We start from the raw sequence: 230,686 nt of genomic DNA, 5'->3' as shown, positions 1-230,686 counted from the left end.
ATGATCCATGTGGGATCGGAAGAGGTGTTGCTTGATGATTCGGTTCGTTTAGCAGAGAAGGTAAAGGCTGCCGGGGGGGAAGTTAATTTGAGCATTTGGGAAGGCATGCCTCACGTATTTCCTATTTTTCATCAGTTGCCTGAAGCGCAGCAGGCGATACAGCAGTGTGGCCAATTTGTCGTGGATAAGATCGAACGGTTGGCTGAGCCATTGCCGCAGGCAGAGGCGAATGTCGGATAATTTATCGTTGTAAAAGGGAAAGTTCATTTATTACCATTATTGAAAACACTACTTGGTTGGTGCTCGCCACTAACAGAGAAAACCCGTACCTGATCTCGACCATTTTCTTTAGCAAAGTAGAGCGCCTGATCGGCTCGTGAAGCCAAGCTATCATTGGTGTCTTCTTGCTCTCTTGAGCTTATTCCCGCGCCCGTCTTGAAGCAAATACTTATAGAGAAGAATCTAAGTAGTGGTATTTAGATGCGGCTGAACCAGCGCAACCAAACGGCTTACGCCTTGGCGCAGTATCATTGCGTGTTCCTGTTCGTTGCTAACCATGCTTAGCTGATTCACCCATCCAATAGCTATCATCAGGCTATTGTCAGCGAGAAACTTCTGGTCTTCTTTTTCAATGTTCAAGGCGTCTAAGCGATCAAGGTGATCAAACATTCGTTTATTCAGCGTCTTAAGTGAGTTGTATAGGTGGCTGAAGTTGCGTTTAAGGTCAGGCTCTCCCAGTACCAGGGTTTCGAGATCGCGAAGAACAAACCTGTACTGTGCCAATAGGGCCATGAGGCTAAGCAGAAATGGTGGATAGTCTTCGAGTGTGGTCACTTGATTTGAGAATTCAGTTCGCATTCGACAAATAGCTTGGTCAAACTCTTGAACCAATGCTTTAGCTATGTCCTCTTTATTGCGGAAATGGTAATACAGGTTACCCGGACTGATATCTAGTTCGGTAGTGATTTGTAAGGTCGACACATGGGCGATGCCCTGTTGATTAAACAGCGTTAAGCTAAGATTGAGGACTCGCTCACGATTACGCATTTTTCACCCTGTTTAGCTCCATTGTGACTGGTTAAAAAAACACCTTTATTGATCTCGCCACGGATCTTTTCTCCTGCTTTTGTATGACTATTAACCTAATGTCTCATCAAAGTAAGGGAGAAAAAAATGGCTGATTCAAACCTGTTTGATCTGTTTGAACAAGCTCAAAACGATGTCCGGCTCTTGCCTCATCGCCCCGTAGATGAAGACTTGCTCGAGCTTTATGCGTTGTTCAAGCAAGCCACTGAGGGCGATGTTAACGGACCCAGGCCCGCTTTTTTTGATTTCCGCGCCTGTGCCAAGCACGAAGCGCGGGAGCATATAAAAGGCCTGGATAAGGATGCTGCCATGGACCGTTATTGCCGTGTGGTTACGCGCCTGAAGAGCGAGCTGGCGGCTTAACACTGCTATCGCTTAATCCATAAATAAACGGGGCTTGCCCCGTTTTTTCTGTCATGCAATATCTATTCGGCCACTTCTGCTGTTTGTAGCTGCCCCTGAATATATTGATATTCCTGCTCCATGCTCTTTTTGCAGTCGCCTGCTACATACCGCGCGAGGCTGCTACCGATTAAGGGTAAAGAGGAACTGATTTCGATGGTGACATCATTTATTGCGCCAGTTTCGTTCTCATGAAGGTGCATGTGGCCTTCAATTCTAACCGGGACACCAACGAGATCTATGGTCATGTCGCAGCCGAGACTGCCATCATCTTTGCTATACCAATGCTCCTTTTGAATTAGCTTATTGTAGTCTCCCAGAATGCTTGCCAGCAGCGCGGGCACATCGGCAGGAAGTTCACGCTCTGTTTCACTGATAAAGCCATCATCGGTATCTTCGTTGCGGATGATGCTTATATTTATCGCTTTTAGTGCAGCATATTTTTCGCTGATTGTTTCTGCATCGCGAAAAAACAGATAAACCTGATCAAGGCTGTGGCTATATTGGTGACTGGCTGTGCATTTCATTGCTTATGCTCCTTATCCTTAGAGGTGTATGCCGCGCAACAGTGCAGCGAAGGCGATCATTTCCTGAGAGGGCTTTTCTTTCTCTTTAGGTTCAACTTCTTCGGTTGCCCTTGGCGAATCAGGAAACATACGGAAGCCTGTGTTCATAATGATTTCGCCCAATTTGGGAAAGACAGCATGGATTAAGGCACCAAAAATACCGAGTCGGGTTGCCACTCTTTTCGGTTTTTCTATGATTGCCTTAGCGATCATTTCTGCTGCTTGTTCCGGCGTTAGGGTGGGCATCTGTTGGTAGATTTCGGTCGGGGCGATCATTGGTGTCGCCACCAACGGCATATTGATGGTGGTGAACTGTACATTGCGGTCGGAAAACTCCGATGCTGCACAGCGGGTAAAAGATTCCATGGCCGATTTCGAAGCCACATAGGCTGAAAACCGTGGCGCGTTCGTTAGTACACCGATTGAGGAGAGATTAATCACATGTCCGCCGCCATTGGCTAACATACCGGGCAGTAACCCCATAGTCAGTTTTAGGCAGCCAAAATAGTTAAGTTGCATGGTGCGTTGATAATCATGAAACCGATCAAAAGAGTGCTCTACTGAACGGCGGATTGAACGCCCTGCATTATTGATTAACAGATCAATGTGCAGGTGCTGGTCATTGATCCGCTCCAACATTAGCTCGATGGCGTCTAGGTCCGACAGGTCACAACTATGGATATGGATTTCACCACCCTGTTGTTCTAATTCCTCTTGTACCCGTTTGAGTTCGGCTAGGGTTCGCGCAACCAATACGAGTTTGGCACCTGTACCTGCCAACATCTTCGCGGTGGCTTCGCCAATGCCTGAGGTAGCACCTGTGATCAGTACAGTTTTGCCCTTAAGTACCCCTGCTAAGGTTTTATCCAATGACAATTCAGGATCGAGGTTTCGCTCCCAGTAGTCCCAGATAGCGGGGGCGTAGTCTGCTAACTGTGGGCAAGTGATATCACTTCCCTTTAAGGCGTCTAGCGTGTTTTGGCAGTCGAATCGTGTTGGATAGTTGACGAAGTTGAGCGCGCTGCTGGGGATGCCGAGATCTTTTACGACGGCACCCATAAGTCGTTTAATGGGCGGCATTTTAAGGATGCCCGATTTGACCTGCCGAGGAATGAAATTAAACAACCGGGTGTCAATTCGCATTGCCATACGTGGCGCGTGGCCAGCATCGGCGAAGATGTTGAGCATTTCACCTGCGGTGTTGGGATTAGGATCGGTGAGGTGGAAGCAGGTCTGATCTTGCTCTGGTTGATGGGCAATATGGTCCATAGCCGCAACCACAAAATCGACCGGTACGATATTGAGATAACCTCCTTCAACACCTATGGTTGGTAGCCAGGGTGGCAGTGTGCGGCGCAGTTTTTGTAACGTTTTAAAAAAGTAGTAGGGGCCATCGGCTTTATCCGCTTGTCCGGTCTTTGAATGCCCAATAACCATACCGGGTCGGTAGATACGCCATGGTACCGCCTGATTGTCCCGTACCAATTTTTCTGCATCATGTTTGGATTGCAGGTAGGGGTGATCTAAGTGTTCAGCTTGTCCAAACATATCTTCACGGAACCAACCCGGATATAACCCAGCTACTGCGATAGAGCTTATATGGTGAAAGCAACCGACCTTGAGGGCTTCTGCGCATTGCAGGGTATGCAGTGTGCCATGGACATTTGCCAGTTGCTGCAGTTCGGCATCAGCGTCGAGGTTGTAGATCGCTGCCAAGTGAAACAGGTGATCAATCTTGCCGACTAAGTTTGTCTTGGCTTCGTCTGAGAGTCCCAGTCCTGGCAGAATGATGTCACCCCGCACGGGCTTAATCTGGTGTTGGTGATCGGCGAACAGGTCGAGTAATTTTTGTTCTGCTTTATCGCTACGAACCAATGCATAAACTGTCCCGCCGCGAGCGAGTAGTTTCTCAATTAGATAGCGTCCGATAAATCCTGTACCGCCGGTCACGAAGTAATTCATAGTTCAACCTCTTCCAATTTGTTGTCACTGGCATAATTATGATCTGGTCTGACCAGAAAGAAAGGTTTTGCGTGAGTAAACATCGTAGTGGTCAAATTTCCGACAAAATATCTGGGTATGGTTGCGATATTTGATCTAGGTCAGCAACGTCGAGGAATTTTACTTGTGCTTTAATTGACTGAGCAGATTTCATGAGCGACCTCTCATTTCGACTACGAATTTAAACCTAGTATCAGTACCCGCTACAGCAAGAAAAATAGCTTACTCTGGACTCTTTTATGTGACTTGACGCTCTCTCAGAGCGTCGCCCTTGCGGGCAATAAGGACGTCACGCTGGCCATGGATGGTCGCCATTTTCAGCTGAAAAATATTTTTATTTTTTTTCCTCCTGCCAACTTATTGCTGTGATTATCTATTTTCATTTTCATTCCGTCGTAAGTGTCATTGCGCAGTTGTTTGCCGATCTGTTCTGCGAAGAGTTAGCTATTCTTACCCTGAAACGGAATCGTTTTAGGAGTAGGTATGGATGTATATAACCAGACGGATCGGATTGTTTGCTCGACCGAACAGTTACAGTTAGTGGTAAGAAAAGTGCTGGAAAAGCACCGCCATGAGGCGAGGTCTACCAGCGAAGATTGGCGCGCAGCACTTGATGCCTTGAGTGAAGCGGCATTTGTAGTTGATGAACATCATTGGGATAGCTCGGTTGATAGAAGCCGAATCTCTTTAGTGGATTCTCTTATTGCGTTGAGGCAGCGTATTGATCTGCCTGATCAACGTTGTACCGCTAAGGGTGAAGTCGGCAGTTTAATCGCCGACCTGCAACAATTGGTGGTGTTTGGTTAATCAGCTTGTTGGCGGAAGATTGCGGTTCTATTTCTGCCTTTATTCTTAGCCTGGTAGAGGGCTTGATCGGCTCTGGCTATCATTGGCTCTGGCTTTCTGTCATGGGCTAACTCAGCGACACCAATACTGATGCTTTGAATGCCCGCTTCGGGCATCTCTTTTTCGTTGATTATCTCTCTTAGCTTCTCCGCTAAAATGGCAGCATTATCCAGATCGGTTTCTGGACAGATGATAAGAAACTCTTCACCACCCCAGCGCCCTAAGCTATCAGACTGGCGTATGTTTGATGCCAATCGTTGTGATACCTCTTTGAGTACCTCATCGCCCACCTGATGACCAAACTTATCGTTGATCTTTTTAAAGTGGTCGACATCAATCAGCAAAACCGAAAGTGAGTGGCTGTAACGCAGGTTGCGTTCAATTTCCTTGGCGATGATATCGTCTAGATAGGCGCGGTTACCGATACGGGTGAGGGGATCTGTCACAGCCATTTGTGCCAGCTCTTCATTGGCTTGCTGCAATGCATGGTGCGCTTTATGTAGCTTTTGGTTGAAGCGGCGCAGCTTGTAGTTAGAGAAAATAATGACGGCGATAATAACCAGAGCAATTGAAATCACTTTGATCGCTGCGGATTTGTTAATTGTTTTTATTACTTCGACCGTGGTCCATTTGCTAACAATGGCTTCTCTCTCTTGTGCTGGGATCTGATTGAAGATGCTGTTAATTATCTTGGACAGCGGGGTAAGCTCTTTCGTGACCGCGATGCCGAGGCTCATGTCGAGGGATAGACGGCCACCAATTCTATAGCCCGGGTAGTCACCAGAACTGAGGTGATATGAGCTCACAATATAGTTCTCGATATAGCCATCAATCTCATTACGCTGCAGGGCTTTATGAGCGTCGTTGAACGACTCGTACGGTTTTAGCTCTAAGTTAGGGTACCGTATCTTAACCAGCTCTTCGTAGGCATAGCCCTGTATATAACCAAACCTCTTGCTGCCTATGGTTGCAGCATCAGCGATATAGGGTTCTTTCTCTTTAGTGACAATGACTATCGGCGTGTTTAGGTAGCTGCGGCTAAAACTCATCTCTTTTAATCTAGTGAGCGTCGCCGACGCCATAATAAGCATTTGGCATTGTCCACGCTTCAACGCTTCTAGCGAGTCCTGCCAATGCTCAGTTTTGTGTAGCTTAAACTGGATAGGTAAGCGGCTTTGGATCTCTGATAGCAGATCTGCACTTAGCCCCACGTGTTTGCCGTTTTCTAGCCACTCTAGCGGTTTCCATTGTGGGTCGATGCAATAATCCACCTCCTTAAGTTGCGCTAAGAACTGGAGATCAATGTCAGATATGGGTGCTGCCAATGCGTCACTGCTATTGAGAAACCACTTATCTTCGAGGGCATCAATGACCTCTTTGGGAATTTGTCTGATCCCTTTGTTTAGTATGGATTGTAACAGCGGGTTGCGCTTATGAATGGCAATAGCAGAATGATAGCGGTGTTTCTCGTTAGTAAAGGGGACGAGGTGATAGCCCTTTATATTTCGAGTCTTAATTTGGTACTGCAGGACAGATTGGGCAGCGATAACAGCGTCGATGGCGCCTAACTGCAGTGCTGTTATCAGATCTTCGTGACGATTGTAACTGGAAAGGTTAGCACTGTTTGCCGCGAATCTAGCCACCTCAGCTTGGTAGGTTGTATCGCCGACAACACCGAGTCTAACGTTGGGTATAGAGAGTACATCGATACCAGCGGGCATCCCTTGTGGCACCATGATCACTAGCTCCTCCTCTAAAATAGGAACGGTGAACAAGGCATAGTGTTCTCTGAGGTTGGTTGTAACAACGGGTAGCAGGGCATCTGTTTGGCCAGAATCAAATAGGAATATTGCTTGTTCAGTGCTTTTGCTAAAGCTGTAATGGATCGGTAAACCGATGTTATTGGAGACGATGTTAATTAGTTCAACGACGAAGCCTTTGAATTGCCCGCCCTCTACGTAAATTACTGGCGAGTAGTCGCCACGGATGGTGTGCAGGTGCAGTGCTGTTTTACTGTCCAGCCACGCCTGTTCTTCCTCTGTAAACTCAATCTCGTCTATGAGTGGATCTGCTAAGACGCTTCCCATAGCCGTCAGTAAAAAAACGGAACCTAACAGTAAAATTGTGGTTAGCAATCTTCTGATCACAGCATATTCCTTATTAGTATTTCACTGAGTATAGATCCGTAAATTATTAACTGTGCTGGAAAATTCCCTGTATTGGCTTACGCTTAAGGTTAGAGTATTTACTCGACGCCTTTGTCGTGGGTACAGCCATGTGCGAACAAGGGAGGCAAAGTGAAGATATTATTGGTTACCTCTGAATATGAGGGCTTAGTTAAAGTCGGTGGCTTATCGGACTTTTGCACCGCATTCGCTGAACAGCTTAAGCGGCAAGGGCAAGATATTCGTGTATTGATGCCGTTTTACGGGCGAATACAGGATGAAGTTAGCATTAGCCACAGTTTTCCCATCGCTATTCCTTTGAGTTGCTGGCAAACCTTTCACGCGGTGATCCACTGTGTCACGTTGAAAGGGGTCACGCTGTATTTGCTCGAGTATCACGCTCTGTATGGTCGTGATGGCATCTATGATGATGGACACGCCGCGTATCAAGACAACCCTTTACGCTATGCTCTGCTGTCTCACGCCGCTTTTGATTTGTCGTTGGCATTAAAGTGGCAACCAGATGTGATCCATAGTAGTGACTGGCAGGGGGCATTGGTGCCGTTCTATCGACGTGAGCACTTTGCCGCATCAACATTCTTTTCTGCAACACGCACCGTGCTGACTATTCACAATGGCGCCTACCAGGGGCGTGCCGATTATGACTGGCATGAACAATTGGGAATACATCCTAAGTTCATGGTGCCGCAACTGTTTGAGGATATGGGGTGCCTTAATCCATTAAAAGCAGGTGTTGTGATGGCAGATCGCATTGTTACGGTATCACCGAGTTATCGAGATGAGCTGTTAGCCAATGCAACGAGTCATGGTATGGCTGGCGTATTTAATTACCGCCGAGCCGATTTTACTGGGGTGCTTAATGGTGTTGACCTGGTGGAATGGGATCCGGCCAGTGACAGTTGTCTGCCGTTCAATTATTCCGCTGATCAGCCAGCAGGAAAACAGAAGTGCAAACAGCAACGGTTGAAGCAGCTGGGATTGGACAGTCTTGAAGACAAGCCGCTGTTTTGCTTCATCGGCCGCATTGCACAGCAAAAAGGTTTTTCCTTGCTGCTGCCGTTATTGCGGCAGTTGTTACAAGCTGATGCGATGCGCTGCGTAGTGATGGGGCATGGTGAGGAGGGCTTTGTTAAAGAGCTAGAGAAGCTGGCTGCACACTATCCTCATAGTTTCCGATACCTTGCTGATTTCAGCCGCGAAGGTACCCACAATACATTGGCTGCTAGCGACTATATGTTGATGCCCTCTTTGTTTGAGCCGTGTGGCTTAAGCCAGCTCTACGCTATGCGTTACGGGACTGTACCAATTGTGCATGGGGTTGGTGGGTTAAAGGACAGTGTCACCGGGCTTGATGCGCTAACAGCCAATCGCAGCAAGGCCAATGGCTATCAGTTCTTCGAGCCTACGCTGAAGAGTTTTTTGGCCACGGTTAAACAGGCCATTAAACACTACCATGATGATCCGTTTCTCTTGCAACTGTTACGACGTAATGCAATGAGCACAAGGTTTGATTGGCAGCGGGTGGCAGAGGAGTATATTGCTATCTATTCAAAACTGGTGGCAGATTCGAACAATAGTGGAGAGCACAGCGCGCCGTTGAAAAGAGCATGACGTCCCGTATGGCGACAAGTGCTTAGCCAAACATGATCATGGCGATCCCTGCGACAGCAGATAAGGTACCTAGCCAAATTTTAAAGGTGGGCGGATTTCCTCTTAACCAGGCGATAGGCAGGGCGAATAATGGACTGGTCGCCATCAGCGTTTGGGCGACAGCGGCATTGGCATACTTCAGCGATACCTGTTGCAACCAAATGGCCAAAAACGTGCCAACGACGATGGCGACGGTCAGTATCGCGCCGTTTCGCATATCCATCGCTAACAGGGGTTTTATCAATTGCTTATGGATCTCTTGGCGTAAGCCTAGCAATAGAGCGATCACTAAGGTACCGGCAACTAGTCTTATCAGTGCCCCCCACAGTGGCGCGACATCAGCATCAACCAAGGCATAGTGTGAAAGTAACACCCCCACCGCCTGACAGACAGCCGCCAATGCGCCGTAAAAAAGGCCTTTTTTGCATATCGATGGTTCATTGTCATCGTGACTTTGCTGCCTCAGCACATAGATGACCCCCGTGAGTGTGACTAGCATACCCAAAGCAGCGGTCACGGTGATTGCTTCGTTGAGGACCAACAGCGCTAATACGCCGGTGAGGGGAGGCGCCAGCGATTCCATGAGCAATACTTTCCTGGGGCCCATGCGCCGTAGCGCTGCGAAGTAGGCTGTATCACCAATCGCAATACCTATCACGCCACTGATGATGAGCCAACCCCATGCGCTGCCACTTGGTATGCCGACAGAGGCATCACTGAGCAGGAGAGCAATGAGTAGCAGAAGCGACGCGATGACGCCCTTGATAACGTTGAGGGGCATGGCGCCAAAACGCTGACTGCAGTGGCTGTAGATCCAGGTTGCGATCGCCCAGAATAGGGCGGCGGTTAATGCAGCTATTTCACCTGTAAAAGCAACCATGGCGTAAGTGGAACTCCAGACAGTAAAACGCCGCAGACGCGAAAAGCGAGCTGCGGCGTTAAATCAGATCAACGGGCTAGCGGTTATGCGTCAGCGCGAGACTCTTGATTGCGTGGACGCGGACGTGGTGCGCCACCTGTGTCAGCGCTAATCCCCATCGGCTTATTGCGTACCCGTGCATTAGACAATTGACTGAACACTTCCGCTGGCATGCCACTTGGCAGCTGTACAGTGCTGTGTCCATCAAACAAACGGATAGCGCCAATGTTACCACTGTCGATAGAAGCTTCGTTGGCAATAGCGCCGACGATATCTTTCACCTGTACACCATGGTCACGACCAACGGCTAAGCGATAGGTTTTCCAATCGATGTCGTTACGACGACCTTGGCCTTGACGAGCGCGAGGTGGACGATCACCACCGCGGTCATTGCGATCAAAGCGCTGGCCACCGCGTTCGTTACGGCCACGGCCATTCCGCTGACCACCACGGTCGTTACGGTCAAAGCGATCATTACGACCACGAGTATCACGTTGCGGGCGCTCTGGATCAGGCTTAGGTTGCAGTGGACGCTTCTGCTGATACTTGTAGAGCAACGCTGCGGCAAGATCTAAAACAGAAGTTTCAGATTGCTCGGCCATGGCGTTGATCATTTCGCGCATCGCTTCCAGGTTTGGATTGTCGACTAGCTTGGTCAGCTCTTCGCGACACTTCTCTTGGCGATGTGCGCCTAGTTCTACTGGGCTTGGCAGCTCCATGCTTTCGATGTCACCACCGGTTGCACGCATATAGTGGCGCAGCAGGTAACGCTCGCGAGGGCGAACAAACAATAAGGCTTCGCCACTGCGACCAGCACGGCCAGTACGACCGATACGGTGAACATAAGATTCGTGATCGTCAGGCAGATCGAAGTTCAATACGTGTGAGATACGGGGAACATCAAGGCCGCGTGCAACAACGTCAGTTGCTACCAAGATATTGATCTTGCCTTCTTTCAGTTGGTTAACTGTACGCTCACGCATCTGCTGGTTCATATCACCATTAAGTGCAGATGCTTTGAAACCTTGTGATTCCAAACGCTCAGCCAACTCTACGGTATCGTTACGAGTACGAACGAACACCAACATGGCGTCGTATTCGACTGTTTCAACTAAACGCTCTAGTGCGGTCAGTTTGTTGATACCACGAACTTCCCAGGCGCGCTGGCGAATGTTCGCTTTCTTGGTTTCGCTCACGGCAATTTTGACGTGGGCTGGATTTTTCAGGAAGCGTTCAGTGATCTTGCGGATCGCTGGGGGCATGGTGGCAGAGAACAACGCCATCTGCGTAGTTTCTGGCACGTGGCTCATGATCCACTCTACGTCTTCCAGGAAGCCCATGTTGAGCATCTCATCAGCTTCGTCGAGAACCAGTGTTTTCAGATCATCAAATTTGATACGACCGCGACGGATGTGATCCATCAAACGACCAGGGGTAGCAACGATAACCTGTGGGCCACGTTCCAGTTCAGCTAACTGAGGACCGTATGATTGGCCACCATAAACAGTCGCAACACGAAGGCCACGCATATGTTTGGCGAAGCTTTCAATCGCTTCCGCTACCTGAATAGCCAGTTCGCGAGTTGGTGCTAAGACCATTAATTGGGTTTTACGTACGCTAGGGTCGATTAAAGCAAGTGCGGGTAAGCCGAACGCAGCGGTTTTACCGGTACCGGTTTGTGCTTCGCCCAGCAGATCGCGACCTTCGAGGAGGTGCGGGATAGCTTCTAGCTGGATCGGAGTAGGTGTTTTGAATCCAAGGCTGTCTAACGCACTAGACAAGTTTTCTGGGAGATTGAGTACAGCGAAGCCGCTGTCAAGAGTTTCAACTTCTGACATTTCACATTCTTCATATTGGGCAAGCGGCGCGGCGTTCATCTCGAAACATCATCGAGCACGGCGCATGCGAATCACTAATACGAGGTGACAGCCCTGAAGAATTGTAGTTTCGCCATGAACTCACGCGGCGAAAACAGGCGCTACGACCTCAAACACACCAAAGAACAGAATTAACCACTCTTGGTAAGGAGGCGGCATGATACATGGATCACAAAATTATGCAATAGCGATTAAAAAATAACCAATCCTTACATTTGGACTAAACAGTTTAAGAGAGCTAATGGTGAAACAGCCTAAATCCAGACTTTCCTTAGTGGTTCTGCTGTTCTGCAGGGGCAACAGTCTCTATAATGCGTGCCTCAAATAATGTAAGCGGACAAAGAGATGACTCAGTGGACCCCTAGCAGCTGGCGCGATAAGCCAGTGCAGCAGTTGCCTCAGTATCCAGATACTGAAGCGTTGGCACGTGTTGAGAAGGAATTGGCTGACCAACCACCGTTGGTGTTTGCCGGTGAAGCGCGCGCTTTAAAAGCAGACCTAGCCCGTGTTGGCCGTGGTGAGGCCTTTTTACTGCAGGGTGGCGATTGCGCTGAAAGTTTTGCTGAGTTTAGAACCAGTCATATTCGCGATACGTTTAAAGTGTTACTGCAAATGGCTGTGGTGCTGACATTCAGTGCGAAAAGCCCCGTAGTTAAGATCGGACGGATCGCTGGACAGTTTGCTAAGCCGCGTTCAGCGGACAGTGAAACCATTGATGGTGTGACATTACCGTCGTATCGTGGCGATATCATCAATGATATTGCGTTCACTAGCGCATCACGGGTGCCCGATCCTGAGCGTATGTTGAAGGCGTACCAGCAATCGACTTCAACTTTGAATCTGTTACGTGCTTTTGCCCAAGGGGGCTTGGCAGATCTGCATCAGGTACAGCGCTGGAATCTCGACTTTATCGAAAAGAGCCCGCTGGGAGACCGCTACAAGCATCTGGCAGATCGCATTGACGAATCCCTCGAGTTTATGGCTGCCTGTGGCATCAATGGCAATACCACGCCGCAGTTGCATGAGACCACTCTATATACCTCTCATGAGGCGCTGTTGTTGCCTTATGAGCAGGCATTGACCCGTAAAGATCATTTGACCGGTGAATGGTACGACTGTGCAGCACATATGCTCTGGGTTGGCGATCGTACCCGTCAGCCTGATGGGGCTCATTTGGAGTTTTGTCGCGGTATTAATAACCCGATCGGTCTAAAAGCTGGACCCAGCACTAAGATCGAAGATCTATTGCGCAACATCGATATTATTAACCCGAATAACGAAGAAGGGCGCTTGAACCTTATCGTACGCATGGGTGCGGACAACGTTGGTGCTCATTTGCCGGAGTTAATTCGTGCCGTGCAACGGGAAGGGAAGAACGTGGTGTGGAGCTGTGATCCTATGCATGGCAACACCATTAAATCGTCTACCGGATATAAGACGCGTCGGGTTGAGGATGTGTTGAAAGAGGTGCAAAGCTTCTTCGAGATCCATGGTGCTGAAGGCTCGGTGGCGGGCGGTGTGCATTTCGAAATGACCGGCCGTAACGTGACAGAGTGTACCGGCGGTGCATTCCAGATAACCGACCATGACTTGGCTGAGCGTTATCACACCTACTGCGATCCGCGTTTGAATGCTGATCAGGCGTTAGAGTTGGCGTTTATGATCGCCGATCATGTAAAAGCGGCACGTGCTGCGATTAAGTAGGATCCGCTGACCTAGTTAGTTCTGCATTTCGTTGCAGCAATAAAAAAGGAGCCATTGGCTCCTTTTTTTTGCCTGAAATATAGGTTGTTAACGAGTGCGATCTGCTCGCGGGGTTAGCGTTGTCTATCTTGTTTAGATGCATTAGTTACAGTCTTTGCGGCACTTTCGTGGCGATTGTCGATGTCTGAATCGACCTCGTCGTAGTTGAATTTTCCGAGTAAAAGATTGTAGAGACACATCAATATGCCATACAGCGAAACGAAGCCAGCACCTAGCGTGGCAATTCCCTGAAGCGCGATAATAAATGCGAGAAAGGCGACAACTGCGCCTATTAAAGCCATTTTGTATTTTTGCTTTTGATACGGGGAGAGTGTTTTTTTGTAACCAGACATAAACAGATCCTCCTTGAATTCGTCATTTCTACTTGGCGATCACCTGCTTGATAAACGGTAGCATGTGGGTGGCAATGATTGGTTGCGCGTCTGCTGCCGGATGAATACCATCGGCTTGCATCAGCGCGGGGTTTTCTGCGACAGCAGGTAAAAAGCTGGGAACAAGTGTAATTTGATGTGTTTCCGCCAAGCGATGGTAGATCGCTTGAAACGCCGCTGTGTAGCGCTTTCCATAGTTTGGTGGTAGTAGGATCTCAACTAACAGCGGGGTTGCCCCTGCGGCTTTCGATGCGGTAATCAATTGTGCTAGCTGTTGTTCTGTATGTTGCAGATCAAACCCACGTAAGCCATCGTTTCCGCCTAGCTCTATGATGACAACATCTGGCTGGTGCTTGGTAAGGAGATCTGGCAGCCGGCGTAATCCACCGTCGCTGGTATCGCCGGTGATGCTGGCGTTGACCACGCTAGTTTTGTTACCTTCGGCAATTAACCGGTCACTCAATAAGTGCACCCAACCCTGTTCAATCGACATGCCATAGGCCGCGCTGAGACTGTCACCCAGAACAATAATGGTCGATTTCTCTTGGGCATACGTATAGGCAGGCAACGCAAAAATAAGTATGAGGAAAAAAGCGCTAATGCGAGACGAAACAGCGTTAAACATGATTGAATTCCAACAAGTCAGTTATACAGTTGACGGCCCTGAAGGCAGCCTCTCCATCCTCGATGGTGTGTCGTTACAAGTCAAGCAGGGTGAAACGGTCGCCATTATCGGGCCGTCTGGCGCGGGTAAGAGTTCATTACTCTCTTTAGCCGCCGGGCTCGAGCGCGTTTCGGCAGGAGGAGTGTCGGTGGCGGGGCAGAGCATCACTAATATCTCCGAATCAGCATTAGCAGCAATGCGTGCTGAGCATATTGGTTTTGTTTTCCAATCATTTTTGCTTATCCCCGAGTTAACGGCGGTTGAGAACCTGACGGTGCCCTCGCAGCTGTGTGGAAAAATACTCGCCAAAGGTCAGGCTGAAGGGATGCTGGAAAAGGTTGGCCTTGCGCAAAGGGCGCGCCACTATCCACAACAGATGTCGGGCGGTGAGCAACAGCGTCTGGCGATCGCTCGCGCATTTGTCCATCAACCTAACATTCTGCTTGCAGATGAGCCGACAGGTAATCTGGATCGTGCCAACGGTGAGCACATTAGTGAGCTGCTGTTTGAGCTAAATGAAGCGCAAGGAACCACACTTTTGCTTGTGACCCACGATGAGGCGTTAGCAGCAAAGTGTCAGCGGGTACTTAGGCTCACCAATGGCCAATTGGAGGTCGTGAAGCAATGAGTTTGCTGGCAAACAGCTTAAACATGCTTAAAGGGGAGCGCAGAGGTGCGTCGCTCTATCTTTGGTGGATATCCCTGGCCGCGGCGGTGGCAATCCTGTTCTGGTTTTTGGCTCTCAGCCAGCGTATCGAGGTGTTTTTACAACGTTCCACTTCTGGTTTCTTAGCCGCCGATATTGTCCTCTCTGCACCGCAACCGGTTGACCAGTCATGGTTAGATGATGCCCAATTAAGGGGGCTGAACAGTACCCAGATGTTGCGTTTTTCTACCATGATGTTCGCTGGAGACCGCTTGCAGTTGTCATCAGTGAAAGCGGTAGCTCATGGTTACCCACTCCGGGGTGAACTCCGCATCAGCGATACCATTGGCAGCGAAGGCTACTGGGTGACGCATGGCCCCGAGCAAGGCACGGTTTGGTTGAGTGAAACGCTGGCGCTACAGCTGTCAGTTGCTGTGGGGGAGAATGTTGAAGTTGGCGATACTGAATTGACTTTCAGCCACTACTTGCTGGAGCAACCGGATGTTGCTTTTGGGGTGTTTAGCTCGTCGCCTCCTAGCTTAATCCACCTCGACGATGTTGCAAGAAGCGGTGTTATAAGGCCGGGTAGCCGCGTTAATTACCGTTATCTCTTTAGTGGCGATTCACAGCTCGTTGATGACTGGTACCAGTGGCTCAAGCAGAACAAAAAAGAGCGCCACACCCTGACCTCGTTAGTTGATAGCGAATCTAATTTGGGGGATGCCTATCAACGTGCACAACAGGTGCTATTTTTGGCCATGGTGTCAGCATTAGCGCTGACCCTGATCGCGATGTGGTCTTCGTTACAGTCCTATGCCGGCCCATTAACTCGGCGGATCGGTGTACTGCGGATATTGGGTGCTTCTCAACGTTTGTTATTGGCGCAGTTTGGCCTGCACTTAGGTATCACTGTATTTGCAGGCGTTGCGTTTGGGTTATTGGTTGGTAGTGGTCTTGATTATATGGCGGCTCAGCAGATGGCCTCTTTTGCGCCGCTGCTAGCCGAACAATCAATCGGCGTGCGGCCATACTTGTTGGCTGCGCTCAGTGGGGTTGTGGCTTGCGTTTGCTTGTTGGCACCTCTGCTGGCTTACCTGTTCCGTGTTGGACCACGTCAATTACTGGAATCTGCGGAGCGCGCCCCCAAGGCGCCAGCTGTGAAAGGCGGTGTGTTACTCGGGGTCGGTTTTGTGCTGTTAACCGGATTAGTGAGTGGTTGGTTAAATCTGCTACTTATGCTTGGGTTAATCATCGTTTTAACGCTGTTGAGCAGTGGTGTTCTGCTATTGGTCGAACGAATTCGTGTACCGGCGCAGATGAAAACATTGCACTTGGCAATGCTGCTATTGGTGCGGCAACGGGTTCGAGTGACGATCCAGATGGTCGGCTTAACTCTCGCCATTGCACTGACTTTGGCGATGGTATTTGTGCGTTCAGATCTTATTGATGAATGGCAACGCCTGGTACCCGAGCAAACGGCTAATTTCTTTTTGGTCAATGTAAACCCAGATGAGCGCACTGTGCTGGCGCAGCAGATCACCAACCAGAAAGGACGCTTAAGCGGTTTTTATCCCATTATTCGTGGCCGCTTAACTAGCATTAATGGTGAAAAGGTGGTCGATGATCGTGATGGCAAAGCCGCCATAAAAGAGCAGCAAGGACGACGTCGAGGGATCAATAGAGAGTTGAACCTGACCTGGACTGATGCGTTACCTGAAGATAATGTAATCGAAGCGGGTGACTGGCAGAAAACCGTCAACGGCGAAGGTTTATCTGTTGAAGAGGGTATGGCTAAGCGGCTCGAACTTGAATTGGGTGATCGGCTTACTTTTGTTGTTACCGGTGGCGAGATATCTCTACCGATCACTAGCATACGTTCATTAGACTGGAAATCGATGCGTCCGAACTTTTTTGTGATCTTCCCAAAAAGTAGTTTGGATGCTTATGCACATACTTATATTACCAGCTTCTACTTGCCGTATGAGAGTAGGGATTGGTTGTATACCAATATGCGGCAATATCCCGCTGTGAGCTTGATTGATATTGAGCAAATATTAGCGAAATTTGCCGGCTATCTAGTGCAGATCGTGCAAGTGGTGACCTTGCTAGTGGTGTTGGTGTTAATAACAGCGTTACTGGTGACGGCTTCGTTGGTGATGGGGAGTTTTGTCCGCCGCCACCGTGAACTGCATATTTATCGCATACTTGGTGCCAGTGATAGTGCCTTAAAACGTCTGTTGATGGCGGAGTTTGTTTTGGTTGGCATATTGGCTGGTGTGATTGCGTCGGTGATCGCAGAGGCGCTGTTAGGTGCGCAGGCCTTATGGATATTCGAACAATCTCCCCGCTGGCATGGGCAGTTGTGGTTGCTGGGACCTGTTGTCGGCATGTTGGCGACATTACCGCTGGCGTTTTGGCTAACCAGTAGGTTGCTACGGGCGTCAAAATCGCGCGTGGCAACGCACTGACAACACTACTTTGTTTTAGGGCGAGCCAGTAGGCTCGCCAATGCCTCATCTAATCGGCTATGACAGAAATGAAAGCCATGCTCGTGTAGTCGTGATGGTACGACCCGTTGGCCGTAAATCAATAAATCGGCCATTTCGCCAAACAATAGGCGCAGTAAAAAGCGTGGTAATCTGAATTCCGCTGGACGTTCCAGCTGTTTACCTAGCGCATCGGTAAACTCCTGGTTAGTGCAGGGAGAGGGGGCGGTTAGATTAAAAACGCCGTTTGCTGTTGGGTGATCAAGTAAGAATATTATGGCTTTAACCATGTCGTTAATGTGGATCCACGACATGTACTGTTCGCCGCTGGCAAGCGGCCCGCCGAGCCCAAATCGAAATGGCGGTAGCATACGTTTCAGGGCTCCGCCTTTGGTGCCAAGTACGATCCCCGTTCGCAATATACAGAGGCGGACATTGTCTGGCTTACCTTCCGCTAACTCTTCCCACCGTTGGCAGATCCGGTGGGAAAATTCGTCATGATGATCTGTAAACGATTCATCAATAGCCTCGTTGCCTTGTCGCCCATAGATCCCTATCGCGGAGCCGCTCAGGAAAATGGATGGTGGGTTGTTGCTAGTGTGCATGAGCTGCACGAGCGTACTGGTAATGTGCCAACGACTGCCAGTAATTCTAGACTTCTGACTTTTACTCCAGCGCTTGTTGGCTATTGGTTCGCCGGCAAGGTTGATCACTGCATCAAATGGGTCAAGATCATTAAGGTCGTTAAGGCAGGAGATGATCTTGACGTCGAAGCCAAGCTGTTTTTGTGCTGATGAGGGGTGGCGGCTTAACACTGTCACCTTATGCTGGTTTTTAAGGTGCTTGGTGAGTGCGCTGCCAATGAAGCCTGTGCCGCCAGTGATCAATATGTTCAATGAGGTCACCTATGCTGTGCAAAGTGATAACGGATTGTGTCACAAACGAAACCCGATAAACTATACACTATCCTCGGCAGGGCAGTAGGTCATCCTCCGAATTATCATTGGATGAAGAGGTGATCTCGTAAGAGCCACTTTCGCGACGATGATTGGCAAATTGCAGTATGACTAGCAAAGCACGGCTGACAGCCGCCATGGCAATACCGACAGCAGCCATACGAGCGCCTGCCTGTAAGCTTTTGCTAGCCATTGTTTCTGTGGTCATTGTGTCGCTAAACATCGCCAGTGCGGTGGCTAAAACACATAGGATCATCGACTTGATTAGCCGGTCTGCAAAGGTGCGGTCTACGCTTTTTAGCCTTTGATAGCCGTGAATAGTAGCAATAAAAATAGCGCTCAATACTAAGGTCAACATCTTGACCTCCTTAAAACCCATGAATGCGATGCAATGTCATCTAATTCTGTAAGTTTACAACATTTTGATGACGAATTGGTGACAAGAATAGCATGAACTGTACAAAAAATATCCTATCTTCACTTTTAAAACCTAAATCTGTGGAAAATGCTGAACGATTATTACATGGTCGAGGCCAGCTAACCGCTGGTGCAGAGTCGATTGCTATCGATTGGTATGCGAGCCATCTGTTGTTCACTTTTTATAGTGAAGTAAGTGACGATGATGTGAATACGCTTGTTGATGCGGTAGTGGATCAGTTTCGGCAATGGCAGATGCCTATCCAAGATGTCCTTTGCCAACGTCGCTATTTAAAAGGTGCGCCAGTAGAGTGCCTGCATGGTGAGGTTTCACAGCCTTTATGGGTCACCGAACACGAGCTGCAATACAAGGTCAATCTGCTCAACCATCAAAATCATGGCTTATTTTTAGATATGGCGGAAGGGCGGAAGTGGGTGTTGGAACATGCCAAAGCGCGTTCTGTTCTCAATCTATTCAGTTATACCTGTGGCTTTTCTGTTGCTGCACTAGCGGGTGGCGCAGACAGTGTGGTGAACTTGGATATGAGCAAAGGTGCACTGAGTGTCGGTAAGCAAAATCATGTAAAAAATGATCTGCATGGAGCAAGGTTCCTCGGACACGACCTTTTTAATAGTTGGGGAAAGCTAAAACGTTTCGGACCCTATGGTTTGATTATCGTTGATCCACCCTCTTTCCAAGGCAGTAGTTTCACCCTGGATAAACACTATCCGAAAGTGATTAGGCGGCTCAGTTCTTTGGCAGAAGAGGGAGCAGATATATTACTTTGTTTAAATGCGCCAGAAAAAGACAGTGAATATCTAACCGCGATGGTTGAAGAAGGGGCGCCTGAATTGAGTTTTGTGCAGCGTTTGCCAAACCCCGCAGCCTTTGCTGATCGTTTTCCTGAAAAGGCGCTCAAGGTTTTACATTACAGGTATGGTAGCTAATAGCAGATAGCTAACAGGCTCTCCTGTTAGCTATCAAAGATCGTTAATCTCTTTTTTTAAATCATAGCTTTCGTCGGTGACAATTTTTTCAACGACTTGTAGGCGCTGGTTTATTGCTTCAAGTGTTTCTTTATTCACATATTGCTTATAGATTGCCAGTTCGGTTTCAAGCATATCCACCCGCTGCTTTAATGCATTATGACGGCGGCCTCTGGCGCTGAACTGTGTTAAGGCCAAGTAAGCGAACACAATCGCCACTAAAACAACAATCATCATATTGCCACTCATTTATTAACTCCTTAATTAGGGGGCGTGGGTTTAATTTTGCCCATCTAGCCAATCCAACCGTCATTGATCTTTATAACAGCATACAAGCCTTGAATGCCAGCAAGCCAGTGAAAATTAAAGTGTTTATTAACAAAATAGTATCTATTTATTTCTAACATGTTGAAAGCGCCACGGATCTGAGAAGTGAGTCTGTTAAACTGAGTGATTGTAGTATTTTTTAGTCTTAACTGTTCAGGCGCTGTGCATCATAGGGAGAGATAACGTGGGTGGGATAAATCGCTGGTGGCTGTTGGTCGTGCTTCTTTTTCCGTTGGGATTATTGGCCACCCCGCTGGAGTCACAGGAGCAGCTAGAGCCGGAAAAAGCGTTAGGATTAAGTGCGAAAACAACAGCGCGCGGCAGTAGCATTGCGGTTGCCACGGCGAATAAGCACGCCAGTGAAGCTGCGATGGCTATGCTAAAAGCGGGCGGCAGTGCCGTGGATGCAGCTATTGCGGCGCAGATGGTATTGACCCTGGTTGAGCCGCAATCATCCGGCATTGGTGGTGGCGCATTCATGCTGCACTACGATGCTAAAGAAGGTGCGTTGACCAGCCTGGATGGTCGGGAAAGCGCCCCGCAAGCAGCGACGCCCGATATGTTTCTACTGCCAGATGGTAAGCCAATGGCGTGGAAAGATGCCTTGGTGGGCGGGCGCTCGGTTGGTGTCCCTGGTGTGGTCGCCATGTTGAAAATGGCTCATGACAAGCATGGCGTGTTGCCATGGAAAGTGTTGTTCGAGCCCGCAATCAAGCTCTCAAAAGAGGGCTTCATTGTCTCTCCCAGATTGGCTAAGTTGGTGGCTGCCAATATTAATCCAGGCATGGGATTGTTTGAATCGAACAAGGCCTATTTTTTCCCTGATGGTAAACCGATAGCTGAGGGTAGCTTATTGGTTAATCAGCCACTGGCAGATACGTTGACGGCGATTGCCGAGTTTGGGCCGAAAGCATTTTACCAAGGTGAGCTGGCTCGCCGCATCGCCTATGTGGTTAACAATGCCAAGGTTAACCCTGGGTTACTGAGCGAAAAGGATTTAAATCATTATACCGCGCTGGAACGAACACCTATCTGTGGTCTGTATCGAGGCTATAAAGTTTGCGGCATGGCACCGCCGAGCTCCGGTGGCGTGGCGGTTCTACAGTTACTTAAACTGTTAGAAGGAAGCGATTTACAGGCCCTAAAGCCGACTTCTGCTGATGCTGTTCATCTGTTTACCCAAGCATCTAAGTTAGCATTTGCAGATCGCAATATTTATATGGCTGATAGCGATTTCGTCGCTGTACCGGTTTCTGAGATGCTGGATGATAGGTATATCAAATTGCGCCAAGGCTTAATTACAGGCCGCGATGACGGGGTGGTTGAAGCCGGGCAGCCGGTCGACTACCTGAGAGCTTTGGATGCAAGTCCCGAATTTGAGAGCACTAGTCACCTTTCTATCGTTGATAAGAGTGGTAATGCAGTATCGATGACGACGAGTATTGAAATGGGGTTTGGCTCTTCACTGATGGTCGCAGGCTTTTTACTTAATAACCAGTTAACCGACTTTTCGCTGCAACCTACACGTGGCGCATTGCCGGTGGCTAATCGTATTGAACCAGGTAAAAGGCCAAGAAGCTCAATGGCACCGACGATGGTGTTTAGACCGGATGGCCGCCTCTGGTTGGTTATCGGCTCACCGGGCGGAAGTCGGATTATTGACTACGTTGCCTGGAGCCTATTGGCGCGTATCGATTGGAACATGGCTTTACAGCAAGCGATTGACTTCCCTCGCGTCACTAACAGAAATGATTACACTGCGCTGGAAAAGGGCACTGAAATTGCTCTACTAAAAAAAGCCTTAGAGGTGAGAGGACATAGGGTGAGATTGATTGACCTTAATAGTGGTATCCATGCTATTGAGGTAGGGGACACCTTTATTGACGCAGCAGCGGACCCGCGGCGGGAAGGGTTAGCGTTGGCAGAATAGTGCCTGAGTCAGCAATGGCTAGCGTTGATTACGTTAGCCATTGGTCATGAATATATCTGGCTTGATCGATTCTACGTACCATTCAAGACCTTTCTTAACAACAATAACCGTGCGCTCATCCTCGCGAACACCACCGTCTATTTTTCCTTTAAAGTGCACGGTTACTTGTGCTTGGGTAGCTACTTTACGGAAAAAATCGGCATCCGTGTCGCTAAGTGTTAGTTCAACGTCATTCATTGACAGCCCAACCACATGGCGTTTGACGGAATGTGCTGAGCGATAATGAACTAACAGCTCGGCCAACTCCGGCATGCAGTATTTGGTAGCCTCGTTTACGTCAGCGCGAATGTAGATAGCAGCAAAGAAATCAATAGCCGCCTGTTCAGGCGTACTGACTTTCTCTTCACAGCCAGTTAGCAGTAAAAAGGCACACAGCAAAGAGATAAGAGCGTTAATACGACGTGCTTTCATTTTCATCACATTTAATTTTTTTCACAGTCTATAGTGCATAAATCATTTTCATAGGTCAAAACATACCAATGATTACGCTATGCATCACATAACTGAATAATCGTATTTCGTTAAGCAGATAACTAACCCATTATTAATTCAACAAGTTTATCTGATTCTCTAGGTGGCTTTTGAAGGAACTGCTAAGTAATCTACTTTCTTCCTTGATGGGGCGGGTTCGCGATCTGCTTCCAATTGTCATCGTTGTCGCTTTTTTCCAATTGGTTGTGCTGCAACAACCGTTACCTAATTTCTCCGAAATTCTTATAGGTTTGCTGCTAGTTGTGGCTGGACTGGCGTTCTTTATTCGTGGCTTGGAAATTGGTCTTTTCCCCCTGGGGGAAAATCTCGCCCATGCCTTTGCGCAGAAGGGTAATGTCTGGTTGCTCTTAGCATTCGCGTTTTGTTTAGGTTTTGGTACCACCGTTGCTGAACCCGCCCTGATTGCCGTGGCCGATGAAGCGGCGGAGGTTGCGGCTGAAGGTGACATGATTGCTCGCACCGAGGAAGCTATGGAGTCTTATGCCGATGGCCTTAGGCTCACGGTTGCTTTGTCTGTAGGCGTCGCGATTGTGATAGGTGTATTGCGGATCCTTAGGGGGTGGCCGATCCATTTGATGATCACCGGTGGTTATATCTTGGTGCTGATCACGACGGTTTTTGCGCCGAGAGAGATTATTGGGATCGCCTATGACTCTGGCGGCGTCACCACATCAACGATTACTGTCCCTTTGGTGACCGCATTAGGTGTCGGGCTATCCAGTGTGATTAAAGGGCGTAATCCCATGCTGGATGGTTTTGGTTTGATTGCGTTCGCGTCGCTGACACCGATGATATTTGTCATGATATACGGGATGTTGATATGAGTGGCTTGTTACTAGAACTACTCTATAGCACGGCTAATACGATGCTTGATGTGTTGCCTATCATTACCATCATCTTGGTTTTTCAATTGGTGCTGTTACGACGGCCCATCCCACGAACTAAGCGTGTGATGCTCGGCTTTGTCTACGTGATTATTGGCTTAAGCTTGTTTTTGGTTGGGTTAGAAAAAGCGCTATTTCCGCTTGGCGAGTTAATGGCAAAGCAGTTAACGCGTCCAGAGTTTATCTACACTCACGCGCACGAGTTAGACCTTCACGTTGATTGGAAAGATTACTACTGGATCTATATCTTCGCTGCGGCAATTGGCTTTAGCACGACAATTGCCGAGCCTAGCTTAATCGCGGTGGCGATTAAAGCCCACGAGGTTTCTGGCGGCGCGATTGGTGTTTGGGGGTTAAGGGTTGCCGTTGCGTTAGGGGTGGCTATCGGCATTAGCTTGGGAAGTTACCGCATTGTGGTGGGCGACCCTCTGCACTTCTATATTTTGGCAGGGTACGTCGTGGTAGTGATCCAGACCTTCGTGGCGCCTAAGTTGATTATTCCATTGGCTTACGATTCCGGTGGCGTCACTACTTCAACCGTAACTGTACCGCTAGTGGCCGCGTTAGGGTTGGGATTGGCTGAAACAGTACCAGGACGTAATCCGTTGGTCGATGGCTTTGGTCTGATCGCTTTTGCCAGCCTATTTCCCATTATTACTGTAATGGCGTATGCGCAGCTTTCTGAATGGCAGGAACACCGCAAAGGTTCGCCAAAAAAACAGGAGCAAAATTAACATGCATTTCAAACTGATCATTGCTTTTGTCGAAGACGGGTTAACTGAATCTATCATGGAAGCTGCAAGGGTCGCGGGGGCGACGGGCGCGACGGTGATAAATAATGCGAGAGGCGAAGGGTTAAGCAAGCATAAGACATTTTTTGGGCTTGACCTTGAAACCCAGCGCGATGTTTTACTCTTTCTCGTTGAGGAGCATCTTTCCAGAAAAGTATTAGAAAAGATCTCTGAACTAGGACGATTTGACGCAACTAAAGGGGCAGGGATCGCAATCCAGTTAGACGTAGAAGATGCCGTTGGCGTTGCCCATCAGGTTGCTGCACTTAAGAAACAGGTGGAGGAAACACTATGACTATTCGGCGAGTACCGGTGAAACAAGTAATGGTCGACAAATTTGAATTAGTGGATGGCTTGATCACGGTCGAAGCAGCGCTGCAGTTAATTGGTGATAAGGGGCTTGAAGCACTAATTATTGATAAACGAGATGAACATGACGAATTTGGCATGGTACTGCTTTCCGATATTGCAAAGCAGGTTATTGCGAAAGACAAATCGCCTGCGAGGGTCAATCTGTATGAGATCATGGCTAAGCCTGTAGTGTCTGTTAGCTCAGGCATGGATGTCAGGTATTGTGCTCGCTTGTTCGATAGCTTTGGGATCCATCGTGCTCCGGTGATCGATGAAGGGCGGGTGTTAGGTGTCGTCAGTTACAACAACATTGTTATTAAAGGTTTTGCGCTTAATGGCTCTTAATAGTCTTACTTTTATGTAATCTCTATTAAGAAAACAGTTGCAACTAACCAAATTTCTTAGTTAGACGTTTTATGGTGCGTATTACTATCCACAGATTTTGTGGATAACTTTGTTGATGAATTAAGTGGTTGGCGTTATCTTGTTGTTTTTATGCAATAAAAATTATTGATCGAAGAGTGAACAATCAAATTCTCAATATCCCCGCGAATAAATGTCAAGTAAAAAAAAAGGAGCTAAGCTCCTTTTTTTTTACTTTTATGGTCTGAATTGGCGACTTTAGCTTACGTTATCCAACTGTCTGGATTGGATCGCTGTTAAAGCGATTGTATAGACAATATCTTCCACTAACGCACCGCGAGATAAATCATTAACAGGCTTGCGCATGCCTTGCAGCATGGGGCCAATACTGATTAAGTCTGCTGAACGTTGAACGGCTTTATAGGTTGTGTTGCCAGTGTTCAGATCTGGAAAGATGAAGACAGTCGCTTGACCAGCCACTGGGCTGTTAGGCGCTTTCTTCTTCGCTACATTTTCCATGACAGCAGCATCGTACTGCAGTGGGCCATCAATAATCAGTTCTGGACGCTTCTGTTTGGCAATTTCGGTTGCCAAGCGAACCTTGTCTACATCTGTACCTGTGCCGCTAGTACCTGTGCTGTAGCTGATCATGGCAACTTTGGGTTCAATGCCAAATGCTGTTGCTGAGTCTGCAGATTGGATAGCGATATCAGCCAATTGTTCTGCAGTAGGATCTGGGTTAATCGCGCAATCGCCGTAAACCAGAACTTGGTCAGGTAACAACATAAAGAAGATTGATGATACCAAACTGCAACCTGGCGCCGTTTTGATAAGTTGCAGTGGTGGCCTGATGGTGTGTGCTGTGGTGTGAACAGCACCAGAAACCAAGCCGTCGACTTCATTTTGCGCTAGCATCATCGTGCCTAGCACGACTTCATCTTCTAGTTGCTCGTCGGCAACGACTTCGGTCAGCCCTTTATGCTTACGCATTTCAACCATCGGTGCGATGTATTTTTCACGTACTGCGAGCGGGTCGATAATCTCTACGCCTTCACCAAGGGTTACCCCTTGTTGACTAGCGATACGAGCGACTTCATCGGGATTACCCAAGAGTACGCAACGTGCGATACCGCGTTCTGCGCACATAGCTGCTGCTTTAATGGTTCTTGGCTCTGTGCCTTCTGGCAGCACGATCCGTTTATTCGCCTGGCGCGCTAACTCTGTCAGCTTATAACGGAATGCCGGAGGTGAGAGTTTCCGCTTACGATCTGTACCTGCCACTATCTGGTGGATCCAGCCTTCGTCAATGTGGCTGGCTGTGTAATCCTGCACCTGTTCGATCCGTTGGGGGTCGTCAGTTGGCACTTCAAGATTAAATGCTTGCAGGTTGAGTGATGTTTGCCACGTGTTGGTATCCACCAAGATAACAGGCAGTCCACCAACCATCGCGGGTTTACACAGCTCCATTAAGCTTGCATCAGGCTGGAAGCCGCCAGTGAGCAATAATGCACCAATCTCGACGCCATTCATCGCAGCTAGGCAAGCTGAGACGATGACATCTGGGCGATCCGCTGATGTCACGAGCAAGCTACCAGGTTTAAAGTGGCTGATCATATTGGGCACGCTGCGGGCACAAAACGTCACGCTACGCAGGCGGCGACCGGCTAATTCCCCTTCGTTAATGACTTCGGCGTTCAGGTGGTCAGCGAGGTCTTTAACTCGTGGTGCAATTAGATCGTATGTCCATGGAATACAGCCTAATAGTGAAACTTTCGAATGCTTAAATGCTTTGATAATAGCATCGACGGACGCATTACTATGGGCTTCGCTACCTTCAAATATTTCACTAAGGTCAGGGCGGGTACGTCCTTGATCGTCCACTGGTGCGCCGACCTTGTTGACGATAACTCCCAATAGTTGGGTGTTCTTGTCTCCGCCCATATTGTTGTGGGCGATTTCTACGCGCTCTCGCAGCTGCCCTGCATCATCAACTCCTGGGGTCGCAACGAATACAACTTCTGCGTCCAGCGCTTTGGCGATATCGATATTTGCACGATTTGCCCAGGGTGAGCGGCGAGTGGGCACTAAACCTTCGACCACTACGGTATCGTCATTGCCGCAGAACTGTTGATAGCGGGCGACGACCTCTTCAAGTAAGACATCGCGTTGGTCACTACTGATCAATGATTCTGCGTAGTGCATGCGCAATGGCTCAGCTGGTGTCAGGCTGGTCGCATTATTAATAATCGCGGTTGAACGTTCAGGGCCTTTATCACCAAGCCTGAGCTGTGCAACTGGCTTGTAAAAACCGACACGGGCACCTTGGCGTTCTAATGCGCGAACCATACCTAAGCTGATGGTTGTGAGACCGACGCCGCCACCGATGGGAATAAGCATTATAGTGCGTGACACTATGAACTTCCTTTTGTACTTGAGTAAGATAAGCCCGAGTAAATGACTCGGGCCGCTTAGTACTACTTAGCCAAACGAACACTATCTCTGGCGATGACAAGCTCTTCGTTGGTTGGAATAACCAATGCTTTAATACGACTCTCAGCAGAGGTTATTTCACCTGCTTTGCCAAAGCGGCAATTCATGTTTGCGTCGTCATCAACTTCAAAGCCAAACACAGGTAGCAGCTCTAAGGTATCTTTTCTGATCGCTGCTGCGTTTTCGCCGATACCACCAGTAAATACGACAGCATCAATGCTAGGCAGCGCAGCTGCATAACTGGCGATGTATTTAGCTAATCGATAAATAAATACCTCATGAGCACGGATCGCTTCCGGCTTGCCGCTCTCGAGGCCATCTTCAACATAACGACAGTCGCTGGTGACTTCGGTTAATCCTAACAAGCCGCTTTGCTTGTGCAGCATGTTGTTTACTTCTGTGAGGGTGTAGCCAACGTTGTCAACCAAATGGAAAATGATAGCCGGATCAATATCGCCTGAACGGGTACCCATGACAAGCCCTTCAAGAGGTGTCAGACCCATGCTGGTGTCTACACTTTTGCCACCTTTTACCGCACAAACAGAACCACCATTACCTAGGTGAGCAACAATAACATTCGTTTCAGCTATCGGTTTGCCAAGCATCTTAGCGGCTTCTTGGCTGACGAAATAATGGCTGGTGCCATGCATGCCGTAACGTCGAATACTGTGTTGACGGTACATTTTATAGGGTAGGGCGTAAAGGTAAGCCTGCTCAGGCATGGTTTGATGGAATGCTGTATCGAATACGGCTACTTGCTTAAGCGCAGGAAACGCAGCTTGAGCTGCACGAATACCGATTAGGTGCGCCGGGTTGTGCAGAGGAGCAAGTGTGGCACAGGCTTCGATTCCCTCTATAACAGTGTCATCAATAACGATTGAACTGGTGAAACGTTCGCCGCCATGAACCACGCGATGACCGATTGCTACGAGCGATTCAGCTAGACCAGGTTGCTTATTAATTAATGCAACTATGAAATCAAGCGCTTCTCTGTGGGCTGAGCCAGCACCTAATTTTGCTTCATCCTTCTCACCTTTGAGTTTCCACTTAATGCGAGATTCGGGAAGGTGGAGGCATTCGGCTAAGCCGGAAAGAATTTCGTCGCCGTTATCTGCATCAATAATGGCGAACTTGAGAGACGAACTACCGCAATTAAGAACAAGAACTAAGTTGGCACTCATAATAGTCGTTTAGCCTGAGTCAAGTTGTTTGGGGGATGAAACACCCGTTCATCAGTTAAAGTCACATAAGAATAGAACAAAAAGCATTGTTCGGTGCGCTCTGCTGATGATGGAGTGTAGGCGCGAGCAAATATATATCTAATGTAATAAAATTACAAAAAATCCCTGTGCTCGCCTTAACTTAGGTCAATTTTTAGCACTATATGATCAATCGGCAACGCCGGACCTGGGTTATGGGATAGTTTTGGCGAAAATGTTGTCACATGAGGTACACTCATAGATGTGAATCAAGTTTTAAGCAGGGGTACGTGGTGTCGCAACTAACAGAGTTACTGCAGCAAGGGCAACGCTACATGAACATTTGGCCTATCCGACCTGAACTGTATCGTCATTTCCCTGAGATTCGGGTAATACAGTTTACTCGCTGGGCGACTCGTTGGCTGCCCGGCTTTGCGGTGATGTTACCTGCTTTGCAATATCTGTTGGTTGATGGTTTGTTTTTTGCTCAGATGATTGCTGTGAGCCTACTGCTTATGTCGATTCCGTTTCAAGGCTTACTCTGGCTTGGGCATCGCGCTACTCAACCTTTACCGCCCTCATTAAGTGGATGGTATCGAGATATCCACGCTCGGATGAATGCTGAAGGGTGTCAGATATCTCCAGTAAAATCACAACCGCAGTTTTTGGATATGGGCGCTTTGCTAAACCAAGCGTTCAAGCAGTTAGAATCTTCAAGGCTGCAGCGTATTTTCTAGCCAAGGCCATCACACGTTTCAGTTCAGAATCGTGTTCCATTCAACGAGTTTTATTTGGCTGTTTTACAGGTGGTAATAAAGCTTATTGCTCCTTCATTCATAGTGCCATCTGCCATGAACATGAATAAACTGCGTTGGCCTGATATCGACGTTATACCAACGAGCGCGCGCCATAATTGCTCTCTAAATAGAGTTGACTATTGTGATGATAAAAAGGAGATCGAGCCTGCTGTGAAAGGTGGCGGCAGTGACTAACTCCTACCGCCGAGATCTTTTAACTCGCTAGGCCAAGTAATATCGGCAATAACTAATACATCACGTGATGGCCATAGCTAGCGATCACATCTTTTATTGCTTCCATTGTTTCTTTACTTGGTGGCTTGACACCATCAAGGTCATATTTTTCACCCATGGCTTCCCACTTGTGTTTGCCCAACTCGTGATAGGGAAGTAGTTCTACTTTTTCAATATTTTTCATCTCCTTGATAAAATTGCCAAGGGCATGTGCTGACTCAATATCGTCTGTATAACCACCGACGACCACATAACGTAGCCAAACAGGTTGGTTCTTGTCTGCCAAGTATTGAGCAAATTGCAGTGTTCTTTTGTTGCTCACTTTTGTTAGGTCAATATGCTTGGCATCATCAATCTGCTTAATGTCCAACATCACCAAATCAGAGACGTCGATAAGCTCATGAATATCGTCGTTATAGACACGAACGAAGCCATTGGTGTCGAGACAGGTGTGGATCCCCTCGGCTTGGCAGGCTTTGAATAACTCTTTAACGAAGGCTGCCTGTAAAATTGCCTCGCCTCCCGATGCCGTTACGCCACCACCACTGGCATTCATAAAGTGACGATAACTTTGCATCTCTGACATCAACTCTTCAACGGTGACTTCTCGTCCACCGTCTAGATCCCATGTATCGCGGTTATGGCAATACTTACAGCGCATCAAACAGCCTTGCATAAATACGATGTAACGAATGCCAGGGCCGTCCACGGTGCCGCAGGATTCAGTGGAGTGAACTCTACCTTTTATTGCTGCCATGATATCTCCATAAAAAAAGGCCTTGAGTACCGAATACGCAAGGCCTTACTTTTATACCCTAATTTCTAGCAACTTACAGCGTTGCGGTGAATGTCCGGGTAATAACGTCTTGCTGCTGTTCTTTGGTCAGAGAGTTAAAACGTACTGCATAACCAGAGACACGGATAGTTAACTGAGGATACTTCTCAGGGTTTTCCATCGCATCAAGTAACATTTCGCGGTTCATGACATTAACGTTCAGATGCTGACCACCTTCGATAGCTGATTCATGGTGGAAGTAACCATCCATCAAACCTGCCAAGTTCTGCTTACGGGTGTCATCATCTTTACCCAACGCGTTAGGCACGATAGAGAAAGTGTAGCTGATGCCATCTTTTGCATAAGCAAATGGCAGTTTAGCAACTGATGTCAGTGATGCCACGGCACCTTTTTCATCGCGACCATGCATTGGGTTAGCACCCGGAGCAAAAGGAGCACCGGCAGCGCGGCCATCTGGCGTGTTACCCGTTTTCTTACCATAAACAACGTTAGAAGTAATGGTGAGAACTGACTGAGTAGGTACAGCATCGCGATAAGTGGACAACTTCTGAATTTTCTTCATGAAGCGCTCAACCAAATCACAAGCAATTTCGTCTACACGAGTGTCGTTGTTACCAAATTTAGGGAAATCACCAACAGTTTCGAAATCTGTGGCGATACCATCTTCGTCACGTACAGGCTTAACTTTTGCGTACTTGATTGCAGCAAGGGAATCAGCAGTGATCGAAAGGCCTGCGATACCACATGCCATTGTACGACGAACGTCACGATCATGCAGTGCCATCAGCGCGGCTTCATAGCTGTACTTGTCGTGCATATAGTGGATGCAGTTCAACGCACCAACATATTGCTTGGCCAACCAATCCATGAAGTGATCCAGGCGCTCCATCACAACGTCGTAGTCGAGGAACTCATCTGTAATTGGTGCTTCTTTAGGACCGATCTGGATCTTCAGCTTCTCGTCCATACCACCGTTGATTGCGTACAGTAAGGTCTTGGCCAAGTTGGCTCGGGCACCAAAGAACTGCATATCTTTACCGATACGCATTGGGCTTACACAGCATGCGATCGCATAGTCATCATAATCAAAGTCTGTACGCATCAAATCATCGTTTTCGTACTGAATAGATGAGGTGTCGATAGATACTTTTGCACAGTACTTTTTAAAGTTTTCTGGTAATTGCTCTGACCAAAGTACAGTGGTGTTTGGCTCTGGGCTTGGGCCCATGGTGTATAGCGTATTCAAGAAGCGGAAGCTGGTTTTAGCAACCAAGGGACGACCGTCAAGGCCCATACCACCAATTGATTCCGTTGCCCAGATAGGATCACCAGAGAACAGATCGTCGTACTCAGGGGTACGAAGGAAACGAACCATACGCAGTTTCATTACGAAATGGTCAATCATTTCCTGAGCTTGTTCTTCAGTAAGCTTACCAGCCGCGATGTCACGTTCAATGTAGATGTCGAGGAACGTAGATACTCGGCCTAAGCTCATTGCGGCGCCGTTTTGGCTCTTAACTGCAGCGAGGTAGCCGAAGTATGTCCATTGGATCGCTTCTTGTGCTGTTTGTGCAGGCTTGCTGATGTCACAACCGTACTTAGCGGCCATCTCTTTCATCTGGCCTAAGGCACGATGTTGTTCGCTAATCTCTTCGCGCAGACGAATCGATTTTTCAAGGTTTGCGCCGTCAGGGGCAGAGTACATATCTTCTTCAAGGCTGATATGTTGTTTAACCTTGTCTTTCATCAGCGCGTCGATGCCATAGAGGGCAACGCGACGGTAGTCACCAATGATACGGCCACGACCATAGGCGTCAGGTAAGCCGGTGATAACACCTGATTTACGACAGTTACGGATATCTGCTGTGTAAACATCGAATACACCCTGGTTGTGGGTTTTACGATATTCACTGAAAACTTTGTTGACCATAGGGTCGAGTTCGCGGCCGTAGACTTTGCAAGATGTCTCAACCATGCGAATACCACCGTTACAGATGATCGCACGCTTCAGCGGCTTATCAGTCTGCAAACCAACGATGGTTTCTAAGTCTTTATGGATATACCCGGCGTCGTGAGAAGTAATGGTTGCTGGGTTGTCGGTATCGAAATCGACAGGTGCGTGGGTTGTGTTTTCTTGCTTGATACCTTCCATGACGGTATTCCACAACTGAGTTGTGGCTTCGGTGGCACCGGCAAGGAAGCTCTCATCACCTTCATATGGCGTGTAGTTCTTTTGGATGAAGTCGCGAACGTTAACTTCTGTTTGCCAATCACCTGCTGTAAAACCGTCCCAGGCGTTAACTGATTTTGACTCTGGCATTACGTTTCCCCTTGTCACACGTGACATAAATTAAGACTACATTTGAAGCTGGTGCCAATGTCTGCTCGGGCTTGCGCACCTGCTAAAAGGATAGCTTGTTTGCCTCAGTTTATATGATTTTTTGCGCTCTAGGCGACACATTGTAACCATTGGTGCAATGTCGTTTCGTCACCGATGAAATGCTTATTTCATACGTTGTAAGGCAATTACATACCACTTACTTCAGTATCAAAGAAATGGGTGGATAAACCAAAATTCACGCTGTCATCTTACCAGTAGGTAGGCCGTAATAATTGATCTGGATCAGTTATTTTTATTTTTTGTAATTTTATTACAGAAATTGTCAGGGTGTTTGTTAACCAATTGAAAATATAACATTAAATTAATATGTTATCTGTTTGTACTTGTTTTGCTGATTACTGGTGAGGTAGGGAACCATCTAAAACCCCAGCAGTTATGGGGTTTAAACCTGTCAGGGTGCCGGCTTCTAGCCACATTGCAGCGCTAATTCAGAGGGTTGATTCTGCTTATTTATTTGTTACAGACAGTTATCTAATTATGATCAACATCAACTAAAAAAGTTGAAAAAAAACTACACTCCTTTCCATGATCTGTATGCTTGCTGGCGACACTGCTATTTCTGGCCATTCGGCTATCTTATTTAGATTCGTCCATCGAGCACTGACACTGTTTTGTTTTTAATCATTTAGAGGAAGCCAACGTCGCTATGGGTAACCATCAAGATATTGATCCGGTGAATCCGGCTAACGCTGACACCACAGAAGAGCGCAGCTATCGCGAACTGCATCGCCCTAGTCGGGAGTTTGATACTCGTGCCGACTATTTGGACCATGAACTTCAGATCATGAAGCCTCGACGCTATGGTTTGAATTTACCTGGACGTGATTTCCGATTTGAACTGGAAGATTTAGTACCTGCGATCGCTGGTACTATCGGCATTATTGCAATGTATTCAGCAGTGATGATGGCTTGGGCCGCGGGTCTCTCTGATAAATGGGAACATATTGACCTTGGGGTTGAGTTTGCCATTGAAGTGGCACGTGTAGAGATGATTATCCCTGCTTTCTTGTTTTGTATTCTGGCGTCGGGTTTCATCAATCCCAGAGCAAACTTAGCGGGTAATCATGGCCCCATGATCCCAATGATCTTTATGATTGCTATGGCCGGTGCACATCCATTAGCACTGGCTATCTTAATCGGCGTATTCGGCTTGATTTTGAGTGCGGTAAAGGGGGGCTCCCGATTAGTTAATTTAACCAGTGAAGGTGTCGCCGGTGGCTTGTTGGTGTTCCTCGGCTTTACTGGCTCCATCAGCCAAATAGATTCTCTGATTGCTTGGGCGAATGGCTTGAGTAATGAAGCTGAAGGCGTTGCTGCTGGTGATATGGGATATATTGCCTTAATTGTTTTGGCTATTACTGTCGTTGTTTATGCGGTTCTCGCTAAATTAGGTAAGCGCTGGCTCGCTATTCCGTTGTGTGCTGTCACTGGTTTTGTCGTAGCGATGCTATCAGGCGCCAGTTTTGACCTAAACTTCACTACGCAACCTGGTTTACCCAACCTCAATCCTGTGTATTGGTGGGGTTCTACTGAAGAGGGTTGGATGTTGGGCTTGCCCAATATGCAGCACTTTATTGCATCATTGCCGTTCGCTATCTTGGCCGTTGCTATGTGGTCACCAGACTTCCTTGGGCATCGTATTTTCCAAGAACTGAACTATCCGAAGAAGACCGAAAAAGTATTGATGGATGTAGATGACACCATGACCATGTGTTCAGTTCGTCAAATGGTCGGTACAGCGGTTGGTGGCGGTAATATCACGTCTAGTTGGGGTACTTATATGATCCCTGCTGCAATTGCTAAGCGCCCAATCCCTGGCGGTGCGATTCTTCTTGGTGCTCTGGTTATGGTTATTGCTATCGTGGGCTACCCGATGGATGCCGCAGTTTGGCCACCAGTGATGCGTATCGCTTTGTTAGTTGGTGTTGCCTTGCCTCTGTTGGAAGCTGGCATGCAGATGATTAAAGATGCGAAAGACTCTCAGTCCGCTGGGATCTGTATTTTTGCTGCGATGGTTACTAATCCAGTTTTAGCTTGGGCACTGACCATGCTGCTTGATAATAACGGCTTGATTGGTGATAAAGAGCGTCCGAAGAGACTGAGCAAGTTGGATCGTCTTGTCATTCCTACCGTGGTATTGATTGTTTGTGCCGCAGCGATGTTGGCTGTTGGTATGCTGGAAGGTAAGTTTGGTATACCAGCATTGCTATAGCTGTAACTAGTTAATATACAATAGTTTCGAAGCCGCTTATCTGTGATAAGCGGCTTTTTTTATATTTAGTGCCGCAAACTGTAACTATTCATGATCGTACGCAGATTCAGAAACTAACTGTTTGATTTTAAGCCGTAGCTAACCAGTGAAATGTTCGATCAAGTGTTACACTTATGACGTAAGTTTTTTTCCTGTCGCGTATGTAGGCTCTGCTATTTTATTAGGTTTAGGTGCGCTACACATCAACCCCTAAACGGAGGGTAATCTCATGAGTGTGCAGTTCATGGTTAGCATTGTTGGTCCTGAGCATCAGGGTATGTTGAAACTCATGGCGGAGAAGACGCATAGTTTGGGGGGGCGCTGGTTAGATAGCAAAACTAATCATCTAGGCGGACAGTTTGCGGGATTAATTAAAATAGATATCCCTGCAGAGAATGAAACGCAGATGAAAGGGGAGTTTGCTGCACTTGAAGGATTTAATGTGCTTTTCAGCCCGATTAAGGACGCTGAAGTTGGCGCTACGGTCAATGTGAGTTACGACTCCAGTGATCGCCCTGGATTGGTGAGTGAAATTACTCATTTACTGACCGAAGAGGGAGTGAAGGTTGAACATATGGAAAGCCACCGCGTAGGTGTGGTGGAGCTGGGCTCTAATATATTTACCGCACAAATGAAGCTCAGATTGCCGCAGGATGTCGAACCGAACACTATAGCGGCAAAGCTTGAGTCTTTAGATGGTGATGCCGTCGTTAATCTGAATTAGAACACGCCTTCAATAGCAAAAAGCCCGGCCATTTGGCCGGGCTTTTATTTAAGTCATTCTCTCGCTTAATCGTCAGATCCAAAGAAACGCAAGAAGAACATGAATATGTTGTAGATACCGACAAAGATTGTCAGTGAGGCTGATACATAGCTTGTTTCACCACCGCGGATGATAGCTTGGATTGTCATCATGATGGCTAGACCAGAGAATATGGCGATACCGCCGGAAATCATCAGGCTGATTAAGCTGCTACCCATAAAGATATTTAAGACGACACCGCCCAATAATACCCAAAATGCGATACTCATTGCGCCGCCGAGCAGGTTAAGGTCTTTCTTCGTCGTGGTGGCGTAGAGAGATAAACCAAACATAGATAGGCCGGTCATCGCTAACGCCATAAATACGGCGTCAGGCTTCACTGCTAAATACATACTGATGATTGGACCACTGGCGTATCCCAACAAGCCTGCAGCAGCGAGTGCGCAGAAGAAACCGGTCATGTTGTAACGGTTTTTCTCAACCATGAATGAAAGGCCATAAAACCCGGCCAGGAAGATGATCCAATGCACAGGTGGCAAAGCGAGTAGGGTGGCAGCTACACCTACGGCGGCTGCAGTAGCGAACTGTAATCCCACCATGAAAAAGGTATTTTTTAATACTTTGTTCTGTTCCTGAATAACGCCTTGTGACGCTGTTGAAACCACGCTCATAGCTTTTCCTTATTTCCCTGTTGGCTGAGGCCACCGCCGCAACCTTTGGTTGTAATCTTGTTTTACAGCTGATTAAGACCACTATCTTAACCTGAGGTTCCCTGTTCGGCCATAGTTAGACTGAAGCAAATGTAACTTCATCGCTTTACTTACAAGATGATGAAAAATGTTCCCGAGTAGTTATCCAGTCTTGTTACGGGCTGGATAACTTATAAGTGTTGCATCGATCGTCGCTAATCGTTCCGTTAAAATTTGAATGAACTCCAAATCGGCGCGTGATCGGACGGCTTTTCAATTCCCCTGAGTTGATAATCGATATCAGATTCGACTAGGCAATCAACCAACGGCGCTGTCGCTAGTATAACGTCGATACGTAGCCCTCTATTGTCGTCGAAACCGCGGGAGCGATAGTCAAACCAGCTATATTTCTCTGTAGTTTCAGGGCTTAGGTATCTAAAAGTATCGGTAAATCCCCAACCTTGCAGCTTTGCTAACCATTCTCGTTCTTCCGGTAGGAAACTGCATTTCCCCGTTTTTAGCCAGCGCTTCGCGTTGTTATCTCCGATGCCTATGTCTAAATCGGTGGGAGAGATGTTGATATCACCCATGACAATCAGCTTGTCATCGGGAGTGTGGGTGTCTTCTAAATAGGTTTGTAGATCTTGATAGAACTTCTTTTTATATGGGAACTTTACTGGGTGATCGCGACTTTCGCCTTGGGGGAAGTAGCCGTTCATAACATGCAGTAGCGAACCATCTTCGAGTTCAAATGTCGCTTTAATCATCCGTTTTTGCGCATCTTCACTGTCATTAGGAAATCCTTTTTCGACGGAAATAGGCTTTTGTTTACTTAACATGGCGACGCCGTAATGGGCTTTCTGGCCATAAAACTCTACGTGGTAACCGAGAGCTTCTACAGCTGCTAATGGAAATACTTCGTCATGCACTTTGGTCTCTTGTAGCCCAATGACATCCGGTTGATGTTTGTCTATTAGCGCTTCCAATTGATGAAGGCGTGCTCTAAGGCCATTGATATTAAAACTGACGATTTTCATGTTATCTCTTACTTTCTAAATGAATGACAACGGGCATTAAAATTCTAACTTACTAATTGGATATATTTACAATACTTGCGTCTAATGAGAAATCGTATGCGCACTGGTTGCGACCGTTGGCCTTGGCTTGGTACATAGATTGGTCTGCGCGGCGGAGTGCTTTATCCATATTGTCGCCACTACAAAAGAGTGTTGCTCCGATCGATAAGCTTATCTTTTGCGAGCCATTGATAGCGACAAAATGGTGTGACGTTATCTGCTTAAGTAGCTTTTCACAAACGGCTTTAGTGGATTCCATTGTTGCTTCCGGCAACAGAAGTACAAACTCTTCGCCCCCAAAACGAGCGAGAGTTGCCGCTTCTGACAGCTGATTTCTCATGACTTCAGCGATCTCTCGTAACAACTCGTCGCCCTTTTGATGGCCGTAGGTATCGTTAATCCGCTTAAAATGGTCGACATCCAACAAACAAACGGCGAATGCCTTGTTCTCCTGGTATTGTTCCGAAGCCAGCTTGGTAGCTTCCTTTCGTAAATACCTACGATTACCCAATCCGGTTAGTTCATCGGTGCTCGCTAGCTCTTCTACGCGTGATAGGGCTAAGGCTAACTCTTCGTTGGTTTCCTGTATCTGACTGTTTTGCTGTTTAATTTGTAGCGAAGAGCGACGAACCTTATCTCTGACATGAGTCATATACCCGGCGATGGCACAAAGCCATATCAATACGGCAGTCAATATTGTCCACTGCAACAAATTGGCATGAGGGTTAAAATTTGGTGTTTGCGTTACCCAATCGTATAGGATCACCCAACCGTATGAGGCGGAGATAAAAAACGACATGATGATGGTTTGTGCTCTGTTTAGGGTGAAAAAACTAAACATGGTAATAAACAGATACACCATCAGGAATGCGCCGCGTAACTCTTGGGTTTGGCTAATAAAAAAGCTACTCCAGCCGATTGCTGCAAGCATTTGTAAGCGGGTTAAGACGGAATCTTCGATCAAGGTGTTGAGACCTGAACGATAGACTACAAACAGCGTGATGATGTAAGCGGAGATGATGGCCGTAGACCATATAAGAATGGAGGAGTTAATTTCAGCCAAGCCAAAAGCGGAAGACATCCACGCGAGTGATACACAAAGTATGTAGGCTGATGCTGATAGCAAAAAGCGTTCGGTCAAAGCTCGCTGCTTAACGTCACTCGGAAGTAGCTTTATTGTTACCATTTAAGATCGAGTCTCCGGCCGCATCTTATTATCTGCGCTTTTCTTGCATGCTAAACCCTTGCCGGTAAATGGCAACACCGCACTCTAAAAAGCGAATAGGTCAAAACTAAGAACGCAAAATATTTGAACTGTGTCACGTTTTTGGTATGATGCGGCCTCCTCAGTCACGGAGATAACTGATTTATGTCCTTTTTTAGTTTGTTCTCGACCCGGAAACAACTCATAAAAGTTATCACTCTTGTTTCCCCATATCTTCGCGCTTGTTATGGTGACAGAAACAGCTATACGATTGATGAAGTAAATATTGGATTAGATCGTTGTGGTTTACTTGGCGAGCGTGCAGCAGAACAAGCTTATGCTATTTTCTTATCCGAAAGTGATTTTAATGCATGGGCGCGCAGTCAAAGGCTATCTCTCAGCTACCAACGGGTGCGCAGTAAGATCCGTGAAAAATTGAATTTAGAACCTGAACAAGTATTAACAACACAGTACCTTTATCAGTACGCGAACCAATCTGGTCCTCAAGGGATCCCTTGGGACAGTTGGCGTTTTCCTTGGCCTTCTCGTCGTCGATAATTGTTTAACAACAAGCGCCATAGAGGCGCTTGTTTGTTTCTGTAGCGTCATAGAATTTCTCTAAGCGCGCCAAGTAGTAATGTGATGTTTTCTCGCCGCGCACCATAACCCATTAATCCGATACGCCATGCTTTTCCGGCTAATTCTCCGAGCCCAGCACCAATCTCAAGGTTGTATTCCGCCAGTAGTCTATTTCTAACCTCTGCATCGTTCGCATTATTTGGGATGTGCACAGCATTGAGTTGTGGCAGTCGCTCTTCCTTGGGAACGATAAAATCGATGTCGAGTAGTGCTAACCCCTCGTGCAATTGTTGGTGCATATGCTGGTGTCTGGCCCACGCTTTTTCTAACCCTTCGTTATGCAGTAGTACAAGTGCCTCATGGAGGCCATAAAGCGCATTGACGGGCGCAGTATGATGGTACGACCGTTTCCCTTCACCAGCCCAGTAATCCATAACCAGAGACTGATCTAAAAACCAGCTTTGAACCTTGTGGGTGCGCTGCTTAATATGTTCAACTGCGGCAGGGCTGAAGCTGACAGGGGAGAGGCCTGGTACGCAAGAAAGACACTTCTGACTGCCTGAATAGATAGCGTCGATACCCCATTCGTCGACTTTTAATTCGATACCGCCGAGCGATGTAACAGCATCAACAATAGTTAAACAATTATGAGCTTTGGCGATAGCACAGAGCGTTTTCGCATCTGATTTAGCCCCAGTTGACGTTTCTGCATGAACGAATGCAACAAATTTGCTGTCAGGGTGCTTTAGCAATGCCTCTTCGAGCTTTTCAGGGGTGATTGCACGCCCCCATGGATCATCGACTGTCACTGCGATGCCGCCGCAGCGTTGGACGTTTTCAACCATCCTGCTGCCGAATACGCCGTTGCGGCAAACGATAACTTTGTCACCAGGTTGCAAAAGATTTACAAAACAGGCTTCCATACCTGCAGAGCCCGGTGCTGAAATGGCCAGGGTCATCTCGTTCTTTGTTTGGAACGCATATTGAAGTAGCGCTTTAACTTCATCCATCATGCCGATAAATAGAGGGTCCAAATGACCTATGGTTGGGCGTGACAGGGCGCTTAATACTCGGTCTGATATATCGGATGGGCCAGGGCCCATTAAGGTGCGTCTTGGTGGCTGAAAGCTGTTAGGGTTCATGGTGAGTTCTCTTTCTTATATGTCTTTTCTAACTACCTGAGTAAATTAGAGTAACGTGTTGTCTACAAGATTAATTCTTTCGACTGATCTAATCACTTCGACGACTGATGAGGGCAGGTTGTCTTTACGCTGTGCTTTGGTGTTATAAGCAACGACAAGCGCTGAACCTTCGGCGGCAGTGCGTTGATTTTTATGACTGACCACTCGGTACTCCATCATGAACCTGTCGTTATTGAGTTCGCTGATCCTTGCGCCTATTGAGATAGAGTCCGGGTAGGTTAGTGGCATTTTATATCGACATTGCGTTGATGCCAGTACAGGGGCTAACGCGAGTGTCTGCATTTGTTGCATCACTTTAATTTTGCCGAAGTAGGCGATCCGGGCGTTTTCGAAATACTTGAAGTAGACACTGTTATTGACGTGATTCAGTGCATCCATTTCACCCCAAGCAACTGCTTGTTCAATTACAACCGGGAAGTCATTGAGCAGATTATTCATAAGTACCACTAGTCTTCTTCTGGTATGACCAGTCTAGGGGCAAATAGCAGGGATTTCCAGCACGCTTCAACGAGTCATCTTTTTTACGAACACGACAACAAACAAAGCAATAGTAAAGCTGCCGGTAAATGCTTCAAACGCGGCAATGAAACGCGATAGTCCAACAGGGGCTATGTCACCATAACCTAATGTCGTGAATGTGACGACACTGAAGTAGAGACAGGCAAGCGCACTATTAACGTCCTCCATACCTAACGTTTCAGGCGTAAACATCAGTAGTTGTCCTTGATGTGTGATCCCCAGCAGGAAGTAAGCCACGGCGCAAACCAGAATAAAAAGCATGGCGAATAAGACAACATTAAATGGCCGCTCGCCGTAACCACAAAAGAGATCTATTCCTTTAGATATCGCCCGCTTAAGGGAGGGCTTCGGCATTTGGTAGCGGCGCATGGTCAGTTCTTTGTGTAGGCAATAGCCAGCCATCTCAAATAGGCCTTGGCTATCAGCTGCCTTGTGTAGATCTCGGTATACCTCCTCGGCTTGCTGAAAATTATCAAACGCTTCTTGCTTATGGCCAGCCTTCCATAGCTTATGTCCTCTTTTCTCCTGCAATAGCTGCTTGCCGATGTTAACGTTGTCTAATCGCGTACCTTTAAGTTTTGTGCCCAATAGATTGCATTGCTTCAGATTGGCACAATGAAGGTTGGCGCCGCTAAGATCAGCTTTCATCAGTGACGAGTTGGATAAATCAATGGAAAAAAGATGTGCACCACGCAGTGACGCGCGATATAGGTCGCTTCCTCGGAGGTCAAACCCTGAGCTGGCGCCCCGGTTAACCAAATCAAGTTGTTCAAGCCTAGCGCGTTTGAGTTGAAGTCCTTGGGATACTTCACCATTACGCACGTATTTTTCGAGTGGCGTTTTTATATCTATGCCAGATTTGTCGCTATTGGGATCGTGCCAAAAGCAGTAGCCGTGAGCTAACGCTTCTTGGCTACACTGGCGGGATCCCGCGCCAACAAATCCGCATTTATGTTTGGTTATACTAGGCATTAGGTCAAAGAATGATAACTCGTTGACCTAATTATAGATTGGTGAAGAGGAGTTGCTAGGAGGCTTAGTCGCTTTCTTTACCGACAGCTTCTTTATCCTCTAATGTGCAGATGTTGCCACCTTCGAAGTTGTCTCGATAATAGCGGAAATCGACACACTCTTGTTGATACTGGTCTTTTAGGGCGCCACGTACCTGTAGGCTTGATGTGCTGCTTATCTGTTTTTGTAAGTCTTTACACATTTTCTCTTGCGCAAGAACTTCTTCAATGTTTTCACAACCATTTTGAGTTGTGCAGGCGCTCAGAATGAATACTGTCGATAAAACGAAAGTGCTGGCCGAAAGAGTTTTGACTATTGGATGCATAGGAAAGTTCAATTATCTATTTTGATGAAGTGTAAACGGTCAAATAGATAATTGAAAAAGAAAATTACTATTTTTGTTGAAGCTTGTTGTAGCTTTGCTTTAGGTCTTGATAGCGTATTTTGTGGCGCGAGGGGAGGGAGACGCCGTCGAGCAAGCGGAAAAACTCTTTGCATTCGCGTAGCAGCTCGTGTGGCTTTTTCTCCGCTTTACAAAGTTGCAATAGTGATTGGATCATATTTAGTGCAGCACCGGTATTGGTTGGCGCGAGGCTAAGCGCCGTGCGAAATGCGCGCACGGCTGCGTCGTAATTGCCCTGCTCGTAATATCTGCTACCGTCTTGGTGGCATTGGCGGAATTGCGCAACCCGTTCATGTTGTGCGTCATCCGCTTGATAGCTTTGTAGTGCGTCGCGAGCATAGGTGCCTAAGTTAGTACTTTTTTGCATTCGCTCTGCGAGGTGTTGCATCTCTTCAAACTCGCCAATCTGGCATAGTGTTATCAGCCCTTCACCGGAAAACTCTATGGGTAGTTTGTCCTTCCCTTGCTCGACAAGCCCTTTCAAAGCGTTGTAATAGCTTTTCTTTGCTTTGATTAATTCACCTTTCGCAGCTTCAAGCTTGGCTTGGCAGAGCCCTTCAAACGTTGCAAAGTCAAAATTCCCATAGAGATTATCGTGTCTAGCACGGAATAGCGCATTCATGGCTTCATGTTGGTACTTGTGACGCCGGGTCGCTTCCTCTGCGCTCTCTGCTGCTTCAAACGTACTCCGTACATAATTGAGCAGGTGTTCGACGTTGTGATGTAATGAACGTTTACTTAGTTCATAGATTGTTTGATAGGTATTTTGTGTTAGCTCTGAGAGTTCAACTTCCCGGGATAACCGAGCTATGTGTTGCTGCCTTTCAATCGAATGGGGAGATATCTCTGCTGCATCTTGTAAAGACTGCAGGGCTTGTTCTGGTTGATCGAGCATATATTGGCATTGTGCTTTAAGATCATGAGCATCTAATAGTAATGGGTGCTGGGTTAGCAACTCTTCCAGTGTTTGGATGGCGACATCATAACGTTTCAGACCCATGTGCGCTTTGGCTAATGCTACTTTTGCCCACGTGATATCTCGCTCGGCTAACAGTGCTTTTAGAAATTGTTCTGATTTCTCATACTGCCCCACCTTGCAATAGAGTTCAGCCAATAAATTTTTGCAATGGTTGCTGTATTTGCTGCCCGCGGCGATCAACGTATGACAAGCTGCAATTGCTTCTGGGTAGTTTTTATCGTTTAACGGCTGCAATACACTTTGCATCGCTTGTCGTTTTTGATGCGCTCTCTCGATACGTGAACTGAGCTGACGTTGGGAAAATGGCTTCATTATGTAGTCGTCAGGTTGGTTTTCTAACGCCCCCAAAACCATGGCTCGACTATTTTCACCCGTCACAATGATAAAGATAGCCTCTGTTGTAATCAGCCCTTTCCCGCGCAGCTCTTCCAAAAGTTGGCGGCCATTTTTTTTGTTTACGCCCAGGTTATAGTCGACTAAGAGCAGTTGAAAAGGGCGGTCATCACAGTACTTACAGGCTTGCTCACCGGTTTCACACATTTCGATGTTGTTAAAGCCGATATTATTCAGCATGCCTTTAAGCATTACCTGAAATGAACGTTGGTCATCAACTACAAGCACGTGGGAGTGGGTCAGGCTCAAGTTCACTTCCTTTACAGCTGCGGATTAGTCCCTTCGCTGGAATATAGCATAGCGATGTCAATGCGTTGAGTGGCGTTGATCAACAACTGGAAGAGAAACAGTTAAAGAATCTAATAATGAAGCCGATATGAAGTTAGGTTTCATACTGGAAAAGAATTGTGCAGTCCGAACAGGTCAATTCGTCAATCATCGTTAATGAGCTTCAGCTCGGCCAATCGCTAAATAAAGCGGTTGGTAGCGGCGATTCTGCTAAGTTCGCTTATCTGCTAAGTATGTTGTCGGATGATGTGCTTGATCAGCCGCAGTTTCAGTTTGCTTGTTTTGACAGTATCAAACCCGCGCCAGATGAGACGCAATTAAGGAAAGAGTTTTCGTTACCAGAGAGTGCGCCGTTATTCAGCGATGCTGAAACGATGCTGCGTGCGACAAATCAGAGTCAACTATTTGCTGAAGGTGGTTCGATCACTGACGTAAGGCTACTCGCTGCGCTCGCGCCGACGGCGTTAGTGGCTAAGAAAGAGGACGATAACTCTTTACCTGCGGATATTCTCGATATTCTGCCTCATTGGAAACGGGCTGACGTCTGCCCAAAGTCTGAATACTCTTCGAGCGAGCCGATGATTGAACTACTGAATAAGCTGCATAGCAGCTCACAAACAGCGCTATAAATCACGAAACCTAGCCGTGACAGTTGTCTCCGTGAGTTTCATGCATAAAAAAGCCCGCTATTAAGCGGGCTTTTTCATACTAAGTTAGAAATTACTTCTTCTTAGCAGGTGACTTCTTAGCTTTAACGGCCTTGTTCAGGGCATCAGCGCTATCATCGCCTTCTTGGTATGGACGACCGTAGTAGGAGTCGATCAATACCTGCTTCAGTTCACTGATCAGTGGGTAGCGAGGGTTGGCACCAGTACACTGGTCATCAAACGCGTCAACAGCCAATTGGTCAACTTTCGCCATAAATGCTGCTTCGTCAACACCCGCGTCTTTAATTGACAGTGGGATATTTAACTCAACTTTCAGCTCTTCCAACCAAGTCAGCAGGTTGTTAATTTTCTCTTCAGTGTTTTTACCACCCAGACCCAGGTGATCAGCTACTTCGGCGTAGCGAGCACGGGCTTTTGGACGGTCATACTGTGAGAATGCAGTCTGCTTAGTTGGTGTGTTAGTGGCATTGAAACGGATAGTGTTAGCCAATAACAGTGCGTTCGCCAGACCGTGAGGTACATGGAACTCTGCGCCCAGTTTGTGAGCCATTGAGTGACAAACACCCAAGAAAGCATTCGCAAAAGCAACACCAGCGATTGTGGCTGCGTTGTGAACTTTTTCACGAGCAACTGGATCAGCCTTGCCATTTTGATATGAACTTGGCAGGAACTGCTTCAGAAGTTTAAGTGCTTGCAGCGCCTGGCCATCTGAGTACTCATTTGCGAGAACAGAAACATAAGCTTCCATAGCGTGAGTCACAGCATCGTAACCACCAAAGGCACATAAAGACTTCGGCATGTCCATAACTAAGTTGGCGTCTACAACAGCCATGTTAGGTGTCAATTCGTAGTCAGCCAGTGGGTATTTTTGGCCAGTCTTGTCGTCTGTAACAACTGCGAAAGGTGTTACTTCAGAGCCAGTACCTGAAGTGGTAGTGATACAAACCAGTTCAGCTTTAGAACCCATTTTAGGGAACTTGTAGATACGCTTACGGATGTCCATGAAGCGCATAGACAGGTCTGCGAAGTCTGTTTCTGGGTGCTCGTACATAACCCACATGATCTTCGCCGCATCCATTGGTGAACCACCACCAACAGCCAAGATAACGTCAGGTTGGTAGCTGTGGCATGCCTCAGCACCTTTCTGCACGATAGTCAGAGTAGGATCGGCTTCTACTTCGTGGAAGATTTCAACTTCCATGCCTTTATCTTTAAGAATAGCGCGAAGGTCATCAATGTAGCCGTTGTTAAATAAGAAACGGTCAGTAACGATAAGTGCGCGTTTCTTACCTTCCAGGTCGTCCATTGCAATAGGCAGAGAGCCACGACGGAAGTAGATTGATTTAGGTAGTTTGTGCCACAACATGTTCTCAGCTCGCTTAGCAACAATTTTCTTGTTAATTAGGTGCTTAGGACCTACGTTTTCAGAGATTGCGTTGCCACCCCAAGAACCACAACCCAAGGTCAGTGATGGTGCAAGTTCGAAGTTGTAAAGGTCACCGATACCGCCGTGTGAAGAAGGCGTATTGATAAGAATACGAGCAGTCTTCATCTTGTCGCCGAAGTAAGCGATACGATCAGCATTGGCGTCTTGGTCGGTATAGAGCACAGAAGTGTGGCCGACACCACCGATATCCAAAATGATACCAGCTTGACGAACAGCGTCTTCAAAGTCTTTCGCTTTGTAAACACCCAGCGTTGGAGAGAGTTTCTCGTGAGAAAACTCGTCATCGTATGACGCTTCAAGACCTTCACCGATAAGGATTTTGGTCGCTACAGGTACAGTCACGCCTGCTAATTCAGCGATCTTATATGCTGGTTGACCAACAATCTTGGCGTTCAACGCGCCATCGATCATCAATACCTTACGTACTTTGTCTGCATCAGACTTGTTCAATACAGCGGCGCCATATTTAGCGAAACGAGCGATCACTTCGTCGTACTTAGACTCAACGATGATGGCTGCTTGCTCAGACGCACAGATAACACCGTTATCGAATGTCTTAGACATAAGGATGGAAGAAACAGCACGCTTAACATCTGCAGTTTCGTCAATAACTACAGGTGTGTTACCTGCACCTACGCCGATCGCTGGCTTACCAGAAGAGTAAGCTGCTTTCACCATACCTGGACCACCCGTAGCGAGGATCAAGTTGATGTCGTTGTGAGTCATTAGGGCGTTAGACAGTTCAACTGACGGTTGATCAATCCAACCGATGATGTCTTTAGGTGCGCCTGCAGCTACTGCGGCATCCAGAACCAGTTTCGCTGCGTAGTTCGTAGCGTTCTTAGCACGTGGGTGCGGAGAAAAAATACAACCGTTGCGAGTCTTAAGCGAGATTAACGCTTTAAAGATGGCAGTAGAGGTTGGGTTAGTGGTCGGAACGATCGCACAAACGATACCTACTGGCTCAGCGATAGTAATAGTACCGCCTTCTTCGTTGCTTTCGATTACGCCACAGGTCTTGTCATCTTTATACTTGTTGTAGATGAATTCTGAAGCAAAGTGGTTCTTGATCACTTTGTCTTCCATGATACCCATGCCTGATTCTTCTGCAGCCATTTTGGCCAGCTCGATACGAGCAGTAGAAGCAGCTAGAGAAGCAGCGCGGAAGATCTGATCAACCTGCTCCTGACTGTATGTTGCAAATGTACGTTGTGCCGTTTTGACGCGTTCAACAAGAGCGTTTAACTCTTCCATATTGGTGACAGGCATCGACTGTGTCTCCTGGTGAGATGTGAAATTTATTAAACAGACCAACAGTTTACTTACAAAAGCCGTAGCTTAACGAGATGTAGAGTATAGTCCAGCTTTTGCTGCTGTTCGGTAAGCCTGTTTAATAAATTTTTTGCGTGGCTGAGAGTATAGATGCCTCTATCTAGGTATGCTTGATATGGATCAATTGTAATTTAATTACATAAATGAAAGTTTTAAGTCTCATTTTGGCGCGCCTTTGTGATGTGTGGCGCGCTGGTGGTGCCGACAGTTGGGGGGAAGTGTAATTTTATTAAAAATTCACACGCCGATCTAGCTTTGTTGCTGTGAGTTTTTTGTAACGCACTGATATCTATTAAAAATCATGCCGGCTGTTGAGTGTGCTGGAATTTGGTAGGAACAGTGTTTGATAAAGGCGGTTGGCAAATGCGTCGGTCATGCCCGATATGTAATCGGAAATAACGCGGTAACCAGAGGTGATACCTTCTTGTGCTCGTGCGTGCTGCCAGCGGTTATTAACATCGTCAGGCAGTAGACGAGTAGGATCGGTTTCGAATGCCTCAAAAAGCGCCATTACGACTTGTTGTCCTTTAAATTCAAGTAGCTGTAGTTCCGGTTTACGAATGACAAAATTGAATACAAACCGCTTAAATACAGCCAGAGCCTGGTGCATCAGTGGGCCGAGTTTTGCGTTAGATGCGAGCAAAGGGGACTCAAAGCGTTCGTCGTGCGATAGCTCTACCGATGAGATAAGGGTGTTAACTAAAGCGCCAATGGCGTCTTTTCGATCGTATTGGTATCGACTAAACAGTTGGTTGGTTATACGGTCAATATTTTCTGTAAACCAAGGTTCATGCAGTGCGAGAAGCGGTTTTATGACATGTTGTTGCCATTCATCGCGCGTAACGATACCCATGACAACGGCATCCTCCATGTCATGTATGCCGTAGGCGATGTCGTCTGCTAGCTCCATCAACGAGCAGTCTAATGATTTGAATGCTGTTTTTGCATGTCCTTCGCTCGACTCAAAGCGCATAAACAACTCTTTGTCACTGTTGGAAAAGGGAGCGAGTACCCAATCCAGTAGTGGTTGGTCACAGTCAAATATGCCTTTAGGTGGGTGCCATGTGCTAGCCACTACTTTTCTGTGATTGTCGGACTTAGCTGGATAGCGCTGATGGCAAAGGTTATTCAGTGTTTGCGGGTATTTAAGTACGCCGAGAAGTGTGCGTCTTGAAAGGTTCATGCCATGGCTTTTCGTATAGGGCTCTAACCTCGCCAAAATGCGAAATGTTTGTGCATTCCCTTCAAACCCGCCATGTTCAGCTGTCATGTAATTCAGGGCTATTTCACCGCCATGACCAAAGGGGGGATGACCAATGTCATGGGCGAGGCAGATCGCTTCGATTAACGCGTCGCTATCGAGTAGTTGATGATGCTGAGGATGTTTTAATGCTAATTGGGCACGAATGCCTGTGCCGATTTGTGCCGCTTCTAATGAATGGGTTAGCCGAGTGCGGTAGAAGTCATTCATCCCTGCGCCAAGCACTTGGGTTTTGGCCTGGAGTCGCCGGAATGCTGCCGAATGCAGGATCCTAGCGCGATCTCGTTGGTAAGCAGAGCGATGATCATTACGCCTTGTCTTCGTTTCTTCGAGCCGGCGCTGCTGCCAAACAAGACTTTCCATCGTTTTCGCTCCTGCTAACTGATCTCATCGAGGGTTAAGTTAAAGCTCGCTACAAAGTGACGAATAAAGTAGTCCACCTCGGGCAGTGCAAACTGCGCCAGTTGCTGTTCCAATCGCTGTTTCGCTTGATTGAATTCACTATTGCCTGCGTTTTGCTCTTCAAGACATTTCAAGTAAGCGCAAAGTGTATCAGCGGCTTTGATAATTAATTTGTGTTCTGGTAACTGCTTAGCCCCAATGAGCAACCCCTCAAAGTCGGCGCATAGTTCGTTGGGAAGCATCTCTAGTAAACGTTGTTCCGCGGCCGTTTCTATCTTTTTGTACTCTTTAGCGATCTCAGGGTTGTGATATTTGATGGGGGTAGGAAGGTCGCCGGTAATAACTTCGCTAGCGTCATGATAGAGCGCTTGCAGTGCAATTTCAGCAGCGTTCAGCGAACCGTCAAAAAATCTATTTCTAATGACTGCCAGGGCATGGGAGATCATTGCCACTTGCAGACTATGTTCTTGTACATTTTCTACTTGAGTATTGCGCATTAACGGCCAGCGTTGGATCAGTTTTAGTCTCGCCATATGCGCGAAGAAGTGGCTGTTATCACTCATGACGGTTTGTAGCTCTCCAGAAAGTGCGCGATACGGTTAATCGCGTCTTTTAGCTGATCTTCTCGTGGCAAGGTGACTAGGCGAAAATGATCTGTTGTCGGAAGATTAAATGCGCTGCCTTGGACAATCAGGAGTTTTTCCTGGCGGAGGAGGTCTAGGACAAATCTTTCATCATTGTGGATCGGGTAACGCTTGGGATCGAGCTTTGGAAAGACGTATAGCGCGCCTTTTGGCTTGGTGCAGCTGACCCCTGGAATTTGATTCAGCATCTCGTAAGCGATGTCTCTCTGAGCTAATAGTCTGCCACCGGGGAGGATCAGTTCATTAATACTCTGGTACCCCCCTAATGCTGCCTGTATTGCGTGCTGACAGGGTACGTTGGCACAAAGGCGCATGGATGCCAGCATGGTCAGCCCTTCGATATAGCCTTGGGCACGGATCTTTGGTCCAGTAACAGCCATCCATCCAGCACGAAACCCTGCAGCTCGATAGCTCTTGGACAATCCATTAAATGACACCATCAATACATCATCGGCCAATGAGGCGAGGGTAATATGCTCAGCACCATCGTAGAGGATCTTATCGTAGATTTCGTCGGCGTAAATAATTAGGTCGTGTTGACGGGCTAACTCCACTATTTCCAGTAAAATCTCTTTGCTGTAAACAGCCCCTGTTGGGTTATTAGGGTTAATAACGACAATGCCACGGGTATTTGGGGTGATTTTACTACGAATATCATCAATGTCAGGCTGCCAGTCGGCAGCTTCATCGCAGACGTAGTGAACTGGCTGGCCGCCGGCTAGGGTGACGGCGGCTGTCCATAAGGGATAATCTGGCGCAGGGATCAGCATCTCCTCGTGGTTATTAAGGAGAGCCTGCATCGCCATCAATATGAGTTCACTGACACCATTGCCAATGTAGATATCTTCAATATCGAGGCCAAATACCTGACGTTGTTGATATTGCTGCATGACAGCTTTTCGCGCAGAAAAAAGACCTTTGGAATCGCAATAGCCTTGTGAGGTAGGCAGGTTATGAATGACGTCGATCAGTAGCTCTTCTGGCGCTTCGAAGCCCCAAGGTCCAGGATTACCTATATTGAGCTTCAATACGCGATGACCATCTTCTTCAAGGCGTTTTGCCTCTTGCAATACTGGGCCTCGAATTTCGTAGCATACGTCATTGAGTTTGTGAGATTTTTCGACCTGCTTCATGGTGCCTTAAGATCTTCATTAGTTCGTGATTCGAAAGTAACACTATCCGGGGGGATTTGGGAAGATAAGCGGCTATTCCCTGCATAGGAATCGTTGCCGCAATTATCGTCTGGGTTGCATGACTTGCTAACGGCTGTTGATGATGGTGTTGCAAGGTTCCCGGTTGATGAATGCACCGCAAATTAATGATGCGTACCGTCATCCTTATGTGTTGACTGTGCCTTCTTCAGCATCTCTTTAACGTGATTTTTTTCCGCTTCTTTTGCTGTTTCTTCTGCCACGAAAAGCCCGAGAAGTCGTGCCAGTACGATGGCGATATAGAACTGACCGACGATAGCTTCAAGCACCACCCAGCCCTGAGTGAAAGTGGTTTGTGGGCTAATATCGCCGTAGCCTAGGGTCGAAATAGTAACGAAACTGAAGTAGGTCAATTCGTTAATCAAACCGGTTAAATCACCGCCGTCAATCCCTGCTTTTAAGTTGAATGAACCCGGGTAGTGGATCTCAAGAGAGACGTAAATCATTGCCCAAAGCAGGGCGATGATAAAGTAGAGTGAGATGGCAGCAATAATCATCTCTGTATTTGGGTGTAACTGCTTAATTAGGTATTTCAAAAGGTGGAAACTGACAAAACCGAAGAAAGCGATAAGGGTTAAGGCTCTTAAGTAATTAGCAAGATGAGCGCTTGAGTAGAAGTCACCCCAGCCGACTAAAACGGTAGGGATGGCCAACAATATTCCGATATAAAAAGTGCGCTTCTGTTGTGCAACGACGTACAAGGAGGCAAGCATAACCAGATTAAAGAGCACCATGGTTAATACCTTGCCAACGATATCTGTGAGGTGGGGCGGTATGATGATCAATAATATCAAGCTGGTCAGCAGAATATGAAAGCTGAACTTAGGAATGGGAATGCTCATTTTGCTAAATTTAAATGCTGAGGATGGCATGATGACTCTCCTTTGTCCGTTTTTACTCTAGCTTAAGATGCTGATTTGTAAAGGTAAGAGGAATTCTAGAGCACTTTGGTTAGAGGATCGTCCTGTAGCAAACGTTGCCACCCAATCATGTTTGCAGGGCCTTTGCTTCTGAGCATCATATTGCGTATTAACCTGCCAGGAAAAAAACGCCCTTTATTTGCTAGCTTTATGATCCTATTCGATTCGTTGACTACCCATTGTACTCGTTTTTCTCTGTGTTGCTGGTAACGCGGAAGGGCTTGTATATACGGATACCGACTTAATAGTCGTGCCAAAATAATGGTGTCTTCAAGTGTTAACGCGACGCCTTGTTGCAGACTCGGCGGACAACCGTGTAGGGCGTCCCCAACGAGTACAATGTTGCCGTGATAAAATTGCGTCCCGGTAGTGCTCTCTAATCGACCACTGATAAGGGCGTCACTATCAATTGCTTGGGTCAGAGCGTCAATGACACAGGGCTCGTAGCGTTTGAATCTTTTCAGCAAGTCGTTCTTCGGCGCAGTTAACAGTCGTTTTTTTCTGTCCTGGCTTTGAGCGTAGCAATAGAATCTGTTGTTCCCTAGCGGATAGAACATGAAGGCATCGTCTTTGCCTATCAGGTATCGAGGATGTTGTGGAACGTCTGTGAGTTCAGTAATAAAGCGCCAGCAACTCACCCCCAGATCTGCAATTGGCTCCTCGCCGAAGGCAAGCGTTCTAACCTTCGAGTGGATCCCGTCGGCACCAATGATAAGGTCGAAAAATTGGCTGTATCCATCACTGAATTCGACGAGTGTTCCTTCTTGGGTATGCTCTAATCGTTGTGGCGCGCAGTTGAATCTGATGGGCTCTATGCCGTCTGCAAGAATATCGACAAGCGCATCCCGTCGCAGGGCAACGAAAGGCTGTTCATCAAAAGGTGAGCTGGTCAGGCTGCCTTTCGTTAATGTACGCCCATTGGCTTTGGCATATTCAATCTCAGTGACTTGATGAGCGGCATCTAACACTTTGTGCTTTAAGCCAATAGATTGAAGTCCAGCCATGGCATTTGCAGGTAGACAGATCCCTGCGCCGCTCGCCGACAAGCTTGCCGATCTCTCAACTAATGTGGCATCTAGGCCGCGTTGGCGTAGCGCGCGGTAGAGCGATAGACCGGCAATGCCAGCACCGACGATGAGAATGCTTTGTTTAACCATGAGCGTGTTACTTAAATACCTTGCAGGTTTTCGAGCAGCCAGAGGCTTAGCTCATCAGGGTGGGACACACTAATATCTGCTTGCCAAGTTTCAGGTGTGTCATGTTCAGCAATATAGCCGTAAGCGGCGAGCATTGTTGTCATCCCTGCGCGCCTTCCAGCTTCAATATCTCGTTCTGCATCCCCAACATAGATACAGCTATTCGCGGCGACACCGAGCAACTCTGCAGCGTGAAATAAGGGCGCAGGGTCGGGCTTTCTGACTGGCAATGTATCACCACTGATAATACAACGAGCGGATGAGAATTCGCTAAAATCAGCTAAAAGCGGATCGGTTAACCAACCAGGCTTATTCGTTACCACCCCCCACGGAATATGCTTGGCGTCGAGCTCTGCCAAGATCTCTGCAACGCCATCAAACAGATTAGTGTGCTCGCAGATATTTGCGCTGTAGTAATCCAATAAGCTTTGCCTTAATTCGGCGAAAAAAGTGGCGTCTATGTTTTTTCCAAAACCGAGGTCAATGAGCCCTTTTGCGCCGTGAGAGGCGACAGGGCGGATAAGTTCGAGTGGCAGCGTGGATAGATTCTCTTTAACCAGTAAATAATTTAACGCTGCGCCAAGATCCGGTGCTGTATCTAGCAAGGTGCCGTCAAGATCAAATAATACGCCTTCGACATTCATCTGATTCATTCCTCGCGAGTACAATACAGCATGTAATTAACGTCCACGTTTGGCTTTAATTTAAACGTTTGCAGAAGTGGGTTGTAGTGGATCCCAGTCATCTGTTTTGGAGATAACCCTGCATGCTCGGCATAGCTGACGAGATCGGCTGGGCGAATGAATTTATCGAATTCGTGGGTACCTTTGGGTAGCAATTTCAGCACATACTCTGCGCCGACAATGGCTAACAACCAGGCTTTTGCTGTTTTGTTGAGTGTTGAAAAAAATATCTGACCGCCAGGTTTTACCATGCTAGCACAGGCGGCGATCGTTGCTGCTGGGTCAGGAACGTGTTCCAGCATCTCCATGCAGGTCACAACGTCATAGGTGTTTTGGTGTTGCTCTGCGTGCTGTTCGGCGGTTTGCTGCTGATAGTTCAGGGCTGTACCTGTTTCCAATGCATGCAGGCGGGCAACAGAAAGAGGAGCTTCACCCATGTCGATGCCGGTAACGTCGGCGCCACTGCGAGCCATACTCTCTGCGAGAATACCGCCGCCACAACCGACATCGAGAATACGTTTGCCGAATAAGCCACCGACACTGTCGGCGACAAATTTTAGCCGTACAGGATTCATTCGATGTAATGGTTTGAACTCGCCTTGCTCGTCCCACCACTTATGTGCAAGAGCTTCAAATTTCGCAATTTCTTTCGGATCGACATTCATTGTGGTTGTCATTTATTGTGCAAATCCTCGGCAATTTCGTGACTGCCGATTATACGCAGGTTAAAAGTGTGCGCCAGCGTCATTCGTGAGCGCTGACGAGGCCATTAAAACGTGCTAGCATGCCGCGGCAAAATACCATAACTAGAAACTTCAGTATCCGTGTAGGGAACTAGACCTTTTATGAGCGAACTCGCAAAAGAGATCACCCCGATTAACATCGAGGAGGAGCTGAAAAGCTCGTACCTTGATTATGCGATGAGCGTTATCGTGGGGCGCGCACTACCTGATGTCAGGGATGGCTTGAAACCGGTTCACCGTCGTGTTTTATTCGCGATGAATGAACTAAAGAACGATTTTAACAAGCCGTATAAAAAATCAGCCCGTGTCGTTGGTGACGTCATCGGTAAATATCACCCCCACGGCGATTCGGCGGTGTATGACACCATTGTTCGAATGGCACAGCCATTCTCTCTTCGTTACACATTGGTTGATGGCCAGGGTAACTTTGGCTCTATTGACGGCGACTCTGCCGCAGCCATGCGTTATACCGAAGTCCGTATGTCAAAGATCGCCCACTCTTTGTTGGCCGATCTTGAAAAGGAAACCGTTGACTACGTACCTAACTATGATGGTACAGAGCAGATCCCTGCGGTTATGCCGACACGGGTGCCAAACCTATTGGTTAATGGTAGCTCTGGTATCGCTGTTGGTATGGCTACCAATATTCCACCTCATAACCTGAATGAAGTGATCGACGGTTGCTTGGCAATGATCGATAAGCCGGAAATTACGGTTGATGAGCTGCTGGAGTATATTCCTGGTCCTGATTTCCCTACCGCAGCTCAGATTAACGGCCGGAGAGGCATCGAAGAAGCTTATCGCACGGGCCGCGGTAAGATCTATTTGCGAGCAAAACACGATATAGAGACAGACGAAAAGAATGGTAAAGAGTCCATTATCGTCACTGAAATCCCCTATATGGTGAACAAAGCAAGGCTGATCGAGAAGATCGCTGAGCTGGTGAAAGATAAAAAGATCGAAGGCATTACCGCGCTGCGTGATGAGTCGGATAAAGACGGCATGCGTATCGTGATTGAACTGCGTAAGGGTGAAGTGAGTGAGGTTGTGATTAACAACCTTTATGCGCAGACTCAATTGCAGAACGTGTTTGGTATCAACATGGTTGCCCTCGACCATGGCCAGCCACGTTTGATGACGCTGGTTGATATGTTGTCAGCGTTCATTAATCACCGCCGTGAAGTAGTGACTCGTCGTACCGTTTTTGAACTACGTAAAGCCCGTGAACGAGCACACATTCTCGAAGGTTTGGCCATCGCGCTGTCAAACGTCGATCCCGTTATTGAGTTGATCAAAAACTCTGCAAATCCAGCGGAAGCAAAAGCTGGCTTGATCGCACAGGGTTGGGCGTTAGGTGATGTTGCCCAGATGCTGGAACGCGCAGGTGTTGATGCTGCTCGTCCAGAGTGGTTAGAGCCTGAGTTTGGCATCCGTGAAGGTAAATATTTCCTTACAGAGCAACAAGCACAAGCGATCCTTGACTTGCGTTTGCATAAGCTAACCGGTCTTGAGCACGAAAAAATTCTTGATGAATATAAAGAGCTGCTCGAGTTAATCGCTGAACTTTTATATATCCTTGCTAATCCAGCACGTTTGATGGAAGTGATCCGAGAGGAATTGGAAGCGATCAAGGACGAATTCGGTGATGAGCGTCGGACTGAGATCACGGCCGCATCTGCTGAGATCAACCTTGAAGATTTGATCACCCAAGAGGATGTGGTGGTGACACTGTCACATCAGGGTTACGTGAAGTATCAAATTCTATCTGACTACGAAGCCCAGCGTCGTGGCGGTAAGGGTAAAGCAGCAACCAAAATGAAGGAAGAAGACTTCATTGAACGTTTATTGGTTGCCAATACCCACGATACCATTTTGTGTTTCTCCAGCGCCGGTAAAGTGTACTGGTTGAAGGTGTATCAGCTGCCATTGGCTAGCCGTACGGCGCGCGGTCGTCCGATCGTGAACCTACTTCCGCTGGACGAAGACGAGCGGATTACTGCAATCCTGCCGGTGAAAGAGTACGAAGAGGGGCTCAATATCTTCTTCGCAACAGCATCGGGCCGAGTGAAGAAAACGCCGCTTACGGCATTCTCTCGTCCATTGGCCAGCGGTATTCGAGCCATTAATCTGGATGAAGGCAACACCTTGGTGGGTGTCGACATTACAGATGGTAGCAATGAAGTCATGCTGTTTACTGATGGCGGTAAGGTGGTTCGATTTGACGAAGAGCATGTTCGTGCCATGGGCAGAACAGCCGCCGGGGTCAAAGGGATCACGTTGAAGCCTGGTCAAAAGGTTATCTCGCTGATTATCCCTCGTGGGGAAGGGCAGATCCTTACCGTGACAGAAAATGGCTTTGGTAAGCGTACCTCTGAGCTGGAGTACCCGACCAAAGGACGTGGTACGCAAGGGGTTGTTTCAATCAAAGTCAGTGATCGTAATGGCTCTGTCGTTGGCGCTGTACAGGTCGATGAAAACGAAGAGATCATGTTGATCACCGATGCTGGTACCCTTGTTCGTACCCGAGTATCAGAAGTGAGCAGTGTTGGCCGAAATACTCAAGGTGTTCGCCTGATCCGAACATCGGAAAATGAACATGTTGTTGGTTTGCAGCGGATTGATGAAGTTGAAACTGACGAACTCATTGATGGTGAATTGATTGAAGATGGTGACGGTGACGCAGTGTCAGTTGAATCTGATGCATCAGAAACCAACACCGACGAGTAATCAGGTAAAGAAATACCTATGACACAAGCAGTGTTTAATTTCTGCGCGGGGCCGGCAATGTTGCCGGCCTCTGTTATGAAGCAGGCCCAAGCAGAGATGCTTGATTGGCAGGGGCAAGGTGTCTCTGTCATGGAAATGAGTCACCGTTCAAAGCCTTATATGCAGATGGCGGCAGAGGCCGAGCAGGACCTCAGAGATTTGATGGCGATACCGTCAAATTACAAAGTGCTGTTCTTGCATGGTGGTGGGCGAGGTCAATTTGCTGGCATACCACTTAACCTAAGTCGTTCGGCTGATTCAGCGGACTACCTGCTTTCGGGGCAGTGGTCTCGAGGCGCGTTGGCGGAAGGGGAAAAGTACCTTCACTGTAAGGTCGCCGGTGAGCCGAACCTTATTGATGGCAAGGTTGCGCTGCCCCCACAGTCGGCATTGAATATCAACCCAGACGCCGCTTATTTCCATTATTGTCCCAATGAAACCATTGAAGGGGTGGAGTTTTCTTATATTCCTGATGCTGGCCATGTGCCGGTAGTGGCGGATATGTCGTCAACCATCCTCTCCCAACCGCTAGACGTTAGTCGTTTTGGGGTGATTTATGCCGGTGCACAGAAAAACATCGGGCCTAGTGGATTGTCCGTCGTAATTGTTCGTGAGGATCTTATTGGCAATGCACGGCAGGAAACACCATCGATCCTTGATTATGGCTTGGCCGTTAAACATGATTCTATGTATAACACACCACCTACCTACGCCTGGTATCTTGCAGGCTTAGTGTTTAAATGGCTTAAGTCCAATGGCGGTTTAACAGAAATGGCCAAGGTCAATCGGGCCAAGGCTGATACCCTGTACCGGTTTATCGATGGCAGTGATTTTTACCGAAATAATGTCGATGACAACTGCCGCAGCAAAATGAATGTTCCATTTCAGTTAGCCGATGATAATCTGGATAGTAAGTTTCTCGAACTCTCTGATGCGGCTGGGTTAAAAGCGCTTAAGGGTCATCGTATTGTCGGTGGTATGCGTGCCAGTATCTATAACGCGATGCCGTTAAGTGGCGTTCAGGCATTAGTCGACTTCATGGCGGATTTTGAGAAAAAATTCGGTTAATAGATAGGTTTCTATCTCTGATAAAAAGGAAGCGTGGCGTGAGCTGTGATTTGATTGCCTTAGCAAATGCTGGGATCCGTGGATTACATCCTTATCAGGCGGGTAAGCCAGTTAGCGAGTTGGAACGAGAGCTCGGTATCTCAAATGTAGTGAAGCTTGCGTCAAACGAGAACCCTTTGGGGATCAGTGACAAGGTGAAACAGGCGCTGGTTAGTGAGTTTACTGAGCTGAGCAGATACCCTGATGCCAATGGCTTTTATCTGAAAGAGAAGCTGGCGAGTCGTCTCGGCGTAGAATCGGCACAGATTACCCTGGGCAATGGTTCTAATGATGTGCTGGAGCTGATCGCACGTACCTTTGTATCCGCCGAACATGAAGTGATGTTTGCAGAACACGCTTTTGTTGTATATCCCCTAGTGACGCAAGCAATAGGGGCTAAACCCTGTGTTGTGCCGGCTAAGGCATATGGACACGATCTAGATGCAATGGCAGCGGCGATTAGCGACAAGACCAAAATGATCTTTATCGCTAACCCTAATAATCCGACAGGTACTTTCCTCTCGAAAGAGTGTCTGAAAGCATTCATTGCCGCTGTACCAAAAGATGTCATTGTGGTGTTGGACGAAGCCTACGATGAGTATGTTGATGCCAGTGATCGTGCTAACAGTGTTGAATGGTTAAATGATTACCCCAACCTTGTGGTTACGCGTACCTTCTCAAAGGCATATGGATTAGCTGGTCTGCGTGTTGGTTACAGTGTTAGTAGTGCAGATATGGCTGGCCTGTTAAATCGATTACGTCAGCCGTTTAATGTTAATTCACTGGCATTGAAAGCCGCTGAAGTAGCGCTAGATGATAACGAGTTTCTACACGAATCTGTTTCTGTTAACCGCCAAGGGATGACTCAACTGACTGATTTCTTTCGTCAGCAGCAGATAAATTTTATCCCATCATGGGGCAATTTTGTTACTTTTGATACCGGTAGAAATGGCACTGATGTCTATGATGCATTGCTGCATCAAGGGGTGATAGTGCGTCCGATTGGTGGGTATGGATTACCAAATCATCTCCGCGTAAGTATCGGCACTTCAGAAGAAAATAACCGTTTTATCGACGCACTGACATCAGTGCTTTCTTTGTAAGCTTTGATATAGATGAATTCAATGGAACAACTGACACTTCAACCTATTCAGCGGGTTAATGGCACCGTCAATTTACCCGGCTCAAAAAGCGTTTCAAATCGTGCGCTACTGCTAGCAGCGTTAGCTGAAGGCGAGACGATATTAACCAATTTGCTCGATAGCGATGATATTCGCCATATGCTTAATGCATTGAAAGCCTTGGGCGTCAGCTATCAGCTTTCCGATGATAAGACCGAATGCACAGTGCAAGGACTTGGCCGTGCGTTTAACGCGTCTGAGTCTTTAGAGCTGTTTTTAGGCAATGCGGGTACTGCGATGCGGCCACTATGCGCGGCTCTCTGTTTGGGTGCAGGCGAGTTCGTCCTGACCGGCGAACCGCGTATGGAAGAGCGCCCAATCGGTGCTTTAGTCGATGCCTTGGTGCAAGCAGGCGCTAATGTTGAATACTTAAAAAATGCCGATTATCCACCTCTGAAGATTTATGGAACCGGGTTGTCTGGTGGCACAGTATCTATTGATGGCAGCGTGTCCAGTCAGTTTTTGACCGCTTTCCTGATGGCCGCACCAATGGCTGGTGGCGACACTGAAATTGTGATTAGTGGTGAACTGGTATCCAAACCTTACATCGATATTACGCTACATATCATGGAGCAATTCGGAGTCAGTGTAGAAAATATCGATTATCAGAAGTTCATCATCAAGGGTAATCAAACCTACAAAGCACCAGGCCGCTTTATGGTTGAGGGCGATGCGTCGTCTGCGTCCTATTTCTTGGCTGCAGCTGCCATTAAGGGCGGCGAGATTAAAGTGACTGGCATTGGTCGTAACAGCATTCAAGGCGATATCCATTTTGCTGATGTGCTTGAGGCTATGGGCGCCCAAATAGAGTGGGGTGACGAATATATCATTTCTCGTGTGGGCGAACTAAAGGCGGTGGATATGGATATGAACCATATTCCAGATGCGGCAATGACTATTGCTACAGCGGCTTTGTTTGCTGAGGGCACAACGGCAATTCGTAACGTATATAACTGGCGCGTTAAGGAAACTGACCGTTTATCCGCGATGGCGACAGAGCTGCGTAAAGTGGGGGCTGAAGTGGAAGAGGGAGAAGATTACATTGTGATCCAACCACCAGCCAAGCTATCTCATGCGGCGATCGATACTTATAATGATCACCGTATGGCGATGTGTTTTTCGTTAGTCGCATTAAGTGATACACCCGTGACTATTAATGATCCTAAGTGCACATCGAAAACTTTTCCTGACTATTTTGAGCGTTTGGCATCGTTAAGCGAGCTATAATAGGACTGAAGATTAAGAAGGGACCCGTTGCGGTCCCTTTTTTATTCCTAGCAATGTGATGTGACGCTTTCGTCCGACGGTTTTTATCGTTGAACTGCATTTTACCTTTAATACTTTCTCACTATAATAGGCGCGCTTTATAGGGGGAGAGCTGTAAACACGTCATCTGCTCACCCTAATGTACTGATTTTTATTAGAATACCGGAGTTTTTATGCCTTCAGGCGCACCAGTGATCACTATTGATGGTCCCAGCGGTTCAGGGAAAGGGACACTCGCTCAGCGATTGGCGCAGCAACTGGGCTGGCATCTGCTTGATAGTGGCGCTATTTATCGTGTGTTGGCATTAGCTTCCTTGCACCATGGTGTGGATATCGAAAATGAAGATGCACTGGTGCCTTTGGCCGCGCATTTAGATGTGCAGTTTGTGTCAGACGAGAACACCAAGAAAATCCAAGTAATTCTGGAAGGCGAAGAGGTCAGTAAAAGCATTCGTACCGAAGAGTGCGGTGCTGTTGCATCAAAGATCGCTGCATTCCCTCGTGTGCGTGAGGCATTACTTCGACGACAAAGGGCGTTTAAGGCGCTACCCGGTCTAGTGGCTGATGGCCGTGATATGGGAACGGTGGTTTTTCAGGACGCCCCAGTGAAGCTATTCTTAACCGCAAGCGCCGAGGACCGGGCTAACCGCCGTTATCTGCAGTTGCAAAGCGCTGGCCATGATGCTAACCTCGCGCAAATTTTAGCCGATGTCCAAGCTCGTGATGAACGCGACACTAATCGGAGCGTAGCTCCGTTGGTTCCAGCGGAAGACGCATTGGTCATCGACAGTAGTAAAATGTCAATCGATGAGGTTGAAGCAACCGCATTTGATTACATATATGGAAAATTATCGCCGACAGCTTCCGCCTAACTAGGTGAAAGTTGCGGTTCTTCGTTGCTAAGGATGGTAACGAATAACGTTAACTACCCCGCACAGAAGGAAGCTGCGTGGATGAGTATGGTTTAAAATCAAACATGACTGAATCTTTTGCTCAATTATTCGAAGAAAGCTTACAGACAATCGAAACCCGCCCGGGTGCCATCGTTAAAGGTACTGTAATCTCTGTTACTAAAGAAGCTGTGTTGGTTGACGCAGGTCTTAAGTCAGAAGCAGTTATTCCTGCTGAACAGTTCAAGAACGCTGAAGGCGTTGTTGAAGTTCAAGTGGGTGACCAGGTTGATGTTGCACTAGACGCTGTTGAAGACGGCTTCGGTGAGACTATTCTGTCTCGCGAGAAAGCTAAGCGTCATGAAGCGTGGATCGTTCTGGAACGCGCCTTCGAAGAAGCAGAAACTGTAATCGGTATCATGACGGGTAAAGTGAAGGGTGGCTTCACTGTTGACCTTAATGGTATCCGTGCGTTCTTGCCAGGTTCTTTGGTTGACGTTCGTCCAGTACGCGACACTGCGCACTTGGAAGGTAAAGAACTCGAATTCAAAGTAATCAAGCTAGATCAAAAGCGTAACAACGTTGTTGTTTCTCGTCGTGCAGTTATTGAAACTGAGAACAGCGTTGAACGTGATCAGCTGCTTGAGTCTCTGCAGGAAGGCCTGGAAGTTAAAGGTATCGTTAAGAACCTGACTGACTACGGTGCATTCGTAGACTTAGGTGGCGTTGACGGCCTGTTGCATATCACTGACATGGCTTGGAAGCGCGTTAAGCACCCAAGTGAAATCGTAAATGTTGGTGATGAGATCCTAGTTAAGATCCTTAAGTTCGACCGTGAGCGCACTCGCGTATCACTTGGTCTGAAACAGCTGGGTGAAGATCCATGGGTAGCTATCGCTGGTCGTTACCCTGAAGGCACTCGCGTAAGCGGTGTTGTGACCAACCTGACTGACTACGGTTGTTTCGTAGAGATCGAAGAAGGTGTTGAAGGTCTGGTACACGTTTCTGAAATGGATTGGACTAACAAAAACATCCACCCAAGCAAGGTTGTTAACCTGGGTGATGCTGTTGACGTTATGGTTCTTGATATCGATGAAGATCGTCGTCGTATCTCTCTGGGTCTTAAGCAGTGTAAAGCTAACCCATGGGAAGAGTTCGCTAGCAACCATGCTAAAGGCGATGAAGTTAGCGGTAAGATCAAGTCAATCACTGACTTCGGTATCTTTATCGGCTTGGACGGCGGCATTGATGGTCTGGTTCACTTGTCAGACATCAGCTGGAATGGTCAAGGCGAAGATGCAGTACGTGAGTTCAAGAAGGGCGACGAAGTTAACGCCGTTGTTCTGCAGGTCGATCCTGAGCGTGAGCGCATCAGCTTGGGCGTGAAGCAGTTGAACGAAGATCCTTTCAATAATTATCTGAATGATAACAAGAAAGGTGCTATCGTTAATGGTAAGGTTACTGCAGTTGACGCCAAAGGCGCGACTGTTGAGCTGTCTTCTAGCGTAGAAGGTTATATCCGCGCTTCAGATATCTCTCGTGACCGTGTTGAAGACGCTTCTACCGTATTGAGCGTTGGCGATGATGTTGAAGCCAAGTTCATGGGTATCGATCGTAAGAACCGTGTAGTTAGCTTGTCTATCCGTGCGAAAGATGAAGCAGACGAAAAGACTGCGATTGAAGACTTGAATGCTCAGCCTACTGAAACTGCTGGTTTCAGCAGTGCCATGGCAGAAGCTTTCAAGAATGCGAAAGGCGATGCATAAGCCATCCTTTTGAAAAAAGGGCCGCTTATGCGGCCCTTTTTTTTTAACTGCCGAATAGCTTATCGGCCCTTAAGTCAAACGGTGATGATTGTTATGACAAAGTCAGATCTGATTGAGCGACTTGCCACCACGCAGACGCACTTGTCTGCCAAAGAGGTTGAGTCGGCGATTAAAGAGATACTCGAACAGATGGCTGCAACCCTTGAAGAAGGTGAGCGGATCGAAATTCGTGGTTTTGGCAGTTTCTCACTGCACTACCGTGCTCCGCGGGTGGGGCGTAACCCTAAAACCGGAGATTCGGTAACACTGTCAGGAAAGTCTGTCCCACATTTTAAGCCGGGTAAAGAACTTCGTGACCGAGTGAATGACGCATTTGTAAGCGGCTGATAGTCAATGATAAAAAAACGGTATGCTTAGGTATGCCGTTTTTTTATGTCATAATACCGGGCGTGCGTTAGGTTTTGGAATTGCGCTTGGAGGCCCATTCGTGAAACTTGTCATCTACCTACTATTATGGGCACTTATATTTGTCCTCTGTGTCTTAATCGGCGCCAGGAACGGTCAATTAGTTGAGTTCAATTACCTCATTGCGATGGGTGAGTATCAATTAGCGACGCTGTTAGGTGTCTTCTTAGTGCTTGGGTTTTGTATCGGCGCATTTACGCTGTTTCTTTTTAATCTCCGCACTCGGATCAAGTTGCGCTTCGTTAGTAGTGAAAGAGATAAATTGAAGAAGAAACTGGAGAATTCGATTCACTCCAAAGGCGAACCGATCTAATGAGCGAGTTGCTTTTTCTTCTGCTGCCTATCGCAGTCGCTTACGGTTGGTATATGGGCCGACGAAGCGGAGACCAGGAGTTAAAGGACACTAGCTTAAAGCTGTCTGAAAAATATGTTGCCGGTCTAAATTACCTATTCTCAGATCAATCAGATAAAGCCGTTGACCTCTTTATTGACATGATTAAGGTGGATAGCGAAACCATTGATACACACCTGGCGTTAGCAAGCCTGTTTCGAAAGCGTGGTGAGGTCGACCGCGCTATTCGTCTTCATCAAAACCTTATTGCACGCCCCAGCTTACCCATAGAGCAACGCGATTTTGCGATGTTTGAACTTGGCCATGATTATTTGGTTGCGGGTCTTTTCGATCGAGCTGAAACGATTTTTATTGAGCTACTCGAGCATGAAGGCTACCAACTCAAGTCTGCTGAACAACTTCTGCATATCTATGAATATACCAAGGATTGGGAAAAGGCCGTTGCAGTGGTTGAATCATATAAGCTGCAACAAAAAGCAAAAATTGCCACATCATTGGCACATTACTATTGCGAGTTGGCGGAGCCCTTATTAGCGCGTGGGGACAATGATGGACTCAAGCTTATTAATCAAGCGCTTAAAGCTGATAATGCCTGTATTCGAGCTTACCTACTTAAAGCATCAGTACTTATTGAAAAGGGCGACCGTAAAGGGGCTCTGAAATGCTACCAAGAGATCCCTAATCAGGACGTTGATTTCTGCAGTGAAATCGTTGCTGCGGTGGAAGATCTATATCAAGGGCATAGAGACCCAAAAGCGTTTGAACATTTCCTTCGTGACCTGTTACAGCTTGGCGCTGGCGTATCCATTCTGATTAAGCTTGCGCAGCGGGTTGCTATAACCGATGGTGATGATGCGGCAGAAGCATTAGTTAGGCAAGAGTTGGTGCGTCATCCGACCATGAAAGGCTTTTGTCATCTGATGCACTATCATATCAACTCAGCCGAATCATCAAAGGCACGTTCAAGTCTGAAGTCGTTGCAAGAGCTGGTATCTACGCAGATCCGTATAAAACCAAAATATCGCTGTTGTAATTGTGGATTTTCCAGCGGGAGCTTGCTTTGGCAGTGCCCATCATGTAAAAGCTGGGGCCGTATTAAGCCTATCCGCGGTTTGGATGGCGAGTAACTCAAGTAGATAGGAGCCCCCATGCAAGATCCAAAAGTCATCGTCGCCCTTGATTATCCAACTCAAGACGCCGCACTTGCTTTTGTTGACCGAATTGATCCATCTCTATGCCGCTTGAAAGTAGGCAAAGAGATGTTCACCTTGTATGGGCCTGAATACGTAAAGGCGTTACAAAGTCGTGGCTTTGATGTGTTTCTTGATCTTAAGTTTCATGACATACCAAATACTGTTGCTCGTGCTGTTGCCGCTTCAGCAGAGTTAGGCGTGTGGATGGTGAATGTTCATGCCAGTGGTGGGCGGCAGATGATGGTTAAGGCCGCTGAAGCGTTAACCAGTTTCGGCAGTGAACGTCCTAAATTGATCGCTGTAACTGTATTGACCAGCATGAGCGCTGATGATCTCCGCGGCATTGGTATTCCGATTAGCCCAGCAGAGCACGTTATGAATCTCGCTCATTTAACCAAGGACGCAGGCTTAGATGGTGTGGTTTGTTCCGCGCAAGAAGCGACCTCTTTGAAAGCTGCATTGGGTCAGGGGTTTCAATTGGTGACGCCGGGGATACGTCCTGCAGGCGCGGATGCTGGTGATCAGCAAAGGATTATGACGCCTGAACAGGCCATTGTTGCTGGTTCCGATTACTTAGTCATTGGTCGACCGATCACCCAATCTGCGGATCCGCTTCTGACATTGCAACAAATCAATGCTTCATTGCCTAGTTAAATAGTAGTTCCTGCTCTATTGTTCGGCCATTGGCTATCGAGGCGAGCTAAAGCCAGTAAATTTAATCGGCAGCCAATAATGCTCTGATTATTTTTTCAGCCGAACAAGTATTTGAGTTACGAATGCCACCACCACACCGCTCAGCGCCCCCATGAGGTGCCCCTCGATTAAAACTCTGGCACCAATCAGTTCACTGGTGCCAGTATCACCACCGGTTACCTGCTCAAACACTATCTTAATCGTTAATCCAATCAACAAAGCGATATTTGAATAGAGGTGCTTGGGTAACTGGGTTAGTGCAGCCCACGCTAGCAGGCCATGTAAGCTGCCTGATAAGCCAACAAACCATTTAACTTCCGGGACCAGAAGATAAATGGCTAACCCACTGAGCACGGTAATAGATAGCCAAGCCACGAACCCACGAACACTGCTAACCGTTTTGCCAAAAAGCAGGGTAATCGCGACCAGTCCCGCAACATTCATCAATAGGTGATACCCATTGGTGTGGATCATGGCGCCTGAAATGAGGCGATACCAACCACCTCGCTCAACTGCTTGATGGTTAAAGGCTAGCAATTCCTTAAGCTCAGGGAAGATCAGCCATGTGAATTGGCTGACAAAACATAACCCTATAATTAGCGATATAGGCAAATGCCTTTTGGGCCAATGGCACACAGATCTGATTGGCGCTGGTATCATTTCTTAGTAACCACTTATGTCTCCTAATGAATAGGGTGGCCTGTAGTTGGATTACGAAAGCCAAGCAAAAAGGCTATTCTGCTAACAATGATCGCTGATGTCGAGTGAGCGATGACTGCAATGCGTGATCTAACATGGGTGAGGTCGACCTTGCTCACCGGTGCATTGCGCGTTTAAGTTTAAGACGTAAGTACGCCAGATACACGCTGTGTCGACGCTTGCAGCATACGAAGCTAAGTTTGAAGGCTAGGCTGCTTAATAACTATACTTTTCGAGTCGTTATTTCTATGAGCGAATTATTTTGTTACTTCGTAGTCATATAGTTAATCCATGGCGCAATGATCAAGAGTTTCAGATAGATGTTAGTGCTGCTGGAAAGCTGAATTAAGCAAAACGAGCTATGGTAGAAGAGCCATTGGCGCGCTATCTTAACGTGCATAAGCCGGTGTCTTGGGTGGTGCGGATGTTACTTAGGATGCATGGCGAGATAGCTCAAACTGTATAGATAGTTGTAGCCGTGTTTGCGGTAGCAGGCGCATTTGCAGGTTTGGTAATAATTTTAATTATTCATATTGACCTTGGTTGGCTTCGTTTATGCCATCAGGTTTAATCCCATCAATAACAAGAGATGCCAGAGGTATAATTAGATGTTAAAGAGAACTGCATTTATGGGCGTGTTGCTTTTCTGTGCTGCGCCGACGTTTGCGGCGGAAGAGCTTGCGCAAGATATGTTGGCTGAAGGGATTAGTAAGTTAATGTATATGAATGACAGCTGTGGCGTCACAATAGAAAAAGAAAAAGTGCAGGAGATCTCCAAGCTTTATCTTTATGCCAACGGCTTTTCAGGTGATATTCAGGTTGACTGGGAGCAGGTTAAAGCGACAGCAGCTGCAGAGTTTGAGGTGTTGAAGAAAGAAAACCCCATTGGTGAATTGTGTGACAAGTACGCAGAGCAATTTGAGAGTGTTTTGCCGCTGCTTAAGAAACATGACGCCACTGAATTAGATATTGAATAAGTGAGCGTTCCTAGCTGGGGAAAAGCGCCGTTGGGCGCTTTTCCTTGTTACTAGGCTTCGTAAGAGAGCGGATCCTTCAACGCATTTTTTTCAAATGCTTCGAGTCGTTCGACACATGCACCGCATTTGCCACAGGCTCTTTCTCTGCCGTTATAACATGTCCACGTTTTACTATAATCCAGCCCCATTTTCAGGCCATCGGTGAGGATATCTATTTTACTATCGTTTAGATAAGGGCTGCATATTTCGACAATTTCATAGTTGGCAATTTTTGCCACCTCATTCATCTTCAGCACGAATTCTGGCCGACAGTCGGGGTATATAGCATGATCGCCGGAGTGGGCGCCATAAAAGACCTTGCCCGCTTTTAATGATACGGCATAACCAACAGCAAGTGACAGCAGGATCATATTGCGGTTGGGTACCACCGTTGACTTCATGCTTTCTTCTTCGTAATGGCCTTCGGCAACTGCAATGTCATCGGTCAGTGAAGATCCGCCAATCAGGCTATTGATGGCACTGATATCAACTACTTTATGGTGAATAGATAACTCTTTACAGACGCTGGCTGCGACCTCGAGCTCTTTGACATGGCGTTGGCCGTAGTCAAAGCTCAAGGCATAGACATCATAGCCTTGCTTAATCGCTTTATTCAGCACGGTATAAGAGTCCATGCCACCTGAGTATATTACGACGACTTTTTCGTTCATGATGGTTGTTTAATGCTCGCGCTTAACGTATAAATCGCCGGCATTTTACGCGATCTATCTCACATACAACAGGTATTCAATGAAGCAAATCGCCTATCCAGTCAATGAAGTGTTTGAAACCATTCAAGGCGAAGGGGGGTATACCGGCGTTCCGGCAATCTTTGTGCGCTTGCAGGGCTGTCCCGTCGGCTGCTCATGGTGTGACACTAAGCATACCTGGCCGTTAGATGATGACGCCAAAATTGATGTTGTTGATCTGTTAGCAGAGCAGGGTGAAACTGAGTGTTGGAGTGAAATGACCAGTAAGCAGTTGCTGAAGTTGTTTGCTGAACAGGGGTATACCGCTAAGCATGTTGTTATTACTGGCGGAGAGCCTTGTGTATACAACCTAAGTGACTTAACTTCCACACTTTTCTCGCATGGCTATGATTGCCAAATAGAGACCTCAGGGACTTTTGAAGTTTTGGCAGATGACAAAACCTGGGTAACGGTCTCGCCTAAAGTGGCGATGAAAGGTGGATATGATGTTTTAGCATCCGCACTACTCAGGGCGAACGAGATTAAACACCCTGTGGCGAAGCAATCACATATTGATGAACTTGATGCATTGTTGGCGCCCATATCAGCGTCGGGTCAACTGTCAGGAAAAACAATCTGCCTACAGCCGATAAGCCAAAAACCTCGCGCCACTGAACTTGCCGTGAAAACATGTATCGCTAGAAATTGGCGCTTGTCGATACAGACCCATAAGTATTTAGGTATTGAGTAGTTCCGCCTGATCAGACGGTCAGTTATATCGGCTTGATATTGCGCATACCAGAAACCTTGCTATTAGCTAAACTCAGCATAGGTATCTTTTGTTTGGCTAACTTATGGCAGACGTTATTCTCGAAATCCACTTTCATAGTCGCGGCCCATGGCATCAGCAGCTTGAAGATGCATGTCGCGGTTTGGCCGAGGAAATAGCGCAAGCGCCTGGTTTGAAGTGGAAGATTTGGACCGAAAATCGCGATACACGACTTGCCGGTGGGATCTACCTTTTCGCAAATGAGGCTGATGCAGAAGATTTCCTGCTAACTCACAGGAAGCGATTAGAGGCGTTGGGAGTGACAGAGTTCGAGTCTCATCTGTATGAAGTGAACGAGCAGCTTTCATTGATCACTCGGGCTCCTTTATAAGCCGTTTATTGTTGGTGACCTCACTCTCCTATCATCGAAACAAATGTTACTAACTATTTCAATTCCTATCGCTTTATTGAACGGCGCAGCTCCGTCCGTTAGTGTGTTTGGCTCATAATCAAAATAATTCCATATTCCAGGGAGACCATTATGCGCTGCTTTGCTGCATTGGTATCGTTTTGTCTGTTAGCACAAAGTCATTTGTTATTCGCTGCGCCTCTTGAAACGTTGCAATTGGAGGATGTGTTTGCCCTAGAATATGCCTCCGATCCGCAACTCAGTCGTAGTGGTGAACAAGTTATTTTTGTTCGCAACTTTATGGATATTGAAAAGGACAGGAAACGCAGTAATTTGTGGGTGGCGAATATCGCTAGTGGTGAACTCAGGCCGTTAACGACAGGGTTGTTCAATGATCGGTCCCCGAGACTATCACCAGACGGCAAACGTCTAGCATTTATCTCTAACCGTGGCGGCTCTACTCAGCTTTATATGCGCTGGCAAGACACCGGACAGATCGCTGTGCTAAGCCAGTTACCTGAAGGTCCGACTAATCTTACTTGGTCGCCGGACGGTGCTTCGTTACTATTCACTGCGTTTGTTCCGCGCCAAGAAAAACCGTTAGTGGCATTGCCTGGCAAGCCTAGGACTGCTGATTGGGCGCCACCAGCCAAAGTGGTCTCCTCGACGTTTTACCGATTTGATGGGGCAGGGTACCTACCGGCTGGTAACCAACAAATCTTCATGATGTCGGCCGACGGCGGCTCGGCGATCCAATTAACTCAGGCACAGTACGATCATGATGGTCCACTAACATTTTCCCCGGATGTTAAAACCATCTATTTCTCTGCCGTTCCAGATGCTGAAAAGGCACCATTAAACAGTGAATTGTTTGCACTGTCTTTGAACAATGGCAAGGTGAAGCCTTTAACCGACCGGGTAGGTCCAGATGCGCATCCAGCGTTGTCTCCTGACGGTAAGTACATTGCTTATATCGGCTTCGATGACAGGAAAGTGATCTATCAGAATCGCCAACTTTACCTGTTGAATTTAGCGACAGGGAATTCGCGCGTTTTAACTGCAGATCTGGATAGAAGTGTGGCGGCACCTGTGTGGTCTGACAATGGCAAGCATCTCTATTTTCAATATGATGACCAAGGCAACACCTACATAGGCCGTACAGATCTCAACGGTCGCTTTAAGCAGGTGGTCAGCGATGTCGGAGGGCTTTCTTTAGGCCGACCTTATGCTGGTGGCCAGTTCACTGTAAAAGGTCGGCAAATCGCGTTTACGACGACAGACGGGCTTTCCCCTGCCGAAATTGCTGTTGTGAACTACCGTGGTGGTAAAGCCAAAAGGATTACCCATTTAAACAAGACACTATTATCCCGCAAGCAGTTAGCGACGATTGAAGAGATCCGCTACCCGTCGTCCGCTGATGGCTTGGAGATACAAGGTTGGATCGCATACCCACCAAGCTTCGATGCCACAAAGAAATATCCTTTGATGCTAGAGATTCATGGTGGACCGGTGGCGAATTATGGCGCCCGCTTTGCTGCGGAGATCCAGCTGTTTGCCGCGGCTGGTTACGTGGTTTTGTATGTTAACCCGCGTGGTAGCGACAGTTACGGTGAAGTCTTTGCGAATTATATCCATCATAATTATCCATCTGAGGATTACGATGATCTGATCTCTGGTGTTGATGCCGTTATTGCCAAAGGTTTTGTTGACCCTGAGCAACTCTATGTGACCGGCGGTAGTGGTGGTGGAACGCTGACTGCGTGGATCGTTGGTCATACCGATCGCTTCAAAGCCGCTGTAGTAGCTAAGCCTGTGATCAACTGGTATAGCTTTAGTTTAACGGCAGACGCCTATCCATTTTTTACCCAATACTGGTTTGATTCGTTACCTTGGGACGATATGGAGGCTTATATGAAACGTTCGCCGATCAGTTATGTTGGAAACGTTAAAACACCCACCATGCTGTTGACCGGGGAATCTGATTACCGCACGCCAATTTCTGAAACAGAGCAATACTATCAAGCGTTAAAGCTTGCTGGGGTCGATACCGCAATGGTTAGGATCCCTGGTGCAGGTCATGGGATTGCAGCGCGGCCATCAAATCTCATGAGTAAAGTTGCTCATATCTTGTGGTGGTTTGAACAATATGGTGGGCCTAGCAGCAAACGACTGTCAGATCCGTCGGACGAGGGCTAAACGTTGGATGCCAGTGTGCTAAGAAAGCTAACAGAGATGTCGATGCCATTCGGTAAGTATGCGGGTAGGCCATTGATCGACATACCCGAGCCTTACATGGTTTGGTTGGCAAAGCAGGGCTTTCCGAAAGGAGAGCTAGGCGAATTACTTGCTTTAGTATATGAAGTAAAGCTGGAAGGTTTAGAGGGATTTGTAAAGCGCGCGGTTAAAGACGCGGCACAGTCATAGTGTTTGCAAGCATATAAGCGTGTTGGGGGGAGTTATTTCCCCCGCTGTGAGGATTCCTTTTTAGCTCAAAAATCGGTATTGTGGGCTGCTCTGTTCAGTAGGCTTGCCAGAGTGGCACTTTGACTTGCCATAAAGCCTGTTCAGTTTGGTTTGAACCCCCTTGTGCTAAACCGCGACTTATGGTTTGGCCTGTAATCAGAGGATAGCGAAAGCAGCATGATGAACGTAGGTTTAGTAGGCTGGCGCGGCATGGTTGGCTCTGTGTTGATGCAGCGTATGCAAGAAGAGAACGATTTTTCATTGGTCGATACCACTTTCTTCACCACATCTCAGGCGGGACAGCCCGGCCCGGATATTGGTAAACCGGTGACACCGTTGAAAGATGCTTACGACATTGATGCGCTTAAAGCGATGGATGTGATTATTACCTGTCAGGGTGGTGATTATACCAAGGCTGTGTTTGAACCATTACGTGAAGCTGGCTGGCAAGGTTATTGGATTGATGCGGCATCAAGCCTACGTATGGACGATGACGCCATTATTGTTCTTGATCCGGTCAATGCTGACGTTATTTCACAAGGCCTTGACGCTGGGGTGAAAACCTTCGTCGGTGGGAACTGTACCGTCTCCTTGCTATTGATGGCGATTGGCGGTTTGGTTGAAAAAGGCCTAGTAGACTGGGTTAGCCCAATGACATATCAAGCGGCGTCGGGTGCCGGTGCACGCAATATGCGTGAATTGATCAGTCAAATGGGCGATTTGCGTGATGAAGTGAAAGCAGAGCTGGATGACCCGGCATCGGCCATTTTGGATATTGACCGTAAAGTTGCAGATAGAATGCGTAACGGTGAATTCCCTACCGATCAATTTGGTGTGCCGCTAGCTGGATCTCTGATCCCTTGGATTGATACGCCAATGCCTAGCGGTCAGAGCCGCGAAGAGTGGAAGGCTGAAGTTGAAGCTAATAAGATCATAGGCCGTAGTGAGTCGCCCGTACCTATCGATGGCCTTTGTGTTCGTATTGGCGCGATGCGTTGTCATAGTCAGGCGCTGACTATTAAGCTAAATAAAGACCTACCTGTCAGTGAAATTGAATCAATACTCGCTTCTCACAATGACTGGGTCAAGGTGATCCCTAACGATCGTGAAATCACGGTTGAAGAGCTGACACCGACCAAGGTGACTGGCACGTTGAGTGTTCCGATTGGGCGTATTAGAAAGCTCTCTATGGGGCCTGAATACATATCAGCCTTTACAGTCGGTGATCAGCTGTTATGGGGCGCTGCAGAACCGTTACGTCGCATGTTACGTATTTTGCTCGACAAGTAAGCGTCTGTTCGTTAACAGATTGCCAATAGGCTGCCTAATTGGTGGCCTTTTTTATGATTATCGATAAAGGAAAAACTGCAAGAGCGGTGTTGCGTCAACTGATAGCTTGGGAAGCTAGATTGAGTTTCTATTAGGGACTTTGAAAAATAAAGTGAGTGCCTGCCACAAGGCAAGAGAAGCAGGCTATAAGCTGATGTCTATAACACCAAATGATCACTTTTCTTTGTGTGAACAAGCTCTTCTATCAACGCAAGTACGCCGGCAGATAATACTAGGGCGGCAGTAACGATAGAAAGTGTAGGTGAGCCAGTAAGCCAGCTGAAGAACAACCAAAGCAGGGTTGCACACGCCAGTGACTTAACAAAACTTTTAACGCCTTTCGTCATTTTCATACTCTGTGTTCTCGCTAACAAGTGACTATATTTTGGGTAATCTTTGCACTCTTGTAAAACGGAAAACCCTTTCGATTGTTTAGCTTGGGAGGATACGCACATTCTAATAAAGAGTTGTGATCTGGATTAAACGTGATGTTAAGTGTATAAAAAACAGACATATAAATTGTTTGTCATTTATTTAGCTGTGGTGGGATTTTAGCTGACTGCAAATGCAAAAAAGCCACACGAGAGTGTGGCTTCTCATGATTTGCTTTACGTCATAGTTTGAATCGGTCGACCAGTTGATCTTGCTCTTTTGCTAAGCGTTCAAGTTCAGCGCTACCTTTGGCGATCGCTTCAATTCCTTCGTAGTTCTCATCAGAGATATCAGAGATATGATTTATGTTGCGGGTGATCTCGTCGGCAGTGCATTGCTGCTCCTCTGCTGCTGCAGCAATTTGACTACTCATATCGCTTATCTGCGCGATAATTCCTTGTATCTCTTCCATTGAGCTATTGGCATCAGAGGCTTGCATGACACTGGCTTCCATCTCATTAAAGCACTCAGAAACAACCTCAACGGCTTGTTTGGCACTGGACTGCAGGCTCTCAATCATACTTTGAATCTCAGTGATCGATTCCCCCGTTTTTTGTGCAAGGTTTCTTACTTCGTCGGCGACGACCGCAAAGCCTCTGCCTTGCTCTCCAGCCCGTGCCGCTTCGATAGCAGCATTCAAGGCGAGTAAGTTGGTCTGGTCCGCTATTCCTCGAATAACCACCAAGATCCCACCGATATTATTGCTGTAGCCGTCAACCTGGCCAATTACTTCATTAGACTGCTTAAGCTTTTCGGAGAGTTGATGGGTCGTGGTGATGTTATGACTCATCACTTCGCGTCCGGTGTTGGCAGCTGACTCAACTTCAAGGACTTTTTCTAGCGTAATATTAGCGGAGTAGGTGACCTCTTTTACCGAAGCGGACATCTCTGTCATCGCTGTCGCCACACTCGCCGTTTCATGTCGCTGGCGGTCCAGCTCATCCCGCGAATGCGTGCTGGTTTGTTGATTTGAAACTGCGACCTGAGATAGGTGATGGGAAGCGGTGGTTAGCTGGCCCAGAATATCGCGCATTTGTTGATTGAGCTTGTTCACCCAACTGCCTAATTGGCCAAATTCGTTCTCGCCTTTCACTGTCACAGTGTGGGTCATGTCGCCATCGACAATGGCAGACAGTACATCGAGGATATTCTTTAGCGGGCGGCGGATACCAATTGCTGTGCTCCAACCAATTACCGCGGCGATAAGGATAGATAACAGACCGAGGATGGCAACAAGGCTTAGTCCCTTATTTAGCGCAGAGCTGGCATCATCGGAAGCGGTGTTTACAAAGGTGGTAGCAGCAGAGGTTACCTGATCGAACACCGACACCGCATCGGCAATCGATTGTGCTGCTGCGCTGGCTTTGTTAAATACATCGTCGGTAAGGAAAATGAGTTGTCGATGATTAGCCAAGGCCCCATCTGGCGCAGTCAGTGCTTTATCAAGACGGTCAAGCATAAAACCTACATCGTTTCGTAGATCTGGAATCTCATCTTCAAGATCAACTAATTTAGACTCGTAATTTCCCCGGCGTTTTTCATTCTGGGAGATCGTATTGTCGATATCGCTCAGTTGATCTGAACTTAGCGCTTTTACGGTTGGGCCTTCTAGGCCATTTAACGCGACATAGTATTCGTCAGCTAAGTTGCGAATATAGTCATCTTGCAATTTTTGCACTTTATCAGCGATAAACTTCTTCAACTGCGGCAACATAATATAAAAATCAGCCACTTGGCTGCTTACATCTTTTTTACTGGCCTGAATCGAACGATAGCTTGCCATCGCCGCCTTTGCTTCGCCAAAGAACGACTCATCAAGACTACCAAGTTGCTCTAGCAGGTTATTAATGTCGTTTTGATTTTTAGTTAACGAGGTTAACCCGGCTAGTTGTTCTTTGAACTGAGTTTCGCTGGTGGAAAAGGCGAGTTCGGCAGCGTCCATCGCCGCCGAATCTTTTGAAGTGATAAAGTCTTTAAAGTGGCGATTAGCTGTAAGCAGTGCGATGCTCGCCTTATTTGCTTCTTCAACCAGAGGTACTGCTTCATTGGTCACTTTGAGCAGTTGCGAGTTTAACCCGGTCATCCCTAACAGCGATACACCACTGATTATTAACATCAGCACTACTAAAATGGCGAAGCCAAGGCTTACCCTCAGTACGACAGAGATGTTTTGAAACATGGCCAGAAGATTGCCTTTGGGACGTTTATTATTGCTCATTGATTCAGCCTTAAACATATTCTCTCAATTAGTTAAATGCGCAACCGTCTAGCCAGTCAATTGCACGTTGATGATTTGTGATGCTCAACACAGCGGTATCCGGCATTGGCGCACGGAGCGGGAGGGCCATCACTAACATCCTATCGTCTCTAAATACATGCATCGTTATTTGGTCACCACGTTGACACTGTTTCGTGTGTCGCTGAAATCTCTCATTAAAATTTTCTGCACTAACGCGCACGCCATCAAAAGCGACTAGCAAGTCGCCTGGAGACATTCCAGCATCTTCTGCTGCACTTCCATTATGGACTGAAACTATTTTTACGCCTGCAATATCACTACTAATGGTTGCGCCAAATTGCCAAAAGAGGGAGTGCTCTGTGGTTTGCTTGCCTCCTTTATCTTGTATCGACGCAGTTACTCTTAGCTTGAGCCCTATGCCTACTTCTGTTAACAATTCTTCGAGAGGGATCTCATCAGTGTTGTATAGGTACTTATCGAAAAACGGCTCGTAGTCCAGCCCGGTAAGGCGCTCGATAATATCGATTACGGTATGGTTACGTGTTGGTTGCCCTGTCCGGCCAAACTCTTGCCATAAGGTCTGCATAACGAGGTCGAGGGAGCATTGGTGTTGCGTATTTCGCCTTAATGACAGATCTAATGCTAAGGCAATTAAGCTCCCTTTGGTGTAATAACTGACAATCGCATTGGCTGCGTTAGCGTCTTGCAGGTAAAAACGGGTCCAAGCATCGAAGCTTGATTCTGCGACGGTTTGGCGTTTTCTGCCTAACCCTCGTTGTACTCTGGTGATTGTTTCGGCAAGCATCTCCAAATAGTCATCATGACCGATTAATCCGCACCTAACCAGGCTTAGCTCGTCGTAGTAGGAGGTGACCCCCTCATACAGCCAAAGTTGCTCTGTATGTGTCTCTCGCGTGAGCTGATAAGGCATAAAGGTATCTGGCTTGATCCTTTTGACATTCCAGCTGTGAAAATACTCATGGCTGCAAAGAGCCAAAAATGTGCGATAAGCTTTATCTTTCTTGTCGCTACCTGTTTCGGGTAGGTCATAGCGGCTACAGAGCAGGGCTGTTGAGTTGCGATGCTCTAGGCCTCCATATCCTTTACCGACGGCATTGATCAAAAACAGGTAACGTTCCATTGGTGCTGGCTTACCAAAGAAATTTATATGGTGGTGACATATCTCTCTTAGGTCTCGGCAAAGCCTTTCTAAACAAGCATTATGCTGACCAGCTATAACAATGTCGTGTTGCACGCCGAACACGCTGAACGTGGCAAGTGAAAAGTCGCCAAGCTCGACAGGGTGGTCGATCAGTTCGTCATAATTTTCTGCGCTATAAAGGCCAAAACCGTAGCGTTCTGCGCCAGCTTCCTGCAAAGAGGTCGCTACACGCCAGTGCGCCCACTGTGGATCCGTGGGAGGCTCCAAGTTTAGCTGAACAGGCTCATCCTCCCGTCCTTCGATGGCAAGAAATACGCTCGTGCCATTAAAAAAACCACGTAATTGATCCAGGAAGGCGGCACGCACTGAGCTATCAAACGCAAATACTCGGTACCTGATCTCTATTGGTTCACCATTAAGAGGTGTAACTTGCCAGCTATGTTTGTCGAGCTTGCTAATTGGTAAAACACACCCTTTTTGGTCAGCCGTAATTTCGACAACGTGGCGGGCAAAATCCCTAATCATGTAACTGCCGGGGATCCAATTCGGCAGCCAAAGGCGATGAGGATCACCAGTGTTAGGGGTGAATTTTATGGCCACATCAAAAAGGTGGGCGTGAGGATCGGACGGGCAGAGCGTGTATTCGATCATTTGTATGAAAATTGAACCGGAAAAGTTAAGGTTAGTAAGCCACTGCAAATTGTCGCACGCTAGTACTCGATAAACCGTGAGGAATGCGCTAAAAAAAGAGCTTACTTATCTACATTGGAAGTTAGTCATGGCCGAAGAAACTATCTTTAGTAAAATAATACGCCAAGAGATCCCTACAGAGTTGCTTTATCAAGATGAATTGGTGACAGCTTTTAGAGATATATCCCCTAAGGCGCCTCAACATATTCTGATTATCCCAAATAAACTTATCCCGACAATCAACGATGTCACAGAACAAGATGAACTCGCTTTGGGACGCTTATTCACTGTGGCTGCAAAATTAGCGAAAGCGCAGGGGATCGCCGATGATGGCTATCGATTAATAGTCAACTGCAATCACCATGGTGGTCAGGAGGTTTATCACATTCATATGCACCTGCTAGGTGGCAAATCATTGGGGGCAATGCTACCAAGCTAATCGTCTCTATACCTTTCGGAATATAGACCTATTTTCTTTATAGTCGTGATGCTAGCGCTGTTAGGATTAAAGTGAATTTAAGTAAATTGGAACAAAGTTATATCGGCGTATGCAAGAAGGTATCATGGGTAGCATTGGTGATCCTTTTTAGCATCAATGTTGCCATCGCGGGTGGTTTCAACGACAAATTGAAAGCAGCTTTGGAAGACGTTAAAGGCAAGGTTGATGAGTACCTCGCGTTAGATGAGCCTTTACCTGCGCCAAGCTCGCTACCAGACTTTGCGTCCGCTTGGCATGCAGAATATGTGTTGGAGCCCGCTTTTAATAGCCATATTCTAAAAATTGAAGCGGGTCAGGCTAATGACCAAACTATCATTCTAGTGCATGGCTTAGGTTCATTGGCCAGTCAGGACTGGTTAGCTCAGATACCTGCGTTAGCTAAACACTATCACGTTATTGCGATTGACCTGCCGGGCTTTGGATTCTCTCGAATACAAAAAGGAAAAATGTCACCCAGCCTCTATGCGAAGACTCTGCATTGGGTGAACGAGACTTATGCTCATGGCGCGAGCGTCGTCATTGGTCATTCGATGGGAGGAGCTATTGCGTTGCGCTATGCCTCTGACTTTCCTGTTGATGTAAAACAACTCGTGATTATTAATGCGGCAGGAATCCTTGAGCGTACGGCCTTTATCAAGAGTTTGGCCACATTACCTCTCGACAACACCTTATTATCTGATGAGTTGCGAAGGGTGATCGGTGATGTCCAGAATGTGAGTGACGCCTGGCTAGAGTCTATTGCCGGAGGGCCAGATCCAACAGCCCCTCTTAATGCATCAGATACCGCTTGGTCTTTGCTGTTGTCGGATACGCCAAATATTAATGCTGCGTTGGCATTAGTGAACGATGATTTTAGTGACGTGGTTCGGAAAATAGCCGTACCGACAACCATAATATGGGGGCGTCAGGATGGTGTGGCTCCATTGCGAACGGGGGAAGTGCTAGAGTACTTAATACCTGCCAGCCGACTATACGTGTTGAATGACGCTCAGCATGTACCGATGAAATCTCATGCTCAAGTAATAAATGAACTGATTCTCAAAGAGCTGTCCTATCCACCTGAAACTGAACTAAGCGCTGAGCCAGTCGATTTAGCCAACAGTGATGTTGACTTATTGTGCAAGGGTAAGTCGGGTGTTAGTTATCGTGGTGTCTATCGACATATTACTTTTGATAATTGTTCCAATATCCGTTTAGAGAGCATTAAGGCGCAATCGTTAACTTTGAAGCAGTCTAAAGTTAAAGCAAAAAATTTGATCATTATGTCAAATGGAACCGGGGTTACGATTACTCAGTCAGTTCTTGAAATAACGAATGGCCAAATTACCGCCCCCATTGGGTTTCAAGTTAGCGATAGCCGGGTAGATGTGGCGGGTGTCTCTGTGGTTGGCACCAGCAACGCCATTTCAGTTGAAGAACCCTCTTTGTTGATTATGTCTTTAAGTCGAGTAACTTCGCCGACATACAAAGGTAACGCACACGGTCACTTTTCGATGGAAAAGAAAACGATTAGTGAGTTGCTGCTTATCCAGAAATAAGTTTCTTCACAGTTGTTAGCGTCCGGCTAAAACCGAATTGTAAAGTGCAGTTCGCGCTGCATAGTATGTGAATTCTGGTGCTACTAAGCCGGGTTGCTCTAGCACTTGAAGCAATATCTTTTGATTTTGCCTGTTCTCGTTTGCAAAGCTGCGTGCGTGCTTGCAGTTTGGTAACCTCCATAATCCTTTAGCTCCAACGGCTTCTTCATAAAGCTGTTCAGTGAACTCTATGGGTATGAGAGTGTCGGTTTCACAATGAGTAAAGAGAAGCGGCACATTGGGCAGCTGAGATAGACGCCCTTCGGGCGCATAATGATCATCAAAAATTAAGGCAGGGATCCAAGATACGAGTTCACCTAACGGGTAGCGACTGGCAATGTGGCTCGCTGTGTCTGAATAGCGATAGAAACTTGAATCGACGATCATCAGGTCAATATCCAAACGTGAGCCAGGCTCAGATAGACCGCTGATCAGTATTACACCTCCTAGGGACGTCCCCCAAACGATCTTCTTGTAGTCATCATGGGGCCGAGACAGTTCACTAAAGATCTTTAGCATCGATCTGGCATCCAAATAAGTTACTTTGGGATCAGCTGCTCCCTCACTACGCCCATAGCCGGAGTAATCGAAAACCAAAACGTCATATCCTTCGTCTAGTAGCCATTCAACCTTGTCGAAAGTCTCTGATATGTTGCCTCGGTTGCCATGAAAGTGCATGACTAAGCCGAGAGGGGATCTTACTGATGTTTTGTGAAGTTGTGCGTCAAGCTTGTTGCCTGACTGACTAGTGACTTGAATATTTTGATAAGGAAAATGGTATTGTGACTCAGCTCTCGTTGACTCAGCTTTTGGGGCGTAAAAAGCCCAGTTGCTACTGCATGCCGTTAAGAAGCATACTGAGAACATAACTAGTAATTTGCTGATCATCTTTTTTTCCAACCTTTAGCTTCATGACGCTTCTTACGCGGGCTGTATGGAAATAGATCAACTACTTAATTTAATCCAAGTATAGTAGTTGGTATCGCTGTAACCACTCTAAGTCATCAGCCGACATGGGTTGGGCTAAGCAGATCTGTCAAAAAAAGTATTACTACGTGTTGTTTATAAAGGTGTTTTAAGTTGTGAAGATCGCTATTTACCCACTTCTCTTAATCTCGATGTTTTTATTCTCAGTCAGCTTTTGCAAAGCAAAAACGCAGCTTCTATTGAATGCCGGTGGTGGGCCGCAGCCCGGTGGGAGTCAAACAAATTATACGGCCGGTGCAGACTTGATCTTTTGGCAATATGAACGTAGCAGCCGTCAGACTTTATTCTTAGGTACGGGCATCACTTATTTGGGTACGGATGAGGATGTTAATGAAGAGATATATGCCATCTCTGTTTTCCCGCAGTTAAATTTATACACTGATAAATGGGGTGAAAATCAGCCATACTTTTTTGTTCGCGCGCTCGGTCCGACCTATCTCTCTAGCAGAAAGCTTGGTGAGAGGGAGCAGGGGAAGCGTTTTGCATTTCAAGCGCAGGTAGGCGCGGGGGTGTACTTTGGTGCGAATGAATCTTGGCTAGTAAGCGTGTCGTACAAACACTTCTCTAACGCTAATTTATTTAGTCCAAATGATGGGCTCGACGTGCCTATTTTATTGTCTCTGGGGCGACGTTGGTAATTTCTATCTGGAGAGGACTTCGCGTTATCGCTGCGAGCCCTAGGTGAAAGTCTCGACCATGTTTACTATGGTAGAGCTGTATGTTTGGCCCTAACGTCAGCTTGCTTCCTTCAGGTTTTGTAGCTAAGTAGTCTAATGCCAAAGAGTCGCTTAACCCGCGCCCTGTGGCTTTCGCATGTGCCTCCTTAAGCACCCATAAATGATAAAACCGTTCCTCTTGTTGTGCGGTTGAGTACGGCTTTCTAATCCATATGCACTCGTTTTCGGAAAAATAGTGCTCAGAGATCCCTAAGAAGTTCCGTGTATGCTTGCGGTGTTCATAATCTACGCCAACAGGCACAGAGGCTTCAGCGACAACAACGTAGTCTTTTGTGTGGGAAATGCTAAATTCAGGAGCGTTGCGGCAAGAACTGTATGGCTTCCCGTTGTGATTGACCCAAATATCAATGTCAGCAGTTTGGCAATTGAGAGCTTGCGACAGAATGTGTTTTACTAGCAGTCGCCCTGTAGCATATTGTTGGCGCCTAAGTTCACTGGAAATAGACGCTAACATAGCTTGCTCTGCATAGCTCAATTGCTGGTAGTGATTGCCAGAGGCAGGTAGTAATCTGCTTATTGCACATTTGACCGTAACTGGCTGCGGGGCTTTGATAGCCACTTTATTAGTGTCTACTCTGGCCAGCGCTGAAAAATAAGAGACGTATTAATTCCGCCAAAAGCAAAATTATTCGTCATGATTAGGTCCGTGTCGATACATCTTCCATTGCCTGTCACATAGTCAAGTTCACCACAACGTTCGTCAACTCTGTCTAAGTTAATGGTGGGAGCGAACCAGCCTGTGCGCATCATCTCTATTGACATCCATGCTTCCAGTGCACCGCACGCGCCAAGCGTATGACCTATGTAGCTCTTTAACGAACTTATCGCTATCGGTCTCCCAAATGTGGATGCGGTAGCTTGTGATTCTGCGATGTCACCTCGTTCGGTTGCAGTGCCATGGGCACACACATAACCTACGTCGTCTCGACTAACGCCGGCATCACTAAGTGCAAGTTCCATTGCCACTTGCATTGTCTCGGCCGTTGGCTGGGTGACATGCATCGCGTCACAGTTAGTACCGAATCCAATCAGCTCAGCGTAAATCGTAGCGCCTCGTTGCTGGGCATGCTCCAACTCCTCCAAAATGAGGGTTCCAGCGCCTTCACCAATGACTAAGCCGTCTCTTTCTTGGTCAAAAGGGCGAGGGCTACGGGTTGGTGTGTCGTTCAGTAGACTGGTTGCGTAAAGAGTGTCGAATACTACCGCCTCAGTAGGACATAACTCTTCTGCACCACCTGCAACCATAACGGTTTGGTAGCCGTGCTTAATTGCTTCATAAGCGTACCCTATGCCTTGGCTACCTGATGTGCAGGCACTGCTCGTTGTATGAACTCTTCCTTTTAATTCAAAAAAGAGGCTCAGGTTGACAGCCGTGGTGTGCGCCATCATTTTGATATAGGACGTTGCGTTAATACCGGAGCAATCCCCATCGTTAAGCATTTTGCCAAACGCAGCAAATGGCTCGGTACTTCCCACCGACGAGCCATAAGATATTCCAGTGGCGCCATTCGTTAAAACCGGGTGATCAATTAGATCTGCATCTGCTAGTGCAGCTTGCGTTGCAACGGTTGCTAACCTAGAAACTCGCCCCATGCTTCGCACTTTTTTTCTAGGGAAAGAAGTCGGAACTTGAAAGCCTTTAACCGGCGCTCCTAAGCGGGTGTTGAGACCGGAAAATTTATCCCATTCGCGAATATATTCGACAAAGTTTTGTTTTTCTTTGAGGCTCGCTAAGGTGGAAACCCAGTCGGTACCCATTGGCGAGATGCCAGCCATGCCGGTGACAACCACGCGTTTTAATTGGCTCATTAAGCCAACCCCCCATTCACGGAAATTACTTGTCTGGTGATATAGGCCGCGCTATCAGACATTAAAAAGGCGACAGTCGCTGCTACTTCGTCAGGTTGCCCCATACGTTTTGCTGGTATCATTGCCATCGCTTGCTCTACAACCTCTTCGTCAACCATGCCCGTCTCAATAAGCCCCGGAGCGACACAGTTCACGGTTATCTTCCTGCTAGCTAATTCTAAGGCAAGTGATTTTGTTGCCCCTATTATTCCGGCTTTCGATGCGCTGTAATTAACCTGCCCACGATTACCCACAACGCCGGACACTGATGATAATGTGATAATGCGGCCGCCACTTTTTGCGCGCACCATAGGCATTATGCATGGGTGTAAGACATTATAAAATCCATCTAAATTGGTGTGAATAACACGGTCCCACATCTCGCCATCCATCGCTGGAAATGCAGCATCGTCTAGCACACCTGCATTACATACGACGCCATAATATGCGCCGTAATCATTGATTTGCTGTTCGAGTTTGTCGGAGATATTCTCTCTATCGGTAAGCATGAACTGAATAAGCTCGCCGCTACCACCAGCTTGATGGATATCATCCAGAGTCAGCTGCGCACCATTACGGTCACTGCCATAATGAACAACAATATGGAAGCCATCGTTGGCTAGTTTCTTCGCAATGGCTTGCCCGATACCTTTACTGGCACCTGTTACTAGAACTCTTCTACTCACTTGGTTCTCCAATTACGTCTGCTATCTTGCTATGGTCGGGCTGGTAGGTGTTAATTGTGGCGGTGACGATAACATCCTCATTGTCGATGATTTCACATGCGAATGAAGCCATGCCATCTTCTAAGTAGAGTTGCTCTACTTTCACTATGTACTGGTCACCAGAAAAAAAAGTGCTTCTCGTGCTGCGATAACGACGAGTACCTAATAAAAACCCTATTTCAACCGTTTTTTGTTGCTGGCGTGCAAAATATCCTGCATGCGCGGCAATTGTTTGTGCCATCCACTCAATTCCCGTCGCAGCAGAGCATTCACCATTGGGATCCAGGAGAATGCAGTCAGGTTTAATATCCACCCTGGCGATAGCTGATTTTTGGGTAATAGAGAGGAGTTCGTCGATTAAAATCATTGGGTATGAATGGGGAACAATCTCTTCAATAGGGTATTTTTTTACGTCCATATTACTTTACCTTTCCGACAATAATACTGACGTTACTTCCGCCAAAAGCAAAATTATTACTCATACAAATAGGGGCTCTCAAGCTGTCCTCAGGTGTCGCTAAGTGAATACCTTTTAAATCGGGATCCTTTATGCCATCCCAAATGTGTGGTGGAAGCAAGCCAGCCTGTTTACCGGTAAGTTTAAGAAGCAGGCAGCAAAAGGCGAGTTCGATAGCACCTGCAGCCCCTAGCGTATGACCAATCATCGCTTTGGTTGAGCTACAGGGGATCTTGTTGCCAAATATGCGGTGAACAACTTCGCTTTCCATTTCGTCGTTTTTCGGCGTTGCCGTACCATGGAGGTTCAAATAGCCGATATCATTTGGGGATAACTCTGCGTCATTAAGCGCTGCTCTAATTGCGCGCTCTGCGCCTTTCCCTGAGGGCTCCGGTGCTGAAATATGGTAGCCATCAGATGATTCTCCGACGCCTAAAATCGCTATGTCAGCTGGCTCACTTGAGACAACGAATAATGCAGAGCCTTCTCCGATGTTGATTCCCTGTCTGTTCAGACTAAATGGCTGGCATCTGTCAGGCGACAAAGACTCCAAAGCATCGAATCCGTTTAGAGTCAATCCGCACAAGCTATCTGCTCCGCCGACAATTACCGCATCACATACACCGGAGCTGATTAGCCGGGAGGCTGAAGCAAATACTTTACCCGATGAAGAGCAAGCGGTAGAAACCGTATATACAGGCCCATCAACATCAGCCAATTTAGATAGAAAATCAGAGACGCTGCCTAACTCTTGCTGTAGGTAGCGATACTCTTTTGGAAAAGGATGATCATTCGAAAGACTATCGATTAGGCGTTCACCTTCGGCGATACCTGCTGTACTTGAGCCTAAAACTACCCCTATACGCGCTTTACCAAAGAGGCTCTTCATTTCGTCTATCGTTTCTTGAACTTGAAGATAGCTGTGCATCAACAATTGGGTGTTACGACAATTGTAATCAGTTAACGATAGTGGCAATTTTGGAAGAGGATACTGCACTCTGGCAATGTAGGTACTGCGACCACTGTTGAGCGCTCCAGATGGTTGTAGTGCATTCGTGTCGCCTGAAATTAATTTTTGCGTGACACCGAATCTATGGTCACCTAAGGGACAAGAGATACCAAATCCATTGATATACAATTTACTGCCCATGTTCGTCACTCTCAGATAGCGGTTGAATATTAAGCTGATAGTTTAGTTGATGATGCACTAGTTCAACGGCAGATCGCCAGCGGCTATTGTGCTGGTACTGAATCGTCATAACTAACAATCCATCCTGCCATACTTGGCGAGTTAAACCGTCATCTGCAATCGTAAACCCTAATGGTTTTAAGGCGTTGGCCAACGAGTTGGTTGGCCAGTAGGTTAAAAAGAAATCACCAAGTATATATTCAGGTTTTAGTGCAATATCAACAATCGGAGCTTGCAAAAACGTAATATCGTGCCCGTCATATCGTAAAACGAACAAAGGTGAGCCCCAACTAGCGATGGCACTCATTAATATCTCGTCCGATGATAAGCTAATCACAAAGGGTAGCGCTTCTGTCCTCGTATCATAATGAAACGTAACGAGTTGAGAAAGGCTGTCAGGATAAGGTTCGGTGTCGCCGAGTAATGCCGGTCTAACATCATAAAGTGCGTTGGATATGGGCTTAGGAAGTGATTCGCCTTTTTGTGGGTGAGCACAGCTAGCTAATATGAAGATAGTGAGGCTGACGATAGTGCAAAAAACAAAACGCAAGTGGACTCCGGGCTGACTATTCCGTTCGACAAACGCGAATTTTACGGGTTTCAACTGCTCAGGACTATCAAGAATATCCCCCTTTTTGATCCGTATCGTGCTGGAAGGCAAGGGGACTCAAAAGGTAGGCAAATATAATTCCTAGACTAACGGTTATCCCAACCGCGCTGACCGCTGGCGTAGCACTCAGCCCTAGCAGCCCGAAGCTAAGCATTGTTGTAGTTGATGCCAGCGCAATTGAGAGAAGTGTGGTTTCTGGATTTTTCTGGGTTTCGGCGAAGAAGATTGAATAATCGATGCTTATTCCGGTGACGAGGATAAGCGCTAGTGCATGAAATAAGTTTAGTGGGACGCTAGCCAAGGACAGTGCTCCAAGTGTTAGTAAACACCCTCCGGCTGGTACTGAAATAACAGCAACAGCACGACGCCATGAATAACGGAAATTTAGCAGAGCAAAAATGACTACGTATGCTAGTAGGAGTAGCCAACTGATCTGTTGTCTGTAGCGTCCGAATAGCTCGGAGTACTGTTCAGCTGGGTCAATCACGCGAACGTCGTGAGGTAAGATTTGTTTAAGCTCGTGAGTGGATAGTGTGCTTTGCATTAAGGTGATCGCAGCGTTTTTCTTATTTGCGGCATCATCAATCCATAAAAAGCGCCACGGCGCAGATGCCGGGCTATCTAACCATTCCGTTAATGTTAACGCGTTAAACGAGGCGCCCTTTAGCCGATTGACTTGCTTGTGCGCAGTCTCTTCTGGAAAGCCGGCAGTGACCAATGCCGTGTAGGTTTTTGGTACGACTTGCCTTAGATACAGGTTGTAATCTAATTCCTGCTGTCGAGCACTCGGAACAAATCGAGACAGCCCAATAACCTTGCTGTCATTTGAAGATTGTTGAATAAGTTCGACGACCTCTTCATCCATCTGCAAAAGCGATTCCGCATCATCACTTGTTGATAATAGAAAACGTGGCGAGTTTGCCCCCCCTAACAGCTGCTTGAATTGCTGTTCCATGGATTGCAGGGTGGGATCTAAGCTTTGTAAATTACGAATATTGTCATCATTTTTTTGCAAAATAAGTGCTGGAATGCAAGTAAGCATGACAACTGCCGCGATGATACCCCGCTTGGACATGTTTAACTGCTGCCAAAACTCGATGAGGGCTTTGTTAGCCCAAGGCACTTTATTGGCAGGCTTACGTCTTGAAGACATGAACGTTGGAAACGCCAAAATGACCGTGAGGTAAGCCGAGCAAAGACCGGTAGCAGAAAAAAGCGCGACTTGGCGAAGACCTGGGAATGGCGCAAGCGATAAAGCTGCATAGGCCGTTGCGCTAGAAAATAACCCGAGGCTGATACCTGGGAAAATCTTGCTTACAGTATCTAGACCAGGGTTGTCTTTGTTGGCTTGGCTTTGGTGTGAGAAATAATGGAAGGCATAATCAATTGATACTCCAATAAGGCAGGCACCAAATACCAAAGTGAAAATATGTATAGAGCCAAAAACGATATGTGTTAAAAGTGCAGCCGCAACGATACCTACACTAATAGCCACTCCTGCTAGGATTAGTGGTGTTAATGATCTAAACACCCATACCATTAATAGTAATATACCAAGAATAGAACCGACGCCGATTGTGCTTATTTCACTGCGGGCGGAGTCAGCACCGTACGCGGCATAAAAGGCTGTGCCAGTATAATTGATAGTGAGCTCTGGGTGTCGCAGCTTTACGTCGTTAATTGTAGTTAGCAGTTTTTCTTGTACACGAAAATTATATGGATCCGCTTTGAGCATTAGTGGAAGAAACAACCAGTTGGCATCGTCGCTTTTATGCCATAAGCGTCCATTCTCGAGAATGAGTTTGTCACTTTGGGCGCGTGACATCATGAAATTCCGGAGCGTTAATGCTGGATCATTCAAGTATTCTTGGGGAGATATGCCGACAAAAGGATTATAGAAAGCCACCAAACCAGATGTGAGCAGCGTGTCGGCATCTACTTCTAATTGTCTTCTTGTCGTGTCAGAAAACAGCTGATGATGGTAGTTCCGATAGAGGTCGGCCAGTTGTGATTGTTCACTGAGTTGTTCTTTGATATCAAATAGCTGAGATTCCAGTAGCTCTGACTCAATGAGTGGGGCCAGTATTTTCAGTTTTTCAGGGGCTGCGTGCGAAATAAGTAAAGCAATTCGTCGACCCTGGGTTAAGGCTAATCGCTTTGATGCGTGGCTTTCTATCGGGGATTGTTCCGCTTCAGGAAACAGCGCCATTAGGTTTGTATTAACTTGAAAACCTTGCTTAAAAATGACAAACGATAGGACGGCCAGTGTAAAAATTTTCGTTAGCCAAATAGAAAAAAAGAGTCTTTTTGCCTTCATTAATGAATCAATCTTTGTTTCTGTTGAGGGGTTAATTGTAATGATGAGTTAAGGTTGTCAAATATTAGTTCTTGCCGATTGCCTTTTATATCCGTGATATCAATGCTTCGGATCTTTTTGTTGCCTGTGACTATTATCTGCTTTAATGCCTTCGATATAAGTGGATCGCGGGGTATTAAGCCAAGTTGCCAGTCTTTATCTGAATGCATCAAGTAGGCGGAAAAGCTGTCATTAAGCCCACTGTGATCGCCGCGGAAAATGGCAAAAAATATACGGCCAATCGAAAATGGCAGAGGGTTTTGAGTGGCATTTATCTCGATCGGTGATGCATCTGCAATTTGTTGAACCATTTTCTCTTGGTCCATCCACAAACGAGAAATGAAAGGCTTTTTTTGGGCCCAAAGCAGGCCTAGTTCTGGTGCAAGGATGAAGTCCCCATGACTACGAATAGCTGCATCCATGCTAGCAATATGTCTAACTTGAGTATATTCAGCACTGATGACAAGGTCTGCATTGCCGAAATTTGGCAGCGTTGATGTGTCTTCAACAGCATTCTCTGGAGAGAATAGTTCATTGGCATGAGTAACTGAGAGACTCAAATACACTAAACTGATTAAAAAGAGGACTTTTATCATGGTTGCAACTTCTCAATAAGTATTGAGGGTGAACAGAAACACATTTCTCCCGACTCGATATCGACGGCTACCTGTATTGTAAAGCCCTTGGTAATCGTAACAGCCGTCTCTTTATCTGTGATGCGATACTCAATTTTTAATCTGTTTTCATACTCGACTATAGTTGCTTGCACGTTAATCTTTTGAAAAAAAGTCGAGCTCTTAACGTACTTTACTCGCATGTCGACGATAGGCCATGAAAAGCCTGACTTGGCCATATCTCGATAGCCGTAGCCAATTTTTTCCAATAACGCACAACGAACAAGTTCAAAGTATTTTACGTAGTTTCCATGCCATGTGATCCCCATTGGATCAGTGTCAAAAAAGGGCACTTCCACTTCGATAGTATGTGACGTTAAAAGTGATTTTGATTTAGCCATAGAGTGGCCACTTCTGTTCTTGGATCAGGGCTACAGTAGTTCGAAGCGTTTCTTCGAGAGGCCGATCTTCATCGATCACAGGGCATAAGCGATCCAAATCTTCTTTCATTGCTCGAACGTTAGGTGTTAGTTGCTGGCTGCCCAATTCGCCATTTCGAATTCGAAGCTCTAGTGATTGCTTCGCTGCAAGAAGAACCGCCGCGGCGACTTGTTCGGTGAGTTGCAATACCCGTAGACAATCTCGAGCAGCGATCGTGCCCATACTGACTTTGTCTTGATTATGGCACTCAGTTGACCGACTAAAAACACTCGCTGGCATAGTGAGTTTTAGTGCTTCTGCTGTCCACGCGGATGTTCCAATTTGGACAGCTTTGAAACCATGGTTGATCATGCTTCTTTCGCTGGTGGCACCAGATAAGTTTGCGGGTAAGCCATGATTAAACCGTGTGTCCATCATCAAGGCCATTTGACGGTCCATCAGATCAGCCAAATTCGCTACTGCATTTTTCATTGAATCCATGGCGAATGCGATATGGCCTCCATAGAAGTGTCCCCCATGCATGACATGCTCCCCTTCTCCATCAATGATGGGGTTATCGTTTGCGCTGTTTAACTCATTTTCTATGAGTTGGCGCGTAAAGGGCAGGGCGTCCTGCAGCACGCCTATAACGTGAGGTGCACAGCGTAGAGAGTATCGATCCTGCAGTCGAGAAGAATTGCGAGGCATCTCTTCATGGGTGAGGTCTGAGCGCAGCCAAGATGCGATCTGTTGTTGACCTGGGTGTGGTTTGACCGAAAACAGAACTTCATCAAAATGAAACTCATTGCCTTGGAGGCCGACCACGGCCATAGATGTGATCCTGGTACATAACTTTGCCAAATATGTTGCTCGGTAGTGGGCAATACATGCAATACCTGTCATGACAGCTGTGCCATTCATTACGGCAAGTCCCTCTTTGGGACGCAATTTAATAGGGACGAGGTTTAGTCTTGCCATCACGTCTTTAACTGGCAATACATCGTCTCCAAAGTATGCATCTCTTTCACCAATGAGTGCTGCAGCTACATAAGATAACGGTGTTAAATCACCACTGGCACCGACGGATCCCTCTTGTGGTATCAAGGGCAATAAATCCCGATTTATGAACTCGCGTAACAATTCCAGAAGGTCACGACTAACGCCTGAGTAGCCTTGAGCAAGAGATGCTAGCCTGCTGGCCAAAATAGCTCTGGTCTCTTGTTTCGAGAAATGGTCACCTAAGCCGCAACCATGGAAGCGTGTTAAATGCAGCGGTAACTCAGGGACTAAGTGAGGCGGTACTGCGACCGTACATGAATCGCCATAGCCCGTTGTTACACCATAGATTGCTCCATCTTCCGTTAATAGACGCTCAAGAAACTCAACTCCGGCGTCCACGCGTCTCCAGAAGGAGGGGGCATCAGTGAAAGATACTTTGCGCCGTTGGCAACTAATGGCGACAACATCCTCAATGGATACTGATTCTGCGCCAAAACAGACTGTATTTTTTACTGCGTTCACTCTATTTGCTTCTCTTCTCAGAAGTTTCTGGTGCTTGCCAGAAATCAAAAAAATTAAACCATTGCTCAGGGTATCGTACTACCCAGCTTTCAAGGGCTTCACTATATTGTGTGACATATCGACCCAGTGCCTCATCGCGCGTTTTCCTTGGTAGCACTATTTGATCTGAAAACGGCTTAAATCCAACCTCAAAGCGCTTACCATTACGCGCACAAAACATGGTGAATGTAGGGCATTGCAATATACTGGCTAAAATAAACGGTCCTTGTGAAAAAGAGGCTTTTTGACCAAGAAATTCAGCTTGAGTGATACGATTTCGCGCTCCTACGGGGGTTCGATCTGCTGCAATAACGATAATCTCGCCGTTGTCGACCATATCTTTCAGCTGGATTGATGTATCAATACCTATTTCATCTAGGTGGATCAAATTGAAGTCAGCTTCAGCGTTAATGTGCTTCAATACTTTATTAAATTTTTGCGCATGGGTATTGAACACCAGAGCATTAATTTTTGTGATTTCCGGAACCTTTCTCCCGAGCGCTCGGCAAACCTCAATATTACCAAAATGGCTGACAAACAGTATCGCGCCTTTACCATGCTTTAAAGCGTTCCTTAGCGCGTTTTCACCAGTAATGTCTAAATCATCGATGGTGATATCACCAGCCCAAACGGCTAGCTTATCGAGCATCGCTTCGCCAAAGCTTAGTAAGTGTTTATAGGTTTGCCGCCAACCAGGCTTACTGGATGTGCCTGTTCTGCTAAACCTAAGAACGTGCGACCAGTACTTTTTGCATACAAATCTTACTTCGCTGCTCGTTGCCACGTAATACAGCATGACGAATTTAAGGAGTAGGGAGAATACTGGCCTGCCAAGTAAACGATAGCTGTGGTATAGCGCGAGCATGAGCCTGACACCACCACGCTCAGGAGTGTCTGACCAGTGTGCTTTACGTTTTCGGAATACTAGAAAGGGCAGCCTTTTCAACATGCCAAAGAATAAGCGTGTGTGCATCCAAGATATACGGAGGTTATCTTCTAGCCCGCGAAAGTGCGACACCCCATCTTTGGGATAAATGACTTTTGTTGGCATAGTGATTATTTGAACACCATGCCAATAAAGGCGAACCATGATCTCAGGATCAAAGTCCATGCGCTGCCCTAGGTTGGCAGAATCTAGTACCTCTACACATGGTTTTATAGGGTAAGCTCTAAAACCACACATAGAGTCTTTGATACTAAAAGATAGCGTCTCTATCCATACCCAAACGTGTGTTATATAGCGTGCGATGTAGCGGTGTGTCGGTACCGATTCATCATATTCAGGCTGTCCACTAACGAGTGCGTTAGGGTTTTCGTGGGCGAGTTTCACTAACTTGGTCAGATCATTAAGATCATGTTGTCCATCTGCGTCAACCTGTATGGCATGGCTATACCCTAATTTAGCGGCTTTCCTGATGCCAGCCATTACTGCGCCGCCTTTCCCTAGGTTACTTGGCAAATGGTCAACACTAACTAGCGTATTTTGAGTCGCCAACGTATCCAAAATTTCATGCGTTGATGCATCACTACCATCATCGACTATGAGTATTGGCAGGTTGTAGGTAAGCAGGGAAGAAACCGTCGCACCAATAGTGCTACCGTGGTTGTAGATTGGGATTATTATGCAAGGTGAGTAATTCACGATGTGAACAAAATCCTGCCGGAGGCATGCTTATGCTCAGGCGACGTATATTCAAATTGAACGGACTGCTTCTCTTGGTTATAGCTTAGCGACAAATTAAGTAATGAACAGGGTTTTACAACTTGCTGAAACTTTAGGTTGTCTACCCCTTTGAAGACAGCGTTCAGTATGAAATATTGTTTGGCGAAGTGCTCAGCCCAATTGAGTAGTGCAACGCCGGGCAGGATAGGGGCATTCGGGAAGTGTCCTTTAAAATAGGGGAGAGCATCGTCTATCGTCATTTGAAGTGTGACAGACGCTTCACTAGTTATTACGTCACTCACTGTAGGTAGTTCCATCTATGTATTCTCCTCGATGAATAGCGCTTGTAGCTGCCGCTCAACACGTTTTCCCTGTTTGTTTATTGGTAGATGCGTGCAATAGCGAAAGTACCTTGGCAATAATACACGATCGAAACGCTGTTGCAGATATAGCCTTATGGCTTCGTTACAGTGATGTTTTCCATTCTCCGCTAGTAAGTTATTGCCGTTTTGGGTTAAGGCAACCACAAGGGCAACGCGCTCTCTTCCCCTCTTAATGACAGTGAGTGCAGCGGCCTCTGCAACTAATGGTGATGATTGGGCGTGAGCTTCTAATTCCAGGAGATTTAAACGCTTTTCACCAATTTTAACAACGCGGTCTGCGCGACCTTTATGGAGGAAACTTCCGTCGTCCAGAATTTCAATTTGATCTTGAATATGTTGAGTTCCCCCCGCGTACGGTGAGCTAACGACTAACGTACTGTCTTCTGACATATCAATCTTAACTTGAGGCAGTGGTCGCCAGGCCGAGTCATCAGCGAGTTGTTGGCGCCATGCTATACCACCCGTTTCTGTACTTCCTAAAATCTCATAAATGGCACTTCCAAGTATGGCTGACGCACGTTGACTGTCCCCAAGTAAGAGTGGCCCACCTGAGGAAAATGTACATGATAACCGTGAGGTGGTGCCATCATTATGCTGCAGGCACTTCAGAAAAGCGGGACTTGAAATTAGGGCATAGCGTTCTTCAGGTAAAGCTGAAAGTTGCTCCTGAAATTCTATCTGATCGCAGCAAAACGGCTGCAGGCTTTGTATTGGCAGAAGTACCTGGAACAGGGTGCCATAAATGTGTTGGTGGGATACCGTTGCGATAAAATGGCAGCCTTCGAGCTGATCTTTAAACAAGGTTCTTAGCGTTAAGACTTCATCTAGCAGTTGATGGAAACTTTTAGTGATTTTTTTAGGCTCACTGGTAGAGCCAGAAGTAAACATGTGTATCTGACTTTTACTGAGTGATAAATCTAGCTCCACGTTGTGTTCTTGCTCGGTAAGTGAAGTCGAGTTGGTTGCTATTACAGGGTGCTTGCGAAACGTTAGAGGCTGATCTGAGATGACTGCATCGAATACGTTCGAATGGGCTTCTAAGGTTTCACTCAGCGAATTTGGTAACATGACAATATGTTGGTCAAGACCGATACTTGCATAGAGTGCGACAGCGAAAGAGTAGGCATTGTCGCAACATAACGCTAAGTGCTTTTGTTTATCGCCGAGCGTTTGTCGTAAACGTAACTGCAGTGCCCCGATCGCGCGACGAAATTCACCTCGTCTTATGAGCGTTCCGTCAAGCGAAAATGCGACCAGCACCTCATCTTCTTGGGTTAACTTCTCCATGATTTTGATGTGATTTTCTTGCGTCATAATTTAGCCGACTTTCAATACAAAACGTCGAAAAATTAATTCTCCAAGAAGCAGTATTCCCATCATAATGTATGCGATGAAGCCATTATAAAATGTCCACTCCTCCAATGAGCAATAGAGGGCAGTATAAAGTGCAATACTTCCGTTAACCACAAAGAACACCGTCCATATCCAAGTCACTTTCCGAGTATAAATGATGCCCTCTTCGGGTAACTCTGGATGCTTCAGTCTCGCTAGTTGTTCAATAATTGTTTGTCCGTAGAGCAAGCTTTGACCAAACAAGATAAACATGGTTGTGTTTACTACAACAGGATAAAAGGTCAGCGATAGTGTTGAATCTGAAGCGATAGCGATCAGCGCTAGCGCACAGCCGATGATAGAGAGCGGCAAAACCAATTTCTTGCTGGTTGATTTCGCTGTGAAGCAAAGCCGGGCAATAAATAACCCAATCAGGATAACCCCAAGCTCACTTACTTTTAGATGTTTGAGACCCAAATACACCAAAACGGGGTAGCTTATGACTAGTACCAATAGTGTGATGGTGACAAGAGCCTTTAACATACAAAATAGGTCTAGCGCACAAGGCCAGCTATTGCTTCGACGACATCACCAACTGTTCGGACGCTCTTAAACTGGTTCGGAGCCAGTTTCTCACCTGTAAAATTTTGCATTCTCACAACAAGGTCGACAGCATCAATTGAGTCTAAATCAAGATCTTTATACAAATTGGCTTCTACCGTGATTTCGGCTGGGTTGAGCTCAAATAGATCAACCATAGCGCTTCTAACCTCATCAAGTATTTGCTCTTTTGTGTACATCACGTCGCCCTTACTCGGTTTTACTACTGACGAATTCAGCTAAAGTTTGTACTGAATAGAAATGCTTGCGCGTTTCCTTGGAATCAGTTTCCAGCATTACATTGTAACGCTTCTTTATCGCGACGCCGAGTTCTAGTGCATCAATAGAGTCCAAGCCTAACCCGTCGACGAACAGCGGAGCCTCGTCTTCGATATCTTGTATCGAAATATCTTCAAGATTCAACGCATCTATTATCAACTGTTTAATCTCGACTTTTAATTCTGTCACTTTACTTTCTCTCTTCTTCTAAACACTGAGCTAAATATCTTGTTAGTTGTCGGGCTGCGACTGAATACTCTTTGCCGTCGCCGAGAAACTCATTTGATTGGATCAGTTTGCCTACTTTTAGCGAAAAGTGGGGTTTGATCGTCGGCACATTATACCAAGGTTCGTTTTTCGCAAGTGTTGTTGGAACGCAAGTTATGTGAATAAGCCTAATAGGGGCACCCGTGCGTAACGCAATTTGTGCTGCACCTCGCTGTAACTTAAGAGGTTGGGCAGGCACGGTCCGAGTTCCTTCAGGAAAAATGACAATATTTCGACCTTCTTGCAAATGCGATTGGCAGGTTTGGATCACTGACTCGCCAGCGTTGTTGGGTATGAAGCCAGCTGCGCGCATGACACCGCCAAGTAAAGGATGTTGCCACAATTTTTGTTTTACGATGCAGTCAAACCTTTCCATCATCGCCCCCAGCAGCACGATATCAATAAGGCTAGGGTGGTTTGCTACAATAATCGCGCCGCGTTGGAGCTTGAGAGCTTCAATACCTTGCGTGGATAATTCCATAACGCCCAGTTGTTGCATCACCCTTGTAAAAAATAGAAATGCCTTGCTAATCGTTGATTGTGTCAGGTTTCGACGGCGTGCAGGTTTAGGAGCGATAAGATAAATCGCGGGAAAAACAAAAATTGTCAACAAGAAACCACCCAGCCCAAAGCTTAAGAAGCAAAACCCTGTAGCTATGACTCGCCATGTCTTAGAAATTGTATTTATCATTGAAATTGCCAAATCCACCGCTTGTCAATTTCTTCGGCGTTTCCAATTAGCATTGACTGCATGAATTGCCAGGGACTTGATAAACTATTATTTTTTGTAGGTTGAACTTGGCTGGCCGAATTCTTTATTAGTGAAATAGTTTGGCTGGTTATGGACAAGGGGTTTGACTCTAACACCAGAGCAAATGCTATATCCTCTTGATGTGATACATATGGGCGGTATTGTGATGGCACTGTTTCGTCAAACACGATCATCAGTACCTTTTTGTCACGGTTTAGTCTCAGAAACGCGTAGGCTTCAATCCATGCTTGTTCAACCATATCCCTTGTCGCGGCAATCGAAGTTGAGGGGATATAGGTTTGATTGATGATCCCATGCAGGCCTGATGCGGTGTTATGAACCGACTGCGCAAAAGCCATTGGCGATAGCTCATTTTGCGTTACAACATCTTCCAGCAATTTAACGGTTCTGTGGAGTTCTCCATGTCGGCTGCAAAATAGGCTGAAGTCTACGGACAACTCTTCACAAGCCTCGTTAGCGACTTGTAACGCCATTTTGGTTAGTCGACTGCATCGACGTCTTTGCATTGGCGGAATGCATTTTGCCTGAGGTACTTTTGGCTCTTCCATTGTCGGCGGTACACCAGCCCAGTTTTCCCAGGCTACTTTGGTTTCAAGCGTGGGTGCCCATGCTGACCAATTGACGAGTTGTAGAGGGAATTCTTCCACTGCTTACTTACCGATTCCGACGTTGTTGGTGACTAGTTTAACAAAGGGGCGCGATTTTACCGATTCTGCATCCTCGTATGCAAATGTATATCTTAAAATTCTAACTTAAAGGTTGGATAGTTTGAGCCGCAGCAACAAATTTGTGACGATTAGCTAAAACCAGTCGAGGAGATTTAGCATTATATGTTAAGGTCGCGCCAACTTCTGGTGAACGCTGGCTAGCGGTAGTCAATTAACTTTAAGGATGATTAAAGGTGTCCAGGAAAATATACTTTTTGTTTGTGATAAGCATACTTTCGATGTTTATCGGTGGCTGTCGCTCAACGCCTGTTAATGATTTGAATAATCAATCAATACCTCCTGGTTTATCGATTGCACAAGTGTCGAAAGCAATACTTAAAGCGGGTAATACTAGGGGGTGGTTAATGAATAAAGTTGAGGAAGGGCATATTGTCGCCGAGATCCATGTTCGCTCACACTTTGCTGCTGTTGATATTCGATATAACGAAAAGAATTATCACCTCTCTTATAGAGATAGTGACAATCTAAAGTATGACGGCCAAAACATTCATAAAAAATATAATCAGTGGGTAAATAATCTAAATTTAGACATTCACAACTCACTGCTGATTAACACATTGTAATTAAAAGAAATTAACATGCCAGATTATTATTCGAATGATGAGCGTTCAGCACTTGAAGCTCGTTCCGAGGCCCAGCGAATTGCATTTGCTCCGTTTATTTTTCAAGCGACAATTGCCGCTAGGAATCTGGGTTTGCTTAAAGCGCTGTATGACGCGCGAGAGGTTGGGCTAAGTGCCGAAGAACTGTCAGAAGAGACATCTGTATCGGTTTATGGCGTTAAGGTCCTCTTAGATATGGGGCTTAGTGCTGGTATCGTTTGGAAGAAAGAAACTAATTATGTTTTGTCGAAAACAGGTTTCTTTATCCTCAATGATCCAATGACAAAGGTGAACCTCGACTTTACGAAAGATGTTTGTTACGAGGGACTGAATGCGCTAGAGGCTTCAATTAAGTCTGGTAAGCCTGAAGGATTAAAAGTATTTGGTGATTGGCCAACAATCTATCCCGCTCTTTCGTCTTTGCCTGAGCCTGCTCAGTCGAGTTGGTTTGGGTTTGATCATTATTATTCTGATCACTCTTTTCCAGAAGCGTTTCCAATCGTGTTAACTCATCGACCTAAGACCTTGATTGATATCGGCGGTAACACTGGTCAATGGGCCCGTTATTGTGTCGAAAATGATGATGAGCTAAAGGTTATCGTCGTCGACCTGCCAGAGCAGATTGATTTATTGCAGGAAAGTATGACCGGTCATGCAGCCACGGATCGCGTTAGCGGAAGGGCTGTTAATATGTTAGAAAGCGGCGCGACACTGCCCAGTGGCGCCGATGCTATTTGGATGAGTCAATTTCTAGATTGCTTTTCCGAAGCACAGATCTTGGACATATTGAAAAAGTGCTGTAATGCATTGCCAGAAAACGGTTATCTCTACATTATGGAGACATTTTGGGATAGACAGCCGTTTGAGATGGCAGCCTTGTCTGTTAACGCTACATCGCTTTATTTTACTGTGATGGCTAACGGTAATAGTCGCATGTATCACTCGAGCGATATGAAGGCGCTTATGGGTGAGGCTGGTCTTACAGTGACGCGGGAAGTTGATAACGTGGGTCTTGGACATACGTTGATTGAGTGTCGCCGGGTAAGTGCCTAATTCCACTGCACCGTCTAAATCGAGATACGAAATAGGGATAAATAATGAAGGTAGTTGTCACTTTGATATTGGCATTATCGATGTTCGGTATGCAATCAGCATTTGCTCGAGATGATCTTGTGCATGTGAATATCAAGCAAGTATTGAATTCTGCTGATGGCGTGAAAGTGCTTAATCCAGACGTAAAACTATTTTTTGGTGAGCAAACTCACGCTACGCCAGCGAAGACATTTGGTGAAGTTGTCACGAACAAGAAGACTAACGCATTTGCGAAAAGTGATGAAGAAGCATGTGCATGGGTGTTTTTATCTGCAATTAAAGCACTTCAGCAGCGTGCAGTGAAAGAGGGGCACAATGCAGTTGTTGGCATCACCTCATACTATAAGAAAAGAAGCTATAGTAGTGAAGAGAAGTTTGAGTGTGGTGCCGGTACGGTGATTGCTGGTGTGGCTCTAAAAGGAATGATTGTCTCTTTGTAACCACTATAGATTGTCTAAGTTAAGTCAGGTTTAGTCTGTGAATGCTCAACCTGACGTAACTTAATACCTATTGCATCTTCATTATTCATGCTGGTTCATTTTACCTAGCTTCCTTGGTAACACTGTTTTCCCACCATTCGAATAACTCTTGGGTTTTAAGTATGGTGGTATGTGTCGCGTTTATTCCTCTGATATGGGTGGCTGACTTTTGATAAGAAGTAGCTAACTGACTTTCGAGAGTTACTGAACCATCGCTATTTTCCCGGCTTAAGCCTTGATTTCTGTAAGCAAAAGCCAAATTGAAATCAAATGTGTTTACCATGTTTTGTTCCACAAGTTGGCTGAGAAATTTGCTTTCCGGTTGCATGTCAAACCAAGATGGAACCACTTGCGGTGCCATTCTTACGCCTGAACGTGCACTTTTATGTCCAAGCCAAGGAGTGGCGATTGTTGTTAGGCTACCGCCATATGTGCAAGACGGCCCACACCTATTAAGTGCGCCTCGACTAATCAGTCCTCCCATACTATGCGCGACAATATGAATCTCTTCAAAGTGCTGCGCTTGATGCAGGTGCTGTAGAACGAGGTTCAAATGATAGCTAACTACGCTCAGGCGCAGGCCTGAGGGGTAGGAGTATACCCAAGGTTGAAATTTAGTAAGATCCAGGTTGTCGATGAAGAGAGAAAATTGTTCTGGATAACCACCCATTCCATGAACAAAAAGAACGGGGATTTTATCAGCTACGTAGGGTTGTAGCTGAAATATACCCAAAGGTTTTGTTTTAACAAACTTATTAGGTTGCCATACGCCGATTTGAGCGCCGCTTACGCCAATATTCAAGTCGTTTAAGTCAGTGACAGCACCAACCATATTTAGTTGCTGACCTGGTAGGTATGCAATGTCAAAATTCAACACATCATCTATAAACGTTTTGTTAAGTGCTGCCGTCTGGTCGATAACTATTTCCAAAGTTCCGGTCGTCATGTTCATTGTTAGTGGCGATGGTTGTCCCCAGAAGCCGTAGCGCTCCCCTGGGTTATATCTCCCATCGCTATTTCGATCTTCGATAGCTATTAAGAAAGAGGGCTGCTTTGATAAAATCACTAAAAAAGAAAGACTTTCAGGTAACCTCTCAAATGTTCGCATTAGATAATTTTCACCCTGTTTCTGATAACGAACTAGGATGATAGGACCTTCAGCCGGTACTGCATCATTTACAACTACCTGCCCGGAAATGAGACGCCTCTCTTCGCGCATCTCCTCCAAATCATTACCCAAGCGCATGAAGTTACAACCAGATATGCCAACAGATAGAAACAATGCGATAAAGATTTGGAAGCTTTTGGGGAGGAACTTCATTTGGATTGATTCGCCTGCGGTTCGTAACTTGATGATATATAGCCAACATATTGCAAATGTATCTTGGAGGCAATTAAAAGCATCAAACCCATACCTAACTTGTATGGCTTGGATCGTTGTTATACGTAGACTTAGTTCTTGATTCTTGGCATTAGGTCTAAGGGGCGCCCTTTATCTCCCTTCGTATAGTCGCAGACACCATCAGGAAATATTTTGCCTAATGTGTGAAGGTGCTTAGTCATATCTATATCACCATATATGCCTGAAGCAATGGCTTGTTTGATAGGTATTCGATGACAAATAAATACACTACCTTGCCAAGGTCCTCCTGCTTGGATCCGAGATGTGCTAAACATGGGGTATGTTTGGTGGCACTTCCCTTGTTTTCTTGCATTCCATTTCCCATCCCATACGGTTGGGCCTTGTGCGATGGTGTCACCATTGGCATCAATGCAACGATCTTGGATGGCGGTAGGGCGGCTGTTTGCTGCCGTGCGCTCTGGACTAGATAATAAGTTCATCATCCAGTTGTCCATCGCCTTGAATGCTTCTTTTTGTGGATCGAAATCTGGGTGCGCCACCCAGATCACCTGATTGTCTCGGTTACCTTTCCAGTTGATTATGCGCTGTCTTGCTTCGAAGCTCGCTGAAACATGGTGCATGTTAAGCTCTGGTTCGAGATAGTGTCTTATATCCAAAACTGGGATGTTGATATTACCGATAAATATTTGGCCACTGCGATAGGCTGATTTTATTGCTTTTAAGCTGGCCTTAGTGCGAGGCGCTACTCCGGTGTTCGGATCTGGTGCTGTAATATTGTGCCGGCTCCATAAGCTCATCCATAATGGTTTTTTTTGTGGACCGAAAACGGTATATAGCTTTTCTGGCGCCATCTCGTTTTGTGGCTTCCATCCTCCTATTTGCCGGTTTAAATCAAGGAACTCGTCAGGCGATATTTCTCGATTTATAAGTGCGTTAAGACCGTATTGCACACCACGGTTGTCCCATGTCGTGTTGGCATGACCGCTCTTGTCACGACCAAAGAATCCGACCATATCTTCCCAGTAGCTCCAGTGAACTTGTTGTCTAACCGCTTTGGAAAAATAGGATCGTAGGTAGCTTTGTCTTGGATTGTGTATGAGTGAAGTTAAACCAAACCAGCCATTTTGACATTCACTGTTTCCTTGGGGATATTCGGGCCATACCCCAGCCGCTAGTTGGTTTATGGGTTGTAGCCAAGCGTATCTATGGATATGTCCTTGCTTGGTGTTAACACCCAAGATCGAGCGTCTTAAATTCCAGTCGCTCCACTTAGAACGATTGAGTGACGTGACAGAAAAATAATGCTCAATTAGTTCACAATCTAAGCCATATATTGTCTGCGACACCATGTCAGAGTAGCTATATAGGGGGAGGGCAGCATCAATCAACCCCGGTCGATTTTGAGCAATCAGGTATTGCGCCAACCCCCCGCCAGAACCACCAACACCTACAGTATAAATAGGATCGCCATACAAGCTGACAAACTGGGATTTCACTCTGGCAACGGTATCTTCGGCGAGCAGCATATTATAGGTATAGCTGGTGCGATTAGCTGTTGATGTAACTAACGCGTAGCCTTGCGCCAATTGTGCTGAGCGTTTCTCAATAAGCCCACGTATCCTAAGCTTTCCTTGCCTAAAACCAATCCCCGAACCGCCCTTGAATTGGTAGATAAGGCGCTTGTTCCAAAGCTGTGATGAATCTCTTTCGGGCGATTTTGGCCAGCTTACCGGCATCGCAATCATATAGAGATAGCGATTAATACTGCCCGTTTCTACGCGGATAATATAAGGCGTTAATTCACTGCCTAAGTCTATTTTTGCAACGTCTTCGTATTCTGGTGGGGCGTCGAAATTAAAGCGTGTAAATGAGCCATCTTTTTCTTGATAGTAGTAGTGCAACGTCGTCTCTATTAGGCAATCTTTACTATATCCAATTTTATGACTTTCGTTCCCTGCAAAGGCTTGTTGGTAGATCGGCACCCCTAAGCCTGCATTATTATCGACCAACGGCTGTCCCAATTGGGAGTCCACACTCATGCAAAAGAATGGGTATTGGTTGGTGCCGGCATAAAGCGGCTTGTCAGGGCCTACGCCCCCCAGTGGGATTGGAAATGGAAATGACTCAACAGGCCGCGGGGTATCACGTATGTGCCGTTTTACTGTCGACAATATCGGTATCGTCCGATTTACATTTGGGTAGTTAGCTACTTGCCTATGCTGGTACTTGTCTACAAAAGTTAACCATTGCCAGCCGTAGAAGCTGATTATCGAGACTAGCACTATCTGTAATAAAATCTTTAAGCGTGAAATAGACGGCCGATACCCCATGACTAAACTCCAGCTTGATAGACCGTCTAGTAATTATGGGTGAGGTATCGTTACTTGTGTGGTGCCAGACCCACCTATTATTCTGGTTATTGATATAATTTCCAAGGTTACAAAGGGTTAGTTTGCTCAGAAAATTAGCGAATAAAACATACCAAAAACGTACTGTCGGAAGGAGAGCTTTGATGAAGAGCTTTCTAGTTAGATGTTTGTAGTATTTGTATTTTATTGAAAAGTCTAACATTGGCTAATTGGGAAATAAAAAAAGCCCTTCAGAGAAGGGCTTTCTATATACAGCGAGTATCAGCGTAATACCTTACGGCAGGTAGCTTTTACCCATCAAGAACGTATCTACTTCGCGTGCTGCGCGGCGGCCTTCGTCGATAGCCCAAACAATTAAGCTTTGTCCGCGACGGGCATCACCCGCAGCGAATACGCCCGGCACGTTTGTGGCGAACTTGTCATAGTCAGCTTTGGCGTTTGAGCGCGCATCTTTTTCAACGCCCAATGAATCAAGCAAACCACCTTCTGGACCCATGAAGCCCATGGCTAACAGCACGATATCCGCTGGGTAGACCTTCTCACTACCTGGTACTTCAACTGGCGCCATACGGCCATCGTCAGTCTTTTGCCATTCAATGGCGACAGTATGAACAGCTTTGACGTTGCCTTTGCCATCATCTTCGATGTGCTTAGTCATCATCTGGTAATCACGCGGATCATCACCCTGTACCGCGACGGCTTCCTGCTGACCATAATCAACCAATTTCACCTTCGGCCACTGAGGCCAAGGGTTGTTATCAGCACGTTCTGCTGCCGGCTCAGGCATGATTTCAAGCTGAATAACGCTCTTACAGCCGTGGCGTAATGATGTGCCCACACAGTCGGTTCCGGTATCACCACCACCAATAACCACGACATTTTTGTCTTTGGCATTGATGTAGTTACCGTCTTTATGTTCACTGTCGAGCAGGCTCTTGGTGTTTTTACCCAAGAACTCCATCGCGAAGTGAATGCCATTCAGCTGGCGACCTTCTGCAGGCAGATCCCTTGGCACGGTTGCACCCGTTGCGATAACAACAGAATCAAAGTTGCTCTTCAGTTCGTCTGCAGAGATATCTTTACCGATTTCAGTGTTGGTGACGAAGACGATGCCTTCTTCAGCCAACAGATCCACACGGCGCTGAACGATCTCTTTCTGCAGCTTCATGTTAGGAATGCCATACATCAGTAAGCCACCGATACGGTCAGCACGCTCATAAACGGTCACCATATGGCCAGCACGATTAAGTTGCGCAGCGGCGGCGAGGCCCGCAGGGCCTGAACCGATAACAGCGACAGTTTTACCTGTGCGGCGTGAAGGAGGCTCAGCAACTACCCAGCCCTCCTCAAAACCGCGTTCAATGATCGCGTATTCGTGATGCTTAATAGTGACCGGATCGGCATTGATGCCGAGAACACAGCTGCCTTCACACGGGGCAGGGCAGACGCGACCGGTAAACTCGGGGAAGTTGTTGGTTTTGTGCAGTAACTGCAGCGCTTGCTTCCAGCGACCGTTATAAACCAAATCATTCCATTCCGGGATGACGTTGTTTACCGGGCAGCCAGCAACGGCTGGGGCGTACTGTGATTCGCCTGATTGGCAAAATGGCACGCCGCAATCCATACAACGACCGGCTTGCTCTTTGATGCCATCTTCCGGCATATGTTCATGCACTTCTAACCAATCGATCAGGCGCTCTTCTGGATGACGATCAGCTGGCAGCGCACGTTCTACTTTCAAAAATCCTGTTGGGTTACCCATGATTTCTTCTCCTTTCCGGCTCAGGCTTTCTGAGCTGCCAGATTTTTCAGGTGCATGTCGAAGGCTTCTACAGCCACGTCATAGTCGGATTCAAACTTGCCACTGGCACGTGCAACATTCATGTAGGCTTGCATCTGTTTGTAATCGACAGGCATTACTTTAACGAACTTGGCGATGGCTGCATCCCAATCCGCTAAGAGTTCTTCTGCCACATCTGAACCGGTATTTTCTTTGTGTTGTTCGATCAGGGCCTTGAGCTCTGCGCTTTCTGCCGCATCTTCGATCTTCTCAAGCTCAACCATCTCCATGTTGCACTTGTCAGCGAAGTCGCCATTGACGTCTAGTACGTAAGCCACACCGCCGGACATACCTGCAGCGAAGTTACGGCCTGTTGCACCCAAAATCACGGCTTTACCTCCGGTCATGTACTCACAACCGTGGTCACCTACACCTTCAACAACCGCAGTGACGCCAGAGTTACGTACGCAGAAGCGTTCGCCAGCGATACCGCGAATAAAGGAGATACCGTCAGTGCCACCAAAGAAGGCAACGTTACCGATAAGGATGTTGTCACGTGGTGCGAAAGGCGCCTCTTTGGCTGGGTAAACAACTAATTTACCGCCGGAAAGCCCTTTACCGAAGTAATCATTAGAGTCACCTTCGAGCTCGAAACGGATCCCCTTGGCCGCAAAGCAACCGAAGCTTTGGCCCGCAGAACCGTTGAACTTAACCTTAACCGTGTCTTCCGGCAGGCCTTCGCCTTTATACTTCTTCGAAATCTCGTTGGACAACATGGTGCCGACACTGCGGTCTGTGTTGATGATTTCGTAGGCCAGGTTGACCTCGGTCTGATTGTCGAGAGCAGGCTTGGCATCAGCAATTAACTTGCGGTCGACAATGTCATCAATCAGATGCTTTTGTGGGATGCTGTTATAAAGGGTTTCACCACCATGGTTGTCTGCTTTAAACAGTACTGGGGTGAGGTCAACGCTCTTGAATTTCCAGTGGTCGATATCGTCACGAATCTCGAGGCACTGAGTCTGACCAACCATTTCATTAATGGTGCGGAAGCCCAGTTCAGCCATCAGTTCACGCAGACCTTCGGCCATCATGGTGAAGAAGTTAACGACGTTATCTACTTTACCTTTGTAGCGTGCGCGCAGCTCAGGATCCTGAGTCGCAATACCGACAGGGCAGGTATTGAGGTGGCACTTACGCATCATGGTACAACCTTCAACAATCAAGGCTGCGGTTGCAATACCCCATTCTTCGGCACCCAGCAGTGTGGCAACGGCCAAGTCACGTGGCGTCTTCATCTGGCCATCGGCCTGTACCGTAATACGGCTACGCAACTTGTTGCGTACTAGGGTTTGATGCGTTTCAGATAGGCCAAGTTCCCATGGCAGCCCTGCATGCTTAATTGAACTCAGAGGCGATGCACCTGTACCACCGTCGTAGCCAGCGATAAGGACAACGTCTGCGTAACCTTTACATACACCGGAGGCAATGGTGCCAACACCGGCTTCTGATACTAGCTTAACGTTGACACGTGCTTCGCGGTTTGCGTTCTTCAGATCGTAGATTAGCTGCGCTAAATCTTCGATGGAATAGATGTCGTGGTGTGGCGGCGGTGAAATCAGACCTACGCCTGGGGTTGAGCCACGTGTCTTACCGATCCATGCATCGACCTTGTGACCAGGCAGCTGACCACCTTCACCTGGCTTAGCGCCCTGTGCCATCTTAATCTGCAATTCTTCTGCGTTTGCCAGATAGTAGCTAGTGACACCGAAACGACCGGAAGCAACCTGCTTAATCTTCGATAACTTCGAATCGCCATTGGCTTCAGGTGTGAAGCGGATTGGATCTTCGCCGCCCTCACCAGAGTTACTCTTGCCGCCAATACGGTTCATGGCCATAGCCAATGTTGTATGGGCTTCCCAAGAGATGGAGCCAAATGACATGGCGCCAGTCGCGAAGCGTTTGAAGATGTTTTCTACTGATTCGACTTCTTCTAACGGTACGGAAGCGCGATCAGATTTGAACTTCATCAAACCACGGAGGGTGAATGCCTCGGTGCTTTGGTTATCAACGTTTTTCGCGTATTCACGGAACGTGTCGTAGTTATTTTCTTCTGTTGCGTGCTGTAACAGACGAATGGTTGTTGGGTTGAAGAGGTGACGTTCACCGTCTTTACGCCATGCGTAATCACCGCCTGACTTCAACAAGTCATCGACATGAATACGATCCGCTGGTGGGAATCCTTCACGGTGGCTATCAAGGGTTTCTTTAGCTATCTCGTTAAGGCCGATACCTTCGATACGAGTTACTGTGCCGGTGAAGTATTTCTGAACCACGTCAGAGCTGATACCCAGGGCTTCGAAGATCTGAGCGCCTTGGTATGACTGCAACGTCGAAATACCCATCTTGGAGAAGATCTTCAGCAAGCCGCTATTGACGGCTTTAACGTACTTATCGAAAACCTGTTGGTCGCTGAATTCGCTTTTAATTACGCCGTCATTGCGCAGTTCCAGCAATGTTTCCAGCGCCAGATAAGGGTTTACTGCAGATGCACCATAACCGATCAGTGTTGCAAAGTGATGGGTTTCACGTACGTCACCCGCTTCAATGATCAGGTCCGCTTTAGTGCGTAGGCCTTCGCGGATCAGATAATGGTGAACGGCTGAAGTGATCAGCAGTGAAGGGATGGCGGCATGATCGCTATCGGTAGCGCGGTCACTCAAGATAATGATTGAGTAGCCATCTTCGACGGCATCTTTCGCATAACGGCAAACGCGATCAATCGCTTTCTCTAGTTCGCCATCTTTTCCTGTCGTTGCGAATACCGTATCCAGTGTTTTTGACTGGAAATGGTTATGATCAATGTGCTTCAACTTCATTAACTGCGCATTGCTGAGGACGGGTTGCTTAATCTCAACCTTATGGCAGTGAAGCGGTGTTTCAGTGAGTAGATTTTGGTTACCGCCAACATATGTGCGCAGCGACATCACCATCTCTTCACGGATAGGGTCGATAGGCGGGTTAGTTACCTGGGCGAACAACTGCTTAAAGTAGTTCGACAAGTTCTGCGACTTGTCAGACAGGATAGCCAGCGGGCTGTCTATGCCCATGGCGCCTAAAGGCTCTTTTGCTGTACCGACCATTTGAGCCAGAATCAGGTTCAAGTCTTCGTTGCTATAACCAAACGCTTTCTGGCGTTTACGCAGATCGGTAAGCACGGGTTGAGCAACTGATGCGGCAGGGGTAGGGAGGTCATCAATAACGATCTTGTTCTCGTCTAACCATTTTGCATAAGGCTGGCGTGAACAGATATCTGTTTTCACTTCATCATCGGCAATGATGCGACCTTGCTCCAGATCAGCGATGAAGATCTTACCGGGTTGGAGGCGGCCCTTTTGTACCACTTTTGATTGGTCAACAACCAATGCACCGGTTTCTGAACCCATGACAACGATGCCATCATCAGTGACAAGATAGCGAGAAGGGCGTAAGCCGTTCCGGTCTAGTGTTGCACCAATGACGTTACCGTCTGTGAACGAGATAGACGCAGGTCCGTCCCATGGTTCCATGATGCAGCTGTAGTACTCGTAGAACGCACGCTTAACAGGGTCCATGTCGGTCTGACTCTGCCAGGCTTCTGGTACCACCATCATCATCACTTGTGCCAGTGGGCGACCGCTGAGTACTAATAGCTCAACCGCCATATCCAAGTTAGCTGAGTCAGAATTTCCGCGGTTACAGATAGGAAGCAACATCTCCATCTCTGCATCGGTGAAGTTGACTGTTTCAAACAGCGCTTCACGGGCGGCCATCCAGTTGACGTTACCTTTTACCGTGTTGATCTCGCCGTTGTGAGACATATAACGGAATGGTTGGGCGCGACGCCATGCTGGGAATGTATTGGTAGAGAAGCGCGAATGGAACATGGCCAACGATGAAGTTACATCATCGTTTTGCAGATCCAGATAATACTTACGCACCTGAGCGGTCGTTAACTGCCCTTTATAGACAATTGTGCGTGTTGAAAGTGAAGCGATATAACAATCGTCTTTCTCTTTCACCACACTGTTATTCAGTGTGTGGCCAGTGTATTTGCGCAATACAAAAAGCTTACGCTCAAATTCTTGCTGAGTCAGCTCGGCCGGCTTTTCGATAAATACCTGTTCGGTAGTTGGTTCGGTATCGAGCGCGGCTTGACCGAGGCTAGAGTTGTCTCTTGGCACTGGGCGGTAGCCAAGCAAGGTCATACCTAATTTCTGAATGTTTTGATTCAGAATGTTACGACATTTGGCTGCTTCTTCGAGGCTTGGTGGGAAGAACACCATACCAACACCGTAACCACCGGCTGCAGGTAAGGCAAAGCCAAGCTTTTTTGACTCTGCATTGAAAAAATCGTGAGGGATCTGGATCAGAATACCGGCACCATCACCACTATCAACGTCACAGCCGGTACCACCCCTATGTTCCATGCAGGTCAGCATGGTCAGAGCGTTTTCAATAATGTCGTGAGACTTCTCGCCTTTTAAGCTGGCGACAAAGCCAATTCCACAACTATCATGCTCGAAATCAGAGCGATAAAGGCCAGTAGATTGTTTGCTACTAGTGGTCATCTAACACTTCCTATATCTGGGTGCGTGTCGGTTAACGGGATGCACCTATTTTCGTTGGATCAGGCATTTACGCTATTGCGTTTACTTCTATGAGTAGCTGGGCGCGTGTTACCGCCTCAGTGCCGATCGATCCCTGTAATGTCACTTTCTTTAATACGACGACCAAGGGGGAACACGCTTGGTCAGACGCGCATTTTTATGCGCAGAGCATTAGGCTCCGTACAATTAAGAAAGATCCGAACCGTGGTTTATACCATTATGCGTGGGTAATTTCTCGCTTTTTATTCGAAAAATATGCATGAATATTTAGGTTTTAGCTATGGATATGCATAATACTGCTTGAAATAGCAGCAAATCTATTCTTCCAGTGAGGGTTAATTTTGCAATATCTGTGCATCCAAAGCCATGATTCAAAGCAGATTAGGGTTTAGAATACGTTGACCGCTTCTAACCCTATGTTTTTGTGTATGAGGAATAATAGAGATGCCTACGTTTGATGTTGTTTCTGAAGTCGATGTCGTGGATGTGAAACACGCTGTGGAAAATGCGAGTCGGGAGCTGAACAACCGTTTTGATTTTAGAAATGTCGAAGCAAGCTTTGATTTAAAGGAACTGGTGGTAACCATTAAAGCGGAAGGAGGTGATTTCCAACTGCAGCAGATGGAAGACATGCTGCGTGCCGCAATGGTTAAACGAAATGTCGATCCCAAAGCGATTAAAATCGACGAAAAGGATATCCATAGAGGTAAGTCATTTAGTCGTATTGTGCGTTTTCAGCAGGGACTCGATACTTTGCTTTCAAAAAAAATAGTCAAGTTAATCAAAGAGAAAAAGCTAAAGGTTCAGGCGTCTATTCAAGGTGAAAAGGTGCGGGTTACCGGCAAAAAGCGTGACGACCTGCAGTCCGTTATCGCAATGCTAAGGGCGGAAGAGTTAGAGCAAGCGCTTCAGTTCGATAATTTTCGAGATTAAAAATGACTTGAAGCGCCATTCTTTTGTTTTTCTATCAAAAGGATGGCGGTGGTACACTGTCTGAAATTGCAGTCTTAACTGCGTTTTAAGATATATCTAAACAAAACAATCGCCCGTTGGCGCCAATAACGAGTCATCTGATGCCTGATAAACGCCCCGTCTACATTCCTTATGCTGGCCCTATTCTGTTAGAAACTGCCTTACTCAACAAGGGCAGTGGTTTCTCCGAGCTTGAACGGCGAGAGTTCAATCTTGAAGGGCTGGTTCCTAGTGCTATTGAGAGCATCGAGGAGCAAGGTGAGCGTGCGTATCTGCAGTATAAAGCGTTTGAATCTGACATAGATAAGCATATCTATCTACGTAACATTCAAGATACCAATGAGACACTGTTCTATAAGCTGGTTGCTGATCATATTTCCGAGATGATGCCGATTATCTATACGCCGACGGTTGGTCACGCCTGTGAACAGTTTTCTCGCAATTACCGTCGTTCTCGTGGCCTATTTGTTAGTTATCCCGACAGGGAACGTATCGAAGATATTCTTAATAACTCTATTCGTCATAACGTAAAAGTGATCGTTATTACCGATGGCGAACGTATTTTGGGGTTGGGCGATCAAGGTATTGGTGGCATGGGGATCCCGATAGGAAAACTGAGCCTTTATACCGCTTGTGGTGGCATTAGCCCCGCCTACACGCTGCCCCTAGTCTTAGATGTGGGCACCAACAACCCCCAGCTCATTGATGATCCCATGTATCTGGGGTGGCGTCATCCCCGTATATCCGGCGATGAGTACTACCGATTTGTTGATGATGTGATGGAAGCGATTAAAGTACGCTGGCCTGACGCGCTGGTGCAGTTTGAAGATTTCGCTCAGAAGAATGCGATGCCCGTACTAGAACGCTATCGAGATAAACTATGTTGTTTTAATGATGACATTCAGGGTACTGCAGCGGTTACGGTTGGTTCATTACTCGCGGCCTGTAAAGCGGCTGGCAGCGCTCTGCACCAACAACGTATAGCTTTTCTTGGTGCCGGTTCCGCTGGTTGTGGGATCGCTGAAGCAATTATTGCGCAGATGGTGGCCGAAGGGATCTCAGATAGCCAAGCGAGATCACAGGTTTATATGGTCGATCGTTGGGGCCTTCTCCAAGATGGGATGCCCAATTTGTTGCCGTTTCAACAAAAATTGACCCAAAGTATCGAGTCAACCGGCCACTGGAGTGACGAAGAGGGCAATGTGTCGCTGCTCGACGTCGTGAAGCAGGGGAAACCGAGTGTATTGATCGGCGTTTCTGGGGTGCCAGGGCTATTTACTGAACAGATAATTAGAGAGATGCATCAGCATTGCTCTCGGCCGATTGTGTTGCCACTGTCGAACCCGACCAGTCGCGTTGAAGCAACGCCCGCAGAGATATTGCAATGGACACAGGGAGAAGCGCTTGTTGCTACGGGTAGCCCATTTTCGCCCGTTGCATTAGGTGAGCAGGTGTTTGAGATAGCACAGTGCAATAACAGTTACATATTCCCAGGTATTGGACTGGGGGCGCTGGCCTGCGGTGCTAAGCGTATCACTGATAATATGTTGATGGCTGCCAGTCGCGCTTTAGCTGACACGTCTCCGCTGGCTATTGATGGTGTAGGTGCGTTGCTGCCACCGATGGAAGATGTGCAGTTAGTTAGTCGGAAAATTGCGTTTGATGTCGCTATTGCTGCAATGGCGGATGGCGTGGCTACTCAGATCAGTGACGACGCCCTAGAGCAAGCGATTGATGACAGCTTTTGGAAGCCGGAATACCGTCGTTACAAACGTACCTCATTTTGATCTCTCTTTAATTGAAATAGCGTGCTGATATCGATTCAGTACGCTATTTCTAATTTTACCTGGGCAGCTATTGTTCCCAAGCTACCTTTTTTTCTGAGAGGTTGGCGATTAACGGAAGATAACGCTCCTCGATATCCGCTCGTTTTATCTTAAGGGTTGGGGTTAATAGATCGTTTTCTATTGTCCACTCGTCTTTAGCTACGAATATCTGAGCGATCTTTTCATGGGCTTCCAAGCGTTGATTAATCTTTTCGAGTGTTGCCGATAAGCTAAGTTCGATCGCCGAGTTACTCATTTTAGTGGAGGTCTCGCTTAATACGACAACGGCGACCGGTTGTGGCATTAGCGTGCCCATGACACAGATCTGCTCTAGTAATTCGCTTTCACCAAGGCGAGACTCCAGTGGCACGGGGGCAACATATTTTCCCTTTTCTGTTTTGAATAGCTCTTTGACTCGCCCGGTGATCTGATAGGCGCCTATTTCGCTATTAAAAGTGCCCTTGTCGCCGGTACAAAAGAAGCCATCTTCAGTGAAACTGGCTTCGGTGAGTTCAGGATCCTGATAGTACTCTTGGAACAGTCCGGGGCTGCGTATCAGTATCTCTCCCTGCTTCGACAGTTTAATTTCAGTACCTTCTATAGGATTGCCGATGCTACCGATATGCAGTTCGTTGAAAGGTAGGTTACAGCAGGAAAGCCCACCGGTTTCTGTCATCCCCCAGCCTTCGGAAATGTTCATTCCCAGTTTTTTATACCAACGGAGTATTTCCGGCGATATCGGTGCCGAGCCGGAGCCGAAAACCCTGACTTTATCCAGCCCCAACGTGCGGCGTATTTTTTGCGCAACGAGGTTACCTACGATAGGGAGTGACAGAAGAAAGGACAGCTTCTTCGGCGACAGTCGCGCATGAATATTGGCAAGAAATTTGTTCCAAAGCCTGGGCACGGATAGGAAAAATGTAGGTTGTGCGCGGTTGAGATCGTCGATAAAGGTAGCTAACGATTCAACAAAATAGACGGTACAGCCCGCATACAAGCTAGGACCTTGGATCACGCCTCGCTCGGTGATATGAGCTAGAGGCAGATAAGATATCACGCGATCACTATCAAGTACGCCTAAACTCAATTGGGTTTGGGCACTGGCATAGCGGTAGGCCTCGTAACTCATCACAACGCCTTTTGGGGTACCGGTGCTGCCAGAGGTATAGATGATGGTCATCACTTCATCATCATCAGGTGTATGAAGGTCAGCAAGAGGCGGTGCCACGTTTAAGAAATTGGCCCAGCTAAAATCACATGGAACTGTTGGATAAGGCATGGCAACGGTTAGCAACGTGCTGAATGCGGTATTCTTTACCACCTCAGATAGGGCATGGCTATTGTCTAACTTACCGATAAACGCTAGCTTTACTTCACTGTGATTAAGTATGTGAGCCAGCGTTTTTCTACCGACCGTTGGATAGATAGGAACCGATATCATTCCTGCCATCATGATCGCCCAGTCAGCTATAAACCACTCTGCGCAATTCTTCCCGATAATAGCGACACGATCGCCTTTTTTTAACCCTTGATGTACTAACGCTCCGGCAAGCTGCGTTGCAGTGCTGTATACCTGTGCCCAGCTATAGTCTTGAACCTGGCCATTGTCCGGTTGGCGTAAATAGATCTTGTCGGGGTGTTGTTCGCTGCGGTGCTTTAACTCATCAATGGGCATTCTTATCAATGTGGGTTCCACCTTATTATTCTGGATGAAAATGTACTGGCTACAGTTAGCTAGATATAGTTGCTCGGTGATGATAATGCCAATACGGAGCAGACTTAGGCAGTCTGATTGCTAGACCGTGATTTGGTTCCCCGTTAACGAATGATTATTTGACCCAAGAAGATGAAAAAATATTCTATCTTAGCCATGCTTACTACTCAGGAGAAATAGGGCGACATGACAATGAGATACACTTTTTTCGTTAGATTTATTTGGTTGATCTTAGTCGCTTCATTGCCGATCAGTGCGGGGGTATCGGGCAAAGAGCGCCAACTCGTACTTTGGTACGAAAAATTTGAAGCAGAAAGTGCGTTTACCAAGCTTGGTCAGCAATTTCAAGCTGAGACCGGGATAACGCTTGTTGTGCAGCACATGCCGACTGGTGACCTGAAAGCCTCTTCGATTCGAGCTGTGGGAGAGGGCGTCGCCCCTGACATTATCTTTGCACCATCAGACTTTATTGGCAACCGTGCCATTTTGAAGCTTTCAGAGATCGCCGAACCGTTTAGCCAACCGATTATCAAGGGGGCAACAAGCAGTGTGACTGATGGTGGCAAACAGTATGGCGTTCCTTTGCTTTACGGCAACCACTTGATGCTTTACTTCAATAAGAGCCTGGTTGCTGAGTCTGCGAACAGTTGGGCAGGGCTAATCGCTCAACGAGAGATTGTAGAGGGGAAAGGAGTAAATCTAATTGCCTGGAAGCCGATGGAAATGTACTGGGTGATACCATTTTTGACGGCGTTTGGTGGAGTACCTGTTGATGACAATGGCATACAACTTGGCTCGCCGGAGATTGCGAAAGGCTTAGAGTACTATCGGCAACAAACTGAACTCGGCGCTATTAACATGCGCTGTTCCTATGAGTGTGTTTATGAAAAGTTCATTGCCGGTGAGTACGCCTATGCGATCAATGGCGACTGGGCATTTAACCAGCTAAAGCAAAAGCTTGGACAAGATTTTGGTGTTGCCATGTTACCAAAGGTCGACGGCGCTCGAATGCGGTCAATGAGCTCTTCAATTACCTTGATGTTTCCGGGGGACGCTTTAAACGGACACCGAAAATCAGATATCGACAGTTTTGTTCGGTTCATGCTGACGGCAGATGCCCAGAGAGTGATGTATCAAGAGACTGGGATGATGCCGACAACAACACAGGCGTATAGCGAGATTAAGCAATCATTCAAAGATGATCCAGATATGGCGGTGTTTTTTGCGCAGATGGAGCACACGATCCCCATGCCTCCGTCGCCAGAAATGTCCGCCGCATGGATCGGTATGGCTAAGGGAGTTGCGCTCTATATGCGAGGTAAAGCGACCGGAGAGCAGGCGGTTGAGTTTATGCAAACCCATGCTGAGCGAGAGCTGCGACGGCAGTCAGAAACGCAGAAACAATGAATATTACGGATAAAGATCAACCACAGTTAAGTCGTATTTTAGTCGCAGTCATTGTTGGCTTTGCTTTGCTGCCTGCTCTGTTAATCAGCGTTGGTTTTGTATCCACCTTACAGGAAGTTCTTGTCGATCAAAGTCAAAACCGCGCCAGGTTGCAAGCCGATGCTGTTGGTGGGCTAATTGCAGCAGATATCACCGGAACAATGGAGCGCGTCGTCGAAATTGGGAGCGACAATGATGTAGCGCAAGCGTCACGAAATGGTGCTTTCGCCGGCTATGCTACTGCAAAACTCGATCGCTGGCTGGTTAGAGAGCAATCCGGTGTCGGCGCAGTGATATTCGATAGTCTTGGTGTAGCCACAGAAGCAAGCCCTATTGAGTATCTGTTGTACGACTTATCAGCGATCGATTCTCAATTGCAGGACTTTTTGAAAACAAACCTTCTCGCCGATCACACCGATGAAATCAAAGTCGATATTATTTCGTTATCGTTTGACGAAGGAGGCTCTCGCTCAGTTGTCACTTTTATGACTCCACTGCATCTTGTTAGCTTGAAAGATGCGCCGACCACCACTTTAACTGGTGCGTTAGTTATGTTCATTGATGTTGATGAGATGGTAGATAAGGTGTCTGGCACATTGGATGGGGCGCGATTGTTTTCCATCGTGATTAACGATCACGATGCGTATAACAGCCAGTATGATCGCGGCGACTATATTACTTACGTCGTGGAGCAGGATGCTGGTGCTGACGTATCGTTAGTGATTGAAGTCGGCGTACCGAAATCCATGGTGTCGACGCAGGTTAATAAAACCATTATTCAACTTAGCTTAGTGCTGGCAGCGCTATTGACGGCTGTCCTTATCGTATCGTTTATCGTGGCAAAGCGACTCCTAGCACCGTTTAAACAGTTGTCTAACCTTGTCGCACGTATCTCCCTTGGTGACTATGGCCAGTCTTCTGTAGACGTCCGTTACCGAGAGCCAGCGCAGCTTTTAGCCCTGGTTAATAGGCTTACCAGCCGAGTGATAGAAGATCAGGCTCAGCTAGAGTGCAAGGTTTTGGAACGTACCGAGTTGTTACGCTCAACGAATGTTGAATTGTCAGATACCCTTGAACAGTTAAGAAAGCTACAAAGCCATTTGGTGGAAACAGAAAAAAATGCTCAACTTGGCCAGTTAGTTGCTGGCGTAGCCCATGAAATAAACACGCCATTAGGTATCTCATTAACTGCCACGACGACCATGGCCGATGATCTTAGATCTATCGTGAATAGTTTTGACGCTGGAAAATTAAAACGTAGCGAACTACAGCGTTTTTTTGGGCGATCAGACGAAGTGCTCTCACTTCTCGAATATAACCTCCATCGGGGAGCAGAACTGGTTAGAACCTTCAAGGAAGTTTCTGTCGACCAGTCCAGTGGCTATCGCAGAATTTTCGGGTTGGGTACGTATGTGCGTGAGGTCGTCGCTAGCCTGAAAGCGGAAACCAAGAAGTATCAGGTAGAAATAGAAGTGAAGGGCGATGAGAGCTTAGAACTTGACAGTTATCCAGGTGCATTTAGCCATATTATCTGCAACTTTGTTTTAAATAGTCTTAAGCATGGCTTTGAGAAAAGCCAGATCCATCGCATAGCCATTAGTTATGAAGTAACGGCGGATAATTTAACACTCAGCTATGAAGATGATGGCGCTGGTGTCTCCGATGAGGTGATGAGTCGCCTTTTTGAACCCTTTTTTACGACGGGTCGAAACCGGGGCTGCACCGGGCTGGGGATGCATATCGTCTACAATATGGTGACGCAAAAACTAGGCGGAAAGATAACAGCCTCTCATGGTCAAAGTGGTGGTTTGCGGTTTGTAATTACGGCGCCATTAACGCCAGCTTAGCCAACCCTATCTACGATCCGTTAATATGCATTAGACATGTCTGTTTGAGATCAAGCCTATTGCATTCAGTACTAAACTTATCGTTGTTCAACGGTAAAATGCGGTTCTGAGGGCTATATACCCAATATTTCCAACTTAAAAGCTATAAGGTTTCATCTTGTTTAAAATTTTCAGCCGGTTAGCAACGGCAACGCTGATTGTCATTTTGGGCAGCAGCATTATTTGGGCTGCCGCGCCATCAGAAATTGAGCGCGAGTTTGATGCGCTAGAAGCTGGGCAGTATGTCACTACGGCAGAATTCCAACGGCGTTTACAGTCGCTTTATAACACCATTGATGTGGCCGACAATGCGTTGTTAATGCGTTGGAAACGTCTGCATTGCTGGAGCTTGGAACCGAACGATGTTCAGACACCACCTAAGCTCATTGCGGTGGCTACTAACTATATTGCTGAGGCTGAAGCCGCTAACGACTTGGCTGCGATAGCGGACTTCCATCTCTGTCGCGGCTACTACGAGCAAGTATATGGTGATGTAGATCTGGCCTTGCAAGATTACAACCTCGCAATTGAGCTAGTTACCAACAGCGAACATGAGCAGTTGATCGCCGATGCATATTCGAGCCGTGGCGATCTCTATGCCTATCAAGGGGAGTTAGCGCTTGGTCTCGGCGATCTACTTGTTGCGCAGAAGTATTACGAATCAGCTGATATCACCTATTGGATCCGGCAAAACATGGCTTCGATAGCGAATACCTACCGCCGAATAGGCAACTTTGATCGTGCGCTGGAGTATTACCAACAGTTGGAGCGTATTTTTCTTGAAGAGGACAAGGTCAGTGCCTTGTTAGAGATACGTGAACAGATTGCCTTGGTGCTTGAGGACCAAGGCCAATATCAACAAGCTTATACGCTATATAGCGATGCATTAGATTACTATTTAGCTCAATCTGATGATTACGGTGTTGCATTTTCGCGTTTAAACATTGCCGGGGTAATGCTTGCTCTAGAGAAACCTACGCAAGCGCTTAAGCATTTGTCGTTGTCGGAAGCTATTTTCGACGAACATCCAGATTTTGGCACATCGGCATTAGTGCACTTATTTATCGGACGAGCACATTACCAGTTGGGTGACAACCAAAAGGCACTTGATTATTTTGACCTCGCTGAACCCAGCATTCGTAAAGAGAAGAATTTTCGATATTTAGCTTGGTTGCTGCAAGCAAAAGCTAAAGCCTTGTCAGCAGAGAAACGCTGGCAGGAAGCCTATGAAACCACTGAAGAGTATCAGCGCAATCATGAACAACTCGATCTTATGTTGCGTAAACAGCAAACGGTTCGAATGCAGGTTGAGTTCGATGTCGCAAGAAAAGAAGCTGAAAATGAGCGTTTGAAAGCCGACACTTTAATTAAGCAAAAGCAGGTCGAGTCGTTAGAGGAGCGACGGAGATGGCAACTGATAGTGCTGTTTCTCGGTGGCATACTTTTATTGGTTGCCTTGGTGTTTCTCATTCGACAAGTGAACAGTAAGCGGCAGCTACACCGGTTAGCATCAACTGATGAGCTTACTGGATTACCTAACCGGCGTGACATCCTTCAGCGTGGCAAAGAGATGATCGATCATGCGAGAGCTGAACACGCGCCATTCTCAGTACTTGTGTTTGATATTGATTTCTTTAAACGCATAAATGATACCTATGGCCACCACGGTGGAGATGAAGTGCTACGACTGATTGCACCAGCATCGTTGTCTGTCATGCGTTATCAGGATCGTGTTGGCAGAACAGGGGGAGAGGAGTTTTTAGCGCTATTACCTGGAGCCGGACTGGATCATGCGGCAAAGGTTGCAGAGCGGTTGCGTCAAAAGATCTCAGACATTGATACCTCGACTATTGCCGTTGATATGAAGGTTTCAGTCAGTATTGGGGTGGCGCAATTAACAGCAGATGACAGTAATTTGTCTGAACTGATCCAGAGGGCGGATAATGCACTATACCGCGCCAAGGAAAATGGACGTGATTGCGTTGAAATTGAACGCTAGAGCGCCCGATTGCAAAGCAATTTAAGTCATCGGCAACTTTCTATCGTTATTGTCTATCGACAAGGCGCCATGTGTAGTTAAGCAGGCCTTGTTTAATAGAGAGATGGCCGCTGTTCGCAGGTTGGCTTACTATATGCGCTGAAAGTCTCTAAGTGGCATCCGTTAATGATAGTTTCCCCATTGAATAAGCTTGTCTGTCCGCTATGTGCAAAACCATTGGTCGCCGAGCCCTCGCGTTTGGTTTGTGGTGCCGGGCATAGTTTTGATAAGTCACGTAATGGTCATGTGAATTTGCTACCGGTGCAAAACAAACGCAGCCTTTCCCCTGGAGATTCTAAGCAAATGGTGCAGTGGCGCCACGCGTTTTTGGCCGGCGGGTATTACGACGCGATAGCTGAAAAGATCAATGATCTTGTAAGCAAACAACTCACTACTCGTTCTTCGCTAGAGAGTTATACAGTGATTGATGGCGGGTGTGGTGAGGGTTACTATTTGACTGAATTAGCCACTCATCTGCGCCGCTTATCACTGGCGACAGAGGTGCTTCTCTGCGGATTAGATATATCAAAATGGGCAGTGCAAGCTGCGGCCAAACGCGACAAATCGATTCAATGGATTGTAGCGAGTAATAAGTCTATTCCCGTAAATAGGGCGAGTACTGACCTTATTCTTTGTGCATTCGGCTTCCATTGCTATGACTCTTTTGCTGGTACGCTTAAATCCGGTGGCGTGCTAATACTGGTTGATACGTATGAAGATCATTTGATCGAAATGCGCAAGTTGCTCTATCCGACAATCAAACCGTTTCAGCCGGCGTCCAATGATGGGGCGATAGAGGCAGGTTTTTCGCTGTCTCACAGTGAACGACTGACAGTGAAACGTGATCTGCCTAGTGCAGATATTGAACGGTTGTTGGGAATGACGCCACACATGCATCGCGCACCGAAAGAGGGGATAGAGAAGGTGACCTCACTTGAGCATTTAACGCTGACTATTGACGTTTCTTTTCGCGTGTTTGTCAAAGATTAGGAAAAACTCAAGGGGCAGCACCTCGCCCCTTTCGGTGCTACATGGCGTCAAGCACCATCTGTAATGTCACTACGCCGTTAAAGGCGGGCGGATCCTCATGGGCACTACTATCAGCACAAAACCAGATTGAACTGGGCCACTCAGGAATGGCGCAGAGTAACTGATAATCGGTTGAATCCCCTTTGCCAAGCACATAGCAACTGCCAGGTAACCATGCGTTAAAGCTTGATGGCGCATCGCCATCGACGCTGAGCTCAATATCTGTTGGCGATACCTGATCTAGGTTTAGATCGCCTGATGTTGGAATCTCAAATATTTTTGAGGCACCTTGCGTGCCTGCTAAGGGGAGTTCAGCACCTGATAGGCCGGCGATATGCAACTCGACAAACATATCAGAATCAGCATTTGCCTCTGTAGCAGTTGAAACAATCAACATGACTTTCGTTATGGGTACAGACATTGTATATCTCCTTCTATCCTATGGTAATGCTGCGGGCCGATGAAGCTGCCTAATCAGCCAAATCTAAGACTTGTTGTAAGTTTAGGCTTTGATGGGCGTTGCTCGTAAGGCCAAGCCACAGCGATGTTGCCCCCGCCAATCTATTGGGAAGTTATGATTGATGAATCGATCAGCATCGCTAGTTAATTCGACCAACATATTTGATTCAGCATCGGGTAGTGAGGATGTGGTAGCTAATACCAATATTTTGTGGGCGGGGTTAGACATTCGTTATCATCCCTAATTAATCGAATCACTCTAAATATAGACCCAGTTTGGGAAACCCTCCCTGCATTATTTTGGCCTGACCAGAATTTTCGTTATCGCTAAAGGAACCGTGGCGCCTCATCGTTGGATTAAGTAAACTAGCGAAATATACAAGGGAAAGCGGCCTGTTTAATGCCGCATACTATGTGAGTATCTATTTTTTGTTAGGAAAAAAGTTGAGTGAGCAGAAAATACTGAAGTTCAGACTGTCTTCAGTATGCTTTTGTGCCTTGATGTTAATCTTTTTTACTAGCATTCAAGCTCACGCAACCTCTTCTCATTACCATAGCCTATTGACTGAGGCTGAAGCACTCAGCCACTCTGAACCAGCCAAAGTGCAAGCGCTACTTACTGAATTAAATCGCAATTTTGACCAGCTGTCGCAAAAAGAGCGGGATAGGTTACTTTTGGTCGACGCACATCAGTTGATACTGAAAGGTGCTTATGAACACGCCAAACAGAAAATCAATTCCCTGTTTTATCATGACCTCGCTACCGAGCAGATGATCCGCGCCTATTCGTTGCTGTCACAGATGGCTTACGTGGAAAGTGACTACGAGCGAGCGTTTCGTTATCTGAATGAGATGTTGCCGTTGGTCGAGTTAACCACAGATATTGCCTCACAACAGATTGTGTACAGTGTTGCTGCCGAGCAGTTCATCGGTGCCGGAGACCATGAGAAAGCCAAAGAGTACGCATTAAGTGATGTGGCTATTGCCAAGCAAATCGGCACGGATAAAGCGCAATGTGACGCACTGATTGGTTTGATGTTTGTCTATCAAGAGATGAAAAATGATCTGGCGGTTGAAGAAACTTACAACCAAGCGTTAAAGTTTTGCGAGGCTGGCAATGAGGTGCTTTACCTGGGCATGGCTAAGCTGACTTATTCAGAAATGTTGTCTTCCCGTGGCGGTTATCAACAAGCTTATGAAAAAGCACTTGAAGGTCTGGCTCATTTAGAAGCTGTTGACTATCGCTGGGGGATCATTGAGTCGAAGTTGCAGATAGCAAAGCTATTGGTATTAATGGGCGATGATCAGGCTGCTGAGCAATTGTTAGACATCGTTGTGCCTGAGGCGGAACGATTTGAAATGCTAGTTGAGTATGCAGATGCATTGCTATTGTCCGCTGAACTAGAAGAGAAGAAGGGCAATCACAAGGCTGTGGCGGAGTATTATAAAAAGCAGCGGATTATTTCCAACCGCATTATGGATGATGCAAAGGCCCAGCGCATGGCCTTTTTACAAACCCAATTTGAAACCAATGAAAAGAATCGTCAACTCGCGCTGTTGGAGAAAGAACAACAGCTTTTCGAGTTACGTGAGTCAGCCAGTAGCCAGCGGTTATGGATATTGGGTTCGGTGTTGGCTGTGACGGTCGGCGTCTGTTTACTGCTTTTCTACCTGATGACCCGTTATAAAAGTAATAGTCATCAGTTCCGGCATTTGGCATCCGTGGATGGATTAACCGAGATCTATAATCGTCGACACGGATTGGAAATTGCTGAACGGGTATACGCTTCTCATCAAAAACGTAGTTTACCTTTTACCGTCATCATGGCTGATATCGATTGGTTTAAACAGGTGAATGACACCTATGGTCATGCTGCCGGTGACCGTATGTTAAAAGCAGTTGCAAGCCAATTACGTAGTAGCATTCGACAAAACGATATTTTAGCCCGTACCGGCGGTGAAGAATTTACCCTGTTTTTGCCCGGTGCCAACAAAGCACAAGCGCAGGCTGTGATAGACAGATGTCGTTTGTCTATGGTGCCAGTTCATGAGCAGGGACGTATGGTTACCGTTACGCTTAGTTATGGTGCTGCAGTAGTCGATGAGGCCGATAAAACGGCATCGTTAGATAAGTTGATCGACTGTGCGGATAAAGCACTCTATTCAGCCAAAAGAGCTGGGCGCGATCGGGTCGAATTCTATCAAGCGCCATTGAACCCCGCCTTAAGCACACTCTCCGATTAGTCACTTTATCAATAGCGCTGCAATGGTATATTTTAGTCTGTCTTTCTTATAATAATGAATTTAAACCAGTTTTTGCTTATTTAACCTTGCTCTACCGAGTAAATGTCGCTAGTTTTGATTAGGTAGATCGCAGTGCAGTCATTAATTATTCTTGCACTATTCGTAGATTCGAGAGATGAACCATTGACGGAATAAGGAAGGAACTATGTCCAAATTAATTGATTTCATGCATAAGTTAGGAGCTGATGCTTCATTTGCTACTGCATACCAATTAGAACCTGAAAAGTTAATGGCTGATGCTGAGCTGTCAGCGCAAGAACAGCAGCTGCTGTTAGCCCAGGATGTGGCTGCTTTGGAAGTTTTGACTGGGTTGCAGGCCAAGGCCAACCCCAAGAAGACAATTAATTCATACTCACGTTAATGTTCAATACATTTGTCAAGGTTATGGTGGTGCTGGTTTTACTGGCACCGTCACTAACGAGTGCCCAGCTTACTGATTCAGAAGCGCTGTTAGAGCAGGCCGAACGTCTTCGAGTTAGCGATACAGAGCAAGTGAGGGCCTTAATCAGTCGTTTGCAAACTGATCCTACCCTAACTACGACACAGTCCGTTCGGTTGGCTTTGTTGCAGGCTCACCAACATGCGCTGCGTGGGGAATATGAATCTGCTAAGCATCGACTTTCTGAGCTGTTTTATAGTGATTTGACACCTTCTCAGGAATTACGCGCTTACCATCTGTTGAGTCAGATAGCTGACCTGGAAAGCGACTATAGCCGAGCGTTCTCTTATCTAAATTATGCACTACAGCTTCTGCCGAAAGTGACATCGGATAATGCCAAACTCATTATATTAAGCTTGGCTGCGGAGCTGTTTTCCCGTGCTAGTGCTCATGACAAGGCGTTGCAATATGTCGAGCAGGCGGTAGCTATATCGACGATTGCGGATGGTGTGACAGATAGTGAACGTTGCATGGTGGCGAAGACCGCTTCGGTCATCTACCTCAACATGTCACGGTATGACGCCGCATTAAAGACAGCAGAGCAACAGTTAGGGTATTGCCAGTTATCTTCAGAAAAGCTTTATGCTGCCAATGCCCACAGCGTGATAGCGGATGTTTATGTGAATCGCTTAGCTTATGAGCAAGCCTTAGAGCACTACGAGCTGGCGGAAAATGATTTTGTTGAGCTCAACTACCTCTATGGCGTGATAAATACCCGTTTAGCCAAAGCCAGTTTGGCCGTAGAACTCGGTACGCCAGCAACATCATTAGCGATGTTAGCATCCTTGATCCCCAACGCGATAGAAAACAACCTTTGGGACGAGTTACAACAACCTTTTCTGCTCGCTGCTGAGTTAAGTGAACAGCAAGGGGATCTGAAATCCGCACTTATCTACTATCGCCAGTATATGGTCGCGGTGCAGAAAGTGATGGATGACAACAAGGCGATGCGTATCGCTTACCTGCAGACAGAATTTGAAACTGAGCAGCAAGCGCAACAGCTAGAGCTGCTTGAAAAAGATAAAGTACTGTTGACGTTGCGTGAGCACACTATAAATCAACAACGCTGGTTATTGGCCTCTATTTTAGCTGGCGCAGTATTGCTATTGATTGTGCTGTTGATGGCGCTGACTCGCTATCGGCAACGAAATTTATATTATCGCCAACTCTCCGAAGTTGATGGTTTAACGAAAGTGTTTAACCGCAGACATGCCTATGAGCATGGCGAGAAACTGCTTAAGTCCAGTTTGGCTTGTAGCGAACCCTTTGCAGTAATTATGGCGGATATCGATCACTTTAAAGCTGTCAATGACAGTTATGGTCACCGTATCGGTGATCGCGTATTGCAAACGGTAGCGAATCAGCTAAAAGAGGGATTACGCGGTCATGACATTATCGCCAGAGCCGGTGGCGAAGAGTTCGTATTGTTTTTACCGCGGGCCAGTTATCAGCAGGCGATGCATATTGCTGAGCGATGCAAAAGCGCCTTACGACCTATTCAGGCTGAAAACAGGACTGTCACGATTACATTAAGCTTCGGTATATCGGTTGCTGAAGGACAAGCTATTACATTAAGTGAACTGGTAGAACAAGCCGATCAAGCGTTATACGCGTCGAAAAATAGTGGTCGTAACCGCATCTCTTTGTACCGCGAGATTGAAGAGAACCCGGCGAAGAGCGACAAGGAGTTAGCCATTGTTAAAGGCGAATAATTTGCTTAGAGGTAAATTGGTGATCACTGGGTTTGGGATACAGTTAGGTCGTCATTTGACTCGACGCGTCGAGTCGGAACTTGATAAAGCAGATGTTGTGTTGGCGATGATGGATGATTTTTCGTTGACCTGGTTAAAAGGCAAGTATCCGGCGTTGATAGACCTTTCGCTGTTGTATGGCAAAGATGGAGAGAAAGATCGCAGGCAAACCTATCGGGAAATGGAACTCGCTATACTGGAGCCTTTACGAGCAGGAAAGAATGTATGCGCTATCTTTTATGGTCACCCGGGGGTTTTCGCTGATGTGCCTCACGCCGCTATTAAGCAGGCGAGGGAAGAGGGCTATGAAGCGATTATGGAACCCGCGATCTCTGCAGACGCCTGCTTGTATGCTGATCTAGGTTTAGATCCTGGCATGAGTGGTTTGCAGTCCTATGAGGCGACACAATTCTTAGTTTATCAGCGACCGTTAGATCCGTCGGCTTTGGTGGTGCTTTGGCAAATTGGTGTGGTCGGCGATCTGACGTGCACTCAGTTTCACACTTATAGCGATCGTGTACAGGCACTCGTGACCAAGTTGTTGCGTTGGTATGAACCAGAACATGAAGTGATCCTTTATGAAGCGGCAGTTCTACCCATTGAGGGGCATCGCGAAGAAAGGTTGCCTTTATCTGAATTACCCAATGCCAGTTTTAAAACTATTACTACCTTAGTGATCCCGCCTAAACTCGAGTGGCTAGCGGATCATGAAGCATTAGCATCGCTTGGCGTGACTGAAGATGCCCTGTTGTAAGTAGCTATGCCTGAAGCAAGTGATACATTGAATCAACGAATTTGGCAGGTCGTCTCAGCAATTCCCGTTGGTACGGTCGCTAGCTATGGCGATGTAGCAAAGCGCGCTGGCTTGCCTGGCTATGCGCGATATGTAGGTAGAGTACTGCGTAATTTGCCACCGTCTTCAACTTTGCCCTGGCATAGGGTGATTAAAGCCGATGGGCGGTTAGCCTTTATGTCGGGCTCAGACTCTGAACGTCGCCAGATAGCCTGCTTGACAAAGGAGGGGGTGCTGGTGAGGCGAGGGCGCGTCGATATGAAGCGATATGCTTGGCACCAATAGCCAGTTTTATGTCTGACTTGCTATTGGCACCAAGCATGGCATTAGCTCTTTGAAGCGGGGATTAATTCCAATTCAACTCTGCGGTTACATGCGCGACCATCTTGCGTGTCGTTGCTACACATTGGCATACGCTTACCGTAGCCTTGAGCGTGCATTTTCCGGCTCTCTACACCAACACCACGCATATATACCAGAACAGCCATAGCGCGTTCATTGGATAACCGATCGTTTATTGCATCTGAGCCTGTGCTATCAGTGTGGCCACTGATAACCAGTTCGGTGTCATCGAACTCACCGAGTACCTTAGCTACGCTATTGAGCGGGTTGTAAATGGCTGGGCTCAGGCTGGATTTACCTGTTTCAAATGCGATTTGATCACGCATAATTAAGCGTATGCGGTCATCTTCTCGCTGCACCTGAACACCACTATTAACCAACTCTTTGCGCAGTGCCGCCTCCTGTTCGTCTAGTTGATAACCGATGGCGCCACCTGTTGCTCCCCCGGCCACACAACCGATCGCCGCGGCTTTTTTATCTTTAATCATGGCACCAAGCAGTGCACCGCCAGCACAACCTAAAAGCGCGCCTTTCGTGGTTGAGTTAGTTTCTTCTTCCCCTGTTATGGCGTTTTGCCGTGTTGTCTGACAGCCAGAGAGCGCTAATACAGATATCAAAATTGTAGAGGTTATAACTGAACGCATATTTAAAGCCTTAAAATACAAATAGATGATTTAAAATTTATAACAAAATCGTTTTCTAATTAGAAAAATGGGCAGGCCATATCAGATTTGAACCATACCATGACAAAAGTGTTGGATAAAGTTGGGCGAAACGGCCTAGTTTACCTTTTTGTTCGAGTCTTTTAGTTGCATAAAAGTTCGCAGAAGTTGGCTTGCCTCTTGTTTTTCTTTCGCTGTTAATGGTTCGTAGCCTCTTGGGTATGGCCAGCCGTATCCCCAACGAAATTGCGTGGGTAAGAAAGGAGTGCCTCCAATACGTACACCGTTTAGCATGAGCTCGGCAACCATGGGTTCACCTATATCGGCGACACACTGTTTTAATGCTAAATCAGCTTCGACACGTTGCTTCGATGTTCCGCCCATCCAGTAGGCAATGTCGTGAGATTCACAACAGGCTAGCCAAAGCGTTCGTTGCATAAGTGTACCGTCGGGGAAGAGGCTGCATCCATCAGTTGTGAAGGGCTTCAATTCAATGGTGTTGGCAAAGCCATTTGGAAGCAACAAGACTAACAGAGCGATCACTTGTGAGGCGGATAACAGGTAACGTACTAGCCGCATCGGTACCTTCCTTTCACTTCGGCGGGCATCATCTTCATCTGCTGAGTAATCATTGCTTCGAATACCCGATAGAGCGGCTGCGTATTGAACTCTTCTAAGTGTTCAAGCGTGCAAGCTACGGCCTCGAGTGTTGACAGCTGTTCCGGTTTAGGGGCTTTTCTTATGGTGTATTGTGACTCGCTGGCGGTGCTTAGAACAATACTTCTAAATTGGGCTAGCCAAGGGTTGTGATGGTAAAGTTTCAGCGCTTTACGCCAAGTTCCATCGAGTACGATGATAGCTTGTGGCTGGCGCAGAGCAACAGTGGCGCCCCAATGTTCTACTGAGATTGAGCTGTCCGTGGGAAACAGAACCGCGACGCTTGTTCCTTGGGCCGCCTGTTTAACTATTTCATCTCGTAGTGAGGTGAAATCGCTTTCCGATTCGCCAACCACCACTTTGATATTACTCAGCGCCAGTTGCAGCAGTCGTACAGTGCCTTTTGCCTTATTAACCTCACTCGGGTGCTGCAAAACGTAGACCTGCGTTTTGTTTTGCGTTCGAGAGACCCAAGCACAAACGCAGGTTTTGCGCGGATAGTGGCACACCAAACAGCGCTGTCGTTTCTCTTCAGGTTGCTTGGGCATCGACTACTGACAACCTTCCACGTGTGCCGGTATGGCTTGTAGTTTGCTCTGATACTCTGTTGAGCGGAACAGGTCGCTGAATCCTTCTGCCAGAGTTTCAGGTTGTTGCGCTAGCTGGTATTGCCAAGACGCGAGTGACGCGCAGAGCGCACCGTTACTTTGGCAAGCTGCTTCTAGTGTATCGGTGTCAAAGCTTGCCGCCCAATCGGCGAATGGCAAAGCCGCTGGCAAAGCCTGTGGCGCATCTCTACCGACCTGTCGAACTAACTGCTGTTCGAACTGAAGCTTCCAACTGCGTTGCTCTTGGCGTGCAACCGCCAACTGCGCCAACTGTGGATAGCGCATCTGTAACCAATGTCTCGACCATTGCTCTAATGCCAACTGTTGTTCTGTATATCGGTCGAACTGAGATAACAGACATTGCTTGTTTAAGCCAGATTGATATTCGCCTACTGCTGCTGGCGCTGCGGCGACCAGATAGCTTAGATCGGTATCACCAGACGGTCTTAACTGCGCATGAAACTTCGCCTTACTGTCAGGGACTATCGGCATTGCAATCTCGGATTCCGCAACGATAGCTTGTTGGCTTCGCATCGACTTTTTCGCAAGCGTTACCTCGCCTGGGCCTCCGCCGGTATTTTGCGGTACCGGCTTAAGTTGTGCTACTTCGTCAAAACTCAGAGGCATGGTTTCGGATGGTGTCAGACTGTCCACTATCGCCCATTCGCTACCGCGATAGATCACCGATACCAGAACGAAGCTGGCGGCAATGGCTAACCAGCGCCACTGAGGAGAGCGTCGCCGCGCGCTTTTATGAGCCATGCTGAGTATGCTTTGCTCGAGATCAGCTGGCATCGATGGCTCAGCCGTTTGTTCCTTCTGGAACTGCTGAGATATTGGATGATCGCCATCCAGGTACTTTTCGAATTCATAATCAGGCCTCTGCATATTGGGCCTCCAGTGTTGAACGAAGTTTTCTAAATGCCAGTTTTAGTCTGCTTTTTGCTGTTTCATAACCCACGCCGGTAATATCCGCGACTTCCTGTACACTCATGCCTGATTCTTTGAGCAAAAATGCTTCTTTTTGAACGAAAGGCAGTGCGGCAACTTGCGTCATCAAGGCGCTGGCGGTTTGTTCACTGGCTAGCCGCACTTCGGGCCCAGTGGTGTAGAGCAAATTATCATCAAGCGATTCGCTGGGCTTCTGTGTCCGCCAGTGGTCGATCACTTTACGACGACCTATGGTGAACAAGTAGGTTTGAAACTTTGCTGTTGGTTGATAACTTGCAGAGTGCCGAATAACCGATTCCCATGTCTCTTGGCATAGTTCATCTGCTAACGCGCCCGGCAGCTGTTGCCTTAGAAAGCCGTATAGACGCTGTTTATAACGACTGAACAGTCGATTAAACGCGGTCGAATCACCTTTGGCGAAACGCTGCATCAACTGTTCATCGGTGACCATCTCGGTCATTGCACCTGCTCCTTATACACCTGATTCGCTATTAAGCTTCGCCAGCTCAACTAGTTCGATGAATTGGCTCTGAAGCGGTGTGGCGTTTGTCTCGCTGGCCGGATTAGCCAATGTCAGAATGGCATCATAATCGAAATCACCAATAAATTTCCCCCCTTGTAACTTTTGTCCAAACGCAGCGACCGCGGTTGCCAGTTTAAAGTTATTGCTAACAGCGGCTGGATTCTTAATCTGGTCGGCAGTGACAGGGCGTTCAATCAGCAATGACTGTTTGCTTTCTGGCTGCTTATATCGCAACTTAATAAACGCAATTTCTTCACTCTTGCTTGGTTGTGGTTGATGCTCATTTTGGTAACGTAACGGGTCTGTGGAAGGTTGTTTTGCATCGACCATGGTGAGCTCGTACAGGGCCGTCACTGTGTGACCTGCGCCAATATCACCGGCATCTACTTTGTCATTATTAAACTCATCATTTGATAGCATCCGATTCTCGTAACCAATCAGACGATATTCAAGAACGTGGGAGGGATTAAATTCTACTTGGATCTTTACATCCTTGGCGATCGTTAGCAAAGTACCGCCCATCTGATCTATCAGCACTTTCTTAGCTTCCAGCAGCGTATCAATATAGGCAGCGTTTCCGTTACCGACATCAGCAATCTGTTCCATCAATTCGTCGTTGTAGTTACCATGGCCAAAGCTCAGTGTGGTGAGACTGATGCCATCCTCGCGCTTTCGAGCCACCAGCTGTTTTAGCGCGTCAATATTGGTGGTACCAACATTAAGATCGCCGTCACTACACAATATGATGCGGTTAACACCGTCTGCCACTAGTGCATCTTCGGCCAACTGATACGCCAACATAATGCCAGCTTCGCCATTGGTTGAACCACCCGCTTCAAGCTGGTCAATCGCTTGAAAAATGGTTGCTTTTTGATCGCCTGTGGTGGGTGACAAAACGATGCCCGCTTGACCTGCATAGACAACGAGCGACAGCGTATCTATGTCTCGCATTTGCGATGCCAGCATTCGCAATGATCGTTTGACCAAAGGCAGCTTGGCTTCACTTTGCATAGAGCCACTGACATCAACCAGGAAAACTAAGTTGGCGGGTGGTAATGCCTTATTGCTACTGAGCTCATACCCTTTTAAACCGATCTGGAGAAGTAAACGATCATTGTCCCAAGGCGAAGGGGCTATTTCCGTACTGACGGTGAAGGGTTGCTCTACTGAGTTCGGGGCCGGGTAGTCATAACTAAAATAATTCACCATCTCTTCTACGCGAACAGCGTGATGATTAGGCAAGGCCCCCTGATTTAAGATACGACGCACATTGCTATAGCTGCTGGTGTCGACGTCAATGGAGAAAGTCGAAACAGGTTGCTCGAGAACCTTAGTAATAGGATTTGAGGTGTATGCCTGATAGTTTTCTCGATTTTTTTCTGCGGGTGCTTGGCGAGCAGGACGGGGCATGACCAAGGCTATACTCATATCACTGTGGGCAACGGACTTTTGTTGCCGTTTTTCCATCGCTACTTGTCGCGCCTGGATCTCCGCTTCCACGGCGTTACCGGCCGTTTCCTCGTTATCGGTTTCGTTGTAATAGCTACATGCCGTGGTGAATACACCCGTAATAATTGAAAGCAGGATAATGTGGCGCATTTGATCACCTTAGTTGTTCGCGCTGTTTCCCTGTTAAACGCGGCGAATGGGATCTGGGGCAATCTGTTTGCGAATGTAATTAGGGTGCTGAAGTCTGCAACGGTGCCAACGAACGCTTTTTATTGAGTTCACTGATGATTTGATCCCGCTGTTGTGAGGACATCGAGCGCCAGTTAGTGATCTGAATTAACGTGCGCTTACAGCCAATACACGCATTATCGATGAGCTTGCAGTTGCCAATGCAAGGGGAAACTATCTGCTTAGGCGTGGGGGTGTTGTTCATCTTCGGTTCTTATCTGTTAGATAGCGTGACGACTAATCTGTCTTAAGCTAAAGAATGCCAGATCTTTATTATTTGTCACTAATAGAGGTCAGTAAGTGTTTTGGCACGGTTAATGTGGACTACTATGCAGCTAGCCTAAAAGAAATAGACGCTGCGTTTTATGTCACATTCTGTTAGCATACGCGGCTGTTTTTGTGAGCTACTTCAAAAAGTGTCGGGTCTTAAATGTTATCCAAGTTATTTGCATCTTTAACGCAAAATCCACGGGCGGATTTGCTCTCAGGTTTGACAGTGGCTTTGGCCCTGATCCCTGAAGCAGTCGCGTTCGCCTTTGTTGCTGGTGTGCACCCGCTGGTGGGATTGTATGCAGCATTTATGGTCGGTTTGATCACGGCTTGTATCGGTGGTCGCCCAGGCATGATCTCTGGGGCAACCGGGGCTTTGGCTGTTGTGATGGTGGCGCTAGTGGCCGAAGCTACTCGGCGCTATGGTGCGGATGCAGGTGTGCAATACCTCTTCGCGTCAGTGGTTTTGATGGGCTTTATTCAGATCACAGCTGGGGCGTTAAAACTGGGCAAGTTCATTCGTATGGTGCCGACACCTGTAATGCTTGGTTTCGTTAACGGTCTGGCTATTGTCATCTTCCTTGCTCAACTGCCACAATTACAGTCATTTACACCGGAAGGGAAGTGGGGCTGGTTATCTGGTGACTGGCTAAGTGGGATGCAACTTGTCCTCATGTTGGGAGCCGTGGGTATTACAATGGCGATCACCCACTTTCTACCCCGATTCACTAAAGCGATTCCATCTGCTCTGGTAGCGATTGTGACTGTTAGTGTGGTTGTTTTGATGTTTGATTTAGACACCAAGCGCGTTGGTGACCTCGCTAGTATCGCTGGTGAACTACCAAGTTTTGCGTTGCCCCAGGTGCCGTTGAACTGGGAAACGCTGCAGTTAATCTTACCTTATTCAATTATCTTCGCTGCAATTGGTTTGATCGAGTCATTGCTAACCGTGACTGTGATTGACGATATGACAGATACCCGCGGTAAAGGTAATAAAGAGTGTGTCGCACAGGGTGTGGCTAACGTCGTGACGGGTAGTTTTGGTGGCATGGGTGGCTGTGCCATGATCGGGCAAAGTATGATCAATGTCAGCTCAGGTGGTCGGGGTCGTTTATCTGGTATCGCCGCAGCCTTATTCTTGCTTGGCTTCATTTTGTGGGGGGCACCGCTGATCGAACAGATCCCCATCGCCGCGCTGGTCGGTGTGATGTTTATGGTGGTAATCGCAACATTTGAATGGTCTAGTTTCCGTATTTTGAGCAAGGTGCCGAGGCATGACGCATTTGTGCTGATCCTGGTATCTGGTGTAACTGTGGTGACAGATCTGGCGATCGCCGTTGTTGTCGGTGTTATCGTCGCTGCGTTAGTTTTTGCCTGGGAGCACGCTAAACATATCGGTGTCAGGGATTCTATCGATAAAGATGGCTGGAAGATCTATAAACTGGATGGACCGCTATTTTTTGGTTCAGTCAGTGATTTTAAAGAGTTGTTCGATCCGAAAAACGATCCTGATGATGTCGTTATTGAGTTTAAACGGGCGAGGGTATGTGATCACTCTGGCTTGGAAGCGATTGATTCGATCGCCGAAAAATACTTAGCGGAAGGTAAACGTTTGCACCTGCGCCATTTAAGTGCTGAATGTCGAATGTTGTTAAGTAAAGCGGGTAACTTGGTTGAAGTGAATGTGATTGAAGATCCGTCATATCATGTTGCTGCTGACAAGTTAGACTAACGCTTCGGTTTTAACTGCGTCATTTCAAAAAAGTCAGCCTATGGGCTGACTTTTTTGTATCCGCTACTCGTAGAAACGCGCCATCATCCTATCGCAATATTGGTTTAAGTTTGGATAGTTATGGCTCAGTTGTGTGAGGGGGGTTGATGGCTTGGAGAGACATACGTTGGCGAGTACGCCGAATACGCTGGCATCAACACTGCAGGGTTGCTCGCCCATCATATATGGCTTATCTGCCAGGTAGAAAGACAATGCTTGTAAATCCTTATCAGCAATCTGCCATATCTCTTTTGCTGAGTGCCTAGACAACCCTTGACCCCAAAGGTCACGCTTTATCTTCCTGCGGAGTACAGTAGCTACTAATGGACGGATAATTCCAGGAAGTGGTTTAAAGAACTCCTGCCTTATGTGCGCCCATCCGGTGTCGTCCTGCCAGCGGCTATAGACCAGCACCCAGTAAAGGTGCTCATTACATAAACGGGAGAAGCTCTTAGAGATCGCCTTTTGCTCTTGAGTTAGCCACGCGTCAACTTGCTTTGCCTCGTTAGCTAGCAAATGTTCAATGATAAGCTCTGAATCGCCTAGTACCTTACCGTTCATAACAACGTAGGGCATTTTGCTTTTGGGCGCGTTGCGCAGATCTGCCCCGTAATGGTTGCGGTAATCTAGTCCTGCAATTTTTAAAAAGGTCTCAAGCTTAAGGCACAATGAACTCGCATTAGGCACGCCCAAAGAGGGAGGAAACTGGTACAGATCAATCATTTGACAGCCTTCACTCTAATTATGGGGATATCATAGCGAAGTGTTCTTAGATTTTGATTGTTTTATGTTCAAAGTATTACTTAACACACAGTTTGGCTAAGCGTGTTGTTTTACATCACCGGGTGCGAGTAATTTCAATCCTCGCCCAATCAGTATATGGGCGCATAAACCACCGAAGAACATGGCTATGACCATTGGCGCTGCACCGTCGCCATGGCCCTGGGCAACAGCGATACTAAATAGCGCGCCCATAGCGAATTGAGTCGCACCAAGCAGCGCCGATGTCGAACCAGCGTTCATGCTAAACCTCTCTAGTAACAGGCTACTGGCGTTGGGAAATACAAAACTATTTAACCCCATAAATATTGCACATAAAGGGACAAGGAGCCAAAGGGAGACGATGTCCATGGAGACACATATAGCTAATGTTGAAATAGCTGCCAACTGACAGTGTTGCGCCTTACGTAGCACGGTTCTTGGGCCAAATAGTCGTGCTAAACGGCTATTAAACGCGGCTCCTAACATCATCACCACCACGTTAGCCCCAAAGTAAAAACCAAAATTCTGTGGATCGATCTTTAATACTTCAATGTAGACATAAGGCGAAGCCGTTAGAAAGGCAAAGAAAGCGCCACTATTGAGCGCCATACCAAGCAACCAAGGCCACAATAATGGCCGTTTTACTACGCTAAGGTAGTTGTTCTTTATGTTGCCAAAGTTAAGCGCATGTCTATGTTTGTTTGATTCTTTGAGCGCAAAAAAGCTCCATAGCAGCACCATTAATGACCAAGCACCTAAGAACACAAAAATACTCCGCCAGCCGAAAAAGTGTAGCAGCATGCCGCCTAATGTCGGTGCTAACATTGGCGCTAACGTCATCACCATAATAATGGTTGAACGCACTACGATCGCTTCATGTCCACGATAGCGATCAGTAATGATCGCGTTGATGACCACGGAGCCGGATGCGCCGCCGAGTGCTTGTAACACTCTGACCCAAAGGAATTCGTTAGGCGTAGTAACGTTAGCGAGATAAAAACTGGACAACGAAAAGATCGTTAAACCGAGCAGGGCGATGGGGCGTCGGCCCAATGCATCGGTTAACGGACCGTGAATCAGCTGCCCGATGGCAAAGCCGATCAAAAATGTACTCATTGAACCCTGAATGGTGCTTAACGGCGTAGAAAAATCGCGCGCCATACTTGGCATCGCTGGCAAATACATATCGATAGCAAGGGGAGTCAGTGCAACGATAGAGGCAAGAAGTAGAACGCTCCGCCACATAATAGAAGCGCATCCTTAATTATCAGGTAAGAGTTTTGTATAGCCGAAACTACGTTAGGTTGTTTTACGGCGCATGTTGCTATACCGCTTGTAACTATAGTGCAGTAAAGGTGGTCGTAACTGGTTCATTCTAACCGCCTAGTGGAGTTAAAGATCTGAATTATTTAGTTTTACAGTAACGATTTGTAACAGAGCTGATAGACTCAACTGCATAACCGAGTTCGGCGAAAGCGTCGACGAGACCCAAACAAACGTTTTCAAAGGGGTTGATAATGGGGGAATTATGGAATTAACGTTTATCGACGGCGTACTAAGTTTAGATTCATACCTTACTGTAACAATCGGGATTGTGGTTCTGTTTATTGGTCGACGGCTGAACAGTGCGATCGGGTTTCTCAAAGAGTTTAGTATTCCAGAGCCTGTTACCGGTGGACTACTTATTTCTATCCTTATTGGTATTGTTTATGGGCTATTTGGTGTGGAAGTACAGTTTGATCTGCAGGCCAGAGATGTACTGCTGATCTATTTCTTTACCACCATAGGTATTAACGCCAGCCTGAAAGACCTGCTTAAAGGCGGTTTGCCCTTGGTTATTCTGCTGGGGCTGACCGTTAGCTATATGGTCATTCAGAACCTAACGGGGATAGGTGTCGCTGCAGCTTTTGGGCTTGAAGGCGCTGTGGGTATGCTCAGTGGTTCGGTCTCGCTGATTGGTGGGCATGGTACTGCTATCGCGTGGGCTCCTCGCATCAGTGAAGAGTTTGGTATTTCGAATGCCATGGAGATCGGTATTGCCAGTGCCACTTTTGGTTTGATATTGGCCAGTCTGATGGGCGGTCCAATTGCCAAGTACCTTATTAATCGACATGATCTTAAACCAGCGCAGCAAGCGCCGATAGATATTGGTGTTGTTGATGAAAAAGCGGGCGGACAAAACATCACCGCGTTTGGTTTCCTCGATGCCGTGCTTGCTATTCATATCAGCGCCATTTTAGGTATGTTCTTGAACGAAGGTGTTGCTTCACTTGGCTTGCAATTACCTCTGTTTGTGACCTGTCTGTTCGCCGGTATACTAATTACTAACTTGTTACCTGATTCTTTTCCTCGGATCAGCGGTACCAAGTGGCCCTCAAGAACACCTGAAGTCGCATTAATCGCTGATCTGGCATTGGGTACTTTTTTAGCGATGTCTTTGATGAGCATGCAGTTATGGAGCTTAATCGATCTTGCTGGCCCTATGTTTACCATCCTCGCTGCGCAATTTGTCATGGCAATATTGATTAACATCTTTGTTATCTTTCCTGCCATGGGTAAAAACTATGACGCAGCGGTTGTGTGCTCCGGTTTTGGTGGTATCTCCCTGGGCTCCACTCCCACAGCCATGGCGAATATGTCTGCAGTCTCACAGCGTTATGGTACATCCCATTTGGCGTTTATTATTGTGCCTTTGGTTTGTGCATTCTTTATTGATTTGGTGAATGCACTGATGATCCCATTCTTTTTGGCAAACTTTTAGCAAACCAGCAGGGAAGGTGGCTTGGGCTGCTTTTCCTGCTTTTTATTAGCTAATCTGTGACGCCGCAGGGAGTGGCAGGTGTTTATCGAGCCCAGAGTAGGGTTCCGGCGCGGCGTTCGACGGCGTCTTTCTGTTGCTATAACGAAAAATCGTTGTTGGAGAGCCGTTGCATATAGCGTTTGGCAAGAAGGTTCAGTGTTGATGCGCGTTGTTCGCATCGATAATGAACGACTTGCTCCGACAATACCCACAATAGACTGAGTAACGTGTATAGCGTTTGTGCGCTCTGCCACGCTAATTGTTCGTTCCGATTACTCGTACTAATGCCCCGTTGTGCTGCGTAATGTCGCCATAACAGGTCACTATTGTAGCTATCTAGCGCGTCGGTTGCGCTGGCAAGGTCAAATAGTGGATGACCTTGATCTGCATACTCAAAATCGATTAACTGCATTCTGTCGTTGCCGATCAAAATATTCTCAGGTGTTAAGTCGTGATGGCAAACACACGAGGGCAGTTTACTCTGTTCAATTGAACTGACGATGTTTGGTATTTGAGTGATATACGGCTTCAGCGCAGTGAGCCACTGAGCATGCGATTTTTCAGTCAGGTTATTCCAGTAGTATTCAACGCGGTGCTGATATGAATATGACGTGGTGGGCAGCGCAGGTAAAGCATGCAGACGAACCAATAAGCGGCTCAGAGCCTCTATATCCAATACGAAAGGCGTTTGTTGGCATACATAGTCTGTGACACAGAATTGATGCTCATGACTCCAGAACAGGAGTGCGGGTGCGATACCTATATCAGCGCATCGTTGCCAGACCAAAGCTTCATTGTGGCGATTAATCAGCGCCAAGTTTTGATTGAGAAGGCGTAGGACTTGTTTAGGCGGCTTATCCCCCTGGCTGATGGCAAAGACCGTATTGCCAAGGCCTTGATTGAGTGGGCTTATGGATAAGCTCTCCTGTGGCCCACAAAGAAGCGCTTGAGGAACGCGCGCTAAGCAGTCTCTGGCGATCAGCTCTGATGACACTGTGATAGTTCCTGCTGCCTATGCTTACGTTGCCAGCTGAAGTAGCCCAGTATTGCCAACACAATGTAGATAACGAAAAGCAACGCGGTTAGATAGAGGCCTTTTTCGAAATAAAGATAGATCGATACGCCATCGATAACTATCCAATACAACCAGTTTTGTAGCACACGGATGGCGACAAGGTAGGTGGTGTAAACTGCAAAACAGGTGGTCGCGGCATCTAAGTACGCAAACTCAGCATGGGTGTAGGTAGACATCAGGTAGCCTGCAATCAAAGAAAGCAGAGTGACTACGCTGACGATAGCAAAGTGCTTTTGCCCTGACCAAGATATAACCATTAGTTGTTGGTTCTCAGCCGTGTCCCTGTGCCAGATATAAAAGCCATAAATCGCCATTATCATGTAGTAGACATTTAGGGCTGATTCCATGAGTAGTGCAACTTGCCAAAAAAGCACGGTATATATGAGTGTGCTCGCGAATGCAGCAGGCCAGCACCATTGGTTGCGGTTCATCGCTAGTATTAGGTAGGCCAGAGCAAGTATGACAGCCACCAACTCCCATCCCCACATACCATGAAGTTGGTTTATCGCTTGCTGCCACCATGAAAAAGATTGTTCAGTCATCAGATATGACGCTATTCACTATGGTCAAGATTGACCCCGCCGGGAATAAACTTACACACAAACACACCGCGTCCCCATTTCTCATAGGCGTTCGCCATCTCATCACTTAAAATAGTCATAATGGCATTGTGGTCGCCTTGAATTTGAGTGCTCATGCCATTGGTTTTACGCTCCAATTCGGGGTAAGCATCTAAGCGACCAATAAACCACTTGATGATATCGATGTAGTTATCCTGTAGCGGGTAGAGACTAATTTCGACGGCCGTTTTCATGATAATTCCTATAGATAGTGATAGCGGAAAGTAACACCGAATTGTTGCGGATCGCCGTAGCGTTCATAAAGTTTGGGAGCCCAATCCTGATCGGGTTCGTTCCCAAAGTAGAAGCCACGGACACCATACTTTTCGTCTGTGATGTTTCTGCCCCACAGATACACGGACCAATCTTCTTTTTCATAGCCTAAACGTGCGTTAAGCAACTCGTAGCTGTCAGCTTTCTGATCGTGATTATCTGAGTAGTAATAGCCATCAGAGCCGTTCAAGTTGATATTGGCAAACCAGCCTTCATCGTTACGCCACGTGGCTCCAATACTGAACTGATAATTGGGAGAATGTGCTAATTCCCGACCAGATAGATCGAGCTCAGAGCCATCTGCTTGGGTGACGACATAGTCGTCAAATTCAGTATCTAATAAGCCTAGACTTGAGTACAGGGTAAGATTATCCGTCGCTTGCCAAGACGTTTCTAACTCTAAGCCATAGCTATCGGAATTGGTTGCATTCGCGGTATATAGGAAGAAGCGCTGAGGGTTGTTCGGATCTTGAGTAGAGGCTTCCACTTGTTGATCGTCTCGATGCATATAAAACAGGGCAGCCTGCACTGATACTTGCTGCTCTGGCCAGTATCCCTTTATGCCGAATTCAAGATTATCCAGTGTTTCACTGTCGAACTCTCGGTTGTCACTGAAATCATCGGGTAAACCGGTGTTGAATCCTCCAGCCTTATATCCGCGCGCCAGTTTGCCGTAACTTTGCCAGCGTTCATTGATTAAGTAGTTGAGTGTGATGTGGCCGCCCCACATCGTTTCGTCTGGATCAAAGGAGTCACCACCATTGTCATCGTATGAAGCGTCGCGCTGTTCTACTCTAAGTCCTAATGACAAACTGGCTGCGGCATTGAGCTGTGTATCTAACTGACCAAATAGCGCAATGCTAGTTGCTTCGTAGTCACTCTGCAGGAACAGATCGGGGAAGCCGTTATAGTAGCTTTCCAGGTCATTATCTTCCTCTAAGTGTTGTATATACAACCCAGTCAACCAGTCGGTAGTGCCGCTAAAAAGCCTTGATTGTTCAGTAGATAACAAGCGAACTTCTTGAGTGTAAGTGTCACGAGTGGCCTGTTTGTCCCAAGTGTAGTCGTACTGACAGGGGATCTGGTCAGTGAAATCGCCATTGCCGTTTTCATCATAATAATCAGTACAGCTCAACGCAGACCAATATTCTGGATTTGCCCAGTCGCCATCATAGGCATGACGGTGATTGGTATGTGCAGCACTGGATATTGATACCAGATCAACAAATTCATTAAGCTCCCAGTTTAGCTTAAGGGAGCCGCCTGTTGTTTCCTGCTTATCCTTACCAGGTTGGTCGGTTAGGGTGGTAAAACCATTATTGTCTAATGTCCAAGCGTCATAGCCATTGTCAAAATTGGCGTAGAGCAGGGCTAAATCAACTTGCAATTCATCACTCGCAAACCAGCGAAACTTACTACGTAATGTTAGTTCGTCACGTTCGTTGCTATCGTCTGAACCGAGATAATCGTTATCTCTGAAGCCATTTTCGCTATGTTGCTGTATCGAAACGCGGTAGAGCAGATCACCGCTGTTATCAACTGGGCCAGAGGCAAAACCTGCATAACTGAATAGGTCTTCTTGGCCACCACTGATCTCTGCACCAAACTCTCTCGTGTCAGTCGGATCATTACTGGTCGTATAGATCATACCTGCTAGGGCATTAGCGCCAAAACGGGTGCCTTGGGGGCCACGCAACACTTCCACCTGCTCTATGTCATAAAGACTGGAGGTCATTCCCAAGCCAGAAAGATCAATGTCATCGACAACAAAACCAACTGAACTGTTGGGAGCGCCTTGATACTCCTCTTGTTCACCTACGCCTCGGATTTGAAAGTACTTTGGCCGCGAACTTCCACCTGCCCAACTTAAATTGGCAACGTTGTGTAAGAGGTCTTCAAAATGTTCGCCGCCCTCGTCTTGGATCAGGTTACTGTCTAGAACAGTAATGCTCGAAGCTGAGTGTTGTAGTGACTCGGAGCGGAAGCTGGAGGTAACTTTGATACGCTCTATATCTTCATCTGCTACCGTAGGTGCTGCGCTGAATACAGGCAGAGGGATACCCAAAGAGGTAATGATGGCGGCGGCAAGCTTAGTTTTACGGGGTAGAGTGGAAAAGAGCATATATGCATTTACCAGTTTTTGGGGAAGATCGGGGCTGGTATTTGTGCTCGATGAAAAGCGCCATTCCTACGCCGGTACCAGCCGGTTCAGGTTCAAAGGGTTCATCATTGATGTCTCAGTTCTGAACAAGAACACCCCTTGGCCGAGAGCAATTATAAATGAGTTTTAACTAAATAGTGGCAATAGTTTTACAACTGCTCATGTTAAGGCGGGCCATAACTGATGCAAATGATGAAATAGGGGAGCAATACCAGAAACGCCAGGAGTTGACGTTTCTGTTGAGTTTTCTACTCTGATTTTTCCAGCGCAGCGTTTCTTTGTTCCATTAGTCGCTTTGCTTCTTCTGCATCAGCCTTAATATTACCGAGACGCTCGGTGTATTCACTGAGAGAGACACCATCAGCAGCCGCCGGTGCTTCGGTGGGTTTATCTTCTTCCTGTAATGGCCCGTCAAGCCCAACAATTTTTGCCGGTTTAAGTTTTACTTGCTCGGTTTGAGCGCCCGCTTTATTGCCCGCTTCAGCATCTCCGTAATGCCAATTGCCTTGTTCGTCCTGCCACCGGTACACGTTAGGTGCGTCAGCTTCGACACCTAATTTCTCCTGCGCCTGTCGGCTTAGCATTTTAAACGATAACAAAATACGGTTTTTCCAGTATCGCCAAACGGTACTTTGATCTTGAGGAAAGATCGTTGCGGTGGTTAGCAATGGTTTGCCATCGGGGCCTTTAATAAAGAATGGACCAGCGCAGGCACAAACGATAAGCAGCACTAGAAGAGTAAGATATTTTTTCATTGTTTTAGCCACCGCTTAATTTGGCTTGGTAGCCAGCTTTAGTTAGTTCGTTAAGCAGTTGGTCGCGTTTGTCGCCTTGAAATTCAAGTTCGCCGTTTCGAACCACACCACCACAACCAAGTTGTTTCTTTAGGGTTTTACAAAGCTTTTGCAGGTCTGAATGAGTAAGAGCTAGCCCAGTCACAACTGAAACAGTTTTCCCTCCGCGGCCCTTCGTTGAGCGAGATATCCGAACACGACCGTCTCCAATTATCGCCGTCGTATCGACATGCTTTTGTGTTACCACGCGACCACCGTCGGTGCTATAAACAAGATCTTGTTGTGATTCATTGGTCGACACCGTGGACGGTGCTGCCTGACCGGTTAGTGCAGCGAGATCGGCAAATGAGGATAATTTCTTAGACATCTGTAGCGGGCAATCAGCTTAATGATTGTTACATTGTCACCAACCCTATGGCGTGGGTAAAGCAAATTTCCTCAATATTGATGTTAACGATAGAGTTTTTTCTGCATACGGCGTTTATCAATGCGTCGTGCGCCGTGATGTAGCTTTGCTTGCAGCAAGCGCAGTAAAGATTTAGGACGTTCATACACCAGGCTCAAACAGGCTAGCCCTATGATCATAAATAGTATTCCAGGTACTGGTGTAATGATTAGCGCTGCGCCCAATAATATTAATGTGACGCCAGTGATTGTGAGTAGTACCTTTTTCATCATGCTTCGCCTCTTCTAAACGCGCTTAATAACTAATATCTACTCTGAACCGCTGAGATGCCAGTTGTATTTGGTAACACCCTGTGAACATTCAACACGGTGATTACTTGAATTATAGGATTTTCATGCATACTAGTAGTTAGATCTATAACTTCTTCAGGAACTTAGATATGCAAAGGAAGCGTTGCTTCACCTCCTTTTTTCTCTGCAAGGTGTTTTCCATCTTGCTGGCCGTCGCTACATTCCCCGCGCTTGCAGATGATATTGACTCAGAAGTTAGGCGTATCGTTGATAATCATGAAACAAGCAAATTGCTTATTGATGAGTATGCTACGGCCAAAGGAGAGCAAAGGTTGCTTTTGCATCTGCGCGTGCAGTCTCTGCTCGATTATCAAACAGAAGTTTTACCTGGATTGCTAGAGGAGCTCGCTAATCCTGATGCGACGGTTAGCGATGAGACGCGGACCTTGATCACTAATACCTTGGTGGCTCAAGGGCAAATACTCAACCGATCCTTTCAGCAAAGGAATAGCGATCTAGAAGATAAACGGGCGGCATTTGATGGCTTGGACAGTAAGCAAGCTCTAAAAAATGAGTTAGCCATGGCTAATGTAGAGAGGGGGATTAACCGCTTGTTATCGTTACGCTTGGCACTATTGGGTTGGGAGTCCAAGCTTGGCGTTGATGTGACTGAACAGAGTGCGTTGTTGGTTGCAGATGTTACGTTGCGCGCGAATGAGCTTAGCTTACTGCTGAATTTCGCCAACACTAGAATTGGTGAGTTGGCGGCAGAGCTCCCCAAAGCCACTTCCTATGAAAAAGAAGATATCGAATACGCGTTACGCCGCTTGCGAATTAAACGAGAAATTTGCACCGAGAGTATTGAGGCTGCAGTGACAGTGCTTGAATCTCTTGATGTGAATTCTGACTATTTTAAGCAGGTATTGATCACCAGTACAGGGGCTGTTAGTGAAGATATCTTTGAGGTGAAAGTACTATCAAGACTGCTCGAAAATTGGACAGAAGCTGCAACGAATTGGTTTGGAGAAAATTCGATCAGCTTCATTGTTAAGTTAATTGTATTTTGTGCAATTTTGTTCGGTTTTCACCTTTTAGCTGATGTTGCCCGTACCGTCGCGACCAAAGCGGTCAGTAATTCAAAGCTAAAATTGAGCAAGCTACTGCAAGAGTTCTTTATCTCTATGGCTGGTAAGGTCGTATTTTTTATTGGCTTGATGATTGGTTTAAGCCAATTGGGGGTGCAGCTCGCACCGCTGTTGGCTGGTTTTGGTGTGGCAGGGATAGTGATTGGTTTCGCTTTACAGGGCACCTTGTCTAATTTTGCATCTGGAATGATGATCCTGATTTACCGGCCGTTCGACGTTGGTGACATGGTGATAGCTGGTGGCGTGCAGGGCAATGTGAAGAAGCTAAGTCTCGTTAGTGCCACTATTCAAACAATCGATAATCAACGGATTGTCGTACCGAATAATATGATTTGGAACGATGTGATCACCAATATCACCGCGGAAAAAGTACGACGCGTCGATATGGTGTTTGGCATCAGTTACAAAGACGACATTGACCATGCCGAAAGGGTGCTCCATGACGTTGTTTCTTCACATCCGGCGGTACTAAAACGACCAGAAATCATGATAAAAGTAGCCAACTTAGGGGAGTCTTCGGTTGATTTTTGGGTGCGCCCCTGGGTTAAGACTGAGGACTACTGGGATGTATTTTGGGACCTAACAAAGTCAGTCAAACAGCGCTTTGATAAAGAGGGGATATGTATTCCATTCCCACAAAGGGATGTTCACCTGTTTCCATCTGCCGATCCCGTCACTGTTGATGTGAAACCAAGCAGTAACGGCAACCTGCCGGCAGATCAGTAATTAACTTCTCGCGGTTAAGAGCTACCAAGATTGGCGTCTTTGATAGCTCTTATCTTTGCCTTTTTGCTTGGCAACGGCGATAGATTGGTTTCGGCTGAGTAGAATACGCCATTGATACCAAGTTTCCCGCCGTAAGATACGTGGAAGGGGGCTTAGCCAGTGCTTTTGATACAAAGTCTTAATTGCCGAAATGGCATCAGGTGAACGCTGGCAAAGAGAGTCGATGAATGCTTTTGCTGCAGCCAATGGTTCGTCGTGGATTTCGGTGATGACACCAAAGCGCAGAGCCTCGTTTGCGTCAAAGGTATCCGCTGACATTGCCAGTTTCATCGCTATGTCACGACGCGATAGCTCCATTAGGGCGCGATTCCCTCCCATATCTGGTATTAATCCCCAACGCGTTTCCATCACAGAAAAATCAGCTGACGCTGTTGTGAAGCGAAAATCACAGCCTAAAGCTATTTGTAATCCGCCTCCCCAGCAGCGCCCTTGGATCACCGCAATGACAGGGATTGGCATTGTTCGCCAGCCAACACTCACTTGCTGAGCTAAATTAGGCTGCCACGGGTGCCATTTCCAGAGTAGTTTTAGTCCGGCAAGACGATCTGTTAATACCGATTTAATGTCTAATCCAGAACAAAAATCGTCACCGTTTGCGTCAATGATTACCGCCCTGCAGTGACGATCCCGTTTGATCACCTTTTGTGCCGCCGCTAGTTCGGTAAACATCAACATATCCAACGCGTTGTGTTTATCTGCGCGATTTAGTGTAACGCGGGCAACTTGGTTTTCGAACTGGAGTGTAATTCGTTTAAACATTATCTCATCCGACCACTTGCTAAAGGGTAAGATTAACAGTTCTTAGTGGTTTATTTTGAGAGCCCAATCAACAGATTGAACTCTCATTGAATGGCATTAAAGTGCAACTTGTGCCGCTTCAAGTTGGGCAAACAGCGTATTCGCTTTCTCCATCAATTTTTGCGCTGAACGCACTTTTCTTTGCTTGATAAACGAATTTGAAAAGTTGAGATAGCGGTTCGCGAGCGACCGTCTTATCTTAACTAACGGGGTAAAGTCGCCGGGAAGATCTCTAGCTAAGGCATTGACATCTTTGTTTATCTTGTCAATTTTTGCGACGGTATTCGCATGTTTTAACCGCTCATCGAAACTGTTAAACGTTGAATGATAGAAAATATCAGCAGCTTCATACGGGTAGTCTGGGGCATTTCCTAAGCCGAGTTGTCTCTGGTAATTCGCGACTTCGGCAACGGCACTCTTTAGTTCTTTACCTAGCAAGATGAGGTCATTTAAGGACGGACTCTCTGAGAATGCGACTTCCCCGGCGTCAATGAGAACGTTCAATTGGGTAACATCATGGCTGGCTAACGCAGTGTTAAACTCTTTCGCAAAAAGTTGCTCAGCTTTTTCCGTTGGGTTGGGCCGGTATCTGTTTTCTATGGTTTTAAGTTCCGCTAGTAGCTGGTAGATATCATCGCCATCTTCGCTATGAGCGTAATTACCTTTCTCTAACAGCTTGTTAAAGCGTTCATCTAAGATGTCGACCGTAGATTGCCAGCGTTGCAGTAGATCGACATCTAAGCGCGCTAAAAGATTAGAGTCTGGGTAAAGTGTTTTAGCTGCGTTCAGTTCGGATTCAATGGCATAGTAGTCGGGGTAGGTGCCGTCTCTATTATTTAAAATGTCATCAATACGCTGTTCATAAAAACTTAATAGCTGCGTCCGGTTCGAACGTAAAACGCCATTGATAAAAAGCTGCTTATGCTCTGGGATCTCTGGCAGTAGTTTAATAAGTTCAGCCGCCGAGAGGGCAGCAATCGCTTGCTCTTGATTCGCTTCACTTCTCATCGCTTGTAATTCGGCGCTAACAAGTAGTAGTTCATCTTGCTTCATGCGATAGATATGAGCGCTTCCGAACACCAAGCAACTGGTTAGCATGATGGTGGTGGCTAGCGGCCATAAGTTGCGATTAAATTTGTGTGTAAATTCAGCCATGCTGCCGATCCGGCTGTCCGCACTGAAGGCTAGGCCTGAGCGTAAGGTGAACCAACGCCACCACGGAATATGTTTAGGTTTCTTCGCTGAGATATTCTGTTTTTTTGCTATATCTGCAGGCTGGCGATCAAAGGGATGTTTGCTGGATGCTAGCTCATAGGCAATACAGCTGAATGCGTAGATATCGTCACTGGTTTTAGGCTCTTTACCTGCGATAAGTTCAGGAGACGCATATGTTGGGGTATAGCCATTTACCGGTGCGTTTGTGTTTGCAATGACAGCTGAGTATTTGTCATTAAATTTATGCTTGGCGTGCGCGACACCAAAATCGAAAACTTTGATGGTGCCATCCCGGGTTAGCATGATGTTGGCGGGTTTAAGATCAGCATGCACAACCCCTTGGCTGTGAGCATAGCTCAGGGCATCGGCTAGTTGGTTTAACAGTGCCTTGGCGTTTTTATAGGGCAGGCCGATGGGCCGAGAGCGCTTGATTACCGCTTCTAGTGTTTCGCCGTCTAGCCACTCCATCACCATGTAGTGTTGACCCGCTTCGAAGCCATAATCGTAAACTCGAATGATATTAGGATGACTTAGCTGCTGTGTTCTGCGCGCTTCCTGGACAAGTAGCTGGCGCGCTTCTGGTTGGTTGACAAATTGCTTTTGCAAGATCTTAATTGCGACAGCGGTATTTTCTAATCCCGCTTGCTGGAGAAGAAGGTCGTGTGCTTTGTATACATCGCTCATTCCCCCTCTACCAAGCAAGCTATCAATTTTGTACCGACCATTGATTACTTTGCCGATAAGTTGATTTGGTGCGTCTGTTGTCGGTTTTTTTGCGCGTTTACCCGCGCCATTTTCACTGCGTATAAGGGTTTTATCTGCAGATGATGGGGGAGTATTCTTTGCAATAGCGGGTTGGCTTGGCTTCGAAGATGTTGTTGCAGTGCCGTCAGTTTTTCGTGGATCTGTATTGCGGGATTTTTGACTTTCCATGTCACGACCTATTCCAGTGAGTTACCTTCAACCTCGCGCAGACAACCTGATTACTACTGACCTAACTGTCTGCAAATGAGCTGACGTCGGACTTTAGCGATCCTAAGTTTAGAAAACAAGCATTTTGGTCAATAAGCTGTCGCCGATCCAATTTGAGTGTCAATGATTTGACATTCAATGTAAGTCAAATTAGCCTTGCCTTGTTAAATATTGAGTTGAAGATGTTTAGCGAGTCTCAACTCGCCTTAGTACCTTCATGGAATGAAGAAGAGATTAGAAATGGAATTGACCCTTTCTGTTGTTAGCTACCATCGTTTTACCTCTGGTCTGGAAATCTCAAAGACGCTGACAAAGCACAGTGATGAGCGGCTTACCATCGGACGAGCGCCTGATTGTGAATGGCAGCTTCCTGATCCTGAGCGAGTTATCTCTGGACGTCATGCTGATATATGCCAATCCGCTGAAGGTTGGGTTGTTCGTGATACGTCAACAAATGGTTTGTATGTTAATCGCGCAGTTAGCCCCTTGGGTGATGACGAGCACCTATTAACTGAAGGCGACTTGCTAACACTGGGAGATTACGAAATCGAAATCTCCTCGGGTGAAAAAGTGAACGATGATAAGCACGCTACTAGCGAGCCTGTACATCCGCAGATATTAAACGACAACCCGTCAAAATTAGCAGCAGCTGAGGAAGAGTTTGGCTTCAGCATGAGCGCGTTGAATAATCAGGCCAAGCAGAGCGAACCGAAAACTGTTGTCTCTAACAATTCTGCCACACCGTCTTTCGACCTTTCAGATAGTTTTTTCCCGCCATCGACCGAAGCGAATAAGACAAACACAACTCCCGCCGAGACTATTATTCCAGATGAGTGGGATAGCCTTGTGGGTAACCTAGCAACCCCAACTGTGGCTGCCGCCAGTCCAGCAATTGAAACCCAAAAGCCTGCAGAAGTGGTGAGTAAATCTGCCGCGCCTTCGGTTGCAAGCACAGGGATGGAAGCGTTTATGAAAGGCGCAGGCATCCCTGCAGAGATGATACCGAAAGAGCATCAGGGTGAGTGGTGGGGACAGCTAGGTATGGCATTCAACGAGATGATGAGTGGGTTAATGGCAACTCTTCACTCCCGTTCTGAATTTAAGAGCGAGTTTCGGGTTAACCAAACCATGTTTAATACCCGTGAAAATAATCCTCTTAAGTTTTCTGCGACTTTTGAGGACGCGTTACACAACCTATTCAATCGGAACGGTCCAGGTTTTTTGCCAGCAGTCACAGCCATTCAAGAAGCCCACCGCGATATAGCTCAGCATGAACGTGCTTTAATGAGCGGGTTAGAGGGGACTCTGGTAGGCGTGCTTGGGCTTTTAGAACCAGGCTCAATTGAAAGTCGCCAGTATGCGCAGACATTACTTGAAAAATTGAACCCGGCGCAGGTAAAAGCACGCTACTGGAACCTCTACTGCCAGCTGTATGGGGATCTTCACTCTGAATTAAGTGAAAAGGGGCCAAGCCTGTATATGGACGATTTCGTAAAAGCGTACGAAGCGAGTATTCAGCAACAAAAAGATCAACAAGGGGACTGATAGCGATGTTCTACAAAACGCAGATAATAGGGTTGTTATTCTTTTGCTTGGTTGGATGTCAAGCCGTCAATGCAGTGGTGGAGCCCTACACCTATCTTAATTTTCACGTCGCGGACGATAGCAATCCTGACGCTAAGGGGCGTCCGTCTCCGGTGGTAGTGAAAGTTTACGAATTAAGCTCGCGAACGGTATTCGACAGTCAGGACTTCTTTACGCTTTATGATGAACCTGAATCGGTTTTGGGCCCAGATCTATTGGTTAAAGATGAGTTTGAATTTGAGCCTGGTGCGGTCAGCGAGTTCAAAATGAAGATAAATCCGAATGTTCGTTATGCCGGGGTTTTAGTTGCGTATCGTGATATTGAAAACGCTAAATGGCGTGAAGTGATAGAGATTGATACCACCGCATACGATGACCTTGATGTTTATATCGAAGAGCTTGCTGTATATCAGCGTTAATACCAAACAATAGTTCGGAAAGGATTCTAATGAGCGATTTTTGCCGTGTGGCTTGGACAGAAGGTATGTTCTTGCGGCCACAGCATTTTCAACAGCAGGAGCGTCATGTTAGTGCGCAGCATAGGGCATTAGTGAGTCAGCTGCTGCCGTTTGCTTGGGGGGTATCCTCCTATGAAACAGATACTGCAGCATTAAAGTGCGGCCAGTTTGGTTTGCGTGAGTACAGCGGTATCTTGCCAGATGGCGTTTCTGTAGATGCACCCGCGAGAGAAGCGCTCCCGCAAGCATTGGCGATCCCGCCATCGACAAGAAACAAGTTAATTTATATTGCCGTACCTACTGAGCATGCGAATAATTTGAATCTGTCTGCTGTTGAAGATGGGCAAGTTACCCGGTTTCAATACGCTGACCATGAGGTTATAGATGTTTCTGTTGGCTGCGATGCCGCAGAAACTTTGCAACTCGCCAGGTTGGTGATGAGTCTGAAACTGGAAGGCGATGAGATGGCTGGATACACCTTTATGCCTATTGCCAAAGTATTAGAGGTCACAGAAGAAGGTGGAGTAGCCCTAGATCCTAAATACGTCCCACCTTGCTTAAACGTGCAACGGATCCCCAGGCTCGCAGCATTGATCAAAGAGTTGGCTGGAATGCTGGCGCAGCGAGGAGACGCTTTAGCTGGCCGACTCAGTCAAGGGCAAGGTACCGCGAGTTCAATTGCAGACTTTTTAATGTTGCAATTAATTAACCGGCAGCAACCTTTGATAGAGCAACTTGCTTGCCATGAAGGCACTCATCCTTATGCGCTAGTGCAGCAGCTATATGGTTTGGTTGGCGAGCTAAGCACGTTTTGTTCTGATAGCAAGCGGCCACAACCGATGCCAAGCTATCGCCATGACGAGCTCACCAGTTTATTTGGCAGTTTAGACGTACTCTTAAACCAGAGCTTGAGTACGGTGCTTGAGCAGACAGCGATTAATCTTCCTATGGAAGTGACTAAATTTGGTATTCGGGTGTCGTCTGTGCCAGACAAAGGCTTGTTCACTTCCGCGACATTTGTACTGGCGGTTAAGGCCGATATTCCGCCAGAAGAGCTGCGGAGTAACCTACCTGCCCAGCTTAAAGTGGGACCAGTCGAACATATTCGTGATTTGGTAAATAACCAATTGCCAGGGATCTTAGCTGCGGTATTACCGGTTGCACCACGCCAAATTCCATATCACGCTGGTTATCATTACTTTGAGTTGGACAAAAGCAATGACTATTGGAAACGCCTGAATGCCAGTGGCGGTATTGCAGTGCATTTGTCGGGTAACTACCCGGGATTAGAGATGGATCTTTGGGCAATTAATCAATAATCGCGTTAATGGCATATCAGGGATGATAAGTAATGTCTGAGTCAACAATTATTAAACCTCGACCAGGTGGTCGTAAAAGGGATTTATCACCTGCACCCGCAAACGATCAGGCGGCTGAGAGCACTGTGATATTTAGCCAGCCGAGCTTGAAGCATTCAAAAGCTAAGATCCCTGGTTTAGGGGATAACTTAGTGGTTGATAGCGCGAGCGTATTGCTCTCCCTCGTATCACAGATACGTGCAACGCCTCGTCATGGTGATGTTCCATCTTTACGTCAAGCCTGTATCGATCTTGTGAGAGAATTTGAGACTGATCTGCGGAAGCATGGGATTGATGGTGAACAGATCGAAGGCGCGCGGTACTGTATCTGTTCATTAATTGATGAAACCGTATTGAATACACCATGGGGGGAGCAGTCTATATGGTCATCCCAAAGCCTGTTGTCTACGTTTCACTCTGATACGTTGGGAGGCGAGTATTTCTTCACATTGCTCGACCGTTCACTTGCTGAGCCTCACCGTTATCGCGACCTTTTGGAGCTTCAATACCTCTGCCTGTCCTTAGGGTTTAACGGCAAAATGCGCATAGAACCACAAGGTTTGTCCAAACTCGAAGATTATCGATCCAGAGCTTTACGGGCGATTGAAATCAACCAACCGGAAAGGCCAAAAGAGCTATCGTGGCGCTGGCGTGAGCGCGTGCTGAATGGTGAAGAGTTGCAGGGGGGATTTCCCGTATGGGTGATTGGTAGCGTGCTAGGTTTGGTATTGCTATCCATCTATATGGTATTTAACTATCAAATAAATGAGTATTCCAATCAAATATATACAGAGTTAAATACCTTAGCACCTTGGCAAAAGCCTGTTCAACAGGGGATTGTCGCCGAGTATGGCGATACCCGCCATATTGCGCAGTTACTACAAACGGAAGTAGATCGAGGTATTTTGGCGATTAGCCATCAACCTGATCGATTAAGGCTAACTTTACGCTCTAGTGAGCTTTTCGGCTCTGGCAGCGCAGAGATAAAGGAGAGTATTTCTCCCGTACTAGCTAAGGTGGCAAGAGCACTAGAAACAAGTCAGGGTCGCATACTTATTACTGGCCATACAGATGACCAACCTATTTTTACAAGCAAGTATCCATCCAACTGGCACCTATCTTTAGCACGCGCTACTTCGGTGGCGAATGTTCTATCGTATAGCGCAGATCTTCATGGACGATTGTGGCCGGAGGGCAGGGGAGAAGCAGAGCCGCTTGTCAAAAATAGTAGTACATCCACACGTGCGCAGAACCGCCGTGTCGAAATAGATATCCTTTACCGCTAAAAACAGGGAAGTTTTATGTCAATTAAAGGCGTATTCCAGCGCTCTTTGTCTGTATTTCAGTCGAAGTGGTTAGTTACATTGATAGGCTTCGTGGCTCTCTCACTGCTTATTTGGTTTGGTGGCCCCTTACTTGCCATCGCAGGGCATGAACCTTTAGCAAGTCCCGTCGCCAGATTGGTGATGTTACTCATCTTCGCGATAACGTGGGGAGCGATTAATGTCGGCCACCAGGCGCGTCACCGCCGTCATAATGACGAAGCAATTAAAAGTCTATTAGATGGTGATGATGAAAGTGGCGAAGATGTATCTGACGAAGAGGTTGCCACCTTAAAAACACGCATTACTCAGGCGTTGGAAATCCTGAAAAGCGCTCGCTTGAATAAAGGTCAGAGTGTGTATCAGCTGCCTTGGTATGTTCTCATTGGCCCACCGGGCACCGGCAAAACTACCGCGCTGGTCAATTCAGGTTTGGAGTTTCCATTAAAAGATAAGCTGGGCGCAGATGCGTTGTCAGGGATCGGTGGTACAAGACATTGTGATTGGTGGTTTACTAATCAAGCTGTGCTAATTGATACTGCCGGTCGGTATACCACGCAAGACAGTCATGCCAAGAGAGACGCCCGTGCTTGGCTTGGTTTTTTGGGATTACTAAAGAAATACCGCCCACGCCGGCCAATTAACGGCGCCATTATTACAGTGAGCCTGGCCGATCTATTAACGCAAACGAAAACCGAGCGGAACCTACATGCCAGAGCGATTAAGCACAGGGTGCAGGAGCTACAAAATCAGTTTGGTATGCGTTTTCCCGTCTATGTCATTCTTACTAAGGCAGATCTGGTCGCAGGTTTCTCTGAGTTCTTTTCTGACTTTGACAAGGAGCAACGCGAGCAAGTGTGGGGTATGACCTTCCCGTTAGATGTCGAAGACAGCGAACGCGGTGTGGTTGGTGAATTTAATAAAGAATTTCATGGTTTACTCTCTTCGTTACGTCAGTCGATGAACCAGAAGCTGTTGCAGGAACATGATACCGATCGTCGAACGCTGATCTATGAATTCCCGAAACAGTTGCGTATGTTGCAAGCGCACGCAGATGATTTTTTGAAAGAGATCTTCGCGCCAAACGCATTTGAAGAAGCGCCAATGTTGAGGGGCGTTTACATCGTCAGTGCAACCCAGGAAGGAAAACCGATCGACCGTGTCATGACTTACACGTCTGGCGGCCTTGGTTTAGGACAGATCCCGCTGCGTCACTCCGCCGGTGATACAAAAGGTTTTTTCTTAAAGCGTTTGTTAGAAGATATTATCTTTCCAGAGCAAAATGTTGCGTCCACTAATCTACACCATGAGAAGCAGCATCGTTGGTTGACCCGCGGCGCTTTGGCGGCATCGATGTTGCTCACGCTCACTTTTTCGCTACTTTGGTATGGCAGTTATAGCTGGAATCACAGCCTGATTGATCAAAGTGATGCGGCCGTCCAACGCTATCGTGAGATCGTTGGTGGCGAGTTAACCAAAGATGCCGACGTTGTCACGCTCGGGCATGCCCTTTCGGCGCTTAGAGAGCTGCCTGCAGGGACGGACGGAACTGTCATCAATGAAGATGGGATTAAGGGGTTAGGTCTATACCAAGGGGAAAAAATCGGTCAACCGGCAAAGTCTGCATATACCCGAGCGTTACAGGGCTATTTAGCGCCGTTCATGGCGAAAACGCTGGAACAAGAGATGCGCGCTAATGAAGACTTTTTGGAGTTTTTGTATGAATCGCTAAAAACGTATTTGATGTTGTTCGATGAATCAAAGCGGGATGAAACGCAGATCATCAGTTGGTTCGAGGTTTATTTTGAACGTAAGTTACCTGGTGAGATAAACAAAGATCTGCGCGTGGCCTTGATTGGTCACATCCGGCAATTGAATTTATTGGGTGTCGATCCTTCGTTCAAGGATGAACAGGCAACGGCGAATGCTCGCGCTGTACTAACTCAAATGCCGCTCTCTGAACGTGCATATCAGCGCCTCCGGACTGAATTTCTAAGCAGCCATGTACCAGATTTTCGCCTGACAGAAGTGCTGGGAACCGATAGCCTTAGAGTGTTTCAACGGCGCAGCGGTAAACCGTTGAATCAAGGCGTTCCGGGGCTATACACCTATCAGGGCTTTCACACCTTATTTCAATTGGAAAATGGCCGGGTGGTTAAGCGGCTGATGGAAGATAGCTGGGTATATGGTGATGAACTCGGCGAACTCGGAGGACGCGCGAAAGATAGGCTAGCGGCCGAAGTGAGTTTGAAGTATTACCGCGATTACATCCACTTTTGGGATGATCTATTAGGTGATGTTGAGTTAAAGCCGTTTACTGACAGTGAACAGGGTGCTTATCAAGCGAAAGTGCTCGCCGGCCCTGAGCAGCCTCTGCAGAATATCATCGAGGCGGTACGTGAGCAGGTAGCCTTGACCAAACTACCTATCAGCGATGAGGCCGCGGCAGCTGGCGAAGTGGCGGCAAGCGTCGCCGATGTTGCCTTGGCGCGGCAAAAAAGCAGGATCAGTCGTTACCTACCAAATAGTATGCCCGATATTGAGGTGCAACTGCCGGGAGCAGAAGTAGAAGCACATTTTGAAGGTGTTATCGAGATCACCGATGCTGAACTGGACAAACTGCATCAATCCTTAAAATCCTTACATCGCTATCTAGATCAGCTTTCAGCTCCCGGAGATAACGATAAAGCTGCTTATATAAGTCAGTTGGGGGGGAATGGGCAAGGCAAATTGAGCCGCGCGATGTATCAGGTTAAGCGTAGCCTGCCTTCACCATTCGATCAGTGGATAAATGGCCTAGCGAATCAGACCTCGAGCTTGGCGCAGCAAGGGGCGCGTACCCATCTCAATGATATCTGGCGCGATAAAGTATTGGCAGAGTACCGTTCAGCTATCAAAGGGCGCTACCCAGTAACGCCATCCAGTACCAAGGAGGTGACGTTAAAGGACTTTGGCGGATTTTTTGGCTACGGCGGCACGCTAGATAGTTTTTTCACTACATACCTAGAGCCCTTTGTTGATACCTCTAAAACAAATTGGCGTTTTGAGAAAAATATCGGGGTTAGTGCGTCGACGCTGAAAGTATTTGAACGGGCAAGACGGATCCGGGACGCATTTTTTGCCGACGGATCTCAGATCCCCCATGTTGAGTTTGGCTTAAAACCCGCGTATTTGGATCGTAGCATTAGCCATTTCATGTTGGAGTTGGACGGACAGACACTGTCTTATCGCCACGGCCCGTTGCGCTTATCGAACTTTGAATGGCCGGGAAGACAAGCTGAGCGCACGACACGGGTAATGTTTGCACCACCAAGAGTTGGGCGTTCAATAACTGCAACCTATGACGGCGATTGGGGATGGTTCCGCTTACTTGATAAGGCCGCCGAATCAAGGCCTGAAACCGTCAAGGACAAGTTGGTGCAGATATCGTTACAAGGTAATAAGTTTGACGTGGAGTTGATACCTAGCAGCGTTAATCATCCATTTTGGAATGCAGATCTGGAGCGTTTTAAATGTCCGATACAGCTGTAAGTGGGTCTTTTGGCTATTGTGGCAAACTCCCTGCGCGGCGGGACTTTGTTAAAGATGGATTGCCGGAAGCGTTTGAGCAGGTTTGGCATGAATGGATCCAATCTGCTTTGGCGGTGAGCAAAGAGCAGCTAGGCGATCAATGGTTGTCATGCTACTTAACGTCACCTATTTGGCATTTTGCGCTTTCGTCCGGGGTCTGTGGCGATGAAACCTTGGTTGGCACTATGATCCCGAGCGTTGATGCGATTGGCCGTCACTATCCGTTTACTTTGGTTGCGGGTGTCGAAGAAGCTGCAATTCATTATTGGAAAGATAGGCAGTGGGGTGACTACACCTCGGAAAAAGCATTAGATGTGTTGGATGACGATATTGATCTTAAAAAATGGGCAAAAGGCCTCGCGGATGAGCACCCCTTAAGCGAGGTTGCAATAGAGCCTGCGGATCTCAACGCCGTTGCGAACAAAGGCAGTGGTATTGTGTTTTCTGATAGCGGTCTGTCGAGTTGTCCGGCGATATTAGATCAGTATTTAAAAGAACAACACGACGCCTATTGTATATGGTGGACCGAGGGTTCAGAACTAGTGCAACAGTGCACCTTAATCACATCAAAGCTGCCTTTGGTCAGTCAGTTCGCGGCAATGCTTGATGGTGATTGGAAGGCGTGGGGATGGTAAACATGAAACAGAAGAGCCTCTGGCACTATTTTAGCTTTTCCCAGACTCACCAAGGAAAAGTTCGAGACCATAACGAAGATGCGTGCTTCGACAACCCTGAAGCTGGGGTTTGGGTGGTCGCGGATGGTATGGGCGGGCATGAAGCGGGTGAAGTGGCTAGCCGTATCGTTATTGACTGCGTAGAAATGGCGGTGAAGGACTTAACCGCGGAGCAGTTATCAATTGATAAACTCAGAACCGCGTTAGAGCAGGCTAACGAACAGATATTACGTCACTCAGCCTCACACCTCAGTGGGAAAACTATTGGTGCCACCGTTGTCCTACTATTTATTCAAGATGGTTATTTTCACTGCTTATGGGCCGGAGACAGTCGCCTTTATCTTAAGAGGGAGGGGCGCTTGCTGCAGAAATCTCGGGATCATAGTCAGGTGATGGATATGGTCAGCGAAGGTTTGCTGTTAGCGTCGGAAGCTGAAAGCCATCCCCTAGCCAATGTGATCACTAGAGCAGTAGGTGTACACAGTGAATTAGCGTTGGACCAGGTTTCTGGGGTTCTTTTATCCGGGGATCAGTTTCTCTTATGTAGTGATGGCTTGAACAAAGAGCTGTCCGATGAAGAGATTGCCAGCTGCTTCGCTGCTGATAGTCTAACCAATGCGGGTATGGCGATGTTGCATACCGCGTTAGTTAAAGGTGCGTCCGACAATGTCACTATCGCGTTAGTTCGCGCTACTGAAGAGGCTTCTGTTTCAGAGGTGCGTCATATAATTGACGATACCATACCTATATTTGACACTTTTCAACGTTAGGGGATTGAAACTAAGTTAATCCTCTTATACTCTTTAACGCCAATGCAGGATGCAGTTTGGTTTACAGGACTCATGGACGACACTTTGTTAGATATCTCCGCGCTCATCGCGCCTATTTCTGAAGAGGCCCCAACGGGGATCGATCCTCGTCTTGATGTCACGCCCACATCGCCATACTACACACTTAAAGATGTGCGGAACACGGCACGGGCGAATGAGCGTAATGCGCTTATCGACAATGAATCACTACTAAGCTTGTCATCTCTTTGGCAACCTATCGCCGACCAAGTCCCCGAGTTACTGCAGAGCCATTATAAAGATTTAGAGCTAACCGCTTGGCTAATAGAAGCACTCGCTAGGCTCCATGGATTTGCTGGTTTGGCAGCCGGATTTTCGCTGGCGACACATCTTATAGAAGACCATTGGCAACAGCTTTACCCATCTCCAGATGAGGAGGGGCTTGAGACTCGCATATCGCCTCTGATTGGGTTGAATGGCATTGAAGGCGAAGGCGCATTGTTGATGCCAATCTCATCGATCCCCCTGACACCAGAGAGCGGCGAATTTAGCTTTTCTCTTTGGGAATACGAACAGGCGCTAGAAGTAGAGCGATTGGACGACGAAAAGAAGCGCAACCGTATTGATGCTGGTGCAGTTGAGTTGGCCGATGTGTTGTCAGCAGCGAAGGCTGCACCCAAGAGTTTCTTTTTGCAACTTAATAGAGATGTTGGTAATGCCATCGCGTCGTTTGAACGACTCTCTATGGCGATGGATGCTGCCTGCAGTTCCCCGCAACCAACTTCGCAAATAACCAAGCGCCTGAATGCTGCCCAAGAAGCGGTGGTCTATTTGGCTGGCGACAAATTGGTTGAGATGCCAGAGTCTGCCGAAGAGCGTGGTGCAGATGAAGAGCTAGGCACAACATCGCAGGCTTTTGGCTCGCAATCTCACGTCGCTAATCGAGAGCAAGCGATAGAAACCCTACGTCAAGTTGCTGCGTTTTTTAAGAGCTCTGAGCCACATAGCCCAATGGCTTATGGCATTGAACAAGTTGTGCGTTGGAGTGACATGTCATTACCGGATCTGCTCAGTGAACTGATCAGTGATGGTGAAGCTAGAAACGGTTATTTCCGTTTAACGGGAATACCCATTGAATAAGTTGTTATTTGCCCAGAAAAGCGGCGCGGACGGGTCGCTTGGGTGTGGAACATTGAAAGGAGATCAAGATGAATAGTATCCACGGCAAGCTGTCCCGGGTACGTAAACCTCGGGTTCACATTACCTATGATGTTGAAACAGAAGGCACGACGGTTAAAAAAGAGTTGCCTTTTGTTGTTGGGGTTATGGGTGATTTTGCAGGGCAAAATACCAGTGCCTTAAAACCGTTAAAGGAACGCCGCTTTATTCAAATCGACCGTGATAACTTCGATGATGTGCTTAAGCGCATGAATCCAAAGTTGGAGTTTAAAGTTGATAACAAGATGGCTGACGACGGCACAGAGATGAAAGTGGCACTTGAGTTTAATTCAATGTCTGATTTCGAGCCTGCAGCAGTTGTAAATCAAGTCGACCCTCTGCGTAAGCTAATGGAAACTCGTAATAAATTACGTGATTTGATGACCAAGATTGACCGTTCAGAAGATCTGGAAAACATCCTTGAAAAGGTGCTTAGTAATACTGGCGATCTTGAGAAATTAGCTGATGAACTGAATATATCAACTAAGGAGCCTGCAGAATGAGCACGGAAGCAGCAGAAGCATTAGCCACAGAGACGGCAGAGGTTACCAGTTCGTTACTTTCTCAAGCGATTGACGCGACCAAACAAACGGAAAGTAGCCGTGCTCAAGAATTGATTAAGACGCTGACCGAAGAAGCGTTATCGGGCACTGTGAAGTGGCAGAAAAACTTAACGGTCACATTTAATGAAGCAATCGCAGCGATCGATGAAACAATATCGCGCCAACTTGCTGCCATTATGCATGATGAAGGTTTTCAAAAGCTTGAAGGAAGCTGGCGCGGCTTGAACTACCTTGTCATGAATAGTGAAACCAGCCAAACGCTTAAAGTTCGTATGCTCAACATGAATAAGAAAGAGCTGCACAAAGACTTAAGCAAAGCGGTTGAATTTGACCAAAGCCAAATCTTCAAGAAGGTATATGAGTCCGAGTTCGGTACACCTGGCGGTGAGCCTTATGGTGCGCTTATCGGTGATTACGAGTTCACTAATCACCCCGAAGACATTGAAACCCTTAGCTTGATGTCTAATGTGGCCGCTGCGGGCTTCTCACCATTTATCTCTGCCTCTTCACCATCACTGTTTGGCTTCGACGACTGGACAGAACTCTCTAAGCCGCGAGACTTGGAAAAGGTATTCGAATCACTTGAATACAGTAAGTGGCGTTCATTCCGTGAGAGTGATGATAGCCGTTTCGTGACATTGACGATGCCGCGTGTTTTGGCTCGCCTGCCGTACGGCGAAGCGACGACTTCGGTAGAAGAGTTTAACTACGAAGAGTTTGAAGTTGACGCTCAGACGAATCTGTCTAAGACCGCTGAACACGATGATTACTGTTGGATGAACGCATCTTATGTAATGGGTGTGCGTTTAACCGAAGCATTTGCAAAGTATGGTTTCTGTACTGCCATCCGTGGTGCGGAAGGCGGTGGTCGTGTTGAAAACTTGCCATCACATCTATTTGTTAGTGATGATGGCGACCCTGATCTGAAGTGTCCAACAGAAATCGGTATTACAGACCGCCGAGAAGCTGAATTGGGTAAATTAGGATTCTTGCCGCTTTGTCACTATAAGAATACCGATTATGCCGTGTTCTTTGGTGGTCAGTCTTGCCAAAAGCCTAAGCGTTACGATAACCCTGAAGCAACTGCTAATGCAGCGATCTCTTCTCGACTGCCTTATATGATGGCGACCTCGCGTTTCGCTCATTACTTGAAAGTGATGGCAAGGGATAAGATCGGTAGTTATATGGAAGCTGAAGATGTTGAGGCTTGGCTGAATCGCTGGATCCTAACCTTTGTGAACGCATCAGAAGGTGGCGGTCAAGATATTCGAGCCAAGTATCCGTTAGCTGATGCCAAGGTTCAGGTGAAGGAAATACCTGGAAAGCCTGGCGCATACAATGCTATTGCATGGTTACGCCCCTGGTTGCAGATGGAAGAGCTGACCACGTCACTTCGTTTGGTCGCCAAGATCCCTGAAATTGGCAGCTGATCGTTTTTAGGCTTACCGGGCAATAGCTTGGTAAGCCTAGCAGTGACACAAGGAAGTGGATAAACATGGGTGCTGAGTTTAAGGCAACATCGGTTGGCGTAAGTGAAAGCAAAGAGCAACACGCTTTGGCGGTTTTGCGTGCTAGGCTTCTGCGCGCGATAACCAGTATCGATAAAAAAATCCAGCAACAACTTGATACCATTCTCCACCATTCTGCCTTTCAGCGACTAGAGGCTAGTTGGCGGGGGCTCTGCTATTTGGCAGAGCAAACTGAGCAGCATGATCGCAACGGTTTGTGCCTTATTAAAGTTATTTCGCTTAGTTGGCATGAGTTGAGTCGTGATATTAATCGCGCAATCGACTTCGACCAAAGTGAGTTCTTTAAGCTGATCTATAGCAATGAATTTGATATGGCGGGTGGTGAGCCATTTGGTCTTTTAGTTGGTGATTACGAAGTCAGTCATCGTCAACGCGCCGGCGAACAGTTGAATGATATTAATGTGTTGAAGGAGATAGCATCTACCGCAGCTGCTGCCTTTGCGCCGTTTATTACTTCCGCGTCGCCGACATTGTTAGGTGTCGACAAATTTAGTGAGCTGTCATCGGTGTCCGACGTGTCAACACAGTTCCAACAGTTGGATTACCTTAATTGGCGCCGACTCAGGCAGATGGAGGAATCCCGTTTTCTCGGTATAACACTGCCACGGATATTAATGCGCCGCCCTTATATGAGAGATGGTAGTCGGCAGGAAGCATTCCATTATCAGGAGTGCGTGGCCTCCGGCGAACAGGATCTCCTTTGGGGTAATGCTGCATTTGGCTTTGCTGCGGTGCTTGTGCGAACTTTCGCTGAATGTGGATGGTTCAGCCAAATTCGTGGGTTACAACCTGGAAAACAAGCGAACGGGCTAGTGTGTGAGCTTCCCTGTCGCGTTGCTAGCGAAATTGTCGAGACAGGCCTAGGTATGAATAGTGTTGACCTGCAAGTTAGTGACCGTCTCGAGAAAGCGTTGTCAGACTCAGGTCTGGTACCGTTGTCCACCGTTCCGTATTCGCCGCACTTGGTCTTCTATAGTAATGCCTCAGTGCAAACGCCGATGGCATACGATTCTCCAGCGGCGACTATCAATTCGCGGCTGTCGTCCATGCTTCAGTATGTCATGTGTGTATCCCGTTTCGCTCACTACATAAAAGTGATGGGGCGGGATCTGTTAGGTACCTATGAAACATCTTCTACCATCGAATCAAAGTTACAGCGCTGGCTCCATAGTTATACGGCTGCCAGTGATAATGCATCAAACGAGGTCAGAGCTAAGTACCCGTTAGGTGAAGCAAATATAGAAGTTAAAGAAAAACTTGGTCAGCCGGGACACTATTACTCGGTCATCAGACTTCGTCCGCATTTTCAGTTGGACCAGATGGTGTCGAGTATGCGCTTGGTTACTGAATTGTCTCCCAAATTTAAAACAGCCGTGTGAGAGCCCCATGAAGGAACTAAAGACATTAATACAACAGGGAAAGTTAACCGATGGTATTCAATATCTCGGAGATAAGCTAAAGGCTGACCCTCTGAATATCGACTATCGTAGCAGTTTTATTGAGCTACTTTGCATAGACGGTCAGATCGAGCGTGCGGATAAGCAACTTGATATGCTGGTGCGTCAACACCCTGAGTGCCTCGGCGGCGCCAGCAGTCTGCGTCAACTTATCCGTGCGGCGCAGGCTCGCATAGACTTCGCTAATGGTGGTGACACTGTTACGTTGACGAGTGAAGCAGATGACTCGTTTAAGGCATTAGTCGGTTTGCGCATAGCGATGAAAGAGCAAAATGCAGAGGCGATCACGACACATGCAGAACAGCTGGAGAGCCTTCGCAGCGAAGTGCAATTGGGTATTAATGATGTGCTCGAGACGACTGTTCGAGATCTTGATGACACCTTGTGTAACTACGTCGAAGTGTTTGGTACTAACGGTCTCTATTATCTGTTCCCGTTGAGCCAAATAGAGAGCATCGCTTTTAAACCGGTGAGCTCTTTGGTTGAGTCGGTGTGGCGTCGCGTAGAGATAGAAGTTAAAGACGGCCCAGGTGGTGATGCTTTCATCCCTATGACGTATCTCGGCTCGGAAAGTGATCAGGAAAAGCTCGGTCAAGAAACTAACTGGGCGCAACTTGAAGGTAGCGAAGTCTATGTTGGCCGGGGACTCAAAGTTTGGCTGGTTGGCGAAGCCGATTTAGCACTGAACGCGTGCGCGACGGTGAAGTTGCACGAGAATGTGCGCTGTGAAGCTGTATCGGTCTAGCCGTTAATGCCACTGCACAGTAAACAACCCCTGCAGCGTTCATTACTGGATCGTTTGATTGATGATGACCCTAGCGGTGTTCGTGACAGTAAAGCGATGACTAATTTCGGTCTTCGCGAGTTACGTGACAGTGTTCGCCGGGATCTTGAAGCTTTGCTGAACTCTCGAAGTAGTTGGTTGGAGATCCCTGAGCACTATGAAGAGCTTCAGGCTTCGTTGGTAAATTATGGTTTACCTGACTTTTCCTCTATGCAGACGAGTAACTTAGAGGGGCGTCAAAGGCTGTGCCAGATAATAGAAGAGGTTATCTTGCGCTTCGAGCCGCGATTTGTCGAAGTATCAGTAACGGCGCTGGATGAAGAGATGCCATTAGATCGCATTTTAAAGATACGTATTAACGCATATTTGCATGCTGATCCGCTCCCCGAAGAGGTTTCATTTGACTCAGAACTGGAGCCTGTTCATTTAGGTATGCTTGTGAAAGAGGTTCATGGATGAGTGATCAACTGCTGAAGTACTATAATCGCGAGCTTTCTTATATGCGAAATATGGGAGCAGAGTTTGCCAACCGTTACCCCAAGGTAGCGGGAAGACTTCGAATGAGTGAGGAGGTAGTCGAAGACCCTCACGTCTCGCGTTTGCTTGAAGGTGTTTCTCTACTAACAGCTCAGGTGCGAAGAAAGCTGGATGACAGCTTTCCAGAGTTAACCGATGGTTTGTTAGGCATGTTGTACCCTGACTATCAAGCGCCGATCCCCTCAATGTCCATTATTCAGGTATCAAGTCAGAACCTGACGGATTCTGCATTAAAATTACCTGCACAATCCGTGGTGGAAAGTCGCAACGAAGGTTATAAAAATTGCACTTTTAGAACATGCTATGAGACCGATGTTTGGCCAATCAGTGTTGCAGATGCATCTTTTATTAATGCGCCGTTTAAAGATCCTGTAGGGCCTTTTAGTAAAGCACAGTCAATGTTGCGTCTAAATGTCACAGGCGACTTTGCGAACGTTGAGCTGAAAGAGATGGGGATTGATCGATTAAGATTCCATCTTAATGGACAACCCCAGGTTACACTGCCTTTGTATCAACTCATATTCCAATCAGCGCTTGGAATTGCCATAAAATCAGGCGCAAAGGGACAAACTCGGTACTTGCAGCCGAGACACCTCAAAAGAGTTGGTTTTGATAGTCAGCAGGCGGTGGTGCCATATAGTAAAAGAAGCTTTGATGGCTACCGGTTGTTAGTTGAGCAATTTGCCTTTCCTGAGAAGTTTCTATTTTTCGACCTTGATGAGCTTTTGCCCGAGTGGTTGGGTGATGATAACAAGGTTGAGATCACCCTCTTTTTTAGTGCGCCTTCCGAAACACTCACCAAGCAACTCAACAAAGAGCATGTTTTGTTAGGCTGTACGCCGATAATCAACTTGTTTGAACAAAAAATGGAGACGTTTGAAGTAAAACCTGCGCGATATGAATACCAATTAACTCCGCAATATGGTGATGCTGATGCGCGGGAAGTGATCAAAATTGACAATGTAGAGGCGTTTGATCATCAGGGTGAAAGGCTACAACTGAAGCCATTTTATAGTGAATCCCATCCGCGGTATTCAAATCAAAACGATCTTTATTGGAGCAGTCGGCGCGAGTTAGTTAGCTGGGCCGGTGGCTTTACTGAGCCAGGCCATGAAACTTATCTCTCGGTCATCGATCCTGAGGCTCAGTTAGTGGAGTTGGAAGAAGAACAACGTTTGGTTGTTGATGTTACTGCCACTTGTAGCAACAGGAACTTAGCTAGCCGCTTACCATTTGGTGTTGGCCAGCCGAAACTTCAAATAAGTGCAAAAGCAGACCTTATTAAATCTGTGCGGTGCTTGGTGCCGCCAACAAAACCGATACGCCCGGCCCTTGGTGAAGCGACACGATGGCAGTTGATGCGCAACCTTTGTTTAAACGATTTTGCAGATGGTAATAGCCGCGAAATACTGGTTGATTGCCTAAAGTTATACGACTTTACGTCGTCACCACAAACCGCATCCATGATTGACGCTATTCATTCGGTGGAGGTTAAACCAGCGACATCTAGAGTCGTAAGCAAGGGTAGGGTGGCTTTTTGTCACGGTTCAGAAGTCATTATCGAGTTTATCGAGGATGAGCTTTCGGGGAGCCAACTGTTCTTTTTTGGTAGTGTCTTATCTGAGTTCTTTTCTCTATTTGCAGCGGTTAACAGTTTTACGCAATTGTCGATCAAACTCCGTTACCAGAACCGTCATTTTCATCAATGGCCTGCAGTTTCTGGTGGAGTGCCTTTGCTATGAATCTAAACGAGTTGGCAAAGAATACGCACCATTATGATTTTTTTGAAACCGTGCGTTATATACAAAAACAGTGGCGCGGTGCCGATGAGGTGCATTGGATTGGCACGGACAGTCTGCCATCAAAAGAGTTGGTTCGCTTTAAAACATCTCAACACCTTGGTGTCCCCAGTCACTCTGTTGAAAATGTTCATATCGGCCCCTACCTGATTCGCAGTCATAAGAGAGTTAAACTGCAGACCGCGCTGTTTGGCTTAACCGGTGTTAACGGTGTGCTGCCGAAGCATTACTCCGAACTCGTTATGCAGCGAATTAAAAACAAAGACACCGCGATGGCGGAGTTTTATGACCTGTTTAATCATCGAGTGCTGTCACTTTTTTTCCGTGCTTGGGAAAAATATCGGGTCCCCGTAGCGTATGAGAATAAACCTAACGGCCAACGGAAAACTTTAGATGATGTTATGCACGCGTTTGCCGGTGGCTCTACGAGTTTAGAAGCCTATTATGGTGGCTTATTTGCTAACAAAATTAGAAATGCCAAATCGCTACAGAATATTCTTGAAGACCTTAGTGGTAGCGTCGTTTCAGTTAAACAATTTGTCGGGCGCTGGCTGTCATTGCGCGAAGAAGAGCAGACTCGACTTGCGGGGCGTCTGCAACCGGAAGGGCAGTATGCAGCCCTTGGTATGGGGGCAACCATAGGTAAAAAAGTATGGGATACAAGTTCGGCAATCGATATTGAGTTCCATGTGGATAGCATGGAAAAGGCGCGAGCATTGCTACCGGGGATGAAGCTCTTCATGGCGGTAAAACGGATCAGCGAACGATACCTCCCCGCGGGTATGAAAGTACGCTGGCGAATGACAGCCCAATACGGTGATCTGCCGAGCGCGGTTCTTGGCAATCGCAGTCCGGGGCTCGGACAAGGTGCTGGATTACAAGTAAGAAGTCAGAGGCTAACAGAACAGACAACGATAACGATTGCATAAATCTATCAATCACAACATTTACTACTGATTAACTGGAAAGGATACTGGTATGTCCACGATGACATTGAAGTCACTCGTTGAAAAACTGTCACCCAATTGCAAAGTAAGCTTAGAATCGGCTGCCGCATTGTGTCATTCGAAATCCCACCAGACGGTTGAGGTGCTCCACTGGCTGTCTACGCTTGCATCTAATGAGCAGGGAGATTTTGCCCTATTAGCTGATTACTTTACCGTAGATATGGGTGAACTACGGTCAAATCTTAATTCGAGTTTGGACAAGCTAAGTAGCGGCTATGATTCGTCTCCGGGACTGTCACCGCAGTTAGTTGCGTGGCTAAAATCAGCTTGGATGGCTGCGACAATTGAGTTTTCCGATCATCAAATTGGTACAGTTCATCTACTCTATGCGTTGATTAATGACGATCAGTTAGTCACCGCCACTATGCGTTATACCACTACGCTGGAGGCGATTAGCCCAGCGAAATTAGTTGATGTGTGGCCGGAGCTAAGACAGAAAAGCGTGGAGATCACGACCGATCAAAACACAGTACATGCCGGCGTTCAAAAGGCTGCCACTGGCGGCGCGCTGACGCAGTTCACAACTGATCTGACTGATATGGCCAAACAGGGGAAAATTGATCCTGTATTGGGGCGTGACATAGAGATACGACAAATGATCGATATCTTAACGCGGCGGCGACAGAACAACCCAATCCTCACGGGGGAAGCTGGTGTGGGTAAGACGGCGGTCGTTGAGGGACTAGCACAGCGTATTGCAAACGGTGATGTACCCGATGCGGTTAAGCAGATCCGTATACTTTCGTTGGATTTAGCGTTACTTCAAGCCGGTGCAGGCATGAAAGGTGAATTTGAAAGTCGCCTTAAGAATCTGATCAAAGAAGTAAAAGCATCAGAACAGCCAATCGTGCTTTTCATCGATGAAGCGCACACCTTAATCGGAAGCGGTGGCCAAGCAGGACAAAATGACGCGGCAAACCTATTAAAGCCCGCCCTTGCGCGAGGGGAATTACGTACTATCGCTGCGACTACATGGGCTGAATATAAAAAATATTTTGAGAAAGACGCTGCATTGGCGCGTCGCTTCCAGGTAGTAAAAGTGGAAGAGCCCTCGCCAGAAACTGCGGTGGTTATGTTGCGCGGTATTCTACCAATCATGGAGAAGCACCATGGCGTGTTCATATCTGATAGCGCACTGCGCGCGGCGGTGACGTTATCTAGTCGTTATATTACGGGCCGCCAACTACCAGATAAGGCTGTTGCGTTGCTTGATACTGCATGTGCGCGTGTAGCGATGAGCCAAGCATCAGTACCGCCCAGTTTAGAACAAATTAAAAAGAAAAAGTCAGAGCTGACCGCTGAAGTTGCACTGTTAGAAAAAGAGCAGGTAACCGGATCTGATCATGCTGAAACGATCACTGAGTTACGTGAAGCACTGACTAACATTGAATCTGAAGAGTCGTGTTTAGAGTCCGCTTGGCGCGATGAGAAAGCGATAGTTGAACAACTCAACGATCTGTATTACACGCTCTATAATTCCGAAGGCCAACAAGCCGACGAGGAAAGTCGGTCGAAACTAATTGCGCTTAAAGACTCAGTTGAAGCCACCGCTGCTCCATTAGTTCATCAGTCTGTAACACCAACATTAGTCGCTGAAATTATTGCGGATTGGACCGGTATTCCTGTTGGAAGAATGCAGGGCGATGAGATTAAGACCGTACTAAACCTTAGCGAATCGATGCGAGAGCGCGTCGTTGGGCAAGATCACTCATTGGCACTGATCGGAAAAGTTGTACAAACTGCCCGGGCTCAATTAGCAGACGAAAGAAAGCCTAACGGTGTTTTTCTTCTTTCCGGTCCCAGTGGTGTAGGTAAAACGGAAACGGCGCTGGCTCTCGCTGAACAGATCTATGGTAGCGAGGACGCAATGACGGTTATCAATATGTCGGAGTTCAAAGAGGAGCATAAAGTTTCTCTTCTTCTTGGTTCACCTCCGGGTTACGTTGGATTTGGCGAAGGCGGTGTGTTGACTGAGGCGGTTCGCCGTAAACCTTATAGCGTTGTATTGCTTGATGAGATGGAGAAAGCTCATCCAGGTGTGCAGGATATTTTTTACCAAGTCTTTGATAAAGGTACGATTAAGGATGGTGAGGGGAGTGATATAGATTTTTCCAATACCATCATTATTATGACCTCAAATGTTGGAACTGACACGATAATGCGGTTACATGAAGATCCTGATACCGCGCCGTCTACCGAAGGCCTGTTAACAGCAATAAAACCTGATCTGCTAGAGGTCTTCAAGCCCGCGTTTCTTGGTCGGATAAATGTAATTCCATATCTACCATTAAATGATGGGTTGTTGACTATTATCGCTAAGATGCAACTTGATAAGATAGCGGGAAGAATCGAACGTGCATACCAAGCATCTACAGAATATTCTGAAGCGCTAATTAACCATCTAATTTCTCTCTGTGATGATGCAGGCTCAGGTGCGCGTGTTTTACACAATAATTTGCAAAATATTCTTTTACCCAACCTATCTTCAGAAGTACTACTCGCGTTGTCTGAAAATAGAGAGTTTGATCATGTTGTTTTGGATGTAGAGAATGGAGAAATTACGATCGGCTTATCGTAAGTTAGGTGGAGCTAATTTAGGTTGGGCGAAAGATTTAATTATTTAAATATATCGTTGTTTATAGTTTGTAAATATCGACTATAAAGATATAATCACTGTGACCAATAAATGTTTTCGGTCGCTAAGCCAAAAGGAATTGGCACTTCAAACCCGCTCGGGAATGAGCCAATTTCCTTTTGTCAATATCACAAATCATCAACGAAGTGATGATATATAAGTTGCAGTTAAATCATTGGCTGTGACATTGATAATGCTAAAGGAGATTAGCGTGCAAGCAAATACTTATCTAAATTATGAAGGCATCAAAGGCGAAGCAACAGCTGAGCAGTATAAAGATCTGATCACCTTGCTTTCTGTTGATTGGGCAGTAAATCGTGAAATTACATCTTTCACTGGTACTGCACAAGATCGTGAAGCAAGTGCTACAAGATTAGGTGATATTACTATCACTAAGATGCAAGATAAGGCATCACCAGATCTGTTCAAAGAAGCAACCATTGGTAAAGGTAAAAAAGCGGTTTTCCACATTACCAAGCAGGGTGAGAAAATCGAAGAGATCATGAAGATTGAACTGACTGACGCTATGATTTCTAGCTATTCAGTGTCAGTACAAAACGATCGTCCAGTTGAAACGCTGACTATCTCTTATACCGAGATGATGATGACAGTGACACCTACCGACGACAAAAACAATGTTCAAGCACCTATGGTTTATGGCTATAGCGGTGTTAAAGGACAGCAGCTGTAAGCGCAAGCTACTCTGTATAAGGGGGTGCTTAGGCACCCCATTTTTAGTTACTGAAAAGTAAATAGGTAAGCCATGGAAAAGGCGTCGCAAGACAACAATATCATTAGCGTTGAAACTGATCTTGGAAAAGACAAACTCCACATTACTTCATTGGAAGCCGTAGAGAGTATTTCCACCCTATTTAGTATTCAACTTAACGTATACGCTAATGAAGAACTCGTTGTCTGTGATCGGATGATCGGTACTGATGCGACGATAACTATATTGCTTGGAGGTAATAATAAACGTTATTTACACGGACAGATCACAAATTTGAGGTCCTTGGGTAGTCGTGTTTCAGCCGATGCTGATGGCCATAAGTATCAAGACTATCAACTTACCGTTTCTCCAGATCTTTGGTCTCTAAATAGACGAACAAACTGTAAGATTTTTCAAAAGAAAAACATCGAAGATATTGTTAGAAATATACTTTCTGTATATGGAATAAAATCAAAGTTTGAATTAAATAAAACTCACGCCGTTTACGATTATAAAGTTCAATATCATGAGAGCGACTTCTCATTTATCTCAAGGCTATTAGAAGATGAAGGAATATTCTATTTCTTCGAACACGTAAAAGGCGCACATACGATTGTATTTTCCGATGATGTAGCCTCCTATCGTAAAAGTCCAGAAGGTCAAGTGGCTTTCACGACCGGAAGCCTTTCTGAGGCCCACATCCACAGCTGGAGTGGCTCTATTAATCTACCGTCAACCAAGGCGGTTATCGCTGGATACGATTTTGCTAAGCCTACAAAGAAGCCGTGTGCCACAGCAACAGAAAGTGACGAACTCGAAGTCTATGAATATGTAAGTGAATCAGAATGGAATAACCGTTCCAACCTTGCTGCAGAAGTTACTCTCGCGTCCTTGCAAAAAGACCGGATTGAGGCCAATGCCAGTAGTAATTGCCGAAGCTTTACGGCAGGGCATTATTTTTCTTTTTCTGCCCATGAAGATCCGGCCGAGATTAACAAATCATATCTCATTACTAAAAGCCATTTAGTTATAAAAATTGCCAGTCAAACTGGTGCCGAGAAACAACAAGACCAGCTCATTACTAATAGCATTAGCTGTATACCTGTTGACGTCTGTTTTGTGCCCAGTCAACTGACCGTTAAGCCGACTATCACGGGTGTGCAAACTGCCGTGGTGACTGGAGATTCGACTGACGAGATAACAATCGATAAGTATGGTCGAGTCAAAGTGCTTTTCCATTGGGACCGTGAAGGAATTCTTGATAGTGCCAGCTCATGCTGGGTAAGAGTGGCGCAGAATTGGGCGGGAGACCGCTGGGGAGCATTCTTTTTTCCGCGTAAGGGACAGGAAGTGCTTGTTGAGTTCCTCGGTGGGGATCCCGATCAGCCGATCATCATTGGTGCTGTATATAACGGCGATTTGATGCCGCCTTATGATCTTCCTTCGGAAAAGACGGTTTCCGGAATTAAAACCCGATCATCCAAATCTGGCGGCGCCGATAATTTTAATGAAATAAAATTTGAGGATGCAAAAGGTAAAGAGCTGCTATATGCCCAGGCAGAAAAGGATCTCGAATTACTCGTCAAGAACGATCGCACTGAAACGATTAAAAGAGATCGTCTGACTCAGATTAATAAAGATGACACCACAGCGATTAAAGGTGAACGGGTTACCGAGGTTGGTAAGAGCGATAAATTGACCATAGGTAAAGAGCTAGTTATCGATGCTGGTAGCAAGATAACGATAAAAACTGGCGGTGCATCTATAACGTTGTCGAGTAGTGGTTCGGTAGATATTAAAGGCTCGAAAATTTCAATAAATGGCAGTGCTATCGCGTTAAAAGCTGGCAGCATTTCTCTGAACTAAGGTTAGGGCAATTACAATGGGAAAACCCGCGGCGACTTTAACCAGTTTCCACGTTTGTCCAAAGGTGACGTCGAAGGTCCCCCACGTCGGAGGGCCTGTCGTCGGCGGCTCTGGCAACGTACTAATCGGTGGCTTACCAGCGGCGTGTAAAGGGGATAAGTTGATCTGCATAGGCCCCCCCGACACAATTAAACAAGGCTCAAGTAGCGTCAAAATTAATGGTAAACCCGCTGCGAGGCTGGGCGATGGTACGGCTCATGGCGGGAAGATAGTCGTTGGTAATCCGACGGTACTAATTGGTTAGCGATGGCCTTAAAATTTTCAGATTCAAAGTTTTTTCTCGGTGATACCGCGTTTGAGGATCAACTTATATTTCCTACTGATGAGCTACCGACGGTAGATTATTTGGCTTATAAAGCGCACCAACTACGCGCGCGATTTAGTCATTCATACCAGTTCCAGGACGGGCTAACCAAGTTCGATAGACTTCAGGCCTATTTGTTGTCGAAAAGAGATCTGCTGCGTGAGCAAATCAGTTCTGATCTGCCTGTTATCTTTTTAATGCCGCAACTGTCCCCGTCTGCAGATGAAGCGGGGAAGCTAGCTTTTGACTTGGTAACCACGCTCTTTCCTGAGCTCGCCACCTCTGCCAACTGTTATCTCTACCCTTATGGGCGCGCATCTGCATTAATGGGTATGAAGCGTTTAGATACGCTCCTTGAACAGTCACAGGTCACGCACGTTACTATTGTCGCTGCTGACTGCTCTGCATTGTCGCTGACCAATGAATATGTAGCGAATGATTGTTTATTGCTTACTCGCGTCGCAAAGAGCGATGTTGGTGTCCTGATTCCCTGGCTCAAAACGGAAGCGCAACTTACTACGACGGAGGTGGGTGGTGCTGTCAGTGCGATTTTCAGCGGCTATGTGACAGAAATAGGGTCTCCTGTAGACCAGTATTGTGTGACGCACGCAGCGGAAGAGCAGCGAGATGAATGGCTTTGTAGCTATCAAAAGTTGGCTAAGGTGCTCTCCCCACAAACTAAAACGAGCTTTTCTAACTTATTCCTTGGCGAGCTTGGTGCAGCCAGCGGCCTGTTTGAGGTTTTAAATTACTATCGCCAAGGAGTCGCACAAACTTCGTGTGATGTCGGCAACCGGTTGCAATTAGATATATCAGAATATGCATATCGGTCTGCAGCCTTATTAACTTGGCAAGGATAGATTGGCTGCGAATTTGGAGCGGGTGAAGGGAATCGAACCCTCGTATGCAGCTTGGGAAGCTGCCGTTCTACCATTGAACTACACCCGCATTTTCAACCTAGAATCACCTATTTCTGCCGAGTTAACAATAATAAAGTGACTACTCTGCATCCTGTATTACTTCTTCCACAAAACCTTTTGCTTCAATGGTAGCTTTACTCGAGCGCGCTTTATATACGGTTCCACTTTGCACGCGGCGATGGCGAATGGTGCTAAGCATGTGGCGATGGCCATTTGAATCAATATACAACCACTGCCGATATTGTTTCGACCTTTTTAGCGCGAGGTTGTGAGTTCTTGCTCCAGAACCGCCTAACTCTATGCATATCCTTTTCCATTCTGGCCCGTGAGGTCTTATAGCTTTACTTCTTCCATACAAAGAAGCGATAACAAAGTGGGCTACCTCATGGGGAAGAGTTTCATTTTCAAAGAACGCTTTATCAGCGGCGATCGCTTTGGCATTAAACTCCAGATGACATTGGGTTAGTTGACCAAATAGCGAGAACTGCGTTGTGCACTTACCAGCTGCCACACCGGTCAGATTAAAGGAGTAGGTTGGGCGTACATTTACGCTAGGGTAACGCTCTTCTACGCAAGAGAGTAATGATATGACAGCCTGAGAGTAGATAGTTAAATCCTTGATGTTGCTTAATACTGAGGTTTATCTTTGCTTCCGTATGCTGACATCGTCGATGATTCTTACGGCGAACTATATCTGTGATGATAATCACCTTAACTAGGCTCTCTTTTTACAATCGCCTTGCGCTGGATCACGACCTGCTCAAAATCCGTTCGATGAAGCCAATCTCTATTGTTAATGTTACCGAATAGCGATGCTGAAAAATTGGGCGTATTTATGTTGGATCAAGCGATCAGAGAAATCAAATCCGGTGCCAGAGGCTTTAATCGAAATGAGGTCTTTGCCTTGGCGATAAACGAAGGTTATAGCGCCAATCATGCACAAGAATTAAGTAATGCGCTTCATGATGCAGTTCAAAGTGATTGGCAGTCGGTTAGCGTCCTACTAGATACGTTAGAGATGCGCGGTTACAGTGATTTGATCGGTGAGCTGGCACAATGGTAATCTAGGAGAACTAATTCGGTTTATAAATGACCACAAGGATGTGAGAAAAATGCGCAGTTTCTATCAAGTCTCTCTTCTCTTTATATCTATTATTTCGTCAGCTATCGTCGTGGCGGGTACCTACACTGTAACCAACGTAAAATGTGAAGGTGGCTGGGTAACCCGTGAAGACGACAAATTGGTTGTGATATCTAAGTGTGGCTCCCCAGTGTTGTCAGATGTGGTCTCCGGCGATGATGAAACCAAAGTTGAACGCGTCGGTTTTCAACTCGAAAATGAAAAACAGATCACGATCTTCACATTCAAAGCCGGAAAAGTGGTCTTAATTGAGAAGATTAGTGATTAAAAGAAATGAGCTCTGTTACTATCTGCTGCATTGTTAGTGCGAAACGAGTGAACGGTAAGTAATGGTAAGCAAAGTGCAATCGGTTCTGTTTGTATGTATGGGGAACATCTGTCGTTCGCCAACAGCTGAAGCCGTCTTTAAAGTGAAAGCCGAAGAGGCTGGTTTTAATATAAAGTCGGATTCCGCCGGTACTATTGGCTACCATCAGGGCACTTCACCCGATCCCCGTGCGCAAGCGGCAGGGGAGTTGCGCGGCTACTTTTTTACGGGTCTTAAAGCGCGAAAAATCGTAGCAAGTGATTTCCAAGAGTTTGACTTAATATTGGTGATGGATAACCAAAATATGGATGACCTAGCCGAGATCTGTCCGCCGGAATACCGCGAGAAGATAAAACTCATGCTCAGCTACGGAACCTCCTCATTGTCAGAAGTACCCGACCCGTACTACGGCGGAGCAAAAGGTTTTGAAGTGGTACTGAATCTACTTGAAGATGCTTGTGATGGTTTAATCCGAAGCTTCGAGTAGCGCCATCGTTTCCTTACCCAGACACCAGTTCATTACCTAATCTATATCTATGCCCGGGATAGATTAACCGGGCAAAACTTACCGCACTCTTGTCGCTCAGCGTCTGCCTGGTTACCTGTATACAGGGTTGTGCTGCATCAATCTTAAGCCATTCGCACATACTTGATGTTGGTAGAATTGCTTCTATTTGATGGCTGGCCTCCGTCAGTGGCGCGACACCACAGAGATAGTCGTGGGGGGTCGTATGATTGAAGTCTTGAGCAAGATATTGCGGCGCGAAATCGGGGTTGACCGCACGCTGCTCCAATTGCACTGCAATGCCATCTTGCAGGTGCACTATCATGCTGAAAAACACCTCGTTGCCTTCCGCTGTACCGAGTGCAAACGCTGTTTCGCGATCGGCGGGGCGTGATGTCAGCAAAAGAACTCGGCTCTTATAATGGCTTCCACGTTCACGGATCTCGTCGGCAATATTCTTGAACTCAAAAATCGGTGATTGACCACGAGGATCACTGACAAAAGTGCCGCGCCCCTTAACGGAAAAGAGGACATTTTTTGCCACCAATTCTTGTAATGCCCGTCTTGCCGTCATACGGCTAACGCTGAACGTGGAAGCTAGCTGATTTTCGGAAGGCGTTTGTTGATTAGGTTTGAGTGTTCCTTCCCTGATCGCATCTCTAATTGATTGTTGGATATCTAAAAATTTAGGCATGTAAGCTCCAACTCCCTTATAGTGTGTCATACCCTTAGAGCTATCAATATAGCAAAGAATACAGTTGTATATACAGCGGATATTGCACTGCTTAGCCGGCGTTCAGGAGAGTCACCAGTGATGAAGAGTGTACGTTTATTATCGAGCGCTTTTATGGCCACAGAAGAGAGTACTCAAACTGCGATGCTGGAAGCATTTAGTCAACTGCCTGAAGACACTGCGGCTGCCGATAATCATCTGATCGACAGTATGCTGGGTTTGAACCGTGACGGCTCGGAGTATGTCTTAATCTTTGTGCGAACGGCGCCAACGAGAAAGTTATCTACGCTTGTGCTCGAAGCACTTGCCATTAAGCTGCTGAATAGCCACCCTGAGAATAAGATCTGTGCCGGGTTGGAAGTGGACCAAGCTGATGTCAATCGCGTTGTTCACATGGCTGCCATGTGCAACCTTAAAGTTGTACTCATCGGTGGTGGCCCAGAAACGCTGATAGGCATGACCGAAGGGATCGGCGCTTATACTGGCGCGCCCCTCGCCAGCTTGTTTCTTCAAGCTGATAACGTCGAACTGCCGCAGCCTGAATTATTGCAAGCTGCTGTTATGCAATACGAAGAGGGTGAAGTGGGCCGTTTATCGGCAATGGCGGGGACGGTTGTAAAGCCGCTATTTGCAGCGTTAGAAAGAGCCTGCTTTAGCGATCTGAATACACTATATAGTGCTGATGATGTGTCATGGTCGAAAGCGGTTATTACTCATGCGGACTATCTTGCTGACTCAAAACTGCCTTCGATGATGACTATTGATTTGGCGCGGATAGCGGTGGAAGAGAACGGAACGAGGCAACTGCCGATCTCTATGGCACACGCTAAGGTGTTTTTGTCCCGCAGTTGTAATCGCCTCAAAAGTCGATATTTACACTTGGCACCGCCAGCAAAGCTCAGTGATAGGCAGTGCGCAAGTATGATAGCGGAGCTTATTCTCCGCTTCTATCAGTCACATGAAGCTAGAAGCTCAATCAACTTGAACTACCAAACCCTTTAGATAGAGCCCTTCAGGGTAGCTGCTTAACACTGGGTGATCTTGACTTTGGTGAAGCCACTTCAAAAACCACGCTTCGCGACCTGCGTCTAGTGCCGCGTCTGCGACAACCTTTTGGAACAGGTCCGTTGGCATCAGGCCTGAGCAGGAAAAAGTAAGCAAGATCCCACCGGGCTTAAGCAATTGCATTGCGATCATATTGATATCTTTGTAGCCACGGCAAGCACGAGTTAACTGTTGCTTACTGTCGACGAACTTTGGTGGATCAAGAATGATCGTATCGAACTGCTTTCCTTCTGCCCGATAACGACGAAGCAACTTAAACACATCTTCACGAATAAACTCAGCCTTGCTGAGATCCAACCCATTCAGCTCAACATTTTGCTTGGCAATATCGAGTGCGGGTTGTGACATGTCGACGTTGACCACATGAGCAGCGCCGGCTTTCAGAGCATAGGTACCAAAACCGCCGGTATAACTAAAGCAGTTGAGTACAGTTTTATCTTTTGCGTAATCAGCACTAACCAGACGATTATCTCTTTGGTCCAGGTAATAGCCTGTTTTATGTCCTTGCTGAATGTCGACTAGCAGCTTTAAGCCATTTTCTTCAATAACGGCTTCGGTGGAAGGCATCTCACCATGCAACAGGTTGGTAACCGGTAATAAGCCTTCTTTCTTGCGAACATCTACGTCTGAGCGTTCATAGACTGAATGCTCCGGGAAGACATGTTGCAGTGCCGCTACGATAGCGCCGCGCCAACGTTCGCCACCGGCTGAGAGTAGCTGACACACCACCGTATCGGCATACTTATCGATAGTGATCCCCGGTAAGCCATCAGACTCTGCAGCAACAACGCGATAGGCCGTCGGAAGGTTATCCGCCAACACTTTAAGTTTACGGGCATTCGCCGCCGCAATACGACGAAGGAAAAATGCTTCATCTACTTCTTCTGACTCGTCAAAAGTCCAGATACGGGCGCGTATTTGAGACTCTGCGGAATAGGCGCCTCTGGCTACCCAACTGCCGTCGGTTGCGTATATATTGACCGTATCACCCAATTGCGGTTTGCCTTTAACTTTACTAACGGCGCCAGAAAAGACCCATGGATGGCGTCTGAGTAATGATTTTTCACGGCCTTTGGCTAATGTAATTGAGGCTGTCATTGTGCTATTCCAAGATAAAAGAGGCGGGATTGTAAGGGCTAAAGCGTAGCAGGGATAGCAGAATCATGACTTAACTCAACGCAAGCTAAACTTCAGGAAACGAAAAAGAGGCGAAAATAACGATGCGAGAGGCGAGGTTGTGTCTTGTCGAGGGCTGTGTTCAAGGTGTTGGCTTTCGTTACTATACTCAGCAGGAAGCGCTAAAGCGCGGACTGTCGGGCTATGCCAAAAACCTGGTGGATGGTCGGGTGGAAGTATTAATCGAAGGCGAATTGAGTGCAATTAGCGCCATGTTGGTGTGGTTAGAAACTGGGCCGCGAACAGCGACTGTGGAGTCTTTAAAAATAGACCAAGTACCGTGCGCTAATGTTAGCGAGTTTCGCACCTTATAGAAGAAAATGCGTCACGCAAAAAGAACCCGGATAACTAAGCTATCCGGGCTTTCTATATTACATGATACGCATGCCAGGCTTGGCGCCACTATCAGGGCTTAAGATATAGATCTCTTTACCCCCAGGGCCGGCGGCCGCCACCATACCTTCCGATACACCAAAGCGCATTTTACGTGGTGCCAGATTCGCCACCATCACCGTTAGCTTGCCTTCAAGGTCCTCAGGCGTATAGGCGCTCTTGATACCTGCAAATACCTGACGGGTTTCGCCGCCTAGGTCTAAGGTCAACTTGAGTAACTTCTTCGCTTCCGGCACTTCTTCTGCTTTGGCGATAAGTGCCACGCGTAGGTCAACCTTGGCAAAATCGTCAAACTGTATCTCATCAGCCAGTGGATCTTTTGCCAGTTCTGATTCAGCCTGCTCTGGTGTTTCAGTAGCTGGACCGGCCACGTTTGCTGTTTGCAAATTCTCTTTTGACGCATCAACCATCGCGGTTACTTTATCCATCTCTACCCGCTGCATTAGCGGTTTGAATTTATTGATTTTAGCGCCTGTAAGCACCTTAGTTGTGCTTTCCCAAGTTAAGCTGTCATTTAGGAACAGTTCGACTTCAGCAGCCATCGCTGGTAACACAGGCTTAAGGTAGACCATCAAGATCCTGAACAGGTGGATCGCCAGTGAACAGACGTCATGGGCATGTTGCTCTTGGCCTTCGGTCTTCACCAGTTTCCATGGTGCTTGCTCGGCAATATAGGCATTAGCCTTGTCCGCCAATGCCATAATGTCGCGCATCGCTTTGCCAAACTCTCGAGCTTCATAATGCTCAGCAATGGTCTCAGACCCATTTACGAACTCATCAAGTAACGCTTGGTCAGCGATAGTGGTTGATAAGGTGCCGTCGAAGCGTTTACTGATGAACCCTGCAGTACGGCTGGCGATATTCACCACCTTGCCGACCAAGTCTGAATTTACCCGTTGGGCAAAGTCTTCAAGATTCAGGTCCAAATCATCGATTTTGCTGCTGAGCTTTGCCGCATAGAAGTAGCGCAAATATTCAGGATTTAAATGATCAAGGTAAGAGCGCGCCTTGATAAACGTACCCCGACTCTTGGACATCTTCGCACCATTGACCGTCACATAACCGTGAGCGTGTACCGCCGTCGGTTGGCGTAGATCTGCGCCGTGTAACATCGCAGGCCAGAACAGACAGTGGAAGTAGGTGATATCTTTACCGATGAAATGATGAACTTCGGCATCGGAGCCGGGTGCCCAGAATTCATCAAAGTTCAGGTCGTCACGCTTATCACACAGATTCTTAAAGCTGGCGAGGTAGCCGATAGGCGCATCTAACCAGACATAGAAATACTTACCCGGTGCGTTAGGGATCTCGAAACCGAAGTAGGGGGCATCACGGCTGATATCCCACTGCTTGAGATCGCCTTCAAACCACTCTTTCAGTTTATTGGCATTCTCTTCTTGCAGGGCACCGCTATTGAGCCATTCACCAAGCATCTCTTTAAATTGTGGCAAATCGAAGAAGAAATGCTCTGAATCTTTGAGGATAGGGGTAGCACCTGAGACGACAGATTTAGGCTGTTTCAGATCTGTTGGGCTATAAGTGGCGCCACAGTTGTCACAGTTATCGCCGTTCTGATCTTCAGCGTCGCAGCGCGGGCAGGTACCCTTAACAAAGCGATCAGGCAGAAACATCTCTTTTTCAGGGTCGAATAGCTGACTGATGGTACGGGTCTTGATATAGCCAGAGTCATTTAATCTGGTGTAAATCATCTCCGCCAGCGCTTTGTTTTCATCACTGTGAGTAGAATGATAGTTGTCAAAGCTGATCTGAAAATCGGCAAAGTCTTGCTGATGCTCAATCGCTGTTTGCGCAATCATCTCTTCAGGCGATATACCCAATTGCTGCGCTTTAAGCATGATCGGCGTGCCATGCGCGTCATCGGCACACACATAGTGACAAGCGTGACCACGGAGTTTTTGAAAGCGTACCCAGATATCCGTTTGAATATACTCGAGCAAGTGGCCTAGATGGATCGGCCCATTTGCATAAGGCAGGGCGCTGGTAACCAAAATGTTTCGCGACATGGTGTCGTCCAAATCCTGAATTCGTTGCACTTTTATAAGGAAGCGGATTTTACTAGAAGCAGCGCCAGCTTGCACCCGCTTCGGCCTAAACAATTGACGTGATACACTTCTGAGCCCGCAGAACGATAAGAATTACCCATGACAATCGATAATAGATCCGCCTTTTTAGTCGCTGTTGGTGATTTAGTAGAGCCGCTGACAGGAAGCACGTTAAGCCAGTTGTCCGCTCAGATAGAGCTTAGCAATAATGCAGTTACCATCACTGTTGGCAGTTTTAATAAAGAATTCAAAGACCAATTAACGGGGCAGGTTGAGCGCTTAGTTGCGCAGTATGGTTTGGGTGATATAGCAATAACTATTTTAACCCGAGTGCCGGATTACCTAGTAGATGAATCCCGCGAAAACCTCAGTAAAGTGAAAAGTATTATTGCTGTGGCGAGCGGCAAAGGCGGCGTGGGCAAGTCAGCCACGGCTGCCAACTTAGCGTTAGCGCTAGCCCATGACGGTGCTGCTGTTGGCCTACTAGATGCAGATATCTACGGGCCCTCTGTACCTATTATGCTAGGTGTAGAAGGTGCAACGCCCGCGTCACCCGACGGCAAAGTGATGGCTCCCGTTGCGGCTCACGGTATTGTCTGTAACTCGTTGGGCTTTATTATCGACAGCGATAAAGCTGCTGTTTGGCGCGGGCCAATGGCTTCGGGTGCGTTACAACAACTGATAAATGACACCCAATGGCCTGAGCTGGACTATCTGGTCATCGATATGCCACCGGGCACCGGCGATATTCAGCTCACCTTGGCGCAGAAAGTACCAGTCAGTGCCGCCCTCGTGATCACGACGCCGCAAAATCTTGCGCTCTCTGATGCCAGGCGTGGTGTGGATATGTTCAATCAGGTCAATATCCCCGTTTGCGGCGTGGTAGAGAATATGAGCTTTTATTCTTGCGAACAGTGCGGCCACATTAATCACATCTTTGGTAAAGAAGGGGGCGATCTGTTAGCTAAAGAGACGGGCGTCCCGCTGTTGGCGCGTTTACCGCTGGAACCCTCGATCCGAAGTGATGCGGACTCTGGTAACCCTTCAGTCGCTGCCGATCCAAGTAAGCCTGTGAGCCAGCTTTACATAGAATTGGCGAGAAAAGTTGGTGCGTTTGTTTGGTCTCGGCATCAAGCCGCAACCGATAACGTACCTATTATCGAAATACAATAAGCAAAAGGTTGCGAAAAATAGGCGTCAGCGTTTTAATGAGCGCGCCGATCTATAGGGGAACAGCATGAGACTTTGTGATACCGATATTGAACGTTATTTAGACGAAGAACGCATAATCATTGATCCACGCCCATCGAGCGAACTGATTAGCGGGGTTAGTGTCGATGTCACCTTGGGTAACACCTTCCGTACGTTCAATGATCACACCGCCCCTTACATTGATTTGAGTGGCCCCAGAGAAGAGGTGCAGGCGGCAATGCAACGGGTGATGAGCGAAGAGATTGTCATTGCCGATGGCGATGCGTTCTTTCTGCACCCAGGTGAGTTGGCATTAGCCGTGACCCATGAGTCTGTGACACTGCCCGCCGATATTGTCGGTTGGTTAGATGGTCGTTCTTCGCTGGCTCGGTTGGGACTCATGGTGCACGTGACGGCCCACCGTATTGATCCGGGTTGGTCTGGACGCATCGTGTTGGAGTTCTATAACAGTGGTAAGTTGCCATTAGCATTGCGCCCCAAAATGAAAATCGGAGCACTAAACTTCGAAACGCTCACCGCGCCGGCTGCACGCCCTTATAACAAACGCACTGACGCTAAATACAAGGATCAACAAAGTGCAGTGGCGTCCCGAATTAGTGAAGACGAGTCATTATAAGCACTAAATAAGCCCCCAGAATGGGGCGTTGAATGAGCCGACGTCAGTCGGCTTTTTTGTATCCTCGTCATTTTCATACCCCCTTAGAGATATTTTTGTCACCTAACTGTCACATATTGATCTAAATCAACAGTGTTGGCATGGAACCTGCCTTTACATACCCGTAACCAAATCATAACAGACGGTTCATAAGCCGCGATTCGGGATTGCACGCGACCAATATCTTTATCTAATCGCGTCACATAATGTTTAAGGGAGTTCTACTAATGCATACATCTAATACACTGAAAAATGCTATCAAGCTTAGCCCGATCGCCTTGGCTATCGGCCTAGCCACTGCACCTGTTCAAGCAGAGTTGCTTGACGATATAGCCACCGGTATTAAAGAAGGTAGCACCAAACTAAGCATGCGCTACCGTTATGAATATGTGGACCAAGACGGTAAGGACAAAGAAGCCAACGCGAGTACATTGAAGTCGCGCATTACCTATACGTCAGCACCTATCAGTGGTTTCATTGCCGGTGTAGAAGCCGACCATGTATTGGTTGTGGGTAACGATAACTACAACAGTACCGAGAACGGAAAGACTGAATACCCAGTGGTTGCCGATCCGAAAGGCACTGATCTGAACCAAGCGTTTTTAAAGTACGTTGGCTTTGAAGATACCACTGCTACGCTCGGTCGTCAGCGCATTAATCTCGGTGACCAACGTTTTGTCGGCGGTGTTGGCTGGCGCCAAAACGAGCAGACTTATGATGGTGGCCGTGTCGAATACGCATTCTCCGAGGCGCTCTCTGTTGACGCATCATATATCTGGAACGTGAACCGCATCTTTGGCCCAGATGGTGCTGACTCAGATCTGCACGGTAATATCGGTGCGCTTAACCTCACTTATGATGCCGGTAAATTTGGTAAGGTGACGGCGTTTGACTACTATCTCGACTTCGATAACAACGATGGTTTATCGAGCAACACCGTTGGTTTTGTTTATAACGGCGGTTATGCGCTGAGCGAGACGACCAAGCTTGGACTAAAAGCGTCTTATGCGATGCAGTCCGACGCCGGTGATAATCCAGCCAGCTATGATGCAGATTACTATTTGGTTGAAGGTAGTGTGAAGTTCAAGCCTGTTTCTGTCAGTGCTGGCTACGAGGTTCTGGGATCAGACGATGGCGTTAGCTTTAAAACACCGTTGGCCACGCTGCATAAATTCCAGGGTTTTGCCGACAAGTTTCTCGTTACACCAGGTGATGGTGTTGTCGATACCTATGTAAAAGTCGCAGGCTCAGTAGCGGGTGTTAAGTTAGCCGCCTTCTATCACAATTTCGAATCGGATGAGGGCAGCACAGACTACGGTACAGAGATTGATCTGGTTGCTTCATATAAGATTAACAAACACTTTGGCATTCTCGGTAAGTATGCTTCCTACGATGCCGATGACCATGCAACCGACACCGACAAGTTCTGGCTACAACTCACCTCAACTTTCTAATTTGGTGAATAGTTCTTGCCATTAGGTAGAGAGCTCCTTAACGTCAAGGCTTGCCGGCAGCGTTAAGGAGCTCTTTTGCTTTACTATCCCGCATATTTAACTCTGAAAGATCGGAACGTGCTCGTTGTAGGTGGCGGTGCGGTTGGTTGCCGTCGACTTTCGCCATTGATTGAAGCCGGAGCAAAGGTGACGCTCGTGGCGCCGCAGCTGGTTGACGAAGCGACCATGTTGGTCGAAAAGCATGACCTCAAATGGCTATGTCGTTCTTATTCCGCAGAGCTGCTTGCAGAGCAATGGTTAGTTATCGCAGCAACAAACAGTGCAGAACTAAATACGGCGATCGCACAGCAGGCGGAAGCTGACGGGATCTTTTGTAATGTCGCGAACGATGCAAATACGGGCAGTTTTATTTGCCCTTCGCTTATCAATGACGGGCAATGCCAGATCGCCATTGCAACAGGGGGCGCTGCGCCCGTACTCACTCGGCTGTTAAAATTCCGCATCCGCGCAATTTTGCCACGCCACCTGAAACAACTGATAGCGGTCTCTGCGGCAAAACGCGCCGACATAAAGCGCACCTTCAGTACGGTCAGTCATCGGCGGCGATTCTGGGAGGGCTTCTTCAGTAAAGCGTTAAATCCGGACAACACAGACTATGCAAAACTATACCAACAGCACCTAAGTGAGGTCACTGAGCAGGCTAGCGCTGTGGTTCCGTTAACTTGTGTACTACCGGATGATCTTGATGATCTCTCTTTTGGTATGGTGAAAAAGCTTCATCAAGCAGATCTGGTTATCGTCAGCGAAAAAGATGAAAGACGGATAGAGACTTTTATCCGCCAGGACTGCCGGCGGGTGCGCCCGGAGGCCTACGCGCAGATAACACCCGAACCACATGCGTCGGTGATTGCGATCGTCACGAACTAACTAACGGTTAAACCAGTAAAGCTGCACCAAGTTAGCCAGTAACAATAGGCCTGCAACCACCTGCCAAAAGGTGAGGGGGCTGCGCTCAATGAGCGGTGCCCGTTCAAATTTTTCAATCAGTTCATCATTTGGTTGCGAGATATCGTGAAAAAATTCAGATAACGCATGCTGCCGGTTTTTAGGGTTCGGAGAGCACGCTTTCTTAATGGCTAAATCGATCCACAGCGGTCGTTTGGTTTTTCGGTGTGCTAGCGGCGTATATTGCCAGACATTAAGGCTGGTTGGGGGGTTAAGCTTTGGATCTTTCAAAGAGAACGGACGCTCACCACAAAGCATTTCGTAAACGATCACGCCAAGGCTAAACAGATCGGATTGAAAGGTACCTTTATGTCCCATTAAGTATTCAGGGGCAATATAGTCAACAGAGCCGACTGGGCAGGTTTCTAAATTAAAGCGCTCAATCTCATCTAAGCCCGCCACCTGTACCGTCCCAAAGTCGACAAGTTTCACCGTTCCATCGTTTCGGATCATGATGTTTTCTGGTTTAAGATCACGATGCACCATTTGGTGCCTTTGCAAGGCTCGAATGCCGCTAATGACCTGTTTCAATATTGGGCGGATCAGCGCCATATCCGGTGTGGGGTGGTCGTACATCCATTGGCGAAGCGTAATACCATCTATGTATTCGCAAAGATGGTAGCGAAACGGGCTTTCTGAATCCGCGGGCTGACAGCGCATCACGTTATCGTGATCTATCTGTTCACCGACCCAGGCTTCGCGCACAAAACCTTCGAGATATTGCGGATCATCGGAAAAGTTTTCTGATGGTGCTTTTAGTACCCATTGGGTCTCATCTGATGACTCCACAAGATAGACATGGCTGCGCGTGTTGCTATGCAGCACTTTCACGATCTTGTAGCCGTCAATCTCGTTACCGACAGCCATCACCGGCGGGATCACTTTTGAGGTGAGTACCGACTGGGCTTCGGTCATCGTCTGCAAGGGCAGCGACTCAACCTCGACAAGCAGGCAGGTCAGGTTATCGTCACTATGAGAATCAGCAGCGAACGCAGCGATAGCATCTGATTTATCCTGTAGCTCCTGTTGCGAAGCCATCAGTTCTGTCAGTTGTTGCGGGCTGATCGCGTCATGGATCCCATCCGTAGTGAACAGCAGTTGATCACCTACTTGCAGCGGCACAGATTTAAAGTCGATCTGGAGCTTGTTATCTATACCTAAGGCGCGTGTCAGATAAAGCTTATTGGCTCGCTGATAATGGCAATGATCCTGGGTTAGTAACGCCAGTTCATTGTCGCGATAAAGATAGATCCGACTGTCGCCGACATGGAAAAGGTAAGCGGTTTGCCCCTTAATAATTGCCGCGCTTAATGTCGTTACCAAGCTGTCTTCGGTGTTCAGTGCACGGTGGCCCTGAGCGAATAACCAGTTGTTCAACGCGCTCAAAACACGGGTGGCTGATTTTTCAACCGTCCAACTATCTGGCGTACTGTAGTAGTTATTAATAAAGTCGGTCACCGCCGTGCGGCTGGCTATTTCGGCGCTGCTACAACAGCTGGCGCCATCAGCGATCACAGCCGTGATCCCTTTGTGTACGAGTTCGCCACCGTGAGCAACTTTCACCGCCAAGGCGTCATCATTTTTTTGTTTAACACCAGCACTACTATGGCTGGCAAAGCGAACACTCAAAACCGACATCAATGGCTTCCTGCAGGGCTTTAAACTAATAAAAAACACACAGTAAAAACATAGAAAAATGGGAGGCATAACCTCCCATTTCAAGCTAGCTAGTTGCGCTCAATCAAGGCTAACTTACCGTGATTAGTTCAACCGTGCCATCTTCATTTACTTCTGCCATCTGACCTTTCGGCTCTTCCATAAATAGCAGCGTGATAAAGCCAACAACCGCTGTACCGGCGATAACAAAGAAGAAAGTCTGATAGTCAACAAACGACAATACAGTCAGATAGGTTACCGCACCCACGTTACCATAAGCACCTGTCATGCCGGCTATTTGTCCAGTCAAACGACGCTTAATCAATGGTACGGCGGCAAATACTGCGCCTTCACCGGCTTGCACGAAGAATGAACATGCCATCGCTGCAGCAACGGCTAACCAAAGCGGCCACGTACCATCAACAAGACCCATACACAGATAGCCAACCGCTAAACCGGCAGTCAAGATAAGCAGAGTCTTCTTACGGCCACAACGGTCAGATATCCAACCGCCACCAGGACGTGACATCAGGTTCATAAAGGCATAGGCAGAAGCCAACAGACCTGCGTAAACCATATCCAATGCGAATACTTCACTGAAGAACAGCGGCAGCATAGATACCACAGCCAGTTCAGATCCGAACGTCGCGAAGTAAAGGATATTCAATACAGCGACCTGCTTAAACTTGTACTGATGAATCTCTGGTACTGGCTCTTTGAACAGGTTCTTGTTTACCTGTATCACTTTGTAAGAGTCAAAGATGTACAAGAACACCAGGCCGATATACATACCGTATGAAACGGTACTGCTTAACATATCAATATTGCTCGGTGACAACTTCCAGGTCAGCAAGGCTAACGCTGCATACATTGGCACTTTCATGATCAGCAGGAAGATCAAATCACCCTTGCTGGTCACTTCCATACCGCCGACTTGCTTTGGCTTAAAGTAAGTAGAACCTTCAGGTGTGTTGCGGACTGTACGGTAGTAGATAACACTGTAGAAAAGACAGATCGCACCGGTGGATGCAATCGCATAACGCCAGCCTTCGTCACCACCGAACAGCAGGGCAACGGTCGGTAATGAAATAGCGGCCGCGGCTGAGCCAAAGTTACCCCAGCCACCATAGATACCTTCTGCGGTACCTAGTTCATTGGCAGGGAACCATTCCGACACCATACGGATACCGATAACGAATCCGGCACCCACAAAACCTAATGCAAAACGGGCAATGGCAGCTTGTAAGAAGGTATCTGCAAAGGCAAACATAAAACAGGGGATAGAGCTGACAGCTAAAAGCACCGAATAAACCAGACGAGGGCCGAAGCGGTCGGTTAGGGCACCAATGATGACCCGCGCAGGGATCGTTAAGGCCACGTTTAGAATTAACAGGGTTTTTATTTCCTGCGACGATAACCCTAATGTACCAGCAATCGCTTGCATCAGCGGTGCGTGGTTAAACCAAACTAAAAACGTAATAAAGAACGCGATCCAGCTGGCATGTAGAACCTTCATTTTTCCGGTAAAGGAAATCAGGTTGAACTTTTCTCCAGTCATTACAAACTCCTGGTGCCTTTAACGGCACGTTTTATAATTAATATTTATTTTGCTGCCAGAGCGTAGCTTCGCTCTGCCGCCTGAACTAAAAAAAACGGCAGGCGGAAATCCGCCTGCCAAATGCTCAGAGGGATTGCAGCTGAACTCGGCCTTCCAGTTCGCGAACTGGGTAAGTAGGAATGGCAACACTCGCATCTTCGATACAGCTGCCATCACGCAGTGAAAAATGTTGCTTATAAAGGGGGGACGCGACCACCGGCTCGCCTTGCAATGACCCGGTAATACCGCGGGAAAGCACATTGGCTTTGCCGAATGGGTCATAGTTACCAATCGCGAACAGTTGTTGACCGCAACCTGAGCGGAAAATCGCTACTTGTTCACCTTGATGTAAGGCACACACACCAACGCCTGCGTGGATATCACCAGCGTCACAAATATCTATCCAAGTTTCGTTACTCATGATCCTGCTCCTTAATCCACTAACTCAACGACGTTGAGGTCTTCGGTTTGTGCTGTGCCTGCGGCTGCAGCGGCTTTTTCGGCTTCTGTAGCTGGGCGTCGCTGACCACGCTCGGTGACGTAACTCAGTTTGTCATCCCCCACATCCGCATTGATGAAGTGACTAAAGCGCTTCAGCTTCTCTTTATCATTGATGGTGGTCTTCCACTCACACTGATATGTCGCAACCACCTTCGCCATCTCTGCTTCCAGCTCGTCGGCGATATTCAGGCTGTCTTCGATCACGACTTTGCGTAGATAGTCCAAACCACCTTCAAGGTTCTCCATCCAAACCGAAGTACGCTGTAAGCGATCAGCGGTACGGATGTAGAACATCAGGAAGCGGTCGATGTACTTAATCAGCGTTTCTTTGTCGAGGTCGCTAGCAAACAGATCTCCATGACGAGGGCGCATGCCACCGTTACCACACAGATACAAATTCCAACCGTTTTCAGTGGCGATAATACCGACATCTTTGCTCTGTGCTTCGGCACATTCTCGGGTACAACCGGATACGGCAAACTTGATTTTGTGTGGCGCGCGCAGGCCTTTGTAACGGTTCTCTGCTTCGATAGCCAAACCGACGCTGTCATCAACACCATAACGACACCAAGTGCTACCCACACAACTCTTAACAGTACGCAGTGATTTACCGTAGGCGTGACCTGTTTCTAAACCAGCGTCGATGAGCTTGGCCCAGATAGGTGGCAGTTCATGGAGCTGAGCACCGAACAAGTCGACGCGCTGGCCACCAGTGATCTTGGTGTAGAGGTCATATTCTTTCGCTACTTCACCAATCGCAATAAGCTGTTCAGGGGTGATCTCGCCGCCAGGAACACGGGGAACAACAGAGTAGGTGCCATCTTTTTGCATGTTGCCAAGGAAGATGTCGTTAGTGTCCTGCAGCGATATATGTTCGTCTTTCAGTACATATTCGTTGTTGTAAGAAGCCAAGATAGAACCAACGGCGGGCTTACAAATTTCACAACCGTCACCACGGCCATGTTCGGCCAACAACTCACCAAAGGTACCTATCTGTTTAACTCGAACAATGTCGGCTAACTCTTGGCGACTATGGTCAAAGTGCTCACAGATATTGTCGTTAACTTCGACACCTAGCTTCAGTAGTTCGGCATTCATCACCTGACCCACTAAGGCCAGGCAACCACCACAACCGGTAGCCGCTTTAGTCGCGCCCTTGATGGCACCTATATCTGTCGCGCCGGCTTGTACCGCCGCCATCAGGTCGCCCTTGGTGACGTCATGGCAAGAACAGATCTGAGCGCTGTCAGGCAGAGCATCTATGCCAAGTCCAGCGCTGGCTTCTTCGCCGTCGATTGCAGGTAAAATGAAGACTTCTGGTGACTCAGGCAGATCCATATCATTTAGGTGAAGCTGCAACAGTGAACCGTATGCGTCAGCATCACCCACCAGAACAGCGCCTAATAGCTTCTTGTTGTCGCTAGAAACAACCAACTTTTTGTACACCTGCGTGTATTCATCACAGAAGGTGTAACACTGGGCGCCTTCGGTATTGGCGTGGGCGTCACCGATGCTGGCAACGTCAATACCAAGCAGCTTGAGCTTGGTGCTCATGTCTGCGCCCTTAAACTCAAGGTCTCCACCGGTGATCTGGTCAACGGCGGCTTTGGCCATCTGGTAACCCGGCGCGACCAAACCGAAAATACGACCGTCCCAGAGGGCACATTCACCCACGGCGTAGATATCTTCAGCGCTGGTCTGACATTTGTCATCAACCACAATGCCGCCACGTGGGCCTACTTCAATATCAAACTCACGTGCCAGGTTATCCCGTGGACGGATACCTGCCGAGAAAACGATCATATCGGTTTCCAGGAAGCTACCGTCAGCAAAGTTCATGCGATAACGGCAGGTTTCGCCAGCAACGATTTCAGTGGTGTTCTTTTCGGTATGAACAGTCACGCCGATATCTTCAATCTTGCGGCGCAGTAACTTACCGCCACCTTCATCTAACTGCACTGCCATCAGGCGTGGTGCAAATTCGACAACATGGGTTTGTAAGCCAAGGTTCTTAACCGCGTTGGCGCACTCCAGGCCCAATAGGCCACCACCCACAACAACACCGACTTTGCTACCTTCGGCGGATGCGGTGATTGCTTCTAAATCTTCAATTGTGCGGTAAACCAGGCAGTGTTCTTGTTCATGCCCTGGTACTGGTGGCACAAACGGGAAAGAGCCCGTTGCCAGGATCAGCTTGTCGTAACTTTCTACGATGCCTTTGTCCGTGGTGATAGTTTTGGCTTCTTTATCGATAGAGACAACTTGCTGATTCACCAGATAACGTACCTGACGCTCATCGTAATAAGCCTCGCTGGTCATCATCAGATCATCAACCGTTGCACCAGTAAAATAGCTCGACAACTGGACACGGTCATAAGCCAAACGAGGCTCTTCTGCAAAAGTGGTTATTTCATAACTATCAGCGGCTTGGTGGCTGCTAAGTTCATCAATGAACTTATGACCAACCATGCCATTACCGACAACAATGACTTTCGTTTTATTTGTCATAGTGGGATCCCTCTAAATTATGCTGACAGCTCGTGCTGTTCTGATTCGATTAAAGTGTTAAACCAGTTAAGGGCAGGGGCTAACGTAACTACCTCGCCAATAACGACCAATGTTGGAGATGGCAACTGGTGTTGCTTTGCCAATTCGGGCAACGTTTCTAATGTGCCTATAACGGTTTGTTGTTCTGGACGGCAGCCATTGGAAATCAAAGCGGCCGGCGTGTTGGTTGGCATACCGTGATAAGACAGTTCACGGCGAATATCAGGAAGTTTGCTCAGCCCCATATAGATAACTAGCGTTTGTGCCGGGCGGGCAAGGGCATGCCAATCGAGGTTAAGTCCGGTTTCACCGTGGGCGGTAATAAAGGTACAAGCTTGTGCCATACCGCGGTGAGTGAGTGGGATACCTGCATAGCTGGTGCAGCCCGATGCCGCAGTGATACCTGGCACGATCTCTACATCAACGCCAATCTTGCGCAGGGTTAAGGCTTCTTCACCGCCACGACCAAATATAAACGGGTCGCCTCCTTTAAGACGGCAGATGTTAAATCCTTCAGCCGCCTTAGTGACTAACAACTCGTTTAGTGCCGACTGGCTGATACTATGATGATTTTTCGATTTGCCGACAAACAGCGCTGCGGTTTGTTCTGGAAACAACGCCCTAATTTCATCGCTGACCAGCGCATCGTAGAGAATTAGGTCTGCTTGTTGAATAATGCGCAGAGCTTTAACTGTTAGTAGTTCAGCGTCACCTGGGCCCGAGCCGACCAACCAGACTTTACCTTGCGAAGAGGCTGACTTTGATGGAGTTGACTGCTGCTTAAGCGCTCTTGTTTCATTGTTCAGCGCGATAATCTTATTTCCCATCATTTACCCTCAAACTTGCTGCTGGTTGTAAAAACAACGCTATTTGACTAGGTACAAAGCAAGGTTGAGGCCAACTGTGTTTTTGATTAGTTGGTTTTATCTAACGCACTGTAATTTAATGATTTATTTGCCAGCCTCGATTGGTAGTGTCTAAATCCACTCTATGAGTAGGGGTAGTAGGTCTATCTCGCTATAGGTAGTGTTTTGATAAGCTGCTTGCCCAATGTGATCTAGGTTGCACTTTTATCTTGCGCCAATAAAGTGCAGCCGGGGCAGCTTTAACGAGTTGTCAATTTAAGGCTCTAAGGCTGAAATGCCGTTACGGCGGGGGTTTTACGATGTTTTGCCAGTGTGGCAAGGGTATTGCACCAAAGCAACGCAGAGATGTTTATTAGGAGTATTCCATGACCAACGACTGGGTGAAAACAACCTGCCCATACTGTGGCGTCGGGTGTGGCGTTGAAGCCAAAGCAGATGAATCGGGCAAGGTCACTATTCGCGGTGACAAATCCCACCCAGCGAATTATGGAAAGCTGTGTTCTAAAGGGCTCGCGCTAGGCGACACGGTTGTACCCACCGGGCGCTTAACGCACCCCTATCAAGATGGTCAGCGTATTAACTGGCAACAGGCACTGAACACGGTAGCGAAGCAGTTTCGCGATACGATAGATGCCCACGGGCCAGACTCTGTCGCGCTCTATGTGTCCGGCCAGTTGCTCACCGAAGACTACTACGTCGCCAACAAATTGATGAAAGGCTACGTTGGCTCAGCCAACATCGATACCAATAGCCGACTTTGCATGTCATCTGCGGTGGCGGGGCATAAGCGTGCATTTGGTACTGACACTGTACCTGGTTGTTATCAGGATTTTGAAGTGGCAGACCTACTTGTGCTGGTTGGTTCGAATTTAGCCTGGTGTCACCCCATCCTGTTTCAGCGGGTAAAGCAGGCCAAGTTAGACAAGCCAAACATGAAGATCATTGTGATCGATCCACGGGTAACAGATACCTGCGATATCGCCGATCTACACTTGCCGATCAAGCCCGGCAGCGATGTCTTACTGTTCAATGCATTACTGGCTTATCTGGCAGCGAACGATCATCAAGATCCTGAGTATCTTTCCAAATATACCGAAGGGGCCGAGCAGGCATTGCACGCCGCCCATGCCGATCAGGGCGATTTGGGTGATTTACAACAAGTCGCCACAAAGTTAGGTATCGATAACGCTAAGTTGACCGAATTTATGGCGCTGTTTGCTGCCACAGAAAAAGTCACCACCGTATATTCTCAAGGCGTAAACCAGTCCACCAGTGGCGTGGATAAAGTCAACGCGATCATCAATTGTCATCTGTTAACGGGTCGTATCGGACGCCCCGGCATGGGCCCGTTTTCGATTACCGGTCAGCCTAATGCGATGGGTGGACGCGAAGTGGGTGGACTGGCCAATATGCTGGCTGCCCATATGGAGTTTACTGACGATGCGATTGCGCGGGTGCAGACGTTTTGGGATTCGCCGACAATGGCCACAGAGCCAGGTGCCAAAGCGGTCGATCTGTTTAATAAGATGGAACAAGGCGAGATTAAAGCGGTTTGGATCATGGCGACTAACCCTGTCGTCAGCTTGCCCGATGCCGATCGCGTAAAGGGTGCGCTACAGAAGTGTGATTTTGTGGTCGTATCGGACTGCATAGCAGATACAGATACCACCCGTTTAGCCAATGTATTGTTACCGGCGCGGGGCTGGTCAGAAAAATCAGGTACAGTCACCAACTCAGAGCGGCGAATTTCGCGGCAGCGCGCTATTGTACCGCCAGCAGGTGAAGCCATGGCCGATTGGTGGATCATCTGTGAAGTCGCCAAACGCATGGGATATAAACAGGGGTTCAACTTCTCCCACGAAGGCGAGATATTTGCCGAGCATGCACAGCTGTCTGGATATGAAAACGACGGTTCGCGCGACTTCGATATCAGCGCGTTCAGTAATATGAGTAATGAAGAGTTTGATGCACTGACACCGTTCCAATGGCCGATGATAACGAAAGGCGACATCAGTCTACATAAACGCTTTTTTGCTGAAGGACATTTCTACACGCCAAACCGCCGTGCCCGGCTTATTCCAGTTAAGCATCGACAACCGGCGCAAGATGTCAGCGACAACTATCCACTGGTATTGAATAGTGGGCGTATTCGCGACCAATGGCATACCATGACGCGTACAGGCTTAGCATCTAAGCTGAACGCCCACTTGCCAGAGCCCTTTATCTCGATCCACCCAGATACCGCGAAACAGTTTTGCTTGGAAAAGGAAGGTCTCGCCAATGTGGAAAGTCACCACGGCAGCGCATTAGTACGGGTAGAAACATCCGCGCGTATGCGTCAGGGTGAGATCTTTATGCCGATCCACTGGACCGGCGTTACCTCATCTAGAGCTCGGGTCGGCGCACTGGTGTCACCGGAAGTGGACCCCACATCCGGCCAACCAGAATTCAAACATACACCAGTAAAAGTCAGCCCGTGGTTTCGTCAAAGTGAAGCCTTGTTACTCACCACGGATGACACTCCCATCCATGAAACGGAATATTGGGTCAACCAACGCGTCGAGCAGGGCATTCTCTATCGCATGGCCAGCCTGCAAGGTAGTGATACCGTCGCCGGTTTGTTGCAAGCGCGCATGCAACCGTTTATCGGCGAGCAAAAGCTTAGCTTCATTGATACTGCGACGGGCAGTTATCGCTACGCCGTATTAAAAGAGGGACGCTTGTTGGGGTGCTATATCGTTGGTAAACGCCTGCAACGAGACGACTATGACTGGTTAGCCACGCTGCTAGATAAGCCTCTGGGCAGCGAAGCGATGCGCAGTATTATGAGCGGTAAAGCACAAGGCTCACTGGCAGCAGGACGCACTGTGTGCGCTTGTAAGCAGGTGGGCTATAAAACGCTTTGTGCCGCAGTAAAAAATGGCGCGACAGATCTTGATGCGCTGCAGCGTGAAACCACTGCGGGTACAGGGTGCGGCTCATGTATACCAGAGCTGAAAGAGATTATTCAGGATTGTGCATTTGAAGAGGTGACGTAAGCAGGTCGGGCACTCAACTACTGGTTCAACCAATCCCAAATTTTTAGTTAAAAGCGGCTATTTTCAGCAAAAATGGCCGCTTTCTGTTGCTAACTGTAAAACTTTCGAACACTCGCTTGAGCCCTGTCTAAGCGACTGCTAACCTACCATTCATTATCAAGATAAACTTGAACGGAACCAAGTGAATGCTAAAACGATTACTGCTTGCTAGCCTCGCTCTACCTTTGAGCGTTAGCGCCGCGCCTCTCTCGATGGATCTTGACGCGTTAAGCCATGGCGAGATTGTAAACGACCAGTTTGATGGGGTCACAGTGTCGGGCACCAACCCAAATCGTGGTTTCGATTACGTTGCAGCATTTGATACTAATAGAGATGCGACTCGAGATCCCGACCTGGAATCACCCTGGTCAGGCGGCAACCTGCCAACCGATACCGATTTAGGCAATATTCTTATCATTGCTGAAAACAACGTAGGTGCCGACGATGGCGTGCTTGACCTTCCAGACGACGAGGGCACACGACCAAACGCAGGTACGATCAGTTTCGCATTTGATGTTGACCTATTCAGCTTTAGTTTTGTACTGGTTGATATCGAGGGTCCGTCAGAGTACGGCATCGACGGTGGTTTCTTCGCATCATTTTATGATGACGACACACTGCTCGAAAGCGTTGGCTTTGGTGCATTGGTCGGTAATACTGGCCCCTACGGCAGCAATGCGGTTTTTGGCGATAACACCATCAACCAAATTAACCCGATCACCGCCTCACTGTTAGGTACCACCTTCGACCGTGTCGACGTCACGTTTGGTGGCTCAGGCGCTATCGGTGGTATTCAATATCAGGTGCCGGCACCTGCCACACTGGCGCTGCTTGGTTTAGGCTTAATTGGTGTTGCACTGAGAAAACGCCGAGCTAACTAAGTTATGCGGTAAACCATAGAGAAGGGGCTAATCAGCCCCTTTTTTGTTGCCTACAACAAATTAAGTTGCACACTTTCGTGCTGTGTACCCATACAGCCCTCTGATTTGGAGTGGCTTCCTATGCCAAAGCTGTGTCAAAAAATGAGATAAAGGCGTTTGCAATTAATGCGAGATTTGTTGAAATTAGTCAATAAGTTAAGTGTGAGATGCATGATCTTGGGCGAAATTGCCTACTGGGCAAGTTCGGTGATAGCAAGCATGCTCTCTAAATGGAGATAGGAAGCATGTGCTTTCTACTTAACGTTATGTTTCTCAATAGTATGAAATATTGCGTAGTTATTGCCTTCGTTGCTGCTTTGGGTACATCAGCACTAAGTGCGCCAGGTATCTACTGGATCTTCGGTTGTTTCCCCGCTTGGCATTCAACCTATAGCATGACACTAAGCTGGCTTCTGATTCTGGTTCTTGTAGCTTCTACAGTGGCGTTTAGCACTGTGTCGGTTGAACAAGGTGAGGGAGCAGTGCTAACCAAGGTTGTTGAAGTTGCCAAAGGCCTCATGGCTACAAGTGTCATGTACCTTGCTAGCTACTATCTTATGCATCGGTTTGTTTTATCAGGCATTATTCTGCCATTTTCATCTAGTACGTGTTGACACCCGTGAAACGAATGAACAAGACAAATAGACAGTCGGGTCAAAAGCCACAATATATGTTTTTAGCACTAGGGCTATTGATTCAATCTTGTGCAAAGGCGATGATTTATCGCCTACTGAGACGTGGCTCTCGTACGAACACTGTGAGATTGAGGTTTGAATAGCGGCGCCGAGATCTGACCATGACCTATTTATACGAATGGTATTCCCCTCCTAAACAGCTTGATGTTGTATGCCCGAATTGCGGACGGCCCGCGCTGTGTCAGGATGTTAAAACTAGCAAGAAAGGCTGTATTATCAATCTGGCTAGGAAACCAGCTTCGCTAGCGAATAGCCGGTTGTCTGCCTGCATCAGCTGCTTACACTGCGGCTTTAGAAAATCGACATACATTCGTTTGCCAGCTGATCTGTATTGGTGCTGCGATGTGAAGGGTAAATTGCTTTGGGCTTGGTCTCGCACACATGCTGGTCTCGTCTTAGACTACTTAACCGCTAAAGACCGAAATTTATCTCATTACAAACACTCGGTATTTTTGCTGCATATCCCTAAACATTTTAAATTAGCAAAAAATAGGCCGGCGGCTGTGAAGGCACTGACAAAACTTCTAACGGCTCAACTCTAGCGCGATACAAAGAAGGAGAGACACGATATGGCAAGGATGATCTTAGTGTGTGGCCCGACAGGTGCCGGTAAAACAACCTATTCGTTGTCCCTTGCCAATGAGCTGGGCGCCGTCCGTTTTTCGATAGACCCATGGATGCAAACTCTGTATTCCAAAGATATGGTGTCACTGGATTACAGCTGGATGATCGAACGGGTGGAACGTTGTTACGCCCAAATATGGGAAGTAAGTAAGCAGATTTTGATGCTTGAAGGTATTGTCATACTCGATTTAGGTTTTACTACGCGTGAGCAGCGCGCGGCATTTGCCGACAAAGCAAGAGCGTTAGGTATTGAGCCAGAACTGCATTTTGTCGACGCCCCTAAGGCGTTACGGAAACAGAGAGTCTCACAGCGTAATGCGGAAAAAGATCCCGCAGTATACTCGTTCGAAGTTACAGATATGATGTTCAACTTTATGGAGCCAAGGTTTGAAGTGCCAGATCAAGCTGAGCTTAAATTTGGCTGTAAAGTAGAACCATAAGGAAGCGTGGTTAACCCACGCATTTTCACGCCACAAGATTTTTACTGCGCTAGCAGAAACTGGGTTAGCAGCTAATACACACGATTTGAAGGGATTATGAAATTTAAGTGGATTACCTGGGCGACAATGTTATGCAGCTTTGTCCCATGTTTGTGGGCAGTAGAGATCCCTACCAGTGCCCGTTCAGAAACCGCCATTGCACAGGTCGAACCGGCATTAAAGAAGGCACTGGCAGCCAAAGGGCTGAAATACGGTGCACCGATATTTATCCGTATATTTAAGACGCCTGGTGTACTCGAATTATGGTTGGAATCGGCCAGCGGTGAGTTTAAACATTTTAAAAGCTACGATATTTGCGATTTCTCCGGCGATCTGGGACCGAAGGTGAAGGAAGGGGATTACCAAAGCCCCGAAGGGTTCTACTTTGTAAACGCTGGACGATTAAACCCATGGAGCCAGTTTCACCTGTCTTTTAACCTCGGTTACCCCAATCGCTACGACCGTTATCATGGGCGAACAGGTAGCGCGCTGATGGTACATGGCAACTGTGTATCGATCGGCTGCTACGCGATGACTGATAGTTACATAAACGAAATATACGCATTAGCAGTTGCGGCATTAAGGGCAGGCCAGCCCTATTTCAGAGTACATGCATTTCCATTTGAGTTAGAAAATGATGCGCTTGCCAAGTACCAGGACAATCACTGGTACGAATTTTGGCAAAACCTTAAACAAGGTTATGACTACTTTAACGAACACAAACGGCCACCTAACGTCGAAGTGTCTAATGGCATTTATACCTTTGGGGCTTAGGCTAAACAGCATCAACTTGATGCTTGCTTAGTGTCTAGCTAATACCTACACCCGATGCGATCGCTTGATAGATCGCGTCCGTTAACTGTGTAAGATCTTCAGCGGCGATAACGTATGGCGGCATGACGTAGATCCGTGTGCCAAACGGGCGGATCCAAACTCCTTGTTCAACAAAGAATGCCTGGATCTCGGCGACGTTCACATCTTCTGTCACTTCAACCACGCCAATAGCACCGATGACACGTACATCTGCGACGGCAGCTAGATCCCGGCATTTGGCTAATTCACGATGGAGTTGTTGCTCAATTGCTTCCACTTGGGATTGCCACTGTTGCGTGGCCAGCAGATCGAGTGAGGCACAAGCGACAGCGCAGGCGAGGGGGTTACCCATAAAGGTAGGGCCGTGCATGAATACCCCTGCTTCACTTTCACACACACCGTTCGCGACCTCTTTTGTGCACACCGCAGCAGCAAGGGTCATGTACCCGCCGGTAAGTGCTTTGCCCACGGTGATAATATCCGGTACCACGGCACCACTTTCGCCGTGCTCAAGCGCGAACATTTTGCCTGTGCGGCCGAAACCTGTGGCTATTTCATCGAATATCAGCAGCGTATTATAGCGGTCACACAGTGCCCGTAGCTGGTCTAAAACGGCGCCATGATAGATACGCATACCACCAGCGCCCTGTACGACGGGCTCAATAATAACGGCAGCGATCTGTTCATGTTGTGTTGCTAGTAGCTGTGCCAGTGGCTCTAGCGATGCCGGGTCAAATTCGCCTTCGGTGATATTTTTTGGTGGCTCGGCGAACAGTTGCTTGGCCAATACGTTTTCAAACAGGGAGTGCATGCCTGTTTTGGGATCGCATACCGACATCGCCCCAAACGTATCGCCGTGGTATCCGCGTTTAAAGCTGACAAACTTGTTCTTAGCGGGCTGTTTCTTTCCTTGCCAATACTGAAGCGCCATTTTCAATGCGACTTCGACGGCAACCGAGCCGCTGTCGGCAAGAAACACCTGTGACAATGGCTTAGGTAACAATGCCAGTAGTTTCTTACTGAGTTCAATGGCCGGCGCATGGGTAAGGCCACCAAACATAACGTGACTCATTTTACTAAGCTGAGTGGTTGCAGCGTCATTAAGCGCAGGCACGTTATAGCCATGTATCGCAGACCACCATGAGCTCATGCCATCGATCAGTTCCCGTCCATCATCAAGCTTGATCCTGACACCGCTCGCGGACGCTACTCCGAAGCATGGCAATGGGTTTAGCGCGGATGTGTATGGGTGCCATAGGTGGTTTTTGTCAAAGTCGACATCAATATTTGGGTTGTTATTGCTCATTTCATGCTCTGTTGTAAACCTTGAGTTCTGGTCTGCGTTGACAGGGTCGTAAGCTGAAGTAGACTAGCGGGAATATCAAAAGAATCAATGGAAGAGTTATCCCGATGACTGAATCACCCCGTCACCAGTGGACCGTTAAACAGGTTGTAGAGCTATTCGCATTACCTTTTAACGATTTAATGTTCCAGGCGCAAACCGTTCATCGTGCCAACTTCGATCCGAACCAAGTCCAGGTCAGTACGTTGATGTCGATTAAAACCGGCGCCTGTGCAGAAGATTGCAAGTACTGTCCGCAAAGTGGGCATTACCATACTGATGTTGAACGCCAGCGCTTGCTAGAAGTTGAAAAAGTTTTGCAGGAAGCGGCTCAAGCAAAAGATAAAGGTGCAAGCCGTTTTTGTATGGGGGCTGCGTGGAGCAATCCAAAAGAACGGGATATGCCTTATTTGGTGCAGATGGTTGAAGGCGTGAAAGAGATGGGTCTGGAGACCTGTATGACGCTGGGCAAATTGACGGTAGAGCAAGCAGAAGTGCTAGGCCAGGCCGGGCTGGATTACTACAACCATAACCTAGATACCTCGCCTGAATACTATGGTGAAATCATTACCACCCGAACTTATCAGGACCGCTTAGACACGTTGTCCCATGTGCGTTCTGCAGGAATGAAAGTATGTGCAGGTGGTATTGTCGGTATGGGGGAAAGCCGTCAGGACCGTGCCGGTTTGTTGGTGCAATTGGCTAACTTGCCAATGCAGCCAGAAAGCGTACCAATTAATATGCTGGTTAAAGTAAAAGGCACCCCGCTTGATCAAGTGGATGACCTCGACCCATTTGAGTTTATTCGCTCTATTGCCGTCGCGCGTATCTTGATGCCTGCTTCTTATGTGCGTTTGTCTGCTGGCCGCGAAAAGATGAATGACCAGATGCAAGCTTTGGCTTTCCTTGCTGGTGCCAACTCGATTTTCTATGGTGATAAGCTGCTGACAACACCCAATCCTGAAACTTCTGACGATCACCGCTTGTTCAATACGCTGGGCATCAAAGTGGAGCAGCGCGAAGAAGCCAGTGACGAGGCCCATGAGCAGGTTCTTATGTCCGCCGTGGTTGAAAGCCAGCAGGACAAAATGTTCTACGAAGCCAATTAATCGCGATGGCGTTTGAACATCTGGCAGATGAATTAGATGCGCGCCGTTTAGCGTCATTGCAGCGGCAGCGACATCTATTTGTTACCGGCAGTGGTCGTTATTTGGCGTTGGATCAGGAAGGTGACGGTCAGCGTTATCTTAATTTCGCCAGTAACGATTATCTTGGCCTAGCCCATCACCCTAAAGTGATCGCAGCATGGAAAGCCGGCGCAGATAAATACGGTTGCGGTTCAGGTGGCTCCTTTCTTATTACGGGCTATAACCACGCCCATGCTGAGCTGGAAGAAGCTGTGGCTGACTTTGCTGGCCAGCAAAGTGCATTGCTGTTTAACTCTGGCTTTGCGGCTAATTCAGCCGTGTTAGCTACGTTGCTGACCAAAGAGGATCTACTGATCCAAGATAAGCTTAATCACGCCTCTTTAATTGACGGTGGATTGAACTGCGCCGCACGAATGACCCGCTTTAAGCACAACGATCTGGCCAATCTTGAGCAACGTCTTCAGCAATCTGGTCGCAACAAACTGGTGGTGACTGAAGGGGTTTTCAGCATGGATGGTGACACCGCGCCGATCCATGATATTGCTTCTTTGTGTAATCAACACGACGCTTGGTTGATGGTCGACGATGCCCATGCGTTTGGTGTGACCGGCAACGGCCGCGGCAGCCTAGCCCAGGTAATGCCGCAAGCGATCCGTATCTATATGGCAACCTTTGGCAAAGCGTTAGGCGTTGGTGGTGCGTTTGTTGCGGCCAGTAATACGGTGATCGAGTATCTGAAACAATTTGGTCGTCACTACATCTACACAACATCAATGCCACCCGCACAGGCGTGTGCTGTGCTTGCTTCACTCAGCTTAGTGAAAGAGGAGCCGTGGCGAAGAGAGTTACTTGAAAAGAACATTATGTTATTTCGCCAACAAGCTGCTGATGCCGGTTTACCGCTAGGTGACTCTAGCACGGCTATTCAACCTGTTTTGCTTGGCGATGTAGCTATCACCATGGCGTTAGCTGAGCGCCTTAAAGAACGCGGCTTTTGGGTAGGAGCGATTCGACCACCAACCGTGCCGGTCGGCGGCGCGAGATTAAGGATCACCATCAGCGCCAGCCATGAAGCACAAGATATAGCAGCACTTGTCACCGCAATCGCAGAGGAATACAGGGTTGTCGTCGAACAGCAGTAAACAACGTATCGCAACCAGTTTTGGCCGTGCTGTAGAGAGTTATGATGATGCCGCAAGGCTGCAGCGTTATGCTGCCGAATGTTTGTGGCAATGTTTAGACCCAAGCCCGACGCTCGGAGTTGCGGTGGATTTAGGCTGTGGCACGGGCTTGCAGCTAAGTAAGATCCAGCAAAACGCCGATACCGTTATCGCTATCGACCTATCGCGGGGAATGCTCAAGCATGCGCAATGCCAATACCCTGATGATTCATGCCTTTGGTTGCAGGGGGATGCGGAGTCTTTGCCACTGTTAGATGCGACCGTTGATACCTTGTATTCCAACCTCATGGTGCAATGGTGCCACGATCTTGACCAGGCATTGCGGGAGATCTACCGCGTATTAAAGCCTGGTGGGCGCGCGGTAGTTTCAACCTTATTGCGTGGTTCACTGGCTGAACTAGAACAAGCATGGCGCTCAGTGGATGATTACCGCCATGTGAATGACTTCCTCAGCGCGGAGCATATTTCAGAGCAACTACAGACACAGCGTTTTAGCGTGGCAAGACTTCAAGTTGAACCGTTGACACTTGAGTACCAGCGATTGACTGCATTAACCCGAGAATTGAAGTCGGTAGGTGCTAATGTGGTGACCGAGAATAAGCGCAAGAATCCGTTGAGTAAGTTAGATGTGCAGCGGTTACTTTCGGGCTACGAACCATTCCGCCTGAGCAATGATAAGTTGCCGGCGACCTATCAGATCGGTGTGTTGGTGTTACAGCGTTAAGCAAAAGGGACAATGTGAAAACAGTATTTATAACCGGCACGGATACTGATGCCGGCAAAACATTTACGTCGGTTCAGTTAATTCACTGGTGGCAAAACCAAGGACTGTCGGTGGCTGTATCGAAACCTGTTGCAGCAGGCGGGACACTCAACCCCGCAGGTAGGCTGGAAAACGAGGACGCCTTAGCGCTGATGGCTGCGACGCAGTTGGAAACAACTTACCAAGCGGTCAATCCGTACTGCTTTAATGCACCAGCTTCTCCCCATATCTCTGCCGCACAAGATAACGCTCAGGTATCACTCGCTGAGCTACAACAACATCATCAGGACGTGATAGCAAAGCGCGGTGCAGATATCTGCTTGGTAGAAGGTGCGGGCGGTTGGATGGTGCCGATTAATGATAGTGAGCTACTTTCAGGTTTACCTATTACGATGCGGTGGCCGGTCATTTTGGTGGTGGGAATGAAACTTGGTTGCCTTAATCATGCTTTGTTAACGGCAGCGCAAATAAAAGCGCAGGGTGGTCATTTGGTTGGGTGGATAGCAAACTCGCCGTTGCCTGAGATGGAATTCCTAGCAGAAAACATTGATACCCTGGCATCGCTTATTGATGCGCCACTGATCGGGACAATTGGCTATCAACAAACAGAGGTGACCAATTTCGATTTGGTTTTGTAGGCATTGTGCAGCGCTTTCCCACGATGGAAAACGCTGACTTGCTGAAAGGCGTGTTAGCTACTGCGATTTATCAGGCGTTAAGAACGTCGTCGCCATCTTTCAGTGTCACAGCATCGACTTGGTAACGCAGTACCTTACCATCGGTGTCGCCATGATAGGTGTGCTGTTCTCCCTCAACTTTTATACAGCATCCCTCTGGCAGGGCGATGACCCGCTGACCTTGAGCAACGGTCAGGTATTCTGCCAAACGTTGACTGCGTGACTCTCCGTTATGACCGGGTAAAGTTGCATCGGTGAAGTGTGGATTTATCTGGTAAGGCACCAAGTTTAACGCATTGAAACTCGGCGGACAGACGATCGGCATGTCATTGGTGGTGCAAATCGTTGGGCCAGCCATATTGCTGCCAGCGCTCCAACCAATATAAGGCGTACCAGCGTCTACTTTGCTTTGGATCGCATCGATCAACTTTTGATCGTATAACGAAGCAAGTAATTGGAAGGTGTTCCCACCGCCCACCAATATCAATTCAGCGGCTTGAACGGCTTTGATCGGGTCCTGCATATCAGTGATATTGGTGATATCCAAGTTTAAAGGTTGTAGCGCCTCGGCGACCATACGGTGATATACGCTGTAACTGATGGTGACACCCGCATAAGGGATGAAAACAGCCTTTCGGATACCGCTTGGCAAAAAGTCACGGATCATCGCCAGAGGCTGCGCCAGGTAGGCATTATCGCGATAACGTGAGCTGCTTAACAATAAGAGTTTTTTCATAATTTTGGTTAATATTTTGAAATGCTTTTTGAGCTAGATCTGTAGTTCGAACTACCAGAATACACTATATTGGAATCGTGCATTTGAGCAAATCTCAGATGCAGCGTAGCGAAAGTTGCGCATGTCTCCCAAAATACCGTCAAAGCCACCTGCGTCACAGGTGGCTTTTTATTTGGTTACATTTTTTTACCTGTTAAATGAAGTAAAACCCCATTGAAAACGGTCTTAACGACCATACCTATAAAATAACTATGTACTAAGAGGTGTTTTCATTTATGAAGCGCGTTTTACTGTTTATTGCAACGAACCTGGCCGTTGTATTAGTGCTAGGTATCGTATTGAACGTTATCTTTTCCGTGACAGGCTTACAGTATGGCCGTGGCAACATCGCGTCTCTACTTGTACTGGCAGCCGTGTTTGGTTTTGGCGGCTCTTTCATTTCCCTGGCCATATCTAAGTGGATGGCGAAACGTTCCACTGGGGCGCATGTTATTACCAATCCAGCGAACGAGACCGAACGCTGGCTAGTCGACACCGTTCAGCGTCAGGCGGCCAAAGCGGGCATTGGTATGCCAGAAGTGGCCATCTATCCTGGTCAGGAGATCAATGCCTTTGCTACTGGAATGAAACGCAATGATGCGCTGGTAGCGGTTAGCGTTGGTTTGCTTAATAACATGACCCGTGATGAAGCAGAAGCCGTGTTGGCCCATGAAGTGAGCCACGTGGCGAACGGCGATATGATCACGATGAGTTTGCTGCAAGGTGTAGTAAACACCTTTGTTATTTTCTTTGCCCGTATTGTTGCCAACATTATTGATAACTTCTTACGTGGCGATGAAGAGGGTGGCGGTTTAGGCGGTTTTGCTTACTTTGGCGTTGTTATGGTACTCGAACTGGTATTCGGGATCCTGGCAAGTACCATTGTTATGTGGTTCTCACGGCAACGAGAGTTTCGTGCTGATGAGGGCTCTGCACGGTTGGTAGGTAAAGAGAAAATGATCGCAGCACTCGAACGATTGAAGCAACCAGCTCCTGAAACACAGTTGGAGGGGCAACTTGCGGCCTTTGGTATCAATGGCAAAAAGAGTATGTCTGAGTTCTTTATGAGTCACCCCCCGCTGGATAAGCGTATTGAAGCGCTGCGCAATATGCGTTAAAAAATTTACCGTGATTAAATAAGCCCGCACTCTAGCGGGCTTTTTTTCGGAGTAAAGCGACTGTGTCAAACCAAGTTGTAGATCGTAAATGCATCACGCCTTATCAATGGAACCAAGGATGTTTTGGTTGGCATCTTCTGGCTGATCCTAAGCTCAGTGTTATCGAAGAGGAGGTTGCGCCAGGGGCGGGCGAGGTGCTTCATATTCATCATCAAGCACAACAATTTTTTTATGTTTTAAGCGGCGTTGCCACCATCATCACAGCCAGCCAAGACTTCCACTTGAAGCAGGGGCAGGGTGTAGCAATAACACCCGAGACACCCCATCAGCTAAAAAATAATGGCACTGAAGTACTGCGTTTTTTGGTTATTTCATCCCCTCCGACAAAAAACGACAGAGAAAACATTTGCGCTGGGTCTAACTAATTGCCCGTTTAAGGGTGTAGGCTGAACTCAGGCTCACTGGAGGAATTCTATGCAGCACTTTGATTTACCATTGAAGAATCGTCCTAAAAACATCGTCGTACTGACTGGCGCAGGTATATCTCAGGAGTCTGGAATACGTACGTTTAGGGCGGCCGATGGTTTGTGGGAAGACCACAGAATCGAAGACGTTGCGACTCCGGAGGGGTTTGCCCGTGATCCAGCCTTGGTGCATCGATTTTACAATGCCCGACGCCAACACCTGCAGAGTGATGATGTCGTACCTAACCCGGCTCATCTTGCACTCGCAGAATTTGATAAAGCGGTTTCGGGCCAACTTTTAGTCGTTACTCAAAACGTCGATGATCTACATGACCGCGCGGGCCAAGCGCAATTGATCCATATGCATGGTGAGTTATTAAAGGCACGTTGTGCGGTTAGCGGCCAAGTGACCCGTGCGCCGTTAGTTCTGGACGAATCAATGAAGTGTGACTGCTGTGGTTTGAGCGAGACACTGCGCCCTGACATTGTTTGGTTTGGCGAAATGCCAATGGAGATGGATCGGATCTACCAAGCACTATCCTGCGCTGATATGTTTATCTCCATAGGTACGTCGGGCAATGTTTACCCTGCAGCAGGTTTTTGTCGCGAAGCAAACCAAGTTGGAGCGTGCACGGTTGAACTGAACCTGGAGCCATCATCCACCAGCTCGGAGTTTCAATACACATTTTATGGCCCCGCAGGCAGTTTGGTGCCTGCATTTATCGATTATTTAAAGAGGTTACCCGTTGCAGGTAACTAGCCGTCGCTGATTATGTTGAATTCACCTTGGTTTCCAGAGTTTCTTACTATCGTGGTTATCCATGGCTTAGCAGTGGCAAGCCCTGGGCCTGATTTTGCGGTGGTGACCCAAACGGCGATCCGGTCGGGCAGACGCATCGCGATGATAACCGCACTAGGGGTGGGCACCGCAATTCTCTGGCATGTTGGCTTGTCGTTGGCAGGGGTGTCACTGCTCTTTCAACAGATGCCTGCACTATTAACGCTGTTTACGCTGCTTGCCGCTCTATACTTGGGTTACTTGGGCGTGTCAGCAATGCTAGCCAAACCAGCGGCAGATACGCTTAGTCAAAATAGCGAGCAGGTGATGCAGCGTTCCGCTTTCGTTAAGGGATTAATGACTAACGGTCTTAATCCGAAAGCGACGCTATTTTTCATTGCTTTGTTTGCGGTAGTGATATCGCCTGAGCGTGATGTTGGTATTAAGCTGTTCTATGGCATCTATATGGCGTTAGCCACTGCTGCCTGGTTCTGTTTATTGGCGTGGCTTATTGGTAGTCCGAGATTTAGAAGTACATTGCAACGCAAGGGCTATTGGCTTGAGCGGATCACCGGCGTCGCGCTGGTTGTGTTAGCCATTAAGTTAGTCATTGATCTTGTCATCACTAACTGATCAGTAATGAGGCGAATATGAGTGATAAACGTTTGGTACACAGGTTACATGCTGATATCGCCATTGAATCGGAGCAACGCTACTATCGTGTCAGCACCACGATGGCGTTAAGTGGCTCCGAGATTAGCGACCACCTGTATCTCCGCTTACTGATGTTTTGTCTGTTTTACGATGAATCTCTACGGATAAACGCCAATGCTGAAAGTAAGGAGTTCCCAGATCTTTATACCGAAGATGAAGCGCTCGGCGTGGTTATCGCGATCCCCGCGGAGCATCAGCTGAAGCGCTACCTACATCAATTCGAAAATCTACATATAGTTCTGTTTGCCGATGAGCTAGACAACGAAGCATTCCGCCCCCACCTTTTTCAACAGACTAATGTTTGGTGCCTGGACAGGGCATTGGTTGAGTCGTTGGAGGCTGAAGATGAACTTAACCATCACTGGTCGTTGTCGCTGACCGATGACCAACTGAATGTGACTACGCGGCGATCTAGTTACGTTGGTAAGTTCTGCTTATGGGAAGGGATGCGTTCGAATATTGAGACAAAGCTTCACCTCCAGCGCTGATCCTCTATAATCCCCCTCAACTCATCGATCAGTTAGTGAAATATGTTTAACGATCCTAAAGATTCACCTGCTATTCAGCGGGCTATAAGTGGTGAATACAGCGTCAGTGTAAAACAGGTATTGAAAAAATCCTGGCAACTGACCCAGCAAAATAAACTGCCCGTGCTATTCGCATTTCTATTCGCAGTGGCCATCAATATTGGCGCTCAGCATATTATGAGTTTGATGCTAGGCGGCGGAGAGGGCGGTAATGAAGGTATCGATGGCGTAGCCAATTTGATAGCAACGTTGATCGCTGCGCCTTTCTGGGGCGGCTTGGATATGATGGCGCTGCGCCGTTCGCGTGGTGCGCCGGTTCAGGTTACCGACGTGTTTAATTACCTGAAATACTTTGCGCCACTGGCACTGGTACAGGTGCTAATTACCATATTGTTACAACTGGGCTTAGTGTTGCTGTTATTGCCTGCGATCTATTTAGCGGTCGGTACATCGTTCGCCATCATGCTGATGCTGGATCGCGGCATATCGCCGACCAAGGCGGTTTACCTCTCAATACGCGCTGCCCACCATCAGTGGTTTAAACTGTTTCTAGTGTTCTTGGCACTCACGCCGGCAATGGGTCTGGCGGCGATTCCTTTGGCTGTATATTTATCTGGTCAAGGCATGGAGCAGGTACAAAGCACCATGATGTTCAGCTTACTCCTGATTTGGGCTGTACCCATGCTGTATTTCGCTAAAGGGGTGATGTTTGATGCCATTTTTGGTGATGCAACCGTAGAGGAACCAGTCGAACGTTCCTCGACAGATGATGGTAGTTTTTCCGCATAGAGCCAGTGAGAAGTATTAGTTGTATGGTGACTAGAGATACCCGCTTCATTTTCAGTATTGCCCTGATCTCGGTGCTGAGTTTAAGCATGATCAGCTATTTTCGTACGCCAGACGTTGTTGAAAAGGAAGAAGTGGCGAGCGCCAAAGATCTTCCTGATTTCGCCGCCATTGGCGATGTCAAAACGAAGAAAATCGCCTTCTTTCGCTACCTAAAGCCATTTGTGATGGCGAACAACGCTGAGATTTTGGAAATGCGGCGCCAAGTTGAAGGGTTCCTCGATGAGCTGCAAGCAAAAGGTAGCTTGTCGGCGAAGTCTCTCTATCAACTGCAGGCGATAGCCGTGCGTTACCGTATCCAGTCATTTTCAGTATCAGATGAAAGTCTCAACAGACTATTAAAGCGCCTGGACATATTACCGTATGAACTTGTGCTGGTGCAGGCTGCAAACGAGTCCGCCTGGGGAACATCAAGATTCGCTAGGGAAGGGTATAACCTGTTTGGGCTTTGGTGCTATCGCCAAGGCTGTGGCATGGTGCCGAAGGCGCGCAATGACGGCGCCGTCCATGAGGTCGCCCGCTTCGCTTCGATGGAAGAGGCGGTTTACGCTTACTTCTTGAACCTTAATACCCATCCAACCTATAAGCCGCTTAGAGACATTCGCCAAGCCCAGCGTGAAGAACAACGCCAGATCAATGCTAACGAGTTGGTCTCGGGATTGGTGGGATATTCTGAACGTGGTGAGGCTTACGTTGAAGAGCTAGCCGCTATGTTACGCTACAACGCCAAGCTATTTACGGAGTTAACACAATGACATCGTGCAGTACAAAACTGTTTGTTGGTTTACTGCTAACCATCGGCTTGGCGTACGGCACGCAGGCGAATGCAAATACCTTAACGATGGAATACAAGCCATTCTATCAGCGACTTAAGGTGCTTTATCAAGGTGACTACCCTGATTCTAATATCGTTTTTCGCCTACTAGAAGCTGGTGCCAGTAACGCGGCATGTGCCATCGAGTCAGGGAAAATATTTAATAAAAACTATGAGTTACCACTTGTCTATACAAGCGAGTCAGTATTGTTAATTCCTTATGATAGGAAGCTGTACAGTGACAAAGCGGTTGTCGCCTTACAAACAAAACAGCCTTGCGAATTGACCATTGCATTAGCGCTAAAAAGGCCGAAAGCCAGTTATGACGCCGACGAGTTGGTTAAACAACTTAACCAGCTTTACGCGCTGATGAGGGATTTTGCTGGGGTCAGCAAGTTTATGCTTCCAGAAATTGTCGGTGCCACACTATCTTTCGATGCAAAGAGCGAAGTCACACTTATTTCGTCCGAGGCTGGGGATGACGTAACCGTGTTAGTTAGCCAAACCGATGAGATACAACTTTCATTAGCGCAGCTGTCGATGGCAAACCGATTAACCATGAGTTCGGTACCAACCTCTATCCGACTTTGGTTGGCACCGAAGAAGTAATTAGCTGACTTCGATTATTTCTAAGCGTTCACCTGCGTTGATATCTTTGTTAACAGGCTGGCTAGCGAATGTTTCGTTATCGAAGGCGGTGTCACCATCTTCAACAGGTGCACCGGTCGCTTCTATTGAAGCAAAATCGTATAGCTGATGATCGGCTAGGTGAGATGGAACAACATTCTGCATCGCCCGAAACATTGTTTCTATCCGTCCAGGGAACCGTTTGTCCCAGTCACTTAGCATCGCCTTGACTGATTGGCGCTGCAGATTTTCCTGAGAACCACATAAGTTACATGGGATGATCGGGAATCCTTTATGCTCGGCAAAAGGGATAATGTCTTTTTCTCTGCAGTAAGCCAACGGACGAATAACAACATGCTCACCGTTGTCGCTAACTAATTTAGGTGGCATTGATTTCATCTTGCCACCAAAAAACATATTCAGAAAAAGCGTCTCCAAGATGTCATCTCGGTGATGGCCAAGGGCAATTTTAGTCGCACCAATCTCTTTTGCGGTTCGATAGATGATGCCGCGACGCAACCGACTACAAAGTGCGCAGGTTGTTTTTCCCTCAGGCACTTTTTCTTTAACAATACCGTAGGTGTCTTCCTCAACGATCTTGTACTCAACGCCAAGATCTTCAAGATAAGCAGGCAGGATATGCTCCGGAAAACCAGGCTGCTTTTGATCCAGGTTGACGGCCACTAGCTGGAAATTAACCGGTGCACTCTTTTGTAAATTTTGCAGGATCTCAAGCATGGTGTAGCTGTCTTTACCGCCGGACAAGCAGACCATGATCTTGTCGCCCTCTTCGATCATATTAAAGTCAGCAATAGCACGCCCGACAGAGTGACGTAAGCGCTTATGTAATTTATTGAAGTTGTACTGTGCTTTGGGTTTCATGGTGCGCCCTGAAGTTCGATGACAGATCAAAGAGGGCGCACATTATACGGATTGCCGCTAGATAAGGTAAGCGTTATTAACTAGCACATGTAACTACCTACCTCGCCGCACCTGCTAGGCGACGCATCAATTTTGCGCCGGGCAATGCTAAACGAAAGTGAATATGCCGACGTTTTGTCTTTGTATTCTTGTGAATGTCACTTGCAGTAGGCTGAGCCATAGTCGCTTGTTCAGTGGCTAACAGTGAACAGCAAACAGAGGTAAGGAACCGATAAACCTGCAACAACTCCACTAATTGCATGTTGGCATACTCACTGTCGTAATCACCATAAACGACACCTTGGCGAGTAATAAGTAGCGTTGAAGAGGGGTCTAGTTCGATATCTCGTTCATCATAATTATGCAACCAAGCAGCAAACAGTGAACGAATAGGGCAGGTAGTGGGCATATCTGAGAACCACTTAAAGGCGCTGTCACGATTGACACCAACAATCTTGATACCTTCGAGGTAACGCCGTGGTTGGCCTTCGTATATTGTGGCATAAAGCCCCATCGGTACATGGGTTTTTTCATATAGCGAATTGGGCTGCTGATCTATCCAACTCAGTATATCTTCAGCTAAGGTCGCTTTACTGCGCCGCAACTCTTCGAGCAGCGCTTCACTTTGTTTAACGTGCATAAGGCTATCCCTTTTAAGGTGCAGCCCTTTAACTCATAGCTACACCGACTGTTCTCTGGACAGCGGGGCTTCAAGCCCCCCAGGCTATTGTTATTATTTTTTTACCTTAATCATCAAGTTCAACCGGAGAGACAAACCCCGCCGGTTTAAGTGCTAATACATCACAGTTCAAACTGTCGATTATGTGCTCAGCGGTATTCCCAATCAGAGCCGCTGACAAACCTGTTCTACCGATAGAACCCAAAATCACCAGCTCAGCATCAAGATCGTCAGCTAAACGGGGAATAATATCTTCCGGCAGGCCTTCTTTTACGTGGCAGTTGCACACATCTATACCGCCATGTTCAGCTTGTTTGTGTAACTCTTTCACATGGTGATCGCAAACTGCCTCGTTATAAGATTTAGGATCAAATTCTGGGATCTCAATAGCGATATTCACTGGCGTACCCGGGTAGGTATTAACCAAATGAACATCCGCATCCAATAGCGTTGCCATATCATTGGCCGCAGTGACGATCTGCGTGTTCAACGAGATGTGCGCCTCTTCTTCACTGCCGGAATTCACCGCAGCAAGAATGTTACCTTTAGCAGGCCAGGCATGTTGTTTTACCAGCAGCACAGGTACGGGTGACTTGCGCATTAAGTGCCAATCAGTTGGTGTGAAAATAACAGACTTAAGTTTGTCATGTTCATGAGTGGCTTTGACAATCAGATCATGGCCATCACGGAGCACTTCCTGAATGATTGCTTCAAAAGGACGATTGTGCCACACGACTTTTACCTGAATAGGCAGCTCGCGATCAGCATAGCCATCAATAACTTCAGTTAACCATTCTTCACGCTGGCTGATCACACCACGGCGCATAGCTTCACGCTCTTCGCCGGAAAGCATGGTAGTCATCTCATAGGAAAAGTCATAAATTGCCAAGAAGACTTTGATCTGCGCACCGGTCTTTTCGGCCAGTTCAACAGCCCGACTAAGTGCCCCTTGCTCACTACGCGTAGGGTCAACAACGACAAGTAGAGAATTGAAGTTTGCCATACATCCTCCAAGCCCAAAATAAAGGGGGTTTGTGCTAAGGATAGACTACTGGGCTCGTAGTTAAATGTAGGCTTTTTAAATCAAAAACGGTAGGGAAGGAGGTTGCGCTGGATCAACCATTAACCAATCCAGCGCAAAAACAGATGAGAGATGTTACTCGCCGCTTGCGCCGGCTAGCTCGGTCAATTGGTCATCATCTAAAATAGTGATGTATTTGCCCTTAACTTCTATCATTTCGCTTTTCTGGAAACGTCCGAGAAGTCGGGAAATAGTCTCTACCGTCAGTCCTAGATAGTTCCCTATATCGCCGCGAGTCATGCTAAGGCGGAACTCTTTTGAGGAGAATCCACGTTCACCAAAACGACGAGACAAGCTGTAAATGAAAGCGGCCAACCGCTCTTCAGCACTCTTCTTACTAAGTAAGACAATCATCTCTTGGTCGCCAACAATTTCGTTACTCATCAAGCGCATTACCTGATGACGAAGTTTGGGCATGGCACCAGACAGGTCGTCTAATGTGTCGTAGGGGATCTCGCACACCATCGCAGTTTCTAATGCTTGAGCAAAGCTCTGATGTTGACCGGTGTTAATGGCATCAAAGCCGACAATATCACCAGCCAAATGGAAGGCGGTAATTTGCTCTTCACCTTGCTCAGTGATGGTATAACTCTTAACAGTGCCAGAGCGGATGGCGTAAAGCGCCTTGAGCTCGTCGCCGGCTTGAAAAAGCTCATCACCTTTATGGATCGGCTTTTTCCGCTCAATGATCTCGTCTAACTTATCGAGTTCACTATCGTTAAGTGTAAAAGGAATGCAGAGTTGGCTGATACTGCAGTTTTGACAATGAATTGCACAGGCGCCGTTCATAACTCTAGAGCCTGCGGCTCCACTGGCTTTATCGTATCCCATTACGTTACCTAAATATTGCACAGATACGTAATGATACACACTATTTACCTTGTTTAGAACCAACTGGTACGTTCTAGCGCACTATATAGTGTCAACAATCCTAAACTAATAACCATGATCCCAAACAAGTTACGTAACTGTTTGTTCTTTAGCACTCTTTTAACCTGCTCACTAAACGTACCAATACCTATCATTGTTGGCATTGTACCGATGCCAAACGCCAACATTATTGCAGCCCCATGCCATGGGCTATCAGCGCTTAACGTCCAAGTCAGTGTCGAGTAAACCAGACCACATGGCAGCCAGCCCCATAGGAAGCCGTAACAGGCTGCTGATTTCAGCGAGGTGATAGGTAGAAACTTAACTGAAATCGGCTGCAGCTTACGCCACAAACCCTGGCCGACCAATTCAAATTTGGCTAAGCCTAAGTACCAGCCCGAAATATAGAGTCCAGCCAATACAATCATCAAGCCTGCCAGCAACTGAAATGCTGTGACAATAGACTTAAGCGCCGACAATGAGGTTAAAGAGGTAGACGCAGAGGCAATAAGTGCACCTGCAATAGCATAACTACTAACACGACCGAGTGATAAAAACAGTGAACGCAGGAATGCATGGCGATTTGTGCCAGTGAGAATTGCAGATGCCAGGCCACCGCACATACCCGCACAGTGGCCACTACCTAGCACGCCAACCATAAAAGCCGCGACGACTTGATTTTCAATCATTTGGCGGACTTGCCTGACTGTGCTTTGGTTGTTCCTTTCACAGGGGTGTTTTGCTTCTCATCAAACAGAATGTCACTCCCATGGCGCTCCAAATCCTCAAACTGTTCACTACGCACAGCCCAAACGAAAACGCCAATGGCGACAAAGACAAATATAATCGCGATAGGGATCAATACATAAAGTATGCTCATTTTCGATTCAGTAACCTTAGTGAGTTGGAGACGACGAGTAGACTGCTTAAGCTCATACCGAGTGCTGCGAAATAAGGCGCGATATATCCGCTAACAGCCAGCGGAATAATGCATAAATTGTAGGCCAATGCCCATGCCAAGTTTTGCTTGGTAATACGCATCGCACGTTTTGACAGATCCAATGCATCAATCAAAACCGTTAACCTGTTACTGGGAAGGATCGCATCTGCGCTGACCTTAGCCAAATCCGTACCGCCGCCCATGGCTACTGAGCAATGGGCCGCAGCCAGCAGTGGTGCGTCATTAACACCGTCGCCAACGGCCAAAGTATATTCGCCATCATTTTGCTTCTGGCGAATATATGCCAACTTATCGGCAGGACGTTGGCCAGACAGATAACGTTTAAGAGACAAGGCCAAGAATGACTTTTTCAATCGGTTGGAGTCATCACCCGTTAAAATAGTGGTTTGGATCTTTCGCGACTGCAGCGCTTGCAATGCGCTGCTGGTATCTTGTCGCAAATTATCGTCAACATAAAAGGCGCCAACAGGGTGTTCGGAAAAGCAGATCACAGCGCTGGCATCTAGCCATGGGGTAGGGATTGAAATACCATTTTCTTGCAACCAACCAGGGCGCCCTAACCAGATTTTCCTTTGTTCGATGGAGCCTGTAACACCATCACCATGGTATACCTGAATATCATGGACTTGGGGTAAGGGCAGCGATAGATGACGTGCCTTAGCCATAATAGCAACAGCTACCGGATGCTGTTGCCCTAGCTCAAGCGCTGCGGCCTGACTTAAAACCTCATTCTCTGAGTGACCGGTCGCAACCGCAAACGTTGAAACGACAAGGTCACCTTCGGTTAAGGTGCCTGTCTTATCAAAAATTACTTCGGTTACCTTAGATAAGGCTTCAAGCACGTTACCACGCCTAACCAACAAACCTAGTCGACTCAGATTGGCATAGGCGCAGGTAATTGCAGTTGGCGTCGCCAAGCTTAAGGCGCAAGGACACGTCGCCACGAGTACAGATAGAGTGATCCAAAAGGCTTCAGTGGCATCAATCTGTAACCAAGCAATATACGTAGCAATCGAAATAATGAGTAAGCCCGGCACAAACCATTTAGCGATCGCATCTGCAATGTGGGCTATTTTAGGTTTATCTTGCAAGGCCGAGGCTTGTAGCCGTACAACATCGCTCAACACGCTATTATTGCGGCTGCGTAGCACCTGACCAGTAACTATCTGATCGCGGTTAACGCTGCCGGCATAAATAGTTTCACCGACACTTTTTTGCACAGGATAACTCTCACCTGTGAGCATCGATTCATCAAAACGGCTTTCACCGGTACTAATAATGGCGTCCGCGGGAATAGTTTCCCCGGGGACGATACGAATGAGATCACCTTCCGTCAGTATTGACGCTGCGACCAGTTCATACTCCCCGAACTGGTTTTGCTTATTGGCCTTAGCTGGCAACAACTTAAGCAGATTCGAACCTGTTTCGCTGGCGCGCCGCCGCGCTTTCATCTCCAGAAATCGTCCTAACAATAGGAAAAAGGCGAACATAGAAACCGATTCGAAATAGACTTCGCCAGTGCTTAAAACGGTGGCATAGGCACTACTTGAATAGGCTAGAAGCAAGGCAATTGAAACAGGAAGATCCATGTTTAACTGCAAAGCTTTTAGTCCTTGGAGTGCATTGCGATAAAAGGGTAGAGCGGAGTAGAGTATGACGGGTGTGGCCATAATCAAACTTGTCCAACGCAAAAGATCCCTGAACTGATCCTCTAAGTCACTGAACACGCCAAAATAGAGCCCAATTGCAAACATCATCACTTGCATAGTCGCAAGCCCGGCGATCCCTAAACGTATCAAATAACGTTGATACTGCTTGCGAAACTCAGCCTCTTCAACGCCGGGCTGAAAAGGCGTTGCACGATAGCCAATGGAGCGTAACTGAGCGAGGATCTCAGACAGCTTTATCTCTGACTGCTCCCAAGCGATGACGACCCTGTGGGTTGTTGTGTTTACGCTGACCTTGTAGACACCGGCAAGTTGCCCAACATGGTGCTCTATTAACCAGGCGCAGGCCGCGCAGCGAATACCATCAATGGTCAGTATGGTTTCATTGTGATTTTCGCTGTTGGTGGCAACGAACTCTTGCTGTACTTCCTGAAGATCATAGGCGAGCAATTCGTTGAGTTGCTCCGTATTCGGTACATCTGTTTTGTCTGAGTCTGTTGTGCGGTAGTCATAAAAACTTGAGAGCCCGGCATCGACAATGCTTTGCGCAACCGCTTGGCAACCGGGACAGCACATCGGCTGTTCGTTGCCGCCAATCGTTACAACTCGGAGAGGGCCCGCAGGTATGGGGTCACCGCAGTGAAAACAGTCAGTCAAGTATCGCTCCTAAAACTGCAGGCCTTCTATTGTGCACAACACGAACGCTATGGGATCAGCGCAATCTGTGTTTCGTTGGGGTAGGTGAAGGTTTTCTGCAGACGCCAATCATCGGTTAGAGATTCAATAGATAATCGCCACTTACCATCAAAAGAGCCATCGATGGAGGTGCGATAATCACCATTGGCATCAGCGGTTAACAGTTGATGGATATCGCGGTCACTGATGGTTGGGTGATACAGGTGAATGCGTAAGGCGCCAAGCGTGGCCGGAACAGTACCTTGGTGGCTTACACGCAATTCAACGTCACCGGACTCGGATTGCGCAATCAAAACTTTGAGCGCGATACCTAGTTCGGCAGCGTGTTTTTCTCGCGCTAACTCAAGGTTAATTGCCTTTCCTTCTTTATAGTAATCGTCGATTACCATGTTGGGCGCATTGTTTGCGGCAATATATAGCGTGCTAAAACTAGCAATAACTGCCGCGCTTGGCAGTGCGATCAGAAACCAGGGCCAAAACTGCTTATACCAGGGAGTTTGCATAACGATTCCAATGTAATAGGGCGGCGCTATTATACTGCGCTAGCTTGAACCTGACACTAGTGCAGAGCGTCTTTAACAGAAGAAATAAAAAAGCCGCTTAAAGTAAGCGGCCTTTATTCCTGAGAGCAGGCTTATTCAGCTGGCTTCTCGGGGTTGGATAAACGGTAGACGTAGGCTGAGATAATATGAACCTTGTCTTCACCTAGAATATCTTTCCAAGCAGGCATCACACCGTTACGCCCGTTACGCAGCGTTTCTAATACCGCGCTACGTGAACCACCATATAACCAGATGTTGTCGGTTAAATTCGGCGCACCAAGTGCTTTATTACCTTTACCATCGGCACCGTGGCAGGCTGCGCAAACTGCGAACTTCAACTTACCAGCTTGCGCTTCCTTATCGTTTACCTTACGGCCAGACAAGCTCAAAACATAAGAAGCAAGTTCTTCGATCGCTTGCTCGCCCATTGAGCTCCAGCCCGGCATTGCACCTTGACGACCGTGCAGTAACGTCTGACGGATTGTTTCAGGCTCACCTCCATACAACCAAGCGCCATCGGTCAGGTTAGGGAATCCAGTACCACCACGGGCATCAGAACCATGGCATTGCGCGCAGTTTTGCAGGAACAAACGTTGCCCGATACGCAATCCTTCCGGATCATAAGCTAACTCAGCGATAGGCTTCTCAACGAAAGGTTTCAATACCTCAGCAAAGCGCGCATCCTTCATCGCAACTTCACGATCGTATTGAACAATACCTTCGCCTTTAGCTGCTTCAGCGCGTGATTGCTCTAGCGATAAGATGCCTTGGTTAGAGCTTTTCCACCCCAGCAATCCGCCAAAGTTACCTAACCCAGGATACAGTGCCAAATAGCCCAAACCAAAGATGAAGGTCACGATAAACATGATGCTCCACCATCTCGGCAGCGGGTTATTCAACTCTTCAATGCCGTCGAAGCTATGGCCCATACTCTGGCCCTCTTCAACACCCATTTTGTCTTTTAAACACCACCAAAGAATGCCCGCACAAAGTATCAAGCATGCAAAGGTGAGGACGATAATCCATAAACTCCAGAAGGTACTCATTCTTTAAGACTCCTGCTTGTTGTCTTTTTCCTGTTGGGCATCTTTGTCGTCAAAAATCATGTTCGCGGCTTCATCGAACGCTGACTTCCTACGCTTACTGTACGCCCAGACAACAATCCCAATAAAAACCACCAGGATGATGACAGTGATAACACCTCTAAATGTTCCGTAATCCATCATCGCACCTTATTTGAGTGCTTTACCGAGTGATTGAAGATAGGCCACCAATGCATCAATTTCGGTTTTGCCTTCAAGCGTAGCGACGTCAGCTTCGAGTGCCGCGTCATCGCCATATGGCACACCAAAATTATCGCGGAAAACCTGCATTTTCTTCAGCGTAAGTTCGCTAGAGACAGCATTTTCAGCTAACCAAGGAAAGCCCGGCATATTCGATTCAGGGATCACTGCGCGAGGATCGATCAGGTGCAAACGATGCCACTCATCACTATAACGCCCACCAACTCGAGCCAAATCTGGCCCGGTACGCTTAGAGCCCCAAAGGAATGGATGCTCCCAAACCGACTCTCCGGCCACAGAGTAGTGACCATAGCGTTCAGTTTCAGCGCGGAATGGACGGATCATTTGACTATGGCAGCCGTTACAACCTTCACGGATATATATATCGCGGCCTTCCATCTCTAACGCGGTATATGGACGCAAGCCATCAACTGGTTGCGTTGTTTCCTTTTGGAAGATGAGCGGTGTGATTTCAACCAAACCGCCAAAGCTAATGGCGATGACGATAAATATCGCCAACATGCCAACATTCTTTTCTATAAGTTCGTGTGAAAATTTCATCTGTTTCGCGCTCCCTTATGCTGGCTGAACTTCGCCGTCGACCACTTCTTCAAGTGAGCCGTCGGGCGCTGCTATGGTCTTGAAGGCGTTATATGCCATCACGAACATACCTGCCAGGAAGAACACTCCGCCAACAAAACGTACGAAGTAGAACGGATACGATGCTTCTAGTGCTTGCACGAAGCTGTAGGTGAGGGTGCCGTCGGTGTTAACCGCGCGCCACATCATCCCCTGCATGATACCGCTGATCCACATAGCTACGATGTACAACACCACACCGATTGTTGCTAACCAGAAATGTACATTCACTAACTTAGTGCTGTACATGCGGCCTTGGTTAAACAGAGCTGGGATCAAGTGGTAAACAGAGCCAATAGACACCATTGCAACCCAACCTAACGCACCGGAGTGAACATGACCAATGGTCCAGTCGGTGTAATGGGAGAGTGCATTTACCGTCTTAATTGACATCATTGGACCTTCAAAGGTCGACATGCCATAGAAAGAAAGAGAAACAATAAGGAAACGTAACACGGGATCGGTACGCAGCTTGTGCCAAGCGCCTGACAGAGTCATGATACCGTTGATCATTCCCCCCCAAGACGGGGCGAATAGAATAATTGACATTACCATGCCAACAGACTGTGTCCAATCGGGCAGGGCGGTGTAATGAAGGTGATGTGGGCCTGCCCAGATGTAAAGACTGATCAATGCCCAAAAGTGAACAATTGATAAGCGATATGAGTAGACCGGACGTCCAGCTTGCTTAGGTACGAAGTAATACATCATTCCCAAGAAACCTGCGGTCAGCAGAAAACCTACCGCGTTATGTCCATACCACCACTGAACCATCGCGTCGACAGCGCCAGCGTATATTGAGTATGACTTCCACAGTGACACAGGCATCGCCATGCTGTTAACAATGTGCAGTATGGCAACGGTGATAATGAAAGCGCCAAAGAACCAGTTTGCCACATAGATATGTGACGTTTTACGAATAGCGAGCGTACCAAAGAACACCACAGCGTAGATGACCCAGACGACAGCAATTAAGATATCGATTGGCCACTCAAGTTCTGCATACTCTTTTGAAGTAGTCAGCCCCATCGGCAAAGTGATTGCCGCGGAGACAATAACGAGCTGCCACCCCCAGAACACAATGCTAGCTAACGAGCCACCAAAGAGTTTTGTCTGACAAGTGCGCTGGACGACATATAAAGATGTCGCCATTAATGCACAGGTACCAAATGCAAAGATAACTGCATTGGTATGAAGAGGTCTTAATCGGCTGTAGGTCAGCCAAGGAGTTTCAAAATTTAATGCTGGCCAGATTAACTGGGCCGCGATTAGAACGCCGACCGCCATGCCGACAATTCCCCAGATGATGGTCATCACTGTGAATTGGCGTACTACGGTGTAGTTATAATCAGCGTGAGAGGTGGTTGCTTGGCTCATATTCGGGCTTCCGCTGCTGCTTTTTGCTACGTTGTTCGACTTAAGAGGTCGAATCGTTAAATTGTTATGGTGTTTCAGTAAAAGCGCCAGTTAAAATCACAAAATATCAGTGGTTTTTAACCTAACGTTAAACCGGTCGGCATTCTACGTCACTCATTTGTAAAAAGATAGCGATGACCCCACACAACAAATGGGCTTCTAATTAAAGATTTTCGTAGTGAGAGAAAGCGCATGCTAATGAATACATTCCACAAGCTTTCACCATTTTTGTTGGTAGTTTTTATCGCTTTTTTTTTGCCGGCTTGTGGGAAGCACGATGCATCAAAACTAACGGATGGTAATGATTGTCGCCCACAGCTAGCTAAATGCAACATAACAGTCGCAGGCGTAAAAGCTGAGTTTTGGCTCGAGCAGGAAGAGTACGCCAATGAGATCCCTTTACTGACAAACGTGCGTTTGTCAGATCCAACGGTTCAGATGATCAGCGCAAAGTTAACCGGCGACAATATGTACATGGGGTATATTCCCGTGATTCTGGAGGCTGGGAAATCAAGTTTATATAGTGGCGAAATGTACCTCGCCACCTGCACCCGAGATGACATGCGCTGGCGATTAACGATTACGGCACGTTCGCCGCAAGGTAAAGAGATCGAGTTCACTTTTCAATTTGACGCTCCAAAGTAGATCTATGCTGTAGATGAGGCAATGTTTGCTCTAACGCAGATCAGTACCTCTTTCGTTGCGTTAATAATGGATGTAGTTTTCACCACTACCAGTAGATCGATGTGAAACTTCAGAACTTAACAAATGTTATGTATTTCGTTATGGCATGCGGTGTTTTGATGGTGGCGCTAGGCGTTGCATTATTCCTACTGACCGATGTCGCCGCAAACGGCGTTCAAGGGTTAAGATGGACCGCCCTATTGATAGGTGGCGGACTGCTTTTACTTATCCCCTCAAAGGTATTTCTCACCCTCATATTGATGACAAAAAACGATCCTGATGGCTAGTACGCACAAAGTGTACGGGGAAACAGGGTGTTGAGCCGTGCTGACCCGCATGCGCTACACTTTAATGACTCACTAAAACAAAGAGAGATAGCGGTTAATCGCATCTTCACCCGTTCTGCTTATTGCAGGCATCAAACTTGTTCAAATAACGCGATGAGTTGGTACAGCGCTTTCGAGTTTAATTGGTAAAAAACGCGGAGATTGATAGGACGTCAAGTTAACGGAAAGGCGATGTCGCCACTAAAGACGTTTATGAGACCTCAGCCCCGGCAAGCAAGTCCGCAATCTATTCGCACGACTGTAGGTGTGCGTGACGCCCTTAAACGCTACTCACGACCTCAGCCCCACATTTGTCTAATCGCCACCTTACTTCTATCAAGTTTTATATCCTTGTCCGCGAATGCCAACACTTCATCACAACACGCCAATGACGATTTAGCCTCAGGCCTTCGCAGTGAAAGCGCAACTGTACGTAAAAACAGCTTAGATTTGATAACAAACAAGGGGATTGAAGGCGCACCGTATGCTGACGAATTGGTAGCAGCGTGGAGTGATCATGATAGGTCTATACGAAACAGAGCTTATAGCGCCTTAGTAGGGATAGCCGAACAGTTACAAAAAAAATGTCATAACCAAAATAACTGTCCGCTCAATCCAGAACAAAGAGTGGCTTACATCAAAACCGTTAATGATGCGTTGCTTTCAGTACTATCAAACACCGGCTCACCGCACTTCTACTCTGCGCTTGATGTTGTTGAAAAAATGCGGGAATTATCAGCTCCGCTATATTCAGAGCTTGGCAAGGTCATGCTCCAAGATGACGGAATAATGCGCACAAGGGCCCTCCTAGCAATGGAGCAAGATTTGATATCTTACGCAATCTTGCCCCATGTAATAGCGTGGGGTACCCGAACAGATCCTGCAGGTGTAAGAGCTTTCAATATTGCCGTAATGTTTCTGATAAATGTGGTTGATTCTTATAGTGCATTTCGTACCAATAAAAATGAAGAATCAACAGTATTGAATGCTTTTAGACTAGGCTTAAACAGGAATGAAATAGGCCTAAAGCTATATGCGTTGAAGGGCGTTGAGTTAATGGGCGAAAGAGCGAGCCAGCTCATACCTAACGTAGCATTACTCCTGGATGATCCTGCGGTTAACGTACAACAAGCTGCCAAATCTGCATTACCAAGGCTCGGCCCAAATGCGCTGCCAGCGATTATAAAGTTATACAATAGAAATGACACAGATCTTAAGCATTTTGTAGTCACCTCTATAGATTACATATTTAATAGAAATACGTTTGAACTACCACAGAAAGAGGCAGAGCATTACCTTTCAATACTAGGGGACAACTTAGATGCACCTGTAAATGAAGAGCTATACCTCAGTTCTGTTAAAGCTATATCATCAATGGGGATATATGCGTACCAAATAACACCTAAACTTATCCAGCTAACAAAGCACGATCAATATAACCATGCTGAAGAATTGATTAATGCGTTGGTGGAAATAAGCTTATCAATTATAGATGAACAGTCGAAACTGCACGACTCATCAAAAATATACTCTGTGGAAAAGCTAGAAATGATAGGTCGTGTTATTGAACACCTATTTGATCTAACTTCAGATGACAACCTTGACAAGCGAGTGCATGCACTTAAATCCATAAATAGAGTGTTAGCAAGATTTAGACAAACAAAACCGGCCGATTTTTTAATTCGAATTAAGAGTGAACTCCCACGACAGTTAGATATCATTACTACTAAGCTTGCTCGAAGGTTAGCCGGTGACTTAGCACAAAAAGAAGCATCAGCGATCATTGTTCTGATTGGCATCAACCCGGTTGATCATGAGATCATCTTACCATTGCTGATGGACCATCTTGCCGTAAGCGACAAAGAAACCGTTCAAGTTATCTCAAAAGCGATTTATGCTTATAAACTCGCAGCAATGGAATATATAGAGACAGCACTTAACTCATCAAATGCCCACGCTAAACATGTTGCGCTAAGCACAATTAACCGTTTGACCGATTCGCGCGAAATCGATGTCAGTCAATTAAGTGAATTCACTCCCTACATAGTCGAATTGATTACCAATCTAGCGCCTGTATACAGGGGCTCGCTTGCTTTAGTAGCAAGAAAATTAAAAGGCGAACCAAATGTTGTCGGTGCATTGTTAGCACTAGCTGAAGATGAGGGTGCCGGTAGAGATTTTGCGTTATCGGTTCTTTATCGATCAGGAATCGAAGCAATCGATTTCTTTCGTATAATTGCGTCAAGAGGTTTCAGTGAAGATGAAATGTTATTTAGAACTGAATATTCTATTGTTACAAGTATCGCGGATGACATGGTGAAGACACAAACAACACAAAATTTGGATAGTTTGAAGATTATATATGAAAAATTATCCTCGCAAGCAGGAGCTGAAAACCACGCAAAAGAGTTAATGGAACGACTAAATGTACTCAAAGAGATAGAAGAACGCCAAGGCTATTTGAAGGCTTATAATTACTTCATTGAAAACCCGCATATTTATATCCCAATTTTTACTTACTCAATATTATTACTCACTCTTCTGATATTTTATTTATACAATCCAACATATTTATATAAAATCAACCATTCTATCAGGCGATTAGATGTTAGATTTCCGGAACAGTTAGGAGGAATATCAATACCGCTAAGACATCTTTTACTTGTTGGTATCTTTGAGAACTCTAATCGAGTACTAGATGCATGGGTGGCTAGTCACCTAGATATAGCACGTAGTAATTTCTCCCAGAAGCCCACCGTGAGCCAACGCGCCGTGCATGTTAACTTACCCGTTGAATTAGCCAACAAGGGCATAAGAAAGCTTGAAGGCTCGACGTTAACTGCCTTGTTTCAGAGGCAACTCAGCATGATCCTGATATGGGGGGAGGGTGGTTCTGGTAAAACAAGCCTCGCTTGTAAACTTGCTTCCATCGTGTGCGCTGACGAACCAGAGAACAGACCGACTAGCTATCCAATGATCCCTATTTTGTTGGAGCATGAGTCGGCATTCATTCCTGAACAGGATCAGATGCTTAAGAACGCGGTATCACAACAACTTCAAAATATTTGTGATTTAGCGGATCCGCCACCTAACCATTTACTCAATAGCTTACTCAAGAAAAAGCGACTACTGGTGATTGTTGACCATTTATCTGAAATGTCGGAAGAAATTCGGCTAAAAAGCAAACGAGAGCTTTTAACGTTTCCTGCACGAGCACTTATCGTAACTTCTCGTACAGCGACAGAGATGGAAGGGTTCAGCACTCAAAACTTACATCCGATCCGAATTGCAGGTAATCGGCTGTCATCATTTATGGAGACCTACCTTAGTTCTCGCGGTAAGCGAGAATTGTTCACTGACGCGGAATTCTTTAAAGGTTGTTCACATCTCGCTGACATGGTGCGCGATCGTGATATCACCGCACTATTTGCAAAGCTCTACGCTGAAGAGATGATTGTATCCAAGCGAAAATTAAGCCTGGACGGACTGCCTAATTCCGTACCTGAGATGATGTTGAGTTACATTAACGAATTAAACAGAGCAATCACCGAAGACGTACGTAGCGACAGAGAAGTGCATGCCATGGTTAAACTAACAGCATGGCTCTGTGTAAGTAAGACATATATTCCCGGCCAGGCATTGCTATCGGTTTTGCAAAACCACTTTGGCGAAGATACAGAAGCAAACGTCAATTATATGGAAAACCGGCTTAAGGTCATTCAAACAATCAAACCTGCTAAAGATGCAGTGTTGTTCGTCCTTGATCCGATGGCGGAGTATTTTGCAGCCATGTACCTTGTGCAGGACATGGGGGAAACAACCGACAAGTGGTTGGCATTTTTGGACACGCTAGAACAGCCCGAAAACTCCATCACCCAAATATCGGGGTTTCTTAACGCGCTTAAGGATTCCTACGAGAGTGATGAACGCATCACCAAGTCTGCAACCGTGTTGGAAAGAATACAAAAACTGATAAGCAGTAAGTAGGAGGTCATTGGTTACCAACTTGGTCATTGATTGGACTTAGATCCAATACAGAAATGAGTTAACCGAGACTGTGCTTAGATTCATTAAGAAAGAAGTGCATGCCTTAGCAGTCAGCTAGGAACCCTGAAAGAGCCTAGTTTAGTTCTAACTAAGAACGGCGAAACCATTCTGATTCTGAGTGAGGATATCCAATTAGCAAAGGTAATAAAGGTTAGACCCTAACTACAGTAGATTTAACATAATATACATTATGCGCACTTCACATTAGCGCTACATGCAAATAGGATGTTTCGTTCACCACTGTATCGTATACTTCACTCATTAGACGTTTGATATCACTAGCTATTGAGGATCCCTTTGCTTAAAACGCCAAACCCACTGCCAGCCTCTGCCATCGGCCCAGAATTTTTAAAGCAGCCCTTAGCGACTGACACCCGCGATACTTCAGCCTGCCACGTCGACTTGTCGCTAGGTCAGACAGCAGCCGTCGAAACTATTTCCATCGCCTTCTCCGACGCGTGCCGCGGCCAGCACATCTTCTTTAATTCCCGTGGCGGCTTTGATGATGAGTCTTTAATCGCTGATCTTTTGTCACAAGGCTTATCTGCAGAGCACCAATTGGCTAGCCGAGACTGGGTTTACGTACCAAGAGCAAACAATCCTTATTGCCCACGTTTACTTTCGCTACCTCCTGCATCTGCAGAAGTTTTTTGCCAAGAGATTAATCAGTACTATCAAGCGTTGCAATCAGATGCTCAAGGCCCATCGTTTGAGTCGATTCTTGCAACCTACGGTGATACTGAAAATTTAAGGGGTTATCTCGCTGAATTGGCCTTGGCTGATACTGATGTGGATATGAGCCCTGCGGTATTAGTGAGTCATAGCCAAGTCAATGAGTTTCCTTTAATACATTGCTATCGCTTGGATGAGCGCCGCCTGTTTGGTGAGATCCGCTACGAAACACAAGCCGGCACTGTCATTACCAATCAGCAACTATTGCAACCAGGGCTATTGCACCTGGCCAATGGTGGTGTTTTGGTTATAAAAGCTGAACATCTCATTGAGCGTCCTGATATCTGGGGACGCCTAAAAGCGGTTATTTTGACGGGAATGCTCGATTGGTTGCCACTTGAAGGTCAACACGTTGCCACAGCATTTAACCCTGAACCCGTGCCGTTAGATATTCGCTTGATCCTTATTGGTGATCGTCAATGTTTAGCAGAATTAGAACTTCAAGACCCTGAATTCACAGAATTTTTCTCACTCATCTGCGATATAAGAAGTGTTTTTCAAGTAGTCAGCCCCGCTGACCACCTAAAATATCGGCTGTATATCAAACAGTTAGCCAAAGCCCGAGGTTTACTGCCGCTGTCCGACTCGGCGCTGGATTCAGTGTTACTTTGGTCATCTCGACAATGTGAAGATAACAAACGGCTGTTACTCACCAGCAGAGAGCTGGGTAATTTGATGGCACAAGCCTGTCATTACTGTCATGCCGAGAAATCATTGCAGCTGGATAAGAAGCACATAGAAAAAGCGATCGCTGCCTCTAAGAAACGGCTGAGCCTTGTTGCTGATGAACATATGTATGGCATTGAGTCCGGTCAGGTGAAATTGCAACTGACCGGTAAACAGATAGGCCAAATTAATGGTTTGACCGTGATTGATGCCGCAGGTGAACAGTTTGGAGAGCCAGCTCGAATCACGGCCTCCGTTCATATCGGCGATGGTGACGTCATCGATATCGAGCGTAAGGCTGACATGGCAGGTAATATTCACGCTAAAAGCACCATGATTTTAAGTGCTGTTGTGCATAGCTTGTTTTCAAGGGATACACCTTTACCCTTGTCCTGCAGTTTAGTGTTTGAGCAGAGCTATTATCACGTAGACGGTGACAGCGCAGGGCTAGCAGAGTTACTCGCCCTGCTCTCTTCGTTCAGCCACCTGCCGATCGACCAAAGTTTTGCGGTGACAGGTGCGATCGATCAGTTCGGTCAGGTCATGGCGGTCGGCGGTATAAACGAAAAAATTGAAGGTTTTTGGCATGTGGCAAAACGTATGGCACCAGAGCAAAATGTCTGTGTGATCCTACCGAAAGCGAATGCTAACGAATTAAACTTGTCAGAAGAAACAATTGAAGCGATCACCAATGATAAGTTGAAACTATATCCCGTTGATACAGTGGAAGAAGCGATCGCGTTAACGATGGCAAGGCCTGCCGGTGAACTAGATGAATTCGGTGACTATGGCGATGAATCGGTATTCGGTCGTATTCAACGGCGAGTTGACAGTATTCATAGCCACGAAAAACCATCGATTTGGTCTATGTTAAACCCATGGAAGTAATATTTCCGCTGATCGGAGTTGTTCAGCGTACACCTGTTCGCTAATCTAGCCGCCTAAAATGGTAATGGAAGAAATCATGCAATCAAGTTACAGCAAAGAAGAACTATTAGCCTGTGGTCGTGGTGAGTTATTCGGGCCGGGCAATGCTCAATTGCCAGTGCCTAATATGCTCATGATGGATCGCATCATCGAGATAAACGCCGACGGTGGCGCATTTGGTAAGGGTCAATTGATCGCCGAGCTAGATGTAACTCCAGACCTGTGGTTCTTTGATTGCCATTTCATTGGTGATCCTGTGATGCCCGGATGTTTGGGCCTTGATGCGATGTGGCAGCTGGTTGGTTTCTTCCTCGGTTGGGGCGGCAGCCCAGGCCGTGGTCGCGCACTTGGTGTGGGCGAGGTAAAGTTCACCGGCCAAGTGTTGCCAACAGCAAAGAAAGTCACCTATAAAATCGACTTGAAGCGTGTTATCCGCCGTAAACTCGTAATGGGTATCGGTGACGGTATCGTTGAAGTTGATGGTAAGAAGATCTATGAAGCGACAGATCTTAAAGTGGGTCTTTTCACTGATACAACGACTTTCTAATCGCTGATACAGGCGAAAAAAAGCCCCTTCCGAGGGGCTTTTTTGATTCCACTGTGATGTGGGCTTATCGATAGAACATACTTGTCACTTAGGGGTAATACCTGCGGTTCTGTTTTCTACCGCTTCTCTCCATCCCCCCATCCATTGAGAGCGAGGCTCAATACTTTGGTACGGACAGTCTTCTCTTGAACGACCTATTACGCCAGCTTGATAACCACGAGCGTGTGCACGCTCCATACGATCTCTTTTTTGCCGTTTCATCATACAGTGTCATCCTCGTTTTTCAGAAGAAAGCGCGCCGGTGACAGCGCGCCTACACTTATATACTCAGTCAGACAACATGATGACACAAAGTCATATTGGCTATTAGTTAATCAACTTTTCGAATAAGCCAGCGTCTACGCAGGATTGCGGCGCTTAGCAAGCCAAAGAAGCTAATAAAACTATTTGCCGCACCGGAACGTGAAAATGTCTCTTCTTCTTCGTCAGGGCAAATCTCTGGAATACCATCAAGGTCAACGGTCAGCCGAACAGCCCTCGCAACTTCCTCAGTTTCTTGTTCGCCATCATCACCAATAATTGGCTCTCCTTCGTCATCAACCGCAGGCACAGTGATTAGAGCAACTGCCATGATGTTGTTTTCTTCATCGATATGGTTAGCTTCGACGATCTCATAATTAGAGTCACAAGGTAATAAGGCGTTAAGATCACTAAAGGTGTTGGTATTAATGTCATAAACAAAAGCGTGTTTGCGCCGCGGAATTTGCGGGTTAACCCTTTCGTATTCACCGAAACCAACTACATAACCGCTGCTATTGACACTACGCGCGGTACTGGATGAACCGTTGTAAAAATCGGTAACAGGCGACTCATCACCATAGGCAGAGAGCAATTCGGCTCCCTCTTTACCCAACTCATAGTAGAAAAATTTACTTCGCCAATAACCATTAATAAGGCGCGTCACATCACCGACAACATAGCTGACACCTTGCGCATTCTCATCACTGATGTCGTAAGCGATACTGGCACGATATTCATCTGGATCAGTAATATCGATCACTTGGTCATTTT

210 protein-coding genes, 1 tRNA gene and 1 riboswitch (2 of these 212 only partly in view) are annotated in these 230,686 nt (G+C 47.1%); of the genes, 104 read left to right on the top strand and 107 right to left on the bottom strand.

The annotated features are described in order from the left end of the window. Positions 1-240, top strand: the 3' end of a protein-coding gene (locus tag EZV61_RS10865) for an alpha/beta hydrolase (protein WP_114336775.1). Its footprint begins 708 nt before the window's first position; only the last 240 of its 948 coding nucleotides appear in the window; the start codon falls outside the window, past its left edge; it ends in the stop codon at positions 238-240. A gap of 222 nt (positions 241-462) precedes the next feature. Here EZV61_RS10865 and EZV61_RS10860 read toward each other — a convergent pair whose 3' ends face one another. After that, positions 463-1,047 carry a TetR/AcrR family transcriptional regulator gene (locus EZV61_RS10860; RefSeq protein ID WP_131415568.1) on the bottom strand — a complete coding sequence of 195 codons (585 nt, stop codon included), beginning with the start codon at positions 1,045-1,047 and terminating at the stop codon, positions 463-465. 126 nt (positions 1,048-1,173) lie between these two features. On the opposite strand from EZV61_RS10860, the gene EZV61_RS10855 reads away from it, so the two are divergent. Further along, entirely contained in the window at positions 1,174-1,449 is a 276-nt protein-coding gene (locus EZV61_RS10855) for an acyl-CoA-binding protein (RefSeq protein WP_114336772.1), read from the top strand. Between the two features lie 62 nt (positions 1,450-1,511). Here the strand turns inward: EZV61_RS10855 and EZV61_RS10850 are convergent, their stop codons facing one another. Together EZV61_RS10850 and EZV61_RS10845 are read right to left on the bottom strand one after the other, a co-directional pair. After that, complete coding sequence (locus EZV61_RS10850; RefSeq protein ID WP_131415566.1) at positions 1,512-2,015, bottom strand: DUF2505 domain-containing protein; 504 nt, start codon at positions 2,013-2,015, stop codon at positions 1,512-1,514. 18 nt (positions 2,016-2,033) lie between these two features. After that, positions 2,034-4,016, bottom strand: coding sequence for an SDR family oxidoreductase (locus EZV61_RS10845; protein WP_131415564.1), 1,983 nt, complete (start codon positions 4,014-4,016; stop codon positions 2,034-2,036). 522 nt (positions 4,017-4,538) lie between these two features. On the opposite strand from EZV61_RS10845, the gene EZV61_RS10840 reads away from it, so the two are divergent. Beyond that, complete coding sequence (locus EZV61_RS10840) at positions 4,539-4,862, top strand: hypothetical protein (protein WP_114336769.1); 324 nt, start codon at positions 4,539-4,541, stop codon at positions 4,860-4,862. Here EZV61_RS10840 and EZV61_RS10835 read toward each other — a convergent pair. Beyond that, on the bottom strand, positions 4,859-7,048 hold the full coding sequence (locus EZV61_RS10835) for a diguanylate cyclase (RefSeq protein WP_131415562.1): 2,190 nt from the start codon (positions 7,046-7,048) through the stop codon (positions 4,859-4,861). The genes EZV61_RS10840 and EZV61_RS10835 overlap by 4 nt on opposite strands. 150 nt (positions 7,049-7,198) lie before the next feature. Between EZV61_RS10835 and EZV61_RS10830 the strand changes: the two genes are divergently transcribed. Beyond that, positions 7,199-8,698 carry a glycogen synthase gene (locus EZV61_RS10830; protein ID WP_165569583.1) on the top strand — a complete coding sequence of 500 codons (1,500 nt, stop codon included), beginning with the start codon at positions 7,199-7,201 and terminating at the stop codon, positions 8,696-8,698. A gap of 22 nt (positions 8,699-8,720) precedes the next feature. On the opposite strand, the gene EZV61_RS10825 is transcribed toward EZV61_RS10830, so the two are convergent. Both EZV61_RS10825 and EZV61_RS10820 read right to left on the bottom strand, forming a co-directional pair. Continuing rightward, positions 8,721-9,617 carry a DMT family transporter gene (locus tag EZV61_RS10825; RefSeq protein ID WP_114336766.1) on the bottom strand — a complete coding sequence of 299 codons (897 nt, stop codon included), beginning with the start codon at positions 9,615-9,617 and terminating at the stop codon, positions 8,721-8,723. A gap of 83 nt (positions 9,618-9,700) precedes the next feature. Continuing rightward, positions 9,701-11,494: a DEAD/DEAH box helicase gene (locus EZV61_RS10820; protein ID WP_114336868.1), complete on the bottom strand. Its 1,794-nt coding sequence runs from the start codon at positions 11,492-11,494 to the stop codon at positions 9,701-9,703. 384 nt (positions 11,495-11,878) lie between these two features. Here EZV61_RS10820 and EZV61_RS10815 point away from each other — a divergent pair, with 384 nt between their 5' ends. Next, positions 11,879-13,237, top strand: a complete 1,359-nt coding sequence (locus EZV61_RS10815) for a class II 3-deoxy-7-phosphoheptulonate synthase (protein WP_114336765.1) — start codon at positions 11,879-11,881, stop codon at positions 13,235-13,237. Positions 13,238-13,350: 113 nt separating this feature from the next. Here EZV61_RS10815 and EZV61_RS10810 read toward each other — a convergent pair whose 3' ends face one another. Then, positions 13,351-13,629 (bottom strand): hypothetical protein, encoded by a 279-nt coding sequence (locus EZV61_RS10810; protein WP_114336764.1) that lies wholly within the window; start codon positions 13,627-13,629, stop codon positions 13,351-13,353. A gap of 28 nt (positions 13,630-13,657) precedes the next feature. Then, on the bottom strand, positions 13,658-14,293 hold the full coding sequence (locus EZV61_RS10805) for an arylesterase (protein ID WP_114336763.1): 636 nt from the start codon (positions 14,291-14,293) through the stop codon (positions 13,658-13,660). Here EZV61_RS10805 and EZV61_RS10800 point away from each other — a divergent pair. Both EZV61_RS10800 and EZV61_RS10795 read left to right on the top strand, forming a co-directional pair. Further along, positions 14,268-14,960, top strand: coding sequence for an ABC transporter ATP-binding protein (locus EZV61_RS10800; protein WP_114336762.1), 693 nt, complete (start codon positions 14,268-14,270; stop codon positions 14,958-14,960). The two genes, EZV61_RS10805 and EZV61_RS10800, sit on opposite strands and share 26 nt — an antisense overlap. Further along, positions 14,957-17,446 (top strand): ABC transporter permease, encoded by a 2,490-nt coding sequence (locus EZV61_RS10795; protein ID WP_131415558.1) that lies wholly within the window; start codon positions 14,957-14,959, stop codon positions 17,444-17,446. Before EZV61_RS10800 ends, EZV61_RS10795 begins: the two co-directional genes overlap by 4 nt. A gap of 5 nt (positions 17,447-17,451) precedes the next feature. Here the strand turns inward: EZV61_RS10795 and EZV61_RS10790 are convergent, their stop codons facing one another. Both EZV61_RS10790 and EZV61_RS10785 read right to left on the bottom strand, forming a co-directional pair. Next, complete coding sequence (locus EZV61_RS10790; protein WP_338068540.1) at positions 17,452-18,369, bottom strand: TIGR01777 family oxidoreductase; 918 nt, start codon at positions 18,367-18,369, stop codon at positions 17,452-17,454. A gap of 58 nt (positions 18,370-18,427) precedes the next feature. After that, on the bottom strand, positions 18,428-18,778 hold the full coding sequence (locus tag EZV61_RS10785) for a hypothetical protein (protein ID WP_131415554.1): 351 nt from the start codon (positions 18,776-18,778) through the stop codon (positions 18,428-18,430). A gap of 92 nt (positions 18,779-18,870) precedes the next feature. Here EZV61_RS10785 and EZV61_RS10780 point away from each other — a divergent pair, with 92 nt between their 5' ends. Next, positions 18,871-19,785, top strand: coding sequence for a class I SAM-dependent methyltransferase (locus tag EZV61_RS10780; protein ID WP_131415552.1), 915 nt, complete (start codon positions 18,871-18,873; stop codon positions 19,783-19,785). 33 nt (positions 19,786-19,818) lie between these two features. On the opposite strand, the gene EZV61_RS10775 is transcribed toward EZV61_RS10780, so the two are convergent. Continuing rightward, entirely contained in the window at positions 19,819-20,073 is a 255-nt protein-coding gene (locus tag EZV61_RS10775; protein WP_114336757.1) for a hypothetical protein, read from the bottom strand. Between the two features lie 262 nt (positions 20,074-20,335). Here EZV61_RS10775 and ggt point away from each other — a divergent pair, with 262 nt between their 5' ends. Then, positions 20,336-22,081, top strand: a complete 1,746-nt coding sequence (gene ggt, locus EZV61_RS10770; protein ID WP_240695187.1) for a gamma-glutamyltransferase — start codon at positions 20,336-20,338, stop codon at positions 22,079-22,081. Positions 22,082-22,114: 33 nt separating this feature from the next. Here the strand turns inward: ggt and EZV61_RS10765 are convergent, their stop codons facing one another. Then, positions 22,115-22,552: a hypothetical protein gene (locus EZV61_RS10765; protein WP_114336756.1), complete on the bottom strand. Its 438-nt coding sequence runs from the start codon at positions 22,550-22,552 to the stop codon at positions 22,115-22,117. A 206-nt stretch (positions 22,553-22,758) separates the two neighbouring features. Between EZV61_RS10765 and EZV61_RS10760 the strand changes: the two genes are divergently transcribed. The 4 genes from EZV61_RS10760 to EZV61_RS10745 are packed head-to-tail and all read left to right on the top strand — an operon-like array spanning position 22,759 to position 25,004. Then, the gene (locus EZV61_RS10760) at positions 22,759-23,457 is read left to right on the top strand and encodes a DUF1538 domain-containing protein (protein ID WP_114336755.1); all 699 of its coding nucleotides are present in this window, start codon (positions 22,759-22,761) and stop codon (positions 23,455-23,457) included. Then, entirely contained in the window at positions 23,454-24,251 is a 798-nt protein-coding gene (locus EZV61_RS10755; protein WP_114336754.1) for a DUF1538 domain-containing protein, read from the top strand. Before EZV61_RS10760 ends, EZV61_RS10755 begins: the two co-directional genes overlap by 4 nt. A gap of 1 nt (position 24,252) precedes the next feature. Continuing rightward, entirely contained in the window at positions 24,253-24,603 is a 351-nt protein-coding gene (locus EZV61_RS10750; RefSeq protein ID WP_114336753.1) for a P-II family nitrogen regulator, read from the top strand. Then, entirely contained in the window at positions 24,600-25,004 is a 405-nt protein-coding gene (locus EZV61_RS10745; protein WP_114336752.1) for a CBS domain-containing protein, read from the top strand. The genes EZV61_RS10750 and EZV61_RS10745 overlap by 4 nt, the downstream gene beginning before the upstream one ends. Positions 25,005-25,280: 276 nt before the next feature. Here the strand turns inward: EZV61_RS10745 and pta are convergent, their stop codons facing one another. Beyond that, complete coding sequence (pta, locus tag EZV61_RS10740; RefSeq protein WP_114336751.1) at positions 25,281-27,434, bottom strand: phosphate acetyltransferase; 2,154 nt, start codon at positions 27,432-27,434, stop codon at positions 25,281-25,283. A 62-nt stretch (positions 27,435-27,496) separates the two neighbouring features. Then, positions 27,497-28,693 (bottom strand): acetate kinase, encoded by a 1,197-nt coding sequence (locus EZV61_RS10735; protein ID WP_131415549.1) that lies wholly within the window; start codon positions 28,691-28,693, stop codon positions 27,497-27,499. A 311-nt stretch (positions 28,694-29,004) separates the two neighbouring features. On the opposite strand from EZV61_RS10735, the gene yfbV reads away from it, so the two are divergent. After that, the gene (gene yfbV, locus EZV61_RS10730; protein ID WP_158537941.1) at positions 29,005-29,448 is read left to right on the top strand and encodes a terminus macrodomain insulation protein YfbV; all 444 of its coding nucleotides are present in this window, start codon (positions 29,005-29,007) and stop codon (positions 29,446-29,448) included. 307 nt (positions 29,449-29,755) lie between these two features. Here the strand turns inward: yfbV and pflA are convergent, their stop codons facing one another. Together pflA and pflB are read right to left on the bottom strand one after the other, a co-directional pair. Then, positions 29,756-30,499 carry a pyruvate formate lyase 1-activating protein gene (gene pflA, locus EZV61_RS10725; RefSeq protein WP_114336748.1) on the bottom strand — a complete coding sequence of 248 codons (744 nt, stop codon included), beginning with the start codon at positions 30,497-30,499 and terminating at the stop codon, positions 29,756-29,758. A 73-nt stretch (positions 30,500-30,572) separates the two neighbouring features. After that, positions 30,573-32,858 carry a formate C-acetyltransferase gene (pflB, locus tag EZV61_RS10720; protein ID WP_114336747.1) on the bottom strand — a complete coding sequence of 762 codons (2,286 nt, stop codon included), beginning with the start codon at positions 32,856-32,858 and terminating at the stop codon, positions 30,573-30,575. 727 nt (positions 32,859-33,585) lie between these two features. Between pflB and EZV61_RS10715 the strand changes: the two genes are divergently transcribed. Together EZV61_RS10715 and EZV61_RS10710 are read left to right on the top strand one after the other, a co-directional pair. Continuing rightward, a complete protein-coding gene (locus EZV61_RS10715) occupies positions 33,586-35,151 on the top strand; it encodes a DUF3360 family protein (protein WP_114336746.1) in 1,566 nt (521 codons plus the stop codon). A gap of 268 nt (positions 35,152-35,419) precedes the next feature. Beyond that, positions 35,420-35,914 carry a glycine cleavage system transcriptional repressor gene (locus tag EZV61_RS10710; RefSeq protein ID WP_114336745.1) on the top strand — a complete coding sequence of 165 codons (495 nt, stop codon included), beginning with the start codon at positions 35,420-35,422 and terminating at the stop codon, positions 35,912-35,914. 65 nt (positions 35,915-35,979) lie between these two features. Here the strand turns inward: EZV61_RS10710 and EZV61_RS10705 are convergent, their stop codons facing one another. From EZV61_RS10705 to EZV61_RS10695, 3 genes are all read right to left on the bottom strand, one after another. Continuing rightward, a complete protein-coding gene (locus EZV61_RS10705) occupies positions 35,980-36,624 on the bottom strand; it encodes a Bax inhibitor-1 family protein (RefSeq protein WP_114336744.1) in 645 nt (214 codons plus the stop codon). Between the two features lie 245 nt (positions 36,625-36,869). Next, on the bottom strand, positions 36,870-37,679 hold the full coding sequence (gene xthA, locus EZV61_RS10700; RefSeq protein WP_131415547.1) for an exodeoxyribonuclease III: 810 nt from the start codon (positions 37,677-37,679) through the stop codon (positions 36,870-36,872). Positions 37,680-37,731: 52 nt separating this feature from the next. Then, on the bottom strand, positions 37,732-38,904 hold the full coding sequence (locus tag EZV61_RS10695; RefSeq protein WP_114336742.1) for a GGDEF domain-containing protein: 1,173 nt from the start codon (positions 38,902-38,904) through the stop codon (positions 37,732-37,734). A 183-nt stretch (positions 38,905-39,087) separates the two neighbouring features. Between EZV61_RS10695 and EZV61_RS10690 the strand changes: the two genes are divergently transcribed. Then, entirely contained in the window at positions 39,088-39,480 is a 393-nt protein-coding gene (locus EZV61_RS10690) for a DUF6559 family protein (protein WP_131415545.1), read from the top strand. 47 nt (positions 39,481-39,527) lie between these two features. On the opposite strand, the gene EZV61_RS10685 is transcribed toward EZV61_RS10690, so the two are convergent. From EZV61_RS10685 to EZV61_RS10665, 5 genes are all read right to left on the bottom strand, one after another. After that, entirely contained in the window at positions 39,528-40,643 is a 1,116-nt protein-coding gene (locus tag EZV61_RS10685) for a pyridoxal-phosphate-dependent aminotransferase family protein (protein WP_131415543.1), read from the bottom strand. Positions 40,644-40,688: 45 nt separating this feature from the next. Continuing rightward, a complete protein-coding gene (locus EZV61_RS10680) occupies positions 40,689-41,141 on the bottom strand; it encodes an acyl-CoA thioesterase (RefSeq protein WP_130565518.1) in 453 nt (150 codons plus the stop codon). 66 nt (positions 41,142-41,207) lie between these two features. Further along, the gene (locus EZV61_RS10675; protein ID WP_114336738.1) at positions 41,208-42,194 is read right to left on the bottom strand and encodes a pentapeptide repeat-containing protein; all 987 of its coding nucleotides are present in this window, start codon (positions 42,192-42,194) and stop codon (positions 41,208-41,210) included. Positions 42,195-42,258: 64 nt separating this feature from the next. Further along, positions 42,259-42,558: a hypothetical protein gene (locus EZV61_RS10670; RefSeq protein WP_131415541.1), complete on the bottom strand. Its 300-nt coding sequence runs from the start codon at positions 42,556-42,558 to the stop codon at positions 42,259-42,261. Positions 42,559-42,625: 67 nt separating this feature from the next. Beyond that, entirely contained in the window at positions 42,626-44,257 is a 1,632-nt protein-coding gene (locus EZV61_RS10665) for a response regulator (RefSeq protein WP_131415539.1), read from the bottom strand. Positions 44,258-44,415: 158 nt separating this feature from the next. Here EZV61_RS10665 and EZV61_RS10660 point away from each other — a divergent pair, with 158 nt between their 5' ends. Further along, positions 44,416-44,925: a VC2046/SO_2500 family protein gene (locus tag EZV61_RS10660; protein ID WP_165569582.1), complete on the top strand. Its 510-nt coding sequence runs from the start codon at positions 44,416-44,418 to the stop codon at positions 44,923-44,925. A 91-nt stretch (positions 44,926-45,016) separates the two neighbouring features. Here the strand turns inward: EZV61_RS10660 and adhE are convergent, their stop codons facing one another. The 8 genes from adhE to ubiG all read right to left on the bottom strand — a co-directional run bounded on the left by adhE (position 45,017) and on the right by ubiG (position 54,737). After that, positions 45,017-47,713, bottom strand: a complete 2,697-nt coding sequence (gene adhE, locus EZV61_RS10655; RefSeq protein WP_276320499.1) for a bifunctional acetaldehyde-CoA/alcohol dehydrogenase — start codon at positions 47,711-47,713, stop codon at positions 45,017-45,019. 322 nt (positions 47,714-48,035) lie between these two features. Next, complete coding sequence (locus tag EZV61_RS10650; protein ID WP_131415535.1) at positions 48,036-49,367, bottom strand: anti-phage deoxyguanosine triphosphatase; 1,332 nt, start codon at positions 49,365-49,367, stop codon at positions 48,036-48,038. Positions 49,368-49,381: 14 nt separating this feature from the next. Beyond that, the gene (gene yfbR, locus EZV61_RS10645) at positions 49,382-49,969 is read right to left on the bottom strand and encodes a 5'-deoxynucleotidase (protein WP_130565523.1); all 588 of its coding nucleotides are present in this window, start codon (positions 49,967-49,969) and stop codon (positions 49,382-49,384) included. Continuing rightward, the gene (locus EZV61_RS10640) at positions 49,966-51,183 is read right to left on the bottom strand and encodes a pyridoxal phosphate-dependent aminotransferase (protein WP_130565524.1); all 1,218 of its coding nucleotides are present in this window, start codon (positions 51,181-51,183) and stop codon (positions 49,966-49,968) included. The genes yfbR and EZV61_RS10640 overlap by 4 nt, the downstream gene beginning before the upstream one ends. Positions 51,184-51,365: 182 nt before the next feature. Next, a complete protein-coding gene (locus EZV61_RS10635) occupies positions 51,366-52,133 on the bottom strand; it encodes a potassium channel family protein (RefSeq protein WP_130565525.1) in 768 nt (255 codons plus the stop codon). 65 nt (positions 52,134-52,198) lie between these two features. Beyond that, positions 52,199-53,338 (bottom strand): FAD-dependent monooxygenase, encoded by a 1,140-nt coding sequence (locus EZV61_RS10630; protein ID WP_131415533.1) that lies wholly within the window; start codon positions 53,336-53,338, stop codon positions 52,199-52,201. A gap of 11 nt (positions 53,339-53,349) precedes the next feature. Continuing rightward, positions 53,350-54,021 carry an HAD-IA family hydrolase gene (locus EZV61_RS10625; RefSeq protein ID WP_131415531.1) on the bottom strand — a complete coding sequence of 224 codons (672 nt, stop codon included), beginning with the start codon at positions 54,019-54,021 and terminating at the stop codon, positions 53,350-53,352. 5 nt (positions 54,022-54,026) lie between these two features. Next, entirely contained in the window at positions 54,027-54,737 is a 711-nt protein-coding gene (gene ubiG, locus EZV61_RS10620) for a bifunctional 2-polyprenyl-6-hydroxyphenol methylase/3-demethylubiquinol 3-O-methyltransferase UbiG (protein ID WP_114336727.1), read from the bottom strand. 168 nt (positions 54,738-54,905) lie between these two features. On the opposite strand from ubiG, the gene gyrA reads away from it, so the two are divergent. The 10 genes from gyrA to pyrF all read left to right on the top strand — a co-directional run bounded on the left by gyrA (position 54,906) and on the right by pyrF (position 66,443). Continuing rightward, positions 54,906-57,530, top strand: a complete 2,625-nt coding sequence (gene gyrA / locus EZV61_RS10615) for a DNA topoisomerase (ATP-hydrolyzing) subunit A (RefSeq protein ID WP_131415529.1) — start codon at positions 54,906-54,908, stop codon at positions 57,528-57,530. An 18-nt stretch (positions 57,531-57,548) separates the two neighbouring features. Continuing rightward, the gene (serC, locus tag EZV61_RS10610) at positions 57,549-58,637 is read left to right on the top strand and encodes a 3-phosphoserine/phosphohydroxythreonine transaminase (RefSeq protein ID WP_114336725.1); all 1,089 of its coding nucleotides are present in this window, start codon (positions 57,549-57,551) and stop codon (positions 58,635-58,637) included. Between the two features lie 38 nt (positions 58,638-58,675). Next, entirely contained in the window at positions 58,676-59,779 is a 1,104-nt protein-coding gene (hisC, locus tag EZV61_RS10605) for a histidinol-phosphate transaminase (protein ID WP_130565529.1), read from the top strand. Between the two features lie 21 nt (positions 59,780-59,800). Beyond that, positions 59,801-61,084: a 3-phosphoshikimate 1-carboxyvinyltransferase gene (gene aroA / locus EZV61_RS10600; protein WP_114336723.1), complete on the top strand. Its 1,284-nt coding sequence runs from the start codon at positions 59,801-59,803 to the stop codon at positions 61,082-61,084. 212 nt (positions 61,085-61,296) lie between these two features. Beyond that, a complete protein-coding gene (cmk, locus tag EZV61_RS10595; RefSeq protein WP_130565530.1) occupies positions 61,297-61,995 on the top strand; it encodes a (d)CMP kinase in 699 nt (232 codons plus the stop codon). 104 nt (positions 61,996-62,099) lie between these two features. Beyond that, the gene (rpsA, locus tag EZV61_RS10590; RefSeq protein WP_114336866.1) at positions 62,100-63,779 is read left to right on the top strand and encodes a 30S ribosomal protein S1; all 1,680 of its coding nucleotides are present in this window, start codon (positions 62,100-62,102) and stop codon (positions 63,777-63,779) included. A 93-nt stretch (positions 63,780-63,872) separates the two neighbouring features. Next, on the top strand, positions 63,873-64,166 hold the full coding sequence (ihfB, locus tag EZV61_RS10585; protein ID WP_114336721.1) for an integration host factor subunit beta: 294 nt from the start codon (positions 63,873-63,875) through the stop codon (positions 64,164-64,166). Positions 64,167-64,266: 100 nt separating this feature from the next. Then, positions 64,267-64,557: a lipopolysaccharide assembly protein LapA domain-containing protein gene (locus EZV61_RS10580; protein WP_205695371.1), complete on the top strand. Its 291-nt coding sequence runs from the start codon at positions 64,267-64,269 to the stop codon at positions 64,555-64,557. Next, positions 64,557-65,723: a lipopolysaccharide assembly protein LapB gene (gene lapB / locus EZV61_RS10575; RefSeq protein ID WP_130565532.1), complete on the top strand. Its 1,167-nt coding sequence runs from the start codon at positions 64,557-64,559 to the stop codon at positions 65,721-65,723. Before EZV61_RS10580 ends, lapB begins: the two co-directional genes overlap by 1 nt. Positions 65,724-65,744: 21 nt before the next feature. Further along, a complete protein-coding gene (pyrF, locus tag EZV61_RS10570) occupies positions 65,745-66,443 on the top strand; it encodes an orotidine-5'-phosphate decarboxylase (protein WP_130565533.1) in 699 nt (232 codons plus the stop codon). A gap of 87 nt (positions 66,444-66,530) precedes the next feature. On the opposite strand, the gene rrtA is transcribed toward pyrF, so the two are convergent. Beyond that, entirely contained in the window at positions 66,531-67,142 is a 612-nt protein-coding gene (gene rrtA, locus EZV61_RS10565; RefSeq protein ID WP_131415527.1) for a rhombosortase, read from the bottom strand. 647 nt (positions 67,143-67,789) lie between these two features. On the opposite strand from rrtA, the gene EZV61_RS10560 reads away from it, so the two are divergent. Then, a complete protein-coding gene (locus EZV61_RS10560; protein WP_131415525.1) occupies positions 67,790-68,158 on the top strand; it encodes a hypothetical protein in 369 nt (122 codons plus the stop codon). A 50-nt stretch (positions 68,159-68,208) separates the two neighbouring features. Here the strand turns inward: EZV61_RS10560 and queC are convergent, their stop codons facing one another. Then, positions 68,209-68,868, bottom strand: coding sequence for a 7-cyano-7-deazaguanine synthase QueC (gene queC / locus EZV61_RS10555; protein ID WP_131415523.1), 660 nt, complete (start codon positions 68,866-68,868; stop codon positions 68,209-68,211). A 79-nt stretch (positions 68,869-68,947) separates the two neighbouring features. Between queC and queE the strand changes: the two genes are divergently transcribed. The 5 genes from queE to asd all read left to right on the top strand — a co-directional run bounded on the left by queE (position 68,948) and on the right by asd (position 73,817). After that, positions 68,948-69,637, top strand: coding sequence for a 7-carboxy-7-deazaguanine synthase QueE (gene queE, locus EZV61_RS10550; protein WP_170308608.1), 690 nt, complete (start codon positions 68,948-68,950; stop codon positions 69,635-69,637). Between the two features lie 103 nt (positions 69,638-69,740). Further along, on the top strand, positions 69,741-70,046 hold the full coding sequence (locus EZV61_RS10545) for a monooxygenase (protein ID WP_131415521.1): 306 nt from the start codon (positions 69,741-69,743) through the stop codon (positions 70,044-70,046). 150 nt (positions 70,047-70,196) lie between these two features. Beyond that, positions 70,197-72,260, top strand: coding sequence for a S9 family peptidase (locus EZV61_RS10540; RefSeq protein ID WP_131415519.1), 2,064 nt, complete (start codon positions 70,197-70,199; stop codon positions 72,258-72,260). A 15-nt stretch (positions 72,261-72,275) separates the two neighbouring features. Continuing rightward, positions 72,276-72,488, top strand: coding sequence for a DUF3820 family protein (locus EZV61_RS10535; RefSeq protein ID WP_267896986.1), 213 nt, complete (start codon positions 72,276-72,278; stop codon positions 72,486-72,488). A gap of 216 nt (positions 72,489-72,704) precedes the next feature. Continuing rightward, entirely contained in the window at positions 72,705-73,817 is a 1,113-nt protein-coding gene (gene asd, locus EZV61_RS10530) for an aspartate-semialdehyde dehydrogenase (protein ID WP_114336712.1), read from the top strand. Positions 73,818-74,014: 197 nt separating this feature from the next. Here the strand turns inward: asd and EZV61_RS10525 are convergent, their stop codons facing one another. The 3 genes from EZV61_RS10525 to EZV61_RS10515 all read right to left on the bottom strand — a co-directional run bounded on the left by EZV61_RS10525 (position 74,015) and on the right by EZV61_RS10515 (position 78,340). After that, positions 74,015-74,209, bottom strand: a complete 195-nt coding sequence (locus EZV61_RS10525) for a hypothetical protein (protein WP_130565540.1) — start codon at positions 74,207-74,209, stop codon at positions 74,015-74,017. A gap of 260 nt (positions 74,210-74,469) precedes the next feature. Next, positions 74,470-76,506: a HAMP domain-containing methyl-accepting chemotaxis protein gene (locus EZV61_RS10520; RefSeq protein WP_165419222.1), complete on the bottom strand. Its 2,037-nt coding sequence runs from the start codon at positions 76,504-76,506 to the stop codon at positions 74,470-74,472. Positions 76,507-76,534: 28 nt separating this feature from the next. Next, on the bottom strand, positions 76,535-78,340 hold the full coding sequence (locus EZV61_RS10515) for a M61 family metallopeptidase (RefSeq protein ID WP_205695370.1): 1,806 nt from the start codon (positions 78,338-78,340) through the stop codon (positions 76,535-76,537). Between the two features lie 127 nt (positions 78,341-78,467). On the opposite strand from EZV61_RS10515, the gene hinT reads away from it, so the two are divergent. After that, a complete protein-coding gene (gene hinT, locus EZV61_RS10510) occupies positions 78,468-78,818 on the top strand; it encodes a purine nucleoside phosphoramidase (RefSeq protein WP_114336708.1) in 351 nt (116 codons plus the stop codon). A 71-nt stretch (positions 78,819-78,889) separates the two neighbouring features. After that, positions 78,890-80,416: an alpha/beta fold hydrolase gene (locus EZV61_RS10505; protein WP_165569580.1), complete on the top strand. Its 1,527-nt coding sequence runs from the start codon at positions 78,890-78,892 to the stop codon at positions 80,414-80,416. 15 nt (positions 80,417-80,431) lie between these two features. Here EZV61_RS10505 and EZV61_RS10500 read toward each other — a convergent pair whose 3' ends face one another. Then, entirely contained in the window at positions 80,432-81,343 is a 912-nt protein-coding gene (locus EZV61_RS10500; RefSeq protein WP_131415515.1) for an alpha/beta hydrolase, read from the bottom strand. Between the two features lie 194 nt (positions 81,344-81,537). Here EZV61_RS10500 and EZV61_RS10495 point away from each other — a divergent pair, with 194 nt between their 5' ends. Beyond that, positions 81,538-82,080, top strand: a complete 543-nt coding sequence (locus tag EZV61_RS10495) for an acyloxyacyl hydrolase (protein WP_131415513.1) — start codon at positions 81,538-81,540, stop codon at positions 82,078-82,080. On the opposite strand, the gene EZV61_RS19705 is transcribed toward EZV61_RS10495, so the two are convergent. From EZV61_RS19705 to EZV61_RS10405, 18 genes are all read right to left on the bottom strand, one after another. Then, positions 82,049-82,633, bottom strand: a complete 585-nt coding sequence (locus EZV61_RS19705; protein WP_205695369.1) for a 4'-phosphopantetheinyl transferase family protein — start codon at positions 82,631-82,633, stop codon at positions 82,049-82,051. The genes EZV61_RS10495 and EZV61_RS19705 overlap by 32 nt on opposite strands. 116 nt (positions 82,634-82,749) lie before the next feature. Further along, complete coding sequence (locus tag EZV61_RS10485) at positions 82,750-83,988, bottom strand: beta-ketoacyl-ACP synthase (protein ID WP_131415509.1); 1,239 nt, start codon at positions 83,986-83,988, stop codon at positions 82,750-82,752. Continuing rightward, entirely contained in the window at positions 83,988-84,713 is a 726-nt protein-coding gene (gene fabG / locus EZV61_RS10480; RefSeq protein WP_114336702.1) for a 3-oxoacyl-ACP reductase FabG, read from the bottom strand. Before fabG ends, EZV61_RS10485 begins: the two co-directional genes overlap by 1 nt. Beyond that, entirely contained in the window at positions 84,706-85,170 is a 465-nt protein-coding gene (locus tag EZV61_RS10475) for a hotdog family protein (protein WP_131415507.1), read from the bottom strand. Before EZV61_RS10475 ends, fabG begins: the two co-directional genes overlap by 8 nt. A gap of 1 nt (position 85,171) precedes the next feature. After that, the gene (locus tag EZV61_RS10470) at positions 85,172-86,359 is read right to left on the bottom strand and encodes a beta-ketoacyl-[acyl-carrier-protein] synthase family protein (RefSeq protein WP_131415505.1); all 1,188 of its coding nucleotides are present in this window, start codon (positions 86,357-86,359) and stop codon (positions 85,172-85,174) included. Then, positions 86,349-86,948, bottom strand: a complete 600-nt coding sequence (locus tag EZV61_RS10465) for a DUF3261 domain-containing protein (protein WP_165569579.1) — start codon at positions 86,946-86,948, stop codon at positions 86,349-86,351. The genes EZV61_RS10470 and EZV61_RS10465 overlap by 11 nt, the downstream gene beginning before the upstream one ends. Before the next feature lie 67 nt (positions 86,949-87,015). Next, positions 87,016-89,325: an MMPL family transporter gene (locus EZV61_RS10460; protein ID WP_131415501.1), complete on the bottom strand. Its 2,310-nt coding sequence runs from the start codon at positions 89,323-89,325 to the stop codon at positions 87,016-87,018. Further along, on the bottom strand, positions 89,325-89,960 hold the full coding sequence (locus EZV61_RS10455; protein ID WP_131415499.1) for an outer membrane lipoprotein carrier protein LolA: 636 nt from the start codon (positions 89,958-89,960) through the stop codon (positions 89,325-89,327). The genes EZV61_RS10460 and EZV61_RS10455 overlap by 1 nt, the downstream gene beginning before the upstream one ends. Next, positions 89,957-90,379, bottom strand: coding sequence for an acyl-CoA thioesterase (locus EZV61_RS10450; protein ID WP_131415497.1), 423 nt, complete (start codon positions 90,377-90,379; stop codon positions 89,957-89,959). The genes EZV61_RS10455 and EZV61_RS10450 overlap by 4 nt, the downstream gene beginning before the upstream one ends. Then, positions 90,372-91,919, bottom strand: a complete 1,548-nt coding sequence (locus tag EZV61_RS10445; RefSeq protein ID WP_131415495.1) for an HAL/PAL/TAL family ammonia-lyase — start codon at positions 91,917-91,919, stop codon at positions 90,372-90,374. Before EZV61_RS10445 ends, EZV61_RS10450 begins: the two co-directional genes overlap by 8 nt. Before the next feature lies 1 nt (position 91,920). Further along, positions 91,921-93,600 carry a glycosyltransferase family 2 protein gene (locus EZV61_RS10440; protein ID WP_205695368.1) on the bottom strand — a complete coding sequence of 560 codons (1,680 nt, stop codon included), beginning with the start codon at positions 93,598-93,600 and terminating at the stop codon, positions 91,921-91,923. Then, the gene (locus EZV61_RS10435; RefSeq protein WP_114336693.1) at positions 93,597-93,938 is read right to left on the bottom strand and encodes an ApeI family dehydratase; all 342 of its coding nucleotides are present in this window, start codon (positions 93,936-93,938) and stop codon (positions 93,597-93,599) included. Before EZV61_RS10435 ends, EZV61_RS10440 begins: the two co-directional genes overlap by 4 nt. Next, positions 93,939-95,318 carry an AMP-binding protein gene (locus EZV61_RS10430; RefSeq protein ID WP_131415491.1) on the bottom strand — a complete coding sequence of 460 codons (1,380 nt, stop codon included), beginning with the start codon at positions 95,316-95,318 and terminating at the stop codon, positions 93,939-93,941. Positions 95,319-95,321: 3 nt separating this feature from the next. Further along, positions 95,322-95,879, bottom strand: a complete 558-nt coding sequence (locus EZV61_RS10425) for a COG4648 family protein (RefSeq protein WP_131415489.1) — start codon at positions 95,877-95,879, stop codon at positions 95,322-95,324. Positions 95,880-95,890: 11 nt separating this feature from the next. Further along, on the bottom strand, positions 95,891-96,136 hold the full coding sequence (locus tag EZV61_RS10420; protein WP_114336690.1) for an acyl carrier protein: 246 nt from the start codon (positions 96,134-96,136) through the stop codon (positions 95,891-95,893). Positions 96,137-96,146: 10 nt separating this feature from the next. After that, positions 96,147-96,404 carry a phosphopantetheine-binding protein gene (locus EZV61_RS10415; RefSeq protein WP_114336689.1) on the bottom strand — a complete coding sequence of 86 codons (258 nt, stop codon included), beginning with the start codon at positions 96,402-96,404 and terminating at the stop codon, positions 96,147-96,149. 1 nt (position 96,405) lies between these two features. Then, complete coding sequence (locus EZV61_RS10410) at positions 96,406-97,173, bottom strand: lysophospholipid acyltransferase family protein (RefSeq protein WP_131415487.1); 768 nt, start codon at positions 97,171-97,173, stop codon at positions 96,406-96,408. Then, a complete protein-coding gene (locus EZV61_RS10405; protein ID WP_131415485.1) occupies positions 97,170-97,901 on the bottom strand; it encodes a beta-ketoacyl synthase chain length factor in 732 nt (243 codons plus the stop codon). The genes EZV61_RS10410 and EZV61_RS10405 overlap by 4 nt, the downstream gene beginning before the upstream one ends. A 299-nt stretch (positions 97,902-98,200) precedes the next feature. On the opposite strand from EZV61_RS10405, the gene EZV61_RS10400 reads away from it, so the two are divergent. From EZV61_RS10400 to EZV61_RS10390, 3 genes are read left to right on the top strand one after another with little or no spacing between them, the layout of a single operon-like run. Further along, entirely contained in the window at positions 98,201-98,545 is a 345-nt protein-coding gene (locus tag EZV61_RS10400; RefSeq protein ID WP_131415483.1) for a hypothetical protein, read from the top strand. A gap of 15 nt (positions 98,546-98,560) precedes the next feature. Beyond that, entirely contained in the window at positions 98,561-99,637 is a 1,077-nt protein-coding gene (locus EZV61_RS10395) for a methyltransferase (RefSeq protein ID WP_114336685.1), read from the top strand. A 44-nt stretch (positions 99,638-99,681) separates the two neighbouring features. Then, the gene (locus EZV61_RS10390) at positions 99,682-100,116 is read left to right on the top strand and encodes a hypothetical protein (protein WP_114336684.1); all 435 of its coding nucleotides are present in this window, start codon (positions 99,682-99,684) and stop codon (positions 100,114-100,116) included. A 100-nt stretch (positions 100,117-100,216) separates the two neighbouring features. Here the strand turns inward: EZV61_RS10390 and EZV61_RS10385 are convergent, their stop codons facing one another. The 4 genes from EZV61_RS10385 to gltB form a co-directional block, all read right to left on the bottom strand. Further along, the gene (locus tag EZV61_RS10385; RefSeq protein WP_131415481.1) at positions 100,217-101,476 is read right to left on the bottom strand and encodes an esterase/lipase family protein; all 1,260 of its coding nucleotides are present in this window, start codon (positions 101,474-101,476) and stop codon (positions 100,217-100,219) included. Between the two features lie 131 nt (positions 101,477-101,607). Further along, positions 101,608-103,848, bottom strand: a complete 2,241-nt coding sequence (locus EZV61_RS10380; RefSeq protein WP_131415478.1) for a DUF6351 family protein — start codon at positions 103,846-103,848, stop codon at positions 101,608-101,610. 313 nt (positions 103,849-104,161) lie between these two features. After that, positions 104,162-105,649 carry a glutamate synthase subunit beta gene (locus EZV61_RS10375; protein WP_131415476.1) on the bottom strand — a complete coding sequence of 496 codons (1,488 nt, stop codon included), beginning with the start codon at positions 105,647-105,649 and terminating at the stop codon, positions 104,162-104,164. Positions 105,650-105,669: 20 nt separating this feature from the next. After that, positions 105,670-110,277 carry a glutamate synthase large subunit gene (gltB, locus tag EZV61_RS10370; RefSeq protein WP_131415474.1) on the bottom strand — a complete coding sequence of 1,536 codons (4,608 nt, stop codon included), beginning with the start codon at positions 110,275-110,277 and terminating at the stop codon, positions 105,670-105,672. A 483-nt stretch (positions 110,278-110,760) separates the two neighbouring features. Between gltB and EZV61_RS10365 the strand changes: the two genes are divergently transcribed. Together EZV61_RS10365 and EZV61_RS10360 are read left to right on the top strand one after the other, a co-directional pair. Further along, positions 110,761-111,249 (top strand): YajQ family cyclic di-GMP-binding protein, encoded by a 489-nt coding sequence (locus EZV61_RS10365; protein WP_114336679.1) that lies wholly within the window; start codon positions 110,761-110,763, stop codon positions 111,247-111,249. Between the two features lie 137 nt (positions 111,250-111,386). After that, complete coding sequence (locus EZV61_RS10360; protein ID WP_131415624.1) at positions 111,387-113,075, top strand: NAD-dependent malic enzyme; 1,689 nt, start codon at positions 111,387-111,389, stop codon at positions 113,073-113,075. Between the two features lie 67 nt (positions 113,076-113,142). Here the strand turns inward: EZV61_RS10360 and EZV61_RS10355 are convergent, their stop codons facing one another. Beyond that, a complete protein-coding gene (locus EZV61_RS10355) occupies positions 113,143-114,810 on the bottom strand; it encodes an AMP-binding protein (RefSeq protein ID WP_240695186.1) in 1,668 nt (555 codons plus the stop codon). A gap of 210 nt (positions 114,811-115,020) precedes the next feature. On the opposite strand from EZV61_RS10355, the gene EZV61_RS10350 reads away from it, so the two are divergent. The 4 genes from EZV61_RS10350 to EZV61_RS10335 all read left to right on the top strand — a co-directional run bounded on the left by EZV61_RS10350 (position 115,021) and on the right by EZV61_RS10335 (position 121,188). After that, positions 115,021-116,235 carry a sugar ABC transporter substrate-binding protein gene (locus EZV61_RS10350; RefSeq protein WP_165569578.1) on the top strand — a complete coding sequence of 405 codons (1,215 nt, stop codon included), beginning with the start codon at positions 115,021-115,023 and terminating at the stop codon, positions 116,233-116,235. Continuing rightward, a complete protein-coding gene (locus EZV61_RS10345; protein ID WP_131415470.1) occupies positions 116,232-118,121 on the top strand; it encodes a sensor histidine kinase in 1,890 nt (629 codons plus the stop codon). Before EZV61_RS10350 ends, EZV61_RS10345 begins: the two co-directional genes overlap by 4 nt. A 157-nt stretch (positions 118,122-118,278) precedes the next feature. Further along, entirely contained in the window at positions 118,279-120,159 is a 1,881-nt protein-coding gene (locus tag EZV61_RS10340; RefSeq protein ID WP_131415468.1) for a tetratricopeptide repeat-containing diguanylate cyclase, read from the top strand. Between the two features lie 165 nt (positions 120,160-120,324). Then, positions 120,325-121,188, top strand: coding sequence for a putative RNA methyltransferase (locus EZV61_RS10335; protein WP_131415466.1), 864 nt, complete (start codon positions 120,325-120,327; stop codon positions 121,186-121,188). A gap of 37 nt (positions 121,189-121,225) precedes the next feature. On the opposite strand, the gene EZV61_RS10330 is transcribed toward EZV61_RS10335, so the two are convergent. Both EZV61_RS10330 and EZV61_RS10325 read right to left on the bottom strand, forming a co-directional pair. Continuing rightward, positions 121,226-121,648, bottom strand: a complete 423-nt coding sequence (locus tag EZV61_RS10330) for a hypothetical protein (protein WP_131415464.1) — start codon at positions 121,646-121,648, stop codon at positions 121,226-121,228. Positions 121,649-121,729: 81 nt separating this feature from the next. Next, complete coding sequence (locus tag EZV61_RS10325) at positions 121,730-121,915, bottom strand: hypothetical protein (RefSeq protein WP_131415462.1); 186 nt, start codon at positions 121,913-121,915, stop codon at positions 121,730-121,732. Positions 121,916-122,130: 215 nt separating this feature from the next. On the opposite strand from EZV61_RS10325, the gene EZV61_RS10320 reads away from it, so the two are divergent. The 5 genes from EZV61_RS10320 (at position 122,131) to EZV61_RS10300 (ending at position 127,258) form a co-directional block, all read left to right on the top strand. Further along, complete coding sequence (locus EZV61_RS10320) at positions 122,131-123,930, top strand: GGDEF domain-containing protein (protein WP_131415460.1); 1,800 nt, start codon at positions 122,131-122,133, stop codon at positions 123,928-123,930. 205 nt (positions 123,931-124,135) lie between these two features. Next, positions 124,136-124,351, top strand: a complete 216-nt coding sequence (locus tag EZV61_RS10315; protein ID WP_131415458.1) for a hypothetical protein — start codon at positions 124,136-124,138, stop codon at positions 124,349-124,351. 29 nt (positions 124,352-124,380) lie between these two features. After that, the gene (locus EZV61_RS10310) at positions 124,381-126,141 is read left to right on the top strand and encodes a GGDEF domain-containing protein (protein WP_165569577.1); all 1,761 of its coding nucleotides are present in this window, start codon (positions 124,381-124,383) and stop codon (positions 126,139-126,141) included. Next, entirely contained in the window at positions 126,125-126,934 is an 810-nt protein-coding gene (locus tag EZV61_RS10305) for an SAM-dependent methyltransferase (RefSeq protein WP_240695185.1), read from the top strand. Before EZV61_RS10310 ends, EZV61_RS10305 begins: the two co-directional genes overlap by 17 nt. 6 nt (positions 126,935-126,940) lie before the next feature. Further along, positions 126,941-127,258 carry an MGMT family protein gene (locus EZV61_RS10300; RefSeq protein WP_131415454.1) on the top strand — a complete coding sequence of 106 codons (318 nt, stop codon included), beginning with the start codon at positions 126,941-126,943 and terminating at the stop codon, positions 127,256-127,258. 41 nt (positions 127,259-127,299) lie between these two features. On the opposite strand, the gene EZV61_RS10295 is transcribed toward EZV61_RS10300, so the two are convergent. From EZV61_RS10295 to EZV61_RS10265, 7 genes are all read right to left on the bottom strand, one after another. Further along, positions 127,300-127,959, bottom strand: a complete 660-nt coding sequence (locus EZV61_RS10295; RefSeq protein ID WP_131415452.1) for a YiaD family glycine zipper/OmpA-like lipoprotein — start codon at positions 127,957-127,959, stop codon at positions 127,300-127,302. A 135-nt stretch (positions 127,960-128,094) separates the two neighbouring features. Further along, positions 128,095-128,556 carry a hypothetical protein gene (locus tag EZV61_RS10290; protein WP_131415450.1) on the bottom strand — a complete coding sequence of 154 codons (462 nt, stop codon included), beginning with the start codon at positions 128,554-128,556 and terminating at the stop codon, positions 128,095-128,097. After that, positions 128,547-129,182, bottom strand: a complete 636-nt coding sequence (locus EZV61_RS10285) for a tRNA-uridine aminocarboxypropyltransferase (protein ID WP_131415448.1) — start codon at positions 129,180-129,182, stop codon at positions 128,547-128,549. The genes EZV61_RS10290 and EZV61_RS10285 overlap by 10 nt, the downstream gene beginning before the upstream one ends. 3 nt (positions 129,183-129,185) lie before the next feature. Continuing rightward, positions 129,186-130,130: a hypothetical protein gene (locus EZV61_RS10280; protein WP_131415446.1), complete on the bottom strand. Its 945-nt coding sequence runs from the start codon at positions 130,128-130,130 to the stop codon at positions 129,186-129,188. Beyond that, positions 130,117-130,653, bottom strand: a complete 537-nt coding sequence (locus tag EZV61_RS10275) for a sigma-70 family RNA polymerase sigma factor (RefSeq protein WP_114336665.1) — start codon at positions 130,651-130,653, stop codon at positions 130,117-130,119. The genes EZV61_RS10280 and EZV61_RS10275 overlap by 14 nt, the downstream gene beginning before the upstream one ends. Positions 130,654-130,665: 12 nt before the next feature. Then, complete coding sequence (locus EZV61_RS10270) at positions 130,666-132,315, bottom strand: vWA domain-containing protein (RefSeq protein WP_205695367.1); 1,650 nt, start codon at positions 132,313-132,315, stop codon at positions 130,666-130,668. Positions 132,316-132,394: 79 nt separating this feature from the next. Further along, the gene (locus EZV61_RS10265) at positions 132,395-132,598 is read right to left on the bottom strand and encodes a DUF1289 domain-containing protein (RefSeq protein WP_131415444.1); all 204 of its coding nucleotides are present in this window, start codon (positions 132,596-132,598) and stop codon (positions 132,395-132,397) included. 225 nt (positions 132,599-132,823) lie between these two features. Between EZV61_RS10265 and EZV61_RS10260 the strand changes: the two genes are divergently transcribed. Beyond that, complete coding sequence (locus tag EZV61_RS10260; RefSeq protein ID WP_114336663.1) at positions 132,824-134,395, top strand: SulP family inorganic anion transporter; 1,572 nt, start codon at positions 132,824-132,826, stop codon at positions 134,393-134,395. Positions 134,396-134,458: 63 nt separating this feature from the next. Here the strand turns inward: EZV61_RS10260 and EZV61_RS10255 are convergent, their stop codons facing one another. Together EZV61_RS10255 and EZV61_RS10250 are read right to left on the bottom strand one after the other, a co-directional pair. Beyond that, positions 134,459-135,157: a glutathione S-transferase family protein gene (locus EZV61_RS10255; RefSeq protein WP_131415442.1), complete on the bottom strand. Its 699-nt coding sequence runs from the start codon at positions 135,155-135,157 to the stop codon at positions 134,459-134,461. 96 nt (positions 135,158-135,253) lie between these two features. Beyond that, entirely contained in the window at positions 135,254-136,441 is a 1,188-nt protein-coding gene (locus EZV61_RS10250) for a Bcr/CflA family multidrug efflux MFS transporter (RefSeq protein ID WP_131415440.1), read from the bottom strand. A 283-nt stretch (positions 136,442-136,724) separates the two neighbouring features. Here EZV61_RS10250 and gltS point away from each other — a divergent pair, with 283 nt between their 5' ends. After that, entirely contained in the window at positions 136,725-137,957 is a 1,233-nt protein-coding gene (gene gltS, locus EZV61_RS10245) for a sodium/glutamate symporter (RefSeq protein ID WP_130565563.1), read from the top strand. Positions 137,958-138,093: 136 nt separating this feature from the next. On the opposite strand, the gene EZV61_RS10240 is transcribed toward gltS, so the two are convergent. The 7 genes from EZV61_RS10240 to EZV61_RS10210 all read right to left on the bottom strand — a co-directional run bounded on the left by EZV61_RS10240 (position 138,094) and on the right by EZV61_RS10210 (position 143,597). Next, a complete protein-coding gene (locus EZV61_RS10240; RefSeq protein ID WP_165569576.1) occupies positions 138,094-138,990 on the bottom strand; it encodes a phosphotransferase in 897 nt (298 codons plus the stop codon). Continuing rightward, the gene (pnuC, locus tag EZV61_RS10235) at positions 138,975-139,613 is read right to left on the bottom strand and encodes a nicotinamide riboside transporter PnuC (protein ID WP_131415436.1); all 639 of its coding nucleotides are present in this window, start codon (positions 139,611-139,613) and stop codon (positions 138,975-138,977) included. Before pnuC ends, EZV61_RS10240 begins: the two co-directional genes overlap by 16 nt. 11 nt (positions 139,614-139,624) lie before the next feature. Then, entirely contained in the window at positions 139,625-139,885 is a 261-nt protein-coding gene (locus EZV61_RS10230) for a YkoF family thiamine/hydroxymethylpyrimidine-binding protein (protein ID WP_131415434.1), read from the bottom strand. An 8-nt stretch (positions 139,886-139,893) separates the two neighbouring features. Further along, on the bottom strand, positions 139,894-142,086 hold the full coding sequence (locus EZV61_RS10225; RefSeq protein WP_131415432.1) for a TonB-dependent receptor: 2,193 nt from the start codon (positions 142,084-142,086) through the stop codon (positions 139,894-139,896). A gap of 46 nt (positions 142,087-142,132) precedes the next feature. Further along, positions 142,133-142,235, bottom strand: a riboswitch (TPP riboswitch). Positions 142,236-142,373: 138 nt separating this feature from the next. Beyond that, complete coding sequence (locus tag EZV61_RS10220; protein ID WP_114336655.1) at positions 142,374-142,880, bottom strand: DUF4124 domain-containing protein; 507 nt, start codon at positions 142,878-142,880, stop codon at positions 142,374-142,376. Between the two features lie 4 nt (positions 142,881-142,884). Then, positions 142,885-143,286, bottom strand: coding sequence for a translation initiation factor (locus tag EZV61_RS10215; RefSeq protein WP_114336654.1), 402 nt, complete (start codon positions 143,284-143,286; stop codon positions 142,885-142,887). An 83-nt stretch (positions 143,287-143,369) separates the two neighbouring features. Continuing rightward, complete coding sequence (locus EZV61_RS10210; protein ID WP_114336653.1) at positions 143,370-143,597, bottom strand: PGPGW domain-containing protein; 228 nt, start codon at positions 143,595-143,597, stop codon at positions 143,370-143,372. A gap of 167 nt (positions 143,598-143,764) precedes the next feature. Here EZV61_RS10210 and EZV61_RS10205 point away from each other — a divergent pair, with 167 nt between their 5' ends. Continuing rightward, entirely contained in the window at positions 143,765-145,486 is a 1,722-nt protein-coding gene (locus EZV61_RS10205) for a mechanosensitive ion channel family protein (RefSeq protein ID WP_240695184.1), read from the top strand. A gap of 21 nt (positions 145,487-145,507) precedes the next feature. Here EZV61_RS10205 and EZV61_RS10200 read toward each other — a convergent pair whose 3' ends face one another. Both EZV61_RS10200 and EZV61_RS10195 read right to left on the bottom strand, forming a co-directional pair. After that, positions 145,508-146,305 carry a crotonase/enoyl-CoA hydratase family protein gene (locus EZV61_RS10200; protein ID WP_131415430.1) on the bottom strand — a complete coding sequence of 266 codons (798 nt, stop codon included), beginning with the start codon at positions 146,303-146,305 and terminating at the stop codon, positions 145,508-145,510. A 96-nt stretch (positions 146,306-146,401) separates the two neighbouring features. After that, on the bottom strand, positions 146,402-148,492 hold the full coding sequence (locus EZV61_RS10195; protein WP_131415428.1) for a serine/threonine-protein kinase: 2,091 nt from the start codon (positions 148,490-148,492) through the stop codon (positions 146,402-146,404). Between the two features lie 279 nt (positions 148,493-148,771). Here EZV61_RS10195 and tagH point away from each other — a divergent pair, with 279 nt between their 5' ends. The 20 genes from tagH to EZV61_RS10095 all read left to right on the top strand — a co-directional run bounded on the left by tagH (position 148,772) and on the right by EZV61_RS10095 (position 173,613). Then, on the top strand, positions 148,772-150,076 hold the full coding sequence (gene tagH / locus EZV61_RS10190) for a type VI secretion system-associated FHA domain protein TagH (protein ID WP_165569575.1): 1,305 nt from the start codon (positions 148,772-148,774) through the stop codon (positions 150,074-150,076). 5 nt (positions 150,077-150,081) lie between these two features. Then, positions 150,082-150,534: a type VI secretion system lipoprotein TssJ gene (gene tssJ, locus EZV61_RS10185; protein ID WP_114336649.1), complete on the top strand. Its 453-nt coding sequence runs from the start codon at positions 150,082-150,084 to the stop codon at positions 150,532-150,534. A gap of 29 nt (positions 150,535-150,563) precedes the next feature. Then, positions 150,564-151,892, top strand: coding sequence for a type VI secretion system baseplate subunit TssK (gene tssK / locus EZV61_RS10180; protein WP_131415424.1), 1,329 nt, complete (start codon positions 150,564-150,566; stop codon positions 151,890-151,892). Positions 151,893-151,924: 32 nt separating this feature from the next. After that, entirely contained in the window at positions 151,925-153,217 is a 1,293-nt protein-coding gene (gene tssL, locus EZV61_RS10175) for a type VI secretion system protein TssL, long form (RefSeq protein ID WP_131415422.1), read from the top strand. Positions 153,218-153,232: 15 nt separating this feature from the next. Continuing rightward, positions 153,233-156,784, top strand: coding sequence for a type VI secretion system membrane subunit TssM (gene tssM / locus EZV61_RS10170; protein WP_131415420.1), 3,552 nt, complete (start codon positions 153,233-153,235; stop codon positions 156,782-156,784). After that, positions 156,766-157,458, top strand: a complete 693-nt coding sequence (gene tagF, locus EZV61_RS10165) for a type VI secretion system-associated protein TagF (RefSeq protein WP_114336645.1) — start codon at positions 156,766-156,768, stop codon at positions 157,456-157,458. The genes tssM and tagF overlap by 19 nt, the downstream gene beginning before the upstream one ends. 2 nt (positions 157,459-157,460) lie before the next feature. Next, positions 157,461-158,267 carry a PP2C family protein-serine/threonine phosphatase gene (locus EZV61_RS10160; protein ID WP_199405138.1) on the top strand — a complete coding sequence of 269 codons (807 nt, stop codon included), beginning with the start codon at positions 157,461-157,463 and terminating at the stop codon, positions 158,265-158,267. Positions 158,268-158,339: 72 nt separating this feature from the next. Continuing rightward, a complete protein-coding gene (tssA, locus tag EZV61_RS10155; protein WP_130565577.1) occupies positions 158,340-159,425 on the top strand; it encodes a type VI secretion system protein TssA in 1,086 nt (361 codons plus the stop codon). Positions 159,426-159,493: 68 nt separating this feature from the next. Beyond that, entirely contained in the window at positions 159,494-160,006 is a 513-nt protein-coding gene (gene tssB, locus EZV61_RS10150) for a type VI secretion system contractile sheath small subunit (protein ID WP_114336642.1), read from the top strand. Continuing rightward, the gene (gene tssC / locus EZV61_RS10145; RefSeq protein ID WP_114336641.1) at positions 160,003-161,496 is read left to right on the top strand and encodes a type VI secretion system contractile sheath large subunit; all 1,494 of its coding nucleotides are present in this window, start codon (positions 160,003-160,005) and stop codon (positions 161,494-161,496) included. Before tssB ends, tssC (EZV61_RS10145) begins: the two co-directional genes overlap by 4 nt. A 65-nt stretch (positions 161,497-161,561) precedes the next feature. Continuing rightward, the gene (gene tssC / locus EZV61_RS10140; protein ID WP_131415418.1) at positions 161,562-162,974 is read left to right on the top strand and encodes a type VI secretion system contractile sheath large subunit; all 1,413 of its coding nucleotides are present in this window, start codon (positions 161,562-161,564) and stop codon (positions 162,972-162,974) included. A 7-nt stretch (positions 162,975-162,981) separates the two neighbouring features. Beyond that, the gene (locus EZV61_RS10135; protein WP_131415416.1) at positions 162,982-163,797 is read left to right on the top strand and encodes a type VI secretion system accessory protein TagJ; all 816 of its coding nucleotides are present in this window, start codon (positions 162,982-162,984) and stop codon (positions 163,795-163,797) included. A 6-nt stretch (positions 163,798-163,803) separates the two neighbouring features. Beyond that, entirely contained in the window at positions 163,804-164,295 is a 492-nt protein-coding gene (tssE, locus tag EZV61_RS10130; protein WP_131415414.1) for a type VI secretion system baseplate subunit TssE, read from the top strand. Continuing rightward, on the top strand, positions 164,292-166,115 hold the full coding sequence (gene tssF, locus EZV61_RS10125) for a type VI secretion system baseplate subunit TssF (protein ID WP_131415412.1): 1,824 nt from the start codon (positions 164,292-164,294) through the stop codon (positions 166,113-166,115). The genes tssE and tssF overlap by 4 nt, the downstream gene beginning before the upstream one ends. After that, complete coding sequence (gene tssG / locus EZV61_RS10120) at positions 166,112-167,101, top strand: type VI secretion system baseplate subunit TssG (protein WP_165569574.1); 990 nt, start codon at positions 166,112-166,114, stop codon at positions 167,099-167,101. The genes tssF and tssG overlap by 4 nt, the downstream gene beginning before the upstream one ends. Positions 167,102-167,150: 49 nt before the next feature. Then, positions 167,151-169,757 carry a type VI secretion system ATPase TssH gene (tssH, locus tag EZV61_RS10115; protein WP_131415408.1) on the top strand — a complete coding sequence of 869 codons (2,607 nt, stop codon included), beginning with the start codon at positions 167,151-167,153 and terminating at the stop codon, positions 169,755-169,757. Positions 169,758-170,025: 268 nt separating this feature from the next. Continuing rightward, complete coding sequence (locus tag EZV61_RS10110) at positions 170,026-170,505, top strand: Hcp family type VI secretion system effector (RefSeq protein WP_114336858.1); 480 nt, start codon at positions 170,026-170,028, stop codon at positions 170,503-170,505. A gap of 72 nt (positions 170,506-170,577) precedes the next feature. Continuing rightward, positions 170,578-172,389, top strand: coding sequence for a type VI secretion system Vgr family protein (locus EZV61_RS10105; RefSeq protein ID WP_131415406.1), 1,812 nt, complete (start codon positions 170,578-170,580; stop codon positions 172,387-172,389). 16 nt (positions 172,390-172,405) lie between these two features. Beyond that, positions 172,406-172,693 (top strand): PAAR domain-containing protein, encoded by a 288-nt coding sequence (locus tag EZV61_RS10100; protein ID WP_114336633.1) that lies wholly within the window; start codon positions 172,406-172,408, stop codon positions 172,691-172,693. Positions 172,694-172,695: 2 nt separating this feature from the next. Further along, positions 172,696-173,613: a hypothetical protein gene (locus EZV61_RS10095; protein ID WP_131415404.1), complete on the top strand. Its 918-nt coding sequence runs from the start codon at positions 172,696-172,698 to the stop codon at positions 173,611-173,613. 14 nt (positions 173,614-173,627) lie between these two features. Here the strand turns inward: EZV61_RS10095 and EZV61_RS10090 are convergent. Beyond that, positions 173,628-173,701, bottom strand: a tRNA-Gly gene (locus EZV61_RS10090). 51 nt (positions 173,702-173,752) lie between these two features. Next, entirely contained in the window at positions 173,753-174,262 is a 510-nt protein-coding gene (locus tag EZV61_RS10085; protein ID WP_338068541.1) for a SprT family zinc-dependent metalloprotease, read from the bottom strand. A 246-nt stretch (positions 174,263-174,508) separates the two neighbouring features. On the opposite strand from EZV61_RS10085, the gene EZV61_RS10080 reads away from it, so the two are divergent. The 3 genes from EZV61_RS10080 (at position 174,509) to EZV61_RS10070 (ending at position 175,608) form a co-directional block, all read left to right on the top strand. After that, positions 174,509-174,736 carry a hypothetical protein gene (locus EZV61_RS10080; protein WP_131415400.1) on the top strand — a complete coding sequence of 76 codons (228 nt, stop codon included), beginning with the start codon at positions 174,509-174,511 and terminating at the stop codon, positions 174,734-174,736. Between the two features lie 49 nt (positions 174,737-174,785). Then, a complete protein-coding gene (locus EZV61_RS10075; protein ID WP_114336629.1) occupies positions 174,786-175,082 on the top strand; it encodes a DUF2845 domain-containing protein in 297 nt (98 codons plus the stop codon). Positions 175,083-175,143: 61 nt separating this feature from the next. Beyond that, the gene (locus tag EZV61_RS10070; protein ID WP_131415398.1) at positions 175,144-175,608 is read left to right on the top strand and encodes a low molecular weight protein-tyrosine-phosphatase; all 465 of its coding nucleotides are present in this window, start codon (positions 175,144-175,146) and stop codon (positions 175,606-175,608) included. Positions 175,609-175,621: 13 nt separating this feature from the next. On the opposite strand, the gene hutC is transcribed toward EZV61_RS10070, so the two are convergent. After that, positions 175,622-176,320 carry a histidine utilization repressor gene (gene hutC, locus EZV61_RS10065; RefSeq protein WP_114336627.1) on the bottom strand — a complete coding sequence of 233 codons (699 nt, stop codon included), beginning with the start codon at positions 176,318-176,320 and terminating at the stop codon, positions 175,622-175,624. Positions 176,321-176,437: 117 nt separating this feature from the next. On the opposite strand from hutC, the gene EZV61_RS10060 reads away from it, so the two are divergent. Further along, entirely contained in the window at positions 176,438-177,361 is a 924-nt protein-coding gene (locus EZV61_RS10060) for a hypothetical protein (RefSeq protein WP_131415396.1), read from the top strand. Here the strand turns inward: EZV61_RS10060 and EZV61_RS10055 are convergent. Further along, positions 177,332-178,522: a class I SAM-dependent methyltransferase gene (locus EZV61_RS10055; protein WP_130565589.1), complete on the bottom strand. Its 1,191-nt coding sequence runs from the start codon at positions 178,520-178,522 to the stop codon at positions 177,332-177,334. The two genes, EZV61_RS10060 and EZV61_RS10055, sit on opposite strands and share 30 nt — an antisense overlap. Before the next feature lie 137 nt (positions 178,523-178,659). Here EZV61_RS10055 and EZV61_RS10050 point away from each other — a divergent pair, with 137 nt between their 5' ends. Continuing rightward, positions 178,660-178,914, top strand: coding sequence for an acylphosphatase (locus EZV61_RS10050; protein WP_240695183.1), 255 nt, complete (start codon positions 178,660-178,662; stop codon positions 178,912-178,914). 57 nt (positions 178,915-178,971) lie between these two features. On the opposite strand, the gene metG is transcribed toward EZV61_RS10050, so the two are convergent. Beyond that, positions 178,972-181,017, bottom strand: a complete 2,046-nt coding sequence (metG, locus tag EZV61_RS10045) for a methionine--tRNA ligase (RefSeq protein ID WP_131415392.1) — start codon at positions 181,015-181,017, stop codon at positions 178,972-178,974. Between the two features lie 138 nt (positions 181,018-181,155). Here metG and apbC point away from each other — a divergent pair, with 138 nt between their 5' ends. From apbC to EZV61_RS10025, 4 genes are all read left to right on the top strand, one after another. After that, a complete protein-coding gene (gene apbC, locus EZV61_RS10040) occupies positions 181,156-182,229 on the top strand; it encodes an iron-sulfur cluster carrier protein ApbC (protein WP_131415390.1) in 1,074 nt (357 codons plus the stop codon). A gap of 64 nt (positions 182,230-182,293) precedes the next feature. Further along, positions 182,294-182,884, top strand: a complete 591-nt coding sequence (gene dcd / locus EZV61_RS10035; RefSeq protein ID WP_114336621.1) for a dCTP deaminase — start codon at positions 182,294-182,296, stop codon at positions 182,882-182,884. A 266-nt stretch (positions 182,885-183,150) separates the two neighbouring features. Beyond that, on the top strand, positions 183,151-184,377 hold the full coding sequence (locus tag EZV61_RS10030; protein WP_131415388.1) for an alginate export family protein: 1,227 nt from the start codon (positions 183,151-183,153) through the stop codon (positions 184,375-184,377). A gap of 75 nt (positions 184,378-184,452) precedes the next feature. Continuing rightward, on the top strand, positions 184,453-185,304 hold the full coding sequence (locus tag EZV61_RS10025) for a precorrin-2 dehydrogenase/sirohydrochlorin ferrochelatase family protein (RefSeq protein ID WP_131415386.1): 852 nt from the start codon (positions 184,453-184,455) through the stop codon (positions 185,302-185,304). On the opposite strand, the gene EZV61_RS10020 is transcribed toward EZV61_RS10025, so the two are convergent. From EZV61_RS10020 to cobA, 5 genes are all read right to left on the bottom strand, one after another. Then, positions 185,305-187,020 (bottom strand): bifunctional protein-serine/threonine kinase/phosphatase, encoded by a 1,716-nt coding sequence (locus EZV61_RS10020; RefSeq protein ID WP_165569571.1) that lies wholly within the window; start codon positions 187,018-187,020, stop codon positions 185,305-185,307. A gap of 109 nt (positions 187,021-187,129) precedes the next feature. Continuing rightward, positions 187,130-188,596: a NarK family nitrate/nitrite MFS transporter gene (locus tag EZV61_RS10015; RefSeq protein ID WP_114336617.1), complete on the bottom strand. Its 1,467-nt coding sequence runs from the start codon at positions 188,594-188,596 to the stop codon at positions 187,130-187,132. A gap of 124 nt (positions 188,597-188,720) precedes the next feature. Further along, positions 188,721-189,056: a nitrite reductase small subunit NirD gene (gene nirD, locus EZV61_RS10010; protein WP_114336616.1), complete on the bottom strand. Its 336-nt coding sequence runs from the start codon at positions 189,054-189,056 to the stop codon at positions 188,721-188,723. 11 nt (positions 189,057-189,067) lie between these two features. Next, on the bottom strand, positions 189,068-191,644 hold the full coding sequence (nirB, locus tag EZV61_RS10005; RefSeq protein WP_131415382.1) for a nitrite reductase large subunit NirB: 2,577 nt from the start codon (positions 191,642-191,644) through the stop codon (positions 189,068-189,070). Positions 191,645-191,661: 17 nt separating this feature from the next. Continuing rightward, the gene (gene cobA / locus EZV61_RS10000) at positions 191,662-192,513 is read right to left on the bottom strand and encodes a uroporphyrinogen-III C-methyltransferase (protein WP_325048483.1); all 852 of its coding nucleotides are present in this window, start codon (positions 192,511-192,513) and stop codon (positions 191,662-191,664) included. 401 nt (positions 192,514-192,914) lie between these two features. Here cobA and EZV61_RS09995 point away from each other — a divergent pair, with 401 nt between their 5' ends. From EZV61_RS09995 to EZV61_RS09980, 4 genes are all read left to right on the top strand, one after another. Then, entirely contained in the window at positions 192,915-195,587 is a 2,673-nt protein-coding gene (locus EZV61_RS09995) for a nitrate reductase (RefSeq protein ID WP_131415380.1), read from the top strand. Between the two features lie 185 nt (positions 195,588-195,772). Further along, complete coding sequence (locus tag EZV61_RS09990; protein WP_131415378.1) at positions 195,773-196,507, top strand: PEP-CTERM sorting domain-containing protein; 735 nt, start codon at positions 195,773-195,775, stop codon at positions 196,505-196,507. Positions 196,508-197,810: 1,303 nt separating this feature from the next. Next, a complete protein-coding gene (locus EZV61_RS09985) occupies positions 197,811-198,305 on the top strand; it encodes a P-loop nucleotide/nucleoside kinase family protein (protein WP_114336611.1) in 495 nt (164 codons plus the stop codon). 96 nt (positions 198,306-198,401) lie between these two features. Further along, positions 198,402-199,118, top strand: coding sequence for a L,D-transpeptidase family protein (locus EZV61_RS09980; protein WP_131415376.1), 717 nt, complete (start codon positions 198,402-198,404; stop codon positions 199,116-199,118). Between the two features lie 34 nt (positions 199,119-199,152). On the opposite strand, the gene bioA is transcribed toward EZV61_RS09980, so the two are convergent. After that, positions 199,153-200,463 (bottom strand): adenosylmethionine--8-amino-7-oxononanoate transaminase, encoded by a 1,311-nt coding sequence (bioA, locus tag EZV61_RS09975; protein ID WP_131415374.1) that lies wholly within the window; start codon positions 200,461-200,463, stop codon positions 199,153-199,155. Between the two features lie 104 nt (positions 200,464-200,567). Between bioA and bioB the strand changes: the two genes are divergently transcribed. The 4 genes from bioB to bioD are packed head-to-tail and all read left to right on the top strand — an operon-like array spanning position 200,568 to position 204,229. After that, positions 200,568-201,608: a biotin synthase BioB gene (gene bioB / locus EZV61_RS09970; protein ID WP_130565601.1), complete on the top strand. Its 1,041-nt coding sequence runs from the start codon at positions 200,568-200,570 to the stop codon at positions 201,606-201,608. A gap of 5 nt (positions 201,609-201,613) precedes the next feature. Further along, positions 201,614-202,789, top strand: coding sequence for an 8-amino-7-oxononanoate synthase (gene bioF / locus EZV61_RS09965; RefSeq protein ID WP_131415372.1), 1,176 nt, complete (start codon positions 201,614-201,616; stop codon positions 202,787-202,789). Then, positions 202,770-203,552: a malonyl-ACP O-methyltransferase BioC gene (bioC, locus tag EZV61_RS09960; protein WP_165569570.1), complete on the top strand. Its 783-nt coding sequence runs from the start codon at positions 202,770-202,772 to the stop codon at positions 203,550-203,552. Before bioF ends, bioC begins: the two co-directional genes overlap by 20 nt. Before the next feature lie 14 nt (positions 203,553-203,566). Beyond that, the gene (bioD, locus tag EZV61_RS09955) at positions 203,567-204,229 is read left to right on the top strand and encodes a dethiobiotin synthase (RefSeq protein ID WP_131415368.1); all 663 of its coding nucleotides are present in this window, start codon (positions 203,567-203,569) and stop codon (positions 204,227-204,229) included. 70 nt (positions 204,230-204,299) lie between these two features. Here the strand turns inward: bioD and pepE are convergent, their stop codons facing one another. Continuing rightward, positions 204,300-205,004 (bottom strand): dipeptidase PepE, encoded by a 705-nt coding sequence (gene pepE / locus EZV61_RS09950; protein WP_131415366.1) that lies wholly within the window; start codon positions 205,002-205,004, stop codon positions 204,300-204,302. 275 nt (positions 205,005-205,279) lie between these two features. Here pepE and htpX point away from each other — a divergent pair, with 275 nt between their 5' ends. From htpX to EZV61_RS09910, 8 genes are all read left to right on the top strand, one after another. After that, on the top strand, positions 205,280-206,161 hold the full coding sequence (htpX, locus tag EZV61_RS09945; RefSeq protein WP_114336603.1) for a protease HtpX: 882 nt from the start codon (positions 205,280-205,282) through the stop codon (positions 206,159-206,161). Between the two features lie 62 nt (positions 206,162-206,223). Next, complete coding sequence (locus tag EZV61_RS09940) at positions 206,224-206,586, top strand: cupin domain-containing protein (RefSeq protein ID WP_205695366.1); 363 nt, start codon at positions 206,224-206,226, stop codon at positions 206,584-206,586. A gap of 49 nt (positions 206,587-206,635) precedes the next feature. Further along, positions 206,636-207,385, top strand: a complete 750-nt coding sequence (cobB, locus tag EZV61_RS09935; protein WP_131415364.1) for a Sir2 family NAD+-dependent deacetylase — start codon at positions 206,636-206,638, stop codon at positions 207,383-207,385. A 12-nt stretch (positions 207,386-207,397) separates the two neighbouring features. Beyond that, positions 207,398-208,036 (top strand): LysE family translocator, encoded by a 639-nt coding sequence (locus tag EZV61_RS09930; RefSeq protein WP_130565606.1) that lies wholly within the window; start codon positions 207,398-207,400, stop codon positions 208,034-208,036. A 17-nt stretch (positions 208,037-208,053) separates the two neighbouring features. Next, a complete protein-coding gene (locus EZV61_RS09925) occupies positions 208,054-208,605 on the top strand; it encodes a YaeQ family protein (protein ID WP_130565607.1) in 552 nt (183 codons plus the stop codon). A 42-nt stretch (positions 208,606-208,647) separates the two neighbouring features. After that, on the top strand, positions 208,648-209,433 hold the full coding sequence (locus EZV61_RS09920) for a hypothetical protein (protein ID WP_114336599.1): 786 nt from the start codon (positions 208,648-208,650) through the stop codon (positions 209,431-209,433). Between the two features lie 23 nt (positions 209,434-209,456). After that, the gene (locus EZV61_RS09915; RefSeq protein ID WP_130565608.1) at positions 209,457-210,245 is read left to right on the top strand and encodes a glucosaminidase domain-containing protein; all 789 of its coding nucleotides are present in this window, start codon (positions 209,457-209,459) and stop codon (positions 210,243-210,245) included. Next, the gene (locus EZV61_RS09910; RefSeq protein WP_131415362.1) at positions 210,242-210,913 is read left to right on the top strand and encodes a DUF2987 domain-containing protein; all 672 of its coding nucleotides are present in this window, start codon (positions 210,242-210,244) and stop codon (positions 210,911-210,913) included. Before EZV61_RS09915 ends, EZV61_RS09910 begins: the two co-directional genes overlap by 4 nt. Here EZV61_RS09910 and ttcA read toward each other — a convergent pair whose 3' ends face one another. The 12 genes from ttcA to ccoN all read right to left on the bottom strand — a co-directional run bounded on the left by ttcA (position 210,914) and on the right by ccoN (position 221,647). Further along, the gene (ttcA, locus tag EZV61_RS09905; RefSeq protein WP_114336596.1) at positions 210,914-211,813 is read right to left on the bottom strand and encodes a tRNA 2-thiocytidine(32) synthetase TtcA; all 900 of its coding nucleotides are present in this window, start codon (positions 211,811-211,813) and stop codon (positions 210,914-210,916) included. It lies immediately after the preceding gene. 97 nt (positions 211,814-211,910) lie between these two features. After that, positions 211,911-212,492 carry a hypothetical protein gene (locus tag EZV61_RS09900; protein ID WP_131415360.1) on the bottom strand — a complete coding sequence of 194 codons (582 nt, stop codon included), beginning with the start codon at positions 212,490-212,492 and terminating at the stop codon, positions 211,911-211,913. A gap of 106 nt (positions 212,493-212,598) precedes the next feature. After that, complete coding sequence (gene uspE / locus EZV61_RS09895) at positions 212,599-213,534, bottom strand: universal stress protein UspE (RefSeq protein WP_114336594.1); 936 nt, start codon at positions 213,532-213,534, stop codon at positions 212,599-212,601. Between the two features lie 153 nt (positions 213,535-213,687). Continuing rightward, positions 213,688-214,401, bottom strand: a complete 714-nt coding sequence (locus EZV61_RS09890; RefSeq protein WP_233496388.1) for an FNR family transcription factor — start codon at positions 214,399-214,401, stop codon at positions 213,688-213,690. Between the two features lie 95 nt (positions 214,402-214,496). Beyond that, positions 214,497-215,171 carry a sulfite exporter TauE/SafE family protein gene (locus EZV61_RS09885; RefSeq protein WP_114336592.1) on the bottom strand — a complete coding sequence of 225 codons (675 nt, stop codon included), beginning with the start codon at positions 215,169-215,171 and terminating at the stop codon, positions 214,497-214,499. After that, positions 215,168-215,362 carry a cbb3-type cytochrome oxidase assembly protein CcoS gene (gene ccoS / locus EZV61_RS09880; protein WP_131415358.1) on the bottom strand — a complete coding sequence of 65 codons (195 nt, stop codon included), beginning with the start codon at positions 215,360-215,362 and terminating at the stop codon, positions 215,168-215,170. Before ccoS ends, EZV61_RS09885 begins: the two co-directional genes overlap by 4 nt. Continuing rightward, positions 215,359-217,767 carry a heavy metal translocating P-type ATPase gene (locus tag EZV61_RS09875; RefSeq protein ID WP_205695365.1) on the bottom strand — a complete coding sequence of 803 codons (2,409 nt, stop codon included), beginning with the start codon at positions 217,765-217,767 and terminating at the stop codon, positions 215,359-215,361. The genes ccoS and EZV61_RS09875 overlap by 4 nt, the downstream gene beginning before the upstream one ends. 47 nt (positions 217,768-217,814) lie before the next feature. After that, complete coding sequence (locus tag EZV61_RS09870) at positions 217,815-218,309, bottom strand: FixH family protein (RefSeq protein WP_114336590.1); 495 nt, start codon at positions 218,307-218,309, stop codon at positions 217,815-217,817. A gap of 131 nt (positions 218,310-218,440) precedes the next feature. Next, on the bottom strand, positions 218,441-219,394 hold the full coding sequence (ccoP, locus tag EZV61_RS09865; RefSeq protein ID WP_131415356.1) for a cytochrome-c oxidase, cbb3-type subunit III: 954 nt from the start codon (positions 219,392-219,394) through the stop codon (positions 218,441-218,443). Positions 219,395-219,397: 3 nt separating this feature from the next. Continuing rightward, on the bottom strand, positions 219,398-219,571 hold the full coding sequence (locus tag EZV61_RS09860; protein WP_114336588.1) for a cbb3-type cytochrome oxidase subunit 3: 174 nt from the start codon (positions 219,569-219,571) through the stop codon (positions 219,398-219,400). Positions 219,572-219,580: 9 nt separating this feature from the next. Next, entirely contained in the window at positions 219,581-220,192 is a 612-nt protein-coding gene (gene ccoO, locus EZV61_RS09855; RefSeq protein ID WP_114336587.1) for a cytochrome-c oxidase, cbb3-type subunit II, read from the bottom strand. 15 nt (positions 220,193-220,207) lie between these two features. Further along, positions 220,208-221,647: a cytochrome-c oxidase, cbb3-type subunit I gene (gene ccoN / locus EZV61_RS09850; protein WP_130565616.1), complete on the bottom strand. Its 1,440-nt coding sequence runs from the start codon at positions 221,645-221,647 to the stop codon at positions 220,208-220,210. A 237-nt stretch (positions 221,648-221,884) separates the two neighbouring features. On the opposite strand from ccoN, the gene EZV61_RS09845 reads away from it, so the two are divergent. From EZV61_RS09845 to fabA, 5 genes are all read left to right on the top strand, one after another. Then, positions 221,885-222,331, top strand: coding sequence for a hypothetical protein (locus tag EZV61_RS09845; protein ID WP_131415354.1), 447 nt, complete (start codon positions 221,885-221,887; stop codon positions 222,329-222,331). A 140-nt stretch (positions 222,332-222,471) separates the two neighbouring features. Beyond that, positions 222,472-222,657: a hypothetical protein gene (locus EZV61_RS09840; protein ID WP_131415352.1), complete on the top strand. Its 186-nt coding sequence runs from the start codon at positions 222,472-222,474 to the stop codon at positions 222,655-222,657. A gap of 231 nt (positions 222,658-222,888) precedes the next feature. After that, entirely contained in the window at positions 222,889-226,683 is a 3,795-nt protein-coding gene (locus EZV61_RS09835) for an NACHT domain-containing protein (RefSeq protein ID WP_131415350.1), read from the top strand. Positions 226,684-227,040: 357 nt separating this feature from the next. After that, positions 227,041-229,029 (top strand): AAA family ATPase, encoded by a 1,989-nt coding sequence (locus EZV61_RS09830; protein ID WP_165569569.1) that lies wholly within the window; start codon positions 227,041-227,043, stop codon positions 229,027-229,029. Between the two features lie 76 nt (positions 229,030-229,105). Continuing rightward, a complete protein-coding gene (gene fabA, locus EZV61_RS09825; RefSeq protein WP_233496362.1) occupies positions 229,106-229,615 on the top strand; it encodes a 3-hydroxyacyl-[acyl-carrier-protein] dehydratase FabA in 510 nt (169 codons plus the stop codon). An 84-nt stretch (positions 229,616-229,699) separates the two neighbouring features. On the opposite strand, the gene rmf is transcribed toward fabA, so the two are convergent. Together rmf and EZV61_RS09815 are read right to left on the bottom strand one after the other, a co-directional pair. Continuing rightward, complete coding sequence (rmf, locus tag EZV61_RS09820) at positions 229,700-229,876, bottom strand: ribosome modulation factor (RefSeq protein WP_114336854.1); 177 nt, start codon at positions 229,874-229,876, stop codon at positions 229,700-229,702. Positions 229,877-229,985: 109 nt separating this feature from the next. Next, positions 229,986-230,686, bottom strand: the end of a protein-coding gene (locus tag EZV61_RS09815; RefSeq protein WP_131415346.1) for a DUF3466 family protein. The gene runs 973 nt beyond the window's last position; only the last 701 of its 1,674 coding nucleotides appear in the window; the start codon falls outside the window, past its right edge; it ends in the stop codon at positions 229,986-229,988.

It is taken from the genome of Corallincola luteus (genome assembly GCF_004336975.1).
In the GTDB taxonomy this organism is placed as follows: Bacteria; Pseudomonadota; Gammaproteobacteria; order Enterobacterales; family Neiellaceae; genus Corallincola; species Corallincola holothuriorum.
This window is presented reverse-complemented; position numbering and strand designations above follow the sequence as displayed.

Excerpts from the sequence above, each read along its gene's own strand:
- EZV61_RS10860 (WP_131415568.1), bottom strand. The coding sequence starts at position 1,047 with ATGCGTAATCGTGAGCGAGTCCTCAATCTTAGCTTAACGCTGTTTAAT.
- EZV61_RS10855 (WP_114336772.1), top strand. The coding sequence starts at position 1,174 with ATGGCTGATTCAAACCTGTTTGATCTGTTTGAACAAGCTCAAAACGAT.
- EZV61_RS10850 (WP_131415566.1), bottom strand. The coding sequence starts at position 2,015 with ATGAAATGCACAGCCAGTCACCAATATAGCCACAGCCTTGATCAGGTT.
- EZV61_RS10845 (WP_131415564.1), bottom strand. The coding sequence starts at position 4,016 with ATGAATTACTTCGTGACCGGCGGTACAGGATTTATCGGACGCTATCTA.
- EZV61_RS10840 (WP_114336769.1), top strand. The coding sequence starts at position 4,539 with ATGGATGTATATAACCAGACGGATCGGATTGTTTGCTCGACCGAACAG.
- EZV61_RS10825 (WP_114336766.1), bottom strand. The coding sequence starts at position 9,617 with ATGGTTGCTTTTACAGGTGAAATAGCTGCATTAACCGCCGCCCTATTC.
- EZV61_RS10820 (WP_114336868.1), bottom strand. The coding sequence starts at position 11,494 with ATGTCAGAAGTTGAAACTCTTGACAGCGGCTTCGCTGTACTCAATCTC.
- EZV61_RS10815 (WP_114336765.1), top strand. The coding sequence starts at position 11,879 with ATGACTCAGTGGACCCCTAGCAGCTGGCGCGATAAGCCAGTGCAGCAG.
- EZV61_RS10810 (WP_114336764.1), bottom strand. The coding sequence starts at position 13,629 with ATGTCTGGTTACAAAAAAACACTCTCCCCGTATCAAAAGCAAAAATAC.
- EZV61_RS10800 (WP_114336762.1), top strand. The coding sequence starts at position 14,268 with ATGCGAGACGAAACAGCGTTAAACATGATTGAATTCCAACAAGTCAGT.
- EZV61_RS10805 (WP_114336763.1), bottom strand. The coding sequence starts at position 14,293 with ATGTTTAACGCTGTTTCGTCTCGCATTAGCGCTTTTTTCCTCATACTT.
- EZV61_RS10795 (WP_131415558.1), top strand. The coding sequence starts at position 14,957 with ATGAGTTTGCTGGCAAACAGCTTAAACATGCTTAAAGGGGAGCGCAGA.
- EZV61_RS10785 (WP_131415554.1), bottom strand. The coding sequence starts at position 18,778 with ATGTTGACCTTAGTATTGAGCGCTATTTTTATTGCTACTATTCACGGC.
- EZV61_RS10780 (WP_131415552.1), top strand. The coding sequence starts at position 18,871 with ATGAACTGTACAAAAAATATCCTATCTTCACTTTTAAAACCTAAATCT.
- EZV61_RS10775 (WP_114336757.1), bottom strand. The coding sequence starts at position 20,073 with ATGAGTGGCAATATGATGATTGTTGTTTTAGTGGCGATTGTGTTCGCT.
- EZV61_RS10765 (WP_114336756.1), bottom strand. The coding sequence starts at position 22,552 with ATGAAAGCACGTCGTATTAACGCTCTTATCTCTTTGCTGTGTGCCTTT.
- EZV61_RS10760 (WP_114336755.1), top strand. The coding sequence starts at position 22,759 with ATGGGGCGGGTTCGCGATCTGCTTCCAATTGTCATCGTTGTCGCTTTT.
- EZV61_RS10755 (WP_114336754.1), top strand. The coding sequence starts at position 23,454 with ATGAGTGGCTTGTTACTAGAACTACTCTATAGCACGGCTAATACGATG.
- EZV61_RS10750 (WP_114336753.1), top strand. The coding sequence starts at position 24,253 with ATGCATTTCAAACTGATCATTGCTTTTGTCGAAGACGGGTTAACTGAA.
- EZV61_RS10745 (WP_114336752.1), top strand. The coding sequence starts at position 24,600 with ATGACTATTCGGCGAGTACCGGTGAAACAAGTAATGGTCGACAAATTT.
- EZV61_RS10735 (WP_131415549.1), bottom strand. The coding sequence starts at position 28,693 with ATGAGTGCCAACTTAGTTCTTGTTCTTAATTGCGGTAGTTCGTCTCTC.
- pflA (WP_114336748.1), bottom strand. The coding sequence starts at position 30,499 with ATGGCAGCAATAAAAGGTAGAGTTCACTCCACTGAATCCTGCGGCACC.
- pflB (WP_114336747.1), bottom strand. The coding sequence starts at position 32,858 with ATGCCAGAGTCAAAATCAGTTAACGCCTGGGACGGTTTTACAGCAGGT.
- EZV61_RS10715 (WP_114336746.1), top strand. The coding sequence starts at position 33,586 with ATGGGTAACCATCAAGATATTGATCCGGTGAATCCGGCTAACGCTGAC.
- EZV61_RS10710 (WP_114336745.1), top strand. The coding sequence starts at position 35,420 with ATGAGTGTGCAGTTCATGGTTAGCATTGTTGGTCCTGAGCATCAGGGT.
- EZV61_RS10705 (WP_114336744.1), bottom strand. The coding sequence starts at position 36,624 with ATGAGCGTGGTTTCAACAGCGTCACAAGGCGTTATTCAGGAACAGAAC.
- xthA (WP_131415547.1), bottom strand. The coding sequence starts at position 37,679 with ATGAAAATCGTCAGTTTTAATATCAATGGCCTTAGAGCACGCCTTCAT.
- EZV61_RS10695 (WP_114336742.1), bottom strand. The coding sequence starts at position 38,904 with ATGGTAACAATAAAGCTACTTCCGAGTGACGTTAAGCAGCGAGCTTTG.
- EZV61_RS10690 (WP_131415545.1), top strand. The coding sequence starts at position 39,088 with ATGTCCTTTTTTAGTTTGTTCTCGACCCGGAAACAACTCATAAAAGTT.
- EZV61_RS10685 (WP_131415543.1), bottom strand. The coding sequence starts at position 40,643 with ATGAACCCTAACAGCTTTCAGCCACCAAGACGCACCTTAATGGGCCCT.
- EZV61_RS10680 (WP_130565518.1), bottom strand. The coding sequence starts at position 41,141 with ATGAATAATCTGCTCAATGACTTCCCGGTTGTAATTGAACAAGCAGTT.
- EZV61_RS10675 (WP_114336738.1), bottom strand. The coding sequence starts at position 42,194 with ATGCCTAGTATAACCAAACATAAATGCGGATTTGTTGGCGCGGGATCC.
- EZV61_RS10670 (WP_131415541.1), bottom strand. The coding sequence starts at position 42,558 with ATGCATCCAATAGTCAAAACTCTTTCGGCCAGCACTTTCGTTTTATCG.
- EZV61_RS10650 (WP_131415535.1), bottom strand. The coding sequence starts at position 49,367 with ATGGAAAGTCTTGTTTGGCAGCAGCGCCGGCTCGAAGAAACGAAGACA.
- yfbR (WP_130565523.1), bottom strand. The coding sequence starts at position 49,969 with ATGAGTGATAACAGCCACTTCTTCGCGCATATGGCGAGACTAAAACTG.
- EZV61_RS10640 (WP_130565524.1), bottom strand. The coding sequence starts at position 51,183 with ATGAAGCAGGTCGAAAAATCTCACAAACTCAATGACGTATGCTACGAA.
- EZV61_RS10635 (WP_130565525.1), bottom strand. The coding sequence starts at position 52,133 with ATGCCATCCTCAGCATTTAAATTTAGCAAAATGAGCATTCCCATTCCT.
- EZV61_RS10630 (WP_131415533.1), bottom strand. The coding sequence starts at position 53,338 with ATGGTTAAACAAAGCATTCTCATCGTCGGTGCTGGCATTGCCGGTCTA.
- EZV61_RS10625 (WP_131415531.1), bottom strand. The coding sequence starts at position 54,021 with ATGAATGTCGAAGGCGTATTATTTGATCTTGACGGCACCTTGCTAGAT.
- ubiG (WP_114336727.1), bottom strand. The coding sequence starts at position 54,737 with ATGACAACCACAATGAATGTCGATCCGAAAGAAATTGCGAAATTTGAA.
- gyrA (WP_131415529.1), top strand. The coding sequence starts at position 54,906 with ATGAGCGAACTCGCAAAAGAGATCACCCCGATTAACATCGAGGAGGAG.
- serC (WP_114336725.1), top strand. The coding sequence starts at position 57,549 with ATGACACAAGCAGTGTTTAATTTCTGCGCGGGGCCGGCAATGTTGCCG.
- aroA (WP_114336723.1), top strand. The coding sequence starts at position 59,801 with ATGGAACAACTGACACTTCAACCTATTCAGCGGGTTAATGGCACCGTC.
- cmk (WP_130565530.1), top strand. The coding sequence starts at position 61,297 with ATGCCTTCAGGCGCACCAGTGATCACTATTGATGGTCCCAGCGGTTCA.
- rpsA (WP_114336866.1), top strand. The coding sequence starts at position 62,100 with ATGACTGAATCTTTTGCTCAATTATTCGAAGAAAGCTTACAGACAATC.
- ihfB (WP_114336721.1), top strand. The coding sequence starts at position 63,873 with ATGACAAAGTCAGATCTGATTGAGCGACTTGCCACCACGCAGACGCAC.
- lapB (WP_130565532.1), top strand. The coding sequence starts at position 64,557 with ATGAGCGAGTTGCTTTTTCTTCTGCTGCCTATCGCAGTCGCTTACGGT.
- pyrF (WP_130565533.1), top strand. The coding sequence starts at position 65,745 with ATGCAAGATCCAAAAGTCATCGTCGCCCTTGATTATCCAACTCAAGAC.
- rrtA (WP_131415527.1), bottom strand. The coding sequence starts at position 67,142 with ATGATACCAGCGCCAATCAGATCTGTGTGCCATTGGCCCAAAAGGCAT.
- EZV61_RS10560 (WP_131415525.1), top strand. The coding sequence starts at position 67,790 with ATGTTAAAGAGAACTGCATTTATGGGCGTGTTGCTTTTCTGTGCTGCG.
- queC (WP_131415523.1), bottom strand. The coding sequence starts at position 68,868 with ATGAACGAAAAAGTCGTCGTAATATACTCAGGTGGCATGGACTCTTAT.
- queE (WP_170308608.1), top strand. The coding sequence starts at position 68,948 with ATGAAGCAAATCGCCTATCCAGTCAATGAAGTGTTTGAAACCATTCAA.
- EZV61_RS10545 (WP_131415521.1), top strand. The coding sequence starts at position 69,741 with ATGGCAGACGTTATTCTCGAAATCCACTTTCATAGTCGCGGCCCATGG.
- EZV61_RS10540 (WP_131415519.1), top strand. The coding sequence starts at position 70,197 with ATGCGCTGCTTTGCTGCATTGGTATCGTTTTGTCTGTTAGCACAAAGT.
- asd (WP_114336712.1), top strand. The coding sequence starts at position 72,705 with ATGATGAACGTAGGTTTAGTAGGCTGGCGCGGCATGGTTGGCTCTGTG.
- EZV61_RS10525 (WP_130565540.1), bottom strand. The coding sequence starts at position 74,209 with ATGAAAATGACGAAAGGCGTTAAAAGTTTTGTTAAGTCACTGGCGTGT.
- EZV61_RS10520 (WP_165419222.1), bottom strand. The coding sequence starts at position 76,506 with ATGAGCAATAATAAACGTCCCAAAGGCAATCTTCTGGCCATGTTTCAA.
- EZV61_RS10515 (WP_205695370.1), bottom strand. The coding sequence starts at position 78,340 with ATGATCGAATACACGCTCTGCCCGTCCGATCCTCACGCCCACCTTTTT.
- hinT (WP_114336708.1), top strand. The coding sequence starts at position 78,468 with ATGGCCGAAGAAACTATCTTTAGTAAAATAATACGCCAAGAGATCCCT.
- EZV61_RS10500 (WP_131415515.1), bottom strand. The coding sequence starts at position 81,343 with ATGATCAGCAAATTACTAGTTATGTTCTCAGTATGCTTCTTAACGGCA.
- EZV61_RS19705 (WP_205695369.1), bottom strand. The coding sequence starts at position 82,633 with ATGTTAGCGTCTATTTCCAGTGAACTTAGGCGCCAACAATATGCTACA.
- EZV61_RS10485 (WP_131415509.1), bottom strand. The coding sequence starts at position 83,988 with ATGAGCCAATTAAAACGCGTGGTTGTCACCGGCATGGCTGGCATCTCG.
- EZV61_RS10475 (WP_131415507.1), bottom strand. The coding sequence starts at position 85,170 with ATGGACGTAAAAAAATACCCTATTGAAGAGATTGTTCCCCATTCATAC.
- EZV61_RS10470 (WP_131415505.1), bottom strand. The coding sequence starts at position 86,359 with ATGGGCAGTAAATTGTATATCAATGGATTTGGTATCTCTTGTCCCTTA.
- EZV61_RS10460 (WP_131415501.1), bottom strand. The coding sequence starts at position 89,325 with ATGAAGGCAAAAAGACTCTTTTTTTCTATTTGGCTAACGAAAATTTTT.
- EZV61_RS10455 (WP_131415499.1), bottom strand. The coding sequence starts at position 89,960 with ATGATAAAAGTCCTCTTTTTAATCAGTTTAGTGTATTTGAGTCTCTCA.
- EZV61_RS10450 (WP_131415497.1), bottom strand. The coding sequence starts at position 90,379 with ATGGCTAAATCAAAATCACTTTTAACGTCACATACTATCGAAGTGGAA.
- EZV61_RS10435 (WP_114336693.1), bottom strand. The coding sequence starts at position 93,938 with ATGGAACTACCTACAGTGAGTGACGTAATAACTAGTGAAGCGTCTGTC.
- EZV61_RS10430 (WP_131415491.1), bottom strand. The coding sequence starts at position 95,318 with ATGACGCAAGAAAATCACATCAAAATCATGGAGAAGTTAACCCAAGAA.
- EZV61_RS10425 (WP_131415489.1), bottom strand. The coding sequence starts at position 95,879 with ATGTTAAAGGCTCTTGTCACCATCACACTATTGGTACTAGTCATAAGC.
- EZV61_RS10420 (WP_114336690.1), bottom strand. The coding sequence starts at position 96,136 with ATGTACACAAAAGAGCAAATACTTGATGAGGTTAGAAGCGCTATGGTT.
- EZV61_RS10410 (WP_131415487.1), bottom strand. The coding sequence starts at position 97,173 with ATGATAAATACAATTTCTAAGACATGGCGAGTCATAGCTACAGGGTTT.
- EZV61_RS10400 (WP_131415483.1), top strand. The coding sequence starts at position 98,201 with ATGTTTATCGGTGGCTGTCGCTCAACGCCTGTTAATGATTTGAATAAT.
- EZV61_RS10395 (WP_114336685.1), top strand. The coding sequence starts at position 98,561 with ATGCCAGATTATTATTCGAATGATGAGCGTTCAGCACTTGAAGCTCGT.
- EZV61_RS10390 (WP_114336684.1), top strand. The coding sequence starts at position 99,682 with ATGAAGGTAGTTGTCACTTTGATATTGGCATTATCGATGTTCGGTATG.
- EZV61_RS10385 (WP_131415481.1), bottom strand. The coding sequence starts at position 101,476 with ATGAAGTTCCTCCCCAAAAGCTTCCAAATCTTTATCGCATTGTTTCTA.
- EZV61_RS10380 (WP_131415478.1), bottom strand. The coding sequence starts at position 103,848 with ATGGGGTATCGGCCGTCTATTTCACGCTTAAAGATTTTATTACAGATA.
- EZV61_RS10375 (WP_131415476.1), bottom strand. The coding sequence starts at position 105,649 with ATGGGTAACCCAACAGGATTTTTGAAAGTAGAACGTGCGCTGCCAGCT.
- gltB (WP_131415474.1), bottom strand. The coding sequence starts at position 110,277 with ATGACCACTAGTAGCAAACAATCTACTGGCCTTTATCGCTCTGATTTC.
- EZV61_RS10365 (WP_114336679.1), top strand. The coding sequence starts at position 110,761 with ATGCCTACGTTTGATGTTGTTTCTGAAGTCGATGTCGTGGATGTGAAA.
- EZV61_RS10350 (WP_165569578.1), top strand. The coding sequence starts at position 115,021 with ATGAGATACACTTTTTTCGTTAGATTTATTTGGTTGATCTTAGTCGCT.
- EZV61_RS10345 (WP_131415470.1), top strand. The coding sequence starts at position 116,232 with ATGAATATTACGGATAAAGATCAACCACAGTTAAGTCGTATTTTAGTC.
- EZV61_RS10335 (WP_131415466.1), top strand. The coding sequence starts at position 120,325 with ATGATAGTTTCCCCATTGAATAAGCTTGTCTGTCCGCTATGTGCAAAA.
- EZV61_RS10330 (WP_131415464.1), bottom strand. The coding sequence starts at position 121,648 with ATGTCTGTACCCATAACGAAAGTCATGTTGATTGTTTCAACTGCTACA.
- EZV61_RS10325 (WP_131415462.1), bottom strand. The coding sequence starts at position 121,915 with ATGTCTAACCCCGCCCACAAAATATTGGTATTAGCTACCACATCCTCA.
- EZV61_RS10315 (WP_131415458.1), top strand. The coding sequence starts at position 124,136 with ATGTCCAAATTAATTGATTTCATGCATAAGTTAGGAGCTGATGCTTCA.
- EZV61_RS10300 (WP_131415454.1), top strand. The coding sequence starts at position 126,941 with ATGCCTGAAGCAAGTGATACATTGAATCAACGAATTTGGCAGGTCGTC.
- EZV61_RS10295 (WP_131415452.1), bottom strand. The coding sequence starts at position 127,959 with ATGCGTTCAGTTATAACCTCTACAATTTTGATATCTGTATTAGCGCTC.
- EZV61_RS10290 (WP_131415450.1), bottom strand. The coding sequence starts at position 128,556 with ATGCGGCTAGTACGTTACCTGTTATCCGCCTCACAAGTGATCGCTCTG.
- EZV61_RS10285 (WP_131415448.1), bottom strand. The coding sequence starts at position 129,182 with ATGCCCAAGCAACCTGAAGAGAAACGACAGCGCTGTTTGGTGTGCCAC.
- EZV61_RS10280 (WP_131415446.1), bottom strand. The coding sequence starts at position 130,130 with ATGCAGAGGCCTGATTATGAATTCGAAAAGTACCTGGATGGCGATCAT.
- EZV61_RS10275 (WP_114336665.1), bottom strand. The coding sequence starts at position 130,653 with ATGACCGAGATGGTCACCGATGAACAGTTGATGCAGCGTTTCGCCAAA.
- EZV61_RS10270 (WP_205695367.1), bottom strand. The coding sequence starts at position 132,315 with ATGCGCCACATTATCCTGCTTTCAATTATTACGGGTGTATTCACCACG.
- EZV61_RS10265 (WP_131415444.1), bottom strand. The coding sequence starts at position 132,598 with ATGAACAACACCCCCACGCCTAAGCAGATAGTTTCCCCTTGCATTGGC.
- EZV61_RS10260 (WP_114336663.1), top strand. The coding sequence starts at position 132,824 with ATGTTATCCAAGTTATTTGCATCTTTAACGCAAAATCCACGGGCGGAT.
- EZV61_RS10255 (WP_131415442.1), bottom strand. The coding sequence starts at position 135,157 with ATGATTGATCTGTACCAGTTTCCTCCCTCTTTGGGCGTGCCTAATGCG.
- EZV61_RS10250 (WP_131415440.1), bottom strand. The coding sequence starts at position 136,441 with ATGTGGCGGAGCGTTCTACTTCTTGCCTCTATCGTTGCACTGACTCCC.
- gltS (WP_130565563.1), top strand. The coding sequence starts at position 136,725 with ATGGAATTAACGTTTATCGACGGCGTACTAAGTTTAGATTCATACCTT.
- pnuC (WP_131415436.1), bottom strand. The coding sequence starts at position 139,613 with ATGACTGAACAATCTTTTTCATGGTGGCAGCAAGCGATAAACCAACTT.
- EZV61_RS10230 (WP_131415434.1), bottom strand. The coding sequence starts at position 139,885 with ATGAAAACGGCCGTCGAAATTAGTCTCTACCCGCTACAGGATAACTAC.
- EZV61_RS10225 (WP_131415432.1), bottom strand. The coding sequence starts at position 142,086 with ATGCTCTTTTCCACTCTACCCCGTAAAACTAAGCTTGCCGCCGCCATC.
- EZV61_RS10220 (WP_114336655.1), bottom strand. The coding sequence starts at position 142,880 with ATGAAAAAATATCTTACTCTTCTAGTGCTGCTTATCGTTTGTGCCTGC.
- EZV61_RS10215 (WP_114336654.1), bottom strand. The coding sequence starts at position 143,286 with ATGTCTAAGAAATTATCCTCATTTGCCGATCTCGCTGCACTAACCGGT.
- EZV61_RS10210 (WP_114336653.1), bottom strand. The coding sequence starts at position 143,597 with ATGATGAAAAAGGTACTACTCACAATCACTGGCGTCACATTAATATTA.
- EZV61_RS10205 (WP_240695184.1), top strand. The coding sequence starts at position 143,765 with ATGCAAAGGAAGCGTTGCTTCACCTCCTTTTTTCTCTGCAAGGTGTTT.
- EZV61_RS10200 (WP_131415430.1), bottom strand. The coding sequence starts at position 146,305 with ATGTTTAAACGAATTACACTCCAGTTCGAAAACCAAGTTGCCCGCGTT.
- EZV61_RS10195 (WP_131415428.1), bottom strand. The coding sequence starts at position 148,492 with ATGGAAAGTCAAAAATCCCGCAATACAGATCCACGAAAAACTGACGGC.
- tagH (WP_165569575.1), top strand. The coding sequence starts at position 148,772 with ATGGAATTGACCCTTTCTGTTGTTAGCTACCATCGTTTTACCTCTGGT.
- tssJ (WP_114336649.1), top strand. The coding sequence starts at position 150,082 with ATGTTCTACAAAACGCAGATAATAGGGTTGTTATTCTTTTGCTTGGTT.
- tssK (WP_131415424.1), top strand. The coding sequence starts at position 150,564 with ATGAGCGATTTTTGCCGTGTGGCTTGGACAGAAGGTATGTTCTTGCGG.
- tssL (WP_131415422.1), top strand. The coding sequence starts at position 151,925 with ATGTCTGAGTCAACAATTATTAAACCTCGACCAGGTGGTCGTAAAAGG.
- tssM (WP_131415420.1), top strand. The coding sequence starts at position 153,233 with ATGTCAATTAAAGGCGTATTCCAGCGCTCTTTGTCTGTATTTCAGTCG.
- tagF (WP_114336645.1), top strand. The coding sequence starts at position 156,766 with ATGTCCGATACAGCTGTAAGTGGGTCTTTTGGCTATTGTGGCAAACTC.
- EZV61_RS10160 (WP_199405138.1), top strand. The coding sequence starts at position 157,461 with ATGAAACAGAAGAGCCTCTGGCACTATTTTAGCTTTTCCCAGACTCAC.
- tssA (WP_130565577.1), top strand. The coding sequence starts at position 158,340 with ATGGACGACACTTTGTTAGATATCTCCGCGCTCATCGCGCCTATTTCT.
- tssB (WP_114336642.1), top strand. The coding sequence starts at position 159,494 with ATGAATAGTATCCACGGCAAGCTGTCCCGGGTACGTAAACCTCGGGTT.
- tssC (WP_114336641.1), top strand. The coding sequence starts at position 160,003 with ATGAGCACGGAAGCAGCAGAAGCATTAGCCACAGAGACGGCAGAGGTT.
- tssC (WP_131415418.1), top strand. The coding sequence starts at position 161,562 with ATGGGTGCTGAGTTTAAGGCAACATCGGTTGGCGTAAGTGAAAGCAAA.
- EZV61_RS10135 (WP_131415416.1), top strand. The coding sequence starts at position 162,982 with ATGAAGGAACTAAAGACATTAATACAACAGGGAAAGTTAACCGATGGT.
- tssE (WP_131415414.1), top strand. The coding sequence starts at position 163,804 with ATGCCACTGCACAGTAAACAACCCCTGCAGCGTTCATTACTGGATCGT.
- tssF (WP_131415412.1), top strand. The coding sequence starts at position 164,292 with ATGAGTGATCAACTGCTGAAGTACTATAATCGCGAGCTTTCTTATATG.
- tssG (WP_165569574.1), top strand. The coding sequence starts at position 166,112 with ATGAATCTAAACGAGTTGGCAAAGAATACGCACCATTATGATTTTTTT.
- tssH (WP_131415408.1), top strand. The coding sequence starts at position 167,151 with ATGTCCACGATGACATTGAAGTCACTCGTTGAAAAACTGTCACCCAAT.
- EZV61_RS10105 (WP_131415406.1), top strand. The coding sequence starts at position 170,578 with ATGGAAAAGGCGTCGCAAGACAACAATATCATTAGCGTTGAAACTGAT.
- EZV61_RS10100 (WP_114336633.1), top strand. The coding sequence starts at position 172,406 with ATGGGAAAACCCGCGGCGACTTTAACCAGTTTCCACGTTTGTCCAAAG.
- EZV61_RS10095 (WP_131415404.1), top strand. The coding sequence starts at position 172,696 with ATGGCCTTAAAATTTTCAGATTCAAAGTTTTTTCTCGGTGATACCGCG.
- EZV61_RS10080 (WP_131415400.1), top strand. The coding sequence starts at position 174,509 with ATGTTGGATCAAGCGATCAGAGAAATCAAATCCGGTGCCAGAGGCTTT.
- EZV61_RS10075 (WP_114336629.1), top strand. The coding sequence starts at position 174,786 with ATGCGCAGTTTCTATCAAGTCTCTCTTCTCTTTATATCTATTATTTCG.
- EZV61_RS10070 (WP_131415398.1), top strand. The coding sequence starts at position 175,144 with ATGGTAAGCAAAGTGCAATCGGTTCTGTTTGTATGTATGGGGAACATC.
- hutC (WP_114336627.1), bottom strand. The coding sequence starts at position 176,320 with ATGCCTAAATTTTTAGATATCCAACAATCAATTAGAGATGCGATCAGG.
- EZV61_RS10055 (WP_130565589.1), bottom strand. The coding sequence starts at position 178,522 with ATGACAGCCTCAATTACATTAGCCAAAGGCCGTGAAAAATCATTACTC.
- metG (WP_131415392.1), bottom strand. The coding sequence starts at position 181,017 with ATGTCGCGAAACATTTTGGTTACCAGCGCCCTGCCTTATGCAAATGGG.
- apbC (WP_131415390.1), top strand. The coding sequence starts at position 181,156 with ATGACAATCGATAATAGATCCGCCTTTTTAGTCGCTGTTGGTGATTTA.
- dcd (WP_114336621.1), top strand. The coding sequence starts at position 182,294 with ATGAGACTTTGTGATACCGATATTGAACGTTATTTAGACGAAGAACGC.
- EZV61_RS10030 (WP_131415388.1), top strand. The coding sequence starts at position 183,151 with ATGCATACATCTAATACACTGAAAAATGCTATCAAGCTTAGCCCGATC.
- EZV61_RS10020 (WP_165569571.1), bottom strand. The coding sequence starts at position 187,020 with ATGTCGGTTTTGAGTGTTCGCTTTGCCAGCCATAGTAGTGCTGGTGTT.
- EZV61_RS10015 (WP_114336617.1), bottom strand. The coding sequence starts at position 188,596 with ATGACTGGAGAAAAGTTCAACCTGATTTCCTTTACCGGAAAAATGAAG.
- nirD (WP_114336616.1), bottom strand. The coding sequence starts at position 189,056 with ATGAGTAACGAAACTTGGATAGATATTTGTGACGCTGGTGATATCCAC.
- nirB (WP_131415382.1), bottom strand. The coding sequence starts at position 191,644 with ATGACAAATAAAACGAAAGTCATTGTTGTCGGTAATGGCATGGTTGGT.
- cobA (WP_325048483.1), bottom strand. The coding sequence starts at position 192,513 with ATGATGGGAAATAAGATTATCGCGCTGAACAATGAAACAAGAGCGCTT.
- EZV61_RS09995 (WP_131415380.1), top strand. The coding sequence starts at position 192,915 with ATGACCAACGACTGGGTGAAAACAACCTGCCCATACTGTGGCGTCGGG.
- EZV61_RS09990 (WP_131415378.1), top strand. The coding sequence starts at position 195,773 with ATGCTAAAACGATTACTGCTTGCTAGCCTCGCTCTACCTTTGAGCGTT.
- EZV61_RS09985 (WP_114336611.1), top strand. The coding sequence starts at position 197,811 with ATGGCAAGGATGATCTTAGTGTGTGGCCCGACAGGTGCCGGTAAAACA.
- EZV61_RS09980 (WP_131415376.1), top strand. The coding sequence starts at position 198,402 with ATGAAATTTAAGTGGATTACCTGGGCGACAATGTTATGCAGCTTTGTC.
- bioA (WP_131415374.1), bottom strand. The coding sequence starts at position 200,463 with ATGAGCAATAACAACCCAAATATTGATGTCGACTTTGACAAAAACCAC.
- bioB (WP_130565601.1), top strand. The coding sequence starts at position 200,568 with ATGACTGAATCACCCCGTCACCAGTGGACCGTTAAACAGGTTGTAGAG.
- bioF (WP_131415372.1), top strand. The coding sequence starts at position 201,614 with ATGGCGTTTGAACATCTGGCAGATGAATTAGATGCGCGCCGTTTAGCG.
- pepE (WP_131415366.1), bottom strand. The coding sequence starts at position 205,004 with ATGAAAAAACTCTTATTGTTAAGCAGCTCACGTTATCGCGATAATGCC.
- htpX (WP_114336603.1), top strand. The coding sequence starts at position 205,280 with ATGAAGCGCGTTTTACTGTTTATTGCAACGAACCTGGCCGTTGTATTA.
- cobB (WP_131415364.1), top strand. The coding sequence starts at position 206,636 with ATGCAGCACTTTGATTTACCATTGAAGAATCGTCCTAAAAACATCGTC.
- EZV61_RS09930 (WP_130565606.1), top strand. The coding sequence starts at position 207,398 with ATGTTGAATTCACCTTGGTTTCCAGAGTTTCTTACTATCGTGGTTATC.
- EZV61_RS09925 (WP_130565607.1), top strand. The coding sequence starts at position 208,054 with ATGAGTGATAAACGTTTGGTACACAGGTTACATGCTGATATCGCCATT.
- EZV61_RS09920 (WP_114336599.1), top strand. The coding sequence starts at position 208,648 with ATGTTTAACGATCCTAAAGATTCACCTGCTATTCAGCGGGCTATAAGT.
- EZV61_RS09915 (WP_130565608.1), top strand. The coding sequence starts at position 209,457 with ATGGTGACTAGAGATACCCGCTTCATTTTCAGTATTGCCCTGATCTCG.
- EZV61_RS09910 (WP_131415362.1), top strand. The coding sequence starts at position 210,242 with ATGACATCGTGCAGTACAAAACTGTTTGTTGGTTTACTGCTAACCATC.
- ttcA (WP_114336596.1), bottom strand. The coding sequence starts at position 211,813 with ATGAAACCCAAAGCACAGTACAACTTCAATAAATTACATAAGCGCTTA.
- EZV61_RS09900 (WP_131415360.1), bottom strand. The coding sequence starts at position 212,492 with ATGCACGTTAAACAAAGTGAAGCGCTGCTCGAAGAGTTGCGGCGCAGT.
- uspE (WP_114336594.1), bottom strand. The coding sequence starts at position 213,534 with ATGGCAAACTTCAATTCTCTACTTGTCGTTGTTGACCCTACGCGTAGT.
- EZV61_RS09890 (WP_233496388.1), bottom strand. The coding sequence starts at position 214,401 with ATGAACGGCGCCTGTGCAATTCATTGTCAAAACTGCAGTATCAGCCAA.
- EZV61_RS09885 (WP_114336592.1), bottom strand. The coding sequence starts at position 215,171 with ATGATTGAAAATCAAGTCGTCGCGGCTTTTATGGTTGGCGTGCTAGGT.
- ccoS (WP_131415358.1), bottom strand. The coding sequence starts at position 215,362 with ATGAGCATACTTTATGTATTGATCCCTATCGCGATTATATTTGTCTTT.
- EZV61_RS09870 (WP_114336590.1), bottom strand. The coding sequence starts at position 218,309 with ATGCAAACTCCCTGGTATAAGCAGTTTTGGCCCTGGTTTCTGATCGCA.
- ccoP (WP_131415356.1), bottom strand. The coding sequence starts at position 219,394 with ATGAGTACCTTCTGGAGTTTATGGATTATCGTCCTCACCTTTGCATGC.
- EZV61_RS09860 (WP_114336588.1), bottom strand. The coding sequence starts at position 219,571 with ATGGATTACGGAACATTTAGAGGTGTTATCACTGTCATCATCCTGGTG.
- ccoO (WP_114336587.1), bottom strand. The coding sequence starts at position 220,192 with ATGAAATTTTCACACGAACTTATAGAAAAGAATGTTGGCATGTTGGCG.
- ccoN (WP_130565616.1), bottom strand. The coding sequence starts at position 221,647 with ATGAGCCAAGCAACCACCTCTCACGCTGATTATAACTACACCGTAGTA.
- EZV61_RS09845 (WP_131415354.1), top strand. The coding sequence starts at position 221,885 with ATGAATACATTCCACAAGCTTTCACCATTTTTGTTGGTAGTTTTTATC.
- EZV61_RS09840 (WP_131415352.1), top strand. The coding sequence starts at position 222,472 with ATGGCATGCGGTGTTTTGATGGTGGCGCTAGGCGTTGCATTATTCCTA.
- EZV61_RS09835 (WP_131415350.1), top strand. The coding sequence starts at position 222,889 with ATGTCGCCACTAAAGACGTTTATGAGACCTCAGCCCCGGCAAGCAAGT.
- fabA (WP_233496362.1), top strand. The coding sequence starts at position 229,106 with ATGCAATCAAGTTACAGCAAAGAAGAACTATTAGCCTGTGGTCGTGGT.
- rmf (WP_114336854.1), bottom strand. The coding sequence starts at position 229,876 with ATGAAACGGCAAAAAAGAGATCGTATGGAGCGTGCACACGCTCGTGGT.